Origin of the sequence: Mycobacterium pseudoshottsii JCM 15466 (assembly GCF_003584745.1) — a bacterium.
Taxonomy (GTDB): domain Bacteria; phylum Actinomycetota; class Actinomycetes; order Mycobacteriales; family Mycobacteriaceae; genus Mycobacterium; species Mycobacterium marinum.
In genome coordinates this window covers 2,766,744-2,997,429 of the sequence record NZ_AP018410.1, presented here as the reverse complement: position 1 = coordinate 2,997,429, position 230,686 = coordinate 2,766,744, and the positions used below count along the sequence as shown (strand labels likewise).

Sequence of the window (230,686 nt, the reverse complement as noted above, 5' to 3'; positions counted from 1 at the left end):
CCGCCGCCGCCTGACCGGCCGTCTGCGCGGCCTGTAGCCCGGTGGCGCTCAGCCACGTCACATACGGGGCCGCCGCTGCCGCCATAGCCGCCGAAGCTGGCCCCAGCCAGCCGTCGCTGAGCAAAGCCGAGAGCACCGACTCGTATGCCGCTGCCGTCAAAAGCATTTCCGCGGAAACGTCATCCCACGCCGCCATAGCGGCGAGCATGGGCGCTGACCCTGGGCCCGAATACATGCGCAGGGAGTTGACTTCCGGCGGCAGGGCCCCGAAATCCATTGCCGGCAAGACCATTACCCGAGCCTCAACGCGAGGGAGTCATGCTGGCAGATTCGGTAGCCGCGGCAGTCCCGGAACCGATCGTCGATGTCACGGTGACTTCCGTCTCGTCATCCAGCAGCTGGCGGGCGCCCCATGATCGTTGGGCGGAATCCGTACCGGGGGGCATTGCCGAGGCTGTGCCCGTAAATGCCCGCGGGCATACCTGGAATGCCGGGCATCCCGACTGCCGCTTCGGGGACAACGGCCGTACTGGTCCAGCCGCCGCCCGGGGCTGCCGCACCGGCGTGATTGGCCACCGCTGTTGCCACGCCCAGCTTTGGGGAACAGACATTCGCCCGACCAGCTCAGCCTGGTTCATACCCGCCGAGATTCCTCCAGTCCCCAGCGTGGCTGCCGTCTCCTCACCCAGAACCGGCAAACTTTCCGGGCTTGCCGGTGATGCCGCGGGTATCCACGACGGATTTCCTTCGCCGGACCCCATGGGCGGTACCGCGGCCGATTCCTGGGCACCCAGTGCCACTGCATTGATATCGGCCATTGCGGCCCAGATTGCGGGTCCGACGACGGCAGGGCTGACGTATCCGGCTGAGACGAACCCGTTCACCAATGACGAGTTCAAAAAGACCCCGTACGGGTTCCCGTCGTTGCCATCCAGGAAGTTCAGCAGTGCGGCAAGCAGCCCGGATCCGGGAATGGCGTCTATCGGCGATGCGGCCGCTGGTGAGGCCAGCCCCTGCAGGCTCGCCGGCACCGCGGACATCAGTTGTGGCAGCTCCGTCTGAGTGAGGTTGCCAACTGTGCTGCCTACTGCCTGAGTGACCGCCGCCGACTGACTGGCCAGCCCGCTTGGATCGGTGGTCTGCGCCGGCTGGGTGAACTGTGTCAGCGTCGATGCGGCTGCAGAGCCGACCGCGTAGCCATACATCGCCGCCGCGTCCTGAGCCCACATCTCGCCGTACGCGGCTTCGGTAGCGGCGATGGCGGGCGTGTTCTGCCCCAGAAGATTGGTGGCAACCAGCGTCTGCAACTGAGTGCGGTTGGCGGCCACCTGCGCCGGGGGCACCGTCATCGCGAACGCGGCCTCAAACGCGCCCGCCGCCGCTGCCGCTTGGCGGGCGGTTTGCTCAGCCTGCATTCCGGTGATGTTCATCCACGCCAGGTACGGAAACACGGCGGCTTCCATCGACTCCGAGGCCGGCCCCAGCCAGCCGTCACCGGTTAGCACGGCGATCACCGTCTCGTATGCGGCGGCCGTCGAGCGCAACTCGGCAGCGAGCCCATCCCAGGCTGTTACCGCAGCGAGCATCGGAGCTGAGCCCGGCCCCGAATACATGCGTATCGAATTGATCTCTGGTGGCAGTGCTGCGAAATCCATCTCCAACGCCCCCTACCCGGCCGCACTCGACGCGGCCATCATCGGCGCAAGCGATCCAAGCCCGCGCGCCGAGAGGGTGTCGGTACGCCGTCGATGATCAGGTTCAGGCTGCCGCCGCGCGCTTCCAAAACCCGGGGCGGGAAGAGCTACTTCTATTGCAGCCAAAAACAATTCGCCCCGGACAGGGGCAGGGCCTTGGTTGGCTAGCCTGCCGGCCGGCAGTGCCGGGACTGGCGGTCTCGTCATGACAAGAGACATCGGACTTTCTCCTCTTTGGGATAGCCCGACCCGGCTATTGGCTCGGCCGCTGTGGTGGTGTCGGGATGTTGCCGATGGCACGTGCACAATCAGTTCGCGCGTGCCTTCGGGCACTCGGCGCCAGTCGATTCAGACGGCGGAATTTCTGCCCGGACCGGATCGGATGGAAACGGTCACCAACTTCGCACAACCACTGTCAACTGGTTCAGTCCCGCCCACCTCCCGTCGCAATCCGGCGCCCACGGGAGTGCGCGGTGGTTGCGCAACTCGGGTTCAAGCCGCCAGCAGTGTTTGCTGGACCGGGCGGCCGGTGTTGCGCAAGCTTTGGCATGACATAGCGTATCCGCCCAACGGTGCGCGATGAGCCGAGTTGATCTCAATCCATCCACGGGGCGAACCAGCGCGCCCCGGAGCATCCCCCGACCACTGATGCCAATTCCGATTTCGAGGCCCCGTTTTCGTGCAAAGACTTCGGCTGGTGAGGCAGAACCAGCGTCATGGTGTCACCGGGGTCAACCCAGCGTCAACGCGACTCGCGGTGGTTGCGCCGGGCGAATACGGCGCCCCGCGTCTGGGCCCGTGTAGGTTCGTCCTCCCGGGCGACTGCGGGTTAGCTGGGCTTGGTGCTTGCCGCGCCGAGGCCTAGTTCGTCTTCTTCTCTGCCACCGCGGCACTGAGACCTTCGGCCAGGTCTTCTTTGGTCAGCTCTCTGAACCTACGCATCTGCAGCTCGCTGAATTCCGTCAGATCACTGTTGAGCACCGCATCGAGATCTTCATCGTCGAGGCGGAAACTGCGGTGGTCACGGGCCTTCTCCACGACATTGCGCACGAAGCCGGCGTTGCCGAGCATGTCGATGCCGCGAATCAGGTCGCCGTCCTCGGAGTAGTTCTGGTCGTTGTAGAACCTGGTGTACGACGGCAACAACACCTGAGCTTCTTCCTCAGTGATGACGTCTTCGTTCTCCTGGCCCATCAGTTTGGTGAGCGCAATCAGCTCTTCGGGCGTGTAGCTGAAAAACTCGATCACGGTCGAAAAGCGCCGTCGCAGACCCTGGTTCACCTCGAGCATCTTTTCCATGGCGTTGGCATAGCCTGCACCGAATACGACCAACTCGTCGCGGTGGTTCTCCATGTACAGCAGCAGGGTGTTGATGATCGCGTTGCCGTAGGGGTCGCCCTGGGAGTAGCCCTTCTCATGAAGGGTATGCATCTCGTCGAAGAAGACTGCGCCGCCCAGTGAACCCTCGAGCATCTCCTCGGTGTTCTTCTCCGCGTCGGCCATGTAGCGACCCAACAGCTTGGTGCGGCTGGTCTCTACCACCAGCGGCTTGCGCAGCACCGTCAACCCGCACAGCTGTTTGGTGAATGCCCTTGCCACCGAGGTCTTTCCAGTACCAGGAGGACCGAATAACAGGGTGTGGCGTGAGGTCACCGGAACGGGAAGCCCCATCTTGGCGCGCGCCAGATTCACCTTGGTGGTCGACTTGATGAGCTTGATTTCTTTCTTGGCCTGCTCCATGCCGAGCATCGCATTGAGCTCGGCGTCCCCCTCGGCGAGATACTTGGCAGCCATCTCCGCATGCCGGGCGGCTTCGGTTTGGGCACGGGTAGGCGCACTGTCCGGATCCCATGGATCCTTGCGCGCCTCAATCGTTTCGGGGTCGGTCAATACCAGTCGGTAGTTGGGGTTATCCAAGGCTTCGCGGGCTGGGCTGAACTTTGCGTCGCGCGAATACACGCGACGCAACAGCTCGACGGCTTCCTCCTCGCGCCCCACGTGGCGCAGGCACATGCCCTGGGTGTAGAGGGCGATATTGGCCGCGCCGGGAACCCGGTCCCCTTCGATGGCCTCCTGCGCACGCCGGAAGGCCTCCTCGAAGACCCCCAGTGATGCCAAGGCCGTTGTCGCCATCGCCGCACCGGCCGCCTTCAGCTCCGGGTGCCGCCAGGGCGTTGCCTCGGGGAACTGGGCCAGCACGTCGGGCCAGCGCTTGGTGCGAAAGTACAAGACACCTCGCACATAGCTCACCAACTCGGCATCGAAGGGATGCTTGGGGTCGGTGGTGTCGAGCAGGTCCGAGACCTCCTGGTAACGCTTGTTCTCGGCCAGAACGGCAGCGTAGGCGCAGGCCAACGAATCGACACTGGTAACAGCCAGCCGCAGGAACAGCCCGTCGGACACCTCGGGGCGGAACTGCAAGTCGGTAACGCCGAGACGGCGGGTTTCCCAACCGAAGGTTCTTACCGCCGCCCATGCGCCGGCGAGAACGTCCATGGTCTGGTCGCCGGCGAGCAACCGTGCCAGCCAGGCGTCACACATCGCTGGATCGAGCTTGGTTGCGGTGGTGAACATCTTAGCCGCAACCTGCGGGTTATGGCTTGGCTGTAGCCCGTTGACCGAGATGCCCGACGCCAGAAGACCGGCGACCATGGCGTTGCGGGCATCGTCTGCAGCTGATTGTGCGCGGGTCATTGCCCTGTGGTCGCGCTTGTCGCGTGCTCCTGTGTTTGCCCCACAGGCAGTTCCAGCTCGTCGTGGTCTAGCAACTCGCGACTGGAAACAACCAGCTGAGCCCGGGTGGACGGCACCGGCAGGCTCGCTCGCACTGCCGCCAGTTGGCGGCCGGTCAACCGGTTGAGGCCCACCGATAGCTCCTTGGGCAGGCGTTCATCGCTGTGGTAGCGGACCCACGCCGACAACCGAGGTTCTCCCGCGCGCATCACCAGACGAAGCGTGAGCACCGTGGCGCCTACCTCGGGGGCGTCCGAGAGCCAGACCTCATCGAGGGTCTCGGCGTTGATGTCGGCCGGCGTTACCCAAAAACTGGTCGCATAGCCGTTGAAGTGCTTGAGATGACGCCAGCCCGGACGGCTCCAGGTCGGCTCCAGCTCGGCCAATATCGCGCTGTCAACCTCGGCCAGCTCGTCGGCCGCCAATGGGCGCGCGGCACAACTCTGGCCATCGAGCACCTGGGCAAGCCGCTCGGTGGCTGTCACCAACGTCGAGGCCAGCGAATCACGACTCGCTATCGCGGCAACGTTGCGCTGGGGATTCATCCGCAAGATCAACCACGTACGGCGACGGTTCGCGGCGGGACTCTCCCCCACCATTCCCCACTCTTCCGGGCCCCACTCATCCAATGAAGCCGACGCCCGGGCCGCCTCGGCACCACCGCGGACCTCAACGGTCACGATGTCGACGCCATCGAGCTGAACATCGAACTGTCGCAAGTTCTCGGCTACGGTCGCCACCGGTACCACCGCCGACTGCGTGGTGCGATGCCGATGCCGACCCGCGGCATCTCCCTCGCCATCGTCGACGGTGATCACGGTGACCAATCGGCCATGATGCTCGCGCACTCCGACGGTGTCGCACCCGAAACGACGCTGGTGATCCACGGCCGGTGTGCAGCCGGCACCCAGTGCCGTGCCCGGGTCAGCGGACCAATCCCAAAGCCAGGCAGTGATACCCGAGGTGACCGTGATCCCGCGATAGGTGACGACCGACAACAAGGTGACCAGCACGGCAATGCCGACGCCAACCCACCACGCGATGCGGTTCTCGCCCTGCCACGAGTCTGGGCAATGGCTGGCCACGATCAGAATGAGCAGGTCGATCACGAACACTGTCGTCAACCGCGCCCACGACAAAGCTAAACCGAACCTGCGCTGAGCCTTCATCGCCGCTTCCGTGATCGCCGCATTAACGTCGCCGTACCGAACACCGCACCGCCTATCAGTAATGCACCGGTCAATCCGCCGGCAGCCACCCATACTGGCACCATATTGCGCTCTGCGGGCGGCTTCGGCAGCTCCAGCGGTGCCGATAGCTGCTTAGGCGGCTTGACCGGCCCTTCGGGCACGTCCCAGGTGAGGGCAGCCACCGGATCCACCACACCGTAGCCGACCTGGTTGTCCACTCCACGAGCGGGCGGGCGGGCGGTGTGAATGAGCCGATTGCTGATTTGGTACGCCGACAGCTCCGGATACTTCGCCCGGACCAGGGCAACCACGCCAGACACGATCGCCGTCGCAAAACTCGTGCCAGCCGGAACCAGCAACGAGTTGTCCGGACCGTCGATCGCGTTGATCAAGCCGTCGTCACGGGGCGAGAGTCCGATGACATCGGTCCCGGGCGCCGCGATCGACACCCATGGTCCGGCGATGCTCATCTTTGTCATCGGCTGACCGTTGGTGTCGACTGCGCCAACCGTCAAGACATAGTCACTGAACCAAGAGGGCGTCACCACCGTGGTGACCGCGTTCCAGTCACGTGGGTCGTCTGGCTGCAACGGATCAAAGATCGGGTTCTGCTTGCAGTCCTTCTTGCTGCCGTCGCCGGCCGCGGCCACTATGACCACGTTCTTGTCGACGGCCGCGTAGTGGACTGCGGCCCCCAGCGCGTTCTGATCGATGACGTTGCGGGCGCTCATGCAGGTCACATCGGAGATGTTGATCACCGACGCTCCCATGTTGGCGGCATGGACGATCGCTCGCGCCATTGTCTCAACGTCGTCGATCTTCTGTTGCGTCTGCGGATCCTCATCCCCGGTGTAGGGGTCCTTGAGGCCGAACGCCTGGCTCGATTGGCGGATCGAGATCAGCTCGACCTCCGGCGCAATCCCGCTGAATGCATCCGGTGCCGGCGGCGGCGGGTCGAGCGGACGCGGGCCGCCCGCGTGGTCGACCCCCGTCACCCGCGCACCACCTGAGTAGCTGGGGATCGTCACCGTTCCGCCACCATGGTTGCTTGCCGGCGGTTGGCCGGGAGCTGGCGGGGGCACCGGCCCGGGTCCGGGCTCACCCTGGGGAGCCCCTTCCTCCGGCGGCAGCCCCGGAATCACTGTCACCGTTTGAGGAGGCACAGGTGACAACGTCACGGTCTGCGGCGGTGGCGGCTTCTCGGTGGTGGGGATAGTGACCGGCCGGCGTGGGACGGCCGGAGGCGGTAGCGCCCCGTTGGCCGGCGCCGCACCGATCATCGACGCCACGATGGTGCCGTGGGCGTCGCAATCCTGCAGCCCGTCACCGCCCATCACGTAGTCCCCGCCCGGGATCAAGTGGGGAAACCGCGGGTGCGGTGTCACACCGGTGTCGATGACAGCGACCTTTACCCCGGCGCCACGGCCGAATTGCCATGCCTCGTTGATGTTCAGCATCTCCATGTACTTCGGCTGCAACTTGAAGTCGGCGCCAGGCAGCACCCCAACCTCAGTGCAGTAGGAGTTCTGTTTCATCGGGGCCGGCGGTCCCGGCGTACCGTCGGGCGGCAAAGCTCCCAGATCAATGGTCGGAGGATTGATTGCGTACGCCGGTGGCAGGCCGGCCAACGCACCCGAGGCAAGCAGAAGTGCGGCGATGGTCGCGGTTGATCCGCGACCAGGCCGCAACCTGCCGCTAACGGTACCGAATCGCTGCATAGACATTCATCAACCAGAATGCCAGCGGGAAGATTGGCATCAGGCAGAGGTACTCCGTCCATTCCACGAACTTGCGGAACAACGGACTGTAGATGGTGTTGGGGACAACGGCCGCGGCCGTCATTCCGGCTGCGGGCAGCAACACCAACAGCGACGCCACGATCGACACCGACAACGGCGAAGACAAGACCAGCGCGTATCGGACCGACACCGCAGCAACCACGATCACGGCGGTGACGGCCAGGGTGATCGACTGCCAGCGGTCGACGTAGGAGCGCCCGCGCAGCATCAGGAAGCCCGAGGTGAATCCGGCGAGCATCAGTGGCAGCCAACGCTCCGAGGTGTGCGGATTGCACAGCGAGGTCAGCGACACCACCATCAGCACGCCCAACCCGACCAGCAGACCGCTCAGGAAGGACCGGGCCCGTTCGGCCTGCAACACCACGTCGCGCACCGAGGCGGGGCCCTCCAACACGGGGGGGCCGCCAGCGGCGACCGCCACGGTGGTGGGCAGATCGGGACGTGCCTCAAATACCCATCGGCTGGTTGCGGACGGGAAGACCGGCAGCCGGATACCCGACAGTCTCCGCGACAGCGCGGGCGAGGCGTGGTACATCACGACGCAGATCAACAACATGGTCGCGAACAGCGTCACCGCGCTGGTCGCGGCGACCATCCGCGACAAGCTCGCCAATGTCGTCAGGCCACAGATCGTGACGATGGCGGTATAGATCGCCAGTCGTCGACCAGTGAATCGCAGGGCCAGCGCCGCGGCGATGGACAGGACCCCGAAGCCGAGCACGGCCTGCGGAGAACCGACGGAACCAGGCGGTGCCGAAGCCGCCGCCACGGTCAGCGGCGCAAGACCGCTGACCAGCATGATGTCTGCAACGCGCCGATCCGCATCAGTGGTGGCACGCATCAGCAGCATCATGGCGACCATCAGCACAAGCACGGCAATCACCGAGGCGAAGATTGTGGTCAGCCACGTGTTGTGGTGCCAGCGCCACCAGCCCAAGACGCCCGAGGCAAGGATCACACCGGTCCCCACCATCCCCGCGCCGACCTGCACCGCGACAACTGGGTCGATCGAGGCGAATCGCTTGCTGAGATTCGACGCAACCGCAGTGGAGATGTGCTCGATGACCTGCGACCGGTGTTCGGTGTCCGGGATGAACCGGATCCACAGCCGGTCGCCGTCATAGACGTCTTGTTCGGTCAGCGACTGGGTAGCACGCAACGGCGAGCCGTCGATCAGGCACAACGCCCATCTACCGCGCCCAGCGGCCTCCAACGTCGACTCGCCGAGCTCCCGCAGCCGACTGTTGACCACCTTCAGCAACGGGTCGGTCATCACCGAAACGGGAGCATTGGCGTCGAGCAGAACCCCGATCTGGACGCCCTCGCCAGCCATGATGCCAACTACGACCGCCCGCGGCGAAGATACGCCCTCAAGTTCGGCCTGTGGAGCATCAGCTACTGCGGTCATCGTTCTGTACCCCCTGCTGTGGCGAACGTGTTACTCCGTGACTTCAGCCGCGCCCGGGGCTCTGTCGGTACATACACCGTCGGTACATACACCGAAGCGCCGTAGCCCGCTTTCATTTGCGGCTCGACTAACTCCAATTTCATTTGCCTCGCCTTGCGACTAATAGTTGTAGTTGCCGTTGTTTTTCAGTTTTACTGCGGATTCTAGAGCAGTATGCCGTGTTGCCGTCTCAATCGCATTTTATGCTTAAAAAGCTTGCTGCACGCGCAATTTCGTCGCTTCCTATCAAACTCTGCTATGCGTTTTCCACTCGCCGTATGGCAGCGTGTCGAGCACCGTCTTCACGCCGACTTGCACCAGCTGAGGGGTGGCGGGACAGATAGCCAACCAGGCCTCACCGGAACCGGCGGTCCGCGCTTGCTGATACAGCGCGATACGCCCACCGGATCCGTCTTTGAGAGACAGCACCGAGGCACTCGGGCCTTTGGCGTCATCCCGGTACTGCCGCGCGTAGACCGCCACTTCGGCTGCGGGGTCCGATAGCGCTTGCCCCAATGCCGCAACCGTGGACGCGCTGATGCCCATCCGGCGCAGATCCCCCCCGGAAAAGACGTTGAAGCCGGACTCCTGCCAGGATTTGGTGGCTTCCAGCATTTCCTCCAGCGGCACGTTGACCGCGTTGATCGCGGCCGGGTCCGCGTGGTGGATAGACTCCAGGCCGTCAATCACCAACGCGGCGATCGACGCGCTGTCGGAAACGGATACGTCGTCGACGGTGATGTCATTGCCAACGCGAACGGCCGACACCCAGTGCTGGCCACGACGGGCCAACACCACCCGAAATTCGTTGTCGGGAATGTCGCGCGAACCGGGCGGCTGGTCCTCGTTGTCGACGACTCCATACAGCAGTTTGCCCCGCGAAAGCAGGGCGACAACTTCGAAGTCAGGTGCGGCTAGCACCCTCATCCGGGCGGCTACCTGTTCGTTCACCGTGTCCCCGACGACGATGCCCTGCTCGCGCATGACCGCCATGCCCGGGTGTTCATTGAGCCAGTCGTTCGAGTCGGTGGATACGTACGGCCGGCACCGTAGTTCAGGCGCAACGTGCCGGATATCCAGCAACGCCTGAAGCATCCAGAAGCCGTCCACGTTGACGGTGATATCGGTGCGCGTACTTTGTTGATCCATCCCTACCTCAGATATCGACGTGGCTGTTGACTGCAGGACACGGCAGCACACCGGTTGGTTGGTGTGCTGCCGCGCCTGAAGTTAGGTTTTAGGCCCAGCTAGAGCCGACGGCGCTGTCGGTCTGCGCCATGTTGTTGCCGGCAGCCTGAACCTTCTGGCCGTGCGAGTTGGCCTGCTCGTAGATCACCTGGAAGTTGCGACCCAACTGGGTGATGAACTCCTGGCAAGCCACCGAACCGGCGCCACCCCAGAAGTCACCGGCAGCCAGCACATCGCGAACGATGGCCTGGTGCTCGGCCTCCAACGAGGCGGCCTGCGCGCGGATGAGGGCGCCGTGGGCGTCAACATCCCCGAACTGGTAATTGATGGTCATATTGGTGTTCTCCTAACCTGAGAAAAGCGTACGCAGCCGTGGCTTTGCGCGCTAGCCGCGGAGGACCTGCTGGGAAGCCTGCTCTTGCTGCTCGTAGTTGTTCGCGTCGCGAACGAGACCGTCGCGCACGCTGTGCAGCATGTTGACGATGTTGCGGAAAGCGGTGTTCATCTGGCCCATGGTGTCCAGCGAGGTGGCCGAGGCCATACCGCTCCAGCCCGCGCCGGCGATGTTCTGCGAGGACGCCCACATCTTGCGGGCCTCGTCCTCAACCGTCTGGGCGTGCATTTCGAAACGGCCCGCCATGTCCCGCATAGCGTGCGGGTCGGTCATAAAGCGTGCAGTCACCTGAATTTCTCCTTGTGTATTGGCTGGTTGGTTGTCAGTTAGATCGTGTATTCGGTTGTGGTGAGCGCGATGGCCGATCAGCTACGCGCTCACGCAACCGCCGGCCCAAAAGTTACGGATGCCCCCCCTCCTTTCGGTCAGCCAGCGGTCACCGAGCATTTCAGCGCGGTGCGACATACATCGCCCCCAAACCTCGATGTCCGATTCGACGAAGCACTTCACAACTGCCGGGAGCGTCGTCGCAGCCGAGCGATCAGAGCCAGAATTCACCCACCGATGGGAGGTTTGTGTTGCGCTCACCGCAGCGCCTGATCCCTCCCCCGGTCTGAGACCGACAGTGCGGTCAGCCGGCAGCGGCCGCGTTGGCGGCTTCGGTGGCCGCATACGAACCGGAGCTTGTTGCAAGCGTGTTAACGAACATTTCGTGAATGGCCGCGGCTTGGGCGCTAACGGCTTGGTACATCTGCGCGTGGGCGGCGAACTGAGCGGCGGTCAGCGCTGACACCTCGTCGGCGGCCGCGGGTACCACTCCGGTCGTCGGCGCCGCCGCTGCCGCGTTCTGCGCGCTCATCGTGGTGCCTATACCCTGCAGGTTTACGGCTGCAGCAGCCAGCGCCTCCGGCTGTGTGGTCACAAACGACATGCTGTATTCCTCCCTAGATTATCCCCGGCGCCCATCTAGTGCAGAGACTAGATGACTGTGTGACGCCAGGTTGCCTTCTACGGGGCCTGTTTGCATTTGTTCACGCGATAGCACCGTGAATTCACCTGTAGTAACGACACAGTAACAGCGCTCGATGCACCTAGCATCCCACTCAGCAAACTCACAGTCAAGGATGTGCGGCTGCTGGCCGAAGAGCGCGCGACGGGGCATTTTGCGGCGTCTAGCTGCCAGCGCGACAGCCATCCGGTCGGCCGCGAGGCTCGTTCGGCGCTGCCGTGACGGTGCTACAGCAATACGGTGGGGCAGTTTCGGTGGGCCGGCTCGATGAGCGCCGGCCGTCTTGATCCACCGCGGATTCGCGCAACTAGTTAACGACTCTGAGTCCGAAACTCGCGACCACGGTCGGTCATGGGCGCTCGGGGCCCGGACAGCCCCAAACGAAGACGTTGTCGTCATACTCACTTCCCCCCTCCTCCCCTGGCATATCAGGGCTCCGGCGTTGTTGATTAGCAGGCTTGTGAGCTGGGTTGATGATCTTTGGTGCCGCGCTATTGGGGCCGGAGTGTAGGCACGGGCTATCTGGAGAACGATCGAGTTGGTTACTGTTCGTCGTTGGTCTGGAGTTGCCCGTGCCTACCGTTTCAGTATTGCGTGTGTCGTCGGTTCCAGAGGTGTTCGACCGCTGGAGTCCTGGTGAGCGCAGCGAGTTCATCGGATCGGAGTTTCTCGATGTGTTGGCCTCGGTGCCAGACCCGAGGGGCCCACGCGGTCGGAGGTATTCGCTGATGGCTTTGTTGGCGATCGCGGTTCTGGCCACTGCCGCGGGGATGCGCGGCTATGCTGGTTTTGCCACATGGGCGGCCACCGCTCCCGATGATGTGTTGGCCCAATTAGGGGTCCGGTTCCGGCGGCCCAGTGAGAAGACCTTCCGCGCTGTTTTGTCTCGGCTAGACCCCGCCGACCTCAACGCCAGGATGGGCAGTTACTTCACTGCACACGTGGCCAGCAGCGACCCCAGTGGATTGGTGCCGATCGCGTTGGACGGCAAGATGCTGCGTGGTGCTTTACGCGCCAAAGCGACAGCCACGCATCTCGTGTCGGTGTTCGCCCACCGTGCCCGATTGGTGCTCGGTCAACTCGCTGTCGCCGAGAAAAGCAATGAAATTCCCTGCGTACGTGCCCTGCTCACGCTGCTGCCGGGTAGCTTGCGGTGGCTGGTCACCGTGGATGCGATGCATACCCAGGTCGTCACCGCGAAGTTGATCTGCGCCACCTTGAAGTCGCACTACCTGATGATCGTCAAGTCCAACCAAGCCAAAATATTTGCGCGTATCACCGCGCTGCCCTGGGCCGAGGTGCCCGCAGCCGCTACCGACGACTCCCGCGGCCACGGCCGTGTCGAGACCCGCACCCTGCAAATCATCACCGCTGCACGAGGAATCGGCTTCCCCTACGCAAAACAAATCATCCGGATCACTCGTGAACGCTTGATCACCGCCACCGACCAGCGCAGCGTGGAGGTGGTCTATGCCATCTGCAGCCTGCCGTTCGAGCACGCCCGCCCTACCGCGATCATGGCCTGGATGCGTCAACACTGGGGAATCGAGAACAGCCTGCACTGGATACGCGACGTCACCTTCGACGAAGACCGTCAAAGGGCACATACCGGAAACGGCGCACAGGTCCTAGCAGCGCTACGCAACACCGCGATCAATCTGCACCGCCTCAACGGCGCCGACAACATCGCCGAAGCCTGCCGGATCACCGCTTTGACCGCCAACCGCCGCCTAGACCTCCTCAATCCACAATTCCCCAGCTCACAAGCCCGCTAATCAACAACGCCGGAGCCCTGCCTGGCATATCCAATCAGTCCCGCCGCCCTATTACTAGGGTCGCCATCCGGCGGGTGCGCCGTGGCCGTAGAGCGATCCCTCCTCGGGCCGATACTGCGGGCAATACGCGTCAATAGCCGCGCCGACAAAGTAGCCGGAGTGATATCCGGGCATGGAACTGCTGTTGAGCACGTCGTAAGCGACCTCTGTTGGCGTCATGCCGCTGTCAAGCTTCTGGCACACAATGTGGGCGGCCAAGATCGCGTGCGAGGGCGAAATGTGGTCTGTGATGCCCTCGGACTGCAATTCCGAGAGAAATCTGTCGTCATTATTGTCCGCGTGAGCGGTTGCCACAGTTCCCAATGGTCCAAGTAACGCGATTGCGACAACTAGAAGGCGTTTTAACATTTTCGGTGCTCCCTTTGAGCTGAGGCTCCTTGCTGACGATGTGGTCCGGCAGGGGGCGATCTGCGTTGCCTGGCTAGCCAGCGGGAAGTGGGCGCGCCATGACCGTCGGTTTGAACCCGTATCGGGGACCTGAACCGACCCCACGTCCGGCACCCGTGGCGCCCACGGGCATGCCGTCGACCACGTTCGCCGCCTCGGGCGAGGTGATTGGCTCACTGACCGCCTGGACCGTTGGGCGCACGGCCTCTGCAACCGATGCACCCGGCCAGGATGCCGGGACCGCCAAGTGTCCGACGTGGGCGCCGCTGCCCAATCCGGCCGCCACCTGGCTGCCTGCACTGCCGATCGCACCGAGCGCGCCACCCAGCCCCGGGACCTTCGGCAGGGCTGCTGCCGCGGCGGCAGCCGGCTGAGTTATCAACCCCAGCGTCTTGGCCATCTGAACACCGAAGTTGCCCATACCGACGCTGAAGTACGGAAGACCTTCGGTGTTGTAGAAGAAGCTGGCGTAGTTGGAGTAGCCCTGCATGAACGTTCCCAGGTTGTTGGGCAGCACGGTCTGCCCGGTCAACAGGAACCAAATCTCGGTCAGGATCGGATTACTCGCCCCCAGCTGCGACACGAAGCTCTGCGTTCCGCTCGGCGAGGCGAGCTGTCCAAGCTGGCTGGTGATCTGGCTGAGGAAACTCTGGACCGTGCTTTGGGTGGAGGCCGCCGACGTCGCTTGCGCCGCACTGACCGCGGCACCCTGAGTGGTACTGGCCGCCGGATTGGCTATCGTCGGAGCCTCGGTAAACGACTCGATCTTCGTGGCAAGTGCAGATGAGGCGGCATAGTTGTACATCGCCGACGCATCTTGAGCCCACATTTCCGCATACTGGGCTTCCAATTGGGCGATCACACCGTTGTTCAAGCCGAACATGTTGGTCTGCAGCGCCTGAGTCAGTTCGGCACGGTTGGTGGCGATCAACGGCGGAGGCACCACGGCGGCGAACGCCGTCTCGAAGGCCGCCGCGGCCGACTGAGCCTGCGTGGCCGCGTGCTCGGCCTGGCCGGCGGTGACCGACATCCAGGTCATGTAGGGCTCGACGGCCTGTGCCATCGTTGCGGAGGCAGGCCCCATTCACTCTTCGCTGGACAGCTGGGTGATCACCGTGAGGTAGCCCTGGGCTGTCGAATTCAGTTCGGCGGCCAGCGCGTTCCAGGCTGAGGCCGCCGCAACCATCGATGATGATCCCGGCCCCGCATACATCAGCGCCGAGGTGACCTCGGGCGGAAGCATCCCATAATCCATCGCCATTTCCGGACCCCCTAGCCGGCCGCGGCCGCGTTGGCCGCTTCGGTCGCCGCGTACGACCCTGAGCTGATGCCCAGGGTATTGACGAACATTTCGTGAATCGCCGAGGCTTGAGCGCTCACGGCTTGATACATCTGGGCATGTGCGGCGAACTGAGCCGCGGTCAGCGCCGAAACCTCATCGGCTGCCGCGGGCACCACACCCGTAGTGGGTGCTGCCGCGGCGGCATTCTGGGAGCTCAGCGTCGAGCCGATGCCCTGCAAGGTGCTGGCTGCCGCCGCCAGGGCCTCCGGCTGTGTGGTCACGTATGACATAGGAGTTCCTCCTCATCACCCGCGGGCCCGAAGACCGTCGGGATTTGATTGCTATCAACGCTAATTGGAACCGGCTTCGCGGCGCCCCTTCGCTGCGAAATACTCATCGTCGAACAGTCACTCTTCATCCGCTCTTCATTTACTGGCAACCTTTGAATCCGATGACGGTCACACGCAGTGGTTGTTGAGGCCATGACATCAACCTGCCGACGGCGGTCTGGTCAGGACGGGGTAGCGGAATCCGTAGCGCACGCCCAGGTTGCCGGTGCGCTGGGCGCCGCGCGATCCAACCGGGAATCCGCGCAGCGCGGCGTTCAATCCGTTCGCAGGGTTCGCTTCGCCCGGTGAGGTAGTGAAATTGGTGCTCACGAGGCTTCGTGGATGCTTGTTCCACCGCACCGGGAGTGGTGCCCCAGCTGGCCGGAACCGATAGGCCGCCGACCTTGCTGGACGACGCAAAGCTCGCCATCGGGTGCCAATGCCAGGTATCAGCGCCCAAGGCGGCGAATTCGGGTGTCGGGTACCAGGCACCACCGGCACCGGCCGTGGTTCCCCCGGGGCCGAAGGTCAACTGCTGGGCTATCGACCAGCCGGAGTTGCCTATTCCCACACCGAAGTAGGCCTGCAGTGTTTGCCTCAGCGCGTTGTACATGCCGGGATAGAGGCCGGCATAGTTGTTGTCCGGCGTCGGCAGCCCGTAGGTCAGGAAGTTCTGTACTTGCGTCTGAATGATCTGCCACACGGTTGGCGATGACGCCGCCGACGGCGACATCGACGACACTGAAGACAATGAAAGCTGCTGCAGTCCGGGCACTCCGGCGGACGACAGCAGCTGCGGGATGGTGGCCGTGATGGTCTGCGCGGAGTCTCCAGCCGGCGTGGCAGCGGCTTGGGCAACGACAGCGGACTGACCTCCGGCCGCGTTCACCGAGGTGGTATCCGGTGGTGGCGCGAACCGCGGCAACTCCGTGGCCAGCGCCGACGAGCCGGCGTAGCTGTACATGGCGGCGGCGTCTTGCGCCCACATCTCCATGTATTGAGCTTCTGTGGCCGCGATAGCCGGGGTGTTCTGGCCAAAGACATTGGTCGCCACCAATGTCATCAACAAGACCCGGTTGGCGGCAATCACAGGCGGCGGCGCCGTCATCACAAATGCGGTCTCGTAGGCCGCCGCCGCCGCGCGGGCCTGGCTGGCCGCGGTCTCGGTCTGGGCGGCCGCCGCGCTGAGCCAAGTCACATAAGGAGCAACGGCCGACATCATCGAGCGCGATGCCGGGCCGAGCCATGGTGAGCTAGTCAGCTCTGCAATCACCGAACTGTAACCAGATGCCGCAGAGCTCAATTCGGCCGCCAGAGCATCCCAGGCCGACGCAGCAGCCATGATTGGCCCCGATCCAGGGTCGGTATACATTCGGCCTGAATTTATCTCGGGAGGCAACGCCCCGAAATCAAACACCCACCCCTCCTAAAGCCGCCCACGATCGCAATCGCGATCCGGACACAGCAATGCCACCCCAGCATCGGCCAGCGAGGCCGCGACCGTTCGTGTAATCACCACCTTCTGCCCCCCGGCCCAGCTGGTTGAAGCCGTCTCGCCAAACGGCCTCAGCACTGCGAACGGGCGTTACTCGTTGATCCGGCATGGTCTTCGAGACACGTCGCGGTGCGAAAGATGCGCGCCAGGAATTTTTCGGGCGCGGCGTTGTCGAGAGCATCTGCAGCTACCGTCACGGCCAACTTGTGGTCATCAGCGCATGAGCTTTCAGCCTCGAGAAGACCGCATCTTAGCACCATCATGCAACAGCTGCCACGTTGCAGAACTATTGCATATGGAACACATTAGATGACCCGACCGGCCTCCGGCGCCGAAGACGCCAACTATTCATTCCCCGTAAACCATAGTTAAACTGCTGTTAACCTAAATACAACTATCCGTTAACGTTTAGTTTAGAAAGACAGCGGCCGCCCGAGGTCCGTCAGGCGGCCACTTTTGTCACTCCTCGTCGAGGATGAGCGCCATTTCGGGGCAGCTAGCCACACCATCGCGGGCCACTTGCTCGTCCTCGGGTCGCACCTCGTGCTCTTCGAGAATCGAGTAGCCGGATTCGTCGATCGGAAACAGGTCTGGATCCACCGCGTAGCACTGGGCGTGGCCGACACACTTGGAGCTTTCGAGGCGAATCTTCACCGGACTTCCTCTCTCGAGTCTCAACCCAGCTTGGAGCAGGTCAGCTCGGACCACACCGATCAATAGGTAGATTAGCTTGTCGATTGATGGTCACGAGTCCCTCGTGGCCTCGGCTCCGCGGCCAATCCGTCAGATATGAACTCGGATGTGATCGATGTCGGATTGTTGGGTGTTTGCCGACCGTGCGATATTGACCGTGTCATCAAGAGTTTGGCGGCCCCGATGACCTCCGACTAGAACGGAAAACGGAAGACTTGAGCGAATGAGTACCCCCGGCGAAGGTTCGGCCAGCTCGTTTTATCTACCGCGTCTTGAATATTCGACATTGCCGCTAGCCGCCGACCGCGCGGTCGGGTGGAATACGCTGCGGGACGCCGGGCCCGTGGTCTTCATGAATGGCCACTACTACCTGACCCAGCGCGAGGACGTGCTCGCGGCGCTGCGAAATCCCAAGATCTTCTCGTCGCGGATCCTGCAGCCACCGGGCAATCCGCTGCCCGTAGTGCCCCTGGCGTTCGACCCGCCCGAGCACACCCGCTACCGCAAGGCGCTGCAGCCTTACTTCAGCCCGCATGCCCTGGGCAAGTCGCGGCCGGTACTGGAGCGCCACGCGGCAGAGATGATCGCGGGCTTCGCCGGGCGCGGTGAATGCGATGCGATGGCAGAGTTCGCACGGCTGTACCCATTCCAGGTATTCCTGGACCTCTATGGCCTGCCGCTGCAGGATCGCGACCGAGTGATCGCGTGGAAAGACGCAATTATCGGCGACAAGCTCTATCTCACCCGCGAAGAGCTCGAAGTCGGCCAACTAGAGCTGCTCGAGTACCTCAACAACGCGATCCAACAACGTCGCCAGAACCCCGGCTCAGACATGTTGTCACAGGTGATGACCGGCCCCGGCGAGTTCACTGATCTCGAACTTCTGGGCATGAGCCACCTGTTGATCCTTGCTGGTCTGGATACCGTGACCGCCGCGATCGGATTCTCGTTGCTCGAGTTGGCACGCCGGCCGCAGCTACGCACCCAGCTTCGCGATAACCCGAAGGAAATAAGGGTTTTCATCGAGGAGATCGTTCGGCTGGAGCCGTCAGCGCCGGTTGCTCCACGAATCACCACGGATTTTGTCAACGTGGGCGGCATGACGCTACCACCAGGCTCACAAATGCGGCTGTGCATGGCCGCCGTCAACCGCGACGGTAGCGACGCCATGTCCACCAATGAACTGGTCATGGACGGAAAGGTGCACCGGCACTGGGGATTCGGAGGTGGACCACACCGTTGCCTGGGCTCACACTTGGCGCGGATAGAACTGACCGTGATCGTTGCCGAATGGCTCAAGCAACTGCCCGACTTCGAACTGGCGCCCGACTACAGTCCCGAGATCGCTTTCCCGTCAAAGACGTTCGCACTCAAGTCATTGCCGCTGCGCTGGGCCTGACACGGTCAGGCCCAGCGCAGCGGGCCCGGTCTTACTTTCGCACCTCGGTCAGGGCAACCTGAACGAATACGCCGGTGTCCTCGGCCATCAGCAGGCCTCGGCCGCGAGGCAGCGGGCCACCCTTCATCTTGCCGCGAATGAAGCCCTCGTCAGGATCGGCATCCATCACCAGCAACGGCGCATTCGCCTGATGCAACGCCCGCAACATCGGGTCGCTACCTGCCGACGACCAACCACCGAAGGACCTCGTCACGATGACGTGCAAACCGACGTCAGCGGCCCGGTTGACCCAGGGAGCGGCCTTGTGCAGCGGCGAATCGAAGCCCGGTGGCAGCTGCTGGATGTCGTCGACGATCAGGAAGATCTCCGGACCACTCCACCACGACCGGGACAGCAGCTCCTCGGCTGACAGCCCAGGTGGTGGCTCCCGGCCGGCCAACACGGCGGCCAACTCGCCCATCTTCGCCTGGACGCCATCGAGGTTGTAGGCGAACCGCTCCACATAGTTGGAGCCCAGCGCGGTCAGCAGCTGACGGCGCGGGTCGATCAGCCAAACCTGCGCCGAAGGTTGCCCGGGTGGCGGAGCGGGAACGCTGGTGGCGCCCGGTGCATACAACCGCCCGATCTCGGACATGATCGTGGCCAACGTTGTGGTACGCCCACATTCGCGCCGGCCCGTCACCATCAAGTGCGAGTTCTCGGCGAAGTTGAGGTACACCGGCTGCAGATCCAATTCCGATATCGCCCAGGCAATTCCGCCGACACCAACACCTTGACGGGTATCCCGGGCGGCGAGCTGGCGCACCTGATCCACACCGAAACTCGCCGGCAGGCGACGCACCGGCGGCGCCTGGGAGGTCGTGAGCCGACTGACCGCCGCAACGACACTGTCACACTCGAAGACGTTGGTGGGGGTGCTGCCCATCGCCGGCCTCGCCACCAATGTGTGCAGGCCCGCCTGGGGATCGCTGTCCAGCCGGACGTAGTTGACCGCGACCATGCCGCCGCCGGGCTTGACCGGGACATCTTTGGCGAACCGAGAACGCACCAGCTTGGCGTCCTCCACCGCCGCCAAGCGCAGTTCAACGCGGGAACCGAACCCGCTGCGCACCGGGGGCCGCAGCTCAGATTCACGATCGGCAGTGACCACCACGTGCACGCCGAACGAGGGTCCCTGGTTGATGATCAGGTTCACCTGCTCGATCAGCACCTCGTTTTCCTCGGCGAGAGCGCGGTAGTTGTCGATCACCAGGTACACATCGCCGAAGCCATCGTTGGGCACCGGACCGGCTTCCCCACCGAATTTGCGCCGACGGAACATCTCCATCGAGGCAATTCCGTATTCCAGGAAGCTGCGCTTGCGCTCACGCACCAAGGCCAGCAGCTCGGCCACCGTCCGACGCACGCCATACGGGTCCGTCGGGCCAGCCACCTCACCCACGTGAGGCAGCTTGGAAACCGTGGTCAACGCGGTGCTGCTGTACGCCAGGCAGTAGAACTGAACTTGATCGGGCGTGTGAGTCAGCGCCGCCGAGGAAATCAGTGTCTGCAGCGCGGTCGTCTTGCCCGATCCACCCGCGCCCAAGATCAGCACGTTGGACCCGGGACCAGAGGTGTCCACGGTCCACGGCGGCTGGTCATGCTTGAACGGGCGGTCAATGACACCGATCGGGAACACCAGGTTCCGAGCGGACCCATACTCCTTCTGCCACGGGTGCCCGAGGAACCGGTTGACCAGGTCGTCGATCGCGACGGGCTGGGTCAGCGGCGGTTGCCACAGCCGGTAGGGCTCGAAGTTGATCCTGCGCAACTGATCGATGATCACGGTACCCACCTTGGGCACTCGGATGCCTTCTTCCTCGGCCTCGGCCTCGGCCTCCTCGACCACTTCGCCGTTGGCGTGCGCGACCACCTTGTCGATCTCGGGTCCGCCCACCGTTACCTCGAGTGGGGTGAATGAGTTGGTGAACAACTGCGGGCGAATGTAGTCGATGCTGTGCACCAACACCGGCGCTTCCTCGCCGTCGACGGTGATGCCGGGCTGGAAGTAGTCCCGCCAGAGGAATTCGGCCTGGAACCGGATGATGTCTTCGAGGCTCTTCCGGAAGTAGCCCAGACCTGCCTGCGCCGGCAGATTCACCGCGTTGGGCACACCCGCCGCCTGGGCGGCCCCGGCAGTACGTGCCTTCAGCACCAGGCGGTAACCCATGTTCTCCATGAGCTTTTCGGCACGGCTCTCAATGGTCTGCGAGGCCATCATCAAGTGGATCCAATAGGCACGACCCTGCCGGCCGATCGAGTCGAGCACGTCGACCGCCGTCGGCATGATGCGGAACCACTCGTAGAACTCGTCGATGACCACCACGAGCATCGGCAGCGGCGCCATGTCCTGGCCGCGTGCGCGCATCCTGCCGCGAACCGAGTTGTACTCCTTGGCGTCGTCCACACCCGCGCTGTCACAGATCGCCTTGCGCCGGGCGATCTCGCCCCACAAGGCGTCCAGGAAGCGTTCCATCAGCGCCTGGTCTTCTTCCAGGTCGGTGATGATTCGCGAGACGTGTGGCACGCCGGCGAACGGCTTCACCGCGGAACCACCCTTGAGGTCGGCCAGCACGAACTGCAGCTCCTCGGGCGGATGTCCGAGCATCAGCGATTCGATCACGGTCCGCACCAGCGTCGACTTACCGGAACCCGTGGTACCCGACATGACCCCGTGCGGGCCGTCACCACCTTCGTCGAGGGACTTCATGTCCAAGAACAGCAGCTCACCGTTGTCGGATCGGTTGCCGAACGGCGCCCGCAACCGCGACCGGCCCATGCTGTCAGTGCGGCTCCCCCACAAATAGTCGAAGTCGATGTTGCCCGGGTCGTCGATGCCGTAGTAGGCCAAGATGTCCCGAGCGCCAATGTGGGCAACCCGCTGACCGATCTCTTCGTATGCCTCGGCCAGCCGCCACTGGGCCAACTTCTGACCGAACTCCTCCGCCTCCGCGATGCTCACGTGGTCGGTCAGGGCGAAGAACCAGGCGTTGTCGTCGATCACCATCCAGGTGTCGCGGTCGCGGGGCAGCGCCTCGATCACACCAGTCTTGTCGAACTCCAACTTCCGCTCCGGGACGTTCGTCCACATCGGGGAACCGGTCAGGTCGAAGAACGTCACCCCGTCGACGCCCTCTGCGCTGATCACGTACTCCCACTGCGGGTCATCGACATCACAGATGATCACGGTGTGCGGTGTCGGCGTCTGCGCCGAGGAACTGGCGTGCCGTGGCGTGAAGGACCCTCGTCCGGCGAACAGCTCGCCTTGCTCGGCGGCGAACTCACGCACCGAGCTGTAAACCATCCGCGCGTTACCCGCCGCGTCGTAGCGCCGTGAGTCACCGAAGTGCGGAAGCCACTTCACCCATTCCCACTCGGCCAGATCGGAACTGACGACGATGAACTGCACGTGGTCAGGCCCGTGCGAAAAGGTGAGCTGGCAGATGATTGCACGCATCAGTCCCAACGCCTGCTCGCGCTCTCCGACCAGGGCATACCAGGGTTCGACAAGCAGCGAAATCATCTTGGGCAGGTTGTAGACGACGCTTTGATAGCGCCCGAATTCCTGCAACGCCTTACCGGTCACCGGCTCGAGTTCGATGTCGGTCGGCATGTTCTGCGGCTCACCCCAGGTCACCTCGGGGCGGGTCATGCCGACACCGACGCGCACGACCCCGAAGTTGAGGTCTTTGCCGTCGGGTTTGCGTTCCCACATTCGCGGCGAACCGACAGCCGCTGCCAGGATGCTAGGCGCCGGATGGAACCAGCGATAGTTGGAGTCCATGCTGTCCGCAGACTCCTGAGCCGTCTCGCGCAGCATGTCCAGCATCAGCATGAACTGGGCCCGCATCGCATCGAGCTTGGGGCGGCTCATCTGCTGCTGTCCGCCCGCGCCGACGCTGCGGAACATCATCATCATGATTCCGACCATCATGAAGATGGGGAAAATCGAGCCGACGCCGCCGAAAACGTGCGAACCGCTGGCAAACACCATGGCCACCATGCCGCCAAGCAGGCCGACCACGACGACGCCAACGACAATCAACCACCAGGGCTTCCCCTCTGGCGGGGGGATGCTCAACGGTGTTGGCAGAACGATGTTTTCGGGCTTGATTACCGGCGCCTTCTCGGGCGTCGGCCGGGCGAATCCACGTTTCACTTCGGTACCACCAACTCTGCTGGGCTCATATCCATCGGTAGCGTGTCGTGCTCCACCAACGCATCCGCACGTGACAACGTCGGGCCTTGTGGCAATAGCCGCAGCACCACCCAGGGTGCCGGGCTGGGCGTCAACCCCAATCCCAACGCTTCACGCGCTTCTTTGGTGTCCTCAACCCCGAATCGCGCACCGGCTTCGGTAAGCCACCACAGCGATTCAGTTGTCTGGGCGGCCGGGTTGTTTCCGGTAACGGCGACGAAGTTCGCAAAGTTGGGGCCGAAATAGACCTGGTCAGCCTCGCGGCCGGACATGTCCGCCTTCGCCAAGTCGACCACCTTGTTCATCTCGTGTGGCGCGACTGGAATGTTGGGTCCGGAAATCACCTGAATCCGGGACCGGTTCTCACCGGCGGTCCGTTCCCACCACCAGCAGGTTGAGGGATTGTCCCGAATGTCCATCACATTCAGCGGGTCGTCGGGGTAGGCGGACAGATCCAGCCTGTTGACCACCGGCATCTTGGCCAGCGAGGAGGGCTGCACCGTGACCGGCTTGGTGTTGCCCGGGCGTCCCGCGTTTTGCAGGATCTGGGCCACCAGTGGCGGGAGAGTCTGCACACCGTCGGTCAAGACCAGCGAATACTGCTGCGGTCCACTGATCTGAGGCGTGACGATCACCGTCCCGACGGGCCCGGGAGCACCCGGGAACGTCGCCGCCGCACCGTCATCGGGCACCTCCGGAACTACCAACTCCGGTCCAACCGGCAGCGCGTCATAGAGCGCATGGCTCATCGGACGTGCCTGAGTGACTTGTTCGGGCGTCAGCCCCAACGGCAGCAGTACCGACCGGTCTGTGGCGTCGATGCGGGAGCGACGTCCTTCGCGGATCACCCAGGCATCACCCCCGTAGCGCAAGACCACCGCGTCGGAGCCCTTCAGCACCCGCCGGTGACCAGTTAGGTCGGGTGTGCCGTCGATAACGGTCACCGTTACGCCGTGCGGCGACTGCGGCATGGTCGACGGACCCGCTACGGTGTCGCACACTAGCCAGGACGACGTGGCAGGACTTGCTGGATTGAAGTCCGACGGCGCGCCAGGGATACCCACCAGCGGCCCATGCGGCATCGAGTCGATCTGGCTTCCCCGAACCAGATGCGGGTTGGAAGCCCGCCCGGTGATCAGTCGTGCCGACGCCAGGTTGAGCGCTGGGTACAACCGGTCCCCTACCCGAACATAGAGAGCGCCGGAATCGCGGTCGGCGATGATCGGGGAATCGTTGATCTGGCCAGAGGGGCTGATGAACGACCAAAGCAGCGATCCCAGGCAGATCACCAACGCCGCCGACACCGATGCAACGACGGCAAGCGTCTGACGACGGCCCGGCTCGATTTCCATCCGCACGCGCCAGCGGGTTAATGCCATCGCGGTTCGACGGGCCAGGAACTGATAACCCGTTACCTGCGTCCGCGTCGACAACCCGAGGCCGTAGCCTGACCCCCGCTGTCCGCGGCCTTGTTCAGCCACGTTAGATCACCTTTCGCTCTGTTTCAGAACGCCTGGATGCTGGCCTGGATACCCGGCGTAACGCTGATCACGTTGACAACCGTAGGGCACCGGGCCAGAAGTCGCCATGCGACGCTGACCGTGCTGGACCCCCCAAGGATTCGCTGTGTCTCCTGTGCATGTTAGCGGCGAATCGCCGGCGTGGCGCGCCAAGTGGCAAACACCCGGCCGCAGGTCGCTGACCTGCGGCGCAGTGCGACGATGCGGTCGATGTCGGGTGGGTGGGCCCCGTCAAGGTCGCCCTGCGCGCGACGCGTCCTCAGGGTTGGACGCAAGATGGGCGACATGACGGAGCTTGCGCCCTCGCTGGTCGAACTCGCCCGCCGGTACGGCATCGCCACCGAGTTCCAGGACTGGAGCGGCCAGTGCATACCCGTCTCTCAGGACACTTTGGTGGCCGTGCTGGCTGCCCTCGGCGTTCGGGCGGACACCGAACAGCGGCGCAACGCCGCCCTGACCGAGAACCTGCGGTCGTATTGGACGCGCTCGTTGCCGGCGACCATCGTCTCGCGTGCTGGCGCGCAAACGCGTTTTTGGGCGCATGTCACTCACGGCGCTCCGGCCGACGTCTGGCTGCAGCTCGAGGATGGCACGCTGCGTGGCGAGGTGGCGCAGATCGACAACTTCGCTGCGCCGTTCGAGCTGGACGGTCGCTGGATCGGCGAAGCCAGCTTCGTGCTGCCTACCGATCTGCCGATCGGCTACCACCGGGTGTATCTGCGATCCCACGACTACGAGACCAGCACGGCCCTCATCATCACCCCGGATTGGCTGGGGCTGTCGGAAAAGCTCGGAAACCGTCGAGCCTGGGGCCTGGCCACGCAGCTCTATAGCGTTCGATCGCGGCGGTCCTGGGGTATCGGAGACCTGACGGACCTGACTGATTTGGCGCTCTGGTCGGCCTACCGCCATGGCGCCGACTATGTATTGGTCAACCCGCTGCATGCGGCGGCACCGACCGCGCCCATGGAGCCCTCGCCCTACCTGCCGACATCCCGGCGATTCTTCAATCCGATCTACCTTCGTGTCGAGGCGATTCCGGAATACGCCGATCTACCCAAGCGAGGGCGGGTACGCCAACTGCGTGAGAACGTGCAAAGGGGGGCGGACCAGGTCGCCGTCATCGACCGCGACGGGATATGGGCGGCCAAGCGCGCAGCCCTCACCCTGGTCCACCGGGTACCCCGCTCGGCGGGGCGTGAGCTGGCCTATACCGCGTTCTGCGACCGGCAGGGCCGAGCTTTGGATGACTTCGCCACCTGGTGCGCGCTGGCCGAGCGGTACGGCGATGACTGGCACCGTTGGCCGAAGCCGCTGCAGCATCCCGATGCCTCTGGCATCGCGGCTTTCGCGACCAAGCACGCGGATGCCATCGACTTCCACCGGTGGTTGCAGTGGCAACTCGACGAGCAGCTAGCCGCGGCGCAGTCGGAAGCGACCGGTGCCGGCATGTCGCTGGGGATCATGCATGACCTCGCCGTGGGCGTTCACCCCAACGGGGCCGACGCGTGGGCCCTACAGGACGTGCTGGCCTTGGGCGTCACCGCGGGCGCACCCCCGGATGAGTTCAATCAGCTCGGGCAGGACTGGTCGCAACCGCCATGGCGGCCGGACCGACTCGAGCAGCAGGAGTACCAGCCGTTTCGCGCGCTCATCCAGGCTGTGCTGCGGCACTCAGGCGGGGTCCGGATCGACCACATCATCGGGCTGTTCCGGCTCTGGTGGATTCCCGAGGGAGCCGCCCCAACCGAGGGTACTTATGTGCGCTATGACCACGAGGCCATGATCGGCATCGTCGCGCTGGAAGCGCATCGCGCCGGAGCTGTGGTCGTCGGCGAGGATCTCGGCACCGTCGAACCTTGGGTGCGTGACTACTTACTCCTGCACGGCTTGCTGGGCACCTCGATCTTGTGGTTTGAGCTCGACCGGGACGGAAACGGTGACCCGCTTCCGGCCGAACGCTGGCGGGAGTACTGCTTGTCGTCGGTAACCACGCACGATCTTCCGCCGACAGCCGGGTACCTGGCCGGCGACCACGTGCGATTGCGCGAAACGCTGGGGCTGTTGACCCGACCGGTGGAGGTCGAATTGGAGGCATACCGGGCGGAGCGAGCCGCCTGGCTAGCGGAATTGCGCCGCGTTGGCCTACTCGACGAAGCGGCCGGAGCCGGCGTAACAGCCGGGCCGGAAGACGACCCCGAACAGGTCGTGCTCGCGTTGTATCGCTACCTGGGGCGGACACCGTCACGGCTGCTGGGGGTGGCACTGACCGACGCGGTTGGCGATCGGCAGACCCAAAATCAGCCGGGAACCACAGACGAGTATCCGAACTGGCGAGTTCCGCTGGCCGGCCCCGACGGCCGCCAGGTGCTGCTGGAAGACATCTTCAGCAATGCCAGGGCCGCCAGGCTGGCCAACGCCGTTCGCGATCAGACGACGCCAGAAAGTATCCGGTAGTCCGGTCGGCTTCGGCGGCGACGGGCGTGGCGCCAAGTTGGCCGCTGCCAGCTGTCTCGCTAAAACCGTTGCGTGACTGCAGATTCAAGCCAGGCCATCGCTCTGGGCTACCGCAACTGCGCCAGGTTGCGCACCGAGGTGTGCACCTCGGATCGGAGGATTCTGGCTACCAGCCGCCCAATCGGCCCACCTAGCGGACCCCCCGGTCATATCGGCGGTCAGGTGAAATACCGATCCCGGGTGACCCGCCGCGACGGTCATCGCCACCGCGAGCCGCACTCCGCCCCGCCCACGCCCCCGCAGCTCTATGTACTTCGGCTGGTCGTATTCGGTAACCGTCCAGCCGATGACGTTGCGGAAGCTCATCGAACCGGTCTAGATCCGAAGCGACCGTCCAGGCGGTAGCGGGCTCGAGATCCGATGACGTCGAAACCTCCACGCGAGCCATGAGCCAGCCCCACTCCCCCTGTTGCCCCTCTTGCCGGCGACACCGGCTCGTCCCCAAACAGGACCGGGGGCGTCGTTCGGGTTCGCATACCCAGCCCCGGCCGGCAGCTAAACGAGAAACGACCCCAGCGGGGCGGCGCCCTAAGCAGTTGTCAGCGGTTGCCCCATCAGGCCAGCAGCCCCGGCGATAGCTATTGATCGCACTGTCGGACAACGGGATTGATGACGATCGGCTAGCCGGACCAAGGGGATCTGGCTAGATTCCGGTCCAGGCGTCGTCCAACTGGGTCGCCACATCGATGATCTGCGCGGCTTGTGAATGCGGTGCGTCGATCTCGTCCGCGACGTACTGGGCGATGAAACGCCGAATCTCACCGTCAACGCCCGCAAGAATGCGCAGGACCTCTCCCCTGATGGATTTCGAGGACACATTGACCGTGATGTCCGACGGACGCGGTTTCGATACGTCGACTATCAGCAGTAGCGGCTCGGCGGCGCGCGCGGTCGCGCGCAACGCGATGTCACCGGTCACCGAGAATCGCTGCTTGTCGAGGCGCAGATCCAACAGAAGATCGATCGACAAGGGAATGTGGATGACGAAGGTGATCAGATCACCCAGCTTTCGGGTCACCCGCGGATCCTGGATTTTGACTTTCGCACTGACTTTGGCGATGCCTCCGGGGCCCTGAGCGATCGGTTCCATCGCGAACTCGCTGCCCGCGATGTCGGCGAACGCCGCCGCGACGCGGTCCGGGGTGACGGCAACCTCAAAAAACCTGCGGCCGAAGTCCTCGTAGGAGACGTAGTCGTGATTTTGCATAGGTTTATACCGTCTCATGTCACCTGCTGAAATGGACACTGATCCGCTCGCGTCGCACAAATATGCCACCTGGGCGCAGGACAGCGAGTGCCGGTGGGGTATCGACCTGTGTGATCTGCAACATGAGCTGGTGACTTGTGAACAACCCCACATGCGGCCGCCTCGATTCGGTGTGTCGGGCGCCGGCCTGCCACCCTTGAACTAATTGGAGGTGTTTGGAGTCTGATGTGCGCCCAGAAATATCCTGAGCAGCGCTCGACCACCTCGCGGATCGAGGGGCTGCTCACCTGGCTTGGTGGCGGGCACTGGCGTGAACTCGGTGAGCGCCATGAGAGGTCCACGCACGCCGTCGCGGGCGCTGTTGTGGCCTTCGGAGCCGTGTTGGCCTGGCTCGTCGCCGGGCTGGCGGTGAGCGAATCGGTGAGCTGGCCCGGCTGGGCCGTGGTTGGCGTGACACTGGTGTTCGGCTTGCTGATTGGAGCGGTTACCCGCGGCACCGCTAGTGCTCTCACTCGACGCTGGCCCAGCATCGTGTGACGCGCCGCGGTCGCGGTCGCCGTCGGCGTGGTGGTGGGCGAGCTCGCCGCGCTTGTCGCATTCTCCGGTTCGATTGACCGATACCTCGACGAACATGCCCTGCGCAACGCGCAGACAGCCCCGGCCGTGGCAGCGGCTTCGGAGTCGCTACGGCAATCGCGCACGGCGCGCCGCTCGCTGGACAACGCGGTCGAAGAAGCTCGCGTCCATCTGGATAGCGCCCTGGTGGTTGCCCGGTGCGAGTACCACCCCACGGCAGACTGCCCACAGACCAGGATCACCGGCGTTTCCGGTCGCGGACCCGAAACACGAACGGCGAATCAGCTTCTCGCGGACTCGCAACGCGAGTTGGACAACGCGCTGGCGGCCCGGGCTCGCCAAGCATCCAACCTGGACGCCAAGGTGGCTCGTGATGAGCAAGCGCTGGCCGAAGCCCAACGCGCGGTGGTCGCCAACGCTGGTGGCGGGCTGGGCACGCGCTGGGTGGCGATGAACGCGCTGACATTCGCCAGCAAGGGCGCGTTGGCGTTGCGGCTGCTGACGATCGCGTTCTTTGCGCTTGTGTACTTGTTGCCGCTGATCCTGTGGCTCTGGCGGGGCGAGACGACTCACGACCGCCATGCGGCGGCGCGCGCGCAGCGCGAGCGTGCCGAGCTCGACGCGGACACCGCTATCGCGGTCAAACGGGCCGAAGTGCGCCAGGCCGCCGAAATCATGTGGGCCGAGCACCAACTCAATCAGACCCGCATGGCCATCGAGGCCCAGGCCGAAATCGACCGTGCGCAACAACGCCGCCGCGTCATCGAAGCACTGGAGCTTCCGATGCACGCTTCGTCGCAACGTACCGACGAGCCAGTGGAGGAAGACATGTATCTGCCGATCGCAGCCGAAGCAGAAGCCGCCGCCAGCCGGGCAGTCGCAGAATTGCCGGCCGGGGCAGCGAAAGCCGATACTGACACGACCCATCACCTTCCGGCGCAGGTCGAGTCGAGCCCGACGGTAGAGCGGCACGAGCAGGACCGCGCGGCGCCGCTGATCCCGTCGATTCCTGACGCCACAAAAGCCGCGGCGCGCTGGATTCGCCCGTTGGTGCCCCCGTTCGTCGCGCGTGTCATCGACAACACCACCCAGCCGATCCGCAGCGCGCGTCAGGTGTTCGAAGAAGTTGAGGAGATCGCTTTTTCGTTCAAGCGCACGCGCAAGGTAACGGTGAACACCGAGAGTTCCGACGACCATCGCGAGCAGCCCGCACCCCAATCCGCCGGTGCCGATGCTCCAGCCCCCGTCAATCGCATCGCTTCGTCGCGCGGAGACGCCGAATCGGGCAGTTGGGCCGAAGACGGCGAAGGACTGGAAACCCACCAGGGGCAGCCCTCGCTGGGGCAGGTGCCTGCCGCAGATGTGGTGGGACTGCCGGTCGGGACGACAAAGCAGCACGGCCGGCGCGAATTGGCCGAACGGGAGGGCCCACGCGAGCTGCGGTCGCCCGACGGTCCGCGCCAGCTCCCGCCCGGCAAATAGTCGTGCGGCTTGCGACAGCGGTCGCACCACAGCGGCGGCGTATTATCCTGCCGACGCGTGGAATCGGTGCCGACAGCAGTGACACCCACCGTTGTATCTGGCCGGATTTCATACGGATTGGGAGCAGGACAGAATCTCGTGGATCTCATCACGGCGGTAAACGCAGGGTCCAGCCCAAAGGAGTTCCCCGCACGAGCGATCGGGATGCGGGTCCGCGCATGAAGGTCAGCGTCTTTCTTGCCGATGCCGCCCATGCCGACGTTCAGTCCGGAAAGATCCACACCCTCGGCCTGGGTTGGCGACAGTGCCAAACACCCACGCCCCCTTTTGCTTTAGTGCTTTTCGTAGACATTGACTGGAATGAGACCAACAAGCAGCACAAGCTGAAGTGCCAGCTGTTGACTACCGATGGTGACTTGGTCGTGGTGCCGGGGCCGAACGGACCGCAGCGTGTGCTCTTCGAAGCCTCCGCCGAGGCAGGGCGACCGCCCGGCGCTATCCACGGTACGTCGGTTCGGATGCCGCTCACCCTCAACATTCCTGCCGGCATTCCGCTGGAACCGGGCATATATGAGTGGCGAGTGGAGGTCGAAGGCTATGCCAGAGCCACGGCGGTCGAGTCGTTCGTGGTGACCGGCCCCGGTGTTCCACCGGCGCCTTCGGAGTGATGGCTTGCGCCGGAATGCCCACCGCGGAAGACACTTTCGTGGTGGCGTTGCACCGGACGGCGTGATATCGATTGCAGCAGGAGAGCGGTTCAATGGGCACTGAGGATCAAGTCACCGTCGATGCCGACCCGTACATCTGGCCTTTCGATGGCGACATTGCCATCGGGCGGACAGCGCTAGTCAACATCGACTGACAAGTCGACTTCGCCGGTCAAGGCGGCTATGTCGACACCATGGGCTACGACCTGTCTTTGGTACGTGTTCCCCTGGGCCCGGCGCAGACCGTGCTCGAAACCGCGCGGAAGCTGGGCCTGCTGATTGTGCACACCCGCGAGGCCTCACCCGAGGTGAGCCGGGATGGGAGATCATCCCGGAGATGGCGCCGTTGCCAGGAGAAATGGTCGTGGACAAACTTGGCAAGGGAAGCTTCTACGCCACCGATCTGGAGTTGATCCTCACCACCCGCCGTATCACCCATCTGATCTTCACCGGCATCGCCACTGATGTCTGTGTCCACACCACGATGCGCGAAGCCAACGACCGAGGGTACGAGTGCCTACTGCTCTCTGACTGCACCGGCGCGACCGACTACGCCAATCACCTTGCCGCCCTGAAGATGATCACCATGCAGGGCGGTGTGTTCGGCGCCCATGCCACCGGCGCGGCGCTCCTCGAGGCGTTCGACAAAATCCGCGACAGGCAGGCCCACGCGGAACTGGGCGGCACCCACGCCGACACCCCGCGAGCGGTCCTGGCAAGACGCTAGTTGGAGGGATCGCCGCCGGCACCACCGGAGCCGCCGGCGCCACCGGACCCGGTGTCGCCGTTGGGCGGATTGCCCCCTGAGCCAGCGTCGCCGAGTTTGCCGCCTTCCCCGATACCACCGATGACGCCGCTGCCACCCGTGCCGCCGTGGCCGCCGGTACCTCCGTAGGCACCCCCGCTGCCGAACGGTGCGGGCGCCCCAGTACCGCCGGCGCCACCGGTGCCGCCGTCACCACCGGCCCCGCCGGCGCCGTTGAAGCCGTTGCCGCCGTCACCGCCAGTGCCACCCACCTTTGCCTCGATGCCAACGCTCGCATCGTATCCGGGGCCGCCCCTGCCGCCGTTCCCGCCGTTCCCGCCGATGGTGCCGTTGCCACCGTCACCGCCATCAGCGCCCTCGTAGGCAGCCGAACTGTAACTTACGGGTTGCTGGTTCGGGGCGTCTCCGCCGTCCCCGCCATCCCCGCCAGGCCCGATCGCACCGTCGCCCCCATTACCACCTCTGCCTCCCCAGATTTCGGCGAGACCGTTGCCGCCGTCACCACCGTCCCCACCGGTGCCCCCGTCTCCGCCGGAACCGCCTCGACCGCCCTCCCCTGGGTTCCAGAGACCGAAGCCGTCGCCGCCGTCGCCACCCGAGCCGCCGTTACCGCCGGCTCTCCAGGCGCCGGTGGTGCCGGTGCTGCCCTGAGTGGACCCAGTCCCGCCAGCGCCGCCGGCCCCGCCGGCAAAGGCCTCGCCGCCCCTACCACCGTCCCCGCCGTTGCCTGCGCGATTCGTCAAGGTGGCGTCGAGTCCGTCCATCCCAAGACCGCCGGTGCCGGCGAATCCGCCGTTGCCGCCGTCTCCACCGTCACCACCGGCTCCTCGGGTGCCACCGCCACCAGCGCCCGCGGCGCCACCGTTGCCGCCAGCCCCGCCATCGCCACCACCCTGGCCGTCGCCGCCGTCTCGGTCGGTCCCGCCGCTCGGAACGCTGCCGTTGTTGCCGTTGTGCCCGTTGCCGCCGTCACCGCCCTCACCGCCCGCGCCACCTGCCGGGCCCGTGGTACCGACCTGGCCGGCCCCGCCAGTTCCGCCGACACCGCCGTCGCCGCCACTGCCACCGGTGCCACCATTGCCGGCATTGGCCCCGCCCTTGCCACCTGCTCCACCCACGCCGCCGTCGCCGGCCTGTCCGCCGGCTTCACCGTTGCTACCAGCTGAGACACCTGCGGCCCCAGCCTTGCCCGCGCCACCATTGCCGCCGGTACCGCCGTCGCCCCCGTCGCCGTAGAGCCCGCCGTCACCGCCGGCACCTCCCGCCCCGCCGGCGACACCGATTGCACCGCTGCCGCCGTTGCCGCCTTTGCCGCCGTTGCCGCCGTTGCCGCCGGTGGTGAGGCTGAGCCCGTCTGCGCCATGAGCGCCGGTGGTGGCGCCGGCTCCACCAGCCCCACCGCCCCCGCCCAGGCCCGGATCGCCACCGTCGCCGCCCTTGCCGCCGACGGCACCCGAGCCGGCGGCCGCGTTTGCTCCGCTGCCGCCGGTGCCGCCCTCTCCGCCGGCCCCACCATCACCACCGGCTCCACCGCCCCCCTGGATGCCGTCGGAGAATCCCGCGGCCTGTGACAAACCACCCGCACCGCCGTTGCCGCCGGCCCCACCGACGCCGCCAGCGCCCCCGTCACCCGCGTCGCCACCGTTAAGGCCGGCCTTAGACGAGCCGTTGAACCCGTTGCCGCCTCGGCCGCCGGTTCCGCCAGTGCCGCCACTGCCACCGTCACCGCCATCGCCACCGTGACCGGCCAGGGTGCCACCCACGCCTCCGGCGCCTCCGTCGCCACCTGCCCAACCGGAACCACCGGCACCGCCGTTGGCACCCACCACATCGCTCGACCCGGCCGTGCCGATCGATCCGGTACCTCCGGTGCCGCCATTGCCGCCATTGCCGTAGCGCCCGCCGTCGCCGCCCGCACCGCCAGCGCCCCCGGTGCTGCCGGTGGGACCCGTCGTACCGCTGCCGCCGTTACCGCCGTCACCGCCGTCGCCGCCAGTGGTCTGGGTCAGCCCATCCGCGCCGTGGGCGCCGGTAACCGAGCCGGTTCCACCAGCCCCTCCATCCCCGCCGTCGCCGCTATCGCCACCGTGGCCACCATTGCCCCCAGCTAGCCCCGAGCCGGCGGCCGCGTTCGCGCCATCGCCACCATCACCGGCGCCTCCACCGGCCCCACCAACACCACCCATACCGCCACTGCCACCAGCGGTGCCGTACAGGCTCAGCTCGGTACCGTCAGCACCACGGCCACCGTCGCCACCAATACCCCGGTACCACCGTCTCCACCAGCACCACCAACACCACCGTTGCCGTACCGGCCACCATCACCACCAGCCCCACCAGCACCACCGCTGGCACCCACGGTGCTGGCATTGGCCCCATCCCCACCGTCACCGCCGTCGCCGCCAGTGGTCGGGCTCTGCCCGGGGACGCCGTGGTCACCCACGACCGAGCCGCGACCGCCGGCTCCACCAGCACCACCCACACCCGGGTCACCGCCCTGCCCGCCGGCACCACCGGCGCCACTTCCAGTCAGGAATGAACCCGCGGCCCCATCACCGCCATCACCCGCGGCCCCGCCAGCACCACCAGACCCGCCGGCACCCCGACCGCCCAAGAACCTGATCAGGCCGCCCTTGCCGCCATCTCCGCCAACCCCACCGACTCCACCGCTGCCACCGCTTCCACCACCGTCGCCAGCACTACCCGCGACAATCCCGTTGGCACCTGCACCGCCCGCTCCGCCAAGCCCCCCGACGCCGCCCAAGCCTCCCGCGCCGCCGGCACCGATCAACCAGCCACCCCGCCCGCCGGCACCACCGTTGCCGGCGCTGCCGCCGTCGCCGCCGGACTCACCAATCCCGCCCGATATCTCGTCGGCGCCGTTTCCGCCGGCACCCCCACTGCCACCGGCACCCCACAACCCGGCGGCAGCGCCACCGGAGCCGCCGTCGCCGCCGGCCCCGCCGTCTTGGCCGCCAACACCGCCAGCGCCACCCAGACCGCCGGTGCCGATCAGACCCGCATTTCCACCGGCACCACCGCCACCACCAGCACTAGCGAGGCCCCCGCCACCGGATCCACCGGCTCCGCCGGCACCCCACAACCAGGCCCCTCCGCCGGCACCGCCGGCACCGCCACTCAACGCACCCTGTCCGCCAGCACCGCCGACGCCGCCGTTGCCGTACACCAACCCGCCACGCCCGCCGACACCGCCACTACCGCCGTTGCCCGCCGCGTTGATTCCACCCGCTCCGCCGGCGCCGCCATTGCCAAACAACCCGGCCGACCCGCCGGCACCACCGGACTGACCAGCCGCTCCCGAGCCGCCGGCACCACCGTTCCCCCACAGCAAGCCCCCGGCCCCACCAGCCTGGCCGGACCCTGGCGTTGCATCCACGCCATTGCCGATCAACGGACGTCCCAACCACGACTGTGTGGGCGCATTAATCGCGTTCAGCGCATTCTGTTCCGCGAGTTGCAAGGCCGATATGAGCGATGCATTAGCCGTCTCCGTGCTGACATAAATTCCGGCGCCCGAAGTCAGCGTCTGCACAAATTGTTCGTGAAACGCCGCCATCCGGGTGCTGAGCGATTGATATTCGGCCGCGTGAGTACCGAACAACGTCGCAATCGCCACCGACACCTCATCGGCCGCAGCGGACAGCACCGTCGTGGTCGGTCCCGCTGCCGCGGCATTGGCCGCCCCGATCGAAGACCCAGGGCTCCGGCGTTGTTGATTAGCAGGCTTGTGAGCTGGGTTGATGATCTTTGGTGCCGCGCTATTGGGGCCGGAGTGTAGGCACGGGCTATCTGGAGAACGATCGAGTTGGTTACTGTTCGTCGTTGGTCTGGAGTTGCCCGTGCCTACCGTTTCAGTATTGCCTGTGTCGTCGGTTCCAGAGGTGTTCGACCGCTGGAGTCCTGGTGAGCGCAGCGAGCTCATCGGATCGGAGTTTCTCGATGTGTTGGCCTCGGTGCCAGACCCGAGGGACCCACGCGGTCGGAGGTATTCGCTGATGGCTTTGTTGGCGATCGCGGTTCTGGCCACTGCCGCGGGGATGCGCGGCTATGCTGGTTTTGCCACATGGGCGGCCACCGCTCCCGATGATGTGTTGGCCCAATTAGGGGTCCGGTTCCGGCGGCCCAGTGAGAAGACCTTCCGCGCTGTTTTGTCTCGGCTAGACCCCGCCGACCTCAACGCCAGGATGGGCAGTTACTTCACTGCACACGTGGCCAGCCGCGACCCCAGTGGATTGGTGCCGATCGCGTTGGACGGCAAGATGCTGCGTGGTGCTTTACGCGCCAAAGCGACAGCCACGCATCTCGTGTCGGTGTTCGCCCACCGTGCCCGATTGGTGCTCGGTCAACTCGCTGTCGCCGAGAAAAGCAATGAAATTCCCTGCGCACGTGCCCTGCTCACGCTGCTGCCGGGTAGCTTGCGGTGGCTGGTCACCGTGGATGCGATGCATACCCAGGTCGTCACCGCGAAGTTGATCTGCGCCACCTTGAAGTCGCACTACCTGATGATCGTCAAGTCCAACCAAGCCAAAATACTTGCGCGTATCACCGCGCTGCCCTGGGCCGAGGTGCCCACAGCCGCTACCGACGACTCCCGCGGCCACGGCCGTGTCGAGACCCGCACCCCGCAAATCATCACCGCTGCACGAGGAATCGGCTTCCCCTACGCAAAACAAATCATCCGGATCACTCGTGAACGCTTGATCACCGCCACCGACCAGCGCAGCGTGGAGGTGGTCTATGCCATCTGCAGCCTGCCGTTCGAGCACGCCCGCCCTACCGCGATCATGACCTGGATGCGTCAACACTGGGGAATCGAGAACAGCCTGCACTGGATACGCGACGTCACCTTCGACGAAGACCGTCAAAGGGCACATACCGGAAACGGCGCACAGGTCCTAGCAACGCTACGCAACACCGCGATCAATCTGCACCGCCTCAACGGCGCCGACAACATCGCCGAAGCCTGCCGGATCACCGCTTTGACAGCCAACCGCCGCCTAGACCTCCTCAATCCACAATTCCCCAGCTCACAAGCCTGCTAATCAACAACGCCGGAGCCCTGATCGAAGACCCAATCCGCACCAAGTCCGACGCGGCTCCGGCAACCAGCTCCGGGGACACAGTGACAAGCGACATTCTCACCCCCAGGTTTGAAAGAAGTGGCCCTCACGATAGGGCCATCCTGGGGCAATATCTGCAGGTCAGATGCATCGCACGAAACTTGAAAGACGCCCGGCAGCCACCGTCGGCGGTGCCGTCTCAATGCTGGACCACCACCTGCGGTTACCCGGAGATTTTTTCCCGCGGCCGTCTCAAGTCCGAGAAACGCGAGAAGAGCTGACAAAAGCCGAATATGGTTCTGTTTCAAACCGGGCAGTGGTCCCGCCATGGCCGGAACCGGCACCTCACCCTGCTGACACGTCTCGCCCGCACCCATCAATTGCGAGAAAGCTACCCGCACTGATGAAAGGGCTGAGTCGCGGATGCCTTCTCACGACGAGAACAAACCGAAAAACCGGCGGTTCGACAGAAAGGACGGCCCACTCAAATGGCTGGTAAGAATTGGATTGTCGGAGACCGCAGCGCCGTCGCCGCCGAACTGATCTACGACGCAGCCGCCGAGTTGATCGCAAGCGACGGTACCCGTCGAGCCACGAATGCCGGGGCAGTTCCGCAACCGCCGGCAGCGACGGGTGTGCACCCACCTCTGCGGACAGGTCAAACAGGTGCATGGCGATCTGGACGCCACCGACACCATTGGTGAGCGCGTGGTGGAACTTGCAGATCACGGCGGCACCACCATCTTGGAGGCCCTCGATCAGCGTCGTCTCCCACAGCGCCCTGGCCCGGTCGAAGTCTTGCATCTCGGCCAACCGGGCCATCTCGAGCACATCCTCGAACGTCCCGGCTCCGGACACCGTCACCCGCCGCATGTGGTAGTCCAACTCGAAGTCGGCGTCCGGCTCCCATCGAGGCGGAGCGGGTGGCGGGGATTCCACCACCCGCTGCCGAAACATCGGCATCTCACGGCTGATCAGGTCGAACCGCTGGCGAACCTCATCCCAATCCGGAGATCGATCCAGCAACAAGACCGTGACGACGGTGGATCGAAGGCGCGGATCGCTTTCCATCGACCAGGTAAACGCGTCGCTTTTGCGCATGAATTCGGTCATGTTGACTCCACGCACAAAACGTACGCCAGTCCGTGACCGGGGTCACTAGCGTGTTGGCCGCCAATGACTTTGGCCCCCATGAATTGGGGCCGTTAGTCGACCCCCGGGTCAGGCGCCCAGCACCCGCCGGGTGTAGTCATTGAGAAAGACGCGGTTGGGATCCAGCCGGTCGCGGACCGCGGTGAAGCGGTCCCAGGCCGGATAGCGCTCCCGCAGGCTGGCAGCCCGTTGATAGTGACGCTTGCCCCAGTGTGGCCGGCCGCCGTACTCATCCATGATCGCTTCGACCGCCCGGAAGTAGGTCTCGAATTCCATCCCGGTGTACTGATGCACCGCGATGTAGCAGGTGTCCCGCTCGTAGGCGGTGGACAGAAACGCATCGTCGGGAGCGCTGAAGCGGACCTCGAGGGGGTACATGATCGGCAAGTCGCGACGGCGCACGACCTCGATGACGCGGCGAACCGCCTCCCGCGCATTCTCACGCGGAATCGCGTACTCCATCTCGGTGAATTTGACGTTGCGCGGACTCGGGTAGACCTTCCAACCACGATCTTGCACGCTCGAGGGCGACATCAAACTCGTCAACAAACGATTCAGTTTCGGTGCTGTGCTGGGGAACTGCCGACCGGTCCGGCAGACAAGGCCTAATCCAACGTTTTCGAATTGGTCCCCCACCCGACGCCTCCACTCGGGTACGGGCATGGGGGGCTCTTCGCTGCGGCGCGTGGTCCGTGTCAGCGCCGTCTCGGCATAGGGAAACACGAAAAACTCGAAGTGGTCGTTGTTGTCGACATGCTCATCGAGCCGCTCGAGCGTTTCAGCGAGGGGCTTGAGCTCGTCGTCACGATGCAACGTGAACAGCGGCACTACCTTGAGGGTGAGCTGCGAAATCACCCCGAGAGCGCCGATAGACACCCGTGCTGCCAGATAGTCATCACCCTCGGATAGCTCTAGCACCTCACCGCTGGCGGTGACCAGTCGTAGCGCAACGATTTGCGCTGACACGTTGGCGAAGCGGGCTCCGGTCCCATGCGTCGCGGTCGCGGTCGCACCGGTGATGGACTGCTTGTCGATGTCGCCCTGGTTTTCCAGCGCCAGACCGTGCTCTGCGAGCTGCGAAAAGAGTGGACGCAGTTTGGCCCCGCCCTCGACAGTGGCCAGACCGGCCTCGGGATCCACGTTGACGATCCGCTGCATCCCGGCCATGTCGACCATCACGCCGTCAGTGCATGCGCAGTCGGTGAACGAGTGCCCGCTGCCGACCGCGCGCACTCGCTCGCCGCGCTGGCCGGCTTTTGCGACAAGCTCTGCCAATTCGGCTTCCGAAGCTGGCCGGACAATCTCCGACGGCGCACAGTACTGCTCGCCGGCCCAATTTCTCCACACAGTTTTCACCGCGCCAACTCCCTCACTACCGACTCGGCCACGGTGACCGCGTGTGCCACCGTCTCATAATTGACGTTGTCCGGCGTATCGGACATCTGATGGTAATTCGACAGCGCTTTGTGGCGGTCGATCGACGAGAAGCACGCCGTCGGGTAACCCGCCCGGCTCATGATCACGGCGTCGGTGCTGTTGCGAGAGCGCATGCCGCGCCGCAGCGGCGCCTCGGCCCGGTCGGCGGCACGCGCCACCAGGTCACGGAATGGCCGGTGGTAGTAATCCTCCATAACCGTGGTGCCTTCACCTTCGAGCATGATGAGTTCGGGCGAGCCGATGGTGTCGAAATTGAGGAAATACGTGTGGTCCCGGTCCAGTTCGGGCTTGTGGCGGGCGACAAATCCGTAAACGCCACCCTGCAGTTGTTCTTCGGCGCCCAGCGACACCAGTAGCACCCGCACGCCCGGCACCGGTCGCTCGCGTAGCCGCTCGGCGAGGGCAACAAGCAACGCGACGGCCGAGAGGTTGTCGTTGGCCCCGGGCACGATTGGACTGCGAGCGATGTCGGTGAACGCCGCTACTCCGATCGCGCTCATGGCTGCGCCCGCGATCATCGTTTTCCGGCTACCGCGCCAAGCACCGACACCGGCGACGATCGGCGCCAAGATTGACGGCCACCAGTTCGGTAGCGAGGTGTCGATGCGCTCGACGATCCCCGGGAACCGCTCGACAAAGAAGCGTTGATAGCCCGGCTCAAAGAACTTTCCGCTGTGGGCGGCGTCATGGTGGGCACACACCACAACCGTCTCCTGCCCGTCTAGGTCTCCGGCCTCGGCCACAACATTCCAAGTCGTTCGCCGCTGTTGGAGCGACTTGCGTGCGATGCGCACCCCGTTCGAGCAGTCATCGGCGATCGCCAGTCCGGCTCCCACGCCAGCCAGCGCGGCAATGCCGCGCAGCCGCCGACTGATCAGCCCGGCGGCGGCCGCGCCGACCCCAACCGCCGACAATCTGGCGTGTAGCTGCGGATAGCCGTCGTAGAACTGCTCCTCTTCGATCCGTGCATGTTGGGCCCCAGCCGCATCAAGCCAGTCCACGATGCGCAGTGCCGCCTCGTGCTCACCCGGGTCACCGGCCGCTCGCTCGATCGGTGCCAGCGTCTCGATGATCGTGCGCATCGTGGCAAGCTCGTTAGGCAGTACCGTGATCGGACTCATTGCAGCTCCTTATCGCGCAATTCGTAAGCGAGGCAAACCTTTTCCGGCGCCGAAGGCTATTGGCTCTTTAGAGAAATGTGCGTCCCTCACCCCGGTAGGTCGGGACGACGTCGACGACCTGCGCGCCACGAACCAGATACAAGCGATCGAATCGCTCACAGAGTTCGCCGGCCTTGGTGTGGCGGAAGTAGACCTTGTCGCCAACCTTGAGCCGTCGCGCCGCGCGGCCCGACAGCGGTGTCTGCACCTCGCCGGTGCCCTCCATCGGGTCGAGCTTCAACCCGCTGGGCAGATAGGGGCTGGGCATCCGGTCTTTTGCTCCGACTCCGCTGGCCAGGTAGCCGCCGCCGAGCGCGGTGACGGTCTTGGCTCCGGGTCGGCGGCATATCGGCAACGCAAACATCGCCGCTGGCTGCAGGGAGAACGCCGAGTAGGAGTCAAACAATGTCGGCGCGTAGAACCCGGAGCCGGCGGTCGCTTCGGTGACCGCGGACTCGTGGGCGACCAGTTGAAGGTCTCCGGTGCCGCCGGCATTGACGATCTCGAGTTCAGCGACCTCGCTGACCAGTTCAACGGCGCGAACGCGGCGTTCGCGCAGCTCTGCGAAGGATTCGCGCTGCATCCAGCGCACGATCGCGTTTTGGGCGAATTTGCCTGCCACCTGGTCCCCGAACCCGGCGATGTGGCCTTCGTAGGACATGAGTGCGACCAGTCGCAGCCGTGGCCGCCGGGCGATCTCCAGCGCAAGCTCGCGTGCTTGTTCGGGGGTGTGCAACGGGGAGCGCTTCGGGCCGACCTTGACCCGTCCTCCCGCTCGCCAATAGCCGGCGTCGAGGTCCAGGCACAGCCGAACCGGCCTGTCGGTTGCTCGGTCGATCAGGTCGAGGTGTTCGACGCTATCGACCATGACGATCGGCGCCCGCGCGGGGTTTTCGGCGGTTAGCTCGCCCAGCTCACGCAGCCCGGTGCGATCGGTTGTCGGATAGGCAAGCAACAGGTTGTCGAAGCCCTGTCCGGCCAGCCAGAGGGTCTCGGCCAGCGTGAAGGTCATCAGACCTTCGAATCGTGGGTTCGAGTCCAGGATTTCGCGCTGCAGCGGCCTGCATCGCAATGACTTGGACGCTGCCCTGATGGGCTTGTCGCCCGCGCGCGAAAGCATTTGGCCGGCATTGCTCCACATCGCGTCGAGGTCGACGAACGCAAACGGCGCATCTTGGTCGGCAAACGCTTCCTCGTACCGCTGCAACCGATTCTGCTCATCTAGCCTGGCCATCTCGTCCGAGCGTTGCTCGCGACCCACCTCGTGCACGCCGCCACCCTACTGAACGTGGCCCACGCAGGGACAGAGGATCGGCCATGTTGCGCCCAGGGATCACCGGATATGCCACATTGTGTGCGGATCGCCTGCGAATTTGCGCAGCCATGTGCAAATTTCCCTTGAATTGCTGCCGGCGGCGTCCGTGCGCGCTAGGGAAGTCCGTTCGACCCGTTCTGGCCGAAGATGAAACCGCCGCTACCGCCGGCGCCACCGGCCGCGCCTCCGGTGCCGTCGCCGCCGTCGCCCCCGTTGCCGATGAGCACCGCACTGCCGCCGGTACCACCGAAGCCTGTGCCCCCTGGCGCACCGTTGCCCCCGGCACCGCCGTTGCCGAAGAACAGCGCACCCGAGCCGCCGGCACCGCCCGCTCCCTGGCCGCCCGCGCCGCCATCGCCGCCGGCTCCGCCATTGCCGAAGAACGCCGAGGCCGCGCCACCCTGGCCGCCCGCGCCGACGCTGGTGCCCCCGCCCGCGCCACCGTTTCCGCCGGTACCGCCGTTGCCGAAGATCAGGCCGCCGTCACCGCCGTTGCCGCCGGTGGCATACAGCGCCCCGTTGGTGCTGGTGGCCCCACCGTTGCCCCCGGTCCCGCCGACCCCGAAGAACAGCCCGGCTCGCCCACCATTGCCGCCAGTCCCGCCCACCGGCTGGGTTGTCAACGGCACCGCTGCGGTTTCACCGGCACCGATACCACCACCGCTGCCGCCGGTGCCGCCGAAACCAAGGAACTGGGCGTCACCGCCGGCCCCACCAAAGCCCCCTGAGCCGGCAAAACCGTTGGCGACGACGCCCGTGCCTCCGGAACCACCGAGGCCACCGTTACCGCCGGCCCCGCCCGTGCCGAAGATCCAGCCTCCCGGGCCGCCTACGCCACCGAGGCCACCCACCCCGCCGTTGCCCCCGTCATTGCCACCGCTGGCGCCATCGCCCCCGATACCGCCATCGCCGCCGGCCGCTCCGTTGCCGAACAAACCAATTGCGCCGGCATCGCCGCCGGAGCCGCCATGTCCACCGGGGCTCGCGAACGTCCCGACGCCGGCACCTCCGGCGCCACCGGCCCCACCCGCACCGGGCGTGCCGAACAGGACCCCGCTCTGACCACCGAGCCCGCCCATGCCGCCATATCCGCCGATGGTCTCGGTCGTCGTGTCGCTAAGCCCACCGGTGCCACCGGCACCACCGAAGCCGATCAGAGCCGCACCACCGCCGCCGGCACCCCCGGTCCCGCCAACGCCGCCCGCCGACAGAATGGTCTGCCCGACGCCGGTGGGCGGCGCCACCCCGCCGGTTCCGCCGGCGCCACCGGCACCTCCGTAGCCGTAGAGCAGGCCTGCCCCTCCACCGTTGCCGCCGTTTCCGCCGCTGGTACCCACAAACCCGGCTAGCGGAGCGCCGCCGCCGTTGCCGCCGGCCCCGCCGGCACCGCCGTTGCCCCACAGCAGCCCGCCGCTGCCGCCGGCCCCCCCGTTGAATCCGTTGACACCCGCGACGGTGGAGTCTCCCCCGGCTCCGCCGGCACCGCCGTTGCCCCAGAGCCCGGCACTCCCGCCGTTGCCCCCACCCTGATTGTTGGCGCCGGACCCGCCGTTGCCGCCGTTGCCGTACAGAAACCCGCCATTACCACCGCTTTGCCCGGTTCCCGGCGCCCCGTCGGCGCCATTGCCGATCAGCGGCCGGCCGAACAGCGCCTGGGTCGGTGCATTGATCAGGTTCAGCGCGTCCTGCAGGGGTGAGACGCTGGCCGCCTCGGCCAGAGCGTAGGAACCCGCTCCCGCATTGAGCGCCTGCACGAACTGCTCATGAAACAGCGCGGCCTGCGCACTCAGGGACTGATAGGCCTGGGCATGTGCGTCGAACAACGCCGCGACCACAGCCGATACCTCGTCAGCGCCAGCGGCGCGCACCGACATCGTTGGGGCAGCGGCGGCGGCATTGGCCGCGCTTATCGATGAGCCAACGCTCGCCAGATCGGTAGCCGCCGCAGCCACCATCTCTGGCGCTGCGATGAGATACGACATCAGTGACCTCCCACCACGTCACACAGACCCGGCAGCCGCCCGGTCGCCATCGAACCCTCGGCAAGGGTATCGCTATCAAGTCAGCACACCCCGCATTTGCGGGTGACCTATCAAGCGTTTCGCTCGATGGCGCCGGAACGTTTCAGCCGGCCGCACTTCCGACGCTTCCGGGAACGCTGCGCAGCAGCTGAGACCATCAGGTGGCGTTGGTTTGGGCCTCCGCGAATTCGCAAAACGCGGTGTAGGCCCGCGCGCCGTAAATCGTGGCCGGTCCGCCGTGCATCAAGATGGTGACGCCGATGGCCTCAGCGGCTTCCTCCGGAGTGGCCCCGGCGCGTGCGGCAGCCTGCGCGTGGGAGGCAATGCAGCCGTCACACCCTTCCACTACACCGATCGCCATCGCCATGAGCTCCTTGACCTTGCGGCTGAGGGAGCCGTCGGCGAAGGCGGCACCACTGAGCGCCGCGAATCCCTTGTAGACCTCCGGGATCTGCTGACGTAGCGCCCGGTGTTGGGGCCGCAATTCCTCGAGAACCTCGTGATGGTGCTGGTCTGACATAGCTGTATTACCCCCCTTGGGTGTTAGGCGGAATGGGTGGACTCGGATCGACGGTCACACTTGCGACGGATTAGCGACGCTGGAATTCTCCAATTCGCCGATGACCGCCTTCAGCTTGCCCGAAACCTCTTCGGCGATCGGCACCAGCATCGGTTCGCCGGTCACGTCCGCCATCATCTGGGGATTCATCGCCTCGATGATGATGGTTCCGTCCCGCTCGGGGTCGGCCCGCACCACGACGTTGCACGGCAACAGCGTGCCGATCTGACGATTGACCCCGATAGCGCGGTGGGCCAGGGGTGGGTTGCAGGCGCCGAGGATCAGGTAGTCCTCCATGTCTTCGCCAAGTTTGGCTTTCAGCGTTTCCTTCACATTGATCTCGGTCAGAACGCCAAAGCCTTGCCCGGCCAGCGCCCCGCGGGTGAGTTTGACTGCCTCGTCAAAGCTCGTGTGCAGCGTGGTCGACAACGCAAGATTCATTACCAGTGCCTCCCTATCCTTCGTTAACGCTGTTCAGGCCAGCGCCAGAAACAGCTTTTCCAATTCGGCTTCAGTCAGTGGCGGTGCGCCGTCGGCCGTGGCGCCCAGCGCGCATTCCCGCAGCCCGGTCGCGACGATCTTGAACCCGGCGCGGTCCAGGGCGCGTGATACCGCGGCAAGCTGGGTAACCACGTCTTTGCAGTCGCGGCCCTGTTCGATCATTGAGATCACTCCGGCAAGCTGCCCCTGGGCACGGCGCAACCTGTTCAGCACGGCAGCCATGCTGTCCTGATCACCAATCACGATGAGTCCTCTCTCGTTGAGCGTTACCGCCATAGTACCCTGGGGGGTATAAAACAGCCAGTGGCTCGATGCGGGGAATAATACCCCTATGGGTATCAGTTGTCCGAGTGGGTATCCCCGAAAGAAAGGACACACAATGCCTACCGTCAGCCTCAACCACGACACCTTCGAGTCGACCGTCACCGATAATTCTCTTGTTCTGGTTGACTTTTGGGCCTCCTACTGCCGCCCCTGCCACGCTTTCGCGCCAACCTATGAACGATCGGCGCAGACTCACCCCGACGTCGTACACGCCAAGGTTGATACACAAGCGGAGCCAGCGCTGGCGGCCGCGGCGGGTGTGCGCTCAATTCCGACGGTAATGGCGTTTCGGGACGGCGTGCTGGTCTATAACCAGCCCGGTGCCATGCCCTCGGCCGTCCTCGAAGACCTGATCGGCCAGATGAAGTCACTGGACATGGACAAGGTGCACGCCACGATCGCCGCCCGCAAAGCCGCCACGGCGGGGTAGCCGATTCGGCCGCGACCATAGACCATGTACGCCCGGGGCGGTCGCGGGCTTGCCGGTCGGCACGCGTTACGCGCGCGCCAGCAGCCAAGCCCGCCCGTCACCTTCACCCGCGGCGATCGGGTCGAGTTCGGCAAACGCGGTGGACAACTCACCGGGGGCGGCCCGGTACGTCCCCGCAGCGGCGCCAACCTCGCTCAAAGCGACCAGGGCGACCAGCCCGCCCGGGGCCAGACGCTCGATAATGGCCGCGTCGAGGCGGCGGTCACGAAAGTTGTGACACACGATCAGGTCGACAGGCGGTCCATCCGGCAGGCCGTCGTCGAGGTCGACAACGTCGAAGCGGCATCGCACGCTAACCCCACTGCGCTCAGCCAAGTCTCGCGCCTGGGCGATTGCCACAGGGGAAATGTCGAGCCCCAAGACATCCAGACCCCGGCGGGGCAACCAGACCGCCCCGAGCCCTTGTCCACACCCCAGATCGAGAGCCCTGCCCGCGGCGGGAACCAACTTCAGGTGAGCCTGTAGCAGGGCCGGCGGACGCACCGCGCTCACCGCTGCGGGCCCTAGGCTCGCGTAGCGCCGGTCCCAGCGACGGCGGTCGGACTCGGCCACACGCGCCACCATACGACGACCGCGACAACACCGGTGAACCTGAGCGGTGGCCGAACACCCCGGGTAACGAATGCTCAGGCGGTCCGCCCGCTCCGCAGTTCTGGACATATGTCTACTTATGGACTGGGCGTTGACGCCCCTGTCGCCACGGATCAGGACCGGCACGTCCAATTAATCACTTGGCAATAGCCTGAATAGCCGATCCGCTCAAGTTTCGGGGTGACATTGTCGGGCGAGCCCGGATATTCCTACACTGGACTCGTGTCTAGCGATAACGCCGATCCACCCGATGCCGGCACCGGCGCACCCGTGCCGGCGGGGCGCCGATCGGATCGGCGGCCGGCGCAGACCATCCGCAAGGTGCTTGAAGCCGGATTGGACGAACTCCGCGCAACATCATTCGCCAACCTGACGATGCGCGCGGTTGCGGCTCGCGCCGGGGTGTCGCCGGCCAGTGCCTACACCTACTTTCCTTCGAAGAGCGCTCTGGTGGCGGCGGTCTACCTCCGGCTGCTGCGCGACCTGCCACTGCATACGGATGTCAACGACACCACCAAGACCCGGGTGAGCGCGACCATGCGGGATATGGCGATGGTGGTGGCCGACGAACCCGAACTGACCGCCGCCTGCGGCACCGCGTTGATGGCCGACGATCCGGCAGTGCAACCGCTGCGCGCGCAGATCGGCGAGGAAGTAGCGAGGCGGATCGGCGCCGCGCTGGGACCGGGTTGGCCACGCTCGGTCAAGTCGACCCTGCAGATGACGTTTTCCGGCGCCCTGATGACCGCGAGATTCCTCAGTTACGAGGAGATAGCCGGACAACTTGACGAGGCGGTGAACCTCATCCTCGGCGCGGCCATTGCCTGAAAATTACTCGGGCGCAGCGCAATCCGATCGTGGCTTCCGATCACAGATGTGGCAGCGGATCGTGCCGTCGACGGGCATTCGAAACCCGGCCTCCGCGGGCGAGAATGAAAACCTCAGCGGGCGCCGGAGTTCTCTAGGTAGGCGACAATGGCGTTGGTCAGCCTGCGGCGCGCCTCATCGAGGTCTGAGTATGTCCCCAGCTGCTTCTCGGAGGTGATCCCACGCATCGCACCCGGGATGAAGGCGGCCACTTCTCGTACCCGATTGGGGTCGACCTCCAAGCCGGCGAATGCCTTCTGGCAGGCCAAGGCCCAGCTGCGCTGCCACGACGACAGTTCGGCGGCCGTGCGCGGATAGTTTCGTTCGAGTTCGTCACGATTGTTGGGCAGTGCCCTGCGCAATGTCTCGATGGCCCGGGAGTGAGTGGACGTCAGCCCCTCGTACAAGGTGTCGATGATGGCGGCGACTCGCTCCGGTAGTGGGCCGCCGGAGACGGCATTCGACGGCAACTCCCCACGCCGCTCGGCCGTGCGATGCAGCACCGCTGCCCAGAACCCGTCGATGTCGCCAAACTGGTACTTCACCGCGCCCCACGTGGCTCCGCATTCCTTGGCGATGCGATTCGCCGAAGCCGCGCCCGGGTCACCAGAGGCCAGCGAGCGTAGCGCCGCCTCCAACATGCTCTCGCGCGTCGCATGTCCGCGTCGGTTTGTACGCCGTCCCTGCACGCCCAGATCTGTCATTCCCGGCATGCTAGTGCTCGCATTCTGCCGCCACGCGGGCGCCACACAGCAGCCACGAAATCCAGCCAACAGATTCGCTCAGCGACCTTCGTGTGCCAGGATCCGCACGGATACCCGAAATTCGCCGAACACCGGTTTGCCAATGATTACGACGAAATTCCCCACCAAACCGTGCGTAGCCGTATCCGGGCACTACCAGCACGAACCCGGCTTATTTGCGCTCGCGGTTTGATCGATCGGCCGAGTTCGGAGATCCTCTACGAGCTGAGGTTGAGCACCACGCTGATGAGGAGTCGCTATGGTGGGTCTGGCGGAGATTGCGCTGAACACGGCGCCCATATTCGGTGGCGCACTGCTTGCCGTTTCGGCCGGTCAATTCAAGCGCCCCGACTACCGGGCAATAATCAAGCAAGACATGGACCTGCTGGATCGGCTTCCACCGGATGCCACCGAGCGGCGCGCGGATCTGCAGCGCACGATCGATTCACGCATCGATGACCTGGTGAACATATCCCAGCGCAACCGCGCGCTGCGTCAGGCTGCCGCGTCCTACCAGGGCAATTGGCGAGATCTGGTGCTCCTGCTGTGTGTGGTGCTCTTCACCTTCGTCTGGTGGGGCGTTAGTCATAGTCGAGCCAATTGGCTGCCGACATTCATCGCGCTGATCGTGCTTTCCTGTGTAGCGGCCGTCTACGCGGGACGCGGTGTGCTTCGGGCCATAACCTCGCTGCTGGCACGTGGGCAAGACCAAGCCTGACGAGCGGGCGCATCGCCACCGGTCACCGCGATGGAGCCTTCAGTACCCGCGGCCGCCAAAGGTTTCCAGCATCTCGAGCGCCGCGTCGATCCCGGGCTGGATCGTCGGCCCGTAGTGGCTGACCAGTTGTGCGAGCGCGCGGGCGATGTGCGGACCGACCGCCCCCGCGGCCAGCACCTGCTCGGCCAACACGATGCCGTTGACCAGATGAGAAGCGCTTAGCCGGCCATCTGAGGTGACCTCGTAGCGCCAGTCGCCGATCAGGATTCGTTCCGGTTCCGATCGAAAGAATCCGCGCCGAGCCGGGGTGAGAACGACCCCCGGAACTGCGCAAAAGACCTTGACCACCATCCCGACTCCCCCCGGGCCGGCCAACGCTGCCCCCACGGCATCGCTGACCCGTTGCTGGTCGTACCCGGTCATCAACCACTCATCGGCAGAACGAATGACGGCGTGATGCTCTGCGGTTCGCCGCTGCGACGCACTGCCGTTCCGGCCACATAGAACTCCACCGTGTGATGTCCCCACGCATAGTTGGAGATGGCGAAGTGCACACCCACGACTCCGGAGGCGCCGTCCCGTTCCGCCTCGGCCTGCATCCGAGACATCGCAAGTTCGCGGGCCTGGTAGCTGCCCTGAGTCCATTGCGGCATCTCGACGTTGCGCCCAACCTGGCTCAGCGTCTTCAAGAATCCTTGGACCGCAATGTGGAACACGCAATTGCCCATCACGAATGCCACGGGCGCGAATCCCGAACGCAGCAGGGTCGTCAGGTCCTGGCCGGACAGGTGGCTGGTAAACGCTTGTCCGTTGGGGCGCCGAAAGGCCCCGGGCTTGGCGGTGTAGCGGACAGCGGTGCCGACGGCGATGAATTCGAGATGTTGTCCTTCACCCTGATGGCGCCAGTCCAGTCGGACCCCGACAATTCCGTCCGCGCCCAACGCATCGGCTTCGGCCTGCATCCGCGACATTGCGTTCCAGCGGGCGCGATAGGTCGCGTCGGTCAGCACCGGCAGCTCCGATTGCTGTCTGATGCCGGTGAACTGGTAGCCAACGTGGTAGACCGAAACCCCCATCACGAGTTCGATCGGTTCAAACCCCGCCCCGTGCAGGAGGGCGAACTCGTTGATCGACAAGTCAGAGGTGAAGACCTTTGCAGCGTGGGACAGCCGCTCCTTGGCGACTGGGTCGAGCTGGTTGGGTTGCATGGTCAAATACCCTCCTGCGGTCCCGGACAGCGTAGCCGCAGCGGCGCATCGCAGACGCGTTATCTGCGACTTGGACGAGGGTGTCGGTGAGTGCTTGTCGCCACCGGCCGGATGCAGGCCGGTCAGCTATCGAATCGGCGACCGATCAGACGTCGACAAGGTCGATATCTGCGCACCGGACGTCGCGACATTCGAGCAGTTCTTTCAACGCATCCGGGAATCCGTCGGCAAGACCCCACAGGTCAGGGACCAGGTCCGGGCAGGAGATGAGGCCAATGCCCAGTTCACCGTTGAGCGACATGACGGTGATGTTGAGTCCAGCACCCCCCAGGATCGGGCCGAGCGGACACATCGCGTCGACCCGGCAACCCAAGAAGTACAACTGACTCTGCGGGCCTGGCACATTCGACAGGATCAAGTTGTAGGCGGGACTGCGGGATATCGGAATGCGAGGCAGGATCGAGAACATGGTCGGGCCGCCGAACTGAGTCCAATCGTGCAGGAGGGTGGGGCCCACCGCTGCGGTGTGATCTTTGGCGGCGGCGTTCCCTTTGGCGATGGCACGAATGCGTTCCGCAGGATCGCTAATCTGGCTTGCCACCCGGCAGAACATCCACGTGGTTTGGTTACGTCCGGGCCGGTCGGACTTCTCGTGCACCGATACCGGCACGGTCGCGACCAGCGGCGTATCGGGCAGTTCACCGCGCTCCAGCAGGAACCGGCGCAAGACCCCCGCACACAGCGCCACCACCACGTCGTTGACGGTCACCCCGAAACGCTGCTTTACCCGCTTCACGTCGCGCATGTCGAGCTGGGTGAACGCGACGTTGCGATGCCGAGTGACGTTGCCGTTGAACGGCGTCGGTGGGGCCGAGAACGGTGCGGCCATGGTGCGGCCTTCGCGAGCGCGTAGCACCGTCTGAGCCAGCGTCCGGATCGTTGCCGGCACCACCGTGGCCAGCCGTAGCGGGCGCAGCGCAAACCCCATCAGTCCGCTCGTGGCGATCTGCAACGGATGCCCAGGGCCGGCACCGCGGGCCGGCAGGGGTACCGGCCCGTCGGCCTGAAAGCTGCACAAGTGGGCCAGCAGGTTGGCTCCGGCAACCCCATCGACTACCGCGTGGTGAACCTTGAGCATCACCGTCACCGAGTCATTCCGGGCTCCGCCTTCGATCACCCACATCTCCCACAGGGGACGATCCCGGTCCAGCGCAAGTCCCGCGATATGGCCACACATCTCGGCTAGTTCGCGACGGCCTCCGGGCGCTGGCAGCCCGACCCTGTGTACATGGCGGCGCAGCTGAAAGCCTTCGTCGTCCACCCATACCGGGTGATCGAGGTTGAGCTGGGTATCGGCGAGCTTCATCCGAAACTCCGGCACCGCTTGTAGGTGTCTGGCCAGGGCGGCATGAAACCGCTTGTACCGGTAGCCGCCCGGCATGGTCGAAGTGTCCAGCTCCAGCACGCAACACACGTTCATTGGTTGCGCTGGAGTCTCCAGATAAAGGAAAAACGCATCAAGTCCGCTCAATCGTTCCATGGCCGCCCCGCCCGACTAGAGTGATTCACATCTTCCGCCCCGGAAATGCTCGTACGCGCAGACGCTGGGAAGCGTGCAACTACGCTCCCGTACAAGACATTTGGAGTTGATCTCGTATCGGTGCGCGCCACACTGCGCGCCCCGTTTGGTGAGCACGACATGACGATCTTGCGGTGGCGCCCACCCATCCCGCTCATGCCCGCTCATTGGTCTTTCCCACACTGAGCGCGTAATAAACATCGTCTTTGGGTCTTTGGCCGAAACCACCGGCGAGGCTCGGTGGGGGCAACCTTCGCCGGTGGCCGCTCCCGCGCGGACAACGCCCGCTAGTCCGTGTCGAGCAGCCGGGCGTTGATCATGGTGTGCAGGTCCTCGACCGGCCACGGCGGATCGGCCCGATGATCGCGCCAGCCCAGGACCCGTGGCGTCGGACGGTCGAAGGTGCCAACGAATCCTCCTGAAGCAACGAAGATCTGACCCGTGATCCCGCTGGCCAGATCGCTGGCCAAATAAGCATACAGCGGCGCGACGAAATCGGCCGGCGGCGCATCGAGGGAGGCCTGCCTAGTCATCTCGTCGAGCAGTCCACGGCGATGGAGTTCGTTGATATGCGCTTCATAGTCCGGGCCGCTGGACAGCCGCGTACGCGCCCCGGGGCAGATGACGTTGGCACGTACACCGCGCGCTTTCAGTTCTGCCGATATTGCCAGGGTCAGCCCGTTGACGGCCGCTTTGCCCGCGGGATATCCGCTGCCCCCGTAGTCGCCGAGGAACGCAACCGAACCCGTGTTGATGATCGATCCGTGTCCCTGAGCGGCCAGCACCGGCGCGGCGACCCGGCAGGTGTGGAATACGGTGCCCAGATGGGCTCGAAGCAGACCATCGAATTGAGCCGGACTGATGTTGAGGATCGAGGAGCCGGGCGGCTCGGCGATGCCCGCACAGTTGATCAAGGCGTCTAGTCGTCCGAAGCTGGTCATGCACCGATCGACCAGTGCATTTGCCGTGTCTTCGTGGTCCGCCGCGCCGGCGATGCCGGCGGCGCGACCGCCCGCGGAGATAACCGCCTCGGTTGCGTCACGTACCGCGTCCGGCTCGCGTCCACTGATCACCACGCCGGCACCGAGTCGGGCCAGCAGTTCGGCGACGGCGCGTCCGATGCCGCGGCTGCCGCCGACCACGACAACGCCCCGTCCGGCCAGGAGGTCTCGGTCGGTCATCGGTTCCCCGCAATCCGCTCAGTCCAGCGCCGGGCTGTCCATCCTCGAGATGACGACTCGAGGGGTCGCCTGCTTCGCGTCGTGACTCGCGCTGAACCGGCAACGACGGTTCTCGGCCACGTAGCAGGAATACTAAGAGCCCGACGGAAGCGCCTTGCCCGGGCTAGCTTGGGACCGGCGCGGCACGCTGCCGTCGTCTCACACCTGAGCCTGGCGAACGGAGCCTGCCTTGAAGAACACCTGCACGTTGGCCGCCACCTTGACTGCGACGGTGACGCTGGCCGCAGCCGCGCTGGTCGGCTGTAGCAGCAATACGGAGTCATCGCCGTCATCGTCGAGCCAGTCGAGCCCCTCGAATGCGAGCAGCGCAAGTTCGGCGGCCACCGCCGCGCCGACGGATCCGGCCGATTATGCCCGGCTGCTGATCCAGGCTTCAGAGATCGACGCGCCCGAGGCATTCACCGCTAGCCCGCCCGTGCGAAACCCGGATGGGCGACCCGGCGTCTCCACGAGCTTCAGCAACGACGACCGTAGCCACGTCATCAATGACACCATCTGGGTCCTGCCGGATCCTGCCGCCGCGACCAGTGCGCTCGATCAGCGCAAGAACGCCCTGGACGGCATCGTCACAGGAACCCCCGATCCGTTCGACGTCGGCGTTGGCGGGATCGCAATCACCGGGCTCTCACCGGACGGGACAAAGGGGGTGACGGTGCTGCTGTTCACCCAAGGTCGGGCGTTGGCCGAGCTGGAATTCGATGGGCCGGCCGAAATCCCGGCGCCACCCGAGTTCGTCACCGACGTGGGCCGCAAGCAAGATGCGGCGATCAAGAAGGGCCTCACCGGCTGAGCGGTCCCAATACCGCTCAGCGCGGGGCGGACACGGACCAACGAGCGCGCCCACCAACACCGCCGCCGTGCTCCCCCGCTCCCGATGGCGCGCTTTCGGCGTCGGCCCGAAAATCGTGAATTGCACTATCAAGGCGGCCATCCCGGGGTGAAGATATCCCTATGAGCGCACCGCGCGACGAACGGGACATCCCTCACTTTGTCTACGCGGAGCTGCCGATGGCTACCGACCGGGGACGCGGATGGGCGACCTTGCGCGACGCCGGCCCGGTGGTGATCGGCGATGGCTTCTATTACCTGGCCGGACGCGACGATGTGCTCGATGCGCTGCGCCATCCCGAGGTCTTCTCGTCCAAGCGTGCCTTCGACATATTGGGCAGTCCATTGCCGCTGGTACCACTTGCGTTCGATCCACCCGAGCACACTCGATTCCGGAAAGCCCTGCAACCGTTCTTCAGTCCACATGCACTGGCCGCCATGCTGCCGTCACTGCAAGCGCAGGCGATCGAGATCATCGACGCAATCGCCGCCGGAAGCCAGTGCGAGGTGATCACGGAGCTGGCGATCCCGTATCCATCACAGGTGTTCCTGACGTTGTTCGGCCTTTCGCTGGCAGACCGGGACCGCTTGATCCGCTGGAAAGACGCCATCATCGCCCTGGGCCTGCTCGCCAGCCTGGACGACGCTGACCTGACTCCCGCACTCGAGCTCACGAGCTACCTTGTCGACGCCATTGCCGCCCACCGCCGGCATCCGGGTACCGACATTCTGTCTCAGGTGCTCCTCGGCGATGACCCACTCGATGACAGCGAGGCACTCGGGCTCAGTTACGTCTTCGTCCTTGCCGGCCTGGACACCGTGACCTCCGCGATCGGGGCAGCGCTGCTCGAGCTGGCTCGGCGCCCGCAATTGCGCCAGCTACTTCGCGAAAACCACGGTCAAATAGCAGTTTTCGTTGATGAGATCGTCCGACTCGAACCTCCCGCGCCGGTTGTTCCGCGCGTCACGACCCGAGAAGTCAACATCGCCGGCGCGAAGATTCCAGCGGGTTCGAGGGTGTGGTTGTGCCTGGGTGCGATCAATCGCGATGGCAGCGACGCCACCTCGGTCAATGATGTCGTCATGGACGGCAAGGTGCACAAGCACTGGGGCTTCGGTGGCGGCACCCACCGCTGTCTGGGCTCGCACCTGGCGCGGATGGAGCTGAGCCTGGTGATAAGTGAATGGCTGCGCCGGATACCCCAGTTTGAATTGACGTGCGGGTACACGCCCGAGATCGATTGGCCATCGGCAACTCTCGGCCTGTCGACGCTGCCGCTGCAGTTCACCTCATAGCTGAATCCGCCGATGTCGACCCAGCGGGTGGTGTCGAAGAAGGAGAGCATCGATGAGTAGGCCGCTCACTGTCATGGCTGCAATCGCGGCCCTGCTCCTGTCGGCCGGCTGCGGCGGATCCAACTCGCCATCGGCTGACGATGCAGCCTCGACCGGGTCCGAGAGCCAGGCCGCGACGCCGGCCAGTTCCACCGAAGCCGCCGCAGCGGGCAAGGTCAATACCCGCTATGACGACGCCCAGACACCGGATGCGGAGCAAGGTCGAGGGCTCATGATGGACGCAAAGCTCTTGGAAGCGGTGGCGGCACAGGTCAACGACACCTTGAACCTGCCCTACGACATCACCGTGGTCGGCAAGCAATGCGGTGAACCCAACGACTATTGGGATCCCAGTGTCAATGAGATACAACTCTGCTACGAAGACATCCAGCAAAGCGAGCAGCGGTTCGCCGGAAGCGGCAACCCGGACTCGACGACCGCCGCGGTGGACGCGACGACTTCGGGTTTCTATCACGAGCTGGGCCACGCCACGCTCTCCATCTACGAGCTGGCATTCACCGGTCGTGAGGAGGATGTCGCCGACCAGCTCTCGGCTTTCATGTTGCTGGCCCCCGGGGCAGACGGAACGCCCTATCCCAATGGCGTCCGCATCGCGACCAACACGGCGCAGGATTGGCGGCTGAGCGCAAAAGAGGACGGCGATGCCAACGATCTCCCGTTCTGGGATGGGCATTCGATGGACATCACGCGGATGTACAACTGGGAGTGCTGGATCTACGGCTCGGATACGACAGCCAATGCCGGCATCGTCACTTCCGGCGATTTGCCGGAAGACCGCGCCGGCAATTGCGAGGACGAGTTCCAGAACATGTCGAAAGCGTGGCATCAGATGCTGGGCCCGCACCTGAAGAAGCCCAGCTGATCCGTAGTCCCCGGCACGACCCGAGTAGATTTCACGGACAATTCAGATGGCCGTCGGCTCCGCATCGTTGATCGCACACAAGGGCCGGTTTTTCTCACGGGTATGCGTGTGGTTCAGGTCGCCAACTTCTACGGACCACGTTCGGGTGGCCTGCGAACGGCGGTCGATCGGTTGGGCGCCGAATACTGCGCCAGCGGGCACGAGGTGTTTCTCATCGTGCCGGGGGCGCACACCGGGCAACGCCGCTTGGGCACCGGTGTCGTACGAATCAGCTTGCCCGCCAAGCTGATTCCGCTTACTGGCGGCTACCGCGCGGTGATGCCGGGACGGGTGCGGGAGCTGTTGGGCGCGCTTGATCCCGACGCCGTGGAGGTCTCCGACCGGCTCACGCTGCGATCGCTGGGATGCTGGGGTCGCGAGCGTGGGATCACGACGGTCATGATTTCCCATGAGCGCCTAGATCGGTTGGTGGGTCAGGCGCTTCCGCACCGCGCCGCACAACGGCTCGCCGACTTCGCAAACCGGCGTACCGCCGCCAACTACGACACCGTGGTGTGCACCACGGCGTTCGCCCGCGAAGAATTCGATCGCATCGGCGCGACCAACACCCTCACCGTGCTCCTGGGCGTGGACCTGCAGACCTTTCACCCGCGTCGGCGCTGCCCGCTGGTGCGCCAGCGTTTCGCCACACCCCGGCAGCTGCTGTTGATCCATTGCGGCCGGTTGTCAGTGGAAAAGCACGTCGATCGCAGCATCGGGGCACTGGCCGCGCTGTGTGATGCGGGCGTCGATGCACGGTTGGTCATCGTTGGAGAGGGCCCGCTTCGGGCCAGGCTGCAGCGCCAGGCGGCAGGGCTGCCCGTCGACTTCACCGGATTTGTCACCCACCGCGACACCGTCGCCCAGCTCCTGGCCTCCGCCGATATCGCGTTGGCGCCCGGCCCGCACGAAACATTCGGGCTTGCCGCACTCGAGTCCTTGGCTTGTGGCACACCGGCCGTGGTGTCGCGCACCTCGGCCCTCAGCGAGATCATCACCACCGACAGCGGGGCATCGGCGGACAACGACCCCGCGGCGATCGCAGCCGCGGTTCGCACCATCGTCGGTTGGCCTGAGCGGCAACGCCGCAGCTCCGCCAGGCGCCGCGCCGAGATGTTCACTTGGCAGGTGGCCGCCGCCGGGATGCTAACCGCCCTGGACGCCGACGCACCAGGGTGCTGTGGCGGCGGGGACGCTGCCAGCCGCGCGTGCTGATGCCCGCCGCCCGTGGCTGTGCCGAAATCAAACAGACGCACATCGCAGACAGCAAATGGGCGCCTAGCCCATTGTTAGGCGCCCATTTGCGAAAATTGAAGCGTTGGTTGATCAGGTGCAGGGAATGCCGTGCGGTCCCCCAACCCAGTGGCCAGGAGGTGACTGCCACGGGCACACCTTCTTGATCTGGCCGGGCGGTACCTGGTGCCAGTTCGCCCAGTCGTCAACGTGCGGTCCCGGCGGGCCCGGTATCCGCGGTCCCGGGTTGGCCGAGGCCATACCCGCGCCGAACCCGAGCGTGGTGGCGCCGAGCGCACCCGCAAGAGCAACTGTTCCAGCAAACTTCTTCACGTTCATTTCATAGCCTCCTTCCGGCCGGACTGTCGTGAATCATCCGATCGATTCACTCACGCGTCTGGTATCCAGCGGCTGCGTGTCGATTGGATCCGGCCTCAGAACCTGCGCAAGTATGAATATACCCGCGGTTTTGGGGCTCAAACCTCACCGTTTCACCGGGACCGGGGTTTGTGGGCTCAGTCACAAACCACAGCAGTCCCAGCAACCGCAGATACCACATGACCGGGCGCAAGATCCGTGCTGCGACCGCGCTCCAGGTTCAGCTCGGATTGCGCAGCGGAAGGCCTGCGGCGCGGTAGATGGCATCGATGACAGTCATGTTCTGCACCGCGTCCTGCGGTGTCGTCTTGACCGCTTCGCCGCGCAGTATTGCCCCGGTAAAGGCGTCGAGTTGATACGCATACGAGGCCCGGCGGGGAAAGCGTTCCACCCTCCTGCCAATGGCCGACTGGACGGTGAGCCGATGGAAGAGCTGGGGCACAACGGGGTTCAGCACCCGGAGTTCGCCGCGGTCACCAACCACCCGCGCGCTCATGTTCAACAGGTGCGACGACCACATCGAGCACTCGATTCGACCGGAATGTCCTGCCGGAAAACGCAACTCGGCTGTCATCGCACGGTCCACTTCCGAGTCACGCCGTTTTGCTTGCGCTGAAACCACTTCCGGAGTGCCGCCGCCGAAGGTACGAGCCATGTGCACCGCGTAGCAGCCGGCGTCCATCGTCGCGCCTCCGGCCAGGGCGTAGTTGTAACGGATGTCGGAGAACTTTGGCAGCGGAAAACACATCGACGTCTCCACCCGCTGCAGCGTGCCCAGCTCCCCGGAGGCGATGATCTGCTCGATCCGCAGAGTCAGCGGATGGTAGCGGTAGTGGAAAGCCTCCATCACCACGCGATCGGTGGTCGCGGCCAACTGGGCGATCTCGTCGGCCTCGGCGGCATTGGCGGTGAACGGCTTCTCACACAGCACATGCTTGCCGGCGGTCAGCGCGGCTTGGGTCCACCTGCCATGCAGGCCGTTGGGCAGGGGGATGTAGACGGCATCGAGGGTTGGATCGGCGATGAGCGCCTCGTAGCTGCTGTGCACCCGGCTGATGCCGTGTTTGGCGGCAAAGGCCTGTGCGCGTGCGCCATCGCGTGCGGCGACCGCGGCCACCACGGCTTCGACGTTGCCCTGAGCTGGTTTGACGAGCGCCTGCGGCGCTATCCGCGCCGCGCCCAGGATGCCGATCCGCAGTGGGCTCCCGTGTCCTGTCACGGACCGACGCTAGCACTTGCGCCGGCACCGCCGGTGACGCGTGATCAGTCGGTGCGGCCGCCCCGGCGAGCAAAGGCGGGTGCATGCTCGGGCCGGACCCCGACCCCGACAAAGTAGGCCGGGATCACCGACAGCCACGGCACCCGCTCGACCAAGCCGAGCAGAGCCGCCGGCGGGGTCGCGTCCTGACCGCGCAGCAGCGGTCCCAGCAGCCGCCGGTGCAGTAACCGTTGCACGGCCTGGGTTATCACGGTCGGGATGACGCGACGGCGGCGCACTGCCGCCAGGTCCCGACCGGTGACTCGGTGTCCTAGCAGTGGTTAGGCCAAGATGGTCGCTGCCGCGACCGCGTCCTGAACGGCAAGATTGATACCCACCCCACCCAGCGGCGACATCGCATGCGCGGCATCACCGATACACAGCAGCCCATCGATGTGCCAGCGTCGCAGCCTGTTCACCTTCACGTTGAGATGCTTGACATCGTCCATGGAGGCCAGCCCGGCCACGGACTCGGCCGCTTCGGGTAGCAGTGCGCCGATGTCGTGCCGGAATTCCTCGATCCCGCGCTCACGCAGCTTGGCGTCTGTCCCCTTGGGCCCGATGTAGGCGATCTGGAAATAGCCCTCACGTGGGATAACGCCCAGCCCCTTGCCCGGCCCGAAACGCGGCAGGAACGAAAAGTCCGCATCACCTTCGCGCGGCAGCTTGAACCACCACACGTCGAAGTTCACCGGGTAGTCGCGCGCCTTGAGCCCGGCCGCCTGGCGGGCAATGGACCACCGCCCATCGCACGCCACGGTCAGCTCCGCCCGCAATTCACCGGGTCCCTCGGCGCCCTGATAGCGCACTCCGGTGACGCGGCCGCCTTCCTGCAGCAAACCGGTCACCTCGGTATTCATCCGAAGTGTGAAGCTCGGCTCGACTTGGGCGGCCTCGGCCAGCAGGTTCAACAGGTCCCACTGCGGCACCATCGCGACGTAGGGGTGCGGTTGGTTCAGCCGCCCGAAGTCGATATAGGTGACCGAACGCCCGTTCGTATCCAGCGTCGCTTTGCGAACTTCGCTGAAGGGCAGCTCAGCAAAGCGTTCCCACAAGCCCAACTCGTCGAGCAGCCGCATCGTGGTCGGATGCACTGTGTCACCGCGAAAGTCGCGCAGAAAGTCGCCGTGCTTTTCCAGCAACGTGACTTCTACACCCGCCCGGGCCAGCAGAAGCCCGAGAACCATCCCGGCTGGGCCGCCGCCGATTATCGCGCACGTGGTTTTCTCACCCATTTGCGGACAAGCATAAGGGGCGTCCAATGGCACGCCGGACCGGGCGGAGTTCATCGGCGCACTACGGTCGAGCCAATGCTCGAGTCCAAGACACCGTGCACGCCCGCGACGGCGGCCCTGTCTGGTACCCGACGGCCGCCCGCAGCGGCGACATCCTCGATACTGCCTAACGCGAAATCGTCTTGGCGGCATGCGATCTGGCCGCTGGGCCACAAAAGGACGACACGCTGGGAACGCCCGCCACCCCGGCGACACCGTCAAGCTGATCACCGCCGAGCTCGAACATACCTGCCCCACAAGCCAACCCCAACAGACCCGCTCACAGCCCCGCAAGGAGAGGTCGGCGCCCACGATCACCAACAGAACCTGCACCCAATTCCGGTGCTGGGCCGGCGCTGGGGAGCACGCACGTGACCAGGCCCCAGGTTCGCCGCAGATGAAGTCCTAGTCGGCGGGTAGCTCGAGGCCGGCAGGCGGCAACCTGCCCGAGACGAAGAAATCGTTGACGATTGCGCCTAGTGGCTCGCCGGCGCGGCCGTAGGCGACGTGGCCGGCGCCAGCCCATTGCAGATATTGGCCGTGTACGAGCGTCGCAGCCAGCTCGCGGCCCCAGTGCGGCGGTGTCGCTGGGTCACCAGCGACACCGATCACCAGCGTCGGCCCGGAGCCCGCAGCCGTCATCCGGTGCGGCGGCGCGGCGGCCCGCGTGGGCCAGACGGTGCAGGGCAGTACGGACCACGCGCGGCTGGCCCCGGTCAATGGGGCTTCACGTGTCCAGGCGCGGGCTAACGCCGCAACGTCACCGACCTGGGTGGGCGTGGACAGGTCATGACACGCTACCGAGAGATAGGGCAGGTCAGCGGGGTTAACCAGAAGTGCCGGTCCGTGCACGGCGTCGATGACCGGAGCCCAGTTCCCCCGACTGGCCTCGGCGAGTACTTCTCGCAGTACCAGCACCGACGTCTCCGGTTCGTAGGCTGCTGATTCGACGTAGTTGAGCAACCGCAAACCCGACAGCACACGTCCGTCTTCGCCCACGATGGGGCTTTCATCCAGTCTCTCGATCAACGCCTGGATGCGTTGGATTTCTGGGGCGTCGAACTGAGCCCGGATAGCGCGGTCAAAAGCAACAGCCTGATCGTGGCGCAGTGTGGCGTAGTCGTTGGCGGGATTCATGGCCGAATCGAGCACGATGCGGTGAGTGCGGCCGGGGAACATGTCGGCATACACCACCCCCAGGTAGGTACCGTAGGAAAATCCGAAGTAGTCGATGCTCTCCACGTTCATCGCGACGCGCAGCGCCTCAAGGTCGCGTGCAACCTCTTGCGTCCCAACTAAACCCAGAACGCCTCCTCGCTGCGCGGCATCCACCAGCCGAGTTGTCCCCTCCAGACGACTCCGGCGCTGAGCCTCGGTGCGCGGAATGCTGGGTTGATTGCGGACAGCGGCGACAAGCTCATCGCCGGCCAACGCGATGGCCGGCCGGCTCGCGCCTACCCCGCGCGGATCGAAGGTGACGATGTCGAAATCTTGTCGTAGCCGGTCCCAAAAATTGCCGCTGTAAGCCATATCATCGATGCCCGATATGCCGGGACCGCCCGGGTTGGTGACGATTACACCCAGCTTGTGCGCTCCGGTTGCGGGCAGCCGAGCCACGGCCACCTGTGCCATGGCAGATTCAGCTAGGTTCCAATCCAGCGGCACGTTGAGGATGGCGCATTGCATTCCGGCAGCGCCGTTGGCAGCGGCGCATGGAGACCATTCCGACAGTGCGGCCGACTGGTCAGATCCGCCCGCCCAAGCGGCGGCCCAGCAGGTGCCCGCGGCAACAGACAGAACCGTCGCAGCCACACCAAACCAGCGGCGCCAAGTTGTTCTGCGTGGGCCAGCTCGGAGGCGGCGGAAAACCCATCGCGGCCGGGAACTGCCAGGGACTGCCGTCCCCGCGGCTTGCGGCTGGCCGGTGCCCTGCTCGCGAGCCCAATCGATGCCAGCGCCTTCGATGCCGCCGCTCATCGCGATCGACGCGCCCCCCGCACCGCGCCCTCCATCGTTGTTGTTACCGCCGCCGGTGGCAGCAATTGCGTAGGTCCCTGCGGTGCTCTGCACAGTCGAGCCGCACCCGCCGGCCACACCCTGATCACGGTCGCCGCACCGAGCCTCGGACGACATCGCTTGAGCTGTGCGACCGCCGTTGCCACAATATAGGCCTCGGTCCACGCGTGTCCGGCATCCAAGACGCCGTTGCCGACCAACAGGTCAGGGCTTGCTCGATTGGCCGCCGGCACCTCGGTACTCCAACGTCAGGGCGCCTGTCCGCGGTCGCGACCATGTGGCAAGCTGGTCTCGGTTCGACTGGTCACCACGAAGCGAAGTGTCGTGCGTTGCCTGAATAGGTGCGCCCTGGGAAATCTACCGGGACCATCCTGGCGATGGAGAAGAAGCGTCTGTGCCCGCTGCAGATCCGTTCGATTCACAGCAGTGGGATCGCGAACACCTGCTGACCGCCCTGCGCGGGATGATTGCAGCCCAGCTGATCGTCGGTAAGCGACACGCCCGCCAGTTGCCCCAACCCACAACGAATACGGATCCTGATCAATGACAGAGACGATTCAGGCCCTGCTGCAACAGCGCATGTCCGACTCCAGCATTGCCGTGAAATATCATGATCTGCAATGGACTTGGCGCGAGTATCTGGCGGAGGCCGCCGCGCGCGCGGCCGGATTGATCGCCGCCGCCGACCCGGACCGCCCGCTACATATCGGGTCCTTGCTGGGCAACACGCCCGAAATGCTGGCCCAGATGGCCGCGGCCGGGCTGGGTGGCTATGTGCTCTGCGGCCTGAACACCACCAGGCGCGGCGAGGCGCTGGCCGCGGACATCAGGCGCGCCGAATGCCAGATCATCGTGACCGATGCCGAGAATCGCTCGCTGTTGGATGGTTTGGACCTCGCGGATGTAGAGATCTTCGATACCTCGACACCTCGGTGGGCAGAGCTGGTTGGCGGTGCCGGTTCGCTGGTCCCCCATCGCAAAGTCGAAATGATGGATCCGTTCATGATGATCTTCACGTCGGGTACCAGCGGCAACCCTAAGGCGGTACAGGTTTCACGCCTGATGCCCACATTCGCCGGCCGCAGCCTGACCGAACGGTTCGGGGCTGTCGGCTCACGACACCTGCTATGTGTCCATGCCCCTTTTTCATTCCAATGCGGTGGTCGCTGGATGGGCACCCGCGGTGGTCTCGGGCGCGGCGATCGCCCCGGCGAAGTTCTCAGCGACCGGGTTCCTGGACGACATTCGCCGCTATCAGGCCACCTATATGAACTACGTCGGCAAGCCACTGGCCTACATCCTTGCCACGCCCGAACGCGACGACGACGCCGAGAATCCGCTGCGCGTGGCTTTTGGCAACGAGGCCAATGAGAAAGATATCGAAGAGTTCTCGCGACGTTTCGCAGTCCAGGTCGAGGACGGCTTCGGCTCGACCGAGAATGCCGTCATCGTGATCCGTGAACCGGGCACGCCGCCGGGCTCGATCGGCAAGGGTGTCGACGGTGTCGCCGTGTACAACAGCGACTCCGTCACCGAGTGCGCCGTGGCACGCTTCGATGAGCACGGAGCGCTGGCCAACGCCGACGAAGCGGTGGGCGAATTGGTCAACACCATGGGATCGGGCTTTTTCACCGGTTATTACAACGACCCCGGCGCCAACGCCGAGCGTATGCGCCATGGCATGTACTGGTCCGGAGACCTCGCCTACCGAGACTCACAGGGCTGGATCTATCTCGCCGGCCGCACCGCCGACTGGATGCGGGTAGACGGCGAAAACCTTGCGGCAGCCCCGATCGAACGAATTCTGTTGCGGGACAATTCGGTAAACCGAGTCGCGGTATATGCGGTCCCAGATGCCCGGGTTGGCGATCAGGTGATGGCCGCCGTCGTGCCGCACCGGGACCAGCGGTTCACTCCCGAATCGCTTGAAGCGTTTCTGCGCGCGCAACCCGACCTGTCCGCCAAAGCCTGGCCGCGATACGTCCGGATCGCCGCAGATCTGCCCAGCACCGCCACCCACAAGGTGCTCAAGCGACAGCTGGTCGCCGAAGGGACAGCCATCGGCCCGGACGAGGCGCTGTGGGTGCGGGAGCAGCGCGGCACCCGGTACCGAATAGCCTCCGACGAGAGCCGCTAGCGCGGCGCCCGGGCCGGCCGGTAGCTAGCCATCTATCTCCCCGGCGATGCCGCGTTCGATGCTGGCTCTGGTAGTGCCAGCCAAGACCATGAGACCGTCGAGTTCATTGCAGGCCAAGTCGTATGCCCGCGAGCGTTCTTGGGCGGTGGCGGAGCTATCCGCGGCCACCCGCAGCAGGCTCTGGGCACGAGCCAGCCGCTGTTGACCTTCTCGGGAGAAATCACTTCTACGCCGGCGCATCGCCTCGGCTTCGGCGGCGTTGAACGCGGTGACGTAGTTCTGCACCGCATCGAAATACTCTTTGGCCGCATCGCGGTCGTCCAGCAGATCTTCGGCCCGCATAGGACGGTGAAAGTCCGCCGCCAACTTCGCCTTGTGAAAACGGGTCGTGATCGGGTCCCGCATGTCGGCCATCACCGGGAAATCAAGGAGCTTGGCCACGTCGAGTTCATAGTCCAACCAGCGCGTGTTCGTTTCGTCGTGGGCGTCGATCGCGCGTCGTATCGCCCGCCATTGGGCCGGTTTGCTGCCGGGCAGGGCGTCGTCGGGCTGGCCAGCCGCGCGATCCTGCGGGGCGTGGTCGACCGCTCCATCCCCCGACCTCCTGTTGAGCGACGAGATCGCCCGGATGCCCGCATAGATCAGCCCAACGATGGGCGCAATCAGCACCAGCAACTCGACCAACCGAAACAGCAGCCCCACCCAAGCCAGGATGCCATCACCGGCGGGGATAGTCAGCGCCGCCGCGCGCCCCCTTCGGGCTAGCGCTTGTGCAGCTGGCCGGCGGCGATCTCGTCGGCCGCCTTGGCCGCGATCCCCCCACCCAGCCGCGAGGCGATCTCGGGGGCATTGGCGGCAAATCGCGCCAGCGCCCGCTGGCGTAGCGGCGCCACGGTGACCTCGCCGCGATTGCGCTCGATCGCGGTGACCACGGCGGCACCGACCTGATCGGGCCTGCCGGTACCGATCAGCGGCGGAGCGGTCGCACCGGAGTCCGCGAACATGCCCGCGCCACTGATCGCCCCGGGACTCACCACCGAGACGCCGACCCCAGCCGGGCGCAGATCGTCACGCAGGCACAGCGCGAAACCGCGGATGCCGAATTTCGTCGCCGCGTACAGCGACGCACGCGCGGTGGCCGTCTTGCCGGAAATGGACGACACGAAGACGAAATGCCCGGACCCTCGTTGAGTGAACGCCGGGATCAGTTCGCGGGTCATCTGGACCGGTATCTCGAGGTTGACCCGCAACGCGCGATCCACCTGCTCGGCGGTGAAGGTTTCCAGTTTCCCGGATGCTGGCAGGGCTGCGTTGGCGACCAAAACGTCGATCTCCCCCGCCTCGGCGAGCAGGGCCAGCGCGGCACCCGGTTCGGCGAGGTCGCTGACGATCGAGCGATGGTTGCGTCCCGGAAGCGATGCCGCGAGCTGGTCGAGCTCCGCGGGCTTGCGCGAGCTCAGGATCAGCTCCGCACCGCGGTCGGCCAGTGACGAGGCGATCGCCCGTCCGAGACCGCCCGTGGCGCCGGTAACCAGAACAGTCTTGCCGGATAGTTCCATGGGGACGACGGTAGCCGACGCTGCCCGTTGCCTTCGATCCGACGTGACACCGCCGCACCGGTGCCCGAGGTCAGCCACCGCGCACCGGGGCATCGACCGACGCTTTGAGACCAGCCGAGAACCACACTGCGGGAGTAGGTTTGGGGCGCGCGGGGGCGCCGGCGCGCGCACTCACCGATCGGGCATTGGACCGCACCCCCGCCCGGGGCTGGCCATGGATGACTGGCCGTACGTATCTTGATGTCAATGGCCTTCTCCGATTGTGGCCACGCACCGTCCGCCGTACCCGCGGGGCCCGCGCGGTTGACCGGCATGCCGTTCCACGATTCCGACGATGTCATTCGGGCCGCCCTCGCCGAGGCCAGCGCTCCGGCGCTGCTGATGTCGATGGTGCACATGACCGGCAATTTGGGCTTGCTCGACGAACTTCCGGGCCCGTCGATGCTGATCGCCATGGACATCCAGGGCGGCATGAGCGAAGAGGACAAACAGACCGTCCGCGAGCGTGCCTTCGAGGTGGTGCGCGACTACCGCGACCGTGGCTGCCCGGCGCCGTTCCTCCCGAACCGGGTCCAGCTGCAGACCATGCTCGACGTGGCGTCGGCCGGTCAGGTTACCGACGAGTTCATCGACTACATTGCCGCGGATCTACGGATCTCAGACGCGGACCAGGATGGCCCGCCGCTGCGATCCACTCCAAGTCAACGCAGTGGTTTCCCAGTCTTGGTCATCGGTTGTGGCGAAGCGGGGCTACTGGCCGGAATTAAACTCAAGCAAGCCGGTCTGCCGTTTGTGATCATCGAGAAGCAGGCTGGGGTCGGGGGCACGTGGCGGGCCAACCGATATCCGGGCTGCCGCGTGGACATCGCGAACCATTACTACGCGTACTCGTTCGAGCCCAACGACCATTGGTCGCATTCCTACTCCGAGCAGCCCGAGATCCTGAACTACCTCAATGACGTGGCCCAGCGCTACGAGATCACCCCGCATGTCAGATTCAACACCGAAGTTGTCGGCGCCGCTTAGCAAGACGAATCGGATAGCTGGGCGGTGCGGATCCGCGGCCACGACGGCAGCGCCGAGGTGCTCAGCGCACGCGCGGTCATCTGCGCGGTCGGCCAGTTCAGCAATCCGGTGATCCCGGACATCAAGGGCGGCAAGGATTTCGCCGGTCCGTCGTTCCACACCGCCGATTGGGACGAGCGCGTTGAGCTCGCCGGCAAGCGGGTCGCGGTGATCGGAGCCGGCGCCAGCGGTTTTCAGCTGGTGCCCGCCATCGCCGACATGACCGAACGGGTCGACGTCTACCAGCGCACCGCGCAATGGATGGCGCCCAACATCAACTACCACGCGGCCGTCAGCGATCCGGCCAAATGGGCGGTGCGCCATCTCCCCTACTACGGCAGGTGGCTGCGATTCGTGACCTGGTGGCCGATCGCCGACGGTGCAGCCCACCTGACGGTTATCGACCCGGACTGGGAGAACGGCGGCTTGTCGGTCAGTGCCGCCAATCACCAAGTCCGCGAGCTGTTTATCGCCTGGATGCGGGCCTTCACCGATGATGAACAGCTGCTGGCGAAGGTCACGCCGAACTATCCGCCGATGGGCAAACGCACCCTGCAGGACAACGGAGCATGGCTCAAAACCCTGCAGCGTGACGATGTCGAACTCATCCGCGAGGGCGTTGCCGAGATCACCGCCCACGGGGTGATCACCCGCGACGGTGTGTACCGGCCGGCCGACGTCTTGATCTGGGCCACCGGATTCGACGTCAACCATCAACTGGGGCCCATCCGCGTTCGGGGCTTGGACGGCGTTGAGCTCAACGACCTGTGGGGCGACGCCGCCTACGCCTATCTCGGCATCAGCGTGCCCGGCTTCCCCAACTTCCATTGCATGTACGGCCCGGGTACCAACGCCGTCAACGGCGCCAGCATCATCTACAACTCCGAGTGCCAAATGCGCTACATCCTGGGCTGTATCGACATGGTGCTGTCCGAGGGGGCTCGCTACGCGATGCTGCGAGACGGGGTGTGTAGTGACTACAACCAGCGCAGCCAGCGGCAGCTCGAGACCATGGTCTATACCCGCCCTGCGGTGTGCAGCAGCTACTACAAGAACGCGGCGGGTGATGTGCCCACCCTGTTCGCCTGGCGCATCCTGGACTATTGGAACTGGACCAACCGCCCCGACCGCAACCACTACGAGTTTCGGCGCTAGGGGGCCTGAGGCTGGTCGCTGACGGCGGCGTGCAGGTGCGTTCGCAGGAACTGGCACTGACTGGCGAAGAACCCCAATGACACCTGCGCATTCGGCGCCAACAGATCGAATGCGTGGAAGGCACCGTCGGCGATCTGCTCATGGACCTTGACACCCGCGTCGCGCAGGCGCGCGGCATAGTCGAGGCATTCCTGATGAAACAGGTCCAGCGTTCCGACGCCGATCCAGGCCGGCGGCAGATTCGACAGGTCGGCACGTCGCGCCGGTGCGGCCGTGCTGGGGTCTGCCCCGGCCAGATACAACTGCCACGCCTGTTGGTTGTCCCGCTCGCTCCACATGATGCGCTTGTGGCCGTTCGGACCGGAGCCGGTGCGGTCGTCGAGCATGGGGTACACCAACATCTGCAGCACCGGTTCCACATCACCACGGTCGCAGGCCAGCTGAACCAGCGTGGCCGCGAAAAGATCGCCGGCACTGGCACCGGCCACCGCGATCCGCGACGGATCGACCCACTGCTGCTGGCGCAGCCACAGCAACGCCGCATAACAGCCCTCGACGGGGGTCGGATAGGGGTGCTCGGGCGCCAACCGGTAGTCCACCGCGGCCACCGCGACGCCCGCCAGATGAGACAACTTGCGGCAGTACTGATCCTCCTGAGCGGCGCTGCCCATGACCGTTCCGCCGCCGTGGATCCAGAGCAGGGCCGGGCCCGGATCCGGCAATCCGGCTGGCCGGTGCAATCGCACGCTGACCGCGTCGTTGACGGCCACCACCGGCACATCGCGCAGACGTCCAGTAATCCCAGCCAGCTTCATCAGCGCACGTGGCAGCTTGAGGCCGCGATGCAACCCATAGCCTCGCGGCAGGATCCGGGAGATCGCCCGCAAGGCGGGGTCGATTGCGTCGGGCTTGGTGAAGGCCGGCGGACCATCGGAACGGGCTTGCATGCACCATACGATTGCACATCGAGGTGTCCGCATGGGCCTACACCGGTACCGGCGGCGGCCCGGGCGACCCTAGCGGCCATCGGCGGACATGCCCGCTACCCAAGGCCATCTGAATTAATGACTCAAGTCACTTGAGTGTGCATACGAGGCTAGGTGAGCATAGGTGGGTGACTACCCTTCCTAGTGCCGGATCGCTGTCGATCTCCACCGTTACCGGCGACCCCGTCGCGCGAGTTGTCGCTGACGCCACGGTCGCCGACGTCGCCAACGCGATGATCGCCGACAACGTCGGAGCGATCGTGATCGGGGACGACGACCGGCCTGCCGCCCTGGTGAGCGAACGCGATGTGGTTCGCGTAGTAGCGACCGGCAAGGATCCGAATACGGTGCCCGCCCTCGACGTTGCCAGCACCAAACTGGTGTGGTGCGACTCCGACGCCACCGTCGATCAGGTAGCGAACCAGATGATGGAACACTACATTCGCCACGTTCTGGTGGAACACGATGGCATACCGGCGGGGATCGTCTCGGCTCGTGACCTGCTCGGCGTCTACTGCTCCGATGCCGTTTTGGACTCGGACTAGGGCGGTGCGCGGCGGCTCTGCGTCGTTCTCGGCCGGCCCGGATCGGCCGTGACAATCCTCAGAATGCCTCTGGATTCTGCGCGATGGCGACCGGTACCGGGTGCTGGTAGAGCCGCGCCGCATTCTCCCAAGTGATCTTGCGAATCACGTCGGCGGGCAGTCCGTCGAGTTGTTCATGCATGGTCTGCTGGGTGTGCGGCCAGGTCGAATCGCAGTGCGGATAGTCGGATTCCACCATGATGTTTTCCGTACCGATTCGATGATGCTGCACGAACGAGGACTTGTCCTCCACCGCGCAGAACCAGAAGTTTCGCGTGAAAACCTCTGCCGGCGTCAAGCTTTCGCCCATGGCCCGCCAAGTGCCATACATCTCGTGATAGCTCAGCATGTGGTCGAGACGATCGAGCAGTCCGGCAACCCAACCGATTCCCCCCTCGGACAGGCAGATCTTGAGATCCGGAAATCTGCTGGGCAGGCCGGAATACAGCCAGTCCACGGCGCCGGAGATGGCGTAGGCGAAGAACAGCACGCCCGGGACATCCGCAGGTGCGTCATCGGTGGTCGACGGGGACGAACCCGACGATCCGATATGTAGGTTCACCACCGTGCCGGTCTCGGCGCACGCCGCCATCATCGGGTCCCAGTGGCCCGAGTGAATGCTCGGCAGTCCGAGCATCGCGGGGTTCTCGCTGAAGCTGACGGCGCGAAATCCGCGCTCGGCGTTCTCATGGATCAGCTGCGCGCCCGCACTGGGATCCAGCAGCCAGGGCAGCTGGCAGGGAATGATCCGCTCCGGATATGGTCCAGCCCAAGCTTCCAGGTGCCAGTCATTCCAGGCCCGCACCGCGGCCCAGGCGAGTTCGGGATCCTTGGTCACCTGCTGCAGCCGCTGGCCGGCAAACCCCGGCAGAAACGACGGGAAGTTCAGCGATGCGTAGACACCATTGAGATCCATGTCCTTGATGCGCTCATGAATATCCCACGCACCCCTTCGCATTTCGTCAAAGCGCACCGGCTCGAAGCCATATTCCGAGACGGGTCGCCCTACCACCGCGTTGAACCCGACGATGGGCAGTACCTGTCCGTCGTAGACCCACACCTGTCCGCCGTCGTCGGTCTCGACGACTCGCGGTGCGCGGTCGGCGAACCTCTGCGGCAGACGTCCGGTGAAGGTGTCGGGCGGTTCGACGATGTGATCGTCCACCGAAATCACCGTGTAGCGGCGCCGCGCCCTGGGCGGATCCGTCAAGAAAGTGACGCTGCGATCTGCGCCGGTCTTCGCCGTGGTGAAGCTGAGGTCGCTGGCCAGTTCGTCGATCGATTTCATCGTCGGCAATCTCTCTGCAGTGCTGGGTGATTCGCGGTCATCGGGGCTCAGCTCAGTACGGCCGGGTCGGCCTTGATGGTCATCCGTGCCGCCCCCGCCCAATAGACGTCGGCAGCCCGTTCGATCAGCGATGAACGCATGCCGGCCATATCGGACCATTTCATCTGTGTGGGTTCTGCACCGGTGAGCATCACGTCGTAGGCCAGCTTGCATACTCGTTCGATCGACGCGGCGCGATAGACGGCTTGGGCGAGATTGCGGCCGGTGGCGATGACGCCGTGGTTGGCCAGAATCGTCAGGTTCGCGCTTCCGATATGTGCCGCGAGGTCGGCCGCACGTGCGGCGCTGTCGATTTCGCCGTCATAGCTTTCGACCAGGCACATGTCGTCGAGGAAGAGCGATCCGGTCTGGTGCACCAGGTCCGGCAGCCGGCCCAGGGCCGCCAGGACGCACACGTAGTACGGGTGGTTGTGGATGACCACGCGAGCATCGTCGCGAACTCGGTGCAACTGAGTGTGGATATGGATCGCGGGGGTGACGTCCCACCGGCCCTTGACCACCCGCGCGTCGGCGTCCACCGTGCAGATATCCGAGGCGGTGAGTTCCTGCCACCACAGCCCCCATGGATTGACCAGCATGTCGGTTTGGCCGTCGGGCTGCCAGGTGATGTGATCGGCCATGTTCTCTGCGAACCCGATGCCCGCGAGGTGGCGGAAGGCAACGGCGAGCGCCTGCGCATCGGATAGCTCCACACCGATCGGCGGAATCACCGATGGCGCCCATACCTGCAGGCCACCTTGGCGTGCGTCAGGAACGTTCATGCTCGGCCTCCATCCTGGCTCGAATATCGTCGCGAAGCTGCCCTTTGGCAATCTTGCCGCCGGAGGATCGAGGCAGTTCGTCGACCACGACGAGTCGTTCGGGCAGTAGTTCTTTGGAATACCCCAGCGCCAAGAGGTGCTCGACGAGTTCGGTTCGATCGAGGCGCTGCGAGTCGGCGAGCTCGACGTAGAGGCAGACCTTCTCCCCGAAAACCGGATCGGGCATCGACACCGCCGCAACGATCGCGACGGCCGGGTGGGTCAGCGCCGCATCCTCGACCTGACCGGCGCTGATGTTCTTTCCGCCGCGCAAGATGAAGTCCGAGGTCCGGCCGGTGACGGTCAGATAGCCGTCCGGATCGATCTCGCAGATATCACCCATGCGCATCCACCCGTCCCGGGTGAACAACTTCTCGTGATCGGTTCCGCCCAGATAGCCGAGGCTGGTCGCCGGCCCGCGGCACCCAGGCTGGCCCCGGCCCGACGCGGTGACGTCACGGTCCCCGTCGAAAAGCCGCACCGACATTTCCGGAACAACCCGCCCACCCGTCCTGAGGCGACGCTCCCGCGAGTCGCGCAAGGTGGTCGCACTGAGCAATCCGGTCTCGTTGGAGCCATAGAACTGCAGAATGGCTGCGCCGGTGAGATCCTCGAACTCAGTGGCGCGCCGGTACGGCAACGCCTCGCCGCCGGCGAAGACGACCCGCAGCGAACTCAGATCATAGGCCCGGCACCAGTGGTCGGCCATGAGCATCGTCAATTGAGTACTGACACAGCACAACACCGTGACCCGGTGCCGAGCGATTGCCTCACATGCGGCCAGCGTCGTGAACCGATCCAGAATCACCGCACTGGCCCCCAGGTAAATGGGTGTGGTGTGGCTGGTCCAGATGCCGAATCCGAAGGGCATGGGAATCACCGGCAGGACTACGTCCTGCGGCGTCAACATGCCATTGGCGACCGCGTGCTGATGAAAGTAGTGCCAACGGTTCTGGGTATGCACCACACATTTGGGTGCCCCCGTGGTGCCCGAGGTGGAGTTGATCAGGAACACATCATCGGGACCGAGGCGTCGCTCGTTTCCGAGCTCGCTTTCGAGCCCATTTTCGGGCGCCACCGGCACCGGCTTACCGTCGAAGCGCAGCGTTTTACCCTCGCGCACCAAGACACCCGAGGGCACCGGAAGCTGTGCGCTCACCTCGGTCGCGGCGGCGCTGCGCGGGGCGTCGCTGACCAGGAGCTTGACCTGCGCGGCGCGCAATATCTGGGTGGCTTCCCGGACACCGGCGCGTGCACCGATGCCCACCACCACGGCGCCACAGCGCTCGATGGCGATGAACAACGCATGTAGCGCGGCGCAGTCGCCGTGCCATACCGCCACCCGGCCGCCGGGCAGCACGCCAGCTCCGGCCAGCTGTTCGGCTAGACTTGTTGCCGCACAGTCGAATTCACTCCACGTTAGCAGTGACGCCGGGTAGTCGATATAGGCGGCATGATGCGGCGAGCCTTCGGCGTTTCGTCTTACCGCGTCCGATAGCGTCGAGTCGGACCACCAGCCTGCGGCGTGGTAGCGGATCGCCTCCTGGGTGCTGAATGCCGGAGATCCCGCCATATCGCGCCGACCGACAGCCATAACCAAATGATAGGAAAATAACGTGCCGCTCCACACCGACCCGCGACGGTTGGTGTCGGCCCCGCACCCAGGAGACAATCGAGATACCCCGTTCGCCAGGTGTCCCTCGGACGCTGCGCTACTCTCCCCCAAACCCGTAATCGTGCAACTGCGCGCGAAAGTCGGGTCGAAGACGGTAGCGGGCAGTATTGTCCGTGGCTCAGACAAACCATGGGAGCAAGCGTGACGGAGATGCCCGACGGTATCTCGATCCGGCAAGCTGAGCCGGCGGACTACCACAACGTCGCGCAGATGCACTATCCGAGCTGGCGGCTTTCCTACCGCGGCATCATGACGCCCGAAACCCTCGATCTGTTCGATTGGCAGGAGTGGATCGACGAGGAGTACCCGCGCAGGCTCGCCAGAGCCGGCTGGTCCATGTGGCTAGCCGAGTCGGGCGGCCAGATCGTCGGGATGAGCATTTTCGGGCCGGAGCCCGACAATCCGGATCAGCTGGAGATCGACTCGCTCTACGTCGCCGCCGGCAATGATCGCCGGGGCATCGGCGGCCTGCTGCTTGCCAATGCGCTCAACTCGGCGCCGTCACATGACGCGGTCTTGTGGTGTGCCGAGAAGAACTATCGAGCGCGACGGTTCTATCAGAAGAACGGCTTCCAGCTCGATGGCCGTTCATTCGCCTGGACGCTGGTACCCGGGGTCCTGGTCATACCGCAGATTGGCTTCACGCTGCACCGCTCGAGATCCCAGAGCTGAATCCTGACCTCACCGTGGCGGTCGCCCGGTGGCTGATCTGCGGTTTCGTGTCGCCAAGGAGTTACCAAGAATCCTCCAAGGACCGAGCGGCAAGGTGCAGTCGACCAGAACCGATCGACCACAGCGTGGAGCCCGAGACCACCCATGGCCATTGTGGAATCGCCGCCAGGCCACCCCTACCCGCACTTGCCCGCCTCGTTCTACGGCACCCCATCGGGATCGCCCCCGGGTCCCACCGGGTACCTGGAGCACCCCAGACGCCACCCGTGGGAAATCGGGCTACTGGTGCTGGTCATCGTGTCCAGCGTGCTGCTCTACCTGGTCGCGGCCGCCGTGGTGCTGTCGGGCAAGTCCAGCCTGCTCTGGATTTCCATCGTGGCCACGCCGATCGTGCTGTTCGCGCTGCGCGGGCTGACCTACGGCAAGCAGCGCGCCAACGGCGTCAAGATGTCACCGACCCAGTTCGCCGAAGGCTACTGGCTCGTCGTCGAGGCGGCCCGCCGGTTCGGGCTCAGCGAGGTTCCCGACGCCTACGTGGTGCTGGGCAACGGGCTGATCAACGCCTTCTCCAGCGGGCACGGCTTTCGCCGCTACGTCGTGGTGTACAGCGACCTGTTCGAAATCGGCGGTCAAGCCCGCGACCCCGAGGCGCTCGCCTTCATCATCGGCCATGAGGTCGGCCATCTCGCGGCCGGGCATGCCTCGTACTGGCGCCAGCTGATGCAACTTGCGATGCGCGTTCCGCTGTTGGGGCCGACGCTGTCACGGTCGATGGAGTACACCGCCGACAACTACGGCTACGCGTTCCGTCCCGCAGGTGCCCGCAAGGCCATCGGTGTGCTCAGTGCCGGAAAGTATCTGCTCCGGTCGGTGGATTTCGACGGCATGGCCGACCGGGCCGGGTCCGAGACCGGGTTCTTCGTCTGGCTGGCCAACATGGTGTCCTCGCATCCGGTGAACACCTGGCGCGCAGCCGCGCTGCGCAACCGCATGGTTGCGGGTTCGCTGTTCTTCCGGCCCAAACAGCCGGCCCCGGTGCCGCCGACGGCCTGGGCGGTCCCCGGCGACGGCGGATGGGCCAGGTAGTCCCCCAGCCTCGCGTTCAATAGCCTGGGCACGGGAATCATCCGGTCCGGCGACGCAGTAGGCAGCGGCAGTGCGATCCATATCGATGGGCCAGGTGGGGGCGGGACTGGCCAGCGGAGCGATCGCCGGCGCCGCCGGCACCACCGCGCTCAATGTGATCGCCTACCTGGACATCGCGGTGCGGGGCCGCTCCACCAGTACGACCCCGGAAGACACCGTCAATGCCATGGCGCGATTGCTGCACCTGACGGTTCCGGGTACTGGGGACGTGCTGGCCAACCGCGTCGCCGGTCTCGGCGCGCTGACCGGCTACGCGGCCGGGATTGGGATGGGCCTGGTTCTTGGGCTTGCCTACGGCCTGGGTTGGCGGCCGCGGTTGCTGGTGGCCATGCTGGTCGCAACAGCCCTCGCCCTGGTGGGTACCAACGGACCGATGACCCTGCTCGGGGTGACCGACCCCAGGACCTGGGGCCTCGTCGGCTGGATCAGTGATCTGGTCCCGCACCTCGGATATGGCGTGGTCACCGCGCTGGTCTTGCATTACACGGCGTTGTGCAAGCGCCACCAACCACTGGATCCACGCTAGGCGGGTTCGCCAGGAACCCGACCCCGCGGCCGATCACCCGCCCTTGAGGCGAATCTTCCACCGCACGAAGCTGACGTAGCACAAGCTGATGAACGCGAGCATGGCCATGTCAAACCACCAGGCACCAGCCGTGTGATGCCAGTGCGAATCCTTCGGAGTCAGCGGACCGGGCACGAGTTTGATCAGGTCGACGGTCGAGGCCGAGGTGGCAAATCCCCATCGTGCCGGTGTGGCCCAGGACATCTGGTCCAACCCCAGGCGGTCGGTGACGGGAATCATGCCGCCGGAGAACACCAGCTGCGACATCACCGCGACCACCAGCAGCGGCATGATCTGTTCGTTCGACTTGGCCACCGCCGATAGCGCCAGTCCGAGCATCGCTGAAGCGACGCAGGTGGCGGCGACGTCGGCGAACAGTTCGAGCCCAGGTTTGCCCAGCGCCACGGCGCCCTGGGTGGGACCGCCCTTGCCGATCAGCACGATGATGGTGACAATCGCCGATTGAACGACCGCAAACACCGTGTAGACGCAGATCTTCGCCAGCAGGTACGCGGTGGTGGACAGGCCGACTGCCTGTTCGCGCCGGAAGATGGCCCGCTCGCCGATGAGATCTCGGATTGTCAGCGCGGTCCCCATGAAGACCGCACCGACATTGAGCAACACCAGAATCTGGCCCGGCTCGTTGGGTGCGTTCCCCATCGGATTGGGCATGCCGAAGCCGACGTCCCCGGGTACCGACATCGACAGCGAGCCCATGACGAACGGCAATATCGCCAGGAAGATGAAATAGCCCCGGTCCGAGATGATCAGCCGCATCTGGCGTCTGGCGATGGTGGAGAACTGGCGGAACAGGCTGGTGTGCGACGGGTCGCCACCCAGCTCCCCTGGACGCTCCACCGGCGGCGCTGGCGGGGGTGGCCCCGTTTGCGCCAAGTAGCGCGCCTGGGCCCCCTCTGGGTCGTCGGCGACCGTGCTGAAGATGTCGGCCCAGTTGGTCGTCCCCATGGCCGGACCGATCTGGCTGGGCGGCCCGCAGAACGCTGTCTTGCCGCCCGGTGCCAGCAACAGAACCTGATCGCAGACATCGAGGTAGGTCAGTGAGTGAGTGACAACCAGCACCACACGACCGGCGTCGGCCAACTGCCGCAGCATGGTCATGACCTGCCGGTCCAACGCCGGATCCAGACCGGATGTGGGCTCATCCAGGATCAGCAGCGACGGTCCCGTCAGCAGTTCGAGGGCCACCGATGCACGTTTGCGCTGACCTCCCGACAGTTTGTCGACCCGCGTCTCGAGGTGCTTGGACATCTCCAGCTCTTCGAGGACCCGGGCGACCACCTGTTCGCGGTCCTCCTTGGTGGTGTCCGGCGGCAGCCGCAGTTCGGCCGCATACATCAACGCCTGCCGGACCGTCAGTTGACCGTGGACCACGTCGTCTTGCGGCACCATGCCGATCCTGCTGCGCAGGGAGGCGTATTCGGCATGAATGTTGTGGCCTTCAAAAGTCACCGTGCCGTTGGTCGGGTGCGTGTACCCGGCGACCAGCCTGGCGAAAGTTGATTTGCCAGCACCGGACGGGCCGATGACCGCGGTGAGCATCCCCGGGCGTGCCGCCAACGAGATGTTGTCCAGCAGTGTCTTGTTGCCCTCGATCGTCCACGTCACCCCGTGCACGTCAAGGCCCCCGGTGCGCGTCTCGAGCAGGCTCTCTTCGCGGCGGGCCAGCGCACCATTGGCGAAAATGAGGTCGATGTTGCCGATCGTGACGACGTCGCCGTCGTGCAGCAGTGCCGCCTCGACCCTGGCACCGTTGACGAATGTGCCGTTGATGCTGCGGTTGTCCCGGATCTCGGTGCCCTGCGGTGTCGGGATCAGGGTGGCGTGGTGACGCGACGCCAGCACCTCGGGAATGACGATGTCGTTGTCGTCGGCGCGGCCGATCGTCACCGCGCCCGGCGGTAATTCGCCCGCCGCCCTGCCCGGACGCAGAATCTTCATCATCGAGGTGGCGATGTTGCCGGTTTCGCCGGGCGCGCGCCCGACCACGAGGGGGGCCGGGGGCGCCGGGCTCGCGGCCGGCGGCCGGTATATCTGCGGGGCCGGCTGAGCGCCGGTTTGCGACCGCGACGTCTGCGGGCCGCTGGGGTATTGCGGTTGCTGGGCCGACGGCTGCACGTGCTGCGGTCCGCTGGGAGGTTGAGCCGGCATCCGCGTGGTCGGCGGGGCCGGCTGCGGCGGAACGGGCCGGTGCGAGCCGGTTTGCGGGGGTGCCTGGCTGGGCCATGCCCCGCTGGGCATGGGCGGGGGCACCTGCATGACCGCGGTTGGCGGTGGGCGCCCGACCGAACCTTGCTGACGGCGGCCGACTCCGAAGTCCAGCGCCGGACCATCCGGGTTGCCGATGTTGACCCGCTGGCCATCTTGGATGTCGACAACCGGTACTCGCCGGTTGTTGATGTAGAGCCCGTTGAGACTGCCATTGTCAATGGCGATCCATCGGCCTTGATCGAAGCGCAGCAGCAGATGCACCCGTGAGATCAGCGGGTCCGCGACGCGGACGTCTGCCCGCAAATCACGGCCAATGACTACGTCGTGGCCTGCGGCGAAGGTGCGCTCAGCTCCGTTGTACCGCACGGTCAGCACCGGCGGGGCGGCTGTTTGGGTCATCGGGACCAACTGTACTGGCACCGGCGCTCCGGGCAGAACAGGGCGCGGATATGTGTTAGCCGCGCCGATCCGCCGCGGCCAATGACATTTCACACGGCACGTCATATGGTCGGTCTACGGAGCCTCCCGGAGGAAAGATCGTGAGCACCTTGTCCAGTGGCCTGCGAACGCTCAGCTACGAAGCATTCATCTACTTCTATCCGTTGGTCATGATGGATGTGACGCGACTGCAGGCCCTCAACGCGGCACCCGGCACCGGCCCCGGCGCCGGCCCGCCCAATCACTTCTCGCACATGCGGGCGTTCCCGTCGGCCGACTTCCGCGCGGTGGTGCGGCCCAACTTCGACACGCTGTACTCCTCGGCCTGGCTGGACCTGCGCAACGGTCCGGTCCGCCTGCAGTCGGCGGACACCGACGATCGCTACTACATGCTGCCGATGCTGGACATGTGGACAGACGTTTTCGCCAATCCCGGCAAGCGCACCAGCGGGACGGGTCCACTTGATCTCGTGATCGCCGGCCCTGGCTACCAGGGCGAAAGCGGCGAAAGCGGCGAACAACCGCGCCCAACCACGGTCGTGGCCGCGCCGACACCGTTTGTCTGGATCATCGGCCGCACCCAGACCAACGGGCCGGCCGACTACCCGGCCGTTCACCGGGTACAGGACGGCTACTCCCTCACTGAGCTCGGCAGCGGTGCGCAGGCCAGTGCGGGAGACAAGCGACCAGACTTTGACCTGACTACCGAGCCGCCCAGAATCGTCAACGGCATGGCCGCGCTGGACTACCTCTCCTATGCGGCCGATCTGCTGTGCGTCAATCCACCACACCCGACCGACTACTCCGTGCTGGCCCGGCTGGCCAACCTCGGCATCGAAGCGGGAAGCCCGTTCGATGCGAGCCGGTTCGACGCGGACCAAGTGGCAGAGCTCGAGCGCGGCAGAAGCGATGCGCTCAACGACATCCTCAAGAGCGCCACCAAGCTTGGGGCCAACGTCGACGGCTGGATCAGCCTGACCGAGAGCATGGGCGTCTACGGCAACAACTACCTACGGCGCGCGGTGGTGGCCCTCATCGGTCTGGGAGCCAACCCCGCCGAGGACGCCGTATATCCGTTCCTCGCCACCGACGAGCACGGAGATCCGCTGGCCGGCGAACACGACTACGTCATCCACTTCGACGCGGACAAGCTGCCCCCGGTGGACGCATTCTGGTCGGTCACGATGTATGACGCCGAAGGCTTTCAAGTGGCCAACGAGCTGAACCGATTCGCCATCGGCGACCGTGACGAGCTGCGCTACAACGACGACGGCTCATTGGACCTCTATCTCGCGCACACCGACCCCGGTCCCGAGCGCCAGTCGAACTGGCTCCCGGCCCCGTTGGGCCCGCTGGGCGTGACCATGCGGCTGTACGCGCCGAGGCCCGAGGTGGTCGCCGACGAATGGTCGCCACCCCCGGTGCGCAAGGCCTGACTCAAACATCGGCCGTGGCCTTGGCGCCCGGAGGTGCCGCCGCGGCTGCGGCGGTGTCTAGCCCTCGAATCCGTGATAGTGCATCACGTGCTTGATCCGGGTGTAGTCCTCGAACCCGTACATGGACAGGTCCTTGCCGTAGCCGGAGTGCTTGAAACCGCCGTGCGGCATCTCGGCAACCAGCGGAATATGGGTGTTGATCCACACACACCCGAAGTCCAGCCGTGCTCCCATGCGTGCGGCGGTGTCGACGTCCTTGGTCCACACCGAGGATGCGAGACCGTATTCGGTGCCGTTGGCGAAAGACAGGGCCTGCTGCTCGTCGCTGAAACGCTGCGCGGTGACGACCGGGCCGAAGATCTCGGTCTGAATCAATTCGTCGTCCTGTTGCAGGTCGACAATCAACGTGGGCTCGTAGAAGAAGCCCGCGCAGTCTTTCTGCTTGCCGCCGGCAAGAATTCGAGCGTGCGCCGGCGCACGGGACACCAGGCCATCGATGTGGCGCATCTGGTTGCTGTTGTTGATGGGACCAAACAAGATGTCCTCATCCGCGGGGTCATAGCCCGTCCTGGTGCCGGCCACCGACTCGGCCATCGCCGACAGGAACTCGTCGTAGATGCCGTCCTGGATGATCAGCCGAGTGGCGGCGGTGCAATCCTGGCCCGCGTTGAAATAGCCTGCCGCGGTAAGTCCCTCCACCGCCGCCGCGATGTCGGCGTCATTGAAGATGACTACCGGCGCCTTGCCGCCCAGCTCGAGATGCGCACGTTTGAGGTCGTTGGCCGCGCTGGCCGCCACCGCCATACCTGCCCTGGTGGAGCCGGTGATCGACACCAGCTGTGGCACCGGGTGCGCCACCAGTGCCGCACCGGTGTCGCGGTCGCCGCACACCAGGTTGCACACCCCGGGCGGGAAGATCTCCTGCATCTTCTCGACCATCCAGTAGGACGACGCGGGCGTGGTGTCCGAAGGCTTGAGTACCACGGTGCAGCCGGCGGCCAGCGCCGGGGCAAACTTCCACACCGCCATCATCATCGGGTAATTCCAGGGCGCTACCTGGGCAACCGGGCCCACCGGCTCCCGTCGAATCGACGACGTGTGCCCACGCATGTATTCGCCCTGTGAGCGGCCTTCCAGAACCCGCGCCGCGCCGGCGAAGAACCGGATCTGATCAACCATCGGCGGAATTTCCTCCGACATGGTCAACGAGATTGGCTTGCCCGTGTTCTCGCACTCGAGCGCGACAAGTTCCTCGGCGTTGTCCTCGATGAGGTCGGCGAGCCGCAGCAGCGCACGCTGCCGTTCGCTGGGGGTGGACCAACGCCACGACTCGAACGCCTTGGCCGCCGCGGTAAACGCGTCATCGACATCTTTGCCAGAGGAATTCGGCGCCGATGCATAGACTTCGCCCGTCGACGGGTTGACGATATCCATCGTGTTTCCGTCCGGCGTTGCCTGAATTTCTCCGCCAATGATGTTGTGAAAAACCTTCTTTTCCACCATGGTGTCCCGTTCTACGAGTAGCGCTCAATGATGTTGGTCCGGACCGCAGGGCTCCGGCGTTGTTGATTAGCAGGCTTGTGAGCTGGGGAATTGTGGATTGAGGAGGTCTAGGCGGCGGTTGGCGGTCAAAGCGGTGATCCGGCAGGCTTCGGCGATGTTGTCGGCGCCGTTGAGGCGGTGCAGATTGATCGCGGTGTTGCGTAGCGTTGCTAGGACCTGTGCGCCGTTTCCGGTATGTGCCCTTTGACGGTCTTCGTCGAAGGTGACGTCGCGTATCCAGTGCAGGCTGTTCTCGATTCCCCAGTGTTGACGCATCCAGGTCATGATCGCGGTAGGGCGGGCGTGCTCGAAGGGCAGGCTGCAGATGGCATAGACCACCTCCACGCTGCGCTGGTCGGTGGCGGTGATCAAGCGTTCACGAGTGATCCGGATGATTTGTTTTGCGTAGGGGAAGCCGATTCCTCGTGCAGCGGTGATGATTTGCGGGGTGCGGGTCTCGACACGGCCGTGGCCGCGGGAGTCGTCGGTAGCGGCTGTGGGCACCTCGGCCCAGGGCAGCGCGGTGATACGCGCAAGTATTTTGGCTTGGTTGGACTTGACGATCATCAGGTAGTGCGACTTCAAGGTGGCGCAGATCAACTTCGCGGTGACGACCTGGGTATGCATCGCATCCACGGTGACCAGCCACCGCAAGCTACCCGGCAGCAGCGTGAGCAGGGCACGTACGCAGGGAATTTCATTGCTTTTCTCGGCGACAGCGAGTTGACCGAGCACCAATCGGGCACGGTGGGCGAACACCGACACGAGATGCGTGGCTGTCGCTTTGGCGCGTAAAGCACCACGCAGCATCTTGCCGTCCAACGCGATCGGCACCAATCCACTGGGGTCGCTGCTGGCCACGTGTGCAGTGAAGTAACTGCCCATCCTGGCGTTGAGGTCGGCGGGGTCTAGCCGAGACAAAACAGCGCGGAAGGTCTTCTCACTGGGCCGCCGGAACCGGACCCCTAATTGGGCCAACACATCATCGGGAGCGGTGGCCGCCCATGTGGCAAAACCAGCATAGCCGCGCATCCCCGCGGCAGTGGCCAGAACCGCGATCGCCAACAAAGCCATCAGCGAATACCTCCGACCGCGTGGGCCCCTCGGGTCTGGCACCGAGGCCAACACATCGAGAAACTCCGATCCGATGAGCTCGCTGCGCTCACCAGGACTCCAGCGGTCGAACACCTCTGGAACCGACGACACAGGCAATACTGAAACGGTAGGCACGGGCAACTCCAGACCAACGACGAACAGTAACCAACTCGATCGTTCTCCAGATAGCCCGTGCCTACACTCCGGCCCCAATAGCGCGGCACCAAAGATCATCAACCCAGCTCACAAGCCTGCTAATCAACAACGCCGGAGCCCTGGTCCGGACCGGCGTCCGGATGGCTAGCGGTGGCGATGGCGGCGTCGTCGGTGAGGGCAGGGGTTGACGGCGTCAGCGTGTGACCCAAAAAGAAGCCGGGTTGGCGCACTCGCATGACCACCATCAGCACCGCACCGAGCGACAGGATGCCGAAGCCAAGGTAGAAGACTAGCCCGACGCCTGCGATCGACGCGCCGCTGCCATGTCGCGGGTCCATGCTTTCGCGGACCGAAACAACAAAGACCAGCAACAGCATCATCCCGCCGAGCAGCGGACAAAGGAATTTGAAAACGACGTTGCGCAAAGACGTGAAGAGTTCCTTGCGGAAATACCACATGCAGGCGAAGGCGGTAATTCCGTAATGCCAGCAAACCAGCATGCCGAGGGCCGCAATGGTGTCCAACAGGGTTCGCTCCGATAGCAACCTGGCGAGGGTGTAGAAGGAACCCGAAGCAATGACTGCCGCGATGGTGCTGAACAGCGGCACCTGGAAACGTGAGCTCACCGCCGAGAACCGCTGGGGAAATTCCCGATAAGCGCCCATGGCGAGCATGCAACGCGACGCCGGGAGGAACGTCGTCCGCAAACTCGACAGAGTGGACGCCAGGATGCCCAGAAACAGCAACTGGCTACCCCACGGACCCTTCTTTGGGTCGGTGCATTCCTCACCCAGGGTCAGGCACGTATCCCAGCCCCAGAACGAGAAGATCGAACCGGTCACCCCAATGACGAACGCACCCATCGCGAGCCCGCTGAGCGGGTCGAACCAATTGAAGTCGAAGCTCAGATTCGCCGGGCCATGGTCCCGCACCGCGCCGATGATGGCCACCACCCCGAAACCCAAAATCACCGTCATCTGGAAGATGACCAATAGTCCCTGCACCCGCTCGCTGGTTTGGATGCCACGACTGGAAACCCAAGTCGCCCCGGCGATAAACACCAGCGTGGAAGCGATATCGACCCATCGGTTTGCGGCCAGGGACGCGATCCCTGGGCTATCGAACAGGCCGGCGATCAGCAGATAGAAAAACTGCACCGCGACCGCAGCCAGGTTCGACAACACAATGACCGTCGCGATCACCATGCCCCAGCCGCACATCCATCCCACGTAGGGCCCGAAGGCTTTGGTGGACCAGGTGAACGACGCTCCACAGTCCGGAATGTCGGCGTTCAATTCGCGATAGGCGAACGCGGTCAAAAACATCGGAATAAATCCGAATACAAATATCGCCGGCATCTTAAGCCCGACCGCGGCAACGATCAAGCCGATGCTGGCCGTCAACGTGTAGCCGGGTGCCACACACGCGATACCGAGGATTGCCCCCGAGACGGTGCCAACGGCCCCCTTGGCCAGGCCCTTGGATACCACGCCCTCAGCCGCGGTGTTGCTGAGCTGCGGCACGATCGGCTGCACCTTCAGCTTGTTGCCTTTGGGACCACGGGCGAAGAGCGGCGGCGCCGGGGTGTCTGTCATTCAGCAACCACCTTCGCCATGACACGTTGCGGCTGCCGTGGGCGCGACATCCAACGACGGGTTGCGGTCGAAAAATCCAACAGGCTTGAGCCAGAAAGACACGGTGTCGGCTGGCATCACCGGCCAGTCCTCCGGGCGCGTTATGTGGTGGATGCCGAACGTGTACCACACCACCACGTCGGTTTTCTCGATCGACCGGTTGGCAGCAGTCCACGCGGGCAACCCCAGTCCCGGACCGCTCTGGTTCACGAACTCCCCCGCTGGCCAACGCTCGTCGGGATGATTGGGCGTAACCCATACGGTATGGGTGATGGCCTCCGCCCGGCGTAGTACCGGCGACCTGAGATCAAACATCGGCGGAATGGCCGCACCCCCGACGAGCTTGTACGACGGGTGGGTGCCCAGCCCATTGGTGACGTTCTCGTTGACCACCCGCCACGCCCGCTGGGTCTCCCAGCAGTAGTCCTGTTTGCCCTCTTCCTCGGTGCGCAGCGGGATGTTCCTCTGGCGCAACGACAAACCGTAGGGGTTATCCAGGGCTCCGGCGTTGTTGATTAGCAGGCTTGTGAGCTGGGTTGATGATCTTTGGTGCCGCGCTATTGGGGCCGGAGTGTAGGCACGGGCTATCTGGAGAACGATCGAGTTGGTTACTGTTCGTCGTTGGTCTGGAGTTGCCCGTGCCTACCGTTTCAGTATTGCCTGTGTCGTCGGTTCCAGAGGTGTTCGACCGCTGGAGTCCTGGTGAGCGCAGCGAGCTCATCGGATCGGAGTTTCTCGATGTGTTGGCCTCGGTGCCAGACCCGAGGGGCCCACGCGGTCGGAGGTATTCGCTGATGGCTTTGTTGGCGATCGCGGTTCTGGCCACTGCCGCGGGGATGCGCGGCTATGCTGGTTTTGCCACATGGGCGGCCACCGCTCCCGATGATGTGTTGGCCCAATTAGGGGTCCGGTTCCGGCGGCCCAGTGAGAAGACCTTCCGCGCTGTTTTGTCTCGGCTAGACCCCGCCGACCTCAACGCCAGGATGGGCAGTTACTTCACTGCACACGTGGCCAGCCGCGACCCCAGTGGATTGGTGCCGATCGCGTTGGACGGCAAGATGCTGCGTGGTGCTTTACGCGCCAAAGCGACAGCCACGCATCTCGTGTCGGTGTTCGCCCACCGTGCCCGATTGGTGCTCGGTCAACTCGCTGTCGCCGAGAAAAGCAATGAAATTCCCTGCGTACGTGCCCTGCTCACGCTGCTGCCGGGTAGCTTGCGGTGGCTGGTCACCGTGGATGCGATGCATACCCAGGTCGTCACCGCGAAGTTGATCTGCGCCACCTTGAAGTCGCACTACCTGATGATCGTCAAGTCCAACCAAGCCAAAATACTTGCGCGTATCACCGCGCTGCCCTGGGCCGAGGTGCCCACAGCCGCTACCGACGACTCCCGCGGCCACGGCCGTGTCGAGACCCGCACCCCGCAAATCATCACCGCTGCACGAGGAATCGGCTTCCCCTACGCAAAACAAATCATCCGGATCACTCGTGAACGCTTGATCACCGCCACCGACCAGCGCAGCGTGGAGGTGGTCTATGTCATCTGCAGCCTGCCGTTCGAGCACGCCCGCCCTACCGCGATCATGACCTGGATGCGTCAACACTGGGGAATCGAGAACAGCCTGCACTGGATACGCGACGTCACCTTCGACGAAGACCGTCAAAGGGCACATACCGGAAACGGCGCACAGGTCCTAGCAACGCTACGCAACACCGCGATCAATCTGCACCGCCTCAACGGCGCCGACAACATCGCCGAAGCCTGCCGGATCACCGCTTTGACCGCCAACCGCCGCCTAGACCTCCTCAATCCACAATTCCCCAGCTCACAAGCCTGCTAATCAACAACGCCGGAGCCCTGAGGGGTTATCCGGTCCCGTAAGCACCATCTCCGTCTCGCTCGTGTACACGGTGTTGTCCGTGCCGTCGATGTCCAGATCCAGCCGCGCGGTAAGAAAATGTTGGTGATACGGGGCATAAGTTCGTTCGTCGACCAACGTGCCCGATGCGTGCGCCTGACTATTGTCGAAGTTCGTGGTCACCATCAAACCGGTTGCACGAATTTCGCATTCGATGTTGCCATCCTGGTAGAAGCGCCAGTAAACCAAGTACTCGTAGTTGGCCACCGTCACGTGGAAAGAGACGGTAAGCCGGCGCATGCGCCGCACCTCGGCGCTGCCATCGCATACGACGTGCTTCCACAGCACCGCGTTGTCTTCTTCATGGATGCAGATGGCATTCTTGATCGTGTATGGCTCCCCCTTGCTGTTGTGTAAGACCGCATCGAGATATCGGATCTCGCCCAGGCAGTCGCACCCCTTCTCCAGCGAGGTTGTCATGAATCCGAGCCCCCATTCGCCGATGTCGAAGGCCGTCCGACGATAGTGATCAGCGCAATGATCGCGGTAGGGCACCGCCATCTCGGCGAAAGACATCCGGTAGGCAATCGGGCGAACCCGACCGTGGTCGTTGTAGGTAACGGTGTGCAGTGTCATGCCTTCGCGATAGTTGAAACCGACGCGCAGCGACCAGTTTTGCCATTCCAGATGATTGCCCCGCAGGGTGAACGACGGACCGTCGGGTTGAATGATCTCCAATGGCCGCAGGGCGCCCCGCACGCTGGAATCACGCAGATTCTCCGGGATGTGCCGAGGCACATATTCGGCCATGACGGCCGGGAACTCGAGCGGACTGCCTTCCTCGATGTCGAGCAATTCCATGGTGTTCAAGTCGATAACGCAATGAAATCCCTTGATGTGTCGCGCATAGAGGTTCCCGCCACCTGGCGACGTCAGCCAGCTGTCCGACCATGCGAGCCGTCGGGCGCGATACGCTTCCGGAATCAGGGCGTCGCCGTAGGCCCACACATCGACCAGCATGTTCTCCAAGTCGGTAATGCCGCGTCGGCACAAGGCCGCGATAACGGCCGGATGGCTGCGGAGCACCTCGCCCGCCTCTAGCCATTCATCATGGGTGATATTGGGCTGCACCCCCGGCAGGCAAGTCCACGAGAGAATGCGGTCGCCCGAGAGGGAAACGAGCGCCTTGTAGGTGCCGTTTGTGTCACGGTCGAAGCACACGATGACAGCCCGTCGATCCGGCACCACTGCGTTGTTTTCGAAATCAGTGATTTCTCGTTTGCCCGGTTCCGCGAGCTCCATCGAGGCGAATCGCCAACGTTCAGTGATATTCCGGTCACGGCGCACAACGGAGACGGCCTGCTGGAACTCGCTCTCGGTCAGCGGATCGAGCGGATGGAAAGTCTGGACGATCGTCTCGGTCATGGCTTCTCCTGTGTCAAACCCGGCCCCAAAACGTACCTGTGGTTCGCGGCCATCTCCACAAAGACGGCAACAATTTCCCGCAAGTTAACACTGGGCCTGCCGAGTCTGTGGAACAAGGGTTGTCGGCATGGCTCGAAAAGAAGTACCGCGCGAAATTCAGCGCAAATTCACCACTTACAAGTGCCGCGGATAGCCGGTAATTGGCGCCGCACGCAATACACCGAGCGCCCCGCGTGTCGGTAAGCTCCGGCCCGCGCGATTCCGATGTTGCCTGAGCCACAACCGCACCGGAGCCCGCAGCCGGGTCATTAGAGTGGGCAGCGAATCTAACGAGGCATTGGCGAAGGAGATCTCGATGAGTCCCTGGAAGCGGCCGTCGGCCACGGCAGCGATCGCGGCGCTGGCCTTTACCGCCCTTCCACAGGTGTTGGCCGTCATGGCTCCGTCCGGCGCGGCACAGGCCGACGTGTGCGTCAACGCCGGCCGGCGGGTATCGGTCAGCGGGTGCGCCAACATTGCAGACGCGATCGCCCCCTACGTTCCGCCGCCCGCCGAATATGCCCCGCTGCCCGAGGACTACCCGCCGCCCCCGCCGCCACCCCCCAACGTGAATGTGTGCGCCAATGTCGGCAGGCGAATCAGCGTCAGCGGCTGCGTATAGGCCGGGTGGCCGCGGCGGACCAGCCCGCTCAGTAGCCGTTGCTGCGGCGAATGTCCTCTCGGCATTCGTGGCGGGTCTGGCCGGTCTGCTGCATGCAAATGCGTATCGGCGAATCCTGATCGATGGGTAACGGCGGCTCGGTCGGATCGGGCGTGGCGCTCACCGTCGGACTGGCCACCGCGCCTTCGGTGAGCGACCAGATTGTCGTGTTGGTGCCCTGCAGGGTCGAACAGTAGGCGGTGGCGCCTGTTTTTGTGGTTCCGGTGCTGCCGAGCGGGGAACACATGGCGCCAATGACGACCGCGGGCGCGGGAGTCACCGATTCCGTCGTCGCGGCCACCGTACTGGTAGACGTGCTCGTCGGCGCGGTCGTGGTGGCCGTGGTTGTCGAGGTCTTGGCGGCCGTGGGGCTGGGCCGGCTGGAACTGGTCGCCGCAGGCGGTGCGACGCGCTCATCGTCGGCGCGCTCGAACTCGCGCAGCGCCACGGCGATCGCTACGACCAGCAGGATCGCCAGCACGGCGGGGACGATGACCGAGGCTCGCGCCAGGGACTTCTTGGCCGCAGGCACCGCCACCGCCACCGGCCGGGAGATGCGCGTGTCGTCGGGATCGCCGACTCCGCCCAGCCGATGGCTCAATGCCCGCGCGAAATCGATGCAGCGTTGGTAACGGTCCTTGGGGTCTTTGGCCAGCGCCTTGGCGAAAACCGGGTCCAGCTCTGCCAATGCCGGCCGGCGCTGGCCGATCGCCGGGGGTGCGGCGCTGAGATGCTGGCTGATCACCACGGCGGGATTGGAGTGCTGAAACGGCGGTGAGCCCGTCAGCAGGTGGTATGCCGTCGCCGCCCGGGGGTACTGATCGGCCTTTCCGTCCAGGTCGTGGCCCATCAGCTGCTCGGGCGGCGCGTAAGACACGGTGCCGACGGTCATGTTCGTCGCTGTGAGCCCACTGGCTTCGCCGACCCAGCCGGCGATCCCGAAGTCGGCCAACATGATCCGCTTGGCCTGCGAGGCCGGCGCCGCGATGAGAATGTTGGCGGGCTTGACGTCGCGGTGCAGCAGCTTGTGGTCGTGCGCGTAGTCGAGCGCCTCGGCTACCGCGGTGATGATCTCGCTGACCTCCGAGCCGGGCATCCTGTTGGGGTACCGATCGCGAAGCAGCGTCACAGCATCGGTGCCGTCGACGTAGTCCATGTCGATCCACAGCTGGCCGTCGGTTTCCCCGCGGTCATGCACGGCAACGATGTGCGGATGCCACAGGGCTGCGGCGGCGTCTGCCTCGCGGTGGAAGCGTTGGCGGTACTCGTGGTCTGCGGACACCTCGGGCCGAAGGACTTTGAGCGCGTCTTGCCGGGGCAATCGGGGATGCTGGGCCAGATAGACCTCGCCCATCCCGCCGGTACCCAGCTGTCGGACGATGGTGTAGCCGGCGAACGTCGAACCTGCGGCGAGCGGCATGGCCGCATCGTAGCCCGCCCGGGCGCAACAGGTCGAAGAGCGGGTTGGCCGCTCAGCCCGACGCGACTGTCGATTGGGTCTGCGCCGGGCGAGCCGCGTTGCCCATCTGGCGGGCCCTGCCGATGAGGTCGGGGCGTCAGCTCACGGTCACCGGGATGCCGTTGAGGACACCGTTGCCGGAGGGCTCGTCGAGCAAGGTGGGCGGGGACAGCACGTTGGTGTTGACTCCAGGTGCGCTGTTGGCCACCGCCAGCCGGGTGCCCGGTTTGCCGTGCCCCCAACCGTGGGGCATCGAGACCAAGCCCGGTTTGATCGCCGAGGTGAGTTCGACGGGCACCGTGATCTCGCCGGCCGACGATCTCACCGTCACGGTGTCGTTGTCGGTGATGCCGTTACGGGCTGCGTCGTCCGGATGCATCAGCAGCGTGCAGCGATCCTTGCCCTTCATCAGCGCCGGCACGTTGTGCAGCCACGAGTTGTTCGATCGCAGGTGTCTGCGATTGACCAGGACCAACTGCTCGGCCGGCCGATCCATTCTGGATGCCAGCCGGGGCAGATCGTCCAGGAGGCACTGCGGGGCCAGCCGGATCTTTTTCTCCGGGGTCCCCAAAATGTCCGGTAACTGCGACACCATGGGTCCGAAGTCGATGCCGTTCGGATTGGCCTTGAGCATGTCCAGCGTCAGTCCGCCGGGATTCTGGCCGTAGCGATCGCCGAACGGACCGGTCCGCAACGTCAGATCCAAAATCCGCTCTGGCCCGCCCGCCCAGCCGTCATGCTCGTAGCGTTTGCGGATCGCCGCACCGTCAAATCCCTTGGTAAAAGCCAGATAATCAAAGAATCCGTCATCGATCGCGGCGACGTCGACGTCGACGTCCTCGGCCGGCGTGCCGGTGCACAGCCCGGTCAGCCGAATCAGGATCTCCCACTCGTGCGGGCGATCGCCCGGATCGAAGACCGGCGCGGAGTAGTTCGCAAAGCTGCGGATCGCGAATTGCAGCACCAGATCATCGTGATGGGGCTGTTCGAGCGGCGACAGCCCGGGCAGAATCACATCCGCGTGCCGCGTCGTCTCATTGAGCCAAAGGTCAACGGAGATCATCGCTTCCAGCGAAGACAGCGCTTCGTCGAGCTTGTCACCGCCGGGTGTGGACAGCACCGGGTTGCCGGCGATCGTGATGAGCGCCCGGAGCTGCCCATCTCCCGGGGTGGCGATCTCTTCGGCTAGACAGGACACCGGCGCCTGGCCCAGGACTTCCTTCGCACCGCGCACCCGGGTATGCCAGCGACCGAATTCGGCGACGCCACCTTCTAGACCCGGCAACGGTTGCGTGGTGATAGACCAGGCAGCCGGCCGGGGGGAACATGGCGCCGCCGGGGGTGTCGAAGTGGCCCGTCAAGATGTTGATCACGTCGACCAGCCAGCTCGCCAGACTGCCGAACTCCTGATTGCACAGGCCGATTCGGCCGTACACCACCGACTTGTGGGTGCCGGCGAGCTCGCGAGCCAGCCGCCGGATGCGCTCCTCCTCGATGCCCGTGACCGCGCTCACCCGGGCCGGCGGCCAGTCCGCGGCAACCCGGCGCATCGTGTCGACGCCGTCGACATGCGGCCCGGGGTTGACCAGGTCCTCGTCAAACAGCGTGTGTGCGACCGCCAGTAGCAGCGCCGCATCGGTGCCGGGCACGATGGGCAGCCACTCATCGGCACGCGCGGCGGTGACCGTGCGGACCGGGTCGATCACGATGACCTTGCCTCGTTGACGAATCGCGTCGATCAGGCCCATTACGTCGGGCGCGGCCAGCAGCGAGCCCTGGGATGCGGCGGGGTTGGCGCCCATGATGACCAGGAGGTCGGCGCGTTCGATGTCGGGTACCGGAAGCGTCCACCAGCCCCCGTACATCAGGTGCGACGAGAGGTTTTTCGGCCACTGGTCGACCGTGCCCGGCGAATAGGTGACCGGCATGCCGGACATGCCCAGCAGCACACCGGCATAGCGAGCCAGGGAGAAAGAGTGCGCCAATGGATTACCGGTGTAGGCGGTGACCGCGCCGATGCCGTAGGTGTCGATCACCGGAGCCAGCAATTCGGTGCAGCGGCGAAATGCCGCGTCCCAGCTCACCTCGTGCCATTGTCCGTCGATCTTGATCATCGGGTGCCGGATGCGGTCCGGGTCGTCATGCAAGGCGCCCAACGACGCGCCTTTGGGGCAGATGTGTCCGCGGCTCCACACGTCGTCGCGGTTGCCCCGGATGCCGACCACCCGACCGCCGGACAGGCCGTCGGCTACCCGAATCTCCAAGCCGCACATGGCTTCACAAAGCGGGCACGCGTGCAGGTGCCTGCCATCATCGACCGTGGCCATGCACCCACCTTATTCCGCTACGCGCAGTCGCGGAAGTGGCTCCGGCCGATCGGCGAGGTCAAGCACCGCGGCCTTGGCGCCCTGCTGCGAGCGCCGATGCCGCTCGGTAGCCTCCTCGGAGGCCAGCGCGGTAGCCACGTCACGCGGGTAGCTGCGCCGGGCCACCGTCAGGATCAGGGTGCCCGCCAGGAACAGCGCGGTGAGCATGATCAGAAACGTCTGCGTCAGCCCGGTCGATGCGGTTGCCACCTGACCGGGCGCGCGCCGCTGCGGCGCCAACTGCATGGATACCAGGGCGAAAACCAGCGGGGCTGCCGCCGTGAAGCCGGACCGTAGGGCGGTGCGGATCGCCTTGGCCCTCCCCCACAACCTGGAGTGCATGATGTCCAGTCGCGCCGCGTCCAGTGGCGGATTGACCCCGCCCAGCCCGATCGCCGCGAGAAAGGCCGCCACCACGGCGATCACGACGTTGTCGGTGAGCAGCGCGGGTACGAAGAACCCGCCCGCAACCAGAAATGCCGCACCGGCGACGCCCAACCGGGCGCCGAGGTAACCGCGGCCGATCAACCAATCCGCGAGGCGCCCGGCACACAACGTTCCGATCAGCGCGCCCACTCCGATGATCGCGATCAACGAAATCGCCAGTGTCTGGCTGATCCGGAATCGGCTGCGCAGCAGCGCGACCGCGAAGGTGCCCAGCCCCGTGTAGAAGAAGTATCCGAACGCCGACGCGACTATCAGGGCCACGTTGGTCCGAATTTTCAGTACATAGCCCACCGCCCAGCGCAGGGACCGGCCTTCCGGGCTCTCCTGCAGAATGAGGTGTGGGTGCGCGCTGACGCGTTGGGCGATCACCGCTGCCGCCAGGGTGTCGTTCGAGCAGTCCCGGCGATCGCTGCCCGCAGTCGCGCCGAATCGTTCGCCGCCACGCGCGGGTTCGGGCACCGTCCTGGCCAAGGCGAGCGTGAGCAGCAATCCGGCCACCGCCAGCCACAGGAAACTCAACCGCCATGTGATGGCGGCCAACCAGCCCGAAACCAGCACCCCCAGTGCGGTGCAGATTCCCTCACCCGCCAGGACGAAGCCGTAGATTCGCCCCCGCTCATGCTGAGCGAAGAAATCGCCCATCAGGGACGCGACAACCGGGCCGCCAACCGCCACGACCACCCCAAGTGCGACCCGGCTGGCCAGCAGCCAGCCGTACCCGGCGCTGATACCGCCGAGGGCCATGGCCACCGACCAGATCAAGACGGTGATCCACAGCACGCGGGTGCGGTTGACCCGGTCGGCCAGCGTCCCCGACACCAGCATGACGACGATCCCGATCGCGGTCGACGCCGTCACCAGCAGGCCGACCTGCAAGTTGGTGATCCCGAAGGCCTGTTTCAAGGCCACGGCGAGGGCGCCGATGGTGCCGTTGCTGGCGCCTTCCAACCCGACCACCAAGGCCAGCAGCACGATCACCCGCATCCGGGCCGGACCGCCGACTGCATCGGCAAGCCCGCCCCTGATGGCGCGACCGTTGGTGGTCATCTCAGCGCATTCGCCCCGAGTCCCTCCGGCTCGGGAGCCACGCCCTGGCGATGGTGAGCCCTCACTACACCAGGATGCCCCGATAGTCGCGCGAGAAACAGCTGCGGTCACGAGCCGGTCGGCGATGTGGCCAGGGCCCGCCGGGCGGCCTTCCGGTCAGATTTGCACCCAGGGGTCGGTGGCCACCAGATGAGTGCTCTGCAATGCCGCCGCGCGGTGCACGTGCGCGTTCTCGTGATAGCCCGGGTTGGTCACCATGGACACGAACGCCGCCCGCGATGGGTAGCGCACCACGACGATGGCGTCCCAGAAGGGGCGGTCGATATCGCCGGCGACAACGTGGCTGGCTTCGCCCGCGTACTCGATGGTGGCGCCCACCGCTTCCAGAAACGGCATGACCTCTTTGGCGTAGCGCTGGTAGTTGGCTACCCCGTCCGGTTTGAACTGCAGCAGGTTGATCATGACCACGGGCGTGTCGAGATCGGCGGCTGCCGCCATCAGGGTGGCTAGCTGGTTCTCGTTGGGTTCGATGGCGGTCATGGGTCACCCACCCCAGCTGGTCAGGTCACGCGAGGCGATCCCGTTGGCGGCGCAGTAGCTGGTGTAACGCTCGATGGAGGTCTTGTGGTTCTCCTGCCACAGGATCTTGTTGTCTGCGTCGAGAAAAAGCAGCTCGCCGACCAGGAAGAAGAACACCTCGGTGTCTTCCAGGCTTTCCGGGGTGTGCGATGAGCCGGCCACCTCGTAGACGGTGTCGCCCGCGCGGGAAATCCAGTTGTTCTCCTGGTACCGCCACGCCCCGCTGACGGTGTGGCCTACCACGATGCCGGTGTGGTAAATGGGGTGGAAGTTCCAGTCCGGCAGGAAATTTCATCGACACGATGATTTCGGCGCGCACCGGATCGACCTTCCAGTACTTCAGGAAGACCTGGTCGGTGAGCGGGGTGAACGGAATCCATGGGTTGTCGATGCCGCTCATGTAGTTGACGTCGAGTTCTTGCAGGGTCTGCATTTCTCGTGCTCCTTCATGGTGCCTGTTTGCCGCCGCGGTGCGGCTGAGGCAAAACGTAGGAGCAAGAGCCAGCCCCGCGCTCGGTGCGCGGCGACAACCACGCCGACCCTGATTGTGCTCAGATCACAATTCCCCGGAGCGGCCCTGCGCGAGCCCGGGCAGCACCGGCAATAACGCCAGCGCCACCGACAGCTCGAGGACGTCGGCATCCACGGCACGGCCCAGGATCGCCTCGGCTTGATTCACCCGGTAGCTGACGGTGTTGGGGTGCACGTTGAGTCGCTTGGCCGCCCGCGTTCGGCTGCGATTTTCGGCCAGAAAGACCGCTAGGGTCGTGGCGATCCGATAGGTGTCTTCGTCGGCGGCCGCCAGCCCGCCCAGGACCCGGGTGGCGAAAAAGACGGCATGGTCGCGATCCGCACTGGCCAGGGCGGCAACCGCGACGCCGCGGTACAGCGTCACGGCGTCGGCGCGTCGCCCCATCAGCGACGCGACGCGATGCGCATACGTCGCCTCGAGATAGCTGCGCCTAAAACCCTTGAGTCCCCGCGCCGGATCGCCAACGGCCAGCCGTACGCCTGCCGGGGCCCCGGCAACACCGTCTTGGGCGTCACGCACGCTCAGCGAGCCTCGACCACTCACCCATCCGGCGACCGCCAGCGATCCCAGCGTGTGCACCAGCGTGTTCTGCGCGGCGGTGGCGCGCGCTAGGTCGGCGACCACCCGGCCCAGCAGCGGCTGAGCATCGCCGTCCTCGGGCAACCTGTCGATCCAGGCGATGACCGCGAGGTGCTGGGTGCTGACGTCATAGCGCAACCGTTTTGATGCCCGTTGCGGGTCGCGCTCGCGCTCGGCGACGATGTCGTCGACCGCGCTGGCGCGCGCGACGGTCGCCCCCCGCAGCCAGGCCTCTCGCTCAACGTCATAGGCCCGCTCGGCCCGCATCAACGCCGCGTCGACGTAGCCGAATATCCATCCCGTAGCCAGCTCTACCGCTTTGGCCTGCTCGGCAGCGTCTCGGGAATCGGCGGTAATGCGGCCGAACATCCACTGCCACAGCAGTTCCTGAGCCAGCCGGTAAAACCGCAACAAGTCCGCCAGCGCAACTTGGCGCGGCACCGCCGCGCGCGATGGCCTGGGTCGACGGCGGCAACTCCACTTGGCGTGGGTCAGCGCCGGCCTCGATCACCTGGGCCAGCTGGCGAAGGCTGGCTTCGGTGCTGACCAGGTTCTCTTTGACGGTCTGTTCGTCGGGGAACAATTGCGGCACTTCGGCTTGCATCCGGGCGACCGCGCGCTGGGCCAAGTCGGCGGCCTGAGTACCCATCTCGGCCGCGAGTGGCACCAGAACCCGCTGCCAGACCCGCTGCGCCTCGGCATCGCACGCCGGCGGCCACTGTAGCTCCATGGCCGGAATCTAGTCCCGCTGTCGCGACGTCACAATCACCCCAGCCAACGTTGGCATTTGCGTACGAGACGGCCGCATCGGGCCGACCGTACTTTGCTCACCATGTTCAAACTCAACTCAGGAACCAACACCTCAGATCTCGCTGGCCGAGTGGTGGCGATAACCGGTGCCGGCAGCGGCATCGGCCGCGAACTGGCCCTGCTGTGCGCGCAACGCGGAGCCGATCTCGCGCTCTGCGACATCAACGACACCGCGGTGGCCGATACCGCACAAACCGCCCGCGGGTTCGGACATGACGTCATCACCCGCCGGGTGGACGTGTCCGATCCCGAGCAGATGACCGCCTTCGCCGACGCCCCCCTCGGCCACTTCGGCGGGGTGGACCTCCTGGTCAACAATGCCGGGGTTGGCCTCATCGGGGGGTTCCTGGACACCAGCCGTAAAGACTGGGACTGGCTGGTGTCGATCAACGTGATGGGTGTCGTCCATGGCTGTGAGGCCTTTCTCCCGGCCATGATCGAGTCGGGTCGGGGCGGACACGTCGTCAACCTTTCCTCGGCCGCGGGTCTGCTTGCCAATCCCGCACTCTCGGCGTATAGCGCAACGAAGTTCGCCGTGTTGGGGCTATCGGAAGCGTTGCGTATCGAGCTCGAGCCCCACCGCATCGGCGTCACCGCGATCTGCCCCGGTGTCATCAACACCGCAATCACCAAGGCCAGCCCGATCCGCGGAGCCGGCGACACCGAGGGGCGCCGGCAGCGCCTGACCGTGACGTATCAGAGGCGCGGATACACGCCAGCGCGTGCGGCCCGCAACATCTTGCGAGCGGTCGAGCGCAACACGGCGGTCGCGCCGGTCGCCGCCGAGGCGCACGTCATGTACGTGTTGTCACGCATCATGCCACCGCTGGCCCGCTGGGTGTCCGCACAGATGGCGAAGGCCGCGAAATGACCGCGCCGATCAAAGGTGTCACGCGACCCCAACGGCTCAGCGGCGCGGACGCGTTCATGCTCGGGATGGAGACTCCGCACGCCTACATGCACACGTTCAAGGTCGCGATCATCGATCCGTCCACCGATGCGCAGGGCTGGTCATTCGACAGGTTCTACGCCGAGGCGGCGCGGCGGATACATCTACTGCCGATGTTGCGGTGGAAGTGCGTCGAGTCGCCACTAGGCCTGAATCACCCCTATTGGGTGGAAGATCCGGACTTCGAGCTGCACAACCACATTCACCGCGTCGCGTGCCCGGCGCCGGGCGACCACAAGAGCCTCTGTGCGGTGATGACAACGATCTATTCGGCGCAACTCGAGCGTGATCGCCCGTTGTGGCTGATGTGGGTGGTCGAGGGACTCGCCGAGGGCAAGGTAGCGCTGGTCATGTTGGTCCATCATGCCTATGTCGACGGCGTCGGCGCCGCGTGGCTGATGTAGCAGTTCTACCAGCCCCATCGTGGTGTCGGAGCCGCCGAGGCGCCGGACTATCGCCCCGCCCCACTCCCCTCCTGGCCGACCCGGCTGGGCTGGGCCGTCCGGGACTGGCCGGAGACCGTGATCGGCAACGTACCGAAGGTGGCCACCGGACTATGGCGAAAATTCCTGTTTGACCGCAAGCGCAAGTCGGCCGGCTTGCCACCGCACCCGTCGGCCCGGCAGATGCAACGAACGCCGATCAACGTCAACCTGAGTGCCGCGCGCACATTTGTCTGTGACAGCGTCCCGCTGCAGCACTTCTCGGCCGTGGCCAAGGCACTTGGTGTCACCATCAACGACGTCTTCAGCAGCTGCGCGGCCGGTGCCCTGCGACGTCTGCTTGTCGACCTGGACTACGACCCGGACACCCACCCGCTGATCGGCGCTACCCCGTTCGCGGGCGAACGGCCCTTGGGTATGCAGGGTTTGGGTAACTACGCAACCGTGGACTACTGCTGGCTGCGCAGCGACATCGCCGACCCGAGCGCACGGCTGCAAGCCAGCCGCGAGGCGAACACGCAGATGAAAGAGCACATCAAGGCGGTCAAGGAGGCCGGTGCCGATTTCAACTCCGTGATGCAGGTGCTGCCACCGTGGGGCATCAAGATCATCCGCAAGGCCATACACCGCAGCCGAGGACGCTTCGGATTCTTCGGCAACGTGGTGTTATCGAATGTCCCTGGCCCCAAAGAAACTCTCTACCTGGATCATTGGAAGGTATCGAACTGGTTCTCCACCGGTCAGATCGCTGACGGCACGGCGCTCAACATCACCATGTGGAGCTACTGCGGACAGGCCAACATCTGCATTCTGGCCGACCGCGCGGTGCTCGACGACGGCTGGCGAATGTTCGACTACCTCGTCGATGAACTCAATTCCCTTACCGCAGTAGCGAGCACAAAGGAAGCCGCATGAACACCAACCGAATCAGTCCGATCGATCTGTCCTTCTTGTTACTCGAGCGGCCCAACCGGCCGTTTCACATGACGGCCTTCACGATCTTCCAGAAGCCAAAAGGACAACATTCGTCGTTCGGCTCACGCCTGTTCGACGCGTATCGGCACAGTAGGGCGATCGAACCCTTCAACTACAGGCTCAGCTGGCTGGGCAGGAATGTCGCACGGTGGGAAATCGTCGAGCCGGACATGCGAAACCATGTCCAGCACATCGTGTTACCGGGACCCGGTTCGATGGCCCAGTTCTACGAGACGGTGTCATTCCTGAACACCGGGCTGCTCGACCGGGGGCACCCGCTGTGGGAGTGCTACATCATCGATGGGATTGAGGGCGGTCGCATCGCCATCATGCTCAAGGTGCACCACGCGCTCATCGACGGTGAGGGCGGGTTGCGTGCAATGCGCGGTTTCCTGAGCACTTCCCCGCACGACAAGACGCTGGCCGGTCCATGGATGCCGGCACCGAGCGCTCGTGCGCCGCGCCGGCCGCAGCCGCGCGTTTCGCGCCGGCAGTGGCTGCAACGCGGCCTCACCGGCATCGCCAAGCTGCCGTCGGATCTGGCCGGCATGGTCGGTGACGCGGTAGACCTCGGCGCGCAAGCACTGCAGCTCAAGCCGCAGCGGGGGGCCCTGCCCTTCGCCGCAAGCCCTACCCTGTTGAACCACACCGCGAAATCGGCGGCACGCGCCTACGCGAATATGGAGTTGCCGCTCGCCGAGGTAAAGGCCGTCGCCAAGGCCACCGATACCTCCATCAACGATGTCGTCATGACCATCGTCGACGACGCCTTGCATCACTACCTCGACGAACACCGGGCGCCGGCCGACCGGCCGCTGGTGGCCTTGATGCCGATGTCGATGCGGTCCCAAGCCGGGGCGGGCAACCAGGTGAGCGCCGAACTCATCGCGATGGGTGCGCCCAAGGCAAACCTCAGGCAGCGCCTCAAGCAGGTCAGCCAGGCCACAACAGCTGCCAAGGACAAAGGGAACGGCATGAAATCGCCGTCACGTCAGGCATATACGCTCTCGCTGTTTGCCAGTCTGGCCATGTCGGATGTGCTGCCCGGGTTCGGCAAGGCGCCCAGCGCCAACCTGGTGATATCGAACATGAAAGGCCCTGCCGAACAACTGTATTTTGCCGGTGCACCGATGGTCTCATTCGGTGGTTTGCCCATCTTGCCGCCGGGAGCCGGGCTGAACGTCACCGTCGCAAGCGTGAACGAGCAACTGTGCCTGGGCATCGGCGCTGCACCCGAGGCCGTACGCGAGCCCGCCCGGCTTGCCCAACTGATTGAGCAGGCCTTCGGCCAACTACAAGCCGACATCGGCAGGTCAGCGCCGGCAATCGCTGGTCACCAGGCCGATTCCGCATAAGTCACATCGTCAACCCGCTGGACCGGACAGGAACCACCATGAAGAACATCGGCGCCATGCTCAAACAACGCGCGCATATCTCTCCTCGGCTGCAGGCCTACGTAGAGCCCTCGACCAACGTGCGGATGGACTACACCGAGCTGAATATGCTGACCAACCAATGCGCCAGCGTGCTGAGGGCGCTCGGGGTCGGCAAGGGCGATCGCGTCGCGCTGTTGATGCCGAACAGTGTTGCGTTCTGCTGCCTGTTCTACGGCGCAGCCAAGCTCGGGGCGGTGGCCGTGCCGCTCAACACCCGCCTGGCCGCACCCGAACTGGGATTCATCCTTGCCGACAGCGGCAGCACCGTCCTGATCTATCACCAGTCATTGGAGCCGGTGGTCACCGCGATCAAAACCGCAACCGAGCGGTCCCACAACGTCATCAGCTGGGTGCCGTTGTCGGACGGCGAAGGCTCCCTGGCGCAACGCCTCGAAACCGCCGATGCCGGCGAGCCGGTCTGCGACAGCGGCGGGTCGGACAACCTGTTCATCATGTACACCTCGGGCACCACCGGAAACCCCAAAGGGGTTGTGCATACTCATGACTCGGTGCACACGGCGGCCAGCTCATGGTCACTGACCGTAGACGTGCGCTACCAGGACCGCCTATTGCTGCCGTTGCCGATGTTCCACGTCGCGGCGCTGACGACGGTCATCATGTGCGCCATGCGCGGCGTCACCCTTGTCTCGATGCCACAGTTCGACCCGGCCAAGGCCTGGTCGCTGATCGTCGACGAGCGTGTTTCGCTGGCCGGCGCCGTACCGGCGATTTTGAACTTCATGCGTTTGGTACCCGAATTCACCGAGCTCGATGCACCCGAGTTCCGTTGCTTCATCACCGGCGGTGCGCCCATGCCCGAGGCGCTGATCAGGATGTATGCCGCCAAGAACATGCAGGTCGTTCAGGGCTACGCACTCACCGAATCATGCGGCGGCGGCACCCTGCTGCTCGGGGAAGACGCCCTGGCCAAGGTCGGCTCGGCCGGACGCGCCACCATGTTCGCCGACGTTCGCGTACGCACCGACGACGGCATGATCGCCGAACGCGGGCAGGGCGAGGTGGTGATCAAGTCCGACTTCCTGCTCAAGGAATACTGGAACCGCCCGGACGCCACCCGCGACGCTTTCCACGGCGACTGGTTCCGTACCGGCGATGTCGGCGAGATCGACAGTGACGGCTATCTCTACATCAAAGACCGCATCAAAGACATGATCATCTCCGGTGGTGAGAACATCTACCCGGCCGAGATCGAGAACGTCATCACCGGCATCCCCGGCGTCGCCGAAGTGGCCGTCATCGGGCTGCCCGACCAGAAATGGGGCGAGATCGCCTGCGCCATCGTGGTGTCCGACCAGGGTGCGGTGAGCGAAGCGGGCATCGTGGAGTTCTGCGCCGCCCGGCTGGCGCGCTACAAGTTGCCGAAAAGGTTGATCTTCACCGCGACGCTGCCCCGCAATCCGGCAGGCAAGGTGCTCAAGCGGGAGCTGCGCGAACTGTATCGGTGAGAGCCCCGGCGCGGTGTCGCGGCTAGCCCGACATGCCGGGCGTTCCATAAAGCCCGCCACCTGCACCGCCGCGCCCGCCGGCTCCGTCGGTGACGCCACTGCCGCCGGCCCCGCCATTGCCACCGTTGCCGACGAGTGCGGCGTCGCCGCCGTCGCCGCCGTCGCCGCCATCGCCACCGTCACCGGTGGCGCCGGTGCGGCCGCTCTTCGGGTCGACGCCACCGTCTGCGCCGTCACGACCCGCTCCGCCGCTGCCGCCGTTGCCACCGCTGCCCCACAGCCAGCCACCGTCCCCACCGCTGGCCCCGGCACCGCCACCGCCGCCGTCTCCGCCATCCCCCGGGTTGCCAACGCCATTACCGCCGTTGCCGCCCATGCCCCCGGCGCCGCCGGCGCCGCCCCGATCTCGCTGCCTCGGCCGGCGCCACCTTGCCCGCCCGCTCCGCCGGCGCCACCGGACCCACCGTCACCGAACAACCAATCCCCATCGCCCCCGGCGGCACCGGTCCCGCCAGCACCGCCAGTGCCACCGCCGCCGCCGATGGAAGCACCGGTGCCACCCATGCCGCCCATCCCCCCGGCACCGCCGGCCCCACCCGCACCGCCGTTGCCGGCAACCCAGCCACCCGCCCCGCCGGAACCGCCTATCCCGCCCACCCCGCCATGCCCGCCGGTACCGCCCGAAGAGGCTCCGCCGGCCGCGCCTACCCGACCCGCACCGCCTTGCCCCCCGGCCCCACCGGCACCGCCGTCGCCCCACAGCCCGGCAGCTCCGCCCACGCCACCGGCGCCACCGTCACCACCGGTCGGCACGGCGGGCACCCCTGCCCCGCCGGTGCCGCCTACGCCGCCAACGCCCCCGTTGCCGTAAAGCCAGCCGCCATGCCCGCCGGCGCCACCGGCCCCACCCGCAGCGCCGTTGCCGGCATTAAAGCCGGCTCCACCGGCCCCGCCGTTACCGATCAGGCCGGCATCCCCGCCGTTACCACCCGCGGTGTGTGTCGCGGTGCCGGCCCCGCCGGCTCCGCCGTTACCCCACAAAAGCCCACCGGCCGCGCCGTTTTGTCCAGGCGCCCCATCGGCACCGTTGCCGATGAGAGGTCGGCCCAACAGTGTCTGGGTGGGCGCGTTGATGGCCGCGAGCAGCTGTTGCTCGATGGCCTGAAGCGAGGATACATTGGCCGCCTCGGCGAGTGCATACGAACGGTTTGCGGCGCTCAGTGCTTGGGCGAATTGCCGGTGAAATTGCGCCATTTGAGCGCTGATCGCCTGATATTGGACCCCGTGCGCGGAGAACACCGCCGCGATGGCCGCCGACACCTCGTCGCCACCGGCGGACAGCAGCCGCGCCGTACGCGCTGCCGCTGCCGCGTTGGCCGCGGCCAGCGCCGACCCGATCTCGGCCGCATCGCTGGTCGCCGCCGACAGCGCCTCTGGCGCAACCGTCAGGTATGACATGGCCACACTCCCAACGTGACCCGGACGAGCGCCGCGGATCGTGGCGCGAGTCAGGGCGGGGTAATCGAACCCGGCCAATGCGGGCGCATCGGTGCCCAACTGTAGCGCGATGGGCGGCGCTGACCTGGTAGTTTCACCGATCGGGTGGGGGCAATGGGCAACCTGAGCCAGCCCGCCGTCCCCGCGGCTCCCGACGTGCCAGCCCCCATCCCGACCATGCGGTCGGCACGCACCGTCTTGCCGCAGCGACAGCAGGCACGGTCACGACCAAAATAATCTGAACACGCCTTGTAAGCGGTTTGGAAAAGATCTGTATTAGATATGAGATCTGTCGCTATCCTTGGGCAATTATGGACTGCGCGAATTGTTCGACCCCACACGCGGATGCCGCCCGTTTCTGCTCCCGGTGCGGTAGTCCACTGAATCCGGCCATCGATCGGTCCCGACATTTCGCCGCACATCCCGAAGAGCCGGTGCGGGCGCTCGCGGTGATGAGCACGCTGATGCCACACCTGGCGGGCGGGCGCCACCACATCTACCGAGCGATGGTCGCGTTGGCGCTATTGGCGTCGCTGATCGCCGCGGCGTTCGGGATGCTTTCTATCGCATTGGTATTGGCGGCGATTGCGCTGCCTGCGGCCGTCCTGACCTATGTCCACGACCACGATGTGTGGCGACAGGAACCGTTCACCGTCATCGGGGTGGCGTTTGCGCTTTCCCTGCTGCTCGGTGTCGGCGTGGGGATGGTCGAACAGCACTTCACCAAGCCGGTGCTATTGGCCGCACCGGATCGCCAGTTACCACCGCTGTCCCAGATCTTCGAATTGGGCGTGTTCATCCCGGTTGTGGCTTTCGCCGCGGCATTGATTGCGCCGCTGCTGGTGACGGCGCGCAGCGCGTTTCGGCACCCGGTCGATGCCACCGTCGCCTGCTCGCTCAGCGGTTCGGCGCTGTCTTTGGGGCTGAGCGTGGTGGTAGAGCGTGGCGCGTTCACCCATCTCCCGACGACCCATATCGACCCGGCACACGTCGCTTTCATCGCGCTGACACTCGGGTTTTTGCAGCCGATCATCTTGGCCTGCGCTGCCGCCCTGGTCGTGGTGCCGTTGCGCGGCACCGGCGGCAACACGGCCCTGGGGCTGCTGGAGGGCGTGGCGTTGGTACTGCTGTACGAACTGGCGACCACCATGCTCACCCCCTACGGGACTCGCGGCATTGTGCTGACCGCGTTGGCCGCATTGGTGCTGGCCGCAGCCGGGCTGGTCGCAACCCGCGCCAGTTTGCATACCGCGCTGCTCGCCGAAGCCCAGGCCGCCCTCACCGGGGACGCCACCTTGACCCGCGCCCCCGATACCCACCAGGTCTGCGCTCACTGCGGCGCGGCAATCGGCAGCGGGAGCGCGTTCTGCCAAGTCTGCGGAACAGCCACGGCCGCACTAGCCAGCCATCCTGCCCTGAACCGCCCCATCAACGGATAACCGAACCGCGGTACCGCCGGCCTGAAACCACGGCAAAACAAGGAGCCACGATGTCAGCAGCACCGCCACCGGATACTCCCCCGCCACCGCACTACCCGCACGGCGGCGGCCGGGTCGGACACCGATTGCACTCGGCCGTCATCATCGCCATCATCGGCGTAGTCATCCTGATCGCCGCAGCCGTGACCGCGGCGATTGTGCTGAGCGGCAAGGCCGAGCGATCCAAGCCGCCGTCGATTCTGCCCGGTGGCCATGCTGCCATGGCCGCAGCCGCTGGGCCCGGCACTGCCCGATTGCCTGACCCGGAAGCGCCGGTACGCACCCCCGTGACGATGCGGTTGAGGCTGGCCTCGGCCGAGTCAATCGACATCGCCGAGGGCATATCGGTCACGGCCGCGCCGGGCTGGACCCTGGTGAACCGGGGGCCGAATTGGGTGACGCTGCAAAACGGCGACACCAACGCCCAGATGTACGTCGCCGTCAAGACCACTGATGAGACAGATGTCGTCGCCGCGCTGCGGACCGACATCGCCAGGTTGACCGATCCTTCGTCGGGCGATCTCGCCAACCCGGTGTTGTTCAAGGCCACTACCAAGACCCTGGAAAGCGCCAAGTTCCAGCAGGCCGCGCTGATGGACTACTTCGCCGACGTGTTCACCGAACAAGGCGAGCTTTCGGTCAGCGGCGCCTTCGCCGAATTGCTGAACACCTCCACCCACCAGTCGGCCTTCATCGACTTCCGGCGCACCGCCGATGCACCGAGCCAGGCTCCCGATGACGCCCGAGCCATGATCGACTCCATGCTCTAGTGTTCGGCCAGCTGGTCAAAGCCAGCCGAGGGCTTGGGGAACCATGTAGAGCCCGAAGGCGATGACAAATAGGCACAGGGTCCGAGTGATGTACTTGCGCACTCCGCGCATGCGCCATTCTTCGGGCAGCGTGTGGGCTTCCAGCACCAGCAGCAGCCCCAGCACGATCGGCAGCAAGAGTGCGTTCATCACTTCGACATCGACGGCCAGATTGACCAGGTCGACGCTGCCCAGGACGAGGACGGCGCCGATGATGTGGGCAAGCGCATAAGTGGTGTAGAACTTGGCGGTGGCCCGGTTGGGCCGCTGGTTGAGAGTGTGTCGCCAGCCGAAGACCTCGGATAGTCCCCACGCTCCAGCCAGCGACGCGACAATGGCGGCGACCAGGGCGGCACCCAACATTCCCAGTCCGAACAGCACGGTTCCACCGAGTCGGCCCAGGTATGGGGTCAGGGCATCGGCGATCTGCCCGACGGTTTGCAGCGACGCCGCACCATGGTGGGTTCCGATCGTCGCCGCAACGGTCACCACCACCGCGATCATGATCAATTGAGTCAGCACCGCACCGACGGCGGTGTCCAGGCGAGCCTGGCGGATCGTGGCCACCGACAGGTGCTTATCGACCACGGCTCCTTGCTGGTAGAAAATCATCCACGGCATGATGACCGCGCCAACGTTCGCCGCGACCAGCAACAGGTAGGACGAGTTGCCCAGCGGCATCGACCGCAAGCCCGCCAGCAGCTGGTCCAGTTGCGGGCGAGCCATGACCATGGCCACCAGGAACGCCACTTCCGCTGCGCCGACGGCCAGGCCGATGCGTTCGACGCGCCGGTAGCTGCCGGTCAGCGCCAAGGCCAGCAACATCACTGTGGCAATCGGGATGCTGACCCAGCGCGAGATCCCGAATAGCTCCCCGACCCCGGCAACCCCGACAAACTCGGTCAGCAGCGCGCCGATGGCCGATGCGAACAGGGTGAATGCCGAAAGCCACGCCCAACCGCGGCCGAATCGCTCCCGGATCAGCGCACCGTGCCCCTTGCCCGTGACGATCCCCAGCCGCACGGTCATCTCTTGGACGACATAGAGGATCGGCATCAAGATCAATTGCGGCAACACCATCCGATAGCCCCATTGCGCCCCGGACTCGGCAGCGGTGATCAGCGAGCCCGCATCGGTGTCGGCCAACATCACCACCAGGCCCGGACCCCACACCGCCAGCAGGCCCCAGCGCAGCCAGCCGCCGCGATGGACCCGCATCGATGCCTCAGGCCCGGTCGTAGCCCGGACCTGCTCGTCGGATCTATCGGTCACGTCTCGAAAGCCCCTCAGTCGCAATAGCAGCCAAACAACGCCATGCCTTCGAAACACTGCCAGCCAGTGTGGCCCGAGGACAACCCGAAACCCTCCGGTTCGTGCGGCACTTGGTCCCGGAGGATGACCCGCCCTGGGATCCGGCCCGCGCCGTGACCCAGTATGTGACAGGTGGATGAAGCAACGCCGGCCCGGCAACTGCTGACCGACCGGGTGGCCGTGGTGACGGGCGGCGCCGGCGGTATCGGCGCGGCGACCTCGCGGCTATTCGCCCAACACGGCGCCCAGGTCGTCATCGCCGATATCGATGCGGAGCTTGCCCACCGCACCGTCGACGAAATCGGCGGTACGGCTTGGGTAGTCGGCACCGACGTCCGCGATGCCGATCAGGTCAGCGCGCTGGCTCAGCGCGTGCTCGATCGCTACGACCGCGTCGACATCCTGGTGAACAATGTCGGCCACTGGTTGCGCCACCCCGGCAACTTCGTCGACACCGACCCACAACTGTGGGATGAGCTGTATCGAGTGAACCTTCATCACGTCTTGCTGGCGACTCACGCCTTTCTGCCGGCGATGATCGAGCAACACGGCGGCGCGATTGTGAACGTCTCGTCGGTCGAAGGACTGCGCGGCTACCCGGAGGACCCGGTCTATGCAGCCTTCAAGGCCGCCGTCATCCATTTCACCCGCAGCCTTGCCGTCCAGGTAGGCAACCACGGGGTGCGGATCAATGCGATCGCCCCGGACGTCACCGAATCGCTACAGGTGCCCTACTCGCAGTGGCTATCCGATGCCGAACAGACGCAGTGGCCTGGTTGGGTTCCCGTTGGGCGGATGGGTGTCCCAGAAGATCAAGCCCGGGTGATCCTGTTCTTGGCCTGCGAACTCTCGGCGTTCGTCACCGGCCACACGATCCCGACCGATGGTGGCACCGCCGCGGCCGGCGGATGGTTCCGCTCGTCGCGCCGCCCCGACCGGGAATGGACGAACCGTCCCATCGCGCCCTGACGCAGCCTCGGGTGCATCGATCACCCGAAGAGCGGCTGGACATCGAAGAACGGCTGGATACTCACGTTGAAGTTGCCGGGACCCGCTGAAGCCATGACACCGTCGGTCAGACCAATGGCGAGGTTGAGGAAGCCGTTGAAGGCACTGGCCCCCGACCCACTACCGAACACGGTTGCGACATTGACGCTGGCCAGGCCGCCCGACTGGTCTCCGGCCAGGGCCGTGTTGTTGTCCCCGCCGACGGTCGCGATATTGGAGAGCCCCGTCCCGCCTGCGAAGACGTTCTGGTTGTTGCTCCCGATGACCGTGGCCACGTTGCCGATATTGGCCACACCAAAGCCGGCGGCGGCGACATCGGTGTTACCGAAACCGATGGCCGTGGAGACGATGCCCAGATTGCCGGCCTGGTGTCCGCGCGCCGCGATCCCGGTGTTGCCATCCCCGACGGCCGTGGCGACACTGCCGATGGTGAGTCCGGTGCTGCTGGCCGCGACCGTATTGCCGCCACCGATGGCAGTCGCTGCGACGCCGATGTTGCCGCCCAGGCCGCCGGCATCCGCGGTGACTTCGGTGTTGCCGTCGCCGATGGCCGTAGCGGCGATGGCGATGTTGCCGCCCGCGCCCGAAGCGGTGGCCGAGACCGCGTTATCAGCGCCGACGGCGGTGGCCAGGCTGGCAATGTTGCCCACACCGGACGCCGACGCGGTGGCCGTATTGCCGCCACCGATGAAGGCGGTGGCCACGGTGGCGGTGTTGCCGAAGCCGTTCGCTGTGGCCGAGACCGCGTTGCCGTCGGAGAGCGCGGTGCCCAAGGTGGCGATGTTGCCCCCGATGCCCACCGCGCTGGCCTCGGTCGCCGTGTTATTGCTGCCGATCACGGTGGCCAGGGTCGCGATGTTGCCGCCGACACCACCAGACTGAGCCAACACCCCACTGTTGCCGTCGCCGTACACGCTGGCCAAGGTGGCGATGTTCTCCACGCCGAAGACGTCGGTGGTAACCGTGTTGTTGCTGCCGATCACGGTGGCAGCGCTGGGAACGTTGCCGAAGCCCACCACATTTGCCTTCACGGCGTTGCCATCACCGAACACGTTGGCCAGGGTCGCGATGTTGCCACCCACACCGCTCGCCGTGGCTTCCGCGGCGGTGTTGTCGTTGCCGAACACGTTGGCCAAGGTGGCGATATTGCCGCCCACCCCGCCGGCGTCGGCCACAACGCCGGTGTTGTTGTCACCGATCACGGTGCCCAACGTGGCGATGTTTTCCAGCCCGAACGTGCTGACCTTGACGCCGTTGCCGCTACCGAACACGGTGGCGGCGGTGGGCACATTGCCCGCACCAAACGCGGTGACGACGGCCGTGTTGCTGTCGCCGAACACGCTGGACAGGGTGGCGATATTGCCCCCGGCGCCGCCGGCCTCGGCGCTGACCTGGGAGTTGCCGCTGCCGATCGCGGTGGCGACGGTGGCGATGTTGGCGCCAAGCCCCGGGGCATTGGCGGTCAGACCGTTGTTGTCACCGATTGCGGTCGCCACCGTGGCGACATTCTCCAGACCGAACACGTTGATGTCAGCCGTGTTGTTGTTGCCGATCATGGTGGCGATGCTGGCGGTATTGCCCGCGCCACTCGATTTGACCGAGACAGCGTTGCCGTCGCCGAAGACAGTGGCCAGGGTCGCGATGTTGGCACCGCCGGGGCCAGCTTCGGCATGGACATTGGTGTTGCCCTCGCCGAAAGCGGTGGCGAAGGTGGCGATATTGCCACCGATGCCCGGCGTGCTGGCTGAGACGTTGTTGAAGTCTCCGTAGGAGGCCCCACGGTGGCGATGTTCTCCACCCCAAACGAGCTGACAGTGGACGTGTTGTTATCGCTGAACAACACCGTGGCCACGTTGGCGATATTGCCCGCACCAATCGCACTGGCCGAAGCCGTGTTGTTCTCACCGAACAACACCGTCGACACCGAAGCGATATTGGCGCCCGCCCCACCGGACTCCGCACTGACGGTATTGCCTTGCCCCCCAAGCGCAGTGGCCACCGTGGCGATGTTGGCACCGATACCCGGCGCGGTCGCAGAGACATTGTTGTTGTCCCCGTAGGACGTAGCGATCGTCGCGATGTTCTCCACACCCAACGCACTGGCAGTAGACGTGTTGTTATTGCTGAACAACACCGTCGCCACGTCCGCGATATTGCCCGCACCCAGCCCACTGGCCGAAGACGTGTTGTTCTCACCGAACAACACCGTGGCCACCTGCGCGATATTCGCCCCACCAGCACCGGCCTGAGCGCTCACCGTGTTGTCCTGACCACCCAACGCCGTGGCCACCGTGGCGATATTGCCACCCAGCCCCAACGAGTTGGTCGCCGTCACAGTGTTGCCATCACCGTAGGAGGTCGCCACAGCGGCAATGTTCTCCACCCCAAACGAACTGGCATTGGACGTGTTGTTATCGCTGAACAACACCGTGGCCACGTTGGCGATATTGCCCGCACCAATCGCACTCGCCGAAGACGTGTTGTTCTCACCGAACAACACCGTCGACACCGAAGCGATATTGGCGCCCGCCCCACCGGACTCCGCACTGACGGTATTGCCTTGCCCCCCAAGCGCAGTGGCCACCGTGGCGATGTTGGCACCGATACCCGGCGCGGTCGCAGAGACATTGTTGTTGTCCCCGTAGGACGTAGCGATCGTCGCGATGTTCTCCACACCCAACGCACTGGCAGTAGACGTGTTGTTATTGCTGAACAACACCGTCGCCACGTCCGCGATATTGCCCGCACCCAGCCCACTGGCCGAAGACGTGTTGTTCTCACCGAACAACACCGTGGCCACCTGCGCGATATTCGCCCCACCAGCACCGGCCTGAGCGCTCACCGTGTTGTCCTGACCACCCAACGCCGTGGCCACCGTGGCGATATTGCCACCCAGCCCCAACGAGTTGGTCGCCGTCACAGTGTTGCCATCACCGTAGGAGGTCGCCACAGCGGCAATGTTCTCCACCCCAAACGAACTGGCATTGGACGTGTTGTTATCGCTGAACAACACCGTGGCCACGTTGGCGATATTGCCCGCACCAATCGCACTCGCCGAAGACGTGTTGTTCTCACCGAACAACACCGTCGACACCGAAGCGATATTGGCGCCCGCCCCACCGGACTCCGCACTGACGGTATTGCCTTGCCCCCAAGCGCAGTGGCCACCGTGGCGATGTTGGCACCGATACCCGGCGCGGTCGCAGAGACATTGTTGTTGTCCCCGTAGGACGTAGCGATCGTCGCGATGTTCTCCACACCCAACGCACTGGCAGTAGACGTGTTGCTATTGCTGAACAACACCGTCGCCACGTCCGCGATATTGCCCGCACCCAGCCCACTGGCCGAAGACGTGTTGTTCTCACCGAACAACACCGTGGCCACCTGCGCGATATTCGCCCCACCAGCACCGGCCTGAGCGCTCACCGTGTTGTCCTGACCACCCAACGCCGTGGCCACCGTGGCGATATTGCCACCCAGCCCCAACGAGTTGGTCGCCGTCACAGTGCTGCCATCACCGTAGGAGGTCGCCACAGCGGCAATGTTCTCCACCCCAAACGAACTGGCATTGGACGTGTTGTTATCGCTGAACAACACCGTGGCCACGTTGGCGATATTGCCCGCACCAATCGCACTCGCCGAAGACGTGTTGTTCTCACCGAACAACACCGTCGACACCGACGCGATATTGGCGCCTCCGGTGCCGGTTTCGGCACTGACGGTGTTGTTCTGGCCGCCCAAGGCGGTGGCGACGGTGGCAATGTTGCCGCCCAGACCCAACCCGTTGGTGGCCGAGACCGTGTTGTTGTCACCGATCGAGGTGGCCACGGTGCCAATGTTTTCCACGCCGATCGAGCTGGCGGAGATCGTGTTGTTATTGCTGAACAACGCGCTGGAAACGTTGCCGATATTGCCCGCGCCGAAGGCGCTGGCCCTGACGTTGTTCTCGTTGCCGAACGCGGTGGCGACGGTGCCGAGGTTGCCGCCCGCGCCGCTGGCGTCGGCGCTGACCTGACTGTTGCTGTTGCCGAAGGCCGTCGCAATGTTGCCGATATTGCCGCCCACGCCAACACCGCTGGCTCCGACTCCATTGTCGTTGCCACCCGCGGTCGCCACGGTGGCGATGTTTTCCAAGCCCACCACGTTGGCATTGATGGTGTTGTTGTTACCCAACGCGGTGGCCGCGGTCGCGAGGTTGCCCGCACCCAAGACGTTCGCCGTGACCGTGGGGTTGTTGTTGCCGAACGCGGTGGCTAAGACGGCGACGTTCTCGGCGCCGCTGGCTTCGGCCGCAACCGTGGTGTTGCCGCTGCCGCCCGCGGTGGCCACCGTCGCGATGTTGTTCAAGCCGAAGGAAGTGGCTTTGACTCCATTGTTGTCGCCGAACAACGCGCTGGCGACGGTGCCGATATGACCAGCGCCGGTGGCGTCGGCATAAAGCGTGTTGTTGTGCCCGATCAACGAAATGGCGCCGGTACCGAGAGTGCCGCCCACGCCGGTGGCGTTGGCTATGGCCGAGTTGTTGTTGCCGAGTGCCGCTGCCACCAGGATTTCATTGGCGCCCACGCCGCCGGCGTTGGCCATCACATTGCTGTTGCCAGAGCCGGCAGCGGTGGCAACTATGGCGTTGTTTTCCACACCGAACGCGTTGGCAGAAACTCCGGAATTGTCGCTGCCGAACACGGCCGACACCACACCGGTGTTTTCCACACCATTGACGATCGCCGAGACGTCGGTGTTGTTGTTGCCGAACGCGGCCGCAACGGTGGCGTTGTTCTCCACCCCGTTGGCGATCGCGGTCACCGAGTTGTTGTTGCCGAACGCCGCAGCCACCGTGCCGATATTGGCGACGCCGATGGAGCTGGCGTTGACCGTGTTGCCGTCGCCGAACGCGAGCGCACCGGTGCCGATGTTGATTCCGCCGGTCGCGCTGGCCGAGCTATTGGCGCCGCCGACCCCGGCAATGTTGAGCACGCCACCGGTGGCGGAGGCGCTGCTACCGCTTCCGAAGGCGAAGGCGATATCGGCCACGCCGGCATCGGCCGAGCTGTTCGCGCCCGAGGCGATCGCCAACCCGCCAAACGTCGTGGTCGCATTCGCGGTACCGGTCTTCACCAGTTGCAGACCAAAGATAGAAAGGCTGAAGTCGGCATCCGCGGCGGGCAGGGCCAGCGCCTGCTGCCACGGAGCCAACTGCTGCGCTATCGCCGAGACTCCTGCGTGATAGCCCGCCATCACGGCCACATCCTGGGCCCACAGCCGTTCGTAGACGGCCTCGGTCGCCGCGATCGCTGGTGCGTTCTGTCCGAAGAGGTTGGAGATCACCAGCGCCACCAGCTCGTTGCGGTTGGCTGCCACCATTGCTGGATGCACGATCGCGGCCTGTGCGGCCTCGAACACCGCCGCCGCCGCCGACGCCCGCCCCGCCGTGCCCGCGGCTTGGGCCGCCGCCGCGCTCAACCAGCTCGCGTACGGTGCGGCTACGGCTGACATCGCTGCCGACGCCGGCCCCTGCCATGCCCCACTCGCCAGCCCGGCGGTGACCGACGACAACGAAGACGCCGCGACCTGCAGCTCGTCAGCCAGGCTCCCCCACGCTGCTGCCGCCTCTAGCATCGATGTGGACCCGGCGCCGGAAAACAGTCGTAGTGAGTTGATCTCTGGCGGCAACACTGAAAAATTCATTGCATCCGCCCGTTCCCGTCCACAGCACCTGCGCTGTCGCCCACCACCACGTACCTACGACCGCTATCGCCCGATCCACCCGGCCAACCGTGCACACCTAGCCGGAGCCCGCCTCACCTGCCAACCCACGGCTTCACCCACACCGGCGTCATATCGCCGATGGGCCGCTGAGCGTGACCCCGCATCATTGCGTGCCTCCGCCCGCGACAGGCAGGCCGCTGATCCGGTCGAATCAAGCAACTTGGCAGCAAAAACATATCTGGCAACAGCGGAAAAATATGCCTGTTTGGAAGAAATCCCCGTATCAATTCTGAATGACGAGAGAACTCCGCATACCGTAATCCGGATGGCACCCGGCCAGGAAATGCGCTTGGACGCTGCCCCGCAACGCAAAAATTACTCGCATTCAGCACCTTTCGATATGGTCAGAGGCCCTCCCGGGGCCCTGGTGGGAATTTGTGCCGCCAATATCTCTCTCAAACGTCCTGGACCATGCCGGTCTGGGGCGTTGGGGCCGCGATCCGGCGGCAGCCGGCTTGATGGCGTCGCACTTCGAGGGGCACGATAACCGGATGGTCGCATTTCTCCCAGCAGCTGACTTGCCCGAGTCACAGACGACACCCGCTACATGACCGACTCCAGCACCTCCCGGGTGGCGGTCTACTTCGACTTCGACAACATCGTCATCTCGCGCTACGAGCAAGTCCACGGCCGAAACACGTTCCACCGGGACAAATCCAAGGGTCTGGAACAAGAACGATTGCAGCTGGCGACCGTCGATCTGGGTGCGATCATCGACTTCGCCTCCTCGTTCGGCACACTGGTACTCACCCGCGCCTATGCGGACTGGTCCGCCGACGTCAATGCTGGCTACCACGGCCAGTTGGTGGGCCGCGCGGTTGACCTGGTCCAATTGTTCCCAGCCGCCTCCTATGGCAAGAACGGGGCCGATATTCGACTAGCCGTCGATGCGGTCGAGGACATGTTTCGGCTACCCGATCTGACGCACGTGGTGATCGTCGGCGGCGACTCCGATTACATCGCTCTTGCCCAGCGCTGCAAGCGCTTAGGACGTTACGTCGTGGGGATCGGCGTGGCGGGTGCCAGCAGCGGGTCGTTGGCCGCCGCCTGCGACGAGTTCGTCACCTATGACGCCCTGCCCGGGATACCGACCCTGCCCCCGCCCGCGGCCAAGAAGCGCAGCCGGCGCTCGACCGCCGGCGATCGCGACGAGCCGACGCCACCGGACGCGCAAACCGCCGCCACCGGGTTGCTCGAGCGCGCCCTGCGCATCGGGCAGGAGAAGGACGACGCCGAATGGCTGCACAACTCCGCGGTCAAGGCCCAGATGAAGCGAATGGATCCATCGTTCAGCGAAAAGTCCCTCGGCTTCAAGTCATTCAGTGACTTCCTGCGCTCCCGCAGCGACCTGGTGGACCTCGATGAAAGCAGCACCACCCGACTGGTTCGACTCCATACCGAGGCCGATTCCTAACGGGTGCCCAGCGCGTACGCCTCGCGCGGGGTTCCGGGTGCAAGACCGCTCCGGCGCCGGGCATGTTGTGGCCGGGACAAGTCGCGGGGCAATCATGCCGGCGAAGAAGGGCCGAAGTTGCCAACGACAGCAATCCCACGCGTGCGTCAAATCGCTGCGCACACCGAGGTGAATGGGATCAATGCGTTGATCGCGACGGATTCCGTCATCGCCACGACGACCCGAATAGCACCAGGTAGACGGGGACCCGGCGAGGCTTGGACGCCCGTAGATCTGGACCGACGATTGCCCGCGCGGACCGAACTTCAGTGCGCTCAATCTCGAGCGATACACCCCTGACCGCATGTTGGAAATAGGACCGGATACCGGCTCGATGTCGGCTGCTGTGTCAGATATTATCGGCCACAATCGATCGCTTGCTTCGCATGCAATTGTCGGATCCGCGGACCGGCATTCATGCAGATACCAAGGACCGCTCGGATGTGACAGCTAGACGATTTCCGCTCAATGTGGCTGTGTGTCCCGACGGCAACGGGCGTTGGGCGGCCCAGCGCGGTCTTTCTGCGATGGAAGGCCACCTAGCCGGAGGCGAGGTGGCGTTCAACCGCGTCCGCGATGCCTGCGAACTGGGTCTCACGCAGTTCTCGCTCTACGGTTTCTCTACCGAGAACTGGGGCCGTGCCTCCGCCGAGGTTTCCGGACTGATGGACATCTTCAGCACCCTGTTCGATCGTGGCATCCAGGCACTGGAACCTCTCGGCATCCGGCTAAAGGTCGTAGGCGCGCGCGTCGGCCTACCGCACAACGTGCTTGACGCGATCGATCGCGCCGAGGCCGCAACAGCCCACAACGACCGCATGACACTGTTCGTCGCGCTCAACTATGGCGGCCGCCAGGAGGTGCTAGATGCCGCGGAGCGCTACACCGGCGGTGGCCCGGAGGCGTTCCACCGGCTGCTCTACGCGCCCGAGATGCAAGATCCGGACCTCGTCATCCGTACCGGGGGCGACCGGCGCCTGTCCAACGGCTTTCTCTGGGAATCGGCCTACTCCGAACTGTTGTTCCTCGATGAACTGTGGCCGGACTTCACTCGCGAGCACCTCGAGAACGCGCTCATCGAGCTCGGACAGCGCGTCCGCACCCTAGGAACCTCACACCGCGAGCAGAGCCCGTAGCCGCCTGCCGCCTTCCGCCGCATCAAGGCGTACGCCACGGCCGCGCGGGCGGAAAGCGCCCCGACGCCGATTGCTGTTCCACCGAGTGCGACTCACCGGGGCATCAATAGAACGTGTTACAGTTCGCCCAGCGGTGACGCGACGCCGGTTGGCCGGCGCAGTCCGTCACACGCCGGCAGGCGGTCGGTGAAAAGTGGAGCAGCCGAAGTGAATTGCCCATCATGCAGGCGCGCGGTGATGCGCGCCAACGGCTTCGCCCGCCAATGACCACCACCAAACGACGATCATTGACGATCATCGGCGGCGCCTACGTCGTCGCTGTCGGGGTGGGCGCCGCCTGGCTGGCGTGGGGGCCGACCACCGGACGGCTATGGCTGGACACGTTGGCGGCCGACGTGCTCGCCACCCAGGGCTCCGGCGTTGTTGATTAGCAGGCTTGTGAGCTGGGGAATTGTGGATTGAGGAGGTCTAGGCGGCGGTTGGCGGTCAAAGCGGTGATCCGGCAGGCTTCGGCGATGTTGTCGGCGCCGTTGAGGCGGTGCAGATTGATCGCGGTGTTGCGTAGCGTTGCTAGGACCTGTGCGCCGTTTCCGGTATGTGCCCTTTGACGGTCTTCGTCGAAGGTGACGTCGCGTATCCAGTGCAGGCTGTTCTCGATTCCCCAGTGTTGACGCATCCAGGTCATGATCGCGGTAGGGCGGGCGTGCTCGAACGGCAGGCTGCAGATGGCATAGACCACCTCCACGCTGCGCTGGTCGGTGGCGGTGATCAAGCGTTCACGAGTGATCCGGATGATTTGTTTTGCGTAGGGGAAGCCGATTCCTCGTGCAGCGGTGATGATTTGCGGGGTGCGGGTCTCGACACGGCCGTGGCCGCGGGAGTCGTCGGTAGCGGCTGTGGGCACCTCGGCCCAGGGCAGCGCGGTGATACGCGCAAGTATTTTGGCTTGGTTGGGCTTGACGATCATCAGGTAGTGCGACTTCAAGGTGGCGCAGATCAGCTTCGCGGTGACGACCTGGGTATGCATCGCATCCACGGTGACCAGCCACCGCAAGCTACCCGGCAGCAGCGTGAGCAGGGCGCGTACGCAGGGAATTTCATTGCTTTTCTCGGCGACAGCGAGTTGACCGAGCACCAATCGGGCACGGTGGGCGAACACCGACACGAGATGCGTGGCTGTCGCTTTGGCGCGTAAAGCACCACGCAGCATCTTGCCGTCCAACGCGATCGGCACCAATCCACTGGGGTCGCTGCTGGCCACGTGTGCAGTGAAGTAACTGCCTATCCTGGCGTTGAGGTCGGCGGGGTCTAGCCGAGACAAAACAGCGCGGAAGGTCTTCTCACTGGGCCGCCGGAACCGGACCCCTAATTGGGCCAACACATCATCGGGAGCGGTGGCCGCCCATGTGGCAAAACCAGCATAGCCGCGCATCCCCGCGGCAGTGGCCAGAACCGCGATCGCCAACAAAGCCATCAGCGAATACCTCCGACCGCGTGGGTCCCTCGGGTCTGGCACCGAGGCCAACACATCGAGAAACTCCGATCCGATGAGCTCGCTGCGCTCACCAGGACTCCAGCGGTCGAACACCTCTGGAACCGACGACACAGGCAATACTGAAACGGTAGGCACGGGCAACTCCAGACCAACGACGAACAGTAACCAACTCGATCGTTCTCCAGATAGCCCGTGCCTACACTCCGGCCCCAATAGCGCGGCACCAAAGATCATCAACCCAGCTCACAAGCCTGCTAATCAACAACGCCGGAGCCCTGGCTCGCCACCCTGGTGGTTTTCGCCTTCAGCCGCGCCTACCACAACTCGAGCTTCTATGACGCGTACTGGAGTGTCGTCCCACCGCTGCTGGCGCTGTATTGGTGGGCTCACGCTGGATCGTCGGCTGATCGATTGCGCTGCTGGCTGATCACCATCGTGATCTGGGTGTGGACGGTGCGCCTGACGGCGAACTGGGTCCGCGGATTTGCGGGGCTACACCACGAGGACTGGCGCTACCCCCTGCTGCGGGAGCGTGCTGGCCGCTGGGAATTCGCCGTCGATCTTGTGGCGATACACCTCATACCCACCGGGCAAGTGTTCGCGGGCATGTTGCCCGCCTATGTCGGCATCACCCGCGCCGGCCCCGGCGTTCGCTGGCTGACAATCGTCGCCTTCGGGGTGGGTCTGGCAGCGGTGGCCTTCGAATTCCTGGCGGACCGTCAACTGCACGCATTCGTCCGCGACCGGCGACCCGGTGCGGTCATGGACCATGGGTTGTGGAGTTGGTCGAGGCATCCCAACTACTTCGGGGAATTCGGCTTTTGGTTTGCCTTGGCCTTGTTCGGCGTGTCCGCTTCCCCATCGGACGCGTGGTGGTTGTTCGCCGGTGCGGGCGCGATGCTTGCCATGTTCCTGGGCGCCAGCATTCCGATGATGGAAACGCGCAATCTGCAACGGCGCCCGCAGTATCGCGAGGTAGTCGACCGAGTGCCGCGCTTTGTGCCCAGACCGCCCCGGCGATCGATGACATGAACCGCAAGCGCGTTGTCGTCGCCGGGCTGGGTGATGTGGGAGTGCTGATCGCCATCCGGCTGTCCCGCCATTGTGACGTGGTGGGGATCTCGGCCAAACCCGCCCTGGTGAGCGGCCAGGAGCTCGGTGTGCGGCTCACCCGCCCGCATGACTGGGCCCGCGACTACTGGATTGCGTTCGACAAGTTCCGGCGTCTGGACCGGGTACACACGATCCAGGCCGAACTGACCGGCGTCGACCTTGCCGCCAGATCCGTATTCGTCCGCTGCGATGATGGCACGACATTCGCCGAAGCCTATGACGCCCTGGTGATCTCGACCGGGGTCAGCAACGGCTTCTGGCGTCGGCCGACATTGCAGTCGCCCGCCGACATCGGCGCCGAGCTGCAGGCCGCACACCACAGGTTGGCCGCCGCCGCATCGGTGATCGTCATCGGCGGCGGCGCCGCGGCGGTGAGCAGCGCCGTCAACATGGCAACCACCTGGCCAGACAAGCAGATTGACCTCTATTTCCCGGGAGAACGCCCGTTGACGGCCTATCATCCCCGGGCCTGGCAGCGCATCCGCGGCCGGCTGACCGGACTGGGAGTGGGCCTTCATCCCGGCCACCGCGCGGTGACCCCCGACGCGTTCACCGGCGATGAGATCACCAATGCACCGGTGCAGTGGACCACCGGACAACCCGCGGCCCACGCCGATGCCGTGCTGTGGGCGATCGGGAAGGTACGACCCAACACCGGCTGGCTGCCCGAGCAGCTACTCGATGATCATGGTTTCGTCCGCGTGACCCCGCAGTTGCGGGTCCCCGGCCGGCGCGACGTATTCGCGGTCGGCGACGTGGCTGCCAGCGATCCGCTGCGCAGCTCGGCACGAAATCGTGGCGATGCCTTGGTGGCGAACAACATTCGCGCCGAGTTCACCGGAAAACCGCTGCGCTCGTATCGGGCGCCGCGGCGGCGCTGGGGTTCGCTATTGGGCATCCAGCCCGACGGGCTGGAAGTCTTTCTGCCCACCGGCCATTCGCTGCGCCTTCCGTCCTGGTCGGTGCACCGGGTGGTGATGCCGGTGGTGGTCCGTTGGGGCATGTACCGGGGAGTGCGCAAGAACCACCCGTTGACCTGATCCCCCTGCTATGCCAGTTCCGTGTGCATCAACATCACGTTGTATGCCGACCACAACGACAGGTTGAAGTACACATCCTTGCCGGTGGACCACGGGTGCATCATCGGTGCGTAGATGCCGCCGGGCATCTGCCACGACGAGACCAGCATCTGCTCCGGGCTCCAGGGTCCTTGCGGAGTCGGGGCGGTGCGAGCCACCACGTCGTTGCCACCGTTGGTGTACATCACCAGGTACTGCTTGAGGTAGGTGTTGTATTGAGCCGACATTTCACCCACCGGCCCCGGGATCACCGGCGTGGCCGCACCCGGCTTTCCTGCCACCCATGAGTTCGAATCACCGTTCCAATATTGGTATTTGGTGAGATCGGGCACGAAACGCTGCGGGACGCGCGCCAGGTAGGCCGAACCGCCACGCCCCGGTGGGGTGCCAAACGAGTAGAGGTAGCCATCGTTGGCCTTGACGAATGCCCCCATCTGGAAGTTCTCATTGCCCGGGACGAACCGCACTCGTCCGCTATCGGGCCCGGACGCGCGGATGGTCCCCGGGAAAACTCCCCAGTTCTGGCCGTTGTCTTTGGAAACCGCGATGCCCGAGTAGTTCGTCGTCCACTCACCGTCGCGGCCCCAGTCCCGGATGGACATGAAGCTGACGTACTGGGTCTTGCCCACGGCAATGCCTGACGTCGGAATGATTCCCGTCTCGTCTGGCGCCCACTTGATGCTGCTGATGATCTGCTTGGAAAAGCCCGGCTGGCTGATCGGCGAACCGGAGTACCGGTTGACTGGATCGCCGGGGGTCACGTGCAGTCCGTCGGCCAGGTTACGGTCCTGACTGCGGAACAGCGTGTTGTATCGCCATTGATGCTCGCGGACAGCGCAATAGCCAAACGTGTCACCGAAGGCCATCAGCACCTGATGGTTGGCGGGATCGCCGTTATCCCACAGGATGCCCAGGTCGGTGCCGGAGATGCCGAATCGCTCGAGGGTCTTGTTGGGGCTGTCCGGTCCGGTCACCCATTCCGCCAGCGACGTCGTCGCACCGCCAAGTGCCCCACCGGCATCCGACCCATCCGGAGGTGGCGGCGGGGCCGGGGCGGGGATGGGCGCCGCATCGGGAGCGATCTGGGTGGCGTTGGGAGCCTGGTTGGCCGGGTTGGGCGGCGCCGGCGCCGGTACCGCAGCCTGCTGTTGCACCGGTGCGGAGCGCCGCGCACCCGGATTGAGCAGTCGTGACAAGGGGCCCAGCTTGGGCAGGGGCGCACGCTCGTTGGCGCCCCGCGGCCGCAGCCCTCGCGTCATCGGGCCGAGGGTCTTCGATGACGGCGCGGTCACCACCGCGTTCGCCGGTGGCGGAGCATTCGCTGCATCGCCACTGCAGGGCACGGCGGAAGCCATGGGCGCGAGACCCACCGCACCGATGAACCCGAATGCGGCCGCCGACGCCACCAATAACGACACGAGTCGATGAATCGTCGACATGTAACACCTTCCAGCGCCCGAACATCACGTTGACGTCCGCAGTAGGCTGATGTGACGATAGTGATCGATGGGGCTTTTGTGATCATCGATCCCCCGATAGGTACCCGTCTGTGACCGTGTCGCAACGCATTTGCTCCACTCCCCGGCGCCGGCCCTGGTCGGATGCGATCACGGCCGGCCCGGCCCATCTGGTCGCGGTGGCGCCGGCGTCGCGGCTACTTCCCGAAGCCGGCGTCGCGCAATGCCTGGGCCATGGAGCTTCCGGATGAGCTGCTATCCCGGCGACCAGCACCCTTGGCATGGTGCGGATTTCGCTGGTCGCGCCGGAGTTTGCTGTCAGCGCCGCCACGGGGCTTCGGGGCGCGGTCGGCGCGGTTGGCCCGGTCACGCTGGGGCTCGTCGTTCAGCCGCAGGCTCAGCCCGATGCGCTGGCGCTCCACGTCCACGTCGACGACCTTGACCCGCACCACCTGTCCGATCCGCACGACCTCGTGCGGATCGGACACGAAGCGCTCAGCCATCGCCGAGACATGCACCAAGCCATCCTGGTGCACACCGACGTCGACAAAAGCCCCGAACGCGGCGACGTTGGTCACCACACCCTCGAGAACCATGCCCACCTTAAGATCGGCCACCTTCTCGACACCGGCGGCAAATGTGGCGGTGATGAAGGCCGGTCGCGGATCGCGCCCCGGCTTTTCGAGTTCGGCGAGGATGTCGGTCACGGTCGGGACGCCAAATCGGTCATCGGCGAAATCCGCGGGCCGCAGTGATCGCAACGACCGTTCGTCGCCGATGATCTCGGCCAGCGCAACCCCGGTGCGGTCCAGAATGCGCCGGACGACGGGGTAAGCCTCGGGGTGAACCCCGGAAGCGTCGAGGGGATCTTCGCCGTCGCGGATCCGAAGAAAGCCGGCGCATTGCTCGAAGGCTTTCGGGCCCAGCCGCGGAACATCCAGCAGCGCGCGGCGGTTATGGAACGGACCGGTGTTGTCGCGGTAGGCCACGATGGCCTCGGCCAAGGATTCGGAGACACCGGACACCCGCGCCAGCAGCGGCACCGACGCCGTGTTGAGGTCGACGCCCACCGCATTGACCGCGTCCTCGACCACGGCGTCAAGGCTGCGCGCGAGAATCCCCGGCGTCACGTCGTGCTGATACTGGCCCACCCCGATCGACTTCGGCTCGATCTTCACCAATTCGGCCAGCGGGTCCTGCAGCCGCCGGGCGATCGACACCGCACCCCGCAGGGTGACATCCAGTTCGGGTAGCTCGTGAGCCGCATAGGCCGACGCCGAATACACCGACGCCCCGGCCTCACTCACCACGGCCTTGGCCGGTGGTGTCGCCCCGGCACCACGGATGTCGCTGATCAGTTCGGTCGCCAGGGCATCGGTCTCGCGCGAGGCGGTGCCGTTGCCGATGGCGATCAGGTCGACCCGGTGCCGGGCGATCAGCGCGGCCAGGGTCGCCTTGGCCGTGTCCCACTGCCGCTGCGGCTGGTGCGGATAAATGGCACAGGTGTCCACCACTTTGCCGGTCCCGTCGACGACGGCCACTTTCACGCCCGTCCGGAAGCCGGGATCAAGGCCGAGGGTCGTTCGTGCGCCAGCCGGGGCAGCGAGCAGCAGGTCCTTGAGGTTCTTCGCGAAGACCGAGACGGCGTCCACCTCGGCGCGCTGTCGCAGTCGGACCCGCGCGTCGATGGTTGCCGACGAGATCAGCCGGATGCGCCACGCGAAACTCACCGTGGCGGCCAGCCACGGGGTCGCCGCGGCCTTTGCGGATAGGTCGATGTCCAGGGTTGCCGCGACCATCGCCTCATACGGGCTGTCCTCGCCACAGTCGAAATTGAGGGAAAGGACCTTTTCCTTTTCGCCGCGTAGCACCGCGAGCACCCGGTGTGACGGCATGGTGTGTAGCGGCTCGGAAAACTCGAAGTAATCCCGAAATTTCTGGGCCGCAGCGGTCGTGACGACGTCGGCGGACCAGGGAGCCGTCTGTAGCGACGCGTCCGACCAAAACTTCTCGCGAATCGCTCCGACCAGCTCGGCGTCCTCGGCGGCCCGCTCGACCAGAATGTGCCGCGCCCCCTCCAGTGCCGCCGCGGCGTCGGCGACGTCGTCGCTGATGAACTCCGCGGCCGCGGACTCCGGGGCCAGCGTCGGGTCCGACAGCAGCCGGTCCGCCAGGGGCTCCAGACCGGCCTCCCGAGCGATCTGGGCCTTGGTCCGGCGCTTGGGCTTGTAGGGCAGGTAGATGTCCTCGACCCGCGCCTTGGTGTCGGCGGCCATCAGGGTGGCCCGCAGCTCGTCGGTCAGCTTGCCTTGTTCCTCGATGGAGGCCAGCACCGCGGCGCGGCGCTCGTCAAGCTCCCGCAGGTAGCGCAGGCGCTCCTCGAGGGTGCGCAGTTGCCCATCATCGAGGCTGCCGGTCGCCTCCTTGCGATAGCGGGCGATGAACGGGACGGTTGCGCCTTCGTCGAGCAACCGGACGACGGCGACCACCTGGGCCTCCGCGATGGCCAGTTCCTCAGCGAGACGGGCGTTTACAGACTTGGTGGCGACGCTTGGATTCACGCGGATGGACCCTACCGAAGCCGTGCGACACCGCCCGGCAACCGGGCATGGCGCGCCGCGCGCCGGCCCTCAACCGTGCCGATTGCGCAGGCCAGACGGTCGCCCCGCCAGCCCGAGCGGCGCGCGCGATGGCATCGTGCTGTACACGGCGGCCCAGACCGAGCGCTCCAGAAAGCTGTCGGCAATGAATAGCAGCTCATCGCCGGGTTCGAGCGTGTCATCGGGCTGCGGCACCCGCACCGCATCACCGCGCAGCACGCTGACCAGCGCCGTATTGCTGGGCAGTTCCAACTCCGATACCCGCTTGCCGACCAGCGGATTGTCGCTGGGCAGGGTCAGTTTGGTCAGCGCCGCCCGGCCCTCACGCAGCCCCATCATGCGAACCAGGTGGCCCACATCGATGGCACCCTCGATGCCCGCAACCATGGCACCCGGGGTCGACACCGCCACGTCGATGCCCCAGGACTGGCCGAACAACCACTCGTTGCGGAGGTCGTTGATCCGCGCCACCACTCTGGGCACTCCGAATTCGGTCTTGGCCAGCAAACCCACCACCAGATTTGCCTTGTCGTCTCCGGTGGCGGCGATCACCACGTCGCAGGTCTGCGCGCCCGCCTCCTGCAAGGTCGACAACTCACACGCATCGCCGTGGAGCCAATCCGCCGCGGGAACCGAATTCGGCTCGAAGTCGTCGCGTTCGCGTTCTATCAACAGCACCTTGTGGCCGCCGTCGAGCAGCTCCTGGGCAACCGAACGGCCGACTTTTCCCGCACCCGCGATCCCGACCCGCATCCTTACAACCGGCACCTAGCCATCTTGTCGTATCCGGGCCGAGACCTTCACCCGGTACACACCGAGCGGCCTGCGGCTTCGACTAGCTGGTATCTATGTACTGGCACCACACCTGCGTCGCAGCCAGGTCGCCGCCTGCTCGCAACCCCATCGGGCGTAGTGCGCTCAGCGACGCATAACCATGCAAAAACGACGACACCGACGCAGAACCAACACGCCGCCGAGACCACATCGGGACGGGAACCAATGAGCTTGCAGCAGCTGTACCTGGCCATGCTGATCGGCGGCTTCGTGCTGCTGGCCAGCATCGTCGGTACCCGGCTGGCGACGCGGGTGGGTTTTCCCAGCATGCTGCTGTTCCTGCTGGTCGGCGTCATCGTGGGCGAGGATGGGTTCGGGCTGCGGTTCGACGATGTGGAACTCGCCCGGAACATGGGCACGGCTGCGCTGGCGGTGATCCTGGTCGAGGGCGGTTTGACCACCCGATTCAGCGATATCCGCAAAGTCCTGGCACCCGCGGCCACGCTGGCCACCGTCGGGGTGATGGTCAGCATGGTCGTGACCGCGGTCGGGGTGCACCTGGTACTGGGCGTCAGCTGGCAGGCCGCGCTGTTGTTGGGGGCCATCGTTTCCTCGACCGACGCCGCGGCGGTGTTCTCGGTCCTGCGGGTCCTGCCCCTGCCCCGGCGGGTGGCCGGCCTGCTCGAGGCCGAATCCGGCTTCAACGACGCACCCGCGGTGATTTTGGTGCTCATGTTCAGTGAGGTGCCCTTCGCGTTCCGGCCAGCGGCCGCACTCGAGGCCCTGGTCTTCGAACTACTCGTCGGCGCCGCGATCGGACTGGCGATCGGATATCTCGGCGCGTTCACGCTGCGGCGCATCGCGCTGCCCGCCTCGGGCCTGTACCCGATTGCCACGTTTGGGCTGGGGCTGGTCGCGTTCGCAGCCGCCGGTGAGAGCCATGCCAGCGGATTCATCGCCGCCTATCTGGCCGCGGTGGTGCTGGCCAACACCGGACTGCCGCACCGCGCGGCTACCCGGTCGTTCGCCGAAGGAGTGGGCTGGCTGGCGCAGATCGGTCTGTTTGTGCTGCTCGGACTGCTGGTCGAACCGATCGAGGTGATACACGACCTGATCGCGGCGATCGTGGTCGGTCTGCTGTTATTGCTGGTCGCCAGGCCACTTTCGGTCGTGCTCTCACTGTCCGGCTTTCGCATCCCGTGGCGCGACCAGGTCTTTTTATCCTGGGCCGGGCTGCGTGGCGCGGTTCCGATCGTGTTGGCCACCTTTCCGATCGTCGCGGGCGTTCCTGACAGCTACCGCCTGCTCAACATCGTGTTCATGCTGGTCGTGGTGTTCACCCTGGTACAGGGTCCGAGCCTGCGCCCGATCGCTCATCTGCTAGGGCTGATATCGCGCGAAGCCACCCGGGAGATCCAGGTCGAAGCGGCGCCGTTGGACGTGCTCGACGCGGAGCTGGTCACCATGACCGTGCAGCCGCCGTCGCGGCTGCACAACGTCACCGTGCTCGAACTGCGGCTCCCCGATCCAGCCGTGATCACGCTGATCATCCGCAAAGGACACACGTTCGTCCCGATGCCCGACACCCGGATCCAGCGTGGCGACGAACTGCTCATCGTGACGACCAGCACCACCCGTGCCGCCGCCGAATCCCGGCTTCGTGCCGTGAGCCGGCGGGGCAAGCTCGCCTACTGGTTCGACGAATACGGCGAGCCGGACTGACCGCGCGCCCTAGCCGACCCGCTGCCGCACCGCCGCCGGTGCACGCTGAGCCTCGCCCGCCCCGGACGGCGGGCCCGTCATGGCCCGCGCCGCCACCAACGCCACCAGGAAACACCCCAGCGATACCCACCCGGGCGCGCCGCTGAGCCCGTTCTTGGCCACCAACAGCAGGGCGACACCGGCGCCACACACCAGCAAACCGGCGGCGCTGGCACGGGTACCGACGACAGGCACCGGTTCGTCCCACCAAGGCAGCCGACGATGTTCGAGCGGAGACAGCAGCCAAAACGTCGCCGCCATGACGAGGGTGAACACCACGGCACGCAGCGCCAGCAGGCACCAGAACCAGGGTGTGTGCACGTCGAAAGCGTCCAGCCCGACCGCATGCAACACAAAGGCGGCGACAGCGATGGCCGGGATATGCCACAAGTACAGCGTCATGGCTCCCCCATTGCCCATCGCGACCAGCTGCCAGACCCGCGGCCGTGCCGCCCAGCGCCGGATGACTGCCGCGGCCGCAACAAACGCGCAGGACATCCAGGTGCAGTGCAGCGCGAGCAGCAGTGTCGGTGGCGCCACGTTCGACATCCGGTCGGCTCCGGTCACGACCAGCGACACGTCGTAGACGCCGGTGCCTGCCAGGCGCAGCTGTGCGGCGAACGCGGCGACGGCGGCGACCAGGGCTGCGCGCGGGCCGATCAGCCGGCGCGCGTAGCCCACACCGAGCGCCACGGGGATCAGCCACACGATCAAGAAATTTGCGGCCCCCGATTCGGCGGTGCCCACCGCGAGACGAATCTGATCTACCGCGGCGGCCAGCACCAGCAGGGTCACCGAGACGGTGGCGATCCCATACCCCGTCCGCAGTCGCGTCAAGGCGGGCACGAAGGCAAGGACCACCAGATAGACACCGAGGAACCACAACAGCGCGACGCATTCTCGCCCGAGTCCGGCCGCGGACTGCGCACCCAGCGTCGCGCGCACGACAACCAGGGCACCCGTCCACGCCGCGAGATACCAGAACACCGGCCGGCACAGCCGCTGCGCCCGAGTCAATAGCCAGGCGCCCCAGGGCACAACGGGGTCAACGCTGGAAGTTCGCCGAGCAGGTTGCCGATGCGCACCCCGTGCGAGTCGATGGTGGCCAGCAGCAGGGCGCGGTGCCCGAACATCACCACCACCAGGGCCCACAGGCGTGCGACGTCGACAGCGCGGTCCCGCCCGGGCGGGGTGGATCTGGCGAGTGCGGCGGGGTCAGGGGTAAGCGACGTTTTTCGCATGCAACCAAGCATGCGTAGCCGTGGGCCGGCGCGAATGAGTAAGACTACGCGTTTCCCGGGGTGCTGGAACTATCCGATCAGCTTGGTCAGCCAGCTCGGATTCTGCAGGTCGATGGACTTGCTCCCGTCCCACACGAAGGGCGTGCCGCTGGCGTTCAGTTCGGACAGCGTCGCGTCAGCGGCCGCCGCCTTGGTACGGGCGGTACCCATGTCGTTTCCCGCCTTGATGCAGCTGGTCGCGGTGCCGTTGGCGCCGACGGTTTGCGCCAGATGGGCCAGTTCGGCGTCGGTGCGATCTGATGCGGCGGCCTCCTGGGGCTGAAAGTCGCTGGCGAACAGGGCGGCATAAAAGTCGGTGTAGACCTTGGGATCGTCCTGAGCCGCGACGCAGTAGCTGGCCGCCACCGCCCGAGTCGAGTACGTCTTGGTGTGCGACTGTTCGTCGAGGAAGTTGAGCAGGTGATAGCGCACCGCCAGCTTCTTGTTGGCCACCGCGGCGTCGATGTCGCTGGCGTATGACCTGATGAACGCACCGCAGGGCGGGCAGATGGGCTCATTGAAGATGTCGATGGTGGTTGTCGCGGCGGAGCTGCCGATGAACACGCCGTCATTGAGCACCCGAAGCTGCACCGCGTCGGGCGGCGGCGGAGGCGGGGCGCTTGCCGTCGGCGGACCCGGCGAGCGCCAAGGGTGCGCGATGACCACACTCAGCACACCCGCGATGACCACCACCACGGCGACGGCCGCGGCGATCCAGGGCCAGGTCTTGGCCGCGACGGTGGGCTGCGGCGGCGGTTGCCCCCAGGGCGGCGCCCCGGTGGTTCCGGTGTGTCCCACGCCCCAGCCTGGGACGCCGGCCCACGGCGTCGGCACGGGTGCGCTGGGCGCAACCGGCGCGCCGGGAACCGACGGCGCCGGCCATCCGGTGCTTGGCGCGGACCCGGGAACCGGCACCGCCGGCGAGCTGGGCGCAAAACCGCCGGGCGGGGTACTCGCGAATCCGGCCGGCAGCTGTGCCACCTGGCTGCGCTGCAAGATGTCGGTGGCCCGATCCTGGTCGGGTGTGGCCAGCGCCGAGTAGGCGGCCGCGGACAGGTCCCCGCAAGTGGCATACCGGTCCGCCGGGTCCTTGGCCATGCCACGGGCGATCACGTTGTCGAAACCCGCCGGAATACCCGGTCGCGCGGCGCTCGGCCGCGGAATCGGCTGGCTGAGGTGCGCGCCCATCACGCTGAGCTGGTCACCTCGATAGGGCGGAGAGCCCGTCAAACACTCGTACAGCACACACGCCAGCGCATAGATGTCGGCCCGGTAGGTCACGTCCCCGCTGCTGAATCGTTCGGGGGCCATGTAGTAGAGCGTTCCCACGGTGCTGCCCAGTTGGGTGAGCTTCTCGTCCGAGGTAGCGCTGGCGATGCCGAAATCCACGAGATAGGCGAAATCGTCGTGGCTGACCAGGATGTTTTCCGGCTTGACGTCACGGTGGGTCACCCCGGCGGCGTGCGCGGCGTCGAGGGCGGAACCGATCTGGCGCGTGATGGCCACCGCCCGCGGCGGGGGCAGCGGGCCGTACCGCTTCAGCATGGCCGCCAGGTCCTTGCCGTCGATCAGTCGCATGTCCACGTACAGCTGGCCATCGATCTCGCCGTAGTCGTGGATCGGCACCACGTGCGGTTCCTGCAGCCGCCCCGCGGTACGAGCCTCGCGCTGCATACGGGTACGGAATACCGGGTCGTTCGACAGCGTCTGCGACATGAGTTTGAGCGCCACAACCCGCTCGCGCACGGTGTCGTCGGCCTCGTAGACGTCGCCCATGGCACCGCGGCCGACTATCCGCCGCAACCGATACGGACCGAATTGCGAACCCTCCCGCGAATCCGCGGTCGCGTCACTCATCGCCGACTCCTCACCCCGCCTTCCGCACGCCGCAAACCGATTCGAAGCGTCCTCTCGCCCCTGGGCATTGACCGCGCCGGATACGAGTACGCGGTGGTGTGTAGGCATAAGGCTAATCGTTTCGGGATTGCCGGGGCGCGGTGAATGGCGAGAAGACCGACCCCTGCGATGGCCCCCGGCACCCGCACCCACACGTCTGCGCGCTAACCGCGGTGCCCGACGCCCGAACTACTCGGTGTCGACGTGCACATCAGCCAATTGGATCGAGACCAGCGTCGGGAAGGGCAGCGAGCGATTTCGGGGGCCGATCGGGTGGACCCACCGACGCGTCGGGAACACCAGCCCGTCGGCCTCGATCGGTTCGACGCAATAGTGGGCGGCCCGTGCCCAGTGTCCGATCGCCTCGGGTACATAGTCATGGCGGCGAAGCAGACCGTCACCATCGAAGTAGAAGGTCTGCCGCGGTGAGTGGGTGTCGATGGTGGCCGGGAAGCTGGCCCTGAGCCGGCGCCACGTCTGGCCCCCTTGCTGCCACGGTTGCGCCTCGCTGACCTCGACACCTTCGCGCGTCAAAAGGTAAGGGGTGGTGAGGTAGTTCCACATGGCGTAGCCGGCGAAGTAGACCGAATCCAGCGGATCCCAACGGATATTCCGCCGCAGGCCCGAGCGACCGAAGAAGGCCGCGCGCGCGTTCGTTCGTGAACTCAGGACCTGCCCGTCGTCGCTTTCGATCCACACCTGCAGGCGCTCGAAGACACCGCGTTGCCCGGCGCGCGGGAATGGGTCCAAGACCACCCGCTGCCGCGCAACGGTGACCGTGATGCGGTAATCGGCTAGCCGATTTCCGGGGACACGGGTCCGCAGCAGCAGGCCTCCCGTGCGCACCCGAGCGTGGATGGTTGCGGCGTTGCGCCACCGGGTAAGACCCCCATGCGCGTCTAGCACCTCGTCCAACAGGGCGCTCATCGCACGCGACTCCGTGCCGGGGCCTGGTCGATGCTCATCGGTGTAATCGAACACCATTTCCGGCGGCCACGGATCGGGTCAGCAAAAGACGATCAGTGCTCGGGCCGCATCGGCGGATGACTCACATGCCGCCCGCGCAATCGAACCAGGCCTTCCACGACAATCGCACCGACCAAGAACCCGCCCAGCACGCAAAGGTGAGCGGGCGTCGTCGCGGCCGCATAGACCGTCATTGCCGCGAAAGACGCGACGCAGGCCACCGCACCCGTGACGGCCAGCACGCGGGTCAGGCGCGTGATGCGCAGTCGCAGCACCGCCAGGTTGACGGCCGCGAAGATGAGCAGAAATCCGGCCGATCCCATCAGGCTAATGCCTTCGATGTCAACGGCATTCACCACGACCAGGGTGCCGGCGGTCGTGGCCAGCAGACCGCCGATGGGCCGATCCCACACCGGCTTTCCCAGGGCGGCCGGCAGTTCTCCATTGCGGGCCATCAGGTAGGTGAATTTTCCTGTGCCGTAGAGGGTTGCGTTGATGGCGCTGGCCGTGGAAATCACCGCGGCGATCCCGATCAGTTCGAAGCCGGCCGAGCCCAGGAACGGGCGTGCCGCGACGGCCAGCGCGTAGTCGCGGTCGTGATCGATTTGCGCGACATCGAGATTGCCGACCGCGACGAACGCCACGAGCACGTACAGAACGATCACCACGCCGATCGAGATGAGGTATGCCAACGGCAGACTGCGACGTGGATTCCGGGCGTCCTCGGCGGCGTTTGCGATCAGCTCAAAACCCTCGTACCCCAAGAAGATCAATGCACCGGCGTAGACGATCACCCCGAAAGAAGGATAGTGGGCGGGCGAGACACGGCTGCCGTCGACGAAGGCCAGCCCCGCCACACAGAACAGCAGCAGGATCGCGAGCTTGCCGTACACCAGAAACGACTCGGCCCGGCCCACTATCTGCGCGCCGGCCAGGTTCAACGCGGCGAACGCCACCACCACTGCGCTGGCCAGGACGCGGCGCCAGGGCCCGTCCGGGTCTGCTCCCAGCAACACCGCCCCGTAGCTGCCGAAGGCCACCGCGTACAGCCCCAACATGACGAAATAGCTCAGCCACAGCAGCACGTTCAGTGGCCCACCGATCGCGGTGCCGAAGCACTTGTCCAGAAAGAACGCGGTGCCACCGCGGCTGCGAATCCGCACCGACAACAACGAATAGGACCGCCCGGTCAGAGCCGCGATCACGCCGCCGGCAACAAACGACAGGTAGGCGCCCGCGTCGGCGATCTGCACGGTCAACCCCAGAACCGAGAAGATCCCGCCACCGACCATGCCGCCGATACCGATCGACACCAGCGCGCTGACCCCAAGCTCACCCCCCTCGGGCTGTCCACCCGCGCGTTGGCGCCCCGCCGGGGAATCTCTGCTGCCCTTGGCCGGGGGCGACGCCGGCGCCGTCACTTGTCAGCGTTTCGAACAAGATTCGGGCGCCCGGGGGTTCGGTCGGGACGCACGTGGCGGTCGAGCCAGTAGCGGGTGGCCAGCTTGACCCGGTCTTCGATGAGGAACCAGAACAGCGCATATGCCCACACCAGTGCGGCCCAACGCCAGCCCAGCGGTGTCATGAGCGCACCGTAGACGGCGATCAGGGTGGCGACGGTCTGAGTGCCGATGACCGCGACCAACAGTATGGGTGCCGGCGCGGGCTTGGACCAGAACGCATGCCGGGTACGGGTGACGAACACGGTCAGATGGCCCGATACCGACAGCTTAAGGAAGATCAGCGTGCGGATCAGGTCCTGATCCAGCCCAAAGACCTGCTTGGCCAGCGCCAGGAGCAGGAAGGTTTCGGCGACCCCCATGATGCCCAGCGCGGTAGCGATGGTGAGCACGCTGCGCATGTCCCAGGCGGTGGGCCGATTCGCGCCCCGGACGTGGTCGTAGGCGATGGCCAAGATCGCGCCGTCGTTGAGCAGCGCCAGGAACACGATCATGACCGCGGTGACCGGGAAGAAGTTCATGAAGACGATCGCCAGAGTGATCAACAGCAGCACCCGGATCGTCTCGGCGATGCGGTAGGTGGCGTAGTTGGTCATCCGGGCGAAGATCTCGCGGGCTTGGCGGATCGCGTGCACGATCACCGACAGCCCTTCGGCCAGCAACACGACGTCGGCGGCGGCGCGGGCGGCGTCGGTGGCCCCGGCAACGGCGATGCCGGCGTCGGCCTGTTTGAGCGCGGGGGCGTCGTTGACACCGTCACCGGTCATGCCCACAATGTGCCCGCGCCACTGAAGCAGACGGACGATGCGGTACTTGTGTTCGGGAAACACCTGGGCGAACCCGTCGGAGGCTTCCACCCGAACCGTCAACTCGTCGTCGTCAACGGCGCTGTCGAGCGTGCCCGCGTCCAGGATCTGCTCCCCCAGGCCCACCTGACCGGCGATTTCGCGGCCGATCGCCACCTGATCACCGGTGACCATTTTGACCTCGACACCCAGTTCCCTTGCCGCAGCGATGGTCTCGGCGGAGTCAGCACGCTGGGGGTCGGCCAGCGCCAGCACTCCCAGCAGCCGCCAGGTCTGGTCGCCATCGGCGCGGGCCACGCCAAGAGAGCGGTACCCGCGGCTGGCGAATCCGTCAACCACATCGCTGACCTGGCTGCTGACCCCGTCTTGCCCGCACAACGCGGCGATGATCTGCGGTGCTCCTTTGCTCACCCGGAATCGCCGCCCGTCGGAGTCCTCGATGGCGGCTTCGGTGCGCTTGCTCACCGGGTCGAACGGGGTGAACCCCTGCACGTGCACTTCGGGCGGCGCACCCGCGGCGGCCAGCACGGCCAGATCGATGGCGTCGTTGTTCTCGGAGCGCGAAGCCATGGCGGCAACCCCGAGTAGATCGTGGTTGTCGACACCTGGTGCCGTCCACTGGGCCGTCAACGCCAGCCGGTTCTGGGTAAGAGTGCCGGTCTTGTCCGAGCACAGCAGGTCGACACCGCCGAGTTCCTCGACCGCGGGCAGATGGCTGACCACCGCCTGGTGCCGGGCCAGCTTGCGGGCACCGACCGCCATGGTCACCAACAGCACCGCCGGCAATGCCACCGGCACCGAGGCGATGGTCACCACGAGCGCGAACTCCAGTGTCTCGAGCACCGCGTTGCCGCGGATCAGCGAGACCGCCACCGTCAACGCCACCAGCGCCGCGGCCAGCACGATCAGATAGTTGCCGATACGCAGCACCGCGCGCTGAAAGTGGCTGACCGTACCCGCCTCACCGACCAGCGCGGTGGTGCGCCCGAAATATGAGGCGGCGCCGGTCGCATAGACCACCGCGTCGGCTTCGCCGCGCACCAGTACCGAGCCCGAATACAAGACCTGCCCCTGCCCGCGCGACACGGCGAGCGATTCACCGGTCAGGGCCGATTGGTCCACCTCGAGCGTCACGTCATCGAGTACCCGCACGTCGGCGGGCACCACATCGCCAAGCCGGACCCGCACCACGTCGCCCGGTACCAGCTCCCGCAACGCAACGGTCACCCACGCGCGGTCCCGCAGCACCCGAGCCGAAGCGGCGAGTCGTTGCTTGAGCGCGGCGATTGCGTTGGCCGCCTGATGTTCTTCGACGAAGGCCACCCCGCCGTTCATCATCAGCAGCCCCGCGATGATCGCGGCATCGGTCCAGTGCCGGGCCGCCAGCGACAGCACCAGCGCCGCCTCGATCATCCATGGGATCGGGGCCCAGAAATATCCGAGGAAAACCAGCACCGGGTTGCGCCGCTGTTCGGCTATCTCGTTGGCGCCGTATCGCTGCAATCGCTGCGACGCCTCGGTCGCGGTCAAACCTTGTGCAGAGCTGTCCAATTCATCGAGCAGCTGTCCCAATGACAGTGTCGTCAGTTCGTCGGTGGCCTCCGTCACCCCTCGCACCTCCCACCTCGGTTTTCACACCGCCCCACGACCGCACAATCTGTTGAACCCACGTTCGCATCGCCGTTGCGCGCCGCAACAGGGCCGAATGACTCCATTCCACACCGATGTCGGCCATCCGTCACGCCGAGCCGCGCCCGCCTGGGCTTCGACACACCAAACAGCCGACCGTCGTGCCGGTTTGGCGGGATTCGAAGTCGGCCTGGAGGAAGAAAGCCTCGTCAAGTCGGGACTATTTGCTCCTGACTCGGCTACCGCGCACCGGATAGCGTCGAGGTTGCATCCACCGGCGCGCCCGGCCGGACGGGTGCGAGTCACTCGACGAGGAGGACAGCATGATTGAGGTATTGACGGATTTTCCTGACGAGGTAGCGGCATTCGTGTGTCACGGGCATGTCACCAAGGACGACTACGAGACGGTGGTCATCCCCGATATCGAGAAGCGGCTGCTCAACCACGACAAGGTGCGCATCTACTACGAAATCGGTTCGGATTTCGGCGGCTTTGACCCTGGCGCCATGTGGGAGGACACCAAGCTGGGATTCAGCCACTTCCTCCGGTGGGAGCGGTTTGCCGTGGTCACCAACATCGAATGGATCAAGCAGACAGTGAAATTCGTCGGGTTCCTGATGCCCGGCGAGCTGCGCACCTTCACCCCGACGCAAGCCGAGGAAGCCCGCGCCTGGGTCAGCGCAGAATCCGGCTAGACCCACGCTCAACGCCGTTCGGGCGCGCTGGAGCAAAGGGCCTGTGCACCCGAGCCACTGGGCGTTACGGTGGTGTTTCAGCGAGGGATGGTGACCATCGATGGCTGAGGATGCTCCGTACACAACGCAGGCACACCCTGCCCAGCGGGGTGGCATTTCGGGTATCCCCGGCGAGCTCATCGATGCCGGATTCGAGAACGTCGCCGAAGTCGGACGCGGTGGCTTCGGCATCGTCTATCGCGCCTTCCAGCCGTCCCTGGATCGCACCGTCGCGGTCAAGGTCTTGACGGCTGACCTCGATCCAGACAACCTCGATCGGTTCCTGCGTGAACAACGCGCGATGGGCCGATTGTCCGGGCACCCGCACATCGTCACCATCCTCGAAGTCGGTACCACCGCGACCGGCCGTCCGTTCCTGGTGATGCAGTATCACCAGAACGACTCGCTAGAAGCGCTGGTCCGGCGCAACGGGCCGCTGGACTGAGGCGAGGTGGTGCGGCTCGGGGTCAAGGTGGCCGGCGCCTTGGAGGCCGCGCACCGGGTAGGCACGCTGCATCGTGACGTCAAACCGGGAAACATCCTGATCTCCGATTACGGCGAGCCGCAACTCACCGACTTCGGCATCGCCAGGATCGCCGGAGGTTTCCAGACCTCGACGGGGGTGATTACGGGTTCCCCGGCCTTCACCGCCCCCGAGGTGCTCGAGGGTGCACCGCCGACGCCGCAGTCGGATGTGTATTCACTTGGTGCGACACTGTTTTCCGCCATCACCGGTCATGCCGCCTTCGAGCGCCGCCGCGGTGAAAAGGTGGTGGCCCAGTTTCTGCGGATCACCTCGCAACCGATCCCGAATCTGCGTGGGGAAGGCCTGCCGGCCGACGTGGCCTCGGTGATCGAAAAGGCGATGGCGCGCGATCCCGCGGATCGTCCCGACAGTGCCGCCGCTTTTGGTGAGCAACTTCGCCAAGTTCAGCGTGAACATGGCGTCGCCGTCGACGAGATGGCGCACCCGGTCGAGTTGGGGGCGCCCCGCAGCGATCTGGCCACCGCCCGGTCGACGTACGGACACGACACCCATGCACCCCGGCACCGCCCACCCCCGCGACCAAGTATCGTCCCCAGGTTCCCGCCCGGTCGCGGGTCAGCCGCCGGCGGCTGACCGACGCGCTCAGCGCGGCCGGCCGGCGCCGGCTCATTCTGATCTACGCGCCCTCGGGGTACGGCAAGAGCACGCTGGCCGCCCAGTGGCGCGAGGAACTGGTGCGCGCGGGCGTCGCGGTCGCGTGGCTGACGATCGACGATGGCGACAACAACCCCGTCTGGTTTCTGGCGCATCTGCTGGAGTCGATCCGGCGGGTGCATCCGGGGGGTGGCCGAGTCACTGGACCACGTACTCGAGGAGCACGGCGACGACGGGAGCCGCTACCTACTGACGTCGATCATCGACGCCCTGCACGACGCCGACGAGCCGACCACCCTGATCGTCGACGATTGGCAGCGCGTGTCCGACAGCCAAACCATCGCCGCCCTGAGTTTTCTGCTCGAACACGGGTGCCATCACCTGCAGATCATCGTCACCAGCTGGTCCCGGACGGGACTGCCGTTGAGCAGACTGCGACTGGCCGATGAGCTGGTCGAGATCGACTCGGCGGCTTTGCGTTTCGACTCCGGCGAGGCGACGTCATTCTTCGACAGCCTCGGTGGGTTATCGCTGACCGGCAACGATGTGGCCGCCCTGACCGAGTCAACCGATGGCTGGGCCGCCGGGCTGCAACTGGCCGGGCTGTCCGTGCGAGGCGGCGCCGACGCGTCGACGCTGGTCGGCAAGCTCTGCGGCACCAGCGAGGTGATCGGTGAGTTCCTCGCCGAGAATGTCTTGGCCTCACTGGAACCCGAGATCGTCGATTTCGTCCTGGCCACCTCGATTCCCGAGCGAATATGCGCGGATCTGGCTTCGGCCCTGGCGCAGGTGCCCCGGGGGCCAAGCGTTGCTGGAGCAGGTCGCCCAGCGTGGCCTGTTTCTGCAGCCGGTCGACGGGGAACCGGGCTGGTTTCACTACCACCAGATGTTCGCCGAGTTTCTGCGCCGCCGGCTCGAACGCGACGATCCGCAGCGGGTCGCGCAGCTGCATCGCACCGCGGCGCTGTGGCTCAAAGAACACGACCGGCTCCACGATGCCGTCAAGCACGCGTTGGCGGCCGGCGATCCCGCTCTTGCCGTCGACTTCGTCGAGGATGACGAAACCAACCTGCTCGAACAGTCCAAGATGACGACCTTGCTCGAGATCGTCAAGAAGCTGCCGCCACGGCTGATCGTCTCCCGGGAGCGGCTGCAACTGGCCATCGCTTGGGCGAACATCCTGCTGCAACGCAAGGTGCCCGCCGCGCTCAATCTGTTCACGAAGGCGCTCGATCACGCGGACCCGGCCACCCAAGCCGACCTGCGGGTGGAAGCCGATGTGCTACAGGCGGTCGCGGACACGTTCGCCGACCGCATCGACCGGGTGGACACGCTTGTCGCCGAGGCACTCTCGAGGCCGCAAACGTTTCATCCGCGGGTGCCCGCGGTCGCCGGAAACGTATCGGCGTTCGCCGCGCTCTACCGGTTCCAGTTCGACCAAGTGCGCCGCCTCTTGGCGTGGGCAACACCCTACCGAGAGATGATGGGCCCGTTCGTCAGCGTCTACGCGCGGTGCTATCTGGGCTTGGCCGCCAAGTTTGCGCTCGATATTGCGACCGCGGTCGCCGAGTTCCGGCGAGCCGTGGAGATCGCACAGAGTTGCGGAACGAACTCCAACGCGACGCGGATCGCCGGCGCCTTCCTCGGTGAGATGCTGCACGATGTCGGCGAATTGACCGAAGCCAAGCTCCTGCTCGACGAGAGCTATCGGCTGAGCCCGGAGGGCGGCGGAGTGGACTACCTGGTGGCGCGGTTTGTGGCCGGCGCCAGAGTCAATGCGGCGCACGGGGATTGCGCCGCAGCGGCGGAGCGGCTGGAGGCTGGGATGGCGGTCGCCGACCAGCTGCACCTACCGCGACTGTCAGCGGCGATCAACCACGAGCGGGTCAGGCTGGGCATCGGCCTCTCGCCGCCGGTTTCTGCCCGGCTGCGCGATACCCGCCACAACTCGAGTGACGACGGAATCGTCACGCTCACCTACGAACTCGATGAAGCCTCCGCTATTCGGTTGCTGTCGGCCGGCGGTTCGGAGCAGGACCGCGCTGACGCCCACCGACGCGCTCGCGATCTGTTGACCGGTATTGATGCCACGCTACGACCGTGGGCGGCGTTGCGCGCTCAGCTATTGCTGGCCGAAACGCTGCGCGCAGCGGGACTGCAGCCCGATCCGGAGTCGGCCGGCCTCGCACAACGCTGCAACGAGCTGGGGCTGGTGCGCCTGGCCGTCGAAGCCGGCCTTACCTAGTTTCGGGACCTAGTTTCGGGACCTGGTTTCCGGCACCGTCCAGGTTGCTGCTCACCAGAAAAACGGCGGTTGGATATCGACGATGCCGTTGCCGCCGGTCGCGTCGGCCACCGCCTTGTACGCGCGAGCGAGCGCGAGATTGAAGTTCCCGGCACCGGCGCTGGCCTGGGCATCGGTGACCAGTGCCCAGGCATTGTTTCCGGCACCGATGGCCACACCGCCGTTGGCGGGGTTGACTTCGGCTAAGGTCGACGAGCCGATCGCCGCGGCCGTGTTGAAAACGCCGCCGCTGACGGCGGCAGTGCCCGCGGTCACCGCCGTGGCGCCATTGGCAATAGCGCTGCCACCACCGACGCCGAATACGGCGTTGAAGTCGCCGTGGGAGACGGCGGTGCCGCCGTCCATCGCCAGCGCGGGGTTGGCGGTGGCCACGTCGGCGTTCTGGATGTCGCTGATGGCCCAGGCCGAGTTGAAATTGCCGGTCACTACGCCGCTGGTGGTGTCGCCGGTGGCGGCGGAATCGGCGAAGTTGACGGCGCCCAGGCTGTTGCCGACCGCCCCGGCCACATTGAAGTCGCCCACGATGCTGGCGGTGGCGGTGCCGTTCAGGTTGGCGTTGGCGATGGCTTGGTTGACCTCGGCGTCGCTGTACTGGTCAAAGGCCCAGGCCCGGTTGAAGCTGCCGGTGGCGTCGGCGTTGGCAGCGCCGGTGAACGTCTGGGCGGTCACATCGTTGACCAGCGCGGCGCCGCCGCCGAAGGCTCCGACCGTGTTGAAGCTGCCGGTGGCCCCCGCGACGGCGTCCATACCGTCCGCGCGGGCGGTGTTGACTTCGGCGGCGCTGCCGTCGAAGGCCCAGGCGTTGTTGAAGCTGCCGTCCGCGCTCGCGGTGGCCCCGTTGTCGGAGCCCGCGGTGTTCACCGACGCGACACTGGCGCCGAAGGCTCCGGCCATGTTGAAGCCGCCGGAGGCGGCAGCGCCCCCGGTGACGTCGTTGACCGCCGCGAAACTGTCGGCCCCCATGGCGCAGGCACCGTTGAATACGCCGCCGCCGACCCGGGCGGTGCTGTTCTCGCCGACGGCGACCGCCAGCGAGCCAAAACCCGCGGTGGTGGCATTGGCACTGCCCCGCTGCAGCAGCTGCACCCCGCTGAACGACACGGCCAGATCCAGGTTCTGCGCGGCCGCGGCGTTGACGGCCTCGGCGGCGGTGTAGGCGGCCGCGCCCGAGTGCAAGCCCGCCACCAGCTGGCGGTGAAACGCCGCCACCTGGGCGCTGAGGGTCTGATAGGTCTGGGCATGCGTGCCCAACAGCGACGCGATGGCCGTCGACACCTCATCGGCAGCCGCGGCCAGCAGATCGGTTGTCGGGACGGCGGCGAGGGCATTGGCCGCCGCGATCGTTGAACCGATGCCGGCCAGATCGGTGGCCGCAGCCGACACCGCCTCGGGCACCGCGCTCACGTACGACATCACGCGCCTCTCGTCGGCCCGGTCAAGGCCTGGCTTCGCACCCGGAAAGCGCCCTTGATGCTGAAGGCAGATCAGACGCCGATCGTAACGTCCCACGGCCGGCCACCCGCGGCTTTTCGGCGGCGCCGCCTCAGCTCCCGGGGTGCTGCGCGCCCCGCGCGCCCGCCCCATCGGCCGGTTCGTCGTCGTCCTCGGCGTCGGCCACCGTCAGCGGCAGCGCCAACTCTTCCAGTGGGCGCTGTTCGACGGCGATGCCGAGCCAGAGTTCGACCAGGCCGGCCACGGCCATCACCGCGGCACCGATGATGAACGACCAGAACACCTGGCTACGCTGCCCGGACTCGATCAGCTGACCGAACAGCAGCGGGCCGCTGATGCCGCCGATCGCGGTGCCCACCGCGTAGAAGAAGGCGATGGCCAGGGCTCGGGTCTCCATCGGGAAGATCTCGCTGACCGTCAGGTAGGCCGCGCTCGCGCCCGCCGATGCCAGGAAGAACGCCGCCGCCAACACGATGATGAACGTCCAGACACCGCCGGTCTGGTTCACAAATATCACCGCGAGCACCACGGCTATCACCGCGGATCCGATGTAGGACATCGTGATCATGGGCTTGCGGCCGACGGTATCGAAGAGCCGCCCCAGCACCAGGGGCCCGACAAAGTTGCTCAGCGCCCACACGATGAAAAACAGCGGCACGTGTCCGGATTCGACACCGTAGAAGCCGCTTAGCAACGTGCCGAGATTGAACGTGACCCCGTTGTAGAGGAACGCTTGACCGATGAACAGCGCCAGCCCAAGAAAGGCCCGCCGCGGATAGCGGGTAAACGCGACCCGGGCGATCTCCCACAAGGAAATCCTTTGACGCTGACGTATCTTGAGCGGCCGCCCCGGCGGGTCAGGTAACCGCTGGCCGGTGTCGCGTTCTACTTCCTCCTCGATCTCCCGAACGATCTGCTCGGCTTCCTGCTCACGCCCATGAATGAACAGCCAGCGTGGGCTTTCCGGGACGTTGCGCCGGACCAGCAGCACAAAGATGCCGAAGATGGCACCCAAGCCGAAGGCAAGCCGCCACCCCATGTTGGGCGCGAAATTCGAGGTGTCCAACAGGACCAGCGCCCCGGCCGCTCCAGCGGCCGAACCCAGCCAATAGGTGCCGTTGATGATCAGGTCAACGCGGCCGCGCACGCGGGCGGGTATCAGTTCGTCGATCGCCGAGTTGATCGCGGCGTACTCTCCCCCGATGCCGGAGCCGGTGAAGAAACGCGCGATGAAGAAATACCAAGGTGCGAAGGCGAATGCGGTGGCCACGGTGGCCGTCAGGTACACCGCGAGGGTCAACAGAAACAGGTTGCGCCGCCCGAAGCGGTCGGTGAGGTGGCCGAAGAACAGTGCCCCCAGACAGGCCCCGGCGATGTAGAACGACGCCGCCACGCCGATCTGCGCGGGCGTCAGGTTGATCCCGCTGCCATGCTCGGTCAGCCGCGCCGACACGTTGCCGACCATGGTGACTTCGAGCCCGTCGAGGACCCACACGCCGCCAAGCCCGATCACGACGCGCCAGTGGAATCGTCCCCACGGCAACCGGTCCAGCCGTGCAGGTACGTGCGTCGAGATGGTCCCGGTTTGCGCGCGTGCGCTCATCGCTGACTCCGTTTCTGGGTGGGCAGTCGGGTACGCACCGGCGCGTATCGACAGGCCTCGAGCGCGACGTCTTCGGTGCCGGGACATACCGCGGGCTCACCGGAACCAAAGGCGCCGTCCAGCGACATTAGCCAATCAATCGGCAAAACTCGTAGGCGACCTTCCGACCCGAGTCCGGGCGATCACGGTGCTGGCGGCCGCCGCGGGACCCGTCGGGGCGGGTGCGCTCCCGCGGGGCGCCACCAAGTGGTTAGCTTCGGGAATGCAACGCACACCCGAGTTGGCCCGGCGTTTATACGATCGCTTCGAACCCATCCACGCCGTCACATATTTTGCTCCGGAGGCCCGGGCAGCCCTGGCCAACCTTGGGTACCGCGGATTCTGGATGGGCTATTTCGCCGCCCGATCGGCCCCGCTGGGCCAGGTGGCGCCGGAGGTCGTGACAGCCGCCTTCTACAACTTCGCACCCGCACGGGTGGCCAAGGCCCTGCCCGCGGCCTGGGACATCGCCGAGCCGCGGCTGGCGCTGCAGGCTCGCCAAGATTCGGCGGTGGCTGCCCTACGGCGTTACGGGCTCACCGACGACGACAACGTGCGCAGCGCTGGCCGGCTGGCCGGCAGCGCCGCCAGCCGGGCTTCGCTGGAGGGGCGCGCATTGTTTGCCGCCAATCGCGCCCTGCCGTGGCCAGAGGATCCGGTCGCGGCGCTGTGGCACGCAACGACCCTGCTGCGCGAGCATCGCGGGGACAGCCACGTAGCGGTGCTGGTGGCCGCCGGCGTCTCCGGACGCGAGTCAAATGTGTTCCACTGCGCGGCCGACGGAGTCCCCAACGACTACATGAAACTAACCCGCCACTACGACGACGCCGAGTGGCAAGCCTGTGTCAACAGCCTGGTCGGCCGCGGCCTGCTCACCGAAGAAGGATCGTTGGCGCCCGCCGGGCGCGAATTGCATGAGCACCTGGAGAACACCACCGATGCGCTGGCGCTGCGCGCCTTTGACGGTCTCGACGACGCCGAGCTGGACGCGTTGTTCCAGGCATTGACACAGGTCGCAAAGACCGTGATTTCCGCGGGTGACCTGCCCTCGGTGACGCCGATGAGTATACGGCGCGACTTTTAGCCACTGCTCGGATCGTATGGTCGCGAGGTGACCTCGCGCGGGCGAAACAGCGGACCGCGACAAGGCCCCTGTCCTCGTTGAACTTTCGCGCCCGATGCCGAAACCCGCTGCCACGCGGCCTCGTCGGGCATCCGTTCCCGCGACGGAACTCCGTTGTACAGCAGATGATTTCGGCTCGCCCGTCAACGCTAGTTCCAAACACCGACGCGCGCAACGGCGGTACGGCCGAAGCACCCACCGATGACGCCCGCGCCGCTGTTCACCGCATGCGCAGCCTCCGGGAACCGATAAGGTGGGATGCATGGCCTGGCGTCGCTCAGCCGCCCCGATAGTGGCATACCTTGTGGTACTGATGGCGCCGGCCTGCAGTCCAGCGGCCGATTCGGGGTCACCGTCGTCAAGCAAGCGCTCCACCGCCAACACTGGAACCTCGATGCCGGCGCTGTTCTATGCCAAGGCGGGTTCGCTGTATGTGAGCGATCCCGCCGGAACCCCCGGACGCAAGCTCACCGACGGACCGGCCGACACGCAGCCGGCGCCGTCCCCCGACGGCACGCGGGTGGCCTATGTCCACAAGAACAGCGCCTCGGACTACGGCGGTGAGCTGTGGGTGCTCGACCTGGCTGAGGATGCGCCGGCGGGGGCGCCCCACCGACTCGTGGACCCCGCCGCCCTCCCGCCGCCCCCCGGGCATCGACTCGGGCAGATCGTCAACCCGCGCTGGTCACCAACCGGCAAGCAGATCGCGTTCCTGCAGAACGACAGCAACGGCACCATGGCCGGCGGCCTGCTGATCGTCGCGGCCGCCGACACCGGCTCGGTGCTGTCGCCGCCGCAGCGCCCGGCCGCGGCCGACCAATATGCGTGGGCGCCGGACGGCAACCACATCGCGTGGGCGAACGCGCGCAGCGACGTGTCCCCCATCGACGTCAATGCCCTCGAGGTCGGCGCGGCCTCGGCTCCGGTCGCGATGGACACCAACGCGTATTCGGTGGCCTACGGCAGCGACGGTCGGTCGATCCTGTTCACCAACGGCGATGCCTCCGGTCCGAACTTCACCGAGATCCCGTTTGCGCTTCGCGACGGTGGCATCTATTCCGCCGCCGCACCCGGCGGCACCGGCACCGATCCGGCCGGAGCTCCCAGGACGGTGTTCGCCAGAGCCGGCTCCTACTACTCCGATCTCGCGGCGCTGTCCTCCGGCGAGCTGGCTTTCACCGAAACCCGAAGCGGCGAAGGCGAATCGTCGAAAAACCTGCAGCTTCTCGATGTCTCGGGCGGCGCGCCGCAAACGATTGCCGCCAACGTCGCCGCCGAGGTCCAGGGGCCCCGGTGGGGAGCCGGCGACGTGGTCGCCTACCTGGAGAGCTCACCGGGCAAGCCGCTGGTCATCACCGATCTGGACAAGCGCACCCGCCAACAGATCGACACTGGGGTGGATGCGTTCGCCTGGCCACCCCAAGCCGCGACGGCAACCAGCGGCGGCTAGCGGTCACTTCCGCCCGGGCAGCTTCATCACCGTGCGCACGATCGGCAAGAGCGACTTCTGCCAGAGGGTGGGCGGGACGCCCATCGGCGGATCGAGGTTGAATACCCGCGCGGTGGCGATCGTCTGCGATTCGGTGTACTTGAGCAGCCCCTCGGGGCCGTGCCTGCGGCCGACCCCGGAGATTCCCATGCCGCCCATCGGTGCGCTCAGGCTTCCCCAGGCGAAGGCATAGCCCTCGTTGACGTTCACCGTTCCCGACCGCAACCGGGCGGCGATCTTCTCCCCCTCGGCGGTCGAGCCCGCCCATACGCTGGCGTTGAGCCCGTATTCGGTGTCGTTGGCCTTCTCAACGGCTTCCTCGACGTCGGCAACCGGGTAGATCGAGACGAGCGGCCCAAACGTTTCGTTGTCCGCGCATTCCATTTCGTGGGTGACATCGGTCAGCACGGTCGGCTCGTAGAACAGCGGCCCGACATCGGGTCGAGCCTTGCCACCCGCAATCACCTTGGCGCCCTTGGCCGTTGCGTCATCCACGTGGCCGGACACGGTCTTGAGCTGTCCCTCGGAGATCAGGCTGCCCATGTCGACCGAGAAGTCGTAGGCGGTACCGAGCTTCATGCTTCGCACCGCATCGCCGAACTTGCGGGTGAACTCGTCGGCGATGTCTTTCTCGACGTAGATCCGCTCGATCGAGATGCACAATTGGCCCGCGTTGGAGAAGCAGGCGCGGGTGGCCGCCTTGGCCACCTTGTCGAGGTTGACGCCGCGCGTCACGATCATCGCGTTCTTGCCGCCCAGTTCGGCCGAGAAACCGATGAGCCGACGGCCGGCGTGCTCGGCGAGCCGGCTGCCCGTCGCCGACGAACCGGTGAACATCAGGTAGTCGCAGTTATCGGCGATCGCGGTACCCACCACCGAGCCCGGGCCCGGCACGATCGCATACAGCGCGCGCGGCAGGCCGGCCCGGTACAGCAGCTCGGCGCACGCCAGTGCGCAGTACGGCGTCTGGCTGTCCGGCTTGAGCACCACCGCGTTACCCGCGATCAGCGCGGGAACCGAGTCCGACGCCGTGAGCGTCATGGGGTAATTCCATGGCGAAATCACCCCGACCACGCCTTTGGGCTGGTAGCCGACCGTGGTCTTGCCGATCCCGGGCAGCAGCGCCTGTACCGTGCGGGGCTTTAGCAGGCCCGCGGACACGCGTGCGTAGTAGTTGGCGTTGGCCACCAGGTCGACGACTTCCTCCTGCGCCGCCCAGCGCGCCTTGCCCGCCTCGGCCTGCAGCAGGTCCATCAGAAACTCGCGGTTCTCGATGACCAGATCGCGGTAGCGGCGGATGACCTCCGCGCGTTCGCTGACCGGACGCTTCGCCCAGTTGGCCTGTGCCGCGCGAGCTTCGGCAAACGCTGCCTCGACGTCTTCGGCGGTGCCGACCGGGATGGTGGTCAACGGTTTGCCAGTAAAGACCTCGTCGATGGTCCGGGTCGGACGAGCATCGACGTCCTTGATCGCGGCAAGGCTCAGTAGACGCTCGAAGACCGCGGATGACGGAACAGGCATATCGCTACCTCTCGAAGACGCACAGATTCGTTGGACATTTATAGGGCAAATGTAAGCCAGTTATAACAACAGACTAGCCGCCGATGAATTTGCTCAACCCAATGGCGACGAGTAGCCCGAATCCGGCCGGGCACCGCCGCCGAGTCGGGCCGCGAGGCGGCGCAGCGCTCAGCGCGGACTCGGTGCCAGGAAGTGGAACGGCGCGGCCGGCTCGAACTTCTGCGACACATCGCCGCCCTGATCGTCGGGGACACCGACGGTGAGCTTCATCGGTTGCGCGGCGGGCGTCAGATCGACCTTGTCGAGATCGACCCAGATCACCGACGGGTTGATCACCGAGTCGAAGTAATAGCGCCGAGCGTCGTGGTCGACCACCGATCGCCATAACGTGGACGCGATGTTGGGCTTGTCGGGGTCACTCATGCCCAGCGGTACTCCGATCGAGCGCATCTGCGAGAACACCGCCGCCACCGCCTGGCGCCGATCACTGAATTGCGGTGACGCCTTCAGGGCGTAGCTGGCGCGCACAAAGCGGTCCGCGGAGGTGATGGTTCCGGGCAGCATGTTGTGCCCGCCGATCAGATCCCAGTAGGTGTTGATGGCGAGCTGCTGCTCGAATACCGGCGAATTCGTCAACACCGTGTGGTCACGACTGTGGTGGATCACCAGCTTGGCGTCGAGGTACTCGAAGATCGCCGAATCGCCACCGGCGTCGGACAACGCGACATGCACCGAGGCGGCACGTCCGTTCGGCGCGTCGGCCGAGACCACCGTCATCGGATCGGCGCTCATCGCCTCGACCGCCTCAGCGACCGTGCCGAAATTGTCGAGCAGGTACTGCAGCCAGGCCCCCACCGAGATCGTCGGCTTGGACCGCGCGCCCTGGTCGCCGTAATCGGACTCGGTCAGGTAGAGCAGGTTGCCCACCATCCCCGCTTCGTTGACGCCGTCGGAGGTCGCCAGGTCGTAGATGCTCAGGATCACCGAGCCGTACTTCGAGGTCCACGTGATCGACCCCGCCCCCACCCCGCCGTCGCGGCGCATGCCGCGGGGAAACACCCAGCAGTCCGTTTGCATGTCCAGGTCGTTCCAGTCCATGCCGCGTCCGGTGACGCAGGTCCCCGTGCCGGTCCTGTAGAGAATGCGTGTACACATGCGACTCCCCGTTCCTGAAGCGACTGACCCCGAAACCGGTTCTGGGTCAAGCTGATCCCGAACAAACCGCCGTCATCGACCAACCGGTGCCGATGCTTTGGCGTCGAAGCCGATTATGGACCGTCGCAGTTCTGACCAGACCGCGGGCGGCACCGGCCCGATCCGGTCGAGCATCCGCCGGCGCACAAAGCCAGAAAACCAACGACCAAAACACTGTCCCACCCGTCCCACCCGACACTAGAGTGCTGTTTCGTGGGCATTAACGTCTTCGGCAATGGCCGGGGCCGGTGGTTGGCATTCACGGCCTCGCTGGCCTTGTCGGCCGCCATGATCTACGCCCAGAACGCCAAGCCTCCCTGTTGCGTCGAGCCGCCGGCGGCCGCTCCGGTGTCCCCCGCATCCCCGGCACCCGCACCGGTCAGCGCGCCGCACACCGCCAGTCCGGTGGAGGCCCAGTCGCTGGCGGCGAACGTGCCTGTGACAGCTCAGGAATTCCAGTTCTCCCTGCCCTCCGGTGTCGCGCCGGAAAGTGGGTTGCAGGTCAAGACCATCTGGGCGGCCCGCGCCATCAGCGTCTTGTTTCCCCAGATCACCACCATCGGCGGGTTCCGGCAGGATCCGTTGAAGTGGCATCCCAACGGGTTGGCCATCGACGTGATGATCCCCGACCACGCCAGCCCCGAGGGAATCGAGCTGGGCAACCAGATCGCCGGCTACGCGTTGGCCAACGCCAAGCGCTGGGGTGTGCTTCACGTGATCTGGAGGCAGAAGATCTACCCGGGCATCGGAGCGCCGACCTGGACGGCGGACTACGGCTCCGAAACGCTCAACCACTACGACCACGTGCATATCGCCACCGACGGCGGCGGATACCCGACCGGCCAGGAGACCTACTTCATCGGGTCGATGAAGCCGACGCCGCGGGAATGATCGATTCGGCGCTGCCCGCCATCGCCGTGCTGCCGCGGCGGTGTCGCGGCGTCAGATATTCATGAAGCGATTCACGCTCCGGTGCGATACTCGCAGGCATCAGGACGGCTGGAAACCAATGGGGGAAGCGCGACCATGAGTGATGTCATTCTGCCCGCGGCCCAGGCGGCCACCGCAGCCACGAATGTCGGCGATGTGCGCACCGGAATGAGTTCCGATGCCCTGCGTCAGGCGATTGAAGACCACCTGCGCTATTCGCTCGGGCGTCCCGCGGCCCTGCTGGAGCCCAAGCATTACTACCGCGCGCTCGCGCTGGCTGTGCGCGATCGGATGCAGCAGCGCTGGATCGAGACCACCCAGACCTATCTGGATCTCTCCCGCAAAGTGGCCTGTTACCTGTCGGCGGAGTTTCTGCTCGGCCCGCACCTGGGCAACAACTTGCTCAACCTGCAGATCGAGGAGGAGGCGCGCGCCGCGCTGACCGCGCTGGGGCAAGATTTTGACGAGGTACTGGCCTGCGAGGAGGAGCCCGGCCTGGGCAATGGAGGGTTGGGCCGGCTCGCGGCCTGCTATCTGGACTCGCTGGCCACCCTGCAGCGCCCGGCGGTCGGCTACGGGATCCGCTACGAGTTCGGCATCTTCGACCAGGAGATCCGCGACGGCTGGCAGGTGGAGAAGACCGACAACTGGCTGGCCGACGGCAATCCCTGGGAGATCGTCAAACCCGAACTGAACTACCGGGTCGGCTGGGGCGGCCTCACCGAGTCCTACATCGATGAGCGGGACAGATACCGGGTGCGCTGGATTCCCCAGCGCGCGGTCAAGGGCGTCTACTACGGCACGCCCATTCAGGGCTACGGAGTCAACACCTGCAACACCCTCACGCTGTGGAGCGCCCGGGCCATCCAGTCACTGGCGCTGGATGCGTTCAACGCCGGCGACTACTACCGGGCGGTCGATGACCAGGTGGTGTCCGAAACCGTCACCAAGGTGCTCTACCCCAACGATGAGCCGGAAGTCGGCAAACAACTGCGGCTGGCCCAGCAGTACTTCTTTGTGTCCTGTTCGCTGCAGGACATCCTGCACCTGCTCGAGGACTTCGCCGGCTTGCCCGTGCAGGAGCTGCCCAACCGCGTGGCGATTCAACTCAACGACACCCACCCCTCGATCGCCGTGGCCGAGCTGATGCGGCTGCTGGTCGATGAACGTGACCTGAATTGGGAGGAGGCCTGGCGGATCACCGTGGCGTCGCTGGCCTACACCAATCACACCCTGTTGCCGGAAGCTCTCGAAACCTGGCCCCTGTCGATGTTTGAACGGTTCCTGCCGCGACATCTGGAGATCATCTACGAGATCAACCGGCGTTTCCTCGACGAGGTACGGGCACGGTTTCCCGGCGATGAGAACCGGGTCCGGCGGATGTCGCTGATCGGCGAGGACGGCGACCGCAGCATCCGCATGGCGCATCTGGCGACCGTGGGCAGCCACGCGGTCAACGGTGTCGCGGCGCTGCACTCCGAGCTGTTGAAAACCACTGTGCTCAAAGACTTCTACGAGATGTGGCCGCAGCGATTCAGCAACAAGACCAACGGGGTGACCCCGCGCCGATTCGTTGCCCTGGCCAATCCCGGCCTGCGCAAACTGCTCGATGAAACACTCGGCCCTGGGTGGTTGCGCAACCTGGACCGCTTGAGCGAGCTGGCGCCGTTGGCCGGTGATCCGGCGTTTCAGCAGCGGTGGCGGGCCGTCAAACGAACCAACAAGGCCCGGCTATCGGATTATGTGCGGTCCTGCACCGGTATCGAGCTCGACCCGGACTGGCTTTTCGACATCCAGGTCAAGCGCATCCACGAATACAAGCGCCAGCATCTCAACGTGCTGCACATCATCACCGCCTACCACCGGCTCAAGCTCAATCCGGATCTGGAAACCGCTCCGCGCGCATACATTTTCGGCGGCAAGGCGGCACCCGGCTACATCATGGCCAAACTCATCATCAAACTGATCAACTCCGTCGCGGAAATCGTCAACTCCGATCCCGACGTCAACGACCGGATGAAGGTCGCGTTCATCCCGAACTTCAATGTGCAAAGCGGCCAGATGATCTATCCGGCGGCCGATCTCTCCGAGCAGATCTCCACGGCCGGCAAGGAAGCATCCGGCACGGGCAACATGAAGTTCATGATGAATGGTGCACTGACCATCGGCACCCTCGATGGGGCCAACGTCGAGATCCGCGAGCAGGTGGGCGCGCAGAATTTCTTCCTGTTCGGCCTGACCGTCCAGGACGTGCAGCGGGTTTTGGCCGCGGGCTATCGTCCCCGGGACTACATCCGCGAAAACGCGGAACTCTCGGCGGCTCTGGGGTTGATTGGTTCGGGAGCGTTCTCCGGCGGTGACCCCGAGGTGTTTGCGCCGCTGATCGCCAACCTGAGCGAGCGGGATCCGTTCTTGGTCAATGCCGACTACGCCGACTACCTGCGCGCCCAGCAGGAAGTCAGCAACACCTGGCAAGACACCGAAAGCTGGACTCGCAAGTCGATTCTCAACTCCGCCTACAGCGGGAAGTTTTCCTCAGATCGGGCGATCGCCGAATATTGCGACGATATCTGGAACATCGCCGCGGTGACCATTGGGTTCCGCCCGGACTGACTGCCCGGCTCGCCGGCGAGTGGCCGACACCTGCGCGGCGAGCACTCCCGTCCGCACTGGATGCCGCCCAAGGTACCCCCTTGAATAACCTTGGGCGGCATCACCATTAGCGACTATTGACCGCCGCGGTGCCGTCGGAGCCGGTGCAGGACTGCCGTAATCCCGGCCGTAGACGATCAGCCGGGATTACGGGTCGGCTGGCTGTCAGTGCAGCAGTCCGGAACGGCGACCGCCGGTGATGCCGGAGTGCCGCCTGCCCATCAGCGAGGCAACCGCGGCCACGCCAACAGCGGCCACGATGACCTGGACCAGCAGTTCGAGCCAGTCGACGCCACTGGTCGCGGTCGGGATTCCGACAGCCTTTGCGATCGCGGTCCCGATGAACGCGGAGACGACGCCGACCAGGATGGTGACGAGCACTCCGATGGATTGTCGGCCTGGCACGACGAGTCGGCCGAGCACGCCGATTACCGTGCCGATGAGAATTGCAGTGATAACGCCGGTGATAGTCATCTGTCCTCCAAGGGGGTTTGCAGGTGCAGTTGAAATACCCCCGGCGCCGGCCACATAAACGTCGGCGCGATGTACACACCGCCCACCGCTATCCGAATCGGCCGGCACTGGCCCGGATGTGCGGTAAACGTCGGTCGCAAGAAATTCACCCGGTTGAACGAATCTCGGCCCTAGGGTCGAAGCCTATGGAATCCGCTGCGCAGCCCCACCGGATCGAAGTGGGAGAAACCGTCTGCAACGACGGCACCGTGATCGGCCACACGGCGGCCGGCGAGGGCCCGGCCTTGGTGTTGTTGCCCGGCTGGTCGCTCACCGCACAGATCTTCCGCCATCAGCTGGCTGGTTTGTCGCACACATGGCGGGTGCTGGCGATCGATCATCGCGGGCACGGTCGTTCGTCAACCCCCCAGCTCGGCTATCACATCCACCGCCTTGCCGCCGACCTGCGAACCGTATTGCAGACGCACCAACTCGATCAGGTCCATCTGCTCGGACATTCGATGGGGTGCGCGGTGATCTGGTCCTACCTCGAGCTATTCGGTACCGATCGGCTCGCCTCGCTGCTGCTGGTCGACCAGATGCCCTGCGCGCTAAGAAATCCCGCGTGGACCGGTGCCCAGGCTCTCGAGGCCGGAGCGACGATGGACCCCACCGGACTGTTCGCGTTCACTGATCGGCTGCGCGCCGATGGCGATGACCCGCGTCCGGACTTCGTCACCGAGGTTGTCTCCGAAGGCATCGGAGCAGATGAATTGGCCTGGCTCGTGGAGCAAGGCCAGACGTTGGACCGCCGCTGCGCCGCCGACCTGATCTTTGACGTGGCAACCCATGACTGGCGCGGGCTGATGGCGCACATCGGCTTGCCAACGCTGGTGCTGGCCGGCGACTCGGTCAATGTGCCGATCGCTTCCCAACGATGGATGTGGCGGCAGATCCCCGGCGCGCAATTTGCCCGGGTCCCGGGACGGCGGGGTGGCACGCACTTCCCATTCCTGGAAAACCCGCAGACCTTCAACGACGTGGTGTCGCAGCATCTTTGCGCCCACCGGCCCGGCTGAGACCGGCCGGCCTCTGGCAAGCGCTTCGCGGGTACGGTGATCTAGGCCGGTGGGACCATGCGCAGCGAAACCCCGCTGTATCCGCCGGCGACCAAGTTGTATGAATTCGCGTAGTCCGAGTCGTGAAAGCTGAAGAAGTTGAGGACGAGCTTGGAAATCTCGGAACGCCCGGTGAGGTGGTGCAGACCCTGACATGCGTCGATCAGCGACCGCTCCGCCGTGCCATAGGCATGGGCAAAATAGTTCAATCGCTTGACGAAGGCCGGCGCCGCCTTGGCCACCGGCAAGGCATGTAGCGAGTCGAGAGCCAGATTGGTTTGGCGGCGCGTGAGGTCCTTCTCCAAGCGTGTGGTCATCGGGTCGTCGGCGCACACGCGGGCCAACACCTCATCGAACCTGGAATCCGTTGCCGCTGTGGCATCGGTGATCCGATTCGCCAGATCCTCACGGCCGGACTGATTCTTCAACAACTCGGGCCCGATGTCGCTCAGCAGGCAGACGAGACGATTGCACGCTGAAAGTGCGCGGAACAAGAGCAGATCGATCTCTTCCATCGGCACGTCGCGGTACTCGGGTGTGTCCAGCAGGAAGGCGATGTAGTACCCCAGGGTGGTGGAGGCCAAGATCGCATCGGCGCTGCTTTCCAGCCGCTGGCCGATTCCGCCCCTGAGTCCCGTGCCGATCATCCGATTGACGCCGGTGTAGCGCCCGAGCAGATAGCGCCGCACCGGTTCGGCGTAGCGCAGTCCCCTGATGGCGCGCAGCACCCCGCGAGCGGCGATGATGTTGCCGACGAGCAGCGGCCACAGCGCGGCGCGCACGTCAGCTCGCACATTCCGGCCGCATTGTGCGTTGAAGGCCTTGACCAGCTGTGAATAGGCAGCTCCACTCGGCGTCTGAATCAAGAAGTCGATGCGACGAGCGCTCGCGCGGCTATCGGCGAGCAACATCGGCGCTGCGGGCCTTGGCCTCGATAGCGCACGGATGGCCGCGTGATTGACATCGGTCGCAAGTTTGCGCCGCAGCCGTTCGTGGGGGCCGTCGAGGCGAGGATCCATGCCGAGCCCGATGCCCAGATCGTTGGCGACAGCGTCGAAAGCCAGGTACGTGTTTAGGGCGGGGCTTTGTCCCAGCAGGTGCTCGGCGTGGGCGTCCTCCATTGAGTACAGAAGTACCTTTTCCGTCATCGCATGCGTGGCTCCGCTGCCGCTGAGACGCAGCCATTCGGGCTGCGCCGGACTCTGCGGCGACGAGCACCACAGGAAGAAGTCGCGGCACGGCGAGTCGGCAAATGCATCCTGCAACACGCCAGCAATGCCTTTGGTGAGGTTGTCCAGCACCTCGTCGTGGGAGTTGCGCCGAAAACTGGCGATGTCCACGGCGTTTTCCCCGGCCATCAGCGCTCCCGGCAGCAGATCAGTTGCGACAACGCGATCAGATCGCGGGATCGCACGGCATCGGGCAGTGCCGCGACAGTCGCTTGAATGCGTTGATCGGCGCATCGCTGCACGGCGTGGCGTCCCGCGGCAACGTCGACAAGGGTTGCGGCGCGATCGATGTCACCGGTTGCCATGAAACTGCCGGAGTGGCAGAGCGCCGCCGGTTCGATGGCCGCTTCGGATCGTGAGTTCAGTGCGGCCGCCACCGTCAGTGTCGCGTTACGGCGGCCAAGGTCGTTGACGCATTGGAACGCCAGACCCAATTCACGGCCGAACCGTTCCAACGCCGCAATCGTGGCATCGCCGGCATCGGCGGCCAAAGCGCCTAGACCGCAACAACAACCGATCAAGGCCGCAGTCTTGCCTGCGGCCATCCGCTCGTAACTGTCGACCGGGCCGGCTTGACCGCATTCGAATGCGCAATCCTCGAACCAGCCGATACACAAGTCCAGGCACGACGTCTCCAACCGCATGACCGCCCGGACCGCCACGCCCGAGTCAGGCAGGTCGGTCAGGGTCCGAATAGCCGCAGTCTGCAACGCATCTCCCAACAGGATCGCGTTGTCGATGCCCCAGATACTCCACACCGCGCGCCTGCCGCCGCGGGTCACCTCCCCAGCCATCACGTCGTCATGGAGCAACGTGCCGCTGTGCACCAACTCCACCGCCGCCGCAATCGGCGCCGCGTTGCCGGCATCACCGCCGCAGGCCGCGGCGGCCGCCCAGACCAGAGCGGCGCGAACGAACGTGCCCGACGATCCTGCTAGGGCGGATCTATCGATATCCCACCAGCCAAGGTGGTAGCCGGCCATCGTCGCCAACGGTTCCGGCATCGACTCGACGGCCCTGCGCAACACCGGATCACACGCGGCTCGAGCGCTGCTCAAAAACAGCTGCACAACCTCGGCGGGCACATCGCTCTCACAAGTCCCGTCCGCGGTCAACGTGCCTCCCCAACGCCACGGGAACGTCCAGATCCCAGCGTTGCCAGCAAACTCACAACCAGTGTGTCGGTTTGCCGCGAACCGGCTTTCGACTCTCGATCACCACATCGGATCCTGCCAAAATTATCCGATTGGTGCACAACACGTCTCAATTAATTCCTTGGTTCTCGACGGCGGGTTGCGGCGGCTTTAATGGCGCCTTCACCAAGCATTTTAAATCGATATCAGCCCATCCCCGCGACCAATCAGCAAACCTGACATGGGTTCCGGGCGGCGGCCGCCCTGCCGTGTCTCACGACTTCGGTCCAACCTGGGCGAACAGGCCGAATGCCCCAGCAATCCGTCTCACGCCTGCAACACAAGATCGCGTGGTCGATCCGCCCAGCACCACGTCGGACCGGTTGCGAGATACCCGACGCGGCGCCTTCCGGTGTCGGCAATTGCGTCATCGACGCATACCATCCGGTACCGGCGGCCTGTTACGCTCGGAAAAGCCCACCACAAATTGCGCGCCTTTCAAACAATTCGCAGCGGAGGCAAGGCTATGGGTATTCCTACATTCATGATGTTCGACGCGGCGCCTGACGCGTGTGCACCGTATAGCCATGTTGTCGAAAGCGACGGCTGGTTATGGATCACCGGGCAGATGCCCAACTATCCCGACGACCACGCGAAGCCGCTACCGGACGGGATCGAGGCCCAGACCCGCAATGTGATGCACAACCTCGAGATTGTGCTCGGCGAGCTGGGCATCGGTTTCGGCAACGTGGTGCAGACACGCGCCTTCCTCACCGAGTTCAAACGCGACTACGAGTCGTTCAACGGCGTCTATAAGTCCTACTTTGAACCGGGAAAGCTGCCCGCCCGCAACTGTATTGGTGTCACCGCACTCGCGCTGGACGCCTTGGTCGAGGTCGACTTCGTCGCCCGCAGGCCGTAGCGCGGTGCCCGACACCGGGTTACGCCCCGTTCGGCACGGGCTCAAGGCGGGCAGATGAGCCCTTACGGTGGCGGCGTCGTTGCGACCGCCGTGGTGGCTCGCAAGGTACGCCCCGAACACGTCGAGGCCTACCGCGCTTGGCAATCCGAGATTGACGCCGCCACCAGCAGCAGTCCCGGGTTCATCGGAACCGAGACCATTCCCCCGGTGCCCGGTATCCATGATGACTGGGTCATCATCTTCCGGTTCGATTCCAAGGAAAATCTGTCGTATTGGATGCAGTCCGAACGGCGCCGCGAGTTGCTCGAACGCGGCGATCGGCTGCTGGAGACCCCCGCCGAGGAACACACCATGGTCGGCGGCCGGCCGGCCGCCCACGTGGTCACGGTGGTGGCCAGCACAACCCCGCGGCCGGGCCGGGAAACCGAGTTTCTCGCCGCGGAAAAGGCCCTCGAAACGGCGGCGCGGTGCTTCGACGGATTCACCGGCTACGAACTGCTCGAACCCGCTCACGACGGGGGCGCGTGGACCAGTTTGTATCGCTTCACCGAGCCGCGCTACGCCGACGAATGGCTCACGTCGCACACACGCGCCAAGCTGTTGGCTGAACTCAACCAACACATCGAGCGAAACGTCGTGCGCAAGGTGCCCAGTGCCTTCGGCAGTTGGTTCAGTTTCAACGAGGTCGATGGGGCGAACACGCCGAACTGGAAACAGTCGATGACCGTGTTGCTGATGCTCTACCCCACGATCATGTGCATCAGCTACCTCATGACCTACCTGCAGGACAAGGGCGTCCCGTTCTTCTTGCGGACCTTCACTTCCAACATCTTGAGCACCATCACTCTCGGTTTCCTGTTGATGCCGCTTGCCACCCGTGCCCTGAGTTTCTGGCTGAATCCGGGTGTGCCAACACGGATCACGATTCGAGGAACGATCCTCGTCATCGTGCTCTATGCGGTGTTGCTTGGCTTTTGGGCGCTGGTCACTCTCTGAGCCGATGCCTGCTCGCCTCTGCCTCGTCGAGGGGCGCGAGCACGCTGACGGTGATCGGACTGGCCAACAACGCGCTCAGTTGGGCACGGTAGTTGAGGTAATGCTCGGTCGTGCGGTGGTGTTCCAGGGCGGCCTGATCGTCATAGCGCTCGATCAACACCAGCTCGCCGTCCGGCGGCGCCTCGTAGAGGCCGTAGCGTCGACAGCCCTCCTCGGATCGAGTGGGACCGACCATGCCCGCGAGCAGCGCCCGCAGATCAGCACGCCTTTCCGGTAGTGGGGCGAATCGCGCGATAACGCTTACTGGGGCGGACACGGGTACCTCCTGTTGGGTGGCTGAGGTCACTTTGACACCGTTGTCACTAAACGTTTATAAACGTTACATGATGACTGCGCCTCCAGCTGCAGGGCCCAGCCGTGGCGCTGCGGCGGAGATGGCCGATGACCAGCGCATATCCCGAATCCCGAGCGAGTGCGATGTAATACGTTTTATGACGTCCGATGAGGATTCCCCCCGACACGATCTCGCCGATGCCGACCTGCGGGTCACCCGTGGCAGCGTGCCGGCGAGTGTCCAGCTTGCGGAGTTGTTGAGGACGCAGATCCTGGAGCGGGCGCTGTCCCCCGGCAGCCGGCTGCCGACCGAGCAAGAGTTGATCGCACGTTCGGGTGTTAGCAGGTCGACCGTGCGCGCCGCGGTTGGAATTCTCGAGGACGAGGGCTGGTTGGTCCGCCGTCAGGGGTTGGGGACGTTCGTCGCCGAGCCGGTGAAACAGGACTTGGAGTCCGGTGTCCGGACGATCACCGAGGTACTGCTGAGCCGGGGGGTGACGCCCCGCGTCGAGGTGTTGGCCCATGCGGTCGTCGCGGCGCCCCAGTCGGTGGGTGCCGCCCTGGGGCGTTCGGAAGTGCTGCGGATTCAGCGCCGCTATAGCGAATCCGATCAACCGCTGGCGATCGTGACCTGCTACCTACCGGCGGATTTGCCCCACGACGCCGTCGAACCGCTGCTCTCAGCCACATCGGTGACCGCGACCACCTACACGATGTGGGAACAACGACTCGGCGTGCGCATCAGCTCGGCCACCCATGAGATTCAGGCGGCCGGAGCCTCCCCGGAAATCGCAGCGGCACTGGGCTTGTCGGAAGGCGCGCCCGTTCTGGTGCTGCGGCGCACGAGTTACACCGACGGGGACAAGCCGCTGGAGGTGGTGCTATTCCACCATCGCCCCGAGCGATACGAATTCTGCGTCACCCTGCCTCGGACGATGCCGGGACAGCGAGCCGGGATGACCGAAAGGTAGACGGTGCCATGCACGAAAACACCAGCAACCCGCCACAACACGGCGGCCCCCAGTTCGGGTTGATCCTGGCGCTGATGACCCAGGGACTGGCGATCAGCGACTATCCCGACATGGTCCGGGTATCCACCCTCGCCGAAAGCTACGGCTTCGATTCCGTTTGGCTCTGCGATCACTTTTTGACCCTGAGTCCCGACGACTACGTCACGCAGGCCGGCATCAGCGGCGAGCACGAGCGCCGCGACGGGCGAGACCGGCCCGCGACGATGCCGCTGCTCGAAGCATGGACAGCGCTTAGCGCACTGGCCCGCGATACCACCTACATCCGCCTGGGGACCAGCGTGCTGTGCAACTCCTACCGCCATCCGGCGGTGCTGGCCAAGATGGCCGCCACGCTCGACATCATCTCCGAGGGGCGCCTGGACCTCGGCCTGGGCGCCGGCTGGTTCGAGCGCGAATTCACCGCCTACGGAATCCCGTTCTTACCCGTCGGGGACCGCGTCACCGGTCTGGGCGAGGCGCTAGAGGTCATCACAGCGATCTGGACGCAGCCCGATCCGGTGTACTCCGGGCGGTTCTACACCCTCGACGGCGCGATCTGTGACCCACCGCCGGTGCAGACACCGCATCCACCGCTGTGGGCCGGGGGTGAAGGCGACCGGGTTCACCGCATCGCCGCCCGCTCTGCGCAGGGAATCAACGTGCGGTGGTGGTCGCCGCAGAAAGTCAAGCAGCGCAAAGACTTTCTGGCCCAGGCCTGCGCCACCGCGCAACGCGACCCCACCACGTTGCGGTTCTCGGTGACCGCCCTGCTCGCGCCGACCGACTCCGCCGAGCAGGAAGCCCAGATCAGGACAGAATTCTCGGCGGTTCCCTACGACGGTCTCATCGTCGGCCCCGCGGATAGGTGCATCGAGCGAATCAACGAATACTACGAGTCCGGGGTGGACACCTTCTTGTTCACCATTCCAGATGTCGCACGGTCGGACTTGATTCATACCGTTGGCCAAGAGGTTCTTCCGGCGTTCGACTAAGCCGCTACCCGGCCTGGCAACAGTTTTCGGTTCACCGAGTAGGCAAGGATGGGTTCTGTCATGCACGCCAAGAGCGGCCGCAACACTGGTGCCGGCCCCTATCTGGAATCGACCGAGTATCTCGACGCCGACCATCCGGTAGTGGCCGAGCTCGCCGCGAGACTCACCCGCGGGGCAGGCTCCGATGTGGAGCGGATCCGGGCGATCTACTTGTATGTCCGTGATCTCCCCTACGCCATTGCCGAGTCTTTCCGCTATCTGGCGGCCGGAGAGCGCACCGCCAGCGCCGTCCTCACCCACGGAGTCGCCTTCTGTATGGGCAAGGCCAGCTCGTTCGTGGCGTTGTCCCGGGCGGCGGGCGTGCCCGCGCGCGTCGCCTTCCAGACGCTGGACTCCCCCGAAAAGGAATTCCTCGCACCGCGCGTTCGCCCGCTGTGGGGCGGCAAACCGGGCCGGCCATTGGCCTGGCACTCACTGGGGGAAGCCTTGCTCAACGGCCGCTGGATCAAGCTGGATGCAACCATCGACGCGCCGACGGCCGCGCGGCTGGGCAAGCCCTACCCGCAGGAATTCGACGGGATCACCGACATCCATACCGTCGAAGGCCCGATCCTGCGCGAAAATGGCAGCTACGCCGACTATCCGCGAGAAGTCGCAGACTGGTATGAGCGCCTCGCTCGCGCGGTCGTCACGGCGCTGAACTCACCCGAAGATCGTCAGGTGATTGCCGAAGACGACGATCTTTGGTCGGGCCCCAAGCGTGCGCAGGTGATGCGTTTCGCGGTTCCCGGGGGCGTCGCCGGCGGTGCCCCACCGCGATGGGTTGGCTATTCGGCGCCGAAGCCGAAAACCGTTGTCGAGTCGTAGGTCTGACCCGGGGTGAGCTCGGTGCTCGGGAAGCCGGGGTGATTCGGCGAATCCGGGTAGTGCTGGGTCTCCATCGTGAATCCCGCGCCTTGGCGGTAGATATGCCCGCTGGTGCCGGTGAACGTCGCGTTGATGAAGTTGGATGTGTAGAACTGCACGCCGGGCTCGGTGGTGGAGACGGTCAGGGTGCGCCCCGTTTGTGGATCCTGCACCCGGGCCGCCTCGATCAATTCGGTGTTGTCGGCGCGGTTGATCACCCAGTTGTGGTCATAGCCGTGGGCCAGCAACAGTTGCGGGTCATTGTCGGTGATGTGCGCGCCGATCGCGGTCGGTGAGGTGAAATCGAACGGCGTGCCCCGCACCGCGGTGATCTGCCCGGTCGGGATCAGGGTGGAGTCGATTGGCGTGTAGTTGTCGGCATGGATGGTGACCTTGTGGCCGTAGACGTCAAGTGCGTCCTCACCGGCCAGGTTGAAGTAGCTGTGATTGGTCAGGTTGATCACGGTCGGCGCGTCGATGCTGGCGTGGTAGTTGATGCGCAGTTGATTGTTCTGATCCAGGGTGTAGGTGACCGTTGTACTCAGTGCCCCGGGAAAGCCCATTTCTCCTGCGGGACTGACATAGTGGAGCTTCAAGCCCACGCTGTCACCGCCTTTTTCCACACTGGCCTGCCACACCTTGGTATCGAATCCGGCGGTGCCGCCGTGCAGGCTGTTACCGCCGTCGTTGATGGGCAGGTGATACTCGTGGCCGTCGAGCGCGAAGACTCCCCCGGCGATCCGGTTGCCGTAGCGGCCGATGATCGCGCCGAAATAGGTCTTGGCGGATCCGGTGTTGTTCAGGTAGCCGGCCAGGGTCGGAAAGCCCAGCACCACATTGCCGATACGTCCGGTGCGATCGGGGACTTCGATCGACTGGATGATGCCGCCGTAAGTCAGGATTCGCACCCGCATTCCGCGCCCGCTGTTGAGCGTGTAGCGGCTCACCGGGGTCGCATCGACCTCACCGAACGGCTCGCTGGTGATCGACGGCGGCCCTGCCGGTGTCGATGCATTGCCGCGGCCCGTGGGCGGGTTGGTTGCCGTGTTGCTGCACGCCGCCAAGCCCGCCACCCCGGCGATGGCGATCAGTTGAAGTCCTCGTCTGCCGCGCATGGGCGCTCCTCGCACTCGTACGAGCAATGCTTGAAACCTGTCGATCGCCGGGGGAAGGCGCGTACCTTCCCGGATGACCGATTTGATGATTCCAAGCTAGACCGGCGCGCCAACGCTGGTCGGGAAGGCACGTCGGGTGCTCAGCGCAATCTCTGATTCCGGCGACCGGGACGACAGGCTGATCGGGGCCACCCGGTCGCGCTGGCGCGCGGTCAACGCACCGCATCTGGTTGCGCTGGTCCGCGCTGGGGCAAAGTTCGGCAACGGCGAACTCGTCGAACGCCCCGACGAGATCGCATGAACCCGCCGCCTCAAGGAAAGCGCTCGCTGGCGGGTCCCTCGTGGGCGACCTACCGGCAGAGCATCGGAGACAGATCCGGGCTGTTCGCAACCCTCGCAGCGGCCTGGGCGCCGGCGAAGGCACTGTATCCGGGCTGCTATCTCGACATCTCGCCCTCGACGGCGATCCCCTCGGTTACCTACGTCGACACCGACCGCCGCGCCGCACGCTACTTCGCCAGTCACGAATTCGCCGTCGCCGAATTGCGGGATCGCACCCGCCCCGGCGTCGAGCCCGATGTGAATTTCCTGCACGCCGACTACACCACCGCACTCGGCCTGGCGCAGGCCCACTTCGACCTGCTAATCTCGCTCTACGCAGGCCCACTGTGGGACCACTGCCAGCGCTACCTCAAACCCCGAGGCCTCTTCCTGGCCAACACCAGCCACGGTGACGCCAGCCTCGCTGCGCTCGACCCCCGACTCGAGCTCGTGGCCGCCGTTCACCACCGCGGTGAGCACTACCGCTTCGACACCGACGCACTCGACAGCTACCTGACCCCGAAGACGCCGACGGCGGCCGACCCCGACGCGATTCGCCGCAAGGGGCGAGAGATCGCCTACACCCGGACCGCGTTCGCCTACCTATTCCGACTGGCCTGACCGAGGCAATCCACCGGTAGTGACTACTTCTTCCACCCGGATTTCGTCGCAGTACGGGACTTTCGGCACTCCCGAGCTGCACGGTTGCCGTGTTGGACTTGCCCGAGACACAAACCGACGACGCTTTGTGCCCAGCAGTTTCCGACTGAAGTGTCGTTGGCGTAGCCACACCTCAGAAGGAGGTTGCCATGTCACTCTCAGCCCCAGCGGTGCACCGTGGGATCGCAGTCGGCGCATTCAGCGCCGCCCTGCTGTTCGGTAGCGCGGCTATCGCCGTTGCGGATCCGCCGGCGAACTGCACGGCCGCTGACCTGGCCCGCACCGCATCCGGTGTTTCCAACGCCACGGCGGACTACCTGTTCAACCATCCCGACGTGAACGATTTCTTCACCGGTCTCAGGGGCCAGGATCGCGATGCGATGAGCGCGAACACGCAGAATTATCTCGACGCCAACCCGTCGGTGAAAGCCGACCTGCAGGGCATCCGTCAGCCGCTGGTTGATTTCAAGGGTCGCTGCTAATAACCCCTGCGCCGAGCGGTTGGGTCTTTGATCCCGCTCGGCCCGTCGGAAGGATGACTGCCATGCGAATCGGACGGATGAGCCTCGCTGCGATTCTCGCGACCGCCCCCGCCGCCGCGGCGGCGATGCTGGGCGCCGCCAGCGCCAGCGCCGCCCCCGGCGTGGAGCGCTGTGTCGACGTGGTTGGGGTGTCCGCCTGCACCAGCGTCGACATTGGCGTACCCAATATCAACGCGGTGGAGAACATCCCCTACGTCCCGGTGCCGAACATCAACCTGCCCAAGGTCAAGGTGAACCCGGGGCACGTCGGTGCGCCGGGGCGCGGACGGTAACGCCGCAGCTTTTCGCGAGCGGCTGCCCGCACCGGTATCGAACGCCGTGGTATTGATGGCCGCCCTGATGGCGCCGGTGCGGCATGGACCCTCGAGTGCGCCGTCAAAGGCCCGCGCCTCTGGCGGGGTCTGGGCCCCCACGCGCCGTGCCGATGCGGTGAGGTACAAGGTGTTCTTGTTGGTCCTCAGCAGCGCCAGGCGCTCTCGGAAGGAGCTCGATTGAACTGGTACACCGGCAACACGACCTATGACACCGTCTTGACGATCGCCCTGGCCGTCGCAGCGTTGGTCATCATCGGCGGCTTGTTTATGCAGAGTCCCTATGGTCGCTTCGGCGCCACCGCGGGCGGGGTGAATCTGAACCCGAAGCTGGGCTGGTGGCTGATGGAGATCCCGGCAACCGTGGTGTTCGCCATCTTCTATCTCACCGGCCCACAGCGATTCGATGCCGCGCCGCTGGTGCTTGCGGCCATCTGGCTGCTGCACTACGGCAACCGGGGCTGGTTCTTCCCCCTGTCGATCAGGCAGGTGCCGGGAAAGCGCAGCAGCTTCAACATCTCGGTGCTCGCGGCCGGAATGGTGATCACCTCGATGCACGGATATCTCAACGGGGCGTTCTTCAGCCACGACTACCGGCATCAGTACGGCACCAAGTGGCTGACCGATCCGCGGTTTCTGCTCGGGACGCTCGTGTATCTGGCCGGATTCGTCCTGCTGGTCTGGTCGGAGTCGATCGTGCGCAATCTGCGGGACAAGAAAAACCCGGGTGCCACCGAGTACCAGATCCCCTACGGCGGCGGGTTCCGGTTCGTCACCAGTCCCGCGTACTTGGGCGAGCTGATCGCCTGGGCCGGGTTCGCCCTGCTGACCTGGTCGCTGGCCGGGGTTGCCATCTTTGCGATCACGGCAGGCAATCTGGTTCCACGAGCGTTCGCCACGCAGAAGTGGTACCGCGAGAAGTTCCCCGACTACCCCGCCGAGCGAAAAGCCTTGATACCCGGGGTGATCTGAGCAGTCGGGGCTCGGTTCCGCGGCTTCGTCTCAGCACAGACCCCCGATGCCCCGGCCCCATTGGCACCGGCCTTGGGAGGCATCAGCCCCCAAGGTTGAACGACAGCTCGGTCGGCGGCCGAGAGTTGTCGAGGATCAGCACCGAACTCTGGCTGTTCACGTCGTCGAAAGGGAAGCCGTAGGCCAGGTTGTTGATGCTGTCGGAATGGAAGAACTCCGCCCAGTTGTTCCACCGCCCGCCTGTCGGGTAGTAGTCGGCGACGTTGGACCATTGGTCGGGCGAGATCGCGACACCCCGGTTGAACGCCGCATCGAGTTCGGCGAGGAACGCCCCCTGTTGGGCGGTGCCCACGAACGGGCCATTGGCGGCGAAGACTTCCGCCGTCGTCGGCTTGACCATCGTGTAGGTCGTGGAGCTGCCCCCGGTGGGGGTCACGCTGTAGACGAACTGGTCGCTGGCGTTGACGCTGCCCTGCACCGTGTACCCGGGCCCGTCGTAGTTGAACTGGTTGGTCTGGTAGGTCGTCCAGAAGTCATTGATCGATGGATCAAGCCAGGTGGACAGGCCTCCCGGCTGGGCGGTCCGCGGGGACAGGATCCGCACCGGGTCCCCGGTGGCATCGTGGACGACAAGTGACTGGAACTCCGTGGGGACCGTGGTCGCAAACTGCTGGAACACCTGAGCCCGCGACAGCGTCAGGCCGCTGGTGCCCGCAAAGCCGCTGGAGTCCTGGGTCACCGTCACCGAGAACGGGAACCCGAACTGGTCCACCTGTGTTGTGTTGCCGCCGAACGGGATTGCGCCGTTGTTGAAGGTCATCTCATACCAGTCATAGACGGTGCTGTAGTTCGGATCGGCCGGGTTGGCCGGGTCGGGACCCGCCCAGCCCATGTTGTCGGGGCTGATGGCGATGTAGAGCGGCTGCTTCATCGAGATGAATACCCGGCCGCCCTGAAATTCCGACGGCGTCGTCAGGTTGCCCGCTTGGTCGAGAGTGAACGACATGTTGGCGTAGTTCACGCCGTCCTTCGTCAGGTGGCCCGGGGCATCGGCGGCGTTGTGGTCGATGGGGTGGGCAACCCCGTTCTGGTCGATCCAAGCCCAGTGGCCGGGTGTCGTCTGGCCGATTTCGGTCACGTAGATCTGGTTGTCGGGCAGACCGGTGTTGTTGATGAAGTCCTCGCGGAATCCGAAACCGCCGCCGCCGGCAGCGCCATTGGTGCCGGTCTGCCCGCCGATGCCCGCGTGACCGGGGCTCCCAAACAGTCCGGCCGCGCCGCCCGCGCCCGCGACGCCGCCAGTGCCGCCCGGACCGTCGGCACCGACCACGCCTTCGGCGTTGACTTGGCCCCCGACGCCGCCAGTGCCGCCCGCACCGCCGGCGCCGCCGGTCCCGCCATTGCCGAACAGCAACCCGCCGTGGCCCCCGAGCCCGCCGGCCCCACCCGTGCCTCCGGTACCGCCGCTCTCGCCCGCGGCGCCAGGCGTGCCGGTAACTCCAGTTCCGCCCGCGCCACCGGTTCCGCCATTGCCGAACAAGCCCGCCGCCCCGCCGACACCGCCGGTCTGCCCGGGCGCCCCGGACCCGCCAGCACCGCCGTTACCCCACAAGATCCCGCCGGGCCCTCCGGCTTGACCGGTCCCCGGGGCACCGTTGGCGCCGTTGCCGATCAGCGGGCGTCCCAACAATGCGTTGGTGGGTGCATTGATGAGGTTCAGAGCGTCGCGCATGAGGGTCTGCAAGGACGAGGCACTGGCCGCCTCCGCGGCCGCATAGGCGCCGGCGGAGCCGTTGAGGCTTTGCACAAACTGCTGGTGATAGGTCGCCACCCGCGCACTGATCGCCTGATACTCCTGTGCGTGGGTGCCGAAGAACCCCGCAATCACCGCCGATACCTCATCGGCGCCAGCGGCCAGCACGGCCGTGGTCGAGCCCGCCGCGGCCGCGTTTGCCGCACCGACCGATGACCCGATACCCGCCAGATCCGATGCTGCCGCGGTCACCCACTCCGGCCTCACCATCGCAAATGACATTCTCGTGCCCTCCGACCAACCGCGTGCGCTTGCCCGCCACAATTGCAGAGATAGGCCACAGGTCAACGATGTTGCACAAGTTGAGATAGCCCGTTTTTGCTCTGCGCCGCGGGTTCGTCTCACGCAGACGCCAGAGCAGTGACGACAAGCTGGAATCGGGGAAGACGGATCTCAGCGGTAAGAATCGATCGCACTGCGCTGCCGAGAGGAAAAGGCAGCTCAATGGCGTCCGGTGACGATTGGGCGTGGGGAAATCGTGGCGTCGCGGCCGGGCGCGTTTTCGGTGCGGTCGGCCAGACAACCGCGACGCACCGGCCAGACCTCAAGCGCGACGCATTAAACGAAAACGCTCATTCGTCGGGCCGACCGTGTCGCATTCCGCGACATCGTTGGCAGCTGTCGCGCGACATCGTCAGCATCTCTCCGTTTCGCTAGGTCAGCCAGGTCGATGGCGCAGCTGGTCATCACGGCCGTGGTGGTCGACGGACGCCCCGTCGTTTTAACCTGAGGCTTGGGCAATTCAGGTGACCGGCAAATCAGTAGGGTTTGCAGTGTTGGCCGAACTACACCTTGGAGTTAGGACACTGCTCATGCCAGCACCCACCAGCGGCAAGTGGCGGGATCGCGAAGAGCGGATGCAGCGGACGGCGGCACTGGTCGACCGCCTGCACGCGATCGTCGAGGAACTCGAGCTATTGCATCCGGGTCGGAAATTTCCCCTCGACGGACACCTCGTTGGGTCGTTGGCAGAAGCTGCGGCCGAGACGCTCTTCGATATCACGCTCATGCCGCCGTCGACACCGGGACATGATGCGATCAGCGAGGACCACCGCGCAGTCGAGATCAAGGGCACCTACGGCACCAGCGGCATCGCCATCAGGCCTACTTCCCACGACCATGCCTCGGCCCTGATTGTGCTCCGCTTGTCGCGCAAGTCCGACGAACACCCTGAGGTCGTCTACAACGGTCCGTTCGAAATCGCTGCCGCCGCTGCGGGACCCGTCGGGTCCAACGGGCAAGCACACATCAGCTTGAATCGGCTGCGCGCCCTCAACGAATCCGTCGCTGACGGAGACCGTGTCGCGCGTCGCCGCCAAGGAGGCCCCCTCGTTCTGGATCCCGAATAATCCCTGAGGTCCTGTGATGTCGGGCCATGACGGGCCAAGCATTAGATCTTGCGCGGTTACGGGCCGACCTCGACGGCGCGCGGCGCGCGACGGTCTACTGGCCCGGAATGCGGCGGCGACCGTCAGGCCTCCGCCGACGCCAAGGCCGACGGAGTCAGAGCGGCAGGCGCGTCGGTGTTCGGCTGACGTTGTTCGGCAACTCGGTCCCCGACTGATCCCTCCCCCGAAAAACAAGACCCGCTCCGACGCTGGCAACCCGACGTCACACACTGGCATTTCGCCGATCACAGCGGCGCAGAAATCCTCAACATCATCGACGACCATTCCCGCCTAGCGATCGCTACCATCGCCTGCCCCACCATCACCGGCCCAGACCTCGTCGACACCTTCCTGACCGCCTTCACCACCCGTGCAACCCCCGCAGCACTCCATCAACTCGACCGACTCATCGATGACGGCCCCCGTCGGAAGAAAGCGCAGTCAGCATGGCGACCAGGTGTTGGAACTCGTTCGATCGTCTGGACAGGTCTCGCAACTCCATTGGGCAACTACGAAACAGCTTCATGAACCCACCGGAGGACGACAACCTGACCCATTGACGGTGTTGGCCCGTCGTTGATGGTGTTGGCCCGTCGCCAGCAACGCCGCACCTAACCGGCCGGCCGACTGTCGCATTTCTTTCGTCGTGAGCGTCTCGAAAGCCGCAGCCAAAGTTCTTCCCTCAGCGGGCCAGTTCGACTCGCGCCTCGGTCTTCTGGTCTAGGCCGAAGACCTGGACAGCGGCTGTTTTCCCTTTCAGCACATGGAATCCCCGGTCGATGAGTCCAGGGGGTTGCGACACCAAAGCATCAACGCACTGTTGGGTGAGCAGGATCGTGTCACCGGTGGTCTTGGTGAGTTGCTCGACGCGGGCGGCCACGTTGACGGCATCACCAATCAGGGTGAACTCCAGCTTGCCCCCGCCGCCGATGGTTCCTGCGATGATCACGCCGGTGTTGATCCCAACGCCGATGCGAAGCTCCTGGCCGAATCGCTCAGCAACAAGACGGTGAATCTTCACGGCGGCGCGTAGTGCGGCGTCAGCGTGATCCTGAAGGTCATTTGGTGCCCCGAAAACAGCCAGTGCGCCGTCGCCCAGGAACTTGTTCACGTGCCCACCGACGTCGACGACGCCGGGCACCACGATCTCGAACAGCGCGTTGAGGCGGGCGACCGTGTCCTCGGCGGTGTTGGCTTCGGCAAATGGGGTGAAGTCGCGGATGTCGATGAACATCACGGTGACTTCGCGGCGTTCACCGGTGAACACATCGTCACCCTGCTCGAGCAGTCGGGCCGCCAGAGCTGGATCAACGTAAGTGCCGAACGCGGCGTGAAGTCGTCGCCGCTCGGCCAAACCGGCCTGCATGCGGTTGAACGAGGCGGCCAGCACACCGAGGTCATCGTCTTGAACCACGGGCAAGCGTTGGCTGTAGTCACCGACCGCAACACGTTTGGTGCCTTCGGCAAGGTCGCGAATCGGTTGGAGGGAAGGCGAAAACCCGGCGCCGACGGTGATCCGCAGCCCCATGCCAAACGCCAAGCTAAAGGCGATGACGACAGCGAGCAGGGGAACCTCACCGACCCGATGGAACACAGCCGCCAGCATCGCGCCCGCCAGGGCGAAGACGAAAGCGACGCCCAGCATGAACATGTTGACCCAGGCGGCAAAAGTCGGGCGAGAGCGCGGCAGGGAATCACCGATCCCCGTATCACCGGCTAACGCGGCCCGCGCTGGCCGTAGGGATACTTCCGAGAAGCTGTGGCTCGCGGCCAGCTGGGTGGTGGCTCCGAGGACGGCACCCCATACGCCGTACTGGACGACCCGCCACCAGGTCGCTCCGGCGATCGCACCGACAACGACCGCAAGGATAGTGGCCCAAACGGCGGTGACGACCATGGCTCGGAAGAACGTTTCCCGAACGTACCTGTAGGTGTCCGCCAGAGCTGTCGCCCGATCGACCTGCTGGGCCGCCGCCCACCGCTCAACGGAGCGGAGTCGGCCTAGGCCAGGAAGAACGATGGCGTACACCAGCACTGGCACGGCCACAACGGTGAGAGCAGCCGTCTCGAAGTAATGATTGGAGTGCTCGTAAGCGGTAATGATCATCGACGCCACGAGCCAGACCGGGAGCAGCGTAAGGTTACTGATTGTAAAGATCGCCCACGAGTACCTCGCACCGTACCGATCCCACGCCCACTGCCAGATGCGGTCCATGCCGGTAGACTAAACGCCGAGCGCCTTGACCTGCGGATACTTCCAGCTATACGAAGTGGTCACCTTGGGCTAATAGAGCCGACAAAAGTCAAATTGGTTGCTCGGCAAGGCATTCGAGTCGGTCGGTGCCTTGCTCCGCGTAGTTCGTGATGGTGCCCACCTTGACCGGCCGTGAACGACCAAATCCGAGAATCCTATGAAGCTGGGCCGGGTGGTCCTTGGCGTAAAGCACCGCGGCAGCGTTCTCCACGTACGAGCGCAACAGTGTGTAGGCGACCAACGGGTTGTCGGCGCCGAGGGCATGGACCGCGCCGTCGTGTAACCCGGCCGCGCGACTCGCCAGACCCATCACAAGAAGGTGCCCGTCGCAAATCATGTCGTTCGTGCGACCAAGAACCTCCTTCGCGTCGTCAAAGAGCCACTGACAAGAGGCGCGGGCTTTCTCAATCCCGGTCGCCCGGTCAACGATGCCGCGAGCCTGCACCGGTTCGGGAGGCTCCCCGGTAGATCCGTCGCACGTCATGGGTCGATTGTCCGCCGCACAGCAAACGGGTTTAGGGGTGCCTTCCAGAGCTGGTTTGGGTCAAACATGTGGGTCAAACGACCGGAAACGGACGGTCAGACGGCCAAAAATGCACGCTGACTTGTGTCGGCCTGTTGCAAAACTATTCAAACCATGACGTAGTAGGTCTTCGTCGACTGGCTGCACTGATCGATACAACACCAAAACGCCCTCTGACCGGCACAAACCCGCCAGCACGGCCACATCGGCTTGACCGGCGACTCTCTCCCGACGCCATCACGGATCTAGTTGCCACCTATCGCTCCGGCACCTCCACCAACGAACTCTGCCGACGCTACGGCGTTTCGAAGGGCGGAGTGCTCAAGATTTTGGCCGACCATGGCATCGCCATGCGCTACCAACCAATGACGGAACGGGAGATCGACCGAGCTATCACACTCTACGTCGAAGAAGGCCTATCCATTCGCGCCATCGCGCACCAGCTTGGCAAGAGTAAGGGCAGCGTCTGGAAGGCACTTCACGAGCGCGGCATTATGATGCGCGCGGCTCACTGATCGACTTTCGGATTAATCTCCCGCTTGGCACTTGGAATACCTGTAGATCGAGACCAACCAGCAGCAGATCTCACTCCATATTGGTAGCTTAGGCGCGCCGAGTTGGACGCTTGTCGTTGTAGCGGCTGTCGATGGCGCAATCGTTAACCCCGACGCATGAGCGAATTGGTTCCAGCCACGTCCGATCGGAAGCACGACTTTATGCGGCGAGCAGCAAGTCCGCTACGTGCATCGGCATTCGATCGATCGCCCCTGTGCCGACAGACATCCGTCTGAGGTTTCGGTAGAACTGACGCCGCACGTGCATTGGATCAGAGTCGTGGATCTCGGCGAGAAGCTTCTCAAGCTGGTCAGTGTCACCAGGCTTGCTCCCAGTACGCCTTCGAGCAACTGGGAAGTCGGTCTCCGGTAGAAGCCGGTCTAGCGGCAGAGCGGTGAGGATTTCACGGCGCATGGCTGTGTTCACTGAGAAATAGCACCCAAGCGATAGCAGCTCGTCGACCTCTTCGGGCCGGCCGGAAAACCAGTGCATGATTACACCTTGAGTCCGGCGTAGGCGGACGATCTTGGCGACCTCCGCCGTGCAGCCTGCGCTGTGTACTGACAAGAGCACTGGCTCGTCCTTGAGTCGATCGAGTAGTGCATCGAACACTTCCGCCTGATGATGCAGGTTACCGCTTCGACGGTCCATGCCGATCTCTCCGACGATGGCGAAGCCCGTTGCACAACGGGCGAACTCGTCGAGGTCGACAGCTCCGCCACGCGCGACGTATGAGGGGTGTGCTCCGCAGCCCCAGAGGATGTTGTGGTCGCGGCGTTGCGCGGCCTCGACTGCCTCCGCGGGCTCCCGGGTCATGGCAAAGACGATTGCCGTACCAAGCTGAGCGATCTGACGGTTCGTGACGCTAGGCGATACATGCGCGTGACAATCCAAGCTAGGCAGGCCCACTACGTCAGCTCCGCAAGCACTACCGCAAGCTCCGCAAATCCGCGACGGCAGAGCTCAGCGGCTGCCGAGAGGTCAAAGTCATCAGGGTACGGACCATTCTCCAGAAGCGTGAATTCGTCGATCTCGGCCTCCACCCGGCTCATAACTGCCCTGACATCGAGTCCACGTCGGGAGCGAAGCTGGTCAAGTGACGTGCCGGTCAATATCGTTGCAAGGTAAGGAGTCTTGTCCTCAAGACCCGCCGCACGAATCGAAGCCCTACGTGTAAGGCAAGCGACGCAGAGACCGCAGTTCAAGTTAGGATTCCCGCCCTTGTACGTCCGCCCGTCGAGCTTCGCGCACGACAGTGTTGTCACCAACCCTTCAGCGAATGCCGGGCAGACATCCGCCGCTGCCCGCACCAGTTCACCCTTTGTCTGCCATTCGTAAGGGTTCACGAGTTCAATATCGATCCCAGCGTCATCGAGCAGTCTTTGCATCAGGTGCATGGTCCACGGATGCGTGGATCGGGTTGACAACACGTCCCCTCTGTCGTTACCAAGCGAAAGATTGAGCCCTGTAAACCCGTTCTCAGGCACTTCGACGCGATCTATGCCACGAGCATCAGCGAGAGCCACAGCCAGGGCATAGAAGAGGAGTGCACGAGTACGTGTTGTGTTCTCACGCTTGCGACTGGCTTCATTCAGCGAGAGTCGGACACACTCGCCCTCGACCCCGTTGCTAGTCAACCAATTCCATGTGCGCCTCTGGGCGCCAGTCACCGTTGGATTGTCGGTGTGCGAGAGGAACAGTCCGGGCGCGCCCTTCAGCACAGCACCGCTGAACGAGTCGAGCCCGCCGCTGAGAAGTGAGACGGCGTCGGGCACATCATCGGGCGGGATGAACGGCTGCTGGCCCAGGACTGGTCGCGGCGCGGTGGCATCGGATGCGCTCAGTTCCCACGCATCCCCCGACACCCAATCCAGCAATCGTTCAAACTGCGCGAGTAGCGGCGTCCACGCTGCGACATCGGTGAGATGGACATGGACACGCATCGTTCGGGAGAAGCCGGCGCCACGGGGTCGAAGCCGGTCGGCAATGTACGCCGCGCCTGCAAGTCGAACAAGATCGATGACCCGGTCACTGACATCACCGAGTTGTGACAGCCACGCGTTCAGCGACGCGTCGACGTCCGAATCGGACTCCCCTGGCTCTCCCCACCCAACTTGCGTGAAGTCGTGGTGGATCGGCTGCGACTGGACCGGGCGGACCTCTAGGTTCACGGCGTGCCTCCGCCGCGTGCTCGCACCAGCTTAATCACTTCCTTTGTCAGCTCGGCCGCACGCGTTCGCAGATCACGCGGCTGGATGACTCCTCCGCCAGGAATAGGTAGATTCTGGACCCGCTTTTCGAGATAGACACGGATCGTGCGCTCTTTCTTCGCCACGCCATCAGGTGAAAGAGCACCCTCGTTTACCTGTCGCTGTAGCTCCACCAGAGATACCTCAAAGACATAGCTCACAACGAAAGCCCGCAGCGACACCATCTCATCCGGTGGTTCACCCTTCGTCAGAACATCTTTGAGAGCCTCAAGTGACGCCTTGCGTAGTGCCATTTCGTCCGGATGAGCGCCTTCTCCGAGCACCGCGTCAAGAATCTCGGCACACTGCCGTATCGGGCTAAGGCCCTGCAAACGAGTGAGGTCGAGCCCAAGCTCCTTCAAGTAGTCGGCGTCGCCCCTACGAACGGCGTATGCGGCACCGAGCGCGGCGCCGCCACGTACAGCACTCCGAGTCACCTGCCGGCGAAAACCAGAGCCTTGGCGTCCCGCTCCCGAGCGGACCCGTCCGTTGCCTCCACCGTCGCTACCGCCATCAGAGCCGCTGGACCCTCTGCCGGGGCGGCCGAGCCATGGGATCAGCGCGGGTAACGCGATCTTCGATTCGTCGACTATCGGCCGGTGAGGCGAGGGATCGTCGGAATCAAGCGCATCACCGATCGATCCCCAAAGATCTTCCAGAGGTTTCTCGCTTGGCTGCTCGCCGCCTCCCGAATCACCACTGCCAGCGCCCGGCGGGAGGTCAAGAATCTGCTGCCGAGCGTCCTTCCAAACCTGCTTGGCACTCCCGCCATACGAGCCTGAAGTGCCCATTAATTAGTACCTCCATCGAGCACGTTAAGGGCCGCCTGCCTCACCTCTGCATCGATCACCTCGTCTTCAGCCAGTTGTCGCGCCACGGTCGCAATTTCGGGGACCTTTGAACTCGCCATCTCGACGGCATTGCCCACGTCAATCTGCTTCCAGCAGCTCTCTTTCAGTCCAGCGGCAACGTCTTGAGCGAGAGCGGGAGCCGTTCCCGCGATGTCGATAAGCGAGCTGATGGTCGACCCGCCCTCATCTTGTCGGCGCGCCTGGGCGAACAGCGCCTCAATCGCAATGCGCTGATCATCTTCCGACCGCTCGACGAGTTTGTCGACCGCCGTGCGTCGCAGAGTCTCTGAGTCACCGGTCAATTCGGCCAATAGGGCAGCAAGCTCCGCGTCAAGCGGCGTGCCGCTCTGGCGTGTAATAGCAAGCGACGCGGCAAGAGTCAGGTATGGGCCGATTTTCTCCGACGACAGGTCGGGCTCAGCCGCAGCCCATTCTCTACTATCCTCAGAAACGCCCTCGGGCTTGGCGCTGCCCTCTCCCGAAGCCCACTTCTGCCAGGTGTCCAGCAGTGTTTTTCGCTCCAGATCAGGCGTGTTGACCAGCTTCTCGAAATCTACCCTGAAGCGATCTTCGAGCAAGAGCAGCTTCGCGAGAACATCCGCACGAACGCTTACGCCGCGTGCCTGCGCGATTCGGTTTCGGACTTGAAAAGCGTTGAGAAAACGCTTGATGTCACGCGGATTGACGACCTTGTCGCTTCGCAGGCCGTGGACGAGCTGACTTGCGAGTCTGAGTGTGTCGTCATCGGGCTTGGCCGCAAGGCCGTCCATTTCAGACAGCAGCGGAACCTTGTTCGCCTTGCGACGGTCGCTCGCGTGGGCGACGAGGGCCGTGAATGCGTCGTCATCCAATCCGGCCTTCGCAAGCAGAAGCCCGAGGTACGCGTCTGCCTCATGCGCAGGCAGGAACGGCAAAGAAGCCGGCAGCTGGACAATCTTGTCGAGGTAGCGCTGGGCATATCGGCTGGACTCCGGCGACCCCCCGAGGTTCATCGCGATGGCATCACGAACCATGTCCTGATCGGCTGCGATGACGAAAACCATGCCAGACACGGAGAGAAAGAGCTTGATTGCCTCCAAGGTGGCGACCGTCGCGGAGGGCATACAGCGATCCAGGTCATCAACCAAAACGACAATGCGTCGTGTATCCGGCAATGAATCGATCAGCTTGCCAAATTCTGTCTTGAAGCCAGCCATCGATTCAGGTGAGTTGCGCGACTTCGGCTTCAAGGCCTCCGCCAAGCCCGCGAAGTCCAACGTTTGGGTGAGAACTCCTTTCGCCACGACTGTGCCAACCCGTGACCAGCTGATCCGCCCGAGCAGCTCTCCGATCTTCTCGGTTAGGCCGGCATCTTGATCAAAGTGCTCGCGCAAACCGTCGAGCACTTCCGCGATAATGGTGCCCTTGACATCCTCGTGATCATCGAACTCCCACGGGTTTGTACTGACTACGCGGACACCGTCGACGTCGAAGAGCGCGTCGTCAATAAGGTTCAGCACGGTCGATTTGCCGCCGCCCCACTTCGCATGAACCCCAATCGTCAGTGGATCGAGTTCCTCCGCCACGATGGCATCTACGATGGGAGCAACGACAGCGTCGAAGCCCAGCAGATCGACTTCCGAGGGGTTGTCGTCCCAGAGCGGTGTGCGTAATACGTTGTCAGTCATGCGGCAGCAGCTCTCCCCGAAAGTTGTTTACGTGGACCAACCGCCGCGTGCGCTCCCGATGGTCACTCATTGATTCAAGCACGGCGCTGTTCCCAATCCTCCTCCGACAGCGGAGCGTCGTTCAGCTGGTCACGCCGACTGCGCCAGTCGGGCATGAAACCGTCCATGAGTGTTGTAAAGCGCTCGCCGTGGTTGCGTTCAAGGTAGTGGGTCATCTCGTGGACGAGGATGTACTCCAAGCAGTCTGGGTGCTTCTTGGCGAGTTCGACGTTGATCCAGATATGTCGGGTCTCGCGGTTGCACGATCCCCACTTAGTCTTCATGCGGCGGATGCTCCATCGTGGCACCTTGAGATCGAGCTTTTGCTCCCATTTCGAGATCAGTGCCGGCACAGGGCTCCGGCGTTGTTGATTAGCAGGCTTGTGAGCTGGGGAATTGTGGATTGAGGAGGTCTAGGCGGCGGTTGGCGGTCAAAGCGGTGATCCGGCAGGCTTCGGCGATGTTGTCGGCGCCGTTGAGGCGGTGCAGATTGATCGCGGTGTTGCGTAGCGTTGCTAGGACCTGTGCGCCGTTTCCGGTATGTGCCCTTTGACGGTCTTCGTCGAAGGTGACGTCGCGTATCCAGTGCAGGCTGTTCTCGATTCCCCAGTGTTGACGCATCCAGGTCATGATCGCGGTAGGGCGGGCGTGCTCGAACGGCAGGCTGCAGATGGCATAGACCACCTCCACGCTGCGCTGGTCGGTGGCGGTGATCAAGCGTTCACGAGTGATCCGGATGATTTGTTTTGCGTAGGGGAAGCCGATTCCTCGTGCAGCGGTGATGATTTGCAGGGTGCGGGTCTCGACACGGCCGTGGCCGCGGGAGTCGTCGGTAGCGGCTGTGGGCACCTCGGCCCAGGGCAGCGCGGTGATACGCGCAAATATTTTGGCTTGGTTGGACTTGACGATCATCAGGTAGTGCGACTTCAAGGTGGCGCAGATCAACTTCGCGGTGACGACCTGGGTATGCATCGCATCCACGGTGACCAGCCACCGCAAGCTACCCGGCAGCAGCGTGAGCAGGGCACGTACGCAGGGAATTTCATTGCTTTTCTCGGCGACAGCGAGTTGACCGAGCACCAATCGGGCACGGTGGGCGAACACCGACACGAGATGCGTGGCTGTCGCTTTGGCGCGTAAAGCACCACGCAGCATCTTGCCGTCCAACGCGATCGGCACCAATCCACTGGGGTCGCTGCTGGCCACGTGTGCAGTGAAGTAACTGCCCATCCTGGCGTTGAGGTCGGCGGGGTCTAGCCGAGACAAAACAGCGCGGAAGGTCTTCTCACTGGGCCGCCGGAACCGGACCCCTAATTGGGCCAACACATCATCGGGAGCGGTGGCCGCCCATGTGGCAAAACCAGCATAGCCGCGCATCCCCGCGGCAGTGGCCAGAACCGCGATCGCCAACAAAGCCATCAGCGAATACCTCCGACCGCGTGGGTCCCTCGGGTCTGGCACCGAGGCCAACACATCGAGAAACTCCGATCCGATGAGCTCGCTGCGCTCACCAGGACTCCAGCGGTCGAACACCTCTGGAACCGACGACACAGGCAATACTGAAACGGTAGGCACGGGCAACTCCAGACCAACGACGAACAGTAACCAACTCGATCGTTCTCCAGATAGCCCGTGCCTACACTCCGGCCCCAATAGCGCGGCACCAAAGATCATCAACCCAGCTCACAAGCCTGCTAATCAACAACGCCGGAGCCCTGAGTGGGCATCGAGAGTGGAATGGACCGTAGTTGCCGACCATTGAGTGACGGTAGTGCGCCCGTTGCAACGAGCGAGGCCATAGGAAAGTTTGTAAGGACGTAGTAAACGAAGCGAACATCTGCGGAAGACGTGTCCGGCATGAACGCAGCCATATTGTTGTCGATACAACTTGGCTGAGCAAGGATCCATTTTCGCTCGAGGAAAACAGCAGCGCCAACCTTCGCGAAGACGATTGCGCCGGTGGGCATGACGATCGTACCGATCTGTTTGCGCTGTGATTCTGAGATGTAGTTGTTCGCCCAAGTCATGAACAGCTGGTTTCCCGCCTTGTTCATGTCAGAGACCTTGAAGAACGGAAACTTGCCAAACGCTGCTCCCTGATGGCTCACTGGAAAGCCGCTCCCGCCCTTGAAGTAGCCAACATCCCCGGCGTGCAGATCTCGCCAGGGCTTCGCGTACCCGGGCAGCCTTGTTCGGCCGGTCAGGAGCTGCTGCATCATCCCCTCCTTGATCGCCTGCTTCTTTGCAATGAGGCGTTCGAAGGTCGAGATCAGCGAATCAGTGTCCATGAGGCGCGCCGCAATCGCCTGTTGCTCAACACGGCCAGGGACTGCGAACAGAAGACTGCGGAGAGTCAAGATAGATAGTTCTTGCCGCGTCGAACCAACTGCAGCCTTCTTCAAAGTCTGCCGAGCTTCAGATGATTGAAGCAGCTGAAACCAAAACTCCGGGTCATGCTCGGCGCGGAGCCGTATCCGCGCGACATCGCGACTGATGTTTCCACGAAATCCTTTGGGAACGAGGCCTATACGTCCGGTTGTTCCCTTGACAGAAACCAGTAGATCGTCACCTGCAACCCGGCTTCTACGATAGGCAGCTTCGATAGCTGGAGCGCTGCGATGCAACTTTGCCATCGAGGGCCTTGGAAGATCTCGAATTGCTACGACAGGCACTCCGCCCTGCGTATTCGGCCCTGGTTGAACGATGCCGTAGCCGATAGGCGCATCCGGTCGTGTCGCGTCAGAAAGAGTGACCCGGTACCAGTCATCTTGTGTCAGCCCAGTCGTCATTTGACCCCCATCGCTAAAAGGTGCTGGGCGACCTTCGCCTGGACGTCGGCAAGCTCCGAGTCGAGCGCGCTGACCGTCTGGGCGTAGCGCTCCCCGAGCTGCTGGATACGCGCCACCAGGTTGTGGGCGAGTGACGTAACCTCGCCGGCAATCCGGCTCCTGACTGTCGCATGCCACTTCTCGTCCAGCACGAGGGAGTTCACATCGTCGTCTTCGGTGAGATTGCCGTACTCCTTCAACACGGCGGCATCGAGTTTTGCCTGGACGTCCTTGACTGCTTTCTTGGCCGCTGCGTCGGCGTCGTAGAGCTTGATCAGGTGCTCAAGCGCCTTGATCTCATCGGGGTCAGATTTCTCGCGCTTAACGACGCGTAGCCGCGCCGCGGCGAGCGCTTTGGTGATCTTGTCCTCGTCCATCGCCGCCGCCAGCAATCCATCCTCGACGGCGTGCTCCTCGACGTATTCCTCGACGGCCTGGGTTGCGACCTCGGCCCTTGCGGTCAGTTCATCGATCTGCGCCTGGGTGTCGTAGTAGTAGGTGGACACCATCAGCGCGGGCGGAACCAAGTCCATCTTGTACTTAATGGCGCTGCGACCGGAGCCCATGACGAGATCAGGTGTCTCGGATAGCTTGCGGTCTTTGTCCTCAATTGTCTTGCGGGGCTAAGCCGCACCGAGCCAGCCGTCGTTCATGATCATGAACACGTCGTCGTGCATCGTAGTTTCATTCCAGTAGGTCATCAGCTGCTCGTAGACGTCGTATTCGTCCAGCAGTGGTATCGACTTGAACCGTGCCAGCAAGTCGTCGCTGATCTCACCGATCAACTCCGCGGGCTTGGTGTTCTCGTCGATCTTCGCCAAGTGCGATCGGCGTGCCGCGAACCACTCATCGACCACTTCATCGACTTTGTGCGCGAATTTCTTGAACTTGGCAGACTCAAGCACCGTCTGATGGACATTTGCGATGTCAATTGCGAGATCGCTGTAACCCGGACGGTTCTCGGTAAACAACACGCTGCGGAGGCCCGGAAAGGCCTGCTAATAATCATCGAGCGCATCGAGATCACGATCGGGGATGCCACCGTGCAGATGAGCGTGTAAGTCCTGAATGTCCTCGGGTGCAGACGAATCGATGTAGCGGGGGATGTTCAGGTTGTAGTCGTTTTTGGCATCGGCGATCTCCTTGAGCGGCACCAAGCGCGAGTAGCGCTCAATCTCGACCTGCTTGTTGAACGTATCGACAATCTTGTGGATATCCTGGCTGCGCAGGCGGTTCTTCGGCCCGTCTTTCATGAAACCCGTGGAGGCGTCGATCATGAACACGCCCGTGCGCCCGGTCGCATTCTCCTTATCAAGTATCACAATGCAAGCTGGAATGCCGGTGCCGTAGAACAGGTTTGGAGGTAGGCCGATGATCCCTTTGATAAAGCCATGTTCGAGCAGTCGCCGGCGGATCGTAGCCTCGGCATGGCCACGGAACAGCACGCCATGCGGCAGGATGATCGCCGCCTTGCCGGTGCTCTTGAGCGACTTCAACACGTGTAACAGGAAGGCGTAATCACCGTTCTTGTCCGGTGGCGTGCCGTACTCAAAACGGCCGTAGTCGTTCTCGAGGCCGTGGTTCCACGACTTGACGGAAAACGGCGGATTAGCGACAGCGAAGTCAAAGGTGCGAAGTGCGGCGCCCTTGGTGAACTGCGGACTAGTGATGGTGTCACCCTTGGCGATCTCGGCGTCCTCGTTGCCGTGCAGCCACATATTCATCTTGGACAACGCCCACGTAGCGTTGTCCTTCTCCTGGCCGTAGATCGTGATACCACGCGGGGCTTCGGCGGCCACCTTGAGCAGCAGCGAGCCAGAGCCACACGTCGGGTCGTAAACGGTCTGATCTTGACGAGTCTTGGCGTTGATGCCCACCACTTTGGCCAGGATTCGCGACCAGGGCTGCTTCTATACGAAAGAGCCGGAAAGCCGTGCCTTACATGCGGCATTTGGCTTTCCGGCGTGACGCCCGTGCTGAGGCAAAAAAAATGGGCACCGCATTCAAGGGTGCCCTTAATGTGTTACAGGCTAAACATAACGCTGTTTAGTTAAATGAAGCCGATTCTCGCTCGGGGTCAGCGCATACGGGTCCTTACAGGCGCATACTCGCGCACCTTCCGCGGTGTCACCAGTCCGAACAATTCGTTAAAGTTCGGCTGCGGCGGATTGATTGCCTGCTGACGGCGTCGGTACTCGACAGCGGCTTGGACGTGCTGCCGCTGCTGTACGGCATTCCGCAGTACTTCAGCGGATGCCGAGTGTACACGCTCCACGACGGCTACAAGGTGGTTAAACCGCATCTGTAGCAGTTCAGCGCGTGATGGTGTACATTCGCACATCGTTTCTTCTCCTTACTTGAAATCACCGAACAGGTCGATATCGCGTTCGGCAGCGCGACGTTCGTTGAAGCGTTTGTTTATCTCATACGCCTGACGCTCGTAGACATTTTCAGCCATAGCCCGCTGCGCTTCGTCGAAGCGCTTCTTGGCTGCCTTGCGCTTCAGTTCGTCGCGCCAGGCGACTTCTTCCATCGCGTCCTCGAAGTCGTCCTGATCCCATTGCCTATGACGTTCTTCGCGCTCTTCCTCACCCCACCTATAACAGGCGTCCTCAAACCACTGAGCCACCTTATAAATGACATACAACGCGACGGCGATTATTACCGCCCAACCGATGATGTTCATATCTATTGCCCCTCGTTAGCAGCGCGACGATCAGCACAGCCTGCACTAATTTTACGTGTTGTGGAATTGTCTACCATTGAATTAATTCAACAATTCATTGCACAATGGAGGGTACAAAAGGAGACAATTCTGATTATGACACCAGAACAAACAGTGCAGCTGATAAACCTGCTCAAAAATAAGCGTAAAGCATCCGGCTTAAGCGTAGCTGAAGTAGGCAGCCGAGCTGGCGTTGACGGCGGAACGGTATGGCGTATCGAGCAAGGCATGATCCCTACCCCGAAGGCGGAGAGCCTCAGGGCGATCGGAGGTGTCCTCGGTATACCGGCCATCGACTTGTTCACGATTGTTGGATGGATTGCGGCTGGCGAGTTGCCCTCGATCGGGCCGTATCTCCGTGCGAGATACCCCAAATTGCCCGAGGACGTGCTGCGGGAGATCGAGACTCACTTTGACGCAGTTGTCCACGAGTACGACCCCAGCTTTGATCTCGCACAAGGAGCTTGAACGTGACTGACCGTAATGACGCCAGCGTCCCTAGTCTCGACCTAGCAGTGACATATCTGCGGGTCTCCACCAAGAAGCAGCTCTACACGGCGATCGACATCGACCCGGACGGCAATTCCATCACTACCCAACGCGAGGTCACCGGTACCAAGGCAGACAGCATGGGGGTGAAGATCGATCGAGAGTTTATAGAGCCCGGGCATTCAGCCAAGACGCTTGACGAGCGCCCGGTGTTCAAAGAACTACTGGCGTATGTCCATCAGCGCCGAGGTATCAAGTACGTCATCGTCTATATGCGCTCGCGCGCTTTCCGCAATCACTTCGACGCAGCGATCGTCCAGACACAACTCAAGAAGCTCGGCGTCCGACTGGTCTCGGCCAAAGAGGACTTCGGCGAAGGCCCGACCGCCGTGGCCATGGAAGGGATGCTCGACATCATGAACGGCCTGCAGAACACTCTGCAGGGTCTGGACGTCCAGACGAAAATGCGCAATAAGGCCAAGGCAGGCGGCACCGTCTCACTCGCCAAATTGGGCTACAAAAACGTACGTGTCGACTACGAAGGCCGCCAGATCAACACCATCGCCCTAGACCCGGAACGAGCACCGCTCGTACGAAAAGCCTGGGAGCTGTACGCGACAGGCGAGTACTCCGTCGAACGGCTAGAAGCGACAATGGCAGACCTAGGCTTGACAGCCCGACCAAACAGGCGCTCCCCCAAGGGGACCCCAGTCTCAGCCTCGAAACTGCACCGAATGCTTAGCGATCCCTACTACGTAGGCTTTGTCACCTATAAGGGCGATATGTACCCCGGTCGCCACGAACCAATCGTCAGTCAAGCTCTCTTCGACCGCGCCCAAGACGTGCTCCATGCTCGCAGCGCCCGAGGACAACGCGATCGCGTCCACCAGCACTACCTCAAGGGAGCGCTGTTCTGCCAACGCTGCCACCACGCGGGACGGACTTCGCGAATGATCTACACGGAAGTCACAGGCAACGGCGGAAAGTACGCGTACTACGCATGCCGAGGACGTCAAGAGGGATTATGCGACCTGCCGCACCTGCGCGTCGAACTCATCGAAAAGGCAATCGCTGAACACTACACCACGCTGCGGCTCCCTGACGATTTCATTCAGGATGTGAGGAGGCTCCTGGCGGATACAGTCAGCGACTCTCAGGCAAACACGCGGGAGTTGCACGCCAGCATGACGCGCCGGTTGAAGCAGATCGATGTGAGGGAATCACGGCTCATCGACCTCGCGGCTGACGGCGAGATGCCACGGGACAAGATTCGCTCCAAGCTCAACGCGCTGAAGATGGAGCGAGCAAACATCGAAGCCAGCCTCGCGAGCACGAGTAAAGAGCTGGCAATCGGAGCATCGGTGCTCCGCGATGCATTGCACCTGGTCGAAGATCCGCAATCGCTATACGCGAACGTACCCAACGAAGTCCGTCGTCACCTAAATCAAACCTTCTATGAGCGCTTCTACATCGATGACACGGAAGTTGCCAACGATCAAAGGACGCCGCTGTTCGCTGAGCTAGAGGAGGCAGCGCACGTGTTTGCACAGCATAGGGCGAAGGGCAACTCTGTCCCGACTCAGAGCGACGCAGTAGCCGCTATGAATGAAGAAAACCCCCGTCAAGCAGGGGCTCCTAGATCTACCGGAACGGAGTCGCTCACCTTGGCCAGTATCTTTTCGGTCACTGGTTTGAGTAAGAACGTTCTGGTCGGGCTGACAGGATTTGAACCTGCGACCACTTGACCCCCAGTCAAGTGCGCTACCAAACTGCGCCACAGCCCGTTGCCGCCGATGTCTGCATCGGCAGCAGGTCGAAAGCCTACCTCAGTCCAACCACGCCTCCGCGCAAGGCCCGAGTGACCTGCGCGACACCTGGGCCCGAGCCCAGGTCCGCGGGCCTAGCGCCTGCCGGGGCGCTTGGCCCCCCGCTTTTCGCGGACCCGAACATTGATCCGGATGGGGCTGCCCTCGAACCCGAACGTCTCGCGCAGCCGCCGCTCCAAGAACCGCCGGTAGCCGGCTTCCAGGAAGCCGGTGGTGAACAGCACGAACGTCGGCGGGCGGGCGGTGGCCTGGGTGGCGAACAGGATCCGCGGCTGCTTGCCGCCGCGCACCGGCGGCGGGGTGGCCGCCACCACCTCTTTGATCCAGCTGTTCAACGGGCCGGTCGGGATCCTGGTGTCCCAGGATGCCAGTGCGGTCTCCATCGCCGGCACCAGTTTCTGCACGGCGCGTCCGGTCTTGGCGGAGATGTTGACCCGTTGCGCCCAGCGGATCTGCACCAGCTCGCGATCGATCTCGCGGTCGAGCAGGTCGCGCCGGTCCTCGTCGACCAGATCCCACTTGTTGTAGGCCAGCACCACGGCCCGGCCCGCTTCGATCACCATCGACAGCACCCGCAGGTCCTGTTCGGTGAGCGGTTGGGAGGCGTCGATCAGCAGCACCACCACCTCGGCGGCGTCGATGGCCCCGCGCGTGCGCACCGAGGCATAGAACTCGTGTCCGCTGGCCTGGCCGACCTTGCGGCGCAAGCCCGCGGTGTCGACGAACCGCCACACCTTGCCGCCCAGTTCGATCAGCGAGTCCACCGGATCGACGGTTGTGCCCGCGACGTCGTGCACCACCGAGCGCTCGTCGCCGGCCAGCTTGTTCAGCAGCGAGCTCTTACCCACGTTGGGCTTGCCGACCAGCGCCACCCGCCGCGGTCCCCCGCCCGCGGAGACCGACTCGGCCACCTCGGGCAGCTTTTTCAACACCGTGTCGAGCAGATCTGCCACGCCGCGGCCGTGCATGGCGCTGATGGCGTGGGGCTCGCCGAGGCCCATCGACCACAAGGTCGCCGCGTCGGCTTCGGCCTTGTCGCTGTCGACCTTGTTGGCCGCCAGGAACACCGGTTTGCCCGAGCGCAGCAGGATGCGGGCTGCCGCCTCGTCGGCGGTGGTGGCACCGACGGTGGCATCGACCACCAGGACCACCGCGTCGGCGGTGCGCATCGCCACCGACGCCTGCTCGGCCACCAGCTGCTGTAGCCCCTTGGCGTCGGGCTCCCATCCCCCGGTGTCTTGGACGACGAACCGGCGTCCATTCCACAAGGCGTCGTAGGAGACGCGGTCACGCGTCACGCCCGGGATGTCCTGCACCACGGCTTCGCGCCGGCCCAGGATCCTGTTGACCAGGGTTGACTTTCCGACGTTGGGCCGGCCCACGATCGCCAACACCGGGGCAGGCGCGGCCTCGGCCAGGTCGGCCAGATCGGCGTCGTCGAGCTCCCAATCGCTTTCGTCGGACCAGGTGCCGTCTTGCGTCACCGCGCCGCACCGCTTCGCTGCGTCACCAACTCGGTCAGATGAGCGATCACCTCGGCCTCGGTCATCTCGCTGGTATCGACGACGATCGCATCCGCCGCCGCGCGCAACGGCGACACCGCCCGGGTCGAGTCGAGGTGGTCGCGCCGACGCACATCGGCCAGCACCGCCTCGTAATTGTCGGCCAGGCCGGACGCGACGTTTTGGTCGTTGCGCCGCCGTGCCCGCGTCTCGGCCGACGCGGTCAGGAAGATCTTCACCCGCGCATCGGGGAACACCACGGTGCCGATGTCGCGGCCCTCCACGACGATGCTGTCCGTCCCCTCGGCCATCGCGCGCTGCAGATTGACCAGCCGCTGGCGCACCGACGACACCGCCGACACCGCCGAGACCGCCCGCGTCACGTCGTCACCGCGGATCTCGGCGGAAACGTCTTCTCCCGAAAGGAAAAACTTGCTGGCGTCCGGGTCGTATCCCACCGACAATTGCGCGCTCGCCGCGCAATCGGCCACCGCCTGCTCGTCGGCCGGGTCGATTCCGGCGCGCAGCACGGCCAGGGTGACCATCCGGTACATCGCCCCGGTGTCCAGGAACCGTGATCCCAGACCGCGAGCCAATCCCCTTGACACCGAGGATTTTCCGGTGCCGGCCGGGCCGTCGATCGCGACGACTAACCCGACCGGCGCGGGCTCATTCGTTCCGCTCGTTCCGCTCGTTCCGGCACTCACTACGCTCGTTCCGCTCGTTCCAACACTCACTACGCTCGTCCGCTCGTTTCACTCAATACGCTCATGCCGCTCACAGCCCAACCGCCTTGTACAGCTGGCCGATTTCGTCGCGGCGTAACGCCCGGACACTGCCCGGGCGCTGTTCGCCCAGCGACACCCCACCGATATCGATGCGCACCAGCGCCTGCACCGGAAATCCCACCGCGGCCAGCATCCGGCGCACGATTCGATTCCGGCCCTCGTGCAGTGTCACCCGTACCAATGTCTTGCCGGGTATCGCATCCACCACGGCGAATCCGTCGACGCGGACCGGCCCGTCCTCCAATTCGATTCCCGCCCTGAGCTTTTTACCCAGACCCCGCGGTACCGTCCCGGCGACGGTGGCCAGATACGTCTTGGGCACCTCGTGGGAGGGATGCATCAGCCGGTGTGCCAGCTCACCGTCGTTGGTCAGCAGGATCAGCCCTTCGGTGTCGGCGTCCAACCGCCCGACGTGAAAGAGGTTCTTGTTGCCCCGGACCTTGCGCTCGATCAGGTCACCGATACACGGCCGGCCGCGGTCGTCGGACATGGTCGAGTGCATGCCGCGCGGCTTGTTGAGGGCCAGGTAGACCAGCGAATCATCGAGAATGACCCGGACTCCGTCGACCCGGATCAGCGAGGTGTCCGGGTCGACCCGGGTCCCCAGCTCGGTGACCACCTGGCCATCCACCTCGACGCGCCCGTCGATGATCAGCTTCTCCGCGGCCCGCCGCGAGGCAATCCCCGCCTGGGACAACACCTTTTGCAGGCGGATGCCGCGTTCCTGTTCGAAATCCTCGGTGTCTGTCATCAGTCTCGGTCCACATCGAAGGTCACCGACTGATCGGAGGGCTGGGTGCCGGCGAGTTTCATGAATCGCGGGTCGGTGTCCAGCGAGGCGCTCAGGTCCTCGATGCTGTCGATGTCGGGCAGCAGCGGCGCGATATCGGGCAGTTCGGTCAGCGACGTCAACCCCAACCGCTCCAGGAACAACTCGGTGGTCGCAAACGTCACCGCACCGCTGTCCTCATCGTTGCCCACCTCGGTGATCAGGCCGCGCGCCAGCAGGGTTCGCATCACGGCATCCACGTTGACCCCGCGCACCGCGCTCACCCGCGCCCGCGTGACCGGCTGACGGTAGGCCACCACCGCCAGCGTCTCCAAAGCCGCCCTGGTGAGCTTGGTTCGGGCGCCATCGAGCAACAGCTTCTCCACATAGGGCGCGAATCGGGAGCGGGTGTACAACCGCCAGCCCTCGCTGTTGTGCCGCAGGTCGATGCCGCTGTCGCGTTCGATGAGTTCGTCGGCCATCAGCCGCAGCTTGGCCGCCACCCGGTACACCGGTTGGTCGATCACCGTCGCCAGCGTCTCGGCGGTCACTGGGGTGTCGATCACCAGCAGCAGCGCCTCCAGCACCGAGCCGAGTTCTTCGGGTTCCATCTCGGCGGGCTCGGCGATGTCGGGAATGCCCGAGGACAGTTCCGAGCCCAGCTCGGGATCGGGTACTTGTTCGGTCATTATTGATCTCGCACTTCTACCAAGGCTTCGCTGGTCGGTCGTTCCCCGGTCCACGAAACCTGGAGCACGCCAAGGGGCTCTGACTGGTCGAATGCTACCGCCCTGCTCCGATACAGTTCGAGCAGCGCCAGGAAGCGGCCGACGATCTCCATTGGCGCCGTGCAGTCGGCCACCAGCTCCGAAAACGATGCCCACTGGCCGGTGCCGCGCGACTCCAGCATGGTCAGCAGGTGCTTGGCCTGCTCGGGAACCGACACCGTCTGTTCATGCAGGTGCCCGATGGCCACCGTGGGCACCGGCCGCGGAGTCAGCGCGACCGCGGCGATCTGGGCGAAGCGCTCGGCGTCAACGCCGAGCATCACCTCGGGAAGTAGCGTGGCGTAGCGATCCTCGAGCGACACACCCCGCGGGTAGCTGCGCAGCGCGGTGGCCTCCAGCTCGGCGAACATCTCGGCGACGTGCTTGAACGCGCGGTACTGCAGCAACCGGGCAAAGAGCAGGTCACGAACCTCGAGCAGGGCGAGGTCCTCTTCATCGTCCATCCGGCCGGCCGGCAGTAGCCGCGCCGCCTTGAGGTCCAGCAAGGTCGCGGCCACCACCAAGAACGCGGTGGTCTCCTCCAGGTCCAGCTGGGCGCCGATGGCTTTGGTGTAGGCGATGAAGTCGTCGGTGACCTGGTGCAACGCCACCTCGGTGACGTCGAGTCGGTGCGCAAAGATCAGCTGTAGCAGCAGGTCGAACGGCCCCTCAAAGTTGGTCAGCCGTACTCGGAAACTGTCCGGGTAGCCGTTCTGAGGTTCCGCCGCTGAGCTCTCGGTGCCGTTCACACGCCGAATCGGTCGATGAACTCACGGGCCAACGCGCGATAGGCCAAGGCGCCAGCGGACTTGGGGGCCCACGTCGTAATGGGTTCGCCGGCGACGCTGGTCTCCGGGAAACGAACCGTGCGGGTGATCACGGTATCGAACACTAGGTCACCGAATCGTTCGACGACGCGGGCCATGACCTCCCGGGAGTTGACCGTGCGCGGGTCATAGCGGGTGAGCAGGATGCCGCTGATGTCCAGCCTGGGGTTCAGCCGGTCGCGCACCTTCTCCACGGTGTCGGTCAGCAGCGCCAGGCCACGCAGCGAGAAGTACTCGCATTCGGTCGGGATGACGACACCGTCGGCGCAGGCCAGCCCATTGACGGTAAGCAGCCCCAGGGAGGGCTGGCAGTCGATCAGCACGTAGTCGTAGCGATCCAGCACCGGGTAGAGCGCCCGCCCCAGCGTCTGTTCCCGGCCCACCTCGTTGACCAGCTGAATCTCGGCGGCCGACAGGTCGATGTTGCTGGGCACCAGGTCCAGGTTCTTCACCCGGGTATGGATGAGCACGTCATCGACGGACACCCGGGGCTCCACCAGCACGTTGTGGATGGTCTTTTCCAGCTCGTAGTGGGCCACTCCCAGGCCCGCCGACAGCGCACCCTGGGGATCCATGTCCACCAGCAGCACTCGTCGGTCGTACTCGGCCAGCGCGGCGCCCAGGTTGATGGTCGACGTGGTCTTGCCCACCCCGCCCTTCTGGTTGCACATCGCAACGACCTTGGCGGGCCCGTGTGAGCTCAGCGGCTTGGGGTCTGGGATAGCCCGCGGTGGCCTACCGGTCAAGCCGACCGAGACACCGCTGTCTGGGTGATCGTTCATGCCCGATCGCGATGCGTTGTGAAGCACGTCAGGGTGGACATCGCAGGAAAGTCTAACGGCTGCGTCCGCCTGCGCCGGGAGACCCGCAGGCAACCATCAATGCCCGATCGCGCTCGCCCGGCGGTGGGAGCCGTCAGCGATGCCTTGTCAGGCCGCGATCACCGGCAAAGCGGCTAGACCGTCGACGCCTCCAGGATGTCGTCGAACATCTGCGAGTAGAAATGGATGGTCATGCGACGACCCTGGACGATTGAGTCGAAGCCGGAATCTCGGACCAGGTTGTTCACCGCCTTTTTCACATCTTCGATGTGTTTGACGTCGAATCCCGAATGCGCCCGCAGAAACGTCGTCTGTTTCGGTTCGAATCCATATTGCTCGACCAGTTCCCGCGCCACGACTCCGGTGAGGGTCGCGCCTACCGCCTCGGTGACGCTGGCGACACCGAGTATCCCCAAGGGGTTGCCATATGTGGCCAGGTAGTAGCCCTGCGAGATGATGCCCCACGCCCCAGCCATCGGAGGCTCCGCTAGAACGCACTCGGGATCCTCGCCATAGGCCCGCAGATCGTTGACGGCCATCAGGTCGTGGTTGTTCTCTTCGTGCGATTCATCAAAGAACCAATCCCGGAGTTTCCGATCTTCGTTTCCGAGCCGGGCGCCGGCGAGCGAATAAATTCGGGTTGTATGGCAAACGACATGATACATTTCGCGAAGGTAACGAATGTAATGCTCCCGCTTCATTCGCCCCTCCAGCACCAGCGCCAGTCCCGGATGATTATCGATCCGCTTGTCATAAATCTCCGTGGTGCTCGCAACCAACCGATCGAACCTACTCATTGTTTTCTCCCCTCGGGGCGCTCGCCGGACATCAAAGGAGATCGTCTAGAACTCGCCAATAGCGGTTACAAAGACAACCCGCGTCACGGCGTCTGATTCAACCACGTCCGTCGATAACTGGACAAGGTCTCGTGTTAACTCTTCAAGAATTCCAGGTGCACCCCTCTTGCCCGGCCGGAATGTGCTTAGCGCCAGTGGGCATGTGCCAATTACCAACACGGCTTGACGAGCCGGCGGATCGACTTGCCCAACGGCGGCGGCAATCAGCGGCCGGTTCTCATCCCCGAAAATCGACGGCCATGCCCAACTGGCCCCGGGCATCAGCGCCGCGACCAACGCGCCCGATCGCGGTCGTGAAGCGTCGCGCCAGCGTGCCCAACGCGGCGCATAAATCGCCTTTACCTGCTATTACAGCACGGCAACTCAGGAGACATCTACGCAGTGAGACACACCGTCCAGGGGGCGACCCAGGTGCGCCTCAACCAGCCAGACTGCAACGATCGATGAGACGCCGCCGCGTCGACCCCAAGGTGCGACAGATGGCGATGATCCCCCCGGCGCATCAAGATCGGGATAATTCGGAAGGCAATCACCAGCCATCGCGATTGGCGTTAGAATTCACCAAGTCACGAATTATCCCGATGCAAATAATTCATCGAGTTCTGAATTAGTCGCCGCCCCAGCGCGCCGACCTGTTCTCGTAGCTAAATCCGAATCACATATGTGGTTTTTCAATAAAACTCCACCATTGCCCCGGCGCCTCGGATACGGTGATCATCGACGAACGCAGTACCCGCCAATCGGTGCGATAGTAGGTAGCTTCTGATGGTCCACAAAATTAGCGGCGACCATTTGCGGCTTCGGGCGAGCCCCAGGGCTCCGGCGTTGTTGATTAGCGGGCTTGTGAGCTGGGGAATTGTGGATTGAGGAGGTCTAGGCGGCGGTTGGCGGTCAAAGCGGTGATCCGGCAGGCTTCGGCGATGTTGTCGGCGCCGTTGAGGCGGTGCAGATTGATCGCGGTGTTGCGTAGCGTTGCTAGGACCTGTGCGCCGTTTCCGGTATGTGCCCTTTGACGGTCTTCGTCGAAGGTGACGTCGCGTATCCAGTGCAGGCTGTTCTCGATTCCCCAGTGTTGACGCATCCAGGTCATGATCGCGGTAGGGCGGGCGTGCTCGAACGGCAGGCTGCAGATGGCATAGACCACCTCCACGCTGCGCTGGTCGGTGGCGGTGATCAAGCGTTCACGAGTGATCCGGATGATTTGTTTTGCGTAGGGGAAGCCGATTCCTCGTGCAGCGGTGATGATTTGCGGGGTGCGGGTCTCGACACGGCCGTGGCCGCGGGAGTCGTCGGTAGCGGCTGTGGGCACCTCGGCCCAGGGCAGCGCGGTGATACGCGCAAGTATTTTGGCTTGGTTGGGCTTGACGATCATCAGGTAGTGCGACTTCAAGGTGGCGCAGATCAACTTCGCGGTGACGACCTGGGTATGCATCGCATCCACGGTGACCAGCCACCGCAAGCTACCCGGCAGCAGCGTGAGCAGGGCGCGTACGCAGGGAATTTCATTGCTTTTCTCGGCGACAGCGAGTTGACCGAGCACCAATCGGGCACGGTGGGCGAACACCGACACGAGATGCGTGGCTGTCGCTTTGGCGCGTAAAGCACCACGCAGCATCTTGCCGTCCAACGCGATCGGCACCAATCCACTGGGGTCGCTGCTGGCCACGTGTGCAGTGAAGTAACTGCCCATCCTGGCGTTGAGGTCGGCGGGGTCTAGCCGAGACAAAACAGCGCGGAAGGTCTTCTCACTGGGCCGCCGGAACCGGACCCCTAATTGGGCCAACACATCATCGGGAGCGGTGGCCGCCCATGTGGCAAAACCAGCATAGCCGCGCATCCCCGCGGCAGTGGCCAGAACCGCGATCGCCAACAAAGCCATCAGCGAATACCTCCGACCGCGTGGGTCCCTCGGGTCTGGCACCGAGGCCAACACATCGAGAAACTCCGATCCGATGAGCTCGCTGCGCTCACCAGGACTCCAGCGGTCGAACACCTCTGGAACCGACGACACAGGCAATACTGAAACGGTAGGCACGGGCAACTCCAGACCAACGACGAACAGTAACCAACTCGATCGTTCTCCAGATAGCCCGTGCCTACACTCCGGCCCCAATAGCGCGGCACCAAAGATCATCAACCCAGCTCACAAGCCTGCTAATCAACAACGCCGGAGCCCTGCGCCTTCAAGACATGCCGGCGGCGGCAAGCAGCTCGCTGCGCATCATGCGGCGCCGGCACCCATGAGTTCCGAAGTCACGGTGCCCACGGCAAGCGACCACGGCACCCTGACCAGCACCACAGCTCACGCGTTCCCCCTCATCGACGCCGGTGTGTTCGAGCGTTCAGTCGATGAGAAGCGTGAATGCAGTACCCATGACGCGCCCCCGCGTGCGGGCGAAAACCAAGGAGGTTGAAGTCAAGTGGAGTGGCTGGCCGAGTACGAACAAATCAGAGATCAGTATCACGCCATCGGGGTGCGACATCGTGCCGCGCTGGCAGAACGCTGGGCACAGCGGCAATTCCCGCACGATCTATGGTGCGATGTTGCTGACGCCGGCTTGTTCCGCGCCGCGCTCGGCGGACAGATGAAGCGGCAGGTATTGACCTACGCCGCGGCGACACATGGCCTGACGAGCGGATCGTGCCACCTGGGGTTCAACATCTCCACGGGCGTCCAAGCGATCTTGACGATTCCCATCCTCGATCAATACGCCAGCCAGGAGGTGCGGGAGGCATACTTGGCGCCCGCGGTTTCAGGGAAGATCATCCTGGCATTCGCGACAACGGAGCCCCACGGCGGTAGCGACGCCTTTCATCCCGAGACTCGCCTGCGCCGAGGTCCTGGCGGTCTCTACCTCGACGGCGCCAAATGGCACATCACCAACGCACCGATCGCCGACGTAATCCTCGTCTGGTGCGCTGACGAGGCCACGGGCGGTATGTCCGCGGTGCTGGTGGAATCGTCGTGGCCCGGTGTGAACTGCTCGCCTCCGCTGGCCCCCGCCGGCATGCGCACCTCGCCGGTAGGTTCGATCAGATTCGATAGCGTCGCGATACCCAAGATTCATGTGCTCGGCGCTGGCCGTGGTAACGAAATTCTTCATGGGGTCATCGGCCCCGAACGGCTGCTCAGCGGTTTCGGCACGATCGGCATCTTGGACCAGGTACTCGACCAGATGCTCGCCTTCTCGATCAACCGTCAGGTTCGCGGCAAGCCGATAGCGACCCACCAGCACATTCAGCGCCGTATCTCCGATGTGGCGGTGAGCAGGCTGATGACCATCGCGTTGGCTCATTCGACTCTTGACCGCTACCTGCGCGACGAATCCATCGATCTCGAGTCCGCGGCGCTCAAGCTGTACGGGATGCAGGCGGGCTTTGACGGCTGCATTGACGCGATGGAGTTGTGCGGCAGTTACGGGCTTCAGGAAGAAGCACGCCTTTACCAATGTGCGCTCGACTTTCTCTGCGGCTCCGTGGCGGGCGGTACCGAGGAGGCGATGCGGCTCGTGATTGCGCGTGAACTAGCCAAGAGCCATCACGAGCGATCGTCGAAACCGTTGCAGGAGAGCCGCGCCGACGAGGGATCAAGCAATGTCGCATCCCTGCGGCAGTGGGAACGGGTCCGCGGCGTAGGGGCCTAGCGTCAAATCCATGAGAGGGAATGCCGGTGAGTATCAATCCGTTCGACGATGAGGCTGGGACCTTCTTGGTTTTGGTCAACCACGAAGAGCAGCACAGCTTGTGGCCGACCTTCGCTGATGTGCCAGCAGGCTGGCGGGTGGTCCATGGCGAGGGCACGCGTGCCGAGTGTCTGGACTACATCGAGCAGAACTGGCCCGACATCCGACCAAAGAGCTTGCGGGACAGACTGGCCCGGGACCAGCCGGCGTAATGGCGGACATTTCGATCCGGACAGGTCTTCGGTAGGCACGACGTAGAGATGACCGTGGATCACCACCAAATACTTCGCGATTCGGGGCGCGCTCTCGAGCCGGCCGAGTCGGGGTTTGCGCTGACGCGGGGACAGCTTGATATCTGGTTTTCCCAGGAGATCGGCCGTTCGCCGCAGGAGTGGTACAACAGCGGATTCGCAGTCATTGCCGGATCGGTGACGCCCGATCTGCTGAGCCAGGCGATTCGGCAGGTGGTGGGTGAGGCCGAACCGCTAAGGGCCGCCATCATCGAGGCTGACGGGCATGTCGTTCAGAAGGTGGTCGACTACCCGAATCTGGAGGTTCCATTCCACGACCTGAGAAGCTGTGCCGATCCCGTTGCGGAAGCCAATCGGCGCGGGTTGGCGATGCATCGAGAGCCGATGCCGTGGAACGGTCCGCTGTTCAAGTTCGCGCTTTTTCAGGTGGCCTCCGAAGAGTTCTATCTTTTCGTGTCCATCCACCATGTGGTCGTCGACGGATTCGGCTATGCCCTCCTTGTCAATCGGATCGCCCTGGTCTATTCCGAGTTGAGTTCTGGCGCACCGGTTTCACCAACGTTCTTCGGGTCGTTGCAGACCCTGGTTGCCGCCGAGGCGGAATACGAACAGTCCGATGACTACCGAGCGGACCTGGCCTACTGGAAAGAGACTCTGGATGGCGTAACGGATCACAGCCTGGCTCACGCCGACGGTGACCGCGGCCCCTCGGCGACCTCGGTGTCGGTCGAGATTGACCCTGCGGTCGTGGACCGAGCCGAGCAGCTTGCCCAGCTGGCCGGTGTTCGTCGATCGTCGGTGATCACCGCGGCATGTGCACTGATGGTGCGTCAAAGGCAAGGCGGCCCAAAGGTAGTCCTCGATTTCCCGGTCAGCAGGCGGACAAGCCCACAACTGATGACGATTCCGGGGATGCTTTCCGGCACTGTGCCGTTGGTGTTGACGGTGCCACCCGATGCCGAGGTCAACGCCTTCTGCCAGCATGTGGAGTCCCAGATCAAGCAAGCCGTGCGGCATCAACGCTTCCCCATGCACATCCTGGAAAGCGGCGCCTACCAGCAGTTTAATGAGAATTCGGCCGGTGCGGTCAGTGTCAATTTCATGCCGTCGGTAACCCTGGCGCCGTTCGGCGGCGCTGCCAGCACAGTAACGATCCTCAGCTTTGCCCAGGGCGAGCAGTTCGGCATGGTCTTCACCAAAGATGGTGGCCGGCTCTTCCTGCATACCGTGGGAAGCGGCGGGCCATTTGCTGATCTTGACGTCTCAGACCTCGCTGCCCGGTTGCAGGCCGTGTTGACGGTGATGGCTGCCGAGCCGGGGCGGCGGTTGTCGTTGATTGATCTGCTCGATCCCAACGAGCACGAACGTCTTGATGACTGGGGCAACCGGGCCGCCCTCACCAAGGCGGTCCCGACCCCGGGATCACTGCCGGCGTTGTTTGCCGCCCAAGTCGCACGCACACCAGAGGCAACCGCCATAACCGACGGCGACGTATCCCTAACCTATGCCCAACTCGACGCCCAAAGCACCCAACTGGCACAGGCGTTAACCGCACTCGGAGCACGCCCCGGCGAACTGATCGCACTGCTACTACCACGAACACACCGCGGGATCATCGCCATCCTGGCCGTCCTCAAAACCGGAGCCGGCTACCTACCCATCGACCCGATGCACCCCGACACCCCACGACCTCGCCTACATCATCTACACCTCCGGCAGCACCGGCACCCCCAAAGGCGTCGGCATCACCCACCACAACGTCACCCAACTACTGAACTCCTTCGACCCCCAATCAACCGCAATCCTGTTCTCCCCCAACCGAGTATGGACCCAATGGCACTCCTACTCCTTCGACGTCTCGGTCTGGGAAATCTGGGGAGCACTGCTATCCGGCGCACGACTGGTCGTCGTACCCGAACACACCGCAAAATCCCCCGACGAACTGCACGCCCTGCTGGTAGCCGAGCATGTCGAAGTGTTGACCCAGACTCCCTCGGCGGCGGCGGCGTTGTCGCCGCAGGGATTGGAGTCGGTCACGCTGGTGGTCGGTGGTGAGGCATGCCCGGCGGGCCTGGTGGACCAGTGGGCGCCCGGGCGGACGATGATCAATGCCTACGGCCCCACCGAAGCCACGATCTACGCGGCGATGAGCTCACCGCTGGTGCCGGGGTCTGGAGCCACACCGATCGGCTCGCCGGTAGCCGGCGCCTCGCTATTCGTCTTGGATGGGTGGTTGCGGCCGGTGCCCGTCGGGGTGGTCGGCGAGTTGTATGTCGCCGGTGGCGGTGTCGGCCTTGGGTATTGGCGTCGGGCAGATCTGACCGGCACACGATTTGTCGCCTGCCCATTCGGCCAGACACCGGGCACCCGGATGTATCGCACCGGAGACCTGGTGTGGTGGGGCACCGACGGACAACTGCGCTACCTCGGTCGCGCCGACAACCAAGTCAAAATCCGCGGATTCCGCATCGAGCCCGGCGAAGTCGGCGCGGCCCTGAGCCGAATGGCCGGAGTCGACCAAGCCGTGGTCATCGCCCGCCACGACCACCCCGGAGACCCCCGCCTGGTCGGCTACTTCACCGGCAACGCCGACCCCACCGAACTACGCGCCGCACTAGCCACCCAACTGCCCCACTACATGGTGCCCACAGCCCTGATCCCCATCGCCGAACTGCCACTGACCGTCAACGGCAAACTCGACACACGCGCCCTACCCGCCGTCCAATACGGCCACACCCAACGCTACCGAGCCCCCGACACCCCCGCCGAACAAACCCTGGCCGCAATATATGCCCAGGTCCTAGGACTCGACCGGGTAAGCGTCGACGACTCCTTCTTCGACCTCGGCGGCGACTCCCTATCCGCCATGCGAGTGGTCTCGGCGATCAACACCACGCTGAACACCGATGTGGCGGTGCGAGTCTTATTTGACGCACCCACCGTCTGCGCCCTGGCCCAAAAGCTAAGGGCACCCGAGAGTTCGGTTGAGATCGTGCCCGTGGAGGTGCTCCAAGACGGTTGCGGTCTGCCGCTTTTCTGCTTGCCTCCCGGCGGCGGCATCAGCTGGGCTTACCGGAACCTCAGCCCTTACCTGGATTGCCCGATCGTCGGTCTGCAGCAGATCCACGACGGCCCGGAATCGGTTCGTGAACTCGCGAGTGCCTACGCCGACGCCATCCAAACTCACGATCCCGAAGGCCCCTATCAGCTTCTCGGCTGGTCGTTCGGCGGGGTCACTGCCCACCAGGTTGCCGTTGAGCTGCAACAGCGCGGCGCCGTTGTGGTGCGCCTGATAGCGCTCGACCCGATCCTCATCCGGGATGCATCCACCGCCACGGTGGTCAGCGAATCCGACGTCTTGGAGGCAATCCTGCAAGCGGTCGGAGTGGCTGCCGAACAGTACTGCCGCCCGCTGACGTACTCCCAAGCACAGACGTTGATTCAGCAGGAGGTAGACGCGGAATTCGCGCTGCCGTCGCGCCGACTTGTGCAGATCATGGTTGCCAACGCGAACACCAACCTACAACTCAATGCCCAACACCAGCCCGGCATCTTCGCCGGCCGCATGGTCCTGTTCTCGGCACAACCGGTCCGCAGCGGCGCCGACCTTCAGCAATGCTGGCGGCAATATGTTGCCGGCGAAGTCACCGAATACCCCGTCAACTGCACACACGAAGAACTGCTCAACCCCGCCGCCCTCAAAACGTTCGGTGACCTGATCCGAGCGGCCCTGGACCAGCCGTGAAGGTCTACCGATCGATCGAGCCAGCGATTTTCGTTGAACGGCGACGCCCTCATCGACGGACTCTCCGGGCGCCACGCGGGCGCCAATCCACAACAAAAAGCGAATCGCATTCTAGAATTCCGGGCGCGACACGGGACTGCCCGCAGCTCCCGATCCTGAGCCAGACCGACCGTCGTTAACATCACCGACATCTACGTGTCCCCCGTTCGGGGGACACGTCCTCGCTATCCGGTGGACACGACATGAACATTCGGTGGACAAAGCGCTTATTTTTGAGCCTAATTAACATACTTGTTACATGGCCGAAATTCTTTAGTAACACGCCGCCCGGCATATTAGTTGCAGTAGGGCATAGTTTTACTCGTTAACTGCTTAGCGACGACGATGTCGCGTCTGAGCACCCGGCCCAAGCGCTAGGCGGTTTTGGATGACCCTAGACCTCTCCATTGGGTTAAACGCCCTATGGGGTAGCGCTGCGCTGCCGCAGATCGAGACCGGCGCCGACGAGTTGCTTCTCGCCGCCGACCGGGCGATCGAGGTCGCGGAGCTACGGGAGTTGGCTACGGCGCCCGCCACCGCCGGTGTTGTCGGCGACATCGCCCCACCAGTCGTGCTGGACTATGGCGCACTGCCTCCCGAGGTCAATTCAGGTCGCATGTATGCCGGCCCGGGAGCCGGGTCGTTGCTGGCCGCCGCGTGCGCATGGGACAACCTCGCCGCCGAGTTGCACGTCACCGCGGCCGGCTACGATTCGGCGATCTCGGAGCTGACCGGCATCTGGTGGTTTGGTCCGGCCGCGGAGTCGATGGTGGCCGCCGTCCTGCCGTTCGCCAGCTGGCTCAGTGCGACCGCATCGGTGGCCGAGCAGGCGGGGATTCAAGCCCGCGCCGCGGCCGCGGCCTATGAGATGGCCTTTGCGCTGACGGTGCCGCCGCCGGTGATCGCGAGCAACCGGGCATTGCTGGCCGCACTGATCGCGACGAACTGGTTCGGGCAAAATTCGGCGGCGATCGCCGCCACCGAACTTCACTACGCCGAGATGTGGGCGCAAGACGCCGGGGCGATGTACGAATACGCAGGTAGCTCCGCGACCGCCTCGCTTTTGGCGCCGTTCTCGCTGCCGCCGCAGACCAGCGATCCAAGCGGGTTGGCCAGGCAGGCCGCAGCAACAGCAAACAACTCCGGAACGACGGTGTCGAGGTCCAGCGCCAGCCTGGCGGGCAGGTCCAGCGCGGCCGCGCGACTCGGGCAACAGGCTTCCAGTGCCGCAGCGACGACGACGCCGACGTGGCAGGAACTCTGGATCGAACTGATGAGCTCGTTCACCACCGCCGAGGGGTTCGTCTACGACAGCGGCGGCTTCACTCTGATTGCCCTGTCGATATTCGGATCGTTGGCGTGGAAGAGCGGAGAAGCCGCGGCCGAGGGCGTAGCCGGTGCCGCCGGCATGGGTGGATTTGCCGCCTTCTCGGGCGGGTTGGCCCAATTTGGCGGGGCCCCGCCGATTGCCACCTCCGCTTTGGCCTCCAAGGTCGGGCCGATGTCGGTGCCGCCGACCTGGCCCGGTTCGTCGGCAGCGTCGACGGCGTTTTCGGCTGCCAATTCGGAGGTCGACACGATCGGGCTATTGGGCCTGATCACCGGCGTACCACCGCGCAACCAAGGTCAGGCGGGTCGCAATTTCGGCCGCCGCTACGGGGCCCGGCTCCGGGTGATGTGCCGCCCCCCGAACGCCGGATAGCACACAGAGTGCACAGAGCGCGCACACACAATTGAAAAACGACTCAGGCTTGACTGCCAGGTAATTCAAATAGCGGTCGAAAGATTTTTGAAAGCAGCAAAGAGGAAGTGATATGGCGACAATAATAGGTGAATCAGAGTTGCGATCGGCATCCCTGATTTATTGGCGCGATATCAGTTCGGACATGAGCGCCTCGACGGCGGGCCGCGACAAGGCAAGGAGTTCGTAGCGATGGATTTTGGGGCTTTGCCACCGGAGGTGAACTCCGGGCGCATGTACACCGGGCCGGGCTCGACGCCGATGGTCTCCGCCGCCTCCGCCTGGAACCGGTTGGCTTCCGAGCTCTCGTTCACCGCCGACGGCTACGAGCGAGTGATCAAGGCGCTATCCGGCGAAGAGTGGTTCGGACCGGCCTCCGCGATGATGCTGGAAGCGATCACGCCCTATGTGACGTGGATGCGCTCCACCGCGGTGCAAGCCGAACAGGCGGCCAAGCAGGCAGAAGCCGCGGTCGCCGCGTTTGAGGCCGCGTTCACCGGCGTGGTGCCCCCGCCCCTGATCGCGTCCAATCGCATGCAGCTGATGACCCTGATGGCGCGGAACATCTACGGGCAGTACACCGCCGAGATCGCTTCCCTGGAAGCGCAGTACGCCGAGATGTGGGCGCAGGACGCCAGGGCGATGTACACCTACGCGGGGTCCTCCGCGAGCGCCACAAAGATCACCGCGTTCACCCCGCCGCCGGAAACCGCCAATCCCGCCGCCTCGGCGCTGCAGTCCAATGCCACCTCCACCGCCGCGGCCACCGCGGCGGGCGCGGCGCAGAGCACGCTGGCCGGAGTCATTTCGCAGCTGCCGAACGCACTGACGAGCCTGACGTCGCCGATCGCCTCGGCGCTGACGTCGGCCGCCTCACCGGCGACGTGGATCGACTGGTTGGTCAACTGGTATCTACCGATTTCCCAGCTGTTCTACAACACGGTGGGCCTGCCGTACTTCGCGATTGGTATCGGTAGCTACCTCATCACCTCCGAGCGGGCGCTCGGGTTGATCGGCCCCGAAGCCGAAGCCGCCGCCGGTGCCGGCGCAGCGGAGGCCGCCGCCGGCGCCGCACCCGCAGCCTTGGGCGGCGCGGGGCCAATCGGTGCCGGGCTGGGCAACGCGTCCGCCCTGGGCAAGTTGTCGGTGCCGCCTTCCTGGCCGGGATCGGGCCTCGACGTGCCCCCAAGCGTGAGTGCGGGCGGCCCCCTGGCCAGCGACATCGTCAACCCGCCAGAGGCCTCCGCACCCGGAAGCCTGCTGGGCGGAATGCCGCCGGCCCGCGGCCCCGGCGGTGCCGCGGCCGGAGCCGGTCCCCGCTACGGGTTCCGGGTCACCGTGATGGCACGGCCACCGTTCGCGGGCTGACACTTTCCGCGCCATGTCATCGGTACCAGCTCGTCGTCGCTTCGGCGGCGTTGGCCGGCGCCCACCGATGACCGTGAGTTCGAGGCGGCATCGAGGCGACGGGCCTTGTCCGCCGATGGCGAGTTGCTAGGAGCCACAACCGTGCCAGACACCGGCCAGCAGGGCAGTTCCGACCAGCTCGACGCCAGGCTGCTGAAGATCGCCGGAGTCTGTGTCCTTGGCTCGATGATGGCGATCGTAGACACCACGGTCGTCACCGTCGCGCAGCGCACTTTCGTCTCCACCTTCGACTCCCCGCAGGCCATCGTCGCCTGGACGATGACCGGCTACACGCTGGCGCTGGCCGCGGTGATCCCACTGGCCGGCTGGGTAGCCGATCGGTTCGGCACCAAGCGCCCCTTCATCGCCTCGCTGCTGGCATTCAGCGCCGGGTCCCTGCTGTGTGCGTTGGCCCCAAACATCTCCGCTCTCATCGCTTTTCGAGTGATACAGGGTCTCGGCGGCGGGATGCTGATGCCGCTGGTTTTGACCATGCTGACCCGGGAAGCCGGTCCGGCGCGGCTCGGCCGGGTATTGGCCGTGCTCGGAATTCCCATGTTGCTGGGACCGGTCTTCGGTCCGGTGCTGGGCGGCTGGCTGATCGATCGTTTCGGCTGGGAGTGGATCTTCTGGATCAACCTCCCGATCGGGCTGATCACGGTGGGTCTTGCCGCCGTCGTCTTTCCCAAGGACCGCCCTGAACCTTCGGAATCTTTCGATGTCATCGGGATGCTGCTGCTATCACCGGGGTTGGCGACCTTCCTCTATGGTGTCTCGGCCCTGCCCGCAAGCGGCACCATTGCCGATCGCCATGTCTGGCTCCCCGCAGCCGTCGGCCTGGTGCTCACCGGTGGATTCGTGTTGCATGCCCTCTACCGGGCCGACCATCCGCTGATCGATCTACGCCTGTTCGACAATCGCGTGGTCACGCTCGCCAACGTGGCGATGTTTCTGTTCGCGGCGTCGTTCTTCGGGGCGGGGCTGCTATTCCCGAGCTACTTCCAGGAGCTGCTGGGCCAGACGCCGATGCAGGCCGGAATGAGCATGGTCCCGCGCGGACTGGGGGCGATGGTGACGATGCCGATCGCCGGCGCATTGATGGACAAGCGTTGGGCCGGAAAGATCCTGATGGTCGGCGTGGGGCTGATCGCGGCGGGGATGGGCCTCTTCGCCATCGGGGTCTCCCTCAATGCCGCCTATCTGCCGACCCTGGTCACCGGGCTGACGATCATGGGCCTGGGCATGGGCGCCACGATGATGCCCCTATCGGCGGTGGCGGTGCAGACGCTGACACCGCATCAGATCGCTCGGGGTTCAACCCTGATCAACGTCAATCAGCAAGTGGCCGCATCCATTGGAACGGCCCTCATGTCGGTGATCCTCACCAGCCAGTTCAACCGCAGCGCAAACATCTCCGCGGCGCACCGGATCGACAGCCTGCGCGCCGACGCTGCCCGCAGCGGCGTCCCGGTCGACCAGTCGCTGATGCCCGAACGAGCCAGCACCCCAGACTTCCCCCTCGTCCTGATGCACGAGCTTTCGCACGCTTACGCGGTGGTGTTCGTGGTGGCCGTCGGACTAGTCGCGCTGATGTTCGTCCCGGTGGCATTCCTGCCGAAAAAGCCGCCGGCCGTCCGGAGGAATCCGCCGCCACAACCAGCAGAGCACTCCGACACCGAAGTCAATCGGTAGCGCGGCTGGCCCAGCGGCCTTCACAACACTTCGGTATAGGTGCCGCCTTGCACGGCGGGTGCCGCCTGCGGCGGAATCGTCAACTTCTCGCGAATCTCTGCCACCGCTTCCTCGGAATAGAGTCGCCAATCCCAACTACCGAATGTGAGATCGGTATTGCATTCCAGACCACGGCGAAAAGCATCCATATAGCCAGCAGGGTCGAGTTGTGAAATCGTCACTTCCGAGCGGAAGTCAATCTTTATTCCGGCCTGAAACTGCAGGAGAACCAGAAGCAGCGGCGCAAAGGGGTTTCGGGCTTTGTATCCCGCCGAGAACGCTCCGGCAAGGATCTCACCGGGCGGCTCGGTCGAATAGGCCGACAGCACGTGTGCGACGTCATGGGGAACGATGAATTCTCCCGTCGTTCCCTTCTCCCCCGGAAATCTCAGACCATTGCGCACATAGTGTGCCCACAGCTCGCGTCCGAGCGACTTGGATTCGAGCAGGCCCAGTTTCTGATAGGACGCAGCCAGCACGGGGTCGGTCGAAATCCCGAGATAACCGGACATGTTGTCCCAGAAGCCCTTCGCAACCTGGATAGGCGACGTGCCATGGCTGCCCATGAGCTTTGCCTTGATTCGGATGCCGCCGATGAACTCGCGGCCACGGGCAATGTAGTGCAGATCGTCCAGGAAGCCGTCATGGCAGCCCAGCGCTGTCGCGATGCTCAGGGTCGCCTCGACCCTAGGTAGCTGAACCTTTCCCTTCGCGAAGATCGCGGCGGTCATCAAAAACAATGCGCAGCGTCTAGCCACCTCGGATCCCAGCGGCAGCAATTTCCGGCCGGCCGGATGATCGGCGACTTTCTTCCAATCGAATTCGGAATCGGCGAGATACCTACTTGCCGCCTCCAGGAGGCTCTCGTCCATCTCCGAGAGGCCATCAGACTTGGCGACGGTCACCATTGCATGAATGCCCGTTTCCAGGTCGTGCTTTTGCGGCAAACCCAACGGGCTTATTGCGGCGCCGCCAGACAGACCCTTTCGAGAAGTCATCGCATAATCATACCCATTAATGGCACCTTCAGCCGCTGGAGTTCATATCGGCCACCCGCGCGAAGGTGGCGTCAAATACGCGTTTGGCACGGCCGAGTATCTACGAATCATGGGCGTTGAGAACGAGGTCGCGGATGGCGGTTACCGGCAGCCACCCCGACGTGGCCGCCAACAGTTCCGGGGCAGACGTGATGATCACGGGCCGTTCCTCATCAGAGTCGGGAAGTCTTCCGTGGGCGCCTCCCACCGCGGCACCGTTGAGGGCGATGACGTTCATGGTGTAGCGAAGCCCCAGCCACTTCTTGGCGAGTGCGGCGGCAGCCTTGGCCTTGGCGGCCCGATCATCGGGGTTCATCAACAGCTCGGCGGGGTCATAGCCAGGCTTGCGGTGAATGTCCACGCAGGGCGCGAACTCCGGGGCCCGATCATCATCGAGCCAGTAGTAGTAGGTAAACCACGCCGCAGGTTCGGCGACAGCCACCAACTCTCCGGCCCGGGGGTGATCAATCGACCACGCCTGCTGCTTGCTTCGATCCAGCACGTCGTCCACCCCGTCCAGCCGTTTGATCAGGCTGGCCACTGTGGCGATATCGGACTCATCGCGCACATACACGTGCGCCGCTTGATGGTCGGCCACCGCAAAAGCTCGCGAGGTCCAAGAATCCAGGTACTCGCGGCCCTGCTGGGTGTAGACCCTCAGATACCCCTCGGTCCTGAGCATCCGATTGATGTCCACCGGCCGCTGCGCCGCAGAGATCCCGTACTCGGAGACGACGATGGTCGTCAGGTCATGCTCCGCGGCGTAGCCCAGCAATGGCCCCAACGCCGTGTCGACATCGGCTGCCGCTGTGCTCGCGGCGGCCGAGTGCGGGCCGTAGCGTTGAAAGTCGTAGTCCAGATGCGGAATATAGGCGGTGAGCAAGGTGGGTGAATAGCGCTGCAGAATCTCTATCGACGCATCCACCAGCCAGCGTGACGACGTGATGTTGGCGGTCGGACCCCAATACTGGAACAGCGGAAACATCCCCAGCTTGTCGGTCAAGATGTCGTGCAGGTCCGACGGGACGACATAGCAATCCGGGGACTTGCGTCCATCCTGGTGATACACCGGCCGCGGCGTCACGATCACATCGTTGCTGGCATTCATCGCATACCACCACCCGACGTTCGCCGAAGTGTATCCAGTGAAACGACTGGCCGCGGTCTCCCAAATCTTCTCCCCCGCAACCAGCTTATTGCTCTGGCGCCACAGCAGAACTTCGCCCAGTTCACGGAAGTACCAGCCGTTGCCGACAATTCCATGCTGATTGGGCATCAAGCCGGTGACCATCGACGACTGCACCGAACAGGTGACCGCCGGAAACACCGGGTCCAGATGGCGCATCGCACCCCGAGCCGCCAACGCGGCGAGATTGGGCATGTTCGGCAGCAGCGGCTCGGTGAGCCCCACCACGTTGATCAGCAGTACCCGTTGAGTCACGCCGGATCCCCTACCCGCAAAAGCTGGTCAAGCCAGCCGATCTCGCCGGCGATGTCTTCGGCCAGGCTGGCTTTGCGAAGCGACGCCGGAAGCACCTCCCAGGTATAGGTCTCGACCTCCACGTCGGCCCTCCCTGACAGCGTCCCGTTACTGAACATGGTCATCACCTCGGCCAGGATGTGTGAGGTGGTGCGCAGCGGCGCGGGCGGGTCGAGATGAAGCGGAACGTGGTAGTGCACCCTGGCACTACCCGATCTTGGTATCGACGGGTCCGCGAACGAAAGGTCATCACGAAACCACGGTTGCCCATCACCGGTGACACCGTTGACCTGGTGCAGGTACGGCGACCCCGACAACTCGGCAAAGGCTTGCCCCACACGCTCGTCTGCGAGGTCATCAATCTGGATTGCGTTGGATGCCTGGATCTTTACCACCTCGACTCCGATTCCGGCCAGCCCGCTCACTACCTCGCCCGGGGTCTCGTGCATCACGGCCAGGTGGCAGGTGTCCAAGCACAGACCCAGGTATCGGGGGTCCAGGTTGGCCCGGCCAAACCACTCGATTGCGTCCCGACAAGATCCGATGACGCAGCCCGGCTCTGGTTCGATAGCCAACCGGATCCGGCGCCCGGTGTGCTCTTCGATTTGCCGCAGCTCATCGCCGAGCGCCGACAAGTTGCGCAGCGCCGCCGCTTCGGACTCATCGCTCCACTGCTCAGCCCAGCCCAACGGCAGCGTCGAAATGGTGCCATGGTCCGTGTCGCCGAGTAGCTCGCTGAGCACCTCGGCACAGCAGCGCGTGTAGGCAATGCGTTCTGGCGTCGTCCAATCCGGCCGATACACGGCGTGCTTCACCGAGGTTCCGTGGAAGGAGCCATAGGGAAAGGCATTCATGGTCACCACAGCGAGCCCATGGTGCGCCAGAATCGCCGCCAGCCGACGGCGCGCGGCGGGGTCATCGGCCAGGCCGGCCATGGTGCGGGCGGGTAACCATAGCCCCACGCCCAGCGTTTCGACGCCGGCGAGTTCGCGTGCCGGCGCAAACACCGTTGCCAGCCGCTGTTCTAGTGCTGATATGTTCTCCGCTGCAACAACATTGCTGCAGTAGGACAACATCACGGCTTTTCCCCACGATTGATGGTGTTGCCGGCAAACGCCGCCTCCTGCTCATCACTGAGCAAGTGAAGCTGTCCGCTCTGGCTGTAGAACTCGACGGGATTGCGCCACAGCACCCGGTCGACGTCGTCGTCGGTGAAGCCCGCGGTCAGCATCGCCTGCGCGGTCTTGGCCGTCTTGAGCGGATCGGATCGCCCCCAATCCGCGGCTGAGTTGACGATCATCCGGTCCAGTCCAAACCGCTGCATCAGCACGACCATCCGTGCTTCGTCCATCTTGGTATCCGGATAGATGGAGAAGCCCATCCAACAACCGCTGTCGCGCGCGGGTTCAATGGTCACCTCATTGAGGTGGTCCAGCAGTACCAGGCCAGGGTCGATCCCTACCCGATCGGCCACTTCGATGCTGGCCAAAGTGCCGCCGAGCTTGTCGCGGTGAGGAGTGTGAACGAGCGCAGGAAGACCACGTTCGGCCGCCATCTCCAACTGTGTCTCGAATACCGCCGTTTCCTCCGGGGTCATCGAGTCGTAGCCGATCTCACCGACGGCAACAACCCCACTCTTCGACAGGTACCGCGGGATCTGATCAAGCACCTCCCGACATCGACTGTCGTTGGCTTCCTTGGGATTGAGCGCGATGGTGCAGTTGTGGGCAATCCCGAACTGTGATGCCCGGTAGCGTTCCCAGCCGATGAGGCTGTCGAAATAGTCGATGAATGAGGACGGGCCGGTGCGAGGTTGCCCCAGCCAGAAGGCCGGTTCGACGACCGCGCGCACACCCGCTCGATGCATCGCTTCATAGTCGTCTGTGGTGCGTGATGTCATGTGGATGTGCGGGTCGAAGATCCTCACTTCAAAGCCTCCGCTTCGGTAGCACACAATCGTTGCAGCAGCTGGGCATCGGCCGGGATCATTCGGCCGGCCGCAGCGCGTTCACTTGCGTAATCCGTAGCCATGCGACCCAACTCGGTGTCAGCGCGACTGCGCAAGCCCGATACGCCGCGCAGTGGGACACCCATGAAGACCAACTTCATCACTCCGTCACGCCACCTGTGTTGGGCCAGGAATCGGGCGCCGAACCCGCCGAGCGCCGCGGCGACCAGGCGCGGATCGTTGCACCGCAGGGCATCTTCGGCGAGGCCCACACCGACCCTGGTCGCGTCGGGCCCCAGCTTCTCCTCCGATGCCGCAGTCTCGAGACCGCAGAAGACGCCGAGGCGCTCGTCGCTATCGCCCCACCGGTATAACTTGTCGATCAGCGGGCCCGCGGTGACGTCCGGGGTTTCGGCCACCAGAGTGGCAACCAGTCGCCCGCGCGCCAAGACAGTAGCCTCATCCGAGGAGGCCGGCATCTGGCACTGCGCGCCGGAGAAGAGCTCCAGAACCTTCTCGGGGTCCCGCCGTAGCACCGCGGCGGCCTCCGCGATCCACGTGCAAACCTGCAGGGGCAGCTGGGCAAGCTTGATCGAATTCATGCTGCGGCGCGCCACCTTGGGTGCGTCATGGGCGTGTCGGGGCAGCTCGACGGAAGCCACCCCGGCGAAGCCCGCGACCTGCAGAGCGTCCATCACCGCACCTAGATCCAGTGCGCCGTAACCGAATTCGAGGTGTTCATGTTTGAGCGGTGTCATGTCGTCCAGGTGGACGTTGACCAGCTTGTCCCCCAGTTCCGCGATTGCCGCCTCGGCCCCGGCGGGCTCGGTCATCACGCAGTGTCCGACGTCGAGCGTGATGCCAAGTCGCGCAGGATCACCCAACTCGCTGCACAGCCCCAGCGCCTGTTGGGCGGTTTCCACAAACATGCCCGGTTCGGGCTCGAAGCCCAGCATGACCGACTTGCGGTCTGCGTACTCCACCAGGCGAGAGAGCCTGCTGAGCAAGAGGTCACGCGTGGTGGCGGCGTCACTGTAGCTGACCGAATATCCTGACCATAGCGATACGCAGGTTGCCCCCAGTTCGGCAGCGATATCGATTGCCCGCTGTAAGAACTCGATGCGCGGCTGCGCGGCGACATCGACCAGTGACGGTTTGTGTTTGTTGTGCGGATCCAGCAGATAGCGGGCGCCCGTCTCGATTGCCACCGTCAATCCGTATGTGTCCAGCAGGCAACCCAGTGCATCGAGTTGCGCGCCGAGATCGGAGTCCATAGGCCGCACGTGCGGATAGCCAACGGTCAAGGCGACGGCGCTGTAACCCTCTTCGGCGATCAAAGCAAGCGCTTCAGCAATCGGATGATCAGCCAAGCTATTGGTGTTGTAGCCAACGTGCATCAGGTCACCTCGGTGGGTTTCGGCGCAGAAACTTTCAGCCGCAGGCCAATAGCAAGACCGCACAGCGCAAGCATGGTGCGCGACCGCGGTGAGCGCGCGGCCAGCATGGCCTGTACCGCGATCATCGAGGCGATTCCGCTACGTACCGCGCTGCGAATCGCCTCAGCGGTGGGTTGCTGCCACGCGTTCCACAACCCGGGCCCGAATGCCCAGGAGTAGACCGCAACCGGCAGCGCCACGCGGTATCCAGCTGGCCCATCGGCTGTGGCGGCAACGGCCGATGTCGCCACCGCCGCAGCGGCACCTCCTACCAGAGCCGGCATGCGGCGGTCGGATCCCGTTACCTCGCTGCGGGATAGCACCGTGATCGCGGTGGTGTGTAGGCCGATGACCGAGGCGGGAATCAGGGCGCGGCGATAATGTGGGGCGGCGCCAAGCATGACATCGAAGAACCGGCAGCCCGACATCACCAGGGGCCCGGCCGCGGTGTCCTTGGCAGCCACGTCGTAGGCCACCACACACAGCGTGATGCGGCCCGCGGCGGCCAGGCCCCGGCGGCCTCCCGCCGCCGCCGCCGCGGCGACTCCGGCGGCGGCCAAGATGGTGGCCGCCGACAGCGCCGCCGCGGGTGACACGTCGCCGGAGGGAATCGGACGCTCGGGACGCTCAACGGCGTCACGCTTGCGGTCGGCCCAGTCGTTGAGCACCATCCCGCTCCAATACAACAGGGCGGATGCCAGCGGTAGCGCCAGGCGCCGTCCTCCCAACGGGCGTCCTGACCACATCGCGCCAACGACGCTGTCACCGAGAACGGTAAGTGCAGCAGGCGCCCTCATCAGGTCGAGGTACGCCTTGGGTTTCACAGCTCAGCTGAATCCGGTGTCGAGAAGGAGTTGGCCCACTGGTGCAGTGCTTCGTACTGCGCCGCCAGGGAGTGCGTCGAGGATCCCCACGGCTCCTTGAAAAAGAAGCCGAGCTCCCCCACCACGCCCTGCGCGCCTCGCATTCGGGCCATCGACAGAAGTCGTGCCACGTCGAGAACCAGCGGCGCAGCCAACGCGGAATCCGGTGCAGACCAGGTAGTTTACAGCGTGATCTGGCCGCCCAGAAATCCCGTTGCATGGATGAAGTCCCACGCAACCTTGGTTTCCCCCAGATCGGGCACGTAGTCGATGTGCAGCGGAGCGGTGACATGGCCGCCGAGCATCTGCTGGATGCCGCGCTGCTTGCTGGCGAGCTTGGACTGCACCGCGACCGGGTCGGCCAAGGTGGCGCCGTCACCGCCCCCCAGCAAGTTCGACCCGGCCCATGAGTGAACGTTCATCGCGCGGCTGGCAAACATCGGCGCCAACACCGTGCGCAGCAAGGTCTGGCCTGTCTTGGCATCCTGACCCGCGTAGCTGATGTCAGCCTCGGCAGCGAGTTGGCGCAGCGCGGGGATACCCAAAGACGGCGACGGCGTGAAACAGGCATAGGCGGCACCGGTACGTATCGCGGCCAGCGCCGTCAGCGCACTCGCCGGCAGCAGCGCTCGGTTCTTCTCGCCCAGCGCCAGACGCAACAGTTGCGGGTCGCGATACTCCGGTAGATCGGCAACCGGCGGCTGGGTCGACGCGACATCGATGACAACCAAACCATCCAAACCATGACGCGAAACGAACGAGGCCATCGCATCGCAGAGCCGGTCGATCAGTTCGGCTTGGGTGCTCGCACCCGCACTGCAGGGATCCGGCGTGGCCACACAAGAAGGACCCACGATCTCGTCGTCGGCGGCTGCCAACCGATCGGAGAGTGTGGCCACCACCTGGTGCGGCAGAAGTCCGGCTTCAACCAGGGTTTCCGCGCGTTTGACCAACGAGGTGGTGGACAGGTCTCGTCCGCCCACCACAAAATCGGAGTAGTTCGGCAGCGGCACGTCGGCAAAGTCGGCATTCGAAGTCACACAACCGGTTTCAGATACCAGACCCGCGCTCAGCGCATACAAACCGACGATCGACGTAGTTGCCACCGACCCCCGGGCGCCGCTGAGCCACAGACCGCAGCGCTGGCCTGCGGTTGCCTCGGATCTGGCGCGATCGCGATTCATAGCCGTGCTCACTTGTTCGACAATTTCTTGAAAATTTGGCGTGTCAAACTAGCTTTTCCAAACAATTGATGCTAACACCGCGCAGGTCGAACGTGCCTGGTCAAATGGCGCGCGATGTGACGAAATCAACTGGCCCACGAAAGCGGTAGCGTGGACTCGATGAGGCTCAACGCACGCTTCGCTCCGTTGCGGTGGTCGGTATTGCGCCTGGCGCTGGCATTTCGCACCCTGCTCAGAACGGGCCAGGTCGGCGACGGCCGCGAGGCCGCGGCTGTCGACTATGTGCTCGCGCATGCCCGCGCCGGCGATATCGACGACGTGCTGGCCACCATCGACAAGTTCGCCTACGAAAAGTCCATCCTGGTCAACGTCGGCGACGAGAAGGGACTACTACTCGATGCCGCGGTGCGGCGCGCCGATCCGGCACTGGCGCTGGAGCTGGGTACCTACTGCGGGTATGGCGCGCTGCGGATCGCGCGGGCCGCACCGCAGGCCAAGGTGTACTCCGTCGAACTCGCCGAAGCCAACGCCGCCAACGCCCGGCAGATCTGGGCTCATGCCGGCGTTGCCGATCGCGTGACATGTGTCGTGGGCACCATTGGCGACGGCGGACGCACCCTGGACGCACTCGCGACCGAGCACGGATTCGCCCCCGGTGCGCTCGATTTCGTCTTTGTCGATCACGACAAGAAGGCCTACCTCGACGACCTGCAAAGCATCCTGGACCGGGAGTGGCTGCATCGGGGCTCGATCGTGGTGGCCGACAACGTCAAGGTGCCCGGCGCTCCCGAGTACCACGAATACATGCGGCACCATCAGGGCACGCTATGGGACACCACCGAGCACAAGACCCACCTCGAGTACCAGACCCTGGTATCGGATCTGGTGCTCGAATCCGACTACTTGGGGTGACTGGCGCTAGGTGGCCCGGGGGTGCGCGCCCGCCCACACTTCGCGCAGCGCGTGCACGGTGACCAGCGTGTAGATCTGCGTCGTTGTCACCGAGGCATGATCCAGAAGCTCCTGCACCACCCGGACATCCGCGCCGCCTTCCAGCAGATGAGTCGCAAACGAATGGCGCAGCATGTGCGGCGATACCCCCGAGGTGATGCCGGCACGTTCGGCCGCATCCTGCAACACCTTCCAAGCGCTTTGGCGCGACAGGCGACCGCCGCGCGCGTTGAGGAAAATCGCCGGGGTGCCGCGGCCACGGCGGGCGAGCTCCGGACGTCCGCGCACCAGATAGGCGTCCAAGGCTTGTACCGCGGGACGCCCCACCGGCACCAGCCGCTGCTTACCGCCCTTGCCCTGTAACAACACCGTCCTGGCCTGCGTATCGATATCGTCGACATCGAGTCCGACCGCCTCGGAGATCCGAGACCCGGTGGAATACAACAGCTCCAGCAATGCCCGGTTGCGCAGCGTCAGCGGGCCGTCCGCCGGATTGTCGCCACCGGCACCTTCGAGCAGGGCCAGCACCTCATCGATGGTCAGACTCTTGGGCAGCCTTCGGCCCGGTGTGGGCGGACGCACGGCGCGCGCCACATCCAGCGCGGCCAGTCCCTCCGCGGCCGCGAACCGATGCAACCCGCGCACCGCAATCAGCGCTCGGGCCGCCGACACCGCCGACAGCCCGAGCACTCCGGATTCGGGATCTCCCCGTCGCAGGGCGACCAGGAACTCGCTCACATCGTCCTCGCCCACCTTGGCTAAATCGGTGATCCCCCGATCTTCGAGGTGCTTGGAGTAGCGGCGCAGGTCCCGCCGGTAGGAGCTCAACGTGTTGGCGGCAACGCCACGTTCGATCGCTAAATGGTCGAGATAACCCTGCAACTGCGTGTCCAGGGTCAGGGTGCTCACCGCGAGTTCTTCCGCGCCATGAACGCCGTCGGTCTGTCGATCCAGGGACTGTCCAGCGGGCGCGGCTGGGCCAGCCCGGTGGAGATGGAGTGGGCGGCCAAGACGCCGGCCACCGCGATGGCGTTGACGATCTCGCCGGTGAACACCTTGCTCACCGCCTCGGTGAGGGGAAACCACCGCACCGTCATATCGGCTTCTTCGTGATGCCCCTCGGGCTGCTCGACTTCGCTGAGCCCGGTGGCCAGATAGACCCGCACCGACTCGTCGCTGAATCCGGGCGCGGAGTCCAGGTCGATGAGCACCTGCCAGTGCTCGGCCTGCAGACCCGCCTCCTCATGCAGTTCTCGCGCCGCGGTGACATGGGAGGGTTCTCCCGCGGCATCGCGCAGCCCGGCGGGAAGTTCCAGCAGCCGCCGCCCGAACGCGTGGCGGTACTGGTAGACCATCGGGATATTGCCGTTGTCATCCATCGCGACGATGGCAACCGCTCCGTAATGCTCGATGACTTCACGCACGGCAGTGGTGTCACCGGGCATCCGCACCCGATCTCGACGCAGCGCGAAAATGGCCCCCGTATATAAGGTTTCGGACGAGATCGTCTCGAAGTCGTGCTCAGCCACGGTTTGCGGGCTCAGGTATCGACTGCCCGACCTGATCGCGCCCCTCAGCGCCGTTGGAAACCCGCTCGGGCATCTCCACCGGCAGCAGCTCGCCCTCTTTGTAGTCGATAGCCGCCTTGACGAACGCGGCGAACAGCGGATGCGGCCGGGTAGGCCGGCTCTTCAGCTCGGGGTGAGCCTGGGTGCCCACCACGAACGGGTGTTGCTCGGGCGGATATTCGACGAACTCCACCAAGTGGCCGTCAGGTGAGGTCCCCGAGAAGCGCAGCCCACTTTCGGCAATCCGCTCCCGGTAGGCATTGTTGACCTCGTAGCGGTGCCGGTGCCGTTCGGACACCTTGGTCGATTGATATGCCTCGGCCACAATGGAACCCGATTCCAATACGGCGGGATAGGCACCGAGCCGCATGGTGCCGCCCAGATCGGCCTGGCCGGACACGATGTGTTCCTGATCGGCCATCGTGGAGATCACCGGGTCGGGTGTACCGGGTTCGAACTCGGCCGAATTGGCCTCGGTCAGCCCCACCGAACGGGCGGCTTCGATCACAATGCACTGCAGCCCCAGGCAGAGCCCGAACACCGGCAAACCGCGCGACCGCGCGTAGCTGATGGCGCTGATCTTGCCCTCGATGCCCCGGATACCGAACCCGCCGGGAATCAGTACCCCGTGGACGTCGCCCAAGGCGCTGGCGACGCCGCCGTCGGTCTGGCAGTCGTCGGAGCCCACCCAGCTGATTTCGACCTTGGCCCGATGTTTGAATCCGCCGGCCCGTATTGCCTCGATGACCGACAGGTAAGCGTCGGAAAGCTCAACGTATTTACCCACCAGAGCAATTCGAACCGTTTCCTTTGGTTCGTGCACCCGGCGCAGCAAGTCGTCCCACTCGGTCCAGTCGACGTCGCGGAAGGGCAGGTTGAGCCGGCGCACCACGAACGCGTCGAGTTCCTCGCGATGCAACACCTTGGGGATGTCGTAGATCGAGGGCGCGTCCGGGGTGGAGATGATGCCGTCGATGTCCACGTCGCACATCAGGGCGATCTTGTTCTTAAGCGCTTCGGGAACATCACGGTCACAGCGCAGGATGAGTGCGTCCGGAGTGATACCGATGCTGCGCAGTGCGGCCACCGAGTGCTGGGTCGGCTTGGTCTTGAGCTCCCCCGAGGGGGCCAGGTACGGGACCAACGACACATGGAGAAAGAAGACGTTCTCGCGCCCCAGGTCGTGGCGCACCTGGCGGGCGGCCTCGAGGAATGGCTGAGATTCGATATCGCCTACCGTGCCGCCGATTTCGGTGATGACGACATCGGGGCGGCGGCCGTCCGCGTTGGGCTCGGCCATCGCCATGATGCGCCGCTTGATCTCGTCGGTGATGTGCGGGATCACCTGAACCGTGTCGCCGAGGTACTCGCCACGGCGCTCCTTGGCGATCACCGTCGAATAGACCTGCCCGGTGGTGACATTCGCCGACCCGGACAGGTCTCGATCCAGGAATCGCTCATAGTGGCCGACGTCGAGGTCGGTTTCGGCGCCGTCTTCGGTGACGAAGACTTCACCGTGCTGGAACGGGTTCATGGTGCCCGGATCGACATTGAGATACGGGTCGAGCTTCTGCATGGTCACCCGCAGACCGCGGGCGGTCAGCAACTGACCGAGGCTGCTTGCCGTCAGTCCTTTGCCGAGTGAAGAAGCGACACCACCGCTGACGAAGAGGTGCTTAGTAGCGGTTTGCGGATGCCTACGCAAGTGAGCGACCTCCGTGAAGACGGGCAGGGTTTGAATTCTTCGGACATTCCTAGCCGCAACCAGCTAGGCCTGCCGACCCACGGAAACCCACCCTAACATCCGCAGCGCCAGCCCGCGGATAACACGCCCGAGTGGAGTTACTGAGCGACCGTGACCGACGTCGCACCGTGGCCGGTGCCGTACTGCCCCGGATGACCGCCGTTGATGAGATCGTGCAGGGCAAGGATCGTGGTGATCCGCCCGGGGGCAGCGTCTACATCGTCGACCGTGCTGATGGTGGCCGCCATCCCGGCATCGGCCCGGGCCACCGCGACGGCCGCGGCGCCGGTCGAGGAGCCGTCCCGACCGGCGAGCACGGTGCCGGACCCGTGCGGCGCCAGCGCCGCGGCGAATCGCGCCACGCTGGCGCCCTGGTTGCCGGCATCGGCGGGCAGCGCGCCGCCGGTGATCACGATGGCGGCGTTTGCTGCGCCGATGTGATCGCTGGGCTGATAGGTGATGAAGCCGGTTTCCCGCAGGGCGCCCAGCACGGTGTCGCGCTGGGCGTCGTCCACTCCCGGGCCCGCCGCCGGGTCCGGTTTGGCACTGGTCAGCAGGGCGATCCCGAGCAAGTCCCCGGCCTGCGATCCCTGGTCGACGAGCTTGGTGCTCAGTTGCGTGCCGGGCGGCAGGACGGTCGAGTCCACCACCGAGCGCAGCTTCTCCGCGGAGTTGGCTTCGACGAACTCCTGGGTCAGCGACACGGTTCCGGGCACCGAGCCCCCGGCCTGCGCGACGATCTTTGTCACCGCGGCGACGTCGTCGTCACTGGCATCCGGAGTCCGGAAGATGATCACCGATTTCCCGGCAAGAGCGTCATGGACGATGCGGCCCAGCATCTGATTATCGAAATCGTTTGCTGCGCTAAGTTTCTCGTTGAGAGCGTTGCACTGATCATTGAGAGTGCCGATATGCGTATAGAGATCGCGCTTCTCGTTACGCAGACTCGACAGCAAGGTGTCCGAGAAGAAGCCCGAACCCAGCACCACCCCGATCGCCAGTGCCAGAAAGACAGCCGCCAGCGAGATCGCGTGTTGGCGTAACGAGATCATAGAAGCACCGTCCTCGAAAAGTTAGGTGACCAGGTGCTGCACCCAAAGGGAGAAGCGGTTCCAGTAGTCGACGATCCAGTGCACCACCACCCCATCGGTGCGTGACACCCACAAGACAACGATGATGGCGATCAGCATCGTCAGGGCCAACAACGCAATCGCCCCGGCCGAAATGTGGTTGCGGTACAGCGTTGCGACGGCTTTGGCGTCAACCAGCTTCTCCCCCACCCGCAGCCGGGTCAGGAAGGTCGACGGGTTGCTCTGCACCCGGGTGCGGTCGAAGAACGTCTCGATGTTGGCGTTGTGACCGGCGGTGACCAGCAGCGCCGCGCCGTGGTGATCGGCTAGCAGCAGCGCCAGATCGGTGGCCGAGCCGGCGGCGGGAAATGTCATCGCACCGACCCCGAGATCCTGGATCCGCTCGAGCCCCGGGGCGTGGCCGTCCGCATCGGCGGGCAACACCACCTGGGCACCGCACTTGAGCACCTCGGTGCTGATCTGGTCGGGGTCGCCGACGATGAGCTGCGGCCGGTAGCCCGCCTTGCGCAACACGTCAGCGCCGGTGCCGACACCGACCAGAACAGGCTGGTACTCCTTGATGAACGGCTTCAAAGACTTCAGATCATCGGCGGCGCTCGGCTCTTCGGCGACGATCACCACGTGCCGGCGGCGCATGTCGACGTCGATATCGGGAATGCCGATTCCGTCGATCAACAACGGGCTTTCGCTGCGGATGAACTCAATTGTGTTGCCGGCGAACGCCTCCAGGTGGGCAGCCAGTCCGCTCTTGGCCTCCCGCATCAGATCGGCAATGTCATGATCGGTGCGCTCGGTGCCGCGGATCAGCCGCCGGTCACCCGAGTACACGCCGCCCTCGTAGAGGCGGACCTTGGACCCGTCCTTGACCTTCTTGAAGATCTCCGGCCCGGTCTCGTCGATGAGGGTGACGCCGTTGTTGACCAACACCTCGGGGCCCAGGTTGGGATAGCGGCCCGAGACCGACGACGAAGCGTTGACGACGGCGGCCACACCGGATTCCACCAGCGCGTCTGCGGTAATGCGGTCCAGGTCCAGCGCATCGAGGACCACGATGTCACCGGGACACACCCTGCGCAGCAGTCGGTCGATATTCCGATCAACCCGGGCGGTGCCGATCAAGCCGGGCCGAGCGGTGTTACGGGACAGAAGCGCAGACATCTTCATGGGGGCGATTCTGTCGGTGAAGCGCGGCCTAGGCGGGGAGGCGCGCCGTAACATCAGCCCCATAAGTTATATGTCGTCACACCTGTCACAACCCCATTGCGGGGTTGTTCGCCGAATTGTTGCCGTACTTCAACAAGACAGCGACGCGCGCTAACTAATCGCCGGCTAATCCTTGTCGTTCCGCGCGGTATCGAGCAGCTCACGGGCATGCGCACGACCGCTGTCGGACTCCCCGAGCCCGGCCAGCATCCGGGCCAGCTCGCCGACGCGCTCATCGTCGGAGAGCCGCCGCACCTCGCTGGCACCGCCCTTGGTGCAGTGCACCATCAGATGCACGTCGGCGTACGCGGCGACCTGCGGCAGGTGCGTGACGACGATGACCTGATGAGTGCGCGCCAGCCGCGCCAGGCGGCGCCCGATCTGGACTGCCGCCCAGCCGCCGACGCCGGCGTCGACCTCGTCGAAAACCATCGTGGCGCCGGCCGCCGATGCCGCCAGCACGACCTCGAGCGCCAGCATCACCCGGGACAGCTCGCCGCCGGACGCGCTCTTGGCCAGCGGCAGCACCGTCATTCCACGGTGCGCCGCGAAGCCGAATTCGACCAGGTCGACGCCGTCACCACCGGCGCGCACCCGCTCACCGGTCGGCAAGGTCAACGCGGCGGCATCGTCCTCGTCAGCCACCTCGACGCCGACGGCGATGGTGAATTCGGCATCGGCCATCGCCAAAGCGGACAGCTCGGCGGTGACCTCCTTGGCCAGCCGCTTGGCCGCCTTGGCCCGCGTCTTGCTGAGCTCGGCCGCCGCCTGCGCGACTTCATGCTCCAGCTCGCCGGCACGGCGTTGCAGCGCTGCCAGACCTTCCTCGGACACGTCGAGTGCGGCCAGCCGGGCGCGTGAGTCCTGCGCCCACGCCAAGACCCCGTCGATGTCGGCGGCATACTTGCGGGTCAGCGTGCGCAATTGCGCTTGGCGAGCCAGCTTGGTGTCCAAAGCGCTGGCGTCGGCCGGTAGGGCATCCACATAGGAGCCGAGTTCCCCGGCCGCATCGGAGACCACCGCCAGCGCGTCGCTGACCTGCTTGGCCAGGGCCTGCAGGGTGGCGTCGTCGCTGGATTCCAGGGCCGCTCGGGCCCGGCCCAGACACTCGGCGGCACCGGTCCCGAATGCTTCTTCCGATGCGCCCGACAACGCGGCGCGCGCCGCCGACGCGGCCTCGCGCAGGGTGTCCAGCTCGGAGAGCCGCGCGATGTCGGCCACCAACGCGTCGTCTTCCCCGGGCTGCGGGTCGACGGTGTCGATCTCGTCGAGCGCAAACTGCAGCCGATCCGCCTCCTGGGCCAGCTCTCGGGCCCGGTTGCGGCGGTCCAGCAGATCGCGTCGTGCCGACAGCCAGGTGTCACGCAGCTTGCGGTAGCGCTGTAGTGCGCTGGCGCTGGTCGCAAAGCGGTCCAACGCCCCGCGCTGTTCCTCGGGCCTCATCAGCCGCAGCTGGTCGTTCTGCCCATGCAGGGCGAGGAGTTCGTTGGTGAAATTGCTTAACGACTTGGCCGGCACGCTGCGCCCGCCCAGATACGCCCGCGAGGGACCGGAGCTGCTGACCGACCGCAGCGCGATCACGCTGCCGTCCTCGTCACGATCTGCCCCCGACGCGTCGAGCATGTGATCCAGGTGTGCGGTCGCGCTCTGGTCGAGATCGACGGTGGTGAAACGGCCCTCGACGATCGCGCGGTCAGCACCCGAGCGAACCCGGTTGGCGTCGGCGCGGGCACCGCCGAGCAGGTGCAGTCCGGTGACCACCATCGTCTTGCCGGTGCCTGTCTCGCCGGTCAGCACGGTCAGGCCACGATCGAACTCCGCGGTCGCGGCGCTGATGGCGCCAAGCGATTCAATTCGTATCTCGGTCAGCACAGGTGCGAGCCGCTATTTCCCGCGCCAGCCGGTTACCGGCAGGCGGAACTTGTGAACCAGGCGATCGGTGAACGGCGCGCTGTCCAGGCGGGCCCACTTCACCGGGGTATCGCAACGGGTCACCTCCAGCCGGCTGCCGGCCGGCATCAACATCTCGCGGCGACCGTCGCAGAACACCATGGCGTCGTGCCCGTCCGGCTCGATCTCGACGGCGATCGTGGCTTCGGGGCTGGTCACCATCGGCCTCCCGAACAGGGCGTGGGCGTTGTTGGGCACCACCAGAATCGCTTCCAGATCCGGCCAGAGCACCGGACCACCCGCCGAGAAGGCATAGGCGGTGGATCCGGTCGGAGTCGACACCAACACCCCGTCACATCCGAACGCCGACACGGATCGCCCATCTATTTCGACGACCACCCCCAGCACTCCCAGCCGGGGCCCCTTTTCCAGGCTGACCTCGTTGAGCGCCCATCCCTTTTCGAGGTCGCAGCCGGCCTTGCGCACGACGACGTCCAGCGTCAGGCGTTCCTCTACCCGGTAGTCGCGCGCCACCACATGGTCGAGCACCCGGTCGATGGCCTCGGCCTCGGCTTCGGCCAGGAAGCCGATCCGCCCCAGGTTGACGCCGAGCACCGGAATCTGCGCGTTGCGGGCCAGCTCAGCGGCCCGCAGGAAGGTGCCGTCGCCGCCGAGCACCAAGACCAACTCGCAGCCGTCGGCGGCGCGCGGATCCGCGTCAACCACTTCGATATCGATGCCCAAGGCCCGCATGTCGTCGGGCGCCAGATGCAGCGACCCCCAGTCTACCGCCTCCGCCGAGAGCACCCGAAGGGCAATACCGTTGTCACCCAGGACCTTCTCAACCCGTCGTGCGGTTTCAGTGGCTTCGTCGCGCCCGGTGTGGACCACCAGCAGGACGGTACGGGTGGCGGTCACTGCGGGCCTCGTTCCGCGTGCCCGGCCGGTTCTCGGCCCGGACCTTCGGCCACGGCAGTTTGGATCGCATCCGAGAGCGTGTCATCGGACAACGGCCGATCGGTCTGGGCGCGCAGCCACAGGAAGTATTCGACGTTTCCCGACGGACCGGGCAGGGGGCTTGCCGTGACACCGACGGTGTGCCAGCCCAGCTCCCCGGCGCGCCGCGCGACCGACAGCACCGCCCCGGCGCGCAGGGCGGGATCTTGCACCACTCCGCCAGCATCGACCTGGCCCTTGCCGACCTCAAACTGTGGCTTCACCATCGGAACGATATCGGCGTGCGGCAAAGCACACGCAGCCAGCGCGGGCAACACCGTGGTCAGCGAGATGAACGACAAATCGGCCACCACCAGGTCGACCTGCCCGCCTATGGCCGCCGGGGAAAGATCGCGAACGTTGGTCCGCTCGATGACAATCACCCGCGGATCCGTTCGCAGTGACCACGCAAGCTGGCCGTACCCGACGTCGGCGGCGACCACCTCGGCGGCGCCGCGGTCCAACAGCACCTCTGTGAACCCCCCGGTCGACGCGCCCGCATCAAGACAGCGACGGCCGTGCACGTCAATGCCGAAAGCGTCCAAGGCACCGATCAGCTTGTGGGCTCCGCGTGATACCCAGCCGCGTTCGCTGTCGGCAGCAACCGTCAGCGCGGCCGTAGCCGCCACGGCGGTGGCCGGCTTCACCGCCGGCAGGCCATCGATACGCACTTTGCCGGCGCTGATCAATTCCGCGGCCTGCTGGCGGGAACGTGCGAGTCCCCTGCGCACCAGCTCGGCGTCAACGCGGGTACGCCGTGCCACGCCGCACTCAACCTTTCTCCGCCGACTCCAAGGCCTGCAACAACACGTCGTGTGCCTCTGAAAGGCGACGGGCAATGTCTTCCAGCTCAGCCAGAGACGGCCCGTTTGCACCATCCGCGACCTCGGGCAATTGAGCGAGTAGCGATTCGATTTCTGTGCGAATTTGGTCAGGATCAATAGTCATCGGACTCCCTACGCTAGTTGGCCGCTACTCGCTGTGCACCAGGGACCAGCGGTGCAGGCCCTCCCACGCGTGGTCGTCACCGCCGTTCACGGTGAACGGCCGGCCGTCGAACTGGGCATCCCACACCGCGCACGCGACGGCACGGACGATCGACAGATCGTCGCCCGCCTGCTCGCCGTTGGCACTGACCGTCACCGCCGCGCCGTCGACCTGCACTCGCCAGCCGGCCTGCGGTGCTACCGCCAACGTGGCGCGGTCCTGGCGCAGCGAGCGCAGGTCATGGCCGATATATGTGGGCCGGCAAACGGGATCGGCATGCACCGCATCCCGTGCGCTGCTGACCCCGGTGAGAACCATGAGACTGGGCAACCCGGCGGCGTTGGCCCCCTCGCTATCGGTGTCCAGCCGGTCGCCGATCACCAGCGGAGCACGGAAGTCGCCACGCCCCACGGCGTCTTTCATCAGTTGTGGCCCGGGCTTGCCCGCCACCTGGGGCTGTGCGCCGGTGGCGGTTCGCAGCGCGGCCACCAACGATCCGTTGCCCGGCAGCAGACCGCGCTCGGTGGGCAGCGTTTTGTCGACATTGGCGGCCACCCACAACGCGCCGGCCCGGATGGCCAGCGCCGCCTCGGCAAGCTCGGGCCACCCGATGGTCAGGGAAAGCCCCTGGACGACCGCATCGGGTTGGTCCTCGAAACGGCGCACCGGACGCAGACCGGCCGCGCTGATTTCGTCGGCCAACGCGTCGGCGCCCACGACCAGTACCTTCGAACCCGGTGGCAGGGCGGCGGCCAGCAGATGAGCGGCACTCTGAGCGCTGGTGACAACGTCTTCGCTGGTGGCCGTGAAGCCGAGCTCGCGCAAGTGCACCGCGACCTCGCCGGCGCTGCGCGACGCATTGTTGGTGACGAACAGCTTGCGCGCCGTGACCTCATCCAGCGACTCAACCGCGCCTTCGGTGGGCTGGCTGCCGCGGAACACCGTCCCGTCCAGGTCGATCAGCAGGCAGTCATATTCCTGCGCAATGTTTTTCACCGCTACTCGGACAGTTCGTCGACTCGGTCCTCGGCGTCGGTGACGCCTTCGCTATCGGCGGCCGCCGAACGCAGAAACCAATGCAACGCCTCGTCGCGACGGCCGAGCGCCAGCAACGTGTCGGCGTAGGCATAGAAAAGCCGAGCCGCGGTCGAGCCGGTCCGGTCCGGATCCAGCTGCGGTGTGGACAACAGGGTCAGCGCCTGCTCCAGCTGTCCAAGATCTGCCCGGGCCCCCGCGGCGACAATCCGCAACTCGTCGGCGTCGTCACCGCTGAGCTGCGTCGCTTCGGGACCGCGGGCCAGATCGATGGCCCGTTGCGGGCGCCCGAGGCCACGCTCGCAGTCAGCCATCAGCGCCAGCAACGCGGACTTGCTGCCCATCCTGCGCGCCGCTCGCAACTCGGCCAGGGCCTGACCCCAATCACCGCAGTGATAGGCCGCGATGCCGACGGCTTCACGAACCACGGCGATCCTGCTGGAGCGCGCCCGAGCCGCACGCGCGTGCGCCAACGCAGCCTGCGGGTCCTCATCGAGCAGCTCTCCGGCTGCCACCAGGTGGCGGGCGACTGCATCAGCGGTCGCCCGATCCAGGGTGCTCAATTCACGCCGGATCTCGGGTGCCAGTTGCTTGGCGTCCACGCCGGGCGGCGCCGCCGGACCTTCCGGCCGCGAGCGGGTCCCGTCACCGGATGCGTTTTGCGGCTGAGCCGGACGCGCTCGGCCCGGGCCCGACCACGAACCGTCACGATCCCGCCGTGGACCGCGCCGTGGTGCATCGCCCGACGCCGATCGCAGTCGTCGCTGCCCACCGCGACCGTGCCTGTCGTCGACCACTCGCTAGAGGTTACGGGCACGCCGGGCAGGCTCACAATCAGCCCGGATGGGCCCAGTGGGTCAGGCCTGCAGCCGGTTGGGCAGCAGGGGGTAGATCACCGCTGGGCAATAGGTCGCTATCGCGACCACGGTGAACGCGGCCGCGGTCTCGCGGGGCATCCCGTTCTTGTCGACCATCCTGGCCACCACGGACTCGAACGTCCCGTTTGGCTCCACCGCCATCGGGCACACCGACCTGCCCATTGCCATGGCTGCGGCGGGCTGACTGTAGGAGATGCCGGCGTTGTTCAGAGCCGTCAGGAAGGCATTGCCCATCATGTCTGCGTGTATCGGAGCCGCCACGGCCGCCGACACCCCGAACACCCCGGCGGTCAACGCCAGGAATCGAAGGGCCAGCGCCGGTCCGCCCGCGCGGCAGGTCCGTGGTGCACCGTCTGACTGCTGTGTCATCACCCGTTTTCACCTGTCAGTCGTGGAGCTCCGGACGCACAAATCACCGTGTGACAACAGTGCTCAACGACAGTCACATTCACGCCTCGGTGGGGTAAAGGTTTGCACACTAACGCGTTTTGCCGCAGGTGGTGAGGGGGCCAGGCGCTAGGACAGCCGCTCCTTGTCCCCCAATCGGGGGACAAGGAGTATCGGGCGGTTGGGGGAGCCGAATTTCCCCTTCCAATCAGCTGGTTGTGGGATAGCAGCGGCGTCGCGCCCCCCGCAGAATGGTTTTCAGCGCGGGAACGAAACAAGAGAACGAACCCGCTACCAGCACCGCAACTAAGTAGACCAATCGGCGGGGGCCTCTTTCGCCCCCATCCCCCCCAAGTATTGAGGCCCCCGCCGAACCCCCCTTCACCCGAAGGGCAGCAACTAAATAGACCATCGGCGGGGATCTCATACGCCCCCCAAGTACTGAGATCCCCGCCGAACACCACTTCGCACAGCAGACAGAGAGAGCTCAGCGCTCATCTGATCCCCGACTGCCAGCGGGGTCTCATCGCCGCCCCCCTCCCCCCGCGATGAGATCCCGCTGGATCTTTTTCAGCGACTTTTCATGGCCCCTGTGCCGGCTCCAACTGAGTAGCGTGAAGCAATGCCCAAACCTCCCCGGCTTGGTACGCGGCAGTTGCCCCAAAAGCCGAACGGTCCGGATTGGTCGCACTGGCCGGTTCGAGTCCTCGGGCACGCCGACCCCACCACGATCGGGCATCGAGCCGGTACTCACCGGACCATTTCTCCCGATCAAACCTGGCAGGCGGTCCAACCGCTGCTGGCGCAAGCCGGAATCACCCGAGTCGCCGACCTGACCTGGCTCGACGATCTCGGGATTCCCACCGTGCAGGCGGTGCGCCCCGCCTCCCTGACCTTGTCGGTGAGCCAGGGAAAAGCCACCACTTACCGGGCCGCTCAGGTGTCGGCCGTGATGGAGTCCCTGGAAAACTGGCACGCTGAAAACGTCACGCCCACCATGTTGGCAACGCCGGCAAGGGATCTCACGGCGGAGCTGACCTACGACCCAGCCGACCTCAACCGGCCGGCAGGCAGTCTGTATCACCCTTCGGCCAAGCTCGACTGGATGGTTGCGACAACTTTGTTGAGCGGCCGACGGACCCTCGTGCCGTGGCTGTCCACCGTGGTGAATGTCGCTGTCAACGATTCCTGGGGACCTCCGATGTTCGGCATGGACACCACCGGATTGGCTTCGGGCAACAGCTACCACGAAGCGACAGTGCACGCGCTCTACGAGATTATGGAGCGCCACGGCATGGCCACCGCCGAGCCCGGATCGACCCTTTTCCATGTCCCCCTCGAGGACGTCGCCCGCTCCGACTGCGCCGAATTGGTCGAAATGATCCACCAAGCTGGAAGCGAAGTGCAGGTCGCTCGCATCGACACGTGGGACGGCTTCTATTGCTTCGCCGCCGAGCTGACGTCGCCGATGTTGGAAGTTCCGTTCAGCGGCAGCGGACTTCACCATGACCCCAATGTCGCCCTGTCCAGGGCGATCACCGAAGCCGCACAATCGCGCTTGACCGCCATCAGCGGAGCCCGCGAGGACCTGCCCTCAGCGATCTACCACCGGTTCGCCCGGGTTCACAGTTATGCGGCGGTGCACCGATCCATGCAATCGATGCCCGACGCCGAACCCACCGCGTGGCACATCGACTACACCAACTCGCTGGGCGAGCTGCTGGCCACCGCAGCGACCGCGGTGACCAAACGTTCTGGCACCGAGCCGCTCGCGGTCGTCTGCGAATTCGCCGACGCCTGCGTTCCGGTGGTGAAGGTGATAGCCCCCGGTTTGTCCGCTTCGATAGCCTCGCCGATGCGAACCCCGCTGCAGGAGCACCAGTGACATTCACGACAACCGGCGGACGGATCGTCGTCACGGCCGGGCCCACGATCAGCGACGACGACGTGCACGCCGTGGTGCCCCACGCTGAGGTGGTGCCGCCGATCGCGTTCGGCCACGCTCTTGGTTACGGGCTGCGGCCCGGCGATGCGCTGCTCATTGTCGACGGCTTGTTCTTCCAGCAGGCATCGGTGCGTCACAAGGAACTGCTGACCCTGATCTCCGACGGCATTCGGGTCGTCGGTTCGTCCAGCATGGGAGCATTGCGAGCCGCCGAGCTGCACCCGTTCGGTATGGAGGGTTACGGCTGGGTTTTCGAAGGATATCGGGACGGGCTGCTGGAAGCAGACGACGAGGTGGGGATGGTGCACGGCGATCCCGAAGACGGTTATCCCATCTTCGTCGATGCGCTGGTCAACATTCGGCAAACCTTGGCGCACGCCGTCGAATCCGGTTTGCTACCAGCAGCTTTAGCGGATCAGCTGATCGACACGGCCCGCAGTACACCGTTTACCCAGCGGACCTGGAATCGCCTGCTGGACACCGTTGGCGCCGGCGAGAGCCAGAATCTGGCAAAGCAGTTGAGGTCTCTGCGAGTGGACATCAAACACGCCGATGCGGTGCTCGCGCTTCAAGAAGTGCTCCGCGGTCAAGCCAGTACCGCCGTGCGGCCCGGCCCAGCCCCGACCGTGTGGTCGGAGCGCTGGCGGCAACGCTGGTCACCGCCGACGCCGGTGGCTTTGGACGCCGCGGAGAGCGCCGAGCCCGCGATCGACGCCATTGACGTTGCCGATATCGACGTACTTTCGCTGCTGAGCTTGTGCGCCAGCGATCGGTGGGCCTACCTGCCCGCATTGGAGCAGGTGGCCGCCTGGCACTGGAGTTTGAACCACCCCGACGCCAGCGGCAACGTCGGTGACCGGGCCGCGCTAGCTGCCGCCGAAGTCCCCTGCGACAGTTATCAACTCTCGCTGGAGACGGTCGCCCACCACTACGCATTGGCAACCGGCATCATCGACGACGCAGGTTTTCCCGAGCACGTCAGGGCGCATTGGCTGACCGCCGAAGAAAATTCCGCCCTTGGCGACGACGCGGTTGCGGTGTCTGCGCGGCTGACTACCCGCACCTTGTTTTTCGCCCGATCCCTGCCTGCCGTCGCGCATTTCCTGGACCTGCTGCGCGGCGACCCCCGGCTGCCGGAATGGCGCCTCATGGCCGCACGCGCGGTGGCCCGCCGCGATGAGCTGGCTCGTCAAAAACCACATTTGAACCTGCGTCGCCCGGATCCCGCACTGCTCAAGCAGCTGTTCGGCACGATATGGGGCACCCCGGTGGATCGGGTCGAGTTGGCCCAACGTGGCTTGATGACCGAGGACGCCTTCTACACCGCCGCCACTGTCTACGCGGTAGCCGCTGCCGACGGCCAGTTGCCAGCCATCGAGGTCGGCTGTCTGGGGCCCGTTCAGTCACGCCAGTCACCTCCGGCCCACTAGCGACTCTCGGGCGGAATCTGCTACCGAATTGGCGTCCAGCGGGACGCCGATCCGTATTCGAAAAATCCAGATATCCAACGGAGTCTCGCTATACAATCATTCACTTCCGATAATTCGGATTGCGTGAAAATCGGCGCGAAATATTCACCGAGTAGTGAATTGATGGGAGTAAAGCGTGTCATTTTTGATCGCGGCCCCGGACATGGTGGCAGCGGCGGCAACCGATCTTGCCAGCATCGGCTCGACTATCAATACCGCCAATGCCGCCGCGTCCGCCCTGACTACCTCGGTGGCGGCGGCGGCCGCAGACGAAGTATCCACCGCCGTCGCACACGTATTTGACACCTACGCGCAGGAATACCAAACCTTCGGTGCCCACATGGCGGCATTTCACGACCAGTTCGTCCAGACCCTCAAAACCGGCGCGCTCGCGTATACCGGCGCCGAGGCCGCGAACGCATCACCGCTGCAGGAACTACTCAACGCGGTCAACGCCCCCACCCAGGCACTCCTGGGCCGCCCATTGATCGGCAACGGCACCGATGGTGCTCCCGGAACCGGCGCCGACGGCGGGGCCGGCGGATTGCTGTGGGGCAACGGCGGCAACGGCGGCTCGGGAGCCGCCGGTCAAACCGGCGGCGACGGTGGTGTCGCCGGTCTCATCGGCACCGCCGGCAACGGTGGCGCCGGCGGCATCGGCGCGGCGGGTGGCATGGGAGGCGCCGCCGGGCTGTTCGGCGGCGGTGGCGTGGGTGGCGTGGGCGGAGCGGGCGCCGCCGGAGGCGGCGGCGGCACCGGCGGCCTGCTATTGGGCGATGGTGGTGCCGGCGGGATGGGCGGCGTGGGGATGGCTGGCGTCAACGGCGGTGTCGCGGGGCAGGGCGGCAGCGGCGGCCACGCGGTGCTGTTGGGCAATGGCGGCGCCGGCGGGCAGGGCGGCACCGGCATGGCCGGAACCGACGGGACCAACCCCACCCCGACCGGGACCGCGGGAACCGGGGCCTCGGGTACTCCTTTCTCCGGAGACGGTCACGCCGGTTCCGGCCACACGGGCGATAACGGCGCACCAGGTGAGAACGGCGGCACCGGAGGAACCGGCGGCGAAGCGACCGGCGCCGGGGGAATCGGCGGCACCGGGGGTAACGGCGGTGCCGCGGGCTCCGGAGGCGCCAACGGCGGCGATGGTGGGGTCGGCGGAGCGGCGACGGACACATTTGGCTTCGACAACAACCAAGGCGGCAACGGCGGCAACGGAGCCAACGGCAGTGGCCCCGGCGGCGCGGGTGGCGCTGGCGGGGACGGGGGCGCCTCGACAGCGGGCGGAGCGGCCACCGGCGGCAAGGGCGGCCATGGCGGCAACGGCGCCGCCAGCGACCTATCCGGCGGCAATGGCGGCGCGGCCGGCGCCGGTGGCAACGGCGGGAACGCCGGGCTGCTCGTCGGCAATGGCGGCGCAGGGGGAACCGGGGGTGTTGGCGGCTCCGGCGGCACGGGTGCCGCGGGCGGCGCCGGAGGCGCTGGCGGAGACGGCGGCACCGCGACTGGAAACTTCGACCCCACCGGTACCGCCGCCCAGGGACAAGAGGGTGGGGACGGCGGCTCCGGCGCCGACTCGACGGGAATCGGCGGCAACGGCGGCAACGGCGGCGTGGGCGGTAACGGCGGCAACGGCGGGCGGCTACTCGGCCTGGGCGGTGCCGGCGGCGACGCCGGCAATGGCGGTGTCGGGGGTACCGGCGGCGCCGGTGGCGCCGGGGGCGCCGGTGGCCATGGCGGCAACGCGACCAGCGGTCAGCTGAGTCAGGGCGGCAACGGCGGCAACGGCGGCGGCGGCGGCAACGGCGCGGACGGCGGCGATGGTGGTGCTGCCGGGCTCAGCGGCGGAAATGGCGGCCAGGGCGGGTTGATCGGGGTTTCGGGAGTGGACGGCGCGGCCGGAATCGGCGGCCGAGCCGGTGCCGGTGGGGCCGGTGGCGCCCTCGGGGCCGGCGGCACCGGTGGCATCGCCGAGGGTCTGATCCACGTCGACGGTGACGCTGGGCTCAACGGTGTGGCAGGCACCTCCGGCAACGCCGGCCAACACGGCTAGACCTAACGGTCCAGCTGCGACTACCACCGGGGGCCGCCATCTCGGACGTGCGGGATCGCAGCTAGAACCGGATCGGCGCGTCACTGCACGACACCGCGCCCGGCGCGACCAAGATCGCCGAGAACCAGCGGGTAGCGCGCGGCCGCCCGCCGCTAGGGGCTTCCGCCCCTATCCGTTACCTCGGCTAACTGGTTCGATGGTTGAGGTGGGTCCAGCAATCGGGCTTGATCACGGCATCAGGATGGATGCCGCGCCCCCCGGTAGGCCGCGGTGGCCACCCAACTCGGCGGTCAAAGTTGACGCAACGGATCTTCTCGAGTCGCCGCAAAACAGTGAGCCCCCGTGCGCACCTTCGCTGCTCTCTGCGCGGCGGGGACCGGGTCAGCTGACGCCAGCGCCGCCTCGACCCAACCAGTCGCTGGATGGCCGGGAGGAGAGACATGGACTGCCCGAATTGCTCGACACCACACCCTGAGGCGGCACGCTTCTGCTCTCGTTGCGGCACCCCTTTGCATCCCGCCATTCAGAGGTCCCGGCACTTCGCTGCCCACCCCGAAGAACCGGTGCGTTCGCTGGCGGTGGTGAGCACCCTGATGCCGCACCTGGCCGGGGGACGCCACCACATCTACCGGGGCGCTATCGGGCTGGCGCTGGTGGCGGCGTTGATCGCCGCCGCATTCGGAATGCTCTCAGTCGCACTGATACTGGCCGCCATTGCGCTGCCCGCGGCGGTACTGACCTATATGCACGACCACGACTTATGGCGTGGCGAGCCGATCAGCGTTCTCGGCTTGGCCCTGCTGACGTCTCTGGCACTCGGTGTCGGGGTCGGGATGCTCGAACACCACCTCACCAAGCCGGTGCTGCTGGCCGCGCCGCGACATCGGATGCCGACCATGGCCCAGGTCCTGGAACTGGGCATCCTCGTCCCGGCGGTGACCTTTGTCGCGGTGCTGATTCCGCCTGTGCTGGTGACCGCCCGCAGCGCCTTCCGGCACTCTGTCGATGCCGTAGCCATCTGCTCGCTAAGCGGGGCCGCGTTCTCTCTAGGCCTGAGCGTGGCCATACAACGCGGCGCCTTCTCCCACCTCGGGGCTACCGCCGGGGATCCAGCTCACGTCGCGTTCATCGCCCTGACACTCGGCTTTTGCAGCCGATCATCTTCGCTACCGCCGCCGCGATGGCGCTGGTGCCGCTGCGCGGGGTCGGCGTCAATACCGTCTCGGGACTGGCCAAAGGTTTGGCGCTGCTGGTGCTTTACGGTTTGGCCACCGTCCTGCTGGCCCCCTACGGCACCCGTGGCATCGTGCTGACCACCTTGGCAGCGCTGGTGCTGGGCGCGGCCGGACTGCTCGGCGTGCGTTACGCGCTGCATGTCTCGCTGTTGGCCGAAGCCCAAGCGGCCCTCACTGGTGCCGCCACGTTGGCGCGTGCCCCTGGCACCCGCCAGGTCTGTGCCCACTGCGGCGCAATGATCGAGGCCGAGGCCGCCTTCTGCCAGGTCTGCGGGACAGCCACGGCCGCGCTGGCCCGCCACCCCGCCCCCGACGATGGCAACACCACTGTCGATGTGGGGGCAACAACCGCTGCCGAACCAGCAGCCGTGATGCCCGCGACCCCGCCGCGCACTCCCCCGCCGCTGCAGTTCCCCGGCAACGGAGTGCAGGTAGGGCACCGGCTGCGACCGGTCACGGTCGCCGCGGTCATCGTGGTGATCGTCCTGATCGCCGCGGCGGTGACCGCATTGATCGTCTTGAGCGGCACCACCGGCCGGACCAAACTGCCGCCGATGCTGCCCGGTGGCCATGCTGAGGCGACAGCGCCGGCGGGGTCCGGCCTCTCCCAACCCGTCAACCCGCCAACGGCTCTCCCGCCTGCGGTGCGGGGTGCACGACTCACGCTGACCTCGGCGAATGCGATCGCCATCGCGGACGGCATCTCCATCACACCCGCGCCGGGCTGGACGCTGACCGACCGGGGTCCGAACTGGGTGACACTGTTCGACCCCAACAACACGGCGGCGATACACGTCACGGTCAAACCAGCCGACGGCACCGATGCCGCCGCGGTATTGCAGGGCGATGTCAATCAGTTGATCAGCGCGCCCTCGACCGGTTTGACCAACGTGAACGTGATGGGGGCACCCACCAGGGCTCCGGCGTTGTTGATTAGCAGGCTTGTGAGCTGGGGAATTGTGGATTGAGGAGGTCTAGGCGGCGGTTGGCGGTCAAAGCGGTGATCCGGCAGGCTTCGGCGATGTTGTCGGCGCCGTTGAGGCGGTGCAGATTGATCGCGGTGTTGCGTAGCGTTGCTAGGACCTGTGCGCCGTTTCCGGTATGTGCCCTTTGACGGTCTTCGTCGAAGGTGACGTCGCGTATCCAGTGCAGGCTGTTCTCGATTCCCCAGTGTTGACGCATCCAGGTCATGATCGCGGTAGGGCGGGCGTGCTCGAAGGGCAGGCTGCAGATGGCATAGACCACCTCCACGCTGCGCTGGTCGGTGGCGGTGATCAAGCGTTCACGAGTGATCCGGATGATTTGTTTTGCGTAGGGGAAGCCGATTCCTCGTGCAGCGGTGATGATTTGCGGGGTGCGGGTCTCGACACGGCCGTGGCCGCGGGAGTCGTCGGTAGCGGCTGTGGGCACCTCGGCCCAGGGCAGCGCGGTGATACGCGCAAGTATTTTGGCTTGGTTGGACTTGACGATCATCAGGTAGTGCGACTTCAAGGTGGCGCAGATCAACTTCGCGGTGACGACCTGGGTATGCATCGCATCCACGGTGACCAGCCACCGCAAGCTACCCGGCAGCAGCGTGAGCAGGGCACGTACGCAGGGAATTTCATTGCTTTTCTCGGCGACAGCGAGTTGACCGAGCACCAATCGGGCACGGTGGGCGAACACCGACACGAGATGCGTGGCTGTCGCTTTGGCGCGTAAAGCACCACGCAGCATCTTGCCGTCCAACGCGATCGGCACCAATCCACTGGGGTCGCGGCTGGCCACGTGTGCAGTGAAGTAACTGCCCATCC

Annotated in this window: 177 protein-coding genes, 1 tRNA gene and 20 pseudogenes (2 of these 198 only partly in view); 74 read left to right on the top strand and 124 right to left on the bottom strand. The window is 65.0% G+C overall.

The window, feature by feature from the left end:
* The 10 genes from MPSD_RS30430 to MPSD_RS13485 all read right to left on the bottom strand — a co-directional run.
* A protein-coding gene (locus MPSD_RS30430) for a PPE family protein (protein WP_420811915.1) crosses the window boundary here: on the bottom strand, positions 1 to 277 show its start. The gene continues 761 nt to the left of window position 1, outside the view; only the first 277 of its 1,038 coding nucleotides appear in the window; its start codon is at positions 275 to 277; its stop codon lies beyond the left edge, outside the window.
* 25 nt (positions 278 to 302) lie between these two features.
* Positions 303 to 1,655 (bottom strand): PPE family protein, encoded by a 1,353-nt coding sequence (locus tag MPSD_RS13525; RefSeq protein WP_020787492.1) that lies wholly within the window; start codon positions 1,653 to 1,655, stop codon positions 303 to 305.
* Positions 1,656 to 2,555: 900 nt separating this feature from the next.
* A complete protein-coding gene (eccA5, locus tag MPSD_RS13520; RefSeq protein WP_020787493.1) occupies positions 2,556 to 4,388 on the bottom strand; it encodes a type VII secretion system ESX-5 AAA family ATPase EccA5 in 1,833 nt (610 codons plus the stop codon).
* Positions 4,385 to 5,596, bottom strand: coding sequence for a type VII secretion protein EccE (eccE, locus tag MPSD_RS13515; RefSeq protein WP_036426615.1), 1,212 nt, complete (start codon positions 5,594 to 5,596; stop codon positions 4,385 to 4,387). Before eccE ends, eccA5 begins: the two co-directional genes overlap by 4 nt.
* A complete protein-coding gene (gene mycP5, locus MPSD_RS13510) occupies positions 5,593 to 7,335 on the bottom strand; it encodes a type VII secretion system ESX-5 serine protease mycosin MycP5 (protein WP_020787495.1) in 1,743 nt (580 codons plus the stop codon). Before mycP5 ends, eccE begins: the two co-directional genes overlap by 4 nt.
* Positions 7,313 to 8,824 carry a type VII secretion integral membrane protein EccD gene (eccD, locus tag MPSD_RS13505; protein ID WP_012394391.1) on the bottom strand — a complete coding sequence of 504 codons (1,512 nt, stop codon included), beginning with the start codon at positions 8,822 to 8,824 and terminating at the stop codon, positions 7,313 to 7,315. The genes mycP5 and eccD overlap by 23 nt, the downstream gene beginning before the upstream one ends.
* 285 nt (positions 8,825 to 9,109) lie before the next feature.
* Positions 9,110 to 10,012 (bottom strand): ESX secretion-associated protein EspG, encoded by a 903-nt coding sequence (locus MPSD_RS13500; protein WP_086085537.1) that lies wholly within the window; start codon positions 10,010 to 10,012, stop codon positions 9,110 to 9,112.
* 88 nt (positions 10,013 to 10,100) lie between these two features.
* The gene (locus MPSD_RS13495; RefSeq protein WP_011740938.1) at positions 10,101 to 10,385 is read right to left on the bottom strand and encodes a WXG100 family type VII secretion target; all 285 of its coding nucleotides are present in this window, start codon (positions 10,383 to 10,385) and stop codon (positions 10,101 to 10,103) included.
* Positions 10,386 to 10,436: 51 nt separating this feature from the next.
* The gene (gene esxM, locus MPSD_RS13490; protein ID WP_012394389.1) at positions 10,437 to 10,733 is read right to left on the bottom strand and encodes a type VII secretion system effector EsxM; all 297 of its coding nucleotides are present in this window, start codon (positions 10,731 to 10,733) and stop codon (positions 10,437 to 10,439) included.
* 343 nt (positions 10,734 to 11,076) lie between these two features.
* Positions 11,077 to 11,376 carry a type VII secretion system ESX-5 target PE19 gene (locus tag MPSD_RS13485; RefSeq protein WP_020787496.1) on the bottom strand — a complete coding sequence of 100 codons (300 nt, stop codon included), beginning with the start codon at positions 11,374 to 11,376 and terminating at the stop codon, positions 11,077 to 11,079.
* 650 nt (positions 11,377 to 12,026) lie between these two features.
* On the opposite strand from MPSD_RS13485, the gene MPSD_RS13470 reads away from it, so the two are divergent.
* Positions 12,027 to 13,229 carry an ISAs1-like element IS2404/ISMul1 family transposase gene (locus MPSD_RS13470; protein WP_420811914.1) on the top strand — a complete coding sequence of 401 codons (1,203 nt, stop codon included), beginning with the start codon at positions 12,027 to 12,029 and terminating at the stop codon, positions 13,227 to 13,229.
* Between the two features lie 54 nt (positions 13,230 to 13,283).
* Here the strand turns inward: MPSD_RS13470 and MPSD_RS13465 are convergent, their stop codons facing one another.
* The 5 genes and pseudogenes from MPSD_RS13465 to MPSD_RS13445 all read right to left on the bottom strand — a co-directional run bounded on the left by MPSD_RS13465 (position 13,284) and on the right by MPSD_RS13445 (position 17,436).
* The gene (locus MPSD_RS13465) at positions 13,284 to 13,637 is read right to left on the bottom strand and encodes a DUF732 domain-containing protein (RefSeq protein WP_051153694.1); all 354 of its coding nucleotides are present in this window, start codon (positions 13,635 to 13,637) and stop codon (positions 13,284 to 13,286) included.
* Between the two features lie 73 nt (positions 13,638 to 13,710).
* Positions 13,711 to 14,931: pseudogene (locus tag MPSD_RS13460) on the bottom strand (PPE family protein).
* A gap of 17 nt (positions 14,932 to 14,948) precedes the next feature.
* Positions 14,949 to 15,248 (bottom strand): PE family protein, encoded by a 300-nt coding sequence (locus MPSD_RS13455; protein ID WP_012394386.1) that lies wholly within the window; start codon positions 15,246 to 15,248, stop codon positions 14,949 to 14,951.
* A gap of 139 nt (positions 15,249 to 15,387) precedes the next feature.
* Positions 15,388 to 16,659 (bottom strand): PPE family protein, encoded by a 1,272-nt coding sequence (locus MPSD_RS30265; protein WP_106407454.1) that lies wholly within the window; start codon positions 16,657 to 16,659, stop codon positions 15,388 to 15,390.
* Between the two features lie 582 nt (positions 16,660 to 17,241).
* Entirely contained in the window at positions 17,242 to 17,436 is a 195-nt protein-coding gene (locus MPSD_RS13445) for a ferredoxin (RefSeq protein WP_011740946.1), read from the bottom strand.
* Positions 17,437 to 17,698: 262 nt separating this feature from the next.
* Here MPSD_RS13445 and MPSD_RS13440 point away from each other — a divergent pair, with 262 nt between their 5' ends.
* The gene (locus MPSD_RS13440; RefSeq protein ID WP_020787502.1) at positions 17,699 to 18,874 is read left to right on the top strand and encodes a cytochrome P450; all 1,176 of its coding nucleotides are present in this window, start codon (positions 17,699 to 17,701) and stop codon (positions 18,872 to 18,874) included.
* 31 nt (positions 18,875 to 18,905) lie between these two features.
* Here the strand turns inward: MPSD_RS13440 and eccCa are convergent, their stop codons facing one another.
* Both eccCa and eccB read right to left on the bottom strand, forming a co-directional pair.
* Positions 18,906 to 23,072: a type VII secretion protein EccCa gene (gene eccCa / locus MPSD_RS13435; protein WP_086085704.1), complete on the bottom strand. Its 4,167-nt coding sequence runs from the start codon at positions 23,070 to 23,072 to the stop codon at positions 18,906 to 18,908.
* Positions 23,069 to 24,592: a type VII secretion protein EccB gene (gene eccB / locus MPSD_RS13430; RefSeq protein ID WP_086085703.1), complete on the bottom strand. Its 1,524-nt coding sequence runs from the start codon at positions 24,590 to 24,592 to the stop codon at positions 23,069 to 23,071. Before eccB ends, eccCa begins: the two co-directional genes overlap by 4 nt.
* A 324-nt stretch (positions 24,593 to 24,916) precedes the next feature.
* Between eccB and malQ the strand changes: the two genes are divergently transcribed.
* Positions 24,917 to 27,088, top strand: coding sequence for a 4-alpha-glucanotransferase (gene malQ / locus MPSD_RS13425; RefSeq protein ID WP_036427338.1), 2,172 nt, complete (start codon positions 24,917 to 24,919; stop codon positions 27,086 to 27,088).
* A gap of 107 nt (positions 27,089 to 27,195) precedes the next feature.
* Here malQ and MPSD_RS29365 read toward each other — a convergent pair.
* Positions 27,196 to 27,536, bottom strand: a pseudogene (locus MPSD_RS29365) (SRPBCC family protein).
* A 255-nt stretch (positions 27,537 to 27,791) separates the two neighbouring features.
* Positions 27,792 to 28,355, bottom strand: coding sequence for a hypothetical protein (locus MPSD_RS13415; protein ID WP_012394378.1), 564 nt, complete (start codon positions 28,353 to 28,355; stop codon positions 27,792 to 27,794).
* 225 nt (positions 28,356 to 28,580) lie between these two features.
* Between MPSD_RS13415 and MPSD_RS13405 the strand changes: the two are divergent.
* The 3 genes and pseudogenes from MPSD_RS13405 (at position 28,581) to MPSD_RS29360 (ending at position 31,847) form a co-directional block, all read left to right on the top strand.
* Positions 28,581 to 30,413 (top strand): annotated as a pseudogene (locus MPSD_RS13405) (DUF4407 domain-containing protein).
* Between the two features lie 218 nt (positions 30,414 to 30,631).
* A complete protein-coding gene (locus MPSD_RS13400) occupies positions 30,632 to 31,081 on the top strand; it encodes a DUF6941 family protein (RefSeq protein WP_012394376.1) in 450 nt (149 codons plus the stop codon).
* A gap of 92 nt (positions 31,082 to 31,173) precedes the next feature.
* A pseudogene (locus MPSD_RS29360) lies at positions 31,174 to 31,847 on the top strand (cysteine hydrolase family protein).
* Here the strand turns inward: MPSD_RS29360 and MPSD_RS30835 are convergent.
* On the bottom strand, positions 31,844 to 34,072 hold the full coding sequence (locus MPSD_RS30835) for a hypothetical protein (RefSeq protein ID WP_167470896.1): 2,229 nt from the start codon (positions 34,070 to 34,072) through the stop codon (positions 31,844 to 31,846). The pseudogene MPSD_RS29360 and the gene MPSD_RS30835 sit on opposite strands and share 4 nt — an antisense overlap.
* 32 nt (positions 34,073 to 34,104) lie before the next feature.
* Positions 34,105 to 35,652 (bottom strand): PE family protein, encoded by a 1,548-nt coding sequence (locus tag MPSD_RS30830; protein WP_167470911.1) that lies wholly within the window; start codon positions 35,650 to 35,652, stop codon positions 34,105 to 34,107.
* A gap of 94 nt (positions 35,653 to 35,746) precedes the next feature.
* On the opposite strand from MPSD_RS30830, the gene MPSD_RS13380 reads away from it, so the two are divergent.
* A complete protein-coding gene (locus MPSD_RS13380) occupies positions 35,747 to 36,949 on the top strand; it encodes an ISAs1-like element IS2404/ISMul1 family transposase (RefSeq protein WP_420811913.1) in 1,203 nt (400 codons plus the stop codon).
* 594 nt (positions 36,950 to 37,543) lie between these two features.
* Here MPSD_RS13380 and MPSD_RS13365 read toward each other — a convergent pair.
* From MPSD_RS13365 to MPSD_RS13330, 8 genes and pseudogenes are all read right to left on the bottom strand, one after another.
* Positions 37,544 to 38,080: pseudogene (locus tag MPSD_RS13365) on the bottom strand (wax ester/triacylglycerol synthase domain-containing protein); the annotation flags it as partial.
* Between the two features lie 108 nt (positions 38,081 to 38,188).
* Positions 38,189 to 39,475 carry a D-arabinono-1,4-lactone oxidase gene (locus MPSD_RS13360; RefSeq protein ID WP_012394368.1) on the bottom strand — a complete coding sequence of 429 codons (1,287 nt, stop codon included), beginning with the start codon at positions 39,473 to 39,475 and terminating at the stop codon, positions 38,189 to 38,191.
* A complete protein-coding gene (locus MPSD_RS13355) occupies positions 39,472 to 40,677 on the bottom strand; it encodes a M28 family metallopeptidase (RefSeq protein WP_020787515.1) in 1,206 nt (401 codons plus the stop codon). Before MPSD_RS13355 ends, MPSD_RS13360 begins: the two co-directional genes overlap by 4 nt.
* Before the next feature lie 67 nt (positions 40,678 to 40,744).
* Positions 40,745 to 41,986, bottom strand: coding sequence for an amino acid deaminase/aldolase (locus MPSD_RS13350; protein WP_020787516.1), 1,242 nt, complete (start codon positions 41,984 to 41,986; stop codon positions 40,745 to 40,747).
* A gap of 158 nt (positions 41,987 to 42,144) precedes the next feature.
* Positions 42,145 to 44,013, bottom strand: a complete 1,869-nt coding sequence (locus MPSD_RS13345) for a PE family protein (protein ID WP_086085364.1) — start codon at positions 44,011 to 44,013, stop codon at positions 42,145 to 42,147.
* 196 nt (positions 44,014 to 44,209) lie between these two features.
* Positions 44,210 to 44,572, bottom strand: a complete 363-nt coding sequence (locus tag MPSD_RS13340; RefSeq protein WP_011740968.1) for a carboxymuconolactone decarboxylase family protein — start codon at positions 44,570 to 44,572, stop codon at positions 44,210 to 44,212.
* 54 nt (positions 44,573 to 44,626) lie between these two features.
* A complete protein-coding gene (locus MPSD_RS13335) occupies positions 44,627 to 45,052 on the bottom strand; it encodes a DUF302 domain-containing protein (protein ID WP_012394364.1) in 426 nt (141 codons plus the stop codon).
* A 33-nt stretch (positions 45,053 to 45,085) separates the two neighbouring features.
* Positions 45,086 to 45,355, bottom strand: coding sequence for a metal-sensitive transcriptional regulator (locus tag MPSD_RS13330; protein WP_011740966.1), 270 nt, complete (start codon positions 45,353 to 45,355; stop codon positions 45,086 to 45,088).
* Positions 45,356 to 45,491: 136 nt separating this feature from the next.
* Between MPSD_RS13330 and MPSD_RS13325 the strand changes: the two genes are divergently transcribed.
* Complete coding sequence (locus MPSD_RS13325) at positions 45,492 to 45,866, top strand: thioredoxin family protein (protein ID WP_015355447.1); 375 nt, start codon at positions 45,492 to 45,494, stop codon at positions 45,864 to 45,866.
* A 66-nt stretch (positions 45,867 to 45,932) separates the two neighbouring features.
* On the opposite strand, the gene MPSD_RS13320 is transcribed toward MPSD_RS13325, so the two are convergent.
* Positions 45,933 to 46,478 carry a class I SAM-dependent methyltransferase gene (locus MPSD_RS13320; RefSeq protein ID WP_036427342.1) on the bottom strand — a complete coding sequence of 182 codons (546 nt, stop codon included), beginning with the start codon at positions 46,476 to 46,478 and terminating at the stop codon, positions 45,933 to 45,935.
* Between the two features lie 261 nt (positions 46,479 to 46,739).
* Between MPSD_RS13320 and MPSD_RS13315 the strand changes: the two genes are divergently transcribed.
* Positions 46,740 to 47,345 (top strand): TetR/AcrR family transcriptional regulator, encoded by a 606-nt coding sequence (locus tag MPSD_RS13315; RefSeq protein WP_051153695.1) that lies wholly within the window; start codon positions 46,740 to 46,742, stop codon positions 47,343 to 47,345.
* A 113-nt stretch (positions 47,346 to 47,458) separates the two neighbouring features.
* Here the strand turns inward: MPSD_RS13315 and MPSD_RS13310 are convergent, their stop codons facing one another.
* Positions 47,459 to 48,088 (bottom strand): TetR/AcrR family transcriptional regulator, encoded by a 630-nt coding sequence (locus MPSD_RS13310; protein ID WP_086085365.1) that lies wholly within the window; start codon positions 48,086 to 48,088, stop codon positions 47,459 to 47,461.
* Between the two features lie 298 nt (positions 48,089 to 48,386).
* Here MPSD_RS13310 and MPSD_RS13305 point away from each other — a divergent pair, with 298 nt between their 5' ends.
* On the top strand, positions 48,387 to 48,845 hold the full coding sequence (locus MPSD_RS13305; protein ID WP_012394359.1) for a hypothetical protein: 459 nt from the start codon (positions 48,387 to 48,389) through the stop codon (positions 48,843 to 48,845).
* Positions 48,846 to 48,884: 39 nt separating this feature from the next.
* Here MPSD_RS13305 and MPSD_RS13300 read toward each other — a convergent pair whose 3' ends face one another.
* The 5 genes from MPSD_RS13300 to MPSD_RS29345 form a co-directional block, all read right to left on the bottom strand.
* Complete coding sequence (locus MPSD_RS13300) at positions 48,885 to 49,268, bottom strand: DUF5073 family protein (protein WP_011740961.1); 384 nt, start codon at positions 49,266 to 49,268, stop codon at positions 48,885 to 48,887.
* Positions 49,268 to 50,053, bottom strand: a complete 786-nt coding sequence (locus MPSD_RS13295) for a heavy metal-binding domain-containing protein (protein WP_012394357.1) — start codon at positions 50,051 to 50,053, stop codon at positions 49,268 to 49,270. Before MPSD_RS13295 ends, MPSD_RS13300 begins: the two co-directional genes overlap by 1 nt.
* 145 nt (positions 50,054 to 50,198) lie before the next feature.
* Positions 50,199 to 51,593: a WS/DGAT/MGAT family O-acyltransferase gene (locus MPSD_RS13290; protein WP_020787520.1), complete on the bottom strand. Its 1,395-nt coding sequence runs from the start codon at positions 51,591 to 51,593 to the stop codon at positions 50,199 to 50,201.
* A 326-nt stretch (positions 51,594 to 51,919) separates the two neighbouring features.
* Positions 51,920 to 52,813 (bottom strand): SDR family NAD(P)-dependent oxidoreductase, encoded by an 894-nt coding sequence (locus MPSD_RS13285; RefSeq protein WP_012394355.1) that lies wholly within the window; start codon positions 52,811 to 52,813, stop codon positions 51,920 to 51,922.
* Between the two features lie 198 nt (positions 52,814 to 53,011).
* Positions 53,012 to 53,197, bottom strand: coding sequence for a hypothetical protein (locus MPSD_RS29345; RefSeq protein WP_086085368.1), 186 nt, complete (start codon positions 53,195 to 53,197; stop codon positions 53,012 to 53,014).
* On the opposite strand from MPSD_RS29345, the gene MPSD_RS13275 reads away from it, so the two are divergent.
* The 4 genes from MPSD_RS13275 to MPSD_RS13260 all read left to right on the top strand — a co-directional run bounded on the left by MPSD_RS13275 (position 53,106) and on the right by MPSD_RS13260 (position 57,173).
* Complete coding sequence (locus MPSD_RS13275; protein WP_085981915.1) at positions 53,106 to 53,663, top strand: hypothetical protein; 558 nt, start codon at positions 53,106 to 53,108, stop codon at positions 53,661 to 53,663. The two genes, MPSD_RS29345 and MPSD_RS13275, sit on opposite strands and share 92 nt — an antisense overlap.
* Before the next feature lie 161 nt (positions 53,664 to 53,824).
* Positions 53,825 to 54,997 (top strand): cytochrome P450, encoded by a 1,173-nt coding sequence (locus MPSD_RS13270; protein WP_020787522.1) that lies wholly within the window; start codon positions 53,825 to 53,827, stop codon positions 54,995 to 54,997.
* A 52-nt stretch (positions 54,998 to 55,049) separates the two neighbouring features.
* Complete coding sequence (locus MPSD_RS13265) at positions 55,050 to 55,919, top strand: DUF4344 domain-containing metallopeptidase (protein WP_012394352.1); 870 nt, start codon at positions 55,050 to 55,052, stop codon at positions 55,917 to 55,919.
* Positions 55,920 to 56,021: 102 nt separating this feature from the next.
* Complete coding sequence (locus MPSD_RS13260; RefSeq protein ID WP_086085366.1) at positions 56,022 to 57,173, top strand: glycosyltransferase; 1,152 nt, start codon at positions 56,022 to 56,024, stop codon at positions 57,171 to 57,173.
* Between the two features lie 111 nt (positions 57,174 to 57,284).
* Here MPSD_RS13260 and MPSD_RS13255 read toward each other — a convergent pair whose 3' ends face one another.
* The 4 genes and pseudogenes from MPSD_RS13255 to MPSD_RS13240 form a co-directional block, all read right to left on the bottom strand.
* Entirely contained in the window at positions 57,285 to 57,530 is a 246-nt protein-coding gene (locus MPSD_RS13255; protein ID WP_015355439.1) for a hypothetical protein, read from the bottom strand.
* Between the two features lie 259 nt (positions 57,531 to 57,789).
* The gene (locus MPSD_RS13250; protein WP_020787524.1) at positions 57,790 to 58,788 is read right to left on the bottom strand and encodes a Gfo/Idh/MocA family protein; all 999 of its coding nucleotides are present in this window, start codon (positions 58,786 to 58,788) and stop codon (positions 57,790 to 57,792) included.
* A 44-nt stretch (positions 58,789 to 58,832) separates the two neighbouring features.
* A pseudogene (locus MPSD_RS13245) lies at positions 58,833 to 60,062 on the bottom strand (FAD-dependent oxidoreductase).
* A 444-nt stretch (positions 60,063 to 60,506) separates the two neighbouring features.
* Positions 60,507 to 61,733 carry an alpha/beta hydrolase gene (locus MPSD_RS13240; RefSeq protein WP_232022845.1) on the bottom strand — a complete coding sequence of 409 codons (1,227 nt, stop codon included), beginning with the start codon at positions 61,731 to 61,733 and terminating at the stop codon, positions 60,507 to 60,509.
* 927 nt (positions 61,734 to 62,660) lie between these two features.
* Between MPSD_RS13240 and MPSD_RS30825 the strand changes: the two are divergent.
* A pseudogene (locus tag MPSD_RS30825) lies at positions 62,661 to 63,699 on the top strand (AMP-binding protein); the annotation flags it as partial.
* A 30-nt stretch (positions 63,700 to 63,729) separates the two neighbouring features.
* Positions 63,730 to 64,254, top strand: a complete 525-nt coding sequence (locus MPSD_RS30820) for an AMP-binding enzyme (protein ID WP_375341561.1) — start codon at positions 63,730 to 63,732, stop codon at positions 64,252 to 64,254.
* Between the two features lie 24 nt (positions 64,255 to 64,278).
* Here the strand turns inward: MPSD_RS30820 and MPSD_RS13230 are convergent, their stop codons facing one another.
* Positions 64,279 to 64,956, bottom strand: coding sequence for a hypothetical protein (locus tag MPSD_RS13230; RefSeq protein WP_020787532.1), 678 nt, complete (start codon positions 64,954 to 64,956; stop codon positions 64,279 to 64,281).
* A gap of 59 nt (positions 64,957 to 65,015) precedes the next feature.
* Complete coding sequence (locus MPSD_RS13225; protein ID WP_015355433.1) at positions 65,016 to 65,813, bottom strand: SDR family NAD(P)-dependent oxidoreductase; 798 nt, start codon at positions 65,811 to 65,813, stop codon at positions 65,016 to 65,018.
* Positions 65,814 to 66,059: 246 nt separating this feature from the next.
* Between MPSD_RS13225 and MPSD_RS13220 the strand changes: the two are divergent.
* Positions 66,060 to 68,033: pseudogene (locus tag MPSD_RS13220) on the top strand (flavin-containing monooxygenase).
* On the opposite strand, the gene MPSD_RS13215 reads toward MPSD_RS13220, so the two are convergent.
* The gene (locus MPSD_RS13215) at positions 68,030 to 68,980 is read right to left on the bottom strand and encodes an alpha/beta hydrolase (protein ID WP_086085367.1); all 951 of its coding nucleotides are present in this window, start codon (positions 68,978 to 68,980) and stop codon (positions 68,030 to 68,032) included. The pseudogene MPSD_RS13220 and the gene MPSD_RS13215 overlap by 4 nt on opposite strands.
* A 167-nt stretch (positions 68,981 to 69,147) precedes the next feature.
* Between MPSD_RS13215 and MPSD_RS13210 the strand changes: the two genes are divergently transcribed.
* Positions 69,148 to 69,564 carry a CBS domain-containing protein gene (locus tag MPSD_RS13210; RefSeq protein ID WP_012394342.1) on the top strand — a complete coding sequence of 139 codons (417 nt, stop codon included), beginning with the start codon at positions 69,148 to 69,150 and terminating at the stop codon, positions 69,562 to 69,564.
* Between the two features lie 58 nt (positions 69,565 to 69,622).
* On the opposite strand, the gene MPSD_RS13205 is transcribed toward MPSD_RS13210, so the two are convergent.
* From MPSD_RS13205 to MPSD_RS13195, 3 genes are read right to left on the bottom strand one after another with little or no spacing between them, the layout of a single operon-like run.
* A complete protein-coding gene (locus MPSD_RS13205; RefSeq protein WP_020787537.1) occupies positions 69,623 to 70,891 on the bottom strand; it encodes an amidohydrolase family protein in 1,269 nt (422 codons plus the stop codon).
* 47 nt (positions 70,892 to 70,938) lie between these two features.
* Complete coding sequence (locus tag MPSD_RS13200; RefSeq protein WP_020787538.1) at positions 70,939 to 71,712, bottom strand: class II aldolase/adducin family protein; 774 nt, start codon at positions 71,710 to 71,712, stop codon at positions 70,939 to 70,941.
* Positions 71,699 to 73,345, bottom strand: coding sequence for a class I adenylate-forming enzyme family protein (locus MPSD_RS13195; protein ID WP_036426624.1), 1,647 nt, complete (start codon positions 73,343 to 73,345; stop codon positions 71,699 to 71,701). Before MPSD_RS13195 ends, MPSD_RS13200 begins: the two co-directional genes overlap by 14 nt.
* Positions 73,346 to 73,576: 231 nt before the next feature.
* Between MPSD_RS13195 and MPSD_RS13190 the strand changes: the two genes are divergently transcribed.
* The 3 genes from MPSD_RS13190 (at position 73,577) to MPSD_RS13180 (ending at position 75,770) form a co-directional block, all read left to right on the top strand.
* Positions 73,577 to 74,098: a GNAT family N-acetyltransferase gene (locus MPSD_RS13190; RefSeq protein ID WP_020787540.1), complete on the top strand. Its 522-nt coding sequence runs from the start codon at positions 73,577 to 73,579 to the stop codon at positions 74,096 to 74,098.
* 144 nt (positions 74,099 to 74,242) lie between these two features.
* Positions 74,243 to 75,184 carry a M48 family metallopeptidase gene (locus tag MPSD_RS13185; RefSeq protein WP_015355427.1) on the top strand — a complete coding sequence of 314 codons (942 nt, stop codon included), beginning with the start codon at positions 74,243 to 74,245 and terminating at the stop codon, positions 75,182 to 75,184.
* A gap of 70 nt (positions 75,185 to 75,254) precedes the next feature.
* Positions 75,255 to 75,770 carry a hypothetical protein gene (locus MPSD_RS13180; protein ID WP_011740986.1) on the top strand — a complete coding sequence of 172 codons (516 nt, stop codon included), beginning with the start codon at positions 75,255 to 75,257 and terminating at the stop codon, positions 75,768 to 75,770.
* 33 nt (positions 75,771 to 75,803) lie between these two features.
* Here MPSD_RS13180 and MPSD_RS13175 read toward each other — a convergent pair whose 3' ends face one another.
* A complete protein-coding gene (locus MPSD_RS13175) occupies positions 75,804 to 78,437 on the bottom strand; it encodes an FHA domain-containing protein (RefSeq protein ID WP_036426627.1) in 2,634 nt (877 codons plus the stop codon).
* Positions 78,438 to 78,577: 140 nt separating this feature from the next.
* Between MPSD_RS13175 and MPSD_RS13170 the strand changes: the two genes are divergently transcribed.
* Positions 78,578 to 79,912, top strand: a complete 1,335-nt coding sequence (locus MPSD_RS13170; protein WP_020787542.1) for a DUF1254 domain-containing protein — start codon at positions 78,578 to 78,580, stop codon at positions 79,910 to 79,912.
* A 57-nt stretch (positions 79,913 to 79,969) separates the two neighbouring features.
* Here the strand turns inward: MPSD_RS13170 and MPSD_RS13165 are convergent, their stop codons facing one another.
* The 4 genes and pseudogenes from MPSD_RS13165 to MPSD_RS13145 form a co-directional block, all read right to left on the bottom strand.
* Complete coding sequence (locus MPSD_RS13165) at positions 79,970 to 81,415, bottom strand: gamma-aminobutyraldehyde dehydrogenase (RefSeq protein WP_012394333.1); 1,446 nt, start codon at positions 81,413 to 81,415, stop codon at positions 79,970 to 79,972.
* A 66-nt stretch (positions 81,416 to 81,481) separates the two neighbouring features.
* On the bottom strand, positions 81,482 to 82,684 hold the full coding sequence (locus MPSD_RS13160) for an ISAs1-like element IS2404/ISMul1 family transposase (protein ID WP_420811912.1): 1,203 nt from the start codon (positions 82,682 to 82,684) through the stop codon (positions 81,482 to 81,484).
* A gap of 119 nt (positions 82,685 to 82,803) precedes the next feature.
* On the bottom strand, positions 82,804 to 84,300 hold the full coding sequence (locus MPSD_RS13150) for an APC family permease (RefSeq protein WP_086085910.1): 1,497 nt from the start codon (positions 84,298 to 84,300) through the stop codon (positions 82,804 to 82,806).
* Positions 84,301 to 84,834 (bottom strand): annotated as a pseudogene (locus MPSD_RS13145) (copper amine oxidase); the annotation flags it as partial.
* Positions 84,835 to 84,977: 143 nt separating this feature from the next.
* Here MPSD_RS13145 and MPSD_RS13135 point away from each other — a divergent pair.
* Positions 84,978 to 86,180 (top strand): ISAs1-like element IS2404/ISMul1 family transposase, encoded by a 1,203-nt coding sequence (locus tag MPSD_RS13135; protein ID WP_420811911.1) that lies wholly within the window; start codon positions 84,978 to 84,980, stop codon positions 86,178 to 86,180.
* A gap of 12 nt (positions 86,181 to 86,192) precedes the next feature.
* Here the strand turns inward: MPSD_RS13135 and MPSD_RS13130 are convergent.
* Positions 86,193 to 87,623: pseudogene (locus MPSD_RS13130) on the bottom strand (copper amine oxidase); the annotation flags it as partial.
* Between the two features lie 355 nt (positions 87,624 to 87,978).
* Between MPSD_RS13130 and MPSD_RS13125 the strand changes: the two are divergent.
* The gene (locus MPSD_RS13125) at positions 87,979 to 88,284 is read left to right on the top strand and encodes a hypothetical protein (RefSeq protein ID WP_020725193.1); all 306 of its coding nucleotides are present in this window, start codon (positions 87,979 to 87,981) and stop codon (positions 88,282 to 88,284) included.
* A 28-nt stretch (positions 88,285 to 88,312) separates the two neighbouring features.
* On the opposite strand, the gene MPSD_RS13120 is transcribed toward MPSD_RS13125, so the two are convergent.
* The 6 genes and pseudogenes from MPSD_RS13120 to MPSD_RS13095 form a co-directional block, all read right to left on the bottom strand.
* The gene (locus MPSD_RS13120; RefSeq protein WP_086085671.1) at positions 88,313 to 89,743 is read right to left on the bottom strand and encodes a serine/threonine-protein kinase; all 1,431 of its coding nucleotides are present in this window, start codon (positions 89,741 to 89,743) and stop codon (positions 88,313 to 88,315) included.
* 136 nt (positions 89,744 to 89,879) lie between these two features.
* A pseudogene (locus MPSD_RS30540) lies at positions 89,880 to 92,109 on the bottom strand (molybdopterin-dependent oxidoreductase).
* Between the two features lie 9 nt (positions 92,110 to 92,118).
* Positions 92,119 to 93,642 carry an MFS transporter gene (locus tag MPSD_RS13110; protein ID WP_086085670.1) on the bottom strand — a complete coding sequence of 508 codons (1,524 nt, stop codon included), beginning with the start codon at positions 93,640 to 93,642 and terminating at the stop codon, positions 92,119 to 92,121.
* Positions 93,643 to 93,798: 156 nt separating this feature from the next.
* Positions 93,799 to 94,182, bottom strand: a complete 384-nt coding sequence (locus tag MPSD_RS13105) for a DUF1330 domain-containing protein (protein WP_012394326.1) — start codon at positions 94,180 to 94,182, stop codon at positions 93,799 to 93,801.
* A 3-nt stretch (positions 94,183 to 94,185) separates the two neighbouring features.
* The gene (locus MPSD_RS29320; RefSeq protein WP_232022842.1) at positions 94,186 to 94,464 is read right to left on the bottom strand and encodes a cupin domain-containing protein; all 279 of its coding nucleotides are present in this window, start codon (positions 94,462 to 94,464) and stop codon (positions 94,186 to 94,188) included.
* Positions 94,465 to 94,777: 313 nt separating this feature from the next.
* Positions 94,778 to 95,773, bottom strand: a complete 996-nt coding sequence (locus MPSD_RS13095) for a PucR family transcriptional regulator (RefSeq protein ID WP_232022841.1) — start codon at positions 95,771 to 95,773, stop codon at positions 94,778 to 94,780.
* A gap of 40 nt (positions 95,774 to 95,813) precedes the next feature.
* On the opposite strand from MPSD_RS13095, the gene MPSD_RS29315 reads away from it, so the two are divergent.
* From MPSD_RS29315 to MPSD_RS13075, 6 genes and pseudogenes are all read left to right on the top strand, one after another.
* A complete protein-coding gene (locus MPSD_RS29315) occupies positions 95,814 to 96,056 on the top strand; it encodes a hypothetical protein (protein WP_232022840.1) in 243 nt (80 codons plus the stop codon).
* A gap of 108 nt (positions 96,057 to 96,164) precedes the next feature.
* Positions 96,165 to 97,013 (top strand): SDR family NAD(P)-dependent oxidoreductase, encoded by an 849-nt coding sequence (locus MPSD_RS13090; protein ID WP_086085669.1) that lies wholly within the window; start codon positions 96,165 to 96,167, stop codon positions 97,011 to 97,013.
* Positions 97,010 to 97,780: pseudogene (locus MPSD_RS29310) on the top strand (wax ester/triacylglycerol synthase domain-containing protein); the annotation flags it as partial. The gene MPSD_RS13090 and the pseudogene MPSD_RS29310, both read left to right, overlap by 4 nt.
* A gap of 171 nt (positions 97,781 to 97,951) precedes the next feature.
* A complete protein-coding gene (locus tag MPSD_RS29305) occupies positions 97,952 to 98,449 on the top strand; it encodes a WS/DGAT domain-containing protein (RefSeq protein ID WP_232022881.1) in 498 nt (165 codons plus the stop codon).
* Complete coding sequence (locus MPSD_RS13080; protein ID WP_086085668.1) at positions 98,446 to 99,864, top strand: WS/DGAT/MGAT family O-acyltransferase; 1,419 nt, start codon at positions 98,446 to 98,448, stop codon at positions 99,862 to 99,864. Before MPSD_RS29305 ends, MPSD_RS13080 begins: the two co-directional genes overlap by 4 nt.
* 38 nt (positions 99,865 to 99,902) lie before the next feature.
* Positions 99,903 to 101,411, top strand: coding sequence for an acyl-CoA synthetase (locus MPSD_RS13075; RefSeq protein ID WP_086085667.1), 1,509 nt, complete (start codon positions 99,903 to 99,905; stop codon positions 101,409 to 101,411).
* 22 nt (positions 101,412 to 101,433) lie between these two features.
* Here the strand turns inward: MPSD_RS13075 and MPSD_RS28110 are convergent.
* Positions 101,434 to 102,869, bottom strand: a pseudogene (locus tag MPSD_RS28110) (PE family protein).
* Positions 102,870 to 103,360: 491 nt separating this feature from the next.
* Between MPSD_RS28110 and MPSD_RS13060 the strand changes: the two are divergent.
* Positions 103,361 to 104,347 (top strand): zinc ribbon domain-containing protein, encoded by a 987-nt coding sequence (locus MPSD_RS13060; RefSeq protein ID WP_232022839.1) that lies wholly within the window; start codon positions 103,361 to 103,363, stop codon positions 104,345 to 104,347.
* A 50-nt stretch (positions 104,348 to 104,397) separates the two neighbouring features.
* Positions 104,398 to 105,156: a hypothetical protein gene (locus MPSD_RS13055; RefSeq protein ID WP_086085665.1), complete on the top strand. Its 759-nt coding sequence runs from the start codon at positions 104,398 to 104,400 to the stop codon at positions 105,154 to 105,156.
* 15 nt (positions 105,157 to 105,171) lie between these two features.
* Here MPSD_RS13055 and MPSD_RS13050 read toward each other — a convergent pair whose 3' ends face one another.
* A complete protein-coding gene (locus tag MPSD_RS13050) occupies positions 105,172 to 106,413 on the bottom strand; it encodes an NRAMP family divalent metal transporter (protein WP_071498128.1) in 1,242 nt (413 codons plus the stop codon).
* Between the two features lie 225 nt (positions 106,414 to 106,638).
* Here MPSD_RS13050 and MPSD_RS13045 point away from each other — a divergent pair, with 225 nt between their 5' ends.
* Entirely contained in the window at positions 106,639 to 107,475 is an 837-nt protein-coding gene (locus MPSD_RS13045) for an SDR family NAD(P)-dependent oxidoreductase (RefSeq protein WP_086085664.1), read from the top strand.
* Positions 107,476 to 107,495: 20 nt separating this feature from the next.
* Here the strand turns inward: MPSD_RS13045 and MPSD_RS29300 are convergent, their stop codons facing one another.
* From MPSD_RS29300 to MPSD_RS29290, 3 genes are read right to left on the bottom strand one after another with little or no spacing between them, the layout of a single operon-like run.
* Complete coding sequence (locus MPSD_RS29300) at positions 107,496 to 109,070, bottom strand: beta strand repeat-containing protein (RefSeq protein ID WP_232022838.1); 1,575 nt, start codon at positions 109,068 to 109,070, stop codon at positions 107,496 to 107,498.
* Positions 109,067 to 110,464, bottom strand: coding sequence for a beta strand repeat-containing protein (locus tag MPSD_RS29295; protein ID WP_232022837.1), 1,398 nt, complete (start codon positions 110,462 to 110,464; stop codon positions 109,067 to 109,069). Before MPSD_RS29295 ends, MPSD_RS29300 begins: the two co-directional genes overlap by 4 nt.
* Positions 110,431 to 113,199: a PPE family protein gene (locus MPSD_RS29290; protein WP_232022836.1), complete on the bottom strand. Its 2,769-nt coding sequence runs from the start codon at positions 113,197 to 113,199 to the stop codon at positions 110,431 to 110,433. Before MPSD_RS29290 ends, MPSD_RS29295 begins: the two co-directional genes overlap by 34 nt.
* Before the next feature lie 628 nt (positions 113,200 to 113,827).
* On the opposite strand from MPSD_RS29290, the gene MPSD_RS13035 reads away from it, so the two are divergent.
* The 3 genes and pseudogenes from MPSD_RS13035 to MPSD_RS28105 all read left to right on the top strand — a co-directional run.
* Complete coding sequence (locus MPSD_RS13035) at positions 113,828 to 114,694, top strand: NYN domain-containing protein (protein ID WP_015355411.1); 867 nt, start codon at positions 113,828 to 113,830, stop codon at positions 114,692 to 114,694.
* A 425-nt stretch (positions 114,695 to 115,119) separates the two neighbouring features.
* Positions 115,120 to 115,869, top strand: a complete 750-nt coding sequence (gene uppS / locus MPSD_RS13030) for a polyprenyl diphosphate synthase (protein WP_086085891.1) — start codon at positions 115,120 to 115,122, stop codon at positions 115,867 to 115,869.
* A 263-nt stretch (positions 115,870 to 116,132) separates the two neighbouring features.
* Positions 116,133 to 116,276, top strand: a pseudogene (locus MPSD_RS28105) (DUF1295 domain-containing protein); the annotation flags it as partial.
* Between the two features lie 20 nt (positions 116,277 to 116,296).
* Here the strand turns inward: MPSD_RS28105 and MPSD_RS13025 are convergent.
* A complete protein-coding gene (locus MPSD_RS13025) occupies positions 116,297 to 117,499 on the bottom strand; it encodes an ISAs1-like element IS2404/ISMul1 family transposase (RefSeq protein WP_420811866.1) in 1,203 nt (400 codons plus the stop codon).
* A gap of 144 nt (positions 117,500 to 117,643) precedes the next feature.
* On the opposite strand from MPSD_RS13025, the pseudogene MPSD_RS13015 reads away from it, so the two are divergent.
* A pseudogene (locus tag MPSD_RS13015) lies at positions 117,644 to 118,396 on the top strand (DUF1295 domain-containing protein); the annotation flags it as partial.
* Positions 118,393 to 119,517, top strand: coding sequence for an FAD-dependent oxidoreductase (locus MPSD_RS13010; RefSeq protein ID WP_086085152.1), 1,125 nt, complete (start codon positions 118,393 to 118,395; stop codon positions 119,515 to 119,517). The pseudogene MPSD_RS13015 and the gene MPSD_RS13010, both read left to right, overlap by 4 nt.
* Before the next feature lie 8 nt (positions 119,518 to 119,525).
* On the opposite strand, the gene MPSD_RS13005 is transcribed toward MPSD_RS13010, so the two are convergent.
* The 3 genes from MPSD_RS13005 to MPSD_RS12995 form a co-directional block, all read right to left on the bottom strand.
* Positions 119,526 to 120,995: a DUF4185 domain-containing protein gene (locus MPSD_RS13005; protein ID WP_020787547.1), complete on the bottom strand. Its 1,470-nt coding sequence runs from the start codon at positions 120,993 to 120,995 to the stop codon at positions 119,526 to 119,528.
* Between the two features lie 215 nt (positions 120,996 to 121,210).
* Positions 121,211 to 123,574, bottom strand: a complete 2,364-nt coding sequence (locus tag MPSD_RS13000) for a Tex family protein (RefSeq protein WP_020787548.1) — start codon at positions 123,572 to 123,574, stop codon at positions 121,211 to 121,213.
* A gap of 69 nt (positions 123,575 to 123,643) precedes the next feature.
* On the bottom strand, positions 123,644 to 124,366 hold the full coding sequence (locus MPSD_RS12995; RefSeq protein ID WP_015355406.1) for a potassium channel family protein: 723 nt from the start codon (positions 124,364 to 124,366) through the stop codon (positions 123,644 to 123,646).
* A 246-nt stretch (positions 124,367 to 124,612) separates the two neighbouring features.
* Between MPSD_RS12995 and MPSD_RS12990 the strand changes: the two genes are divergently transcribed.
* Complete coding sequence (locus MPSD_RS12990; RefSeq protein ID WP_012394310.1) at positions 124,613 to 126,109, top strand: potassium/proton antiporter; 1,497 nt, start codon at positions 124,613 to 124,615, stop codon at positions 126,107 to 126,109.
* Between the two features lie 9 nt (positions 126,110 to 126,118).
* Here MPSD_RS12990 and MPSD_RS12985 read toward each other — a convergent pair.
* From MPSD_RS12985 to MPSD_RS12960, 5 genes and pseudogenes are all read right to left on the bottom strand, one after another.
* Positions 126,119 to 127,389 (bottom strand): annotated as a pseudogene (locus MPSD_RS12985) (acyltransferase family protein).
* 69 nt (positions 127,390 to 127,458) lie between these two features.
* The gene (locus tag MPSD_RS12980; protein WP_020787552.1) at positions 127,459 to 129,285 is read right to left on the bottom strand and encodes a serine/threonine protein kinase PknE; all 1,827 of its coding nucleotides are present in this window, start codon (positions 129,283 to 129,285) and stop codon (positions 127,459 to 127,461) included.
* Positions 129,286 to 129,513: 228 nt separating this feature from the next.
* The gene (locus MPSD_RS12970; protein ID WP_036427348.1) at positions 129,514 to 130,251 is read right to left on the bottom strand and encodes a hypothetical protein; all 738 of its coding nucleotides are present in this window, start codon (positions 130,249 to 130,251) and stop codon (positions 129,514 to 129,516) included.
* A gap of 92 nt (positions 130,252 to 130,343) precedes the next feature.
* Complete coding sequence (locus tag MPSD_RS12965; RefSeq protein ID WP_020787554.1) at positions 130,344 to 131,603, bottom strand: APC family permease; 1,260 nt, start codon at positions 131,601 to 131,603, stop codon at positions 130,344 to 130,346.
* Between the two features lie 104 nt (positions 131,604 to 131,707).
* The gene (locus MPSD_RS12960) at positions 131,708 to 134,164 is read right to left on the bottom strand and encodes a plasma-membrane proton-efflux P-type ATPase (RefSeq protein WP_020787555.1); all 2,457 of its coding nucleotides are present in this window, start codon (positions 134,162 to 134,164) and stop codon (positions 131,708 to 131,710) included.
* A gap of 344 nt (positions 134,165 to 134,508) precedes the next feature.
* Here MPSD_RS12960 and MPSD_RS12955 point away from each other — a divergent pair, with 344 nt between their 5' ends.
* Together MPSD_RS12955 and MPSD_RS31050 are read left to right on the top strand one after the other, a co-directional pair.
* On the top strand, positions 134,509 to 134,880 hold the full coding sequence (locus MPSD_RS12955; RefSeq protein WP_011741014.1) for a SpoIIAA family protein: 372 nt from the start codon (positions 134,509 to 134,511) through the stop codon (positions 134,878 to 134,880).
* A gap of 100 nt (positions 134,881 to 134,980) precedes the next feature.
* A pseudogene (locus MPSD_RS31050) lies at positions 134,981 to 138,305 on the top strand (protein kinase domain-containing protein).
* Positions 138,306 to 138,356: 51 nt separating this feature from the next.
* On the opposite strand, the gene MPSD_RS12945 reads toward MPSD_RS31050, so the two are convergent.
* Both MPSD_RS12945 and MPSD_RS12940 read right to left on the bottom strand, forming a co-directional pair.
* On the bottom strand, positions 138,357 to 139,778 hold the full coding sequence (locus MPSD_RS12945; RefSeq protein WP_036427350.1) for a PE family protein: 1,422 nt from the start codon (positions 139,776 to 139,778) through the stop codon (positions 138,357 to 138,359).
* Between the two features lie 130 nt (positions 139,779 to 139,908).
* Complete coding sequence (locus MPSD_RS12940; RefSeq protein ID WP_020787560.1) at positions 139,909 to 141,420, bottom strand: MFS transporter; 1,512 nt, start codon at positions 141,418 to 141,420, stop codon at positions 139,909 to 139,911.
* A 262-nt stretch (positions 141,421 to 141,682) separates the two neighbouring features.
* Between MPSD_RS12940 and MPSD_RS12935 the strand changes: the two genes are divergently transcribed.
* Positions 141,683 to 142,543 (top strand): SCO6745 family protein, encoded by an 861-nt coding sequence (locus MPSD_RS12935; RefSeq protein WP_036427352.1) that lies wholly within the window; start codon positions 141,683 to 141,685, stop codon positions 142,541 to 142,543.
* A gap of 433 nt (positions 142,544 to 142,976) precedes the next feature.
* Positions 142,977 to 144,032 carry a TolB family protein gene (locus MPSD_RS12930; protein WP_232022835.1) on the top strand — a complete coding sequence of 352 codons (1,056 nt, stop codon included), beginning with the start codon at positions 142,977 to 142,979 and terminating at the stop codon, positions 144,030 to 144,032.
* A 3-nt stretch (positions 144,033 to 144,035) separates the two neighbouring features.
* On the opposite strand, the gene MPSD_RS12925 is transcribed toward MPSD_RS12930, so the two are convergent.
* Together MPSD_RS12925 and MPSD_RS12920 are read right to left on the bottom strand one after the other, a co-directional pair.
* Positions 144,036 to 145,592, bottom strand: coding sequence for a succinic semialdehyde dehydrogenase (locus MPSD_RS12925; RefSeq protein ID WP_012394298.1), 1,557 nt, complete (start codon positions 145,590 to 145,592; stop codon positions 144,036 to 144,038).
* A gap of 168 nt (positions 145,593 to 145,760) precedes the next feature.
* Positions 145,761 to 146,747 (bottom strand): linear amide C-N hydrolase, encoded by a 987-nt coding sequence (locus tag MPSD_RS12920; RefSeq protein ID WP_036426631.1) that lies wholly within the window; start codon positions 146,745 to 146,747, stop codon positions 145,761 to 145,763.
* Between the two features lie 252 nt (positions 146,748 to 146,999).
* Between MPSD_RS12920 and MPSD_RS12915 the strand changes: the two genes are divergently transcribed.
* Positions 147,000 to 147,677 carry a VldE C-terminal domain-containing protein gene (locus tag MPSD_RS12915; RefSeq protein ID WP_020787565.1) on the top strand — a complete coding sequence of 226 codons (678 nt, stop codon included), beginning with the start codon at positions 147,000 to 147,002 and terminating at the stop codon, positions 147,675 to 147,677.
* A 207-nt stretch (positions 147,678 to 147,884) separates the two neighbouring features.
* Positions 147,885 to 150,329 (top strand): glycogen/starch/alpha-glucan phosphorylase, encoded by a 2,445-nt coding sequence (locus MPSD_RS12910; protein WP_086085153.1) that lies wholly within the window; start codon positions 147,885 to 147,887, stop codon positions 150,327 to 150,329.
* A 204-nt stretch (positions 150,330 to 150,533) separates the two neighbouring features.
* Here MPSD_RS12910 and MPSD_RS12905 read toward each other — a convergent pair whose 3' ends face one another.
* Positions 150,534 to 150,842: a GlsB/YeaQ/YmgE family stress response membrane protein gene (locus MPSD_RS12905; protein ID WP_020787568.1), complete on the bottom strand. Its 309-nt coding sequence runs from the start codon at positions 150,840 to 150,842 to the stop codon at positions 150,534 to 150,536.
* 185 nt (positions 150,843 to 151,027) lie between these two features.
* On the opposite strand from MPSD_RS12905, the gene MPSD_RS12900 reads away from it, so the two are divergent.
* Positions 151,028 to 151,900 (top strand): alpha/beta fold hydrolase, encoded by an 873-nt coding sequence (locus MPSD_RS12900; protein ID WP_020787570.1) that lies wholly within the window; start codon positions 151,028 to 151,030, stop codon positions 151,898 to 151,900.
* Between the two features lie 41 nt (positions 151,901 to 151,941).
* On the opposite strand, the gene MPSD_RS12895 is transcribed toward MPSD_RS12900, so the two are convergent.
* Entirely contained in the window at positions 151,942 to 153,297 is a 1,356-nt protein-coding gene (locus MPSD_RS12895) for a hypothetical protein (RefSeq protein ID WP_036426633.1), read from the bottom strand.
* Positions 153,297 to 154,283: a geranylgeranyl diphosphate synthase IdsB gene (gene idsB / locus MPSD_RS12890; protein WP_036426635.1), complete on the bottom strand. Its 987-nt coding sequence runs from the start codon at positions 154,281 to 154,283 to the stop codon at positions 153,297 to 153,299. The genes MPSD_RS12895 and idsB overlap by 1 nt, the downstream gene beginning before the upstream one ends.
* Positions 154,284 to 154,827: 544 nt before the next feature.
* Here idsB and MPSD_RS12885 point away from each other — a divergent pair.
* Positions 154,828 to 155,223, top strand: a complete 396-nt coding sequence (locus MPSD_RS12885) for a RidA family protein (protein ID WP_020787573.1) — start codon at positions 154,828 to 154,830, stop codon at positions 155,221 to 155,223.
* A gap of 54 nt (positions 155,224 to 155,277) precedes the next feature.
* A complete protein-coding gene (locus MPSD_RS12880; protein ID WP_020787574.1) occupies positions 155,278 to 156,219 on the top strand; it encodes an antibiotic biosynthesis monooxygenase in 942 nt (313 codons plus the stop codon).
* Here MPSD_RS12880 and MPSD_RS12875 read toward each other — a convergent pair.
* Entirely contained in the window at positions 156,209 to 156,535 is a 327-nt protein-coding gene (locus MPSD_RS12875) for a putative quinol monooxygenase (RefSeq protein ID WP_086085151.1), read from the bottom strand. The genes MPSD_RS12880 and MPSD_RS12875 overlap by 11 nt on opposite strands.
* A 175-nt stretch (positions 156,536 to 156,710) precedes the next feature.
* Between MPSD_RS12875 and MPSD_RS12870 the strand changes: the two genes are divergently transcribed.
* The 3 genes from MPSD_RS12870 to MPSD_RS12860 are packed head-to-tail and all read left to right on the top strand — an operon-like array spanning position 156,711 to position 159,421.
* Positions 156,711 to 157,523 carry an Rv0792c family HTH-type transcriptional regulator gene (locus MPSD_RS12870; protein WP_015355389.1) on the top strand — a complete coding sequence of 271 codons (813 nt, stop codon included), beginning with the start codon at positions 156,711 to 156,713 and terminating at the stop codon, positions 157,521 to 157,523.
* 8 nt (positions 157,524 to 157,531) lie between these two features.
* Positions 157,532 to 158,554, top strand: a complete 1,023-nt coding sequence (locus MPSD_RS12865) for an LLM class flavin-dependent oxidoreductase (RefSeq protein ID WP_020787576.1) — start codon at positions 157,532 to 157,534, stop codon at positions 158,552 to 158,554.
* Positions 158,555 to 158,614: 60 nt separating this feature from the next.
* Positions 158,615 to 159,421 (top strand): transglutaminase-like domain-containing protein, encoded by an 807-nt coding sequence (locus MPSD_RS12860; RefSeq protein WP_020787577.1) that lies wholly within the window; start codon positions 158,615 to 158,617, stop codon positions 159,419 to 159,421.
* On the opposite strand, the gene MPSD_RS12855 is transcribed toward MPSD_RS12860, so the two are convergent.
* Positions 159,382 to 160,575, bottom strand: coding sequence for an aldose epimerase family protein (locus MPSD_RS12855; RefSeq protein WP_020787578.1), 1,194 nt, complete (start codon positions 160,573 to 160,575; stop codon positions 159,382 to 159,384). The two genes, MPSD_RS12860 and MPSD_RS12855, sit on opposite strands and share 40 nt — an antisense overlap.
* 136 nt (positions 160,576 to 160,711) lie before the next feature.
* Here MPSD_RS12855 and MPSD_RS12850 point away from each other — a divergent pair, with 136 nt between their 5' ends.
* The 5 genes from MPSD_RS12850 to MPSD_RS12830 all read left to right on the top strand — a co-directional run bounded on the left by MPSD_RS12850 (position 160,712) and on the right by MPSD_RS12830 (position 163,381).
* Positions 160,712 to 160,876 carry a hypothetical protein gene (locus MPSD_RS12850; protein WP_020787579.1) on the top strand — a complete coding sequence of 55 codons (165 nt, stop codon included), beginning with the start codon at positions 160,712 to 160,714 and terminating at the stop codon, positions 160,874 to 160,876.
* Positions 160,873 to 161,517 (top strand): hypothetical protein, encoded by a 645-nt coding sequence (locus MPSD_RS12845; protein WP_020787580.1) that lies wholly within the window; start codon positions 160,873 to 160,875, stop codon positions 161,515 to 161,517. The genes MPSD_RS12850 and MPSD_RS12845 overlap by 4 nt, the downstream gene beginning before the upstream one ends.
* A gap of 188 nt (positions 161,518 to 161,705) precedes the next feature.
* Positions 161,706 to 162,038 (top strand): heme-binding protein, encoded by a 333-nt coding sequence (locus tag MPSD_RS12840; protein WP_020787581.1) that lies wholly within the window; start codon positions 161,706 to 161,708, stop codon positions 162,036 to 162,038.
* A 62-nt stretch (positions 162,039 to 162,100) separates the two neighbouring features.
* Positions 162,101 to 162,370: a hypothetical protein gene (locus MPSD_RS12835; RefSeq protein WP_015355384.1), complete on the top strand. Its 270-nt coding sequence runs from the start codon at positions 162,101 to 162,103 to the stop codon at positions 162,368 to 162,370.
* Positions 162,371 to 162,589: 219 nt separating this feature from the next.
* Positions 162,590 to 163,381, top strand: a complete 792-nt coding sequence (locus tag MPSD_RS12830) for a phosphatidylethanolamine N-methyltransferase family domain-containing protein (protein WP_020725152.1) — start codon at positions 162,590 to 162,592, stop codon at positions 163,379 to 163,381.
* Between the two features lie 82 nt (positions 163,382 to 163,463).
* On the opposite strand, the gene MPSD_RS12825 is transcribed toward MPSD_RS12830, so the two are convergent.
* Positions 163,464 to 165,416, bottom strand: coding sequence for a glycoside hydrolase family 64 protein (locus MPSD_RS12825; RefSeq protein WP_086085150.1), 1,953 nt, complete (start codon positions 165,414 to 165,416; stop codon positions 163,464 to 163,466).
* A gap of 590 nt (positions 165,417 to 166,006) precedes the next feature.
* Between MPSD_RS12825 and MPSD_RS12815 the strand changes: the two genes are divergently transcribed.
* Positions 166,007 to 166,543: a DUF6998 domain-containing protein gene (locus MPSD_RS12815; RefSeq protein ID WP_020787585.1), complete on the top strand. Its 537-nt coding sequence runs from the start codon at positions 166,007 to 166,009 to the stop codon at positions 166,541 to 166,543.
* Between the two features lie 721 nt (positions 166,544 to 167,264).
* Here the strand turns inward: MPSD_RS12815 and MPSD_RS12810 are convergent.
* Both MPSD_RS12810 and MPSD_RS12805 read right to left on the bottom strand, forming a co-directional pair.
* Complete coding sequence (locus tag MPSD_RS12810) at positions 167,265 to 168,797, bottom strand: adenylate/guanylate cyclase domain-containing protein (protein WP_086085149.1); 1,533 nt, start codon at positions 168,795 to 168,797, stop codon at positions 167,265 to 167,267.
* Positions 168,798 to 168,885: 88 nt separating this feature from the next.
* Entirely contained in the window at positions 168,886 to 169,320 is a 435-nt protein-coding gene (locus tag MPSD_RS12805) for a hypothetical protein (RefSeq protein ID WP_015355379.1), read from the bottom strand.
* A 68-nt stretch (positions 169,321 to 169,388) separates the two neighbouring features.
* On the opposite strand from MPSD_RS12805, the gene MPSD_RS12800 reads away from it, so the two are divergent.
* On the top strand, positions 169,389 to 169,874 hold the full coding sequence (locus MPSD_RS12800) for a helix-turn-helix domain-containing protein (RefSeq protein ID WP_036426641.1): 486 nt from the start codon (positions 169,389 to 169,391) through the stop codon (positions 169,872 to 169,874).
* Between the two features lie 199 nt (positions 169,875 to 170,073).
* On the opposite strand, the gene MPSD_RS12795 is transcribed toward MPSD_RS12800, so the two are convergent.
* The 11 genes from MPSD_RS12795 to MPSD_RS12750 all read right to left on the bottom strand — a co-directional run bounded on the left by MPSD_RS12795 (position 170,074) and on the right by MPSD_RS12750 (position 180,234).
* A complete protein-coding gene (locus MPSD_RS12795; protein ID WP_036426643.1) occupies positions 170,074 to 170,823 on the bottom strand; it encodes a TatD family hydrolase in 750 nt (249 codons plus the stop codon).
* Positions 170,823 to 172,085: a hypothetical protein gene (locus MPSD_RS12790; RefSeq protein ID WP_086085148.1), complete on the bottom strand. Its 1,263-nt coding sequence runs from the start codon at positions 172,083 to 172,085 to the stop codon at positions 170,823 to 170,825. The genes MPSD_RS12795 and MPSD_RS12790 overlap by 1 nt, the downstream gene beginning before the upstream one ends.
* The gene (locus MPSD_RS12785; RefSeq protein ID WP_086085147.1) at positions 172,082 to 172,954 is read right to left on the bottom strand and encodes a hypothetical protein; all 873 of its coding nucleotides are present in this window, start codon (positions 172,952 to 172,954) and stop codon (positions 172,082 to 172,084) included. Before MPSD_RS12785 ends, MPSD_RS12790 begins: the two co-directional genes overlap by 4 nt.
* Entirely contained in the window at positions 172,954 to 174,681 is a 1,728-nt protein-coding gene (locus MPSD_RS12780) for a KAP family P-loop NTPase fold protein (protein ID WP_086085146.1), read from the bottom strand. Before MPSD_RS12780 ends, MPSD_RS12785 begins: the two co-directional genes overlap by 1 nt.
* Before the next feature lie 74 nt (positions 174,682 to 174,755).
* Entirely contained in the window at positions 174,756 to 175,073 is a 318-nt protein-coding gene (locus tag MPSD_RS12775; RefSeq protein ID WP_232022834.1) for a M48 metallopeptidase family protein, read from the bottom strand.
* Positions 175,074 to 175,092: 19 nt separating this feature from the next.
* The gene (locus tag MPSD_RS12770) at positions 175,093 to 176,295 is read right to left on the bottom strand and encodes an ISAs1-like element IS2404/ISMul1 family transposase (RefSeq protein ID WP_420811909.1); all 1,203 of its coding nucleotides are present in this window, start codon (positions 176,293 to 176,295) and stop codon (positions 175,093 to 175,095) included.
* 119 nt (positions 176,296 to 176,414) lie between these two features.
* Positions 176,415 to 177,509: a restriction endonuclease subunit S gene (locus MPSD_RS12760; RefSeq protein ID WP_086085803.1), complete on the bottom strand. Its 1,095-nt coding sequence runs from the start codon at positions 177,507 to 177,509 to the stop codon at positions 176,415 to 176,417.
* A complete protein-coding gene (locus tag MPSD_RS29285; protein WP_020787593.1) occupies positions 177,506 to 178,114 on the bottom strand; it encodes a hypothetical protein in 609 nt (202 codons plus the stop codon). Before MPSD_RS29285 ends, MPSD_RS12760 begins: the two co-directional genes overlap by 4 nt.
* 57 nt (positions 178,115 to 178,171) lie before the next feature.
* Positions 178,172 to 178,453, bottom strand: a complete 282-nt coding sequence (locus MPSD_RS29280; protein WP_232022833.1) for a hypothetical protein — start codon at positions 178,451 to 178,453, stop codon at positions 178,172 to 178,174.
* Between the two features lie 93 nt (positions 178,454 to 178,546).
* Entirely contained in the window at positions 178,547 to 179,425 is an 879-nt protein-coding gene (locus MPSD_RS29275; protein ID WP_232022832.1) for an N-6 DNA methylase, read from the bottom strand.
* Between the two features lie 476 nt (positions 179,426 to 179,901).
* Positions 179,902 to 180,234, bottom strand: a complete 333-nt coding sequence (locus MPSD_RS12750; protein WP_020787596.1) for a hypothetical protein — start codon at positions 180,232 to 180,234, stop codon at positions 179,902 to 179,904.
* Positions 180,235 to 180,300: 66 nt separating this feature from the next.
* Between MPSD_RS12750 and MPSD_RS12745 the strand changes: the two genes are divergently transcribed.
* Complete coding sequence (locus MPSD_RS12745) at positions 180,301 to 180,741, top strand: helix-turn-helix domain-containing protein (RefSeq protein WP_232022831.1); 441 nt, start codon at positions 180,301 to 180,303, stop codon at positions 180,739 to 180,741.
* Positions 180,742 to 180,743: 2 nt separating this feature from the next.
* Entirely contained in the window at positions 180,744 to 182,507 is a 1,764-nt protein-coding gene (locus MPSD_RS12740) for a recombinase family protein (protein WP_165601485.1), read from the top strand.
* Here the strand turns inward: MPSD_RS12740 and MPSD_RS12735 are convergent.
* From MPSD_RS12735 to MPSD_RS12695, 9 genes are all read right to left on the bottom strand, one after another.
* A tRNA-Pro gene (locus MPSD_RS12735) sits at positions 182,470 to 182,546 on the bottom strand. The two genes, MPSD_RS12740 and MPSD_RS12735, sit on opposite strands and share 38 nt — an antisense overlap.
* A 116-nt stretch (positions 182,547 to 182,662) precedes the next feature.
* Positions 182,663 to 184,072, bottom strand: a complete 1,410-nt coding sequence (gene der / locus MPSD_RS12730; protein WP_012394265.1) for a ribosome biogenesis GTPase Der — start codon at positions 184,070 to 184,072, stop codon at positions 182,663 to 182,665.
* Complete coding sequence (cmk, locus tag MPSD_RS12725; protein WP_020787599.1) at positions 184,069 to 184,797, bottom strand: (d)CMP kinase; 729 nt, start codon at positions 184,795 to 184,797, stop codon at positions 184,069 to 184,071. The genes der and cmk overlap by 4 nt, the downstream gene beginning before the upstream one ends.
* A 70-nt stretch (positions 184,798 to 184,867) precedes the next feature.
* Complete coding sequence (locus MPSD_RS12720) at positions 184,868 to 185,629, bottom strand: pseudouridine synthase (RefSeq protein WP_011741053.1); 762 nt, start codon at positions 185,627 to 185,629, stop codon at positions 184,868 to 184,870.
* Positions 185,629 to 186,336: an SMC-Scp complex subunit ScpB gene (gene scpB, locus MPSD_RS12715; RefSeq protein ID WP_015355365.1), complete on the bottom strand. Its 708-nt coding sequence runs from the start codon at positions 186,334 to 186,336 to the stop codon at positions 185,629 to 185,631. The genes MPSD_RS12720 and scpB overlap by 1 nt, the downstream gene beginning before the upstream one ends.
* A complete protein-coding gene (locus tag MPSD_RS12710; protein WP_020787601.1) occupies positions 186,336 to 187,163 on the bottom strand; it encodes a segregation/condensation protein A in 828 nt (275 codons plus the stop codon). The genes scpB and MPSD_RS12710 overlap by 1 nt, the downstream gene beginning before the upstream one ends.
* Positions 187,160 to 188,023 (bottom strand): ParA family protein, encoded by an 864-nt coding sequence (locus MPSD_RS12705; RefSeq protein ID WP_020787602.1) that lies wholly within the window; start codon positions 188,021 to 188,023, stop codon positions 187,160 to 187,162. Before MPSD_RS12705 ends, MPSD_RS12710 begins: the two co-directional genes overlap by 4 nt.
* A 173-nt stretch (positions 188,024 to 188,196) precedes the next feature.
* Positions 188,197 to 188,859: an iron-containing redox enzyme family protein gene (locus MPSD_RS12700; RefSeq protein ID WP_020787603.1), complete on the bottom strand. Its 663-nt coding sequence runs from the start codon at positions 188,857 to 188,859 to the stop codon at positions 188,197 to 188,199.
* A gap of 892 nt (positions 188,860 to 189,751) precedes the next feature.
* A complete protein-coding gene (locus MPSD_RS12695; protein ID WP_420811908.1) occupies positions 189,752 to 190,954 on the bottom strand; it encodes an ISAs1-like element IS2404/ISMul1 family transposase in 1,203 nt (400 codons plus the stop codon).
* A gap of 205 nt (positions 190,955 to 191,159) precedes the next feature.
* Here MPSD_RS12695 and MPSD_RS28100 point away from each other — a divergent pair, with 205 nt between their 5' ends.
* The 7 genes and pseudogenes from MPSD_RS28100 (at position 191,160) to MPSD_RS12655 (ending at position 201,477) form a co-directional block, all read left to right on the top strand.
* A complete protein-coding gene (locus tag MPSD_RS28100) occupies positions 191,160 to 191,333 on the top strand; it encodes a hypothetical protein (RefSeq protein WP_015355915.1) in 174 nt (57 codons plus the stop codon).
* Between the two features lie 6 nt (positions 191,334 to 191,339).
* Positions 191,340 to 192,563: an acyl-CoA dehydrogenase family protein gene (locus tag MPSD_RS12685; RefSeq protein WP_086085429.1), complete on the top strand. Its 1,224-nt coding sequence runs from the start codon at positions 191,340 to 191,342 to the stop codon at positions 192,561 to 192,563.
* Between the two features lie 26 nt (positions 192,564 to 192,589).
* A complete protein-coding gene (locus tag MPSD_RS12680) occupies positions 192,590 to 192,814 on the top strand; it encodes an MbtH family protein (protein ID WP_011739810.1) in 225 nt (74 codons plus the stop codon).
* A 48-nt stretch (positions 192,815 to 192,862) separates the two neighbouring features.
* Positions 192,863 to 196,598 (top strand): annotated as a pseudogene (locus MPSD_RS30795) (amino acid adenylation domain-containing protein).
* Between the two features lie 613 nt (positions 196,599 to 197,211).
* Positions 197,212 to 198,339 (top strand): PPE family protein, encoded by a 1,128-nt coding sequence (locus MPSD_RS12665; protein WP_232022879.1) that lies wholly within the window; start codon positions 197,212 to 197,214, stop codon positions 198,337 to 198,339.
* 231 nt (positions 198,340 to 198,570) lie between these two features.
* Positions 198,571 to 199,746 (top strand): PPE family protein, encoded by a 1,176-nt coding sequence (locus MPSD_RS12660; RefSeq protein WP_086085430.1) that lies wholly within the window; start codon positions 198,571 to 198,573, stop codon positions 199,744 to 199,746.
* A gap of 141 nt (positions 199,747 to 199,887) precedes the next feature.
* Complete coding sequence (locus MPSD_RS12655) at positions 199,888 to 201,477, top strand: DHA2 family efflux MFS transporter permease subunit (RefSeq protein WP_036427359.1); 1,590 nt, start codon at positions 199,888 to 199,890, stop codon at positions 201,475 to 201,477.
* A gap of 20 nt (positions 201,478 to 201,497) precedes the next feature.
* Here the strand turns inward: MPSD_RS12655 and MPSD_RS12650 are convergent, their stop codons facing one another.
* The 7 genes and pseudogenes from MPSD_RS12650 to MPSD_RS12620 all read right to left on the bottom strand — a co-directional run bounded on the left by MPSD_RS12650 (position 201,498) and on the right by MPSD_RS12620 (position 209,464).
* Positions 201,498 to 202,514 carry a hypothetical protein gene (locus tag MPSD_RS12650; protein WP_020787611.1) on the bottom strand — a complete coding sequence of 339 codons (1,017 nt, stop codon included), beginning with the start codon at positions 202,512 to 202,514 and terminating at the stop codon, positions 201,498 to 201,500.
* A 100-nt stretch (positions 202,515 to 202,614) separates the two neighbouring features.
* Positions 202,615 to 203,994, bottom strand: a complete 1,380-nt coding sequence (locus MPSD_RS12645) for an alkaline phosphatase family protein (RefSeq protein ID WP_086085427.1) — start codon at positions 203,992 to 203,994, stop codon at positions 202,615 to 202,617.
* A complete protein-coding gene (gene eboE / locus MPSD_RS12640; protein ID WP_020787613.1) occupies positions 203,991 to 205,109 on the bottom strand; it encodes a metabolite traffic protein EboE in 1,119 nt (372 codons plus the stop codon). The genes MPSD_RS12645 and eboE overlap by 4 nt, the downstream gene beginning before the upstream one ends.
* On the bottom strand, positions 205,109 to 205,900 hold the full coding sequence (locus MPSD_RS12635) for a TatD family hydrolase (RefSeq protein WP_232022878.1): 792 nt from the start codon (positions 205,898 to 205,900) through the stop codon (positions 205,109 to 205,111). The genes eboE and MPSD_RS12635 overlap by 1 nt, the downstream gene beginning before the upstream one ends.
* 56 nt (positions 205,901 to 205,956) lie before the next feature.
* A complete protein-coding gene (locus tag MPSD_RS12630; RefSeq protein WP_086085425.1) occupies positions 205,957 to 207,378 on the bottom strand; it encodes an EboA domain-containing protein in 1,422 nt (473 codons plus the stop codon).
* On the bottom strand, positions 207,378 to 208,214 hold the full coding sequence (locus MPSD_RS12625; protein ID WP_223161392.1) for an SCO3242 family prenyltransferase: 837 nt from the start codon (positions 208,212 to 208,214) through the stop codon (positions 207,378 to 207,380). The genes MPSD_RS12630 and MPSD_RS12625 overlap by 1 nt, the downstream gene beginning before the upstream one ends.
* Positions 208,215 to 208,237: 23 nt before the next feature.
* A pseudogene (locus tag MPSD_RS12620) lies at positions 208,238 to 209,464 on the bottom strand (inositol-3-phosphate synthase).
* 159 nt (positions 209,465 to 209,623) lie between these two features.
* Between MPSD_RS12620 and MPSD_RS12615 the strand changes: the two are divergent.
* Positions 209,624 to 210,376, top strand: a complete 753-nt coding sequence (locus tag MPSD_RS12615; RefSeq protein WP_020787618.1) for an O-methyltransferase — start codon at positions 209,624 to 209,626, stop codon at positions 210,374 to 210,376.
* Positions 210,377 to 210,382: 6 nt separating this feature from the next.
* Here MPSD_RS12615 and xerD read toward each other — a convergent pair whose 3' ends face one another.
* From xerD to MPSD_RS12555, 12 genes are all read right to left on the bottom strand, one after another.
* Entirely contained in the window at positions 210,383 to 211,324 is a 942-nt protein-coding gene (gene xerD / locus MPSD_RS12610) for a site-specific tyrosine recombinase XerD (RefSeq protein WP_020787619.1), read from the bottom strand.
* Complete coding sequence (locus MPSD_RS12605; RefSeq protein ID WP_011739798.1) at positions 211,321 to 211,944, bottom strand: NUDIX domain-containing protein; 624 nt, start codon at positions 211,942 to 211,944, stop codon at positions 211,321 to 211,323. Before MPSD_RS12605 ends, xerD begins: the two co-directional genes overlap by 4 nt.
* On the bottom strand, positions 211,937 to 213,688 hold the full coding sequence (locus MPSD_RS12600; protein WP_015355929.1) for a CTP synthase: 1,752 nt from the start codon (positions 213,686 to 213,688) through the stop codon (positions 211,937 to 211,939). Before MPSD_RS12600 ends, MPSD_RS12605 begins: the two co-directional genes overlap by 8 nt.
* Before the next feature lie 137 nt (positions 213,689 to 213,825).
* A complete protein-coding gene (locus tag MPSD_RS12595) occupies positions 213,826 to 214,779 on the bottom strand; it encodes a copper transporter (RefSeq protein WP_020787620.1) in 954 nt (317 codons plus the stop codon).
* 21 nt (positions 214,780 to 214,800) lie between these two features.
* Positions 214,801 to 215,982 (bottom strand): putative cytokinetic ring protein SteA, encoded by a 1,182-nt coding sequence (gene steA / locus MPSD_RS12590; RefSeq protein WP_012394242.1) that lies wholly within the window; start codon positions 215,980 to 215,982, stop codon positions 214,801 to 214,803.
* 165 nt (positions 215,983 to 216,147) lie between these two features.
* On the bottom strand, positions 216,148 to 217,893 hold the full coding sequence (gene recN, locus MPSD_RS12585) for a DNA repair protein RecN (protein ID WP_020787621.1): 1,746 nt from the start codon (positions 217,891 to 217,893) through the stop codon (positions 216,148 to 216,150).
* A gap of 12 nt (positions 217,894 to 217,905) precedes the next feature.
* A complete protein-coding gene (locus tag MPSD_RS12580; RefSeq protein WP_086085424.1) occupies positions 217,906 to 218,829 on the bottom strand; it encodes an NAD kinase in 924 nt (307 codons plus the stop codon).
* Complete coding sequence (locus tag MPSD_RS12575) at positions 218,826 to 219,671, bottom strand: TlyA family RNA methyltransferase (RefSeq protein ID WP_020787622.1); 846 nt, start codon at positions 219,669 to 219,671, stop codon at positions 218,826 to 218,828. The genes MPSD_RS12580 and MPSD_RS12575 overlap by 4 nt, the downstream gene beginning before the upstream one ends.
* A gap of 7 nt (positions 219,672 to 219,678) precedes the next feature.
* Positions 219,679 to 219,855: a hypothetical protein gene (locus tag MPSD_RS12570; protein WP_012394238.1), complete on the bottom strand. Its 177-nt coding sequence runs from the start codon at positions 219,853 to 219,855 to the stop codon at positions 219,679 to 219,681.
* 24 nt (positions 219,856 to 219,879) lie between these two features.
* Positions 219,880 to 220,890 (bottom strand): HAD-IIA family hydrolase, encoded by a 1,011-nt coding sequence (locus tag MPSD_RS12565; protein WP_020787623.1) that lies wholly within the window; start codon positions 220,888 to 220,890, stop codon positions 219,880 to 219,882.
* Positions 220,891 to 220,892: 2 nt separating this feature from the next.
* The gene (locus MPSD_RS12560) at positions 220,893 to 221,726 is read right to left on the bottom strand and encodes a tetratricopeptide repeat protein (RefSeq protein ID WP_174524103.1); all 834 of its coding nucleotides are present in this window, start codon (positions 221,724 to 221,726) and stop codon (positions 220,893 to 220,895) included.
* 60 nt (positions 221,727 to 221,786) lie between these two features.
* Entirely contained in the window at positions 221,787 to 222,176 is a 390-nt protein-coding gene (locus MPSD_RS12555; protein WP_012394235.1) for a DUF732 domain-containing protein, read from the bottom strand.
* 640 nt (positions 222,177 to 222,816) lie between these two features.
* Here MPSD_RS12555 and MPSD_RS12550 point away from each other — a divergent pair.
* From MPSD_RS12550 to MPSD_RS29265, 6 genes and pseudogenes are all read left to right on the top strand, one after another.
* The gene (locus MPSD_RS12550; protein ID WP_086085423.1) at positions 222,817 to 224,079 is read left to right on the top strand and encodes a YcaO-like family protein; all 1,263 of its coding nucleotides are present in this window, start codon (positions 222,817 to 222,819) and stop codon (positions 224,077 to 224,079) included.
* Positions 224,076 to 225,569, top strand: coding sequence for a TfuA-like protein (locus MPSD_RS12545; RefSeq protein WP_086085422.1), 1,494 nt, complete (start codon positions 224,076 to 224,078; stop codon positions 225,567 to 225,569). Before MPSD_RS12550 ends, MPSD_RS12545 begins: the two co-directional genes overlap by 4 nt.
* A gap of 175 nt (positions 225,570 to 225,744) precedes the next feature.
* Positions 225,745 to 227,658, top strand: a complete 1,914-nt coding sequence (locus tag MPSD_RS12540) for a PE family protein (protein ID WP_086085421.1) — start codon at positions 225,745 to 225,747, stop codon at positions 227,656 to 227,658.
* A 422-nt stretch (positions 227,659 to 228,080) separates the two neighbouring features.
* Positions 228,081 to 228,140: pseudogene (locus tag MPSD_RS30535) on the top strand (hypothetical protein); the annotation flags it as partial.
* Between the two features lie 99 nt (positions 228,141 to 228,239).
* A complete protein-coding gene (locus tag MPSD_RS31045) occupies positions 228,240 to 228,971 on the top strand; it encodes a hypothetical protein (RefSeq protein WP_235065919.1) in 732 nt (243 codons plus the stop codon).
* A 158-nt stretch (positions 228,972 to 229,129) separates the two neighbouring features.
* Positions 229,130 to 229,861 (top strand): hypothetical protein, encoded by a 732-nt coding sequence (locus MPSD_RS29265; RefSeq protein ID WP_476703748.1) that lies wholly within the window; start codon positions 229,130 to 229,132, stop codon positions 229,859 to 229,861.
* On the opposite strand, the gene MPSD_RS12530 is transcribed toward MPSD_RS29265, so the two are convergent.
* Positions 229,827 to 230,686, bottom strand: partial view of an ISAs1-like element IS2404/ISMul1 family transposase gene (locus MPSD_RS12530; protein ID WP_420811907.1) — the 3' portion only. Its footprint extends 343 nt past the window's final position; only the last 860 of its 1,203 coding nucleotides appear in the window; the start codon falls outside the window, past its right edge; the stop codon is at positions 229,827 to 229,829. The genes MPSD_RS29265 and MPSD_RS12530 overlap by 35 nt on opposite strands.

Bases quoted from the DNA above. Each gene is read 5' to 3' on its own strand.
- MPSD_RS13525 (WP_020787492.1), bottom strand. From the start codon at position 1,655: ATGGATTTCGCAGCACTGCCACCAGAGATCAATTCGATACGCATGTAT.
- eccA5 (WP_020787493.1), bottom strand. From the start codon at position 4,388: ATGACCCGCGCACAATCAGCTGCAGACGATGCCCGCAACGCCATGGTC.
- eccE (WP_036426615.1), bottom strand. From the start codon at position 5,596: ATGAAGGCTCAGCGCAGGTTCGGTTTAGCTTTGTCGTGGGCGCGGTTG.
- mycP5 (WP_020787495.1), bottom strand. From the start codon at position 7,335: ATGCAGCGATTCGGTACCGTTAGCGGCAGGTTGCGGCCTGGTCGCGGA.
- eccD (WP_012394391.1), bottom strand. From the start codon at position 8,824: ATGACCGCAGTAGCTGATGCTCCACAGGCCGAACTTGAGGGCGTATCT.
- MPSD_RS13500 (WP_086085537.1), bottom strand. From the start codon at position 10,012: ATGGATCAACAAAGTACGCGCACCGATATCACCGTCAACGTGGACGGC.
- MPSD_RS13495 (WP_011740938.1), bottom strand. From the start codon at position 10,385: ATGACCATCAATTACCAGTTCGGGGATGTTGACGCCCACGGCGCCCTC.
- MPSD_RS13485 (WP_020787496.1), bottom strand. From the start codon at position 11,376: ATGTCGTTTGTGACCACACAGCCGGAGGCGCTGGCTGCTGCAGCCGTA.
- MPSD_RS13465 (WP_051153694.1), bottom strand. From the start codon at position 13,637: ATGTTAAAACGCCTTCTAGTTGTCGCAATCGCGTTACTTGGACCATTG.
- MPSD_RS13455 (WP_012394386.1), bottom strand. From the start codon at position 15,248: ATGTCATACGTGACCACACAGCCGGAGGCCCTGGCGGCGGCAGCCAGC.
- MPSD_RS30265 (WP_106407454.1), bottom strand. From the start codon at position 16,659: ATGTATACCGACCCTGGATCGGGGCCAATCATGGCTGCTGCGTCGGCC.
- MPSD_RS13440 (WP_020787502.1), top strand. From the start codon at position 17,699: ATGAGTACCCCCGGCGAAGGTTCGGCCAGCTCGTTTTATCTACCGCGT.
- malQ (WP_036427338.1), top strand. From the start codon at position 24,917: ATGACGGAGCTTGCGCCCTCGCTGGTCGAACTCGCCCGCCGGTACGGC.
- MPSD_RS13415 (WP_012394378.1), bottom strand. From the start codon at position 28,355: ATGCAAAATCACGACTACGTCTCCTACGAGGACTTCGGCCGCAGGTTT.
- MPSD_RS13400 (WP_012394376.1), top strand. From the start codon at position 30,632: ATGAAGGTCAGCGTCTTTCTTGCCGATGCCGCCCATGCCGACGTTCAG.
- MPSD_RS30835 (WP_167470896.1), bottom strand. From the start codon at position 34,072: ATGGGTGGTGTTGGTGGGGCCGGTGGAGGCGCCGGTGATGGTGGCGAT.
- MPSD_RS13355 (WP_020787515.1), bottom strand. From the start codon at position 40,677: ATGAGTCCGATCACGGTACTGCCTAACGAGCTTGCCACGATGCGCACG.
- MPSD_RS13345 (WP_086085364.1), bottom strand. From the start codon at position 44,013: ATGTCGTATCTCATCGCAGCGCCAGAGATGGTGGCTGCGGCGGCTACC.
- MPSD_RS13340 (WP_011740968.1), bottom strand. From the start codon at position 44,572: ATGTCAGACCAGCACCATCACGAGGTTCTCGAGGAATTGCGGCCCCAA.
- MPSD_RS13335 (WP_012394364.1), bottom strand. From the start codon at position 45,052: ATGAATCTTGCGTTGTCGACCACGCTGCACACGAGCTTTGACGAGGCA.
- MPSD_RS13325 (WP_015355447.1), top strand. From the start codon at position 45,492: ATGCCTACCGTCAGCCTCAACCACGACACCTTCGAGTCGACCGTCACC.
- MPSD_RS13310 (WP_086085365.1), bottom strand. From the start codon at position 48,088: ATGACAGATCTGGGCGTGCAGGGACGGCGTACAAACCGACGCGGACAT.
- MPSD_RS13305 (WP_012394359.1), top strand. From the start codon at position 48,387: ATGGTGGGTCTGGCGGAGATTGCGCTGAACACGGCGCCCATATTCGGT.
- MPSD_RS13300 (WP_011740961.1), bottom strand. From the start codon at position 49,268: ATGACCGGGTACGACCAGCAACGGGTCAGCGATGCCGTGGGGGCAGCG.
- MPSD_RS13295 (WP_012394357.1), bottom strand. From the start codon at position 50,053: ATGCAACCCAACCAGCTCGACCCAGTCGCCAAGGAGCGGCTGTCCCAC.
- MPSD_RS13290 (WP_020787520.1), bottom strand. From the start codon at position 51,593: ATGGAACGATTGAGCGGACTTGATGCGTTTTTCCTTTATCTGGAGACT.
- MPSD_RS13285 (WP_012394355.1), bottom strand. From the start codon at position 52,813: ATGACCGACCGAGACCTCCTGGCCGGACGGGGCGTTGTCGTGGTCGGC.
- MPSD_RS13270 (WP_020787522.1), top strand. From the start codon at position 53,825: ATGAGCGCACCGCGCGACGAACGGGACATCCCTCACTTTGTCTACGCG.
- MPSD_RS13265 (WP_012394352.1), top strand. From the start codon at position 55,050: ATGAGTAGGCCGCTCACTGTCATGGCTGCAATCGCGGCCCTGCTCCTG.
- MPSD_RS13260 (WP_086085366.1), top strand. From the start codon at position 56,022: ATGCGTGTGGTTCAGGTCGCCAACTTCTACGGACCACGTTCGGGTGGC.
- MPSD_RS13255 (WP_015355439.1), bottom strand. From the start codon at position 57,530: ATGAACGTGAAGAAGTTTGCTGGAACAGTTGCTCTTGCGGGTGCGCTC.
- MPSD_RS13240 (WP_232022845.1), bottom strand. From the start codon at position 61,733: ATGGCACAGGTGGCCGTGGCTCGGCTGCCCGCAACCGGAGCGCACAAG.
- MPSD_RS30820 (WP_375341561.1), top strand. From the start codon at position 63,730: ATGGGATCGGGCTTTTTCACCGGTTATTACAACGACCCCGGCGCCAAC.
- MPSD_RS13225 (WP_015355433.1), bottom strand. From the start codon at position 65,813: ATGGAACTATCCGGCAAGACTGTTCTGGTTACCGGCGCCACGGGCGGT.
- MPSD_RS13215 (WP_086085367.1), bottom strand. From the start codon at position 68,980: ATGCAAGCCCGTTCCGATGGTCCGCCGGCCTTCACCAAGCCCGACGCA.
- MPSD_RS13205 (WP_020787537.1), bottom strand. From the start codon at position 70,891: ATGAAATCGATCGACGAACTGGCCAGCGACCTCAGCTTCACCACGGCG.
- MPSD_RS13200 (WP_020787538.1), bottom strand. From the start codon at position 71,712: ATGAACGTTCCTGACGCACGCCAAGGTGGCCTGCAGGTATGGGCGCCA.
- MPSD_RS13195 (WP_036426624.1), bottom strand. From the start codon at position 73,345: ATGGCTGTCGGTCGGCGCGATATGGCGGGATCTCCGGCATTCAGCACC.
- MPSD_RS13190 (WP_020787540.1), top strand. From the start codon at position 73,577: ATGCCCGACGGTATCTCGATCCGGCAAGCTGAGCCGGCGGACTACCAC.
- MPSD_RS13185 (WP_015355427.1), top strand. From the start codon at position 74,243: ATGGCCATTGTGGAATCGCCGCCAGGCCACCCCTACCCGCACTTGCCC.
- MPSD_RS13175 (WP_036426627.1), bottom strand. From the start codon at position 78,437: ATGACCCAAACAGCCGCCCCGCCGGTGCTGACCGTGCGGTACAACGGA.
- MPSD_RS13165 (WP_012394333.1), bottom strand. From the start codon at position 81,415: ATGGTGGAAAAGAAGGTTTTTCACAACATCATTGGCGGAGAAATTCAG.
- MPSD_RS13150 (WP_086085910.1), bottom strand. From the start codon at position 84,300: ATGACAGACACCCCGGCGCCGCCGCTCTTCGCCCGTGGTCCCAAAGGC.
- MPSD_RS13125 (WP_020725193.1), top strand. From the start codon at position 87,979: ATGAGTCCCTGGAAGCGGCCGTCGGCCACGGCAGCGATCGCGGCGCTG.
- MPSD_RS13120 (WP_086085671.1), bottom strand. From the start codon at position 89,743: ATGCCGCTCGCCGCAGGTTCGACGTTCGCCGGCTACACCATCGTCCGA.
- MPSD_RS13110 (WP_086085670.1), bottom strand. From the start codon at position 93,642: ATGACCACCAACGGTCGCGCCATCAGGGGCGGGCTTGCCGATGCAGTC.
- MPSD_RS13105 (WP_012394326.1), bottom strand. From the start codon at position 94,182: ATGACCGCCATCGAACCCAACGAGAACCAGCTAGCCACCCTGATGGCG.
- MPSD_RS13090 (WP_086085669.1), top strand. From the start codon at position 96,165: ATGTTCAAACTCAACTCAGGAACCAACACCTCAGATCTCGCTGGCCGA.
- MPSD_RS29305 (WP_232022881.1), top strand. From the start codon at position 97,952: ATGCAGGGTTTGGGTAACTACGCAACCGTGGACTACTGCTGGCTGCGC.
- MPSD_RS13080 (WP_086085668.1), top strand. From the start codon at position 98,446: ATGAACACCAACCGAATCAGTCCGATCGATCTGTCCTTCTTGTTACTC.
- MPSD_RS13075 (WP_086085667.1), top strand. From the start codon at position 99,903: ATGAAGAACATCGGCGCCATGCTCAAACAACGCGCGCATATCTCTCCT.
- MPSD_RS13060 (WP_232022839.1), top strand. From the start codon at position 103,361: ATGAGCACGCTGATGCCACACCTGGCGGGCGGGCGCCACCACATCTAC.
- MPSD_RS13055 (WP_086085665.1), top strand. From the start codon at position 104,398: ATGTCAGCAGCACCGCCACCGGATACTCCCCCGCCACCGCACTACCCG.
- MPSD_RS13050 (WP_071498128.1), bottom strand. From the start codon at position 106,413: ATGCGGGTCCATCGCGGCGGCTGGCTGCGCTGGGGCCTGCTGGCGGTG.
- MPSD_RS29300 (WP_232022838.1), bottom strand. From the start codon at position 109,070: ATGATCGGCAACAACAACACGGCTGACATCAACGTGTTCGGTCTGGAG.
- MPSD_RS29290 (WP_232022836.1), bottom strand. From the start codon at position 113,199: ATGAATTTTTCAGTGTTGCCGCCAGAGATCAACTCACTACGACTGTTT.
- MPSD_RS13035 (WP_015355411.1), top strand. From the start codon at position 113,828: ATGACCGACTCCAGCACCTCCCGGGTGGCGGTCTACTTCGACTTCGAC.
- uppS (WP_086085891.1), top strand. From the start codon at position 115,120: ATGCAATTGTCGGATCCGCGGACCGGCATTCATGCAGATACCAAGGAC.
- MPSD_RS13010 (WP_086085152.1), top strand. From the start codon at position 118,393: ATGAACCGCAAGCGCGTTGTCGTCGCCGGGCTGGGTGATGTGGGAGTG.
- MPSD_RS13005 (WP_020787547.1), bottom strand. From the start codon at position 120,995: ATGTCGACGATTCATCGACTCGTGTCGTTATTGGTGGCGTCGGCGGCC.
- MPSD_RS12995 (WP_015355406.1), bottom strand. From the start codon at position 124,366: ATGCGGGTCGGGATCGCGGGTGCGGGAAAAGTCGGCCGTTCGGTTGCC.
- MPSD_RS12990 (WP_012394310.1), top strand. From the start codon at position 124,613: ATGAGCTTGCAGCAGCTGTACCTGGCCATGCTGATCGGCGGCTTCGTG.
- MPSD_RS12980 (WP_020787552.1), bottom strand. From the start codon at position 129,285: ATGAGTGACGCGACCGCGGATTCGCGGGAGGGTTCGCAATTCGGTCCG.
- MPSD_RS12970 (WP_036427348.1), bottom strand. From the start codon at position 130,251: ATGAGCGCCCTGTTGGACGAGGTGCTAGACGCGCATGGGGGTCTTACC.
- MPSD_RS12955 (WP_011741014.1), top strand. From the start codon at position 134,509: ATGATTGAGGTATTGACGGATTTTCCTGACGAGGTAGCGGCATTCGTG.
- MPSD_RS12945 (WP_036427350.1), bottom strand. From the start codon at position 139,778: ATGTCGTACGTGAGCGCGGTGCCCGAGGCGGTGTCGGCTGCGGCCACC.
- MPSD_RS12940 (WP_020787560.1), bottom strand. From the start codon at position 141,420: ATGAGCGCACGCGCGCAAACCGGGACCATCTCGACGCACGTACCTGCA.
- MPSD_RS12935 (WP_036427352.1), top strand. From the start codon at position 141,683: ATGCAACGCACACCCGAGTTGGCCCGGCGTTTATACGATCGCTTCGAA.
- MPSD_RS12930 (WP_232022835.1), top strand. From the start codon at position 142,977: ATGCCGGCGCTGTTCTATGCCAAGGCGGGTTCGCTGTATGTGAGCGAT.
- MPSD_RS12925 (WP_012394298.1), bottom strand. From the start codon at position 145,592: ATGCCTGTTCCGTCATCCGCGGTCTTCGAGCGTCTACTGAGCCTTGCC.
- MPSD_RS12920 (WP_036426631.1), bottom strand. From the start codon at position 146,747: ATGTGTACACGCATTCTCTACAGGACCGGCACGGGGACCTGCGTCACC.
- MPSD_RS12910 (WP_086085153.1), top strand. From the start codon at position 147,885: ATGAGTTCCGATGCCCTGCGTCAGGCGATTGAAGACCACCTGCGCTAT.
- MPSD_RS12905 (WP_020787568.1), bottom strand. From the start codon at position 150,842: ATGACTATCACCGGCGTTATCACTGCAATTCTCATCGGCACGGTAATC.
- MPSD_RS12900 (WP_020787570.1), top strand. From the start codon at position 151,028: ATGGAATCCGCTGCGCAGCCCCACCGGATCGAAGTGGGAGAAACCGTC.
- MPSD_RS12895 (WP_036426633.1), bottom strand. From the start codon at position 153,297: ATGGCCGGGGAAAACGCCGTGGACATCGCCAGTTTTCGGCGCAACTCC.
- MPSD_RS12885 (WP_020787573.1), top strand. From the start codon at position 154,828: ATGGGTATTCCTACATTCATGATGTTCGACGCGGCGCCTGACGCGTGT.
- MPSD_RS12880 (WP_020787574.1), top strand. From the start codon at position 155,278: ATGAGCCCTTACGGTGGCGGCGTCGTTGCGACCGCCGTGGTGGCTCGC.
- MPSD_RS12870 (WP_015355389.1), top strand. From the start codon at position 156,711: ATGACGTCCGATGAGGATTCCCCCCGACACGATCTCGCCGATGCCGAC.
- MPSD_RS12865 (WP_020787576.1), top strand. From the start codon at position 157,532: ATGCACGAAAACACCAGCAACCCGCCACAACACGGCGGCCCCCAGTTC.
- MPSD_RS12860 (WP_020787577.1), top strand. From the start codon at position 158,615: ATGCACGCCAAGAGCGGCCGCAACACTGGTGCCGGCCCCTATCTGGAA.
- MPSD_RS12855 (WP_020787578.1), bottom strand. From the start codon at position 160,575: ATGCGCGGCAGACGAGGACTTCAACTGATCGCCATCGCCGGGGTGGCG.
- MPSD_RS12845 (WP_020787580.1), top strand. From the start codon at position 160,873: ATGAACCCGCCGCCTCAAGGAAAGCGCTCGCTGGCGGGTCCCTCGTGG.
- MPSD_RS12840 (WP_020787581.1), top strand. From the start codon at position 161,706: ATGTCACTCTCAGCCCCAGCGGTGCACCGTGGGATCGCAGTCGGCGCA.
- MPSD_RS12835 (WP_015355384.1), top strand. From the start codon at position 162,101: ATGCGAATCGGACGGATGAGCCTCGCTGCGATTCTCGCGACCGCCCCC.
- MPSD_RS12825 (WP_086085150.1), bottom strand. From the start codon at position 165,416: ATGTCATTTGCGATGGTGAGGCCGGAGTGGGTGACCGCGGCAGCATCG.
- MPSD_RS12815 (WP_020787585.1), top strand. From the start codon at position 166,007: ATGCCAGCACCCACCAGCGGCAAGTGGCGGGATCGCGAAGAGCGGATG.
- MPSD_RS12810 (WP_086085149.1), bottom strand. From the start codon at position 168,797: ATGGACCGCATCTGGCAGTGGGCGTGGGATCGGTACGGTGCGAGGTAC.
- MPSD_RS12805 (WP_015355379.1), bottom strand. From the start codon at position 169,320: ATGACGTGCGACGGATCTACCGGGGAGCCTCCCGAACCGGTGCAGGCT.
- MPSD_RS12785 (WP_086085147.1), bottom strand. From the start codon at position 172,954: ATGGGCACTTCAGGCTCGTATGGCGGGAGTGCCAAGCAGGTTTGGAAG.
- MPSD_RS12780 (WP_086085146.1), bottom strand. From the start codon at position 174,681: ATGACTGACAACGTATTACGCACACCGCTCTGGGACGACAACCCCTCG.
- MPSD_RS12760 (WP_086085803.1), bottom strand. From the start codon at position 177,509: ATGACGACTGGGCTGACACAAGATGACTGGTACCGGGTCACTCTTTCT.
- MPSD_RS29285 (WP_020787593.1), bottom strand. From the start codon at position 178,114: ATGGGCTCCGGTCGCAGCGCCATTAAGTACAAGATGGACTTGGTTCCG.
- MPSD_RS12750 (WP_020787596.1), bottom strand. From the start codon at position 180,234: ATGAACATCATCGGTTGGGCGGTAATAATCGCCGTCGCGTTGTATGTC.
- MPSD_RS12720 (WP_011741053.1), bottom strand. From the start codon at position 185,629: ATGACAGACACCGAGGATTTCGAACAGGAACGCGGCATCCGCCTGCAA.
- scpB (WP_015355365.1), bottom strand. From the start codon at position 186,336: ATGACCGAACAAGTACCCGATCCCGAGCTGGGCTCGGAACTGTCCTCG.
- MPSD_RS12705 (WP_020787602.1), bottom strand. From the start codon at position 188,023: ATGAACGATCACCCAGACAGCGGTGTCTCGGTCGGCTTGACCGGTAGG.
- MPSD_RS12700 (WP_020787603.1), bottom strand. From the start codon at position 188,859: ATGAGTAGGTTCGATCGGTTGGTTGCGAGCACCACGGAGATTTATGAC.
- MPSD_RS28100 (WP_015355915.1), top strand. From the start codon at position 191,160: ATGAGTTCCGAAGTCACGGTGCCCACGGCAAGCGACCACGGCACCCTG.
- MPSD_RS12660 (WP_086085430.1), top strand. From the start codon at position 198,571: ATGGATTTTGGGGCTTTGCCACCGGAGGTGAACTCCGGGCGCATGTAC.
- MPSD_RS12650 (WP_020787611.1), bottom strand. From the start codon at position 202,514: ATGACTTCTCGAAAGGGTCTGTCTGGCGGCGCCGCAATAAGCCCGTTG.
- eboE (WP_020787613.1), bottom strand. From the start codon at position 205,109: ATGTTGTCCTACTGCAGCAATGTTGTTGCAGCGGAGAACATATCAGCA.
- MPSD_RS12635 (WP_232022878.1), bottom strand. From the start codon at position 205,900: ATGCATCGAGCGGGTGTGCGCGCGGTCGTCGAACCGGCCTTCTGGCTG.
- MPSD_RS12630 (WP_086085425.1), bottom strand. From the start codon at position 207,378: ATGCACGTTGGCTACAACACCAATAGCTTGGCTGATCATCCGATTGCT.
- MPSD_RS12625 (WP_223161392.1), bottom strand. From the start codon at position 208,214: ATGAGGGCGCCTGCTGCACTTACCGTTCTCGGTGACAGCGTCGTTGGC.
- MPSD_RS12615 (WP_020787618.1), top strand. From the start codon at position 209,624: ATGAGGCTCAACGCACGCTTCGCTCCGTTGCGGTGGTCGGTATTGCGC.
- MPSD_RS12595 (WP_020787620.1), bottom strand. From the start codon at position 214,779: ATGATCTCGTTACGCCAACACGCGATCTCGCTGGCGGCTGTCTTTCTG.
- steA (WP_012394242.1), bottom strand. From the start codon at position 215,982: ATGAAGATGTCTGCGCTTCTGTCCCGTAACACCGCTCGGCCCGGCTTG.
- MPSD_RS12570 (WP_012394238.1), bottom strand. From the start codon at position 219,855: ATGACTATTGATCCTGACCAAATTCGCACAGAAATCGAATCGCTACTC.
- MPSD_RS12555 (WP_012394235.1), bottom strand. From the start codon at position 222,176: ATGACACAGCAGTCAGACGGTGCACCACGGACCTGCCGCGCGGGCGGA.
- MPSD_RS12550 (WP_086085423.1), top strand. From the start codon at position 222,817: ATGCCCAAACCTCCCCGGCTTGGTACGCGGCAGTTGCCCCAAAAGCCG.
- MPSD_RS29265 (WP_476703748.1), top strand. From the start codon at position 229,130: ATGATCGAGGCCGAGGCCGCCTTCTGCCAGGTCTGCGGGACAGCCACG.